The 230,686-nt window shown below is 64.8% G+C and carries 216 protein-coding genes, 2 tRNA genes and 2 pseudogenes (2 of these 220 cut by a window edge); 91 read left to right on the top strand and 129 right to left on the bottom strand.

Features of this window, described 5'->3' with window-relative positions; translation table 11 throughout:
* On the bottom strand, window positions 1-658 hold the 5' portion of the coding sequence (locus CSW57_RS05515) for a universal stress protein (protein ID WP_189339133.1). It extends 218 nt beyond the left edge of the window; the window shows 658 of its 876 coding nt (coding positions 1-658); the start codon lies at window positions 656-658; its stop codon lies off the left edge, out of view.
* Between the two features lie 666 nt (window positions 659-1,324).
* On the opposite strand from CSW57_RS05515, the gene CSW57_RS05510 reads away from it, so the two are divergent.
* Window positions 1,325-1,825 carry a DUF5994 family protein gene (locus tag CSW57_RS05510; protein WP_099381760.1) on the top strand — a complete coding sequence of 167 codons (501 nt, stop codon included), beginning with the start codon at window positions 1,325-1,327 and terminating at the stop codon, window positions 1,823-1,825.
* A gap of 17 nt (window positions 1,826-1,842) precedes the next feature.
* Here the strand turns inward: CSW57_RS05510 and CSW57_RS05505 are convergent, their stop codons facing one another.
* Window positions 1,843-3,471 carry an AMP-binding protein gene (locus CSW57_RS05505; RefSeq protein WP_099381759.1) on the bottom strand — a complete coding sequence of 543 codons (1,629 nt, stop codon included), beginning with the start codon at window positions 3,469-3,471 and terminating at the stop codon, window positions 1,843-1,845.
* Window positions 3,472-3,562: 91 nt separating this feature from the next.
* Here CSW57_RS05505 and CSW57_RS05500 point away from each other — a divergent pair, with 91 nt between their 5' ends.
* Complete coding sequence (locus CSW57_RS05500) at window positions 3,563-4,420, top strand: helix-turn-helix transcriptional regulator (protein WP_099381758.1); 858 nt, start codon at window positions 3,563-3,565, stop codon at window positions 4,418-4,420.
* 28 nt (window positions 4,421-4,448) lie between these two features.
* Window positions 4,449-5,651: a trans-sulfuration enzyme family protein gene (locus tag CSW57_RS05495; protein ID WP_099381757.1), complete on the top strand. Its 1,203-nt coding sequence runs from the start codon at window positions 4,449-4,451 to the stop codon at window positions 5,649-5,651.
* 6 nt (window positions 5,652-5,657) lie between these two features.
* Here the strand turns inward: CSW57_RS05495 and CSW57_RS05490 are convergent, their stop codons facing one another.
* The 6 genes from CSW57_RS05490 to CSW57_RS05465 all read right to left on the bottom strand — a co-directional run bounded on the left by CSW57_RS05490 (window position 5,658) and on the right by CSW57_RS05465 (window position 11,798).
* Window positions 5,658-6,887, bottom strand: coding sequence for an MFS transporter (locus CSW57_RS05490; RefSeq protein ID WP_099381756.1), 1,230 nt, complete (start codon window positions 6,885-6,887; stop codon window positions 5,658-5,660).
* A 176-nt stretch (window positions 6,888-7,063) separates the two neighbouring features.
* Complete coding sequence (locus CSW57_RS05485; RefSeq protein ID WP_099381755.1) at window positions 7,064-8,314, bottom strand: amidohydrolase family protein; 1,251 nt, start codon at window positions 8,312-8,314, stop codon at window positions 7,064-7,066.
* 52 nt (window positions 8,315-8,366) lie between these two features.
* Window positions 8,367-9,011: a GntR family transcriptional regulator gene (locus tag CSW57_RS05480; RefSeq protein ID WP_099381754.1), complete on the bottom strand. Its 645-nt coding sequence runs from the start codon at window positions 9,009-9,011 to the stop codon at window positions 8,367-8,369.
* 14 nt (window positions 9,012-9,025) lie between these two features.
* Complete coding sequence (locus CSW57_RS05475; protein WP_099382078.1) at window positions 9,026-10,081, bottom strand: isopenicillin N synthase family dioxygenase; 1,056 nt, start codon at window positions 10,079-10,081, stop codon at window positions 9,026-9,028.
* 53 nt (window positions 10,082-10,134) lie between these two features.
* Entirely contained in the window at window positions 10,135-11,019 is an 885-nt protein-coding gene (locus tag CSW57_RS05470; protein WP_099381753.1) for an ABC transporter permease, read from the bottom strand.
* A complete protein-coding gene (locus CSW57_RS05465) occupies window positions 11,016-11,798 on the bottom strand; it encodes an ABC transporter ATP-binding protein (RefSeq protein ID WP_099382077.1) in 783 nt (260 codons plus the stop codon). The genes CSW57_RS05470 and CSW57_RS05465 overlap by 4 nt, the downstream gene beginning before the upstream one ends.
* 320 nt (window positions 11,799-12,118) lie before the next feature.
* On the opposite strand from CSW57_RS05465, the gene CSW57_RS05460 reads away from it, so the two are divergent.
* The gene (locus CSW57_RS05460) at window positions 12,119-13,285 is read left to right on the top strand and encodes a nitrate ABC transporter substrate-binding protein (RefSeq protein ID WP_099381752.1); all 1,167 of its coding nucleotides are present in this window, start codon (window positions 12,119-12,121) and stop codon (window positions 13,283-13,285) included.
* Between the two features lie 96 nt (window positions 13,286-13,381).
* Window positions 13,382-14,350 carry an isopenicillin N synthase family dioxygenase gene (locus CSW57_RS05455; protein ID WP_099381751.1) on the top strand — a complete coding sequence of 323 codons (969 nt, stop codon included), beginning with the start codon at window positions 13,382-13,384 and terminating at the stop codon, window positions 14,348-14,350.
* Window positions 14,351-14,451: 101 nt separating this feature from the next.
* Here CSW57_RS05455 and CSW57_RS05450 read toward each other — a convergent pair whose 3' ends face one another.
* The 5 genes from CSW57_RS05450 to CSW57_RS05430 all read right to left on the bottom strand — a co-directional run bounded on the left by CSW57_RS05450 (window position 14,452) and on the right by CSW57_RS05430 (window position 19,223).
* The gene (locus tag CSW57_RS05450) at window positions 14,452-14,778 is read right to left on the bottom strand and encodes a DMT family transporter (protein WP_099381750.1); all 327 of its coding nucleotides are present in this window, start codon (window positions 14,776-14,778) and stop codon (window positions 14,452-14,454) included.
* A complete protein-coding gene (locus tag CSW57_RS05445; RefSeq protein ID WP_099381749.1) occupies window positions 14,775-15,155 on the bottom strand; it encodes a DMT family transporter in 381 nt (126 codons plus the stop codon). Before CSW57_RS05445 ends, CSW57_RS05450 begins: the two co-directional genes overlap by 4 nt.
* Window positions 15,152-16,342, bottom strand: a complete 1,191-nt coding sequence (locus CSW57_RS05440; protein ID WP_099381748.1) for a lipase family protein — start codon at window positions 16,340-16,342, stop codon at window positions 15,152-15,154. Before CSW57_RS05440 ends, CSW57_RS05445 begins: the two co-directional genes overlap by 4 nt.
* A gap of 62 nt (window positions 16,343-16,404) precedes the next feature.
* Entirely contained in the window at window positions 16,405-17,934 is a 1,530-nt protein-coding gene (locus tag CSW57_RS05435) for a bifunctional 3-(3-hydroxy-phenyl)propionate/3-hydroxycinnamic acid hydroxylase (protein ID WP_099381747.1), read from the bottom strand.
* Window positions 17,931-19,223, bottom strand: a complete 1,293-nt coding sequence (locus CSW57_RS05430; RefSeq protein ID WP_223249049.1) for a glycosyltransferase — start codon at window positions 19,221-19,223, stop codon at window positions 17,931-17,933. Before CSW57_RS05430 ends, CSW57_RS05435 begins: the two co-directional genes overlap by 4 nt.
* Window positions 19,224-19,490: 267 nt before the next feature.
* On the opposite strand from CSW57_RS05430, the gene CSW57_RS05425 reads away from it, so the two are divergent.
* Entirely contained in the window at window positions 19,491-20,540 is a 1,050-nt protein-coding gene (locus CSW57_RS05425; RefSeq protein WP_099381746.1) for a type III polyketide synthase, read from the top strand.
* Between the two features lie 9 nt (window positions 20,541-20,549).
* Here the strand turns inward: CSW57_RS05425 and CSW57_RS05420 are convergent, their stop codons facing one another.
* On the bottom strand, window positions 20,550-21,095 hold the full coding sequence (locus tag CSW57_RS05420) for a CGNR zinc finger domain-containing protein (RefSeq protein ID WP_099381745.1): 546 nt from the start codon (window positions 21,093-21,095) through the stop codon (window positions 20,550-20,552).
* Window positions 21,096-21,172: 77 nt separating this feature from the next.
* Here CSW57_RS05420 and CSW57_RS05415 point away from each other — a divergent pair, with 77 nt between their 5' ends.
* From CSW57_RS05415 to CSW57_RS05390, 6 genes are all read left to right on the top strand, one after another.
* Window positions 21,173-22,147 (top strand): EamA family transporter, encoded by a 975-nt coding sequence (locus CSW57_RS05415; protein WP_223249048.1) that lies wholly within the window; start codon window positions 21,173-21,175, stop codon window positions 22,145-22,147.
* Between the two features lie 74 nt (window positions 22,148-22,221).
* Window positions 22,222-22,917 carry a type 1 glutamine amidotransferase domain-containing protein gene (locus CSW57_RS05410; RefSeq protein WP_099381743.1) on the top strand — a complete coding sequence of 232 codons (696 nt, stop codon included), beginning with the start codon at window positions 22,222-22,224 and terminating at the stop codon, window positions 22,915-22,917.
* Window positions 22,918-23,043: 126 nt separating this feature from the next.
* On the top strand, window positions 23,044-24,063 hold the full coding sequence (locus CSW57_RS05405; protein WP_099381742.1) for an LLM class flavin-dependent oxidoreductase: 1,020 nt from the start codon (window positions 23,044-23,046) through the stop codon (window positions 24,061-24,063).
* 32 nt (window positions 24,064-24,095) lie between these two features.
* Window positions 24,096-24,569, top strand: coding sequence for a phosphoribosyltransferase (locus CSW57_RS05400; RefSeq protein ID WP_099382075.1), 474 nt, complete (start codon window positions 24,096-24,098; stop codon window positions 24,567-24,569).
* Between the two features lie 37 nt (window positions 24,570-24,606).
* Entirely contained in the window at window positions 24,607-25,506 is a 900-nt protein-coding gene (locus CSW57_RS05395) for a YihY/virulence factor BrkB family protein (protein WP_099381741.1), read from the top strand.
* Window positions 25,503-27,026 (top strand): phytoene desaturase family protein, encoded by a 1,524-nt coding sequence (locus tag CSW57_RS05390; protein WP_099381740.1) that lies wholly within the window; start codon window positions 25,503-25,505, stop codon window positions 27,024-27,026. Before CSW57_RS05395 ends, CSW57_RS05390 begins: the two co-directional genes overlap by 4 nt.
* Here the strand turns inward: CSW57_RS05390 and CSW57_RS05385 are convergent.
* A complete protein-coding gene (locus tag CSW57_RS05385; RefSeq protein ID WP_099381739.1) occupies window positions 27,005-27,706 on the bottom strand; it encodes a CDP-alcohol phosphatidyltransferase family protein in 702 nt (233 codons plus the stop codon). The genes CSW57_RS05390 and CSW57_RS05385 overlap by 22 nt on opposite strands.
* A gap of 118 nt (window positions 27,707-27,824) precedes the next feature.
* Here CSW57_RS05385 and CSW57_RS05380 point away from each other — a divergent pair, with 118 nt between their 5' ends.
* From CSW57_RS05380 to CSW57_RS05370, 3 genes are all read left to right on the top strand, one after another.
* Window positions 27,825-28,529 carry an alpha/beta hydrolase gene (locus tag CSW57_RS05380; protein WP_099382074.1) on the top strand — a complete coding sequence of 235 codons (705 nt, stop codon included), beginning with the start codon at window positions 27,825-27,827 and terminating at the stop codon, window positions 28,527-28,529.
* A complete protein-coding gene (locus CSW57_RS05375; RefSeq protein WP_099381738.1) occupies window positions 28,526-29,311 on the top strand; it encodes a class I SAM-dependent methyltransferase in 786 nt (261 codons plus the stop codon). The genes CSW57_RS05380 and CSW57_RS05375 overlap by 4 nt, the downstream gene beginning before the upstream one ends.
* Before the next feature lie 143 nt (window positions 29,312-29,454).
* Window positions 29,455-30,570 carry a polyprenyl synthetase family protein gene (locus CSW57_RS05370; protein WP_099381737.1) on the top strand — a complete coding sequence of 372 codons (1,116 nt, stop codon included), beginning with the start codon at window positions 29,455-29,457 and terminating at the stop codon, window positions 30,568-30,570.
* Window positions 30,571-30,629: 59 nt separating this feature from the next.
* Here the strand turns inward: CSW57_RS05370 and crtI are convergent, their stop codons facing one another.
* The 8 genes from crtI to CSW57_RS05330 all read right to left on the bottom strand — a co-directional run bounded on the left by crtI (window position 30,630) and on the right by CSW57_RS05330 (window position 38,652).
* Window positions 30,630-32,225, bottom strand: coding sequence for a phytoene desaturase family protein (crtI, locus tag CSW57_RS05365; RefSeq protein WP_099381736.1), 1,596 nt, complete (start codon window positions 32,223-32,225; stop codon window positions 30,630-30,632).
* On the bottom strand, window positions 32,222-33,109 hold the full coding sequence (locus tag CSW57_RS05360; protein WP_223249047.1) for a phytoene/squalene synthase family protein: 888 nt from the start codon (window positions 33,107-33,109) through the stop codon (window positions 32,222-32,224). The genes crtI and CSW57_RS05360 overlap by 4 nt, the downstream gene beginning before the upstream one ends.
* A gap of 68 nt (window positions 33,110-33,177) precedes the next feature.
* Entirely contained in the window at window positions 33,178-33,753 is a 576-nt protein-coding gene (gene idi, locus CSW57_RS05355) for an isopentenyl-diphosphate Delta-isomerase (RefSeq protein ID WP_099381734.1), read from the bottom strand.
* 304 nt (window positions 33,754-34,057) lie between these two features.
* Window positions 34,058-34,130, bottom strand: a tRNA-Ala gene (locus tag CSW57_RS05350).
* A 40-nt stretch (window positions 34,131-34,170) separates the two neighbouring features.
* Window positions 34,171-35,358, bottom strand: coding sequence for a divisome protein SepX/GlpR (sepX, locus tag CSW57_RS05345; protein WP_099381733.1), 1,188 nt, complete (start codon window positions 35,356-35,358; stop codon window positions 34,171-34,173).
* Window positions 35,359-35,587: 229 nt separating this feature from the next.
* On the bottom strand, window positions 35,588-36,241 hold the full coding sequence (locus tag CSW57_RS05340; protein WP_099381732.1) for a GNAT family N-acetyltransferase: 654 nt from the start codon (window positions 36,239-36,241) through the stop codon (window positions 35,588-35,590).
* A 9-nt stretch (window positions 36,242-36,250) separates the two neighbouring features.
* Entirely contained in the window at window positions 36,251-37,516 is a 1,266-nt protein-coding gene (glp, locus tag CSW57_RS05335) for a molybdotransferase-like divisome protein Glp (RefSeq protein WP_030170543.1), read from the bottom strand.
* Window positions 37,517-37,701: 185 nt separating this feature from the next.
* A complete protein-coding gene (locus tag CSW57_RS05330) occupies window positions 37,702-38,652 on the bottom strand; it encodes a UTP--glucose-1-phosphate uridylyltransferase (RefSeq protein ID WP_099381731.1) in 951 nt (316 codons plus the stop codon).
* A 47-nt stretch (window positions 38,653-38,699) separates the two neighbouring features.
* Between CSW57_RS05330 and CSW57_RS05325 the strand changes: the two genes are divergently transcribed.
* From CSW57_RS05325 to mscL, 4 genes are all read left to right on the top strand, one after another.
* The gene (locus tag CSW57_RS05325) at window positions 38,700-39,326 is read left to right on the top strand and encodes a 5-formyltetrahydrofolate cyclo-ligase (protein WP_317615571.1); all 627 of its coding nucleotides are present in this window, start codon (window positions 38,700-38,702) and stop codon (window positions 39,324-39,326) included.
* Window positions 39,327-39,407: 81 nt separating this feature from the next.
* Window positions 39,408-39,737, top strand: coding sequence for an FmdB family zinc ribbon protein (locus CSW57_RS05320; RefSeq protein WP_099381729.1), 330 nt, complete (start codon window positions 39,408-39,410; stop codon window positions 39,735-39,737).
* Between the two features lie 93 nt (window positions 39,738-39,830).
* Window positions 39,831-40,502, top strand: a complete 672-nt coding sequence (locus CSW57_RS05315; protein WP_099381728.1) for an RcpC/CpaB family pilus assembly protein — start codon at window positions 39,831-39,833, stop codon at window positions 40,500-40,502.
* A 91-nt stretch (window positions 40,503-40,593) separates the two neighbouring features.
* Complete coding sequence (mscL, locus tag CSW57_RS05310; protein ID WP_099381727.1) at window positions 40,594-41,523, top strand: large-conductance mechanosensitive channel protein MscL; 930 nt, start codon at window positions 40,594-40,596, stop codon at window positions 41,521-41,523.
* 123 nt (window positions 41,524-41,646) lie between these two features.
* On the opposite strand, the gene CSW57_RS05305 is transcribed toward mscL, so the two are convergent.
* The 11 genes from CSW57_RS05305 to mrf form a co-directional block, all read right to left on the bottom strand.
* Window positions 41,647-43,476 (bottom strand): HNH endonuclease signature motif containing protein, encoded by a 1,830-nt coding sequence (locus CSW57_RS05305; RefSeq protein WP_189339132.1) that lies wholly within the window; start codon window positions 43,474-43,476, stop codon window positions 41,647-41,649.
* Between the two features lie 255 nt (window positions 43,477-43,731).
* Window positions 43,732-44,373 carry an MspA family porin gene (locus CSW57_RS05300; RefSeq protein WP_099381725.1) on the bottom strand — a complete coding sequence of 214 codons (642 nt, stop codon included), beginning with the start codon at window positions 44,371-44,373 and terminating at the stop codon, window positions 43,732-43,734.
* Between the two features lie 72 nt (window positions 44,374-44,445).
* Window positions 44,446-45,048 (bottom strand): MspA family porin, encoded by a 603-nt coding sequence (locus tag CSW57_RS05295; protein WP_099381724.1) that lies wholly within the window; start codon window positions 45,046-45,048, stop codon window positions 44,446-44,448.
* 579 nt (window positions 45,049-45,627) lie between these two features.
* Window positions 45,628-46,317: a MogA/MoaB family molybdenum cofactor biosynthesis protein gene (locus CSW57_RS05285; protein ID WP_223249046.1), complete on the bottom strand. Its 690-nt coding sequence runs from the start codon at window positions 46,315-46,317 to the stop codon at window positions 45,628-45,630.
* Window positions 46,318-46,320: 3 nt separating this feature from the next.
* Window positions 46,321-47,943 carry a S1C family serine protease gene (locus tag CSW57_RS05280; protein ID WP_099381722.1) on the bottom strand — a complete coding sequence of 541 codons (1,623 nt, stop codon included), beginning with the start codon at window positions 47,941-47,943 and terminating at the stop codon, window positions 46,321-46,323.
* Window positions 47,944-48,171: 228 nt separating this feature from the next.
* On the bottom strand, window positions 48,172-49,605 hold the full coding sequence (locus tag CSW57_RS05275; protein WP_099382072.1) for a sensor histidine kinase: 1,434 nt from the start codon (window positions 49,603-49,605) through the stop codon (window positions 48,172-48,174).
* 84 nt (window positions 49,606-49,689) lie between these two features.
* Complete coding sequence (locus CSW57_RS05270) at window positions 49,690-50,376, bottom strand: response regulator transcription factor (RefSeq protein ID WP_099381721.1); 687 nt, start codon at window positions 50,374-50,376, stop codon at window positions 49,690-49,692.
* A gap of 108 nt (window positions 50,377-50,484) precedes the next feature.
* Window positions 50,485-51,105, bottom strand: coding sequence for a trimeric intracellular cation channel family protein (locus tag CSW57_RS05265; protein ID WP_099381720.1), 621 nt, complete (start codon window positions 51,103-51,105; stop codon window positions 50,485-50,487).
* Window positions 51,106-51,231: 126 nt separating this feature from the next.
* Window positions 51,232-51,405, bottom strand: coding sequence for a 50S ribosomal protein L32 (gene rpmF, locus CSW57_RS05260; protein ID WP_023962752.1), 174 nt, complete (start codon window positions 51,403-51,405; stop codon window positions 51,232-51,234).
* Between the two features lie 23 nt (window positions 51,406-51,428).
* Entirely contained in the window at window positions 51,429-51,695 is a 267-nt protein-coding gene (locus tag CSW57_RS05255; RefSeq protein ID WP_023962750.1) for a type B 50S ribosomal protein L31, read from the bottom strand.
* Window positions 51,692-53,044 (bottom strand): ribosome hibernation factor-recruiting GTPase MRF, encoded by a 1,353-nt coding sequence (gene mrf / locus CSW57_RS05250; RefSeq protein ID WP_223249045.1) that lies wholly within the window; start codon window positions 53,042-53,044, stop codon window positions 51,692-51,694. Before mrf ends, CSW57_RS05255 begins: the two co-directional genes overlap by 4 nt.
* Window positions 53,045-53,148: 104 nt before the next feature.
* On the opposite strand from mrf, the gene rpmB reads away from it, so the two are divergent.
* The 6 genes from rpmB (at window position 53,149) to CSW57_RS05220 (ending at window position 55,902) form a co-directional block, all read left to right on the top strand.
* Window positions 53,149-53,385: a 50S ribosomal protein L28 gene (rpmB, locus tag CSW57_RS05245; protein WP_030170500.1), complete on the top strand. Its 237-nt coding sequence runs from the start codon at window positions 53,149-53,151 to the stop codon at window positions 53,383-53,385.
* Window positions 53,386-53,550 carry a 50S ribosomal protein L33 gene (gene rpmG / locus CSW57_RS05240; RefSeq protein WP_099381719.1) on the top strand — a complete coding sequence of 55 codons (165 nt, stop codon included), beginning with the start codon at window positions 53,386-53,388 and terminating at the stop codon, window positions 53,548-53,550.
* Window positions 53,550-53,855, top strand: coding sequence for a 30S ribosomal protein S14 (gene rpsN, locus CSW57_RS05235; protein WP_099381718.1), 306 nt, complete (start codon window positions 53,550-53,552; stop codon window positions 53,853-53,855). Before rpmG ends, rpsN begins: the two co-directional genes overlap by 1 nt.
* A 29-nt stretch (window positions 53,856-53,884) precedes the next feature.
* A complete protein-coding gene (gene rpsR, locus CSW57_RS05230; RefSeq protein WP_099381717.1) occupies window positions 53,885-54,127 on the top strand; it encodes a 30S ribosomal protein S18 in 243 nt (80 codons plus the stop codon).
* A gap of 96 nt (window positions 54,128-54,223) precedes the next feature.
* On the top strand, window positions 54,224-55,174 hold the full coding sequence (locus tag CSW57_RS05225; protein WP_099381716.1) for an AEC family transporter: 951 nt from the start codon (window positions 54,224-54,226) through the stop codon (window positions 55,172-55,174).
* A 95-nt stretch (window positions 55,175-55,269) separates the two neighbouring features.
* Window positions 55,270-55,902: a DUF1707 SHOCT-like domain-containing protein gene (locus CSW57_RS05220; RefSeq protein ID WP_223249044.1), complete on the top strand. Its 633-nt coding sequence runs from the start codon at window positions 55,270-55,272 to the stop codon at window positions 55,900-55,902.
* An 85-nt stretch (window positions 55,903-55,987) separates the two neighbouring features.
* Here CSW57_RS05220 and CSW57_RS05215 read toward each other — a convergent pair whose 3' ends face one another.
* Together CSW57_RS05215 and CSW57_RS05210 are read right to left on the bottom strand one after the other, a co-directional pair.
* Window positions 55,988-57,991, bottom strand: coding sequence for a vWA domain-containing protein (locus CSW57_RS05215; protein WP_099381714.1), 2,004 nt, complete (start codon window positions 57,989-57,991; stop codon window positions 55,988-55,990).
* Between the two features lie 76 nt (window positions 57,992-58,067).
* Window positions 58,068-59,483 carry a sigma 54-interacting transcriptional regulator gene (locus CSW57_RS05210; protein WP_370623909.1) on the bottom strand — a complete coding sequence of 472 codons (1,416 nt, stop codon included), beginning with the start codon at window positions 59,481-59,483 and terminating at the stop codon, window positions 58,068-58,070.
* A gap of 121 nt (window positions 59,484-59,604) precedes the next feature.
* Here CSW57_RS05210 and CSW57_RS05205 point away from each other — a divergent pair, with 121 nt between their 5' ends.
* Window positions 59,605-60,870, top strand: a complete 1,266-nt coding sequence (locus tag CSW57_RS05205; RefSeq protein WP_099381713.1) for a CaiB/BaiF CoA transferase family protein — start codon at window positions 59,605-59,607, stop codon at window positions 60,868-60,870.
* 30 nt (window positions 60,871-60,900) lie between these two features.
* On the opposite strand, the gene CSW57_RS05200 is transcribed toward CSW57_RS05205, so the two are convergent.
* Complete coding sequence (locus CSW57_RS05200) at window positions 60,901-61,629, bottom strand: sulfite exporter TauE/SafE family protein (protein WP_099381712.1); 729 nt, start codon at window positions 61,627-61,629, stop codon at window positions 60,901-60,903.
* A 203-nt stretch (window positions 61,630-61,832) separates the two neighbouring features.
* Here CSW57_RS05200 and CSW57_RS05195 point away from each other — a divergent pair, with 203 nt between their 5' ends.
* The 3 genes from CSW57_RS05195 to CSW57_RS05185 all read left to right on the top strand — a co-directional run bounded on the left by CSW57_RS05195 (window position 61,833) and on the right by CSW57_RS05185 (window position 64,628).
* Window positions 61,833-62,837 carry a methionine ABC transporter ATP-binding protein gene (locus CSW57_RS05195; protein ID WP_099381711.1) on the top strand — a complete coding sequence of 335 codons (1,005 nt, stop codon included), beginning with the start codon at window positions 61,833-61,835 and terminating at the stop codon, window positions 62,835-62,837.
* Window positions 62,834-63,550, top strand: a complete 717-nt coding sequence (locus CSW57_RS05190; RefSeq protein ID WP_099381710.1) for a methionine ABC transporter permease — start codon at window positions 62,834-62,836, stop codon at window positions 63,548-63,550. Before CSW57_RS05195 ends, CSW57_RS05190 begins: the two co-directional genes overlap by 4 nt.
* 166 nt (window positions 63,551-63,716) lie before the next feature.
* Window positions 63,717-64,628: a MetQ/NlpA family ABC transporter substrate-binding protein gene (locus tag CSW57_RS05185; protein WP_099381709.1), complete on the top strand. Its 912-nt coding sequence runs from the start codon at window positions 63,717-63,719 to the stop codon at window positions 64,626-64,628.
* Window positions 64,629-64,697: 69 nt separating this feature from the next.
* Here the strand turns inward: CSW57_RS05185 and purH are convergent, their stop codons facing one another.
* The 11 genes from purH to CSW57_RS05130 all read right to left on the bottom strand — a co-directional run bounded on the left by purH (window position 64,698) and on the right by CSW57_RS05130 (window position 79,866).
* Window positions 64,698-66,263: a bifunctional phosphoribosylaminoimidazolecarboxamide formyltransferase/IMP cyclohydrolase gene (purH, locus tag CSW57_RS05180; RefSeq protein WP_099381708.1), complete on the bottom strand. Its 1,566-nt coding sequence runs from the start codon at window positions 66,261-66,263 to the stop codon at window positions 64,698-64,700.
* The gene (gene purN, locus CSW57_RS05175) at window positions 66,260-66,868 is read right to left on the bottom strand and encodes a phosphoribosylglycinamide formyltransferase (protein WP_099381707.1); all 609 of its coding nucleotides are present in this window, start codon (window positions 66,866-66,868) and stop codon (window positions 66,260-66,262) included. The genes purH and purN overlap by 4 nt, the downstream gene beginning before the upstream one ends.
* A gap of 114 nt (window positions 66,869-66,982) precedes the next feature.
* Window positions 66,983-68,518 (bottom strand): cell division protein PerM, encoded by a 1,536-nt coding sequence (locus CSW57_RS05170; protein WP_143696482.1) that lies wholly within the window; start codon window positions 68,516-68,518, stop codon window positions 66,983-66,985.
* Window positions 68,519-68,693: 175 nt separating this feature from the next.
* Window positions 68,694-69,971: a DUF5336 domain-containing protein gene (locus CSW57_RS05165; RefSeq protein WP_143696481.1), complete on the bottom strand. Its 1,278-nt coding sequence runs from the start codon at window positions 69,969-69,971 to the stop codon at window positions 68,694-68,696.
* A 131-nt stretch (window positions 69,972-70,102) separates the two neighbouring features.
* Window positions 70,103-72,049, bottom strand: a complete 1,947-nt coding sequence (locus CSW57_RS05160; protein ID WP_223249084.1) for an acetoacetate--CoA ligase — start codon at window positions 72,047-72,049, stop codon at window positions 70,103-70,105.
* A 5-nt stretch (window positions 72,050-72,054) separates the two neighbouring features.
* Complete coding sequence (locus tag CSW57_RS05155; protein ID WP_099381703.1) at window positions 72,055-73,686, bottom strand: AMP-binding protein; 1,632 nt, start codon at window positions 73,684-73,686, stop codon at window positions 72,055-72,057.
* Window positions 73,687-73,697: 11 nt separating this feature from the next.
* Window positions 73,698-74,528 carry an HpcH/HpaI aldolase/citrate lyase family protein gene (locus CSW57_RS05150; RefSeq protein ID WP_189339131.1) on the bottom strand — a complete coding sequence of 277 codons (831 nt, stop codon included), beginning with the start codon at window positions 74,526-74,528 and terminating at the stop codon, window positions 73,698-73,700.
* A gap of 41 nt (window positions 74,529-74,569) precedes the next feature.
* The gene (locus CSW57_RS05145) at window positions 74,570-75,091 is read right to left on the bottom strand and encodes a MaoC family dehydratase (RefSeq protein ID WP_099382068.1); all 522 of its coding nucleotides are present in this window, start codon (window positions 75,089-75,091) and stop codon (window positions 74,570-74,572) included.
* Window positions 75,092-75,105: 14 nt separating this feature from the next.
* The gene (locus CSW57_RS05140; RefSeq protein WP_099381702.1) at window positions 75,106-76,278 is read right to left on the bottom strand and encodes an acyl-CoA dehydrogenase family protein; all 1,173 of its coding nucleotides are present in this window, start codon (window positions 76,276-76,278) and stop codon (window positions 75,106-75,108) included.
* Complete coding sequence (locus tag CSW57_RS05135; RefSeq protein ID WP_189339130.1) at window positions 76,275-78,275, bottom strand: acetyl/propionyl/methylcrotonyl-CoA carboxylase subunit alpha; 2,001 nt, start codon at window positions 78,273-78,275, stop codon at window positions 76,275-76,277. Before CSW57_RS05135 ends, CSW57_RS05140 begins: the two co-directional genes overlap by 4 nt.
* A gap of 7 nt (window positions 78,276-78,282) precedes the next feature.
* Entirely contained in the window at window positions 78,283-79,866 is a 1,584-nt protein-coding gene (locus CSW57_RS05130; RefSeq protein ID WP_099381700.1) for a carboxyl transferase domain-containing protein, read from the bottom strand.
* Between the two features lie 267 nt (window positions 79,867-80,133).
* On the opposite strand from CSW57_RS05130, the gene CSW57_RS05125 reads away from it, so the two are divergent.
* A complete protein-coding gene (locus tag CSW57_RS05125; RefSeq protein ID WP_099381699.1) occupies window positions 80,134-83,700 on the top strand; it encodes an indolepyruvate ferredoxin oxidoreductase family protein in 3,567 nt (1,188 codons plus the stop codon).
* A gap of 97 nt (window positions 83,701-83,797) precedes the next feature.
* Here the strand turns inward: CSW57_RS05125 and CSW57_RS05120 are convergent, their stop codons facing one another.
* The 8 genes from CSW57_RS05120 to sucC form a co-directional block, all read right to left on the bottom strand.
* A complete protein-coding gene (locus CSW57_RS05120) occupies window positions 83,798-84,466 on the bottom strand; it encodes a TetR/AcrR family transcriptional regulator (protein ID WP_099381698.1) in 669 nt (222 codons plus the stop codon).
* Window positions 84,467-84,533: 67 nt separating this feature from the next.
* Window positions 84,534-85,205, bottom strand: coding sequence for a methionine ABC transporter permease (locus tag CSW57_RS05115; RefSeq protein ID WP_223249043.1), 672 nt, complete (start codon window positions 85,203-85,205; stop codon window positions 84,534-84,536).
* Window positions 85,206-85,208: 3 nt separating this feature from the next.
* The gene (locus tag CSW57_RS05110) at window positions 85,209-86,255 is read right to left on the bottom strand and encodes a methionine ABC transporter ATP-binding protein (RefSeq protein WP_099381697.1); all 1,047 of its coding nucleotides are present in this window, start codon (window positions 86,253-86,255) and stop codon (window positions 85,209-85,211) included.
* Window positions 86,248-87,117, bottom strand: a complete 870-nt coding sequence (locus tag CSW57_RS05105; RefSeq protein ID WP_099381696.1) for a MetQ/NlpA family ABC transporter substrate-binding protein — start codon at window positions 87,115-87,117, stop codon at window positions 86,248-86,250. Before CSW57_RS05105 ends, CSW57_RS05110 begins: the two co-directional genes overlap by 8 nt.
* A 210-nt stretch (window positions 87,118-87,327) precedes the next feature.
* Window positions 87,328-87,801 (bottom strand): RDD family protein, encoded by a 474-nt coding sequence (locus tag CSW57_RS05100; protein ID WP_099381695.1) that lies wholly within the window; start codon window positions 87,799-87,801, stop codon window positions 87,328-87,330.
* Entirely contained in the window at window positions 87,798-88,601 is an 804-nt protein-coding gene (locus tag CSW57_RS05095; protein ID WP_099381694.1) for a hypothetical protein, read from the bottom strand. Before CSW57_RS05095 ends, CSW57_RS05100 begins: the two co-directional genes overlap by 4 nt.
* Window positions 88,602-88,787: 186 nt before the next feature.
* Window positions 88,788-89,678 (bottom strand): succinate--CoA ligase subunit alpha, encoded by an 891-nt coding sequence (sucD, locus tag CSW57_RS05090; RefSeq protein WP_099381693.1) that lies wholly within the window; start codon window positions 89,676-89,678, stop codon window positions 88,788-88,790.
* 13 nt (window positions 89,679-89,691) lie between these two features.
* Window positions 89,692-90,855 carry an ADP-forming succinate--CoA ligase subunit beta gene (gene sucC / locus CSW57_RS05085; RefSeq protein ID WP_099381692.1) on the bottom strand — a complete coding sequence of 388 codons (1,164 nt, stop codon included), beginning with the start codon at window positions 90,853-90,855 and terminating at the stop codon, window positions 89,692-89,694.
* A gap of 367 nt (window positions 90,856-91,222) precedes the next feature.
* On the opposite strand from sucC, the gene CSW57_RS05080 reads away from it, so the two are divergent.
* A complete protein-coding gene (locus tag CSW57_RS05080) occupies window positions 91,223-92,350 on the top strand; it encodes a M23 family metallopeptidase (protein ID WP_099381691.1) in 1,128 nt (375 codons plus the stop codon).
* A gap of 451 nt (window positions 92,351-92,801) precedes the next feature.
* On the opposite strand, the gene CSW57_RS05075 is transcribed toward CSW57_RS05080, so the two are convergent.
* Window positions 92,802-95,324: a UvrD-helicase domain-containing protein gene (locus CSW57_RS05075; RefSeq protein WP_223249042.1), complete on the bottom strand. Its 2,523-nt coding sequence runs from the start codon at window positions 95,322-95,324 to the stop codon at window positions 92,802-92,804.
* A gap of 149 nt (window positions 95,325-95,473) precedes the next feature.
* Here CSW57_RS05075 and CSW57_RS05070 point away from each other — a divergent pair, with 149 nt between their 5' ends.
* Window positions 95,474-97,009, top strand: coding sequence for a hypothetical protein (locus CSW57_RS05070; protein ID WP_143696480.1), 1,536 nt, complete (start codon window positions 95,474-95,476; stop codon window positions 97,007-97,009).
* A 16-nt stretch (window positions 97,010-97,025) separates the two neighbouring features.
* Here the strand turns inward: CSW57_RS05070 and CSW57_RS05065 are convergent, their stop codons facing one another.
* On the bottom strand, window positions 97,026-98,858 hold the full coding sequence (locus tag CSW57_RS05065) for a hypothetical protein (RefSeq protein ID WP_223249041.1): 1,833 nt from the start codon (window positions 98,856-98,858) through the stop codon (window positions 97,026-97,028).
* Window positions 98,859-98,950: 92 nt separating this feature from the next.
* Between CSW57_RS05065 and CSW57_RS05060 the strand changes: the two genes are divergently transcribed.
* The 4 genes from CSW57_RS05060 to CSW57_RS05045 all read left to right on the top strand — a co-directional run bounded on the left by CSW57_RS05060 (window position 98,951) and on the right by CSW57_RS05045 (window position 102,069).
* Window positions 98,951-99,256 carry a chorismate mutase gene (locus tag CSW57_RS05060; protein ID WP_023962670.1) on the top strand — a complete coding sequence of 102 codons (306 nt, stop codon included), beginning with the start codon at window positions 98,951-98,953 and terminating at the stop codon, window positions 99,254-99,256.
* A 126-nt stretch (window positions 99,257-99,382) separates the two neighbouring features.
* Window positions 99,383-100,789: a sulfatase family protein gene (locus CSW57_RS05055; RefSeq protein ID WP_099381689.1), complete on the top strand. Its 1,407-nt coding sequence runs from the start codon at window positions 99,383-99,385 to the stop codon at window positions 100,787-100,789.
* A gap of 115 nt (window positions 100,790-100,904) precedes the next feature.
* Entirely contained in the window at window positions 100,905-101,123 is a 219-nt protein-coding gene (locus CSW57_RS05050; protein WP_099381688.1) for a hypothetical protein, read from the top strand.
* 175 nt (window positions 101,124-101,298) lie between these two features.
* Window positions 101,299-102,069: an FAD:protein FMN transferase gene (locus CSW57_RS05045; RefSeq protein WP_099381687.1), complete on the top strand. Its 771-nt coding sequence runs from the start codon at window positions 101,299-101,301 to the stop codon at window positions 102,067-102,069.
* 29 nt (window positions 102,070-102,098) lie between these two features.
* Here the strand turns inward: CSW57_RS05045 and CSW57_RS05040 are convergent, their stop codons facing one another.
* Window positions 102,099-103,022, bottom strand: coding sequence for a formylglycine-generating enzyme family protein (locus CSW57_RS05040; RefSeq protein ID WP_099382063.1), 924 nt, complete (start codon window positions 103,020-103,022; stop codon window positions 102,099-102,101).
* 166 nt (window positions 103,023-103,188) lie between these two features.
* On the opposite strand from CSW57_RS05040, the gene pgi reads away from it, so the two are divergent.
* Together pgi and CSW57_RS05030 are read left to right on the top strand one after the other, a co-directional pair.
* On the top strand, window positions 103,189-104,871 hold the full coding sequence (gene pgi / locus CSW57_RS05035) for a glucose-6-phosphate isomerase (RefSeq protein WP_099382062.1): 1,683 nt from the start codon (window positions 103,189-103,191) through the stop codon (window positions 104,869-104,871).
* The gene (locus CSW57_RS05030; protein WP_143696479.1) at window positions 104,868-106,211 is read left to right on the top strand and encodes a hypothetical protein; all 1,344 of its coding nucleotides are present in this window, start codon (window positions 104,868-104,870) and stop codon (window positions 106,209-106,211) included. The genes pgi and CSW57_RS05030 overlap by 4 nt, the downstream gene beginning before the upstream one ends.
* 6 nt (window positions 106,212-106,217) lie before the next feature.
* Here the strand turns inward: CSW57_RS05030 and CSW57_RS05025 are convergent, their stop codons facing one another.
* From CSW57_RS05025 to CSW57_RS05015, 3 genes are read right to left on the bottom strand one after another with little or no spacing between them, the layout of a single operon-like run.
* Entirely contained in the window at window positions 106,218-106,790 is a 573-nt protein-coding gene (locus CSW57_RS05025) for a TIGR03086 family metal-binding protein (protein WP_099381685.1), read from the bottom strand.
* Window positions 106,777-107,259 carry an SRPBCC family protein gene (locus CSW57_RS05020; RefSeq protein WP_099381684.1) on the bottom strand — a complete coding sequence of 161 codons (483 nt, stop codon included), beginning with the start codon at window positions 107,257-107,259 and terminating at the stop codon, window positions 106,777-106,779. Before CSW57_RS05020 ends, CSW57_RS05025 begins: the two co-directional genes overlap by 14 nt.
* On the bottom strand, window positions 107,256-107,612 hold the full coding sequence (locus CSW57_RS05015; RefSeq protein WP_223249040.1) for an ArsR/SmtB family transcription factor: 357 nt from the start codon (window positions 107,610-107,612) through the stop codon (window positions 107,256-107,258). The genes CSW57_RS05020 and CSW57_RS05015 overlap by 4 nt, the downstream gene beginning before the upstream one ends.
* Before the next feature lie 144 nt (window positions 107,613-107,756).
* Here CSW57_RS05015 and CSW57_RS05010 point away from each other — a divergent pair, with 144 nt between their 5' ends.
* Window positions 107,757-108,731 (top strand): mechanosensitive ion channel family protein, encoded by a 975-nt coding sequence (locus CSW57_RS05010; RefSeq protein WP_099381683.1) that lies wholly within the window; start codon window positions 107,757-107,759, stop codon window positions 108,729-108,731.
* A 3-nt stretch (window positions 108,732-108,734) separates the two neighbouring features.
* On the opposite strand, the gene CSW57_RS05005 is transcribed toward CSW57_RS05010, so the two are convergent.
* Entirely contained in the window at window positions 108,735-109,268 is a 534-nt protein-coding gene (locus CSW57_RS05005) for a hypothetical protein (protein WP_099381682.1), read from the bottom strand.
* A 52-nt stretch (window positions 109,269-109,320) separates the two neighbouring features.
* On the opposite strand from CSW57_RS05005, the gene CSW57_RS05000 reads away from it, so the two are divergent.
* Window positions 109,321-109,983, top strand: a complete 663-nt coding sequence (locus CSW57_RS05000; protein ID WP_223249039.1) for a hypothetical protein — start codon at window positions 109,321-109,323, stop codon at window positions 109,981-109,983.
* 199 nt (window positions 109,984-110,182) lie between these two features.
* A complete protein-coding gene (locus CSW57_RS04995; RefSeq protein WP_223249038.1) occupies window positions 110,183-111,613 on the top strand; it encodes a sensor histidine kinase in 1,431 nt (476 codons plus the stop codon).
* Here CSW57_RS04995 and CSW57_RS04990 read toward each other — a convergent pair.
* From CSW57_RS04990 to CSW57_RS04975, 4 genes are all read right to left on the bottom strand, one after another.
* Window positions 111,563-112,237, bottom strand: a complete 675-nt coding sequence (locus CSW57_RS04990) for a response regulator transcription factor (protein WP_023962643.1) — start codon at window positions 112,235-112,237, stop codon at window positions 111,563-111,565. The genes CSW57_RS04995 and CSW57_RS04990 overlap by 51 nt on opposite strands.
* 62 nt (window positions 112,238-112,299) lie before the next feature.
* Window positions 112,300-113,040, bottom strand: a complete 741-nt coding sequence (locus CSW57_RS04985; protein WP_099381680.1) for an SDR family oxidoreductase — start codon at window positions 113,038-113,040, stop codon at window positions 112,300-112,302.
* On the bottom strand, window positions 113,037-114,104 hold the full coding sequence (locus CSW57_RS04980) for a Ca2+-dependent phosphoinositide-specific phospholipase C (protein WP_099382059.1): 1,068 nt from the start codon (window positions 114,102-114,104) through the stop codon (window positions 113,037-113,039). Before CSW57_RS04980 ends, CSW57_RS04985 begins: the two co-directional genes overlap by 4 nt.
* 44 nt (window positions 114,105-114,148) lie before the next feature.
* The gene (locus CSW57_RS04975) at window positions 114,149-115,036 is read right to left on the bottom strand and encodes a DNA-formamidopyrimidine glycosylase family protein (protein ID WP_099381679.1); all 888 of its coding nucleotides are present in this window, start codon (window positions 115,034-115,036) and stop codon (window positions 114,149-114,151) included.
* A 25-nt stretch (window positions 115,037-115,061) separates the two neighbouring features.
* Between CSW57_RS04975 and CSW57_RS04970 the strand changes: the two genes are divergently transcribed.
* Window positions 115,062-115,808, top strand: coding sequence for a 3'(2'),5'-bisphosphate nucleotidase CysQ (locus tag CSW57_RS04970; protein WP_062800388.1), 747 nt, complete (start codon window positions 115,062-115,064; stop codon window positions 115,806-115,808).
* A gap of 91 nt (window positions 115,809-115,899) precedes the next feature.
* Here the strand turns inward: CSW57_RS04970 and cobF are convergent, their stop codons facing one another.
* A complete protein-coding gene (gene cobF / locus CSW57_RS04965; protein ID WP_099381678.1) occupies window positions 115,900-116,676 on the bottom strand; it encodes a precorrin-6A synthase (deacetylating) in 777 nt (258 codons plus the stop codon).
* Window positions 116,673-117,479, bottom strand: a complete 807-nt coding sequence (locus CSW57_RS04960; protein WP_099381677.1) for an SDR family oxidoreductase — start codon at window positions 117,477-117,479, stop codon at window positions 116,673-116,675. Before CSW57_RS04960 ends, cobF begins: the two co-directional genes overlap by 4 nt.
* 175 nt (window positions 117,480-117,654) lie before the next feature.
* Here CSW57_RS04960 and CSW57_RS04955 point away from each other — a divergent pair, with 175 nt between their 5' ends.
* Entirely contained in the window at window positions 117,655-118,680 is a 1,026-nt protein-coding gene (locus CSW57_RS04955; RefSeq protein WP_099382058.1) for a hypothetical protein, read from the top strand.
* On the opposite strand, the gene CSW57_RS04950 is transcribed toward CSW57_RS04955, so the two are convergent.
* Both CSW57_RS04950 and CSW57_RS04945 read right to left on the bottom strand, forming a co-directional pair.
* On the bottom strand, window positions 118,577-119,872 hold the full coding sequence (locus tag CSW57_RS04950; protein WP_099381676.1) for a family 1 glycosylhydrolase: 1,296 nt from the start codon (window positions 119,870-119,872) through the stop codon (window positions 118,577-118,579). The two genes, CSW57_RS04955 and CSW57_RS04950, sit on opposite strands and share 104 nt — an antisense overlap.
* 7 nt (window positions 119,873-119,879) lie before the next feature.
* On the bottom strand, window positions 119,880-120,698 hold the full coding sequence (locus CSW57_RS04945) for a maleylpyruvate isomerase family mycothiol-dependent enzyme (protein WP_099381675.1): 819 nt from the start codon (window positions 120,696-120,698) through the stop codon (window positions 119,880-119,882).
* Between the two features lie 101 nt (window positions 120,699-120,799).
* Here CSW57_RS04945 and CSW57_RS04940 point away from each other — a divergent pair, with 101 nt between their 5' ends.
* The gene (locus CSW57_RS04940) at window positions 120,800-121,048 is read left to right on the top strand and encodes a DUF2630 family protein (RefSeq protein ID WP_099381674.1); all 249 of its coding nucleotides are present in this window, start codon (window positions 120,800-120,802) and stop codon (window positions 121,046-121,048) included.
* A 21-nt stretch (window positions 121,049-121,069) separates the two neighbouring features.
* A tRNA-Arg gene (locus CSW57_RS04935) sits at window positions 121,070-121,142 on the top strand.
* A gap of 25 nt (window positions 121,143-121,167) precedes the next feature.
* Here CSW57_RS04935 and CSW57_RS04930 read toward each other — a convergent pair.
* Window positions 121,168-122,772, bottom strand: coding sequence for a PucR family transcriptional regulator (locus tag CSW57_RS04930; RefSeq protein ID WP_099381673.1), 1,605 nt, complete (start codon window positions 122,770-122,772; stop codon window positions 121,168-121,170).
* Window positions 122,773-122,864: 92 nt separating this feature from the next.
* Between CSW57_RS04930 and pruA the strand changes: the two genes are divergently transcribed.
* Both pruA and CSW57_RS04920 read left to right on the top strand, forming a co-directional pair.
* Window positions 122,865-124,517 (top strand): L-glutamate gamma-semialdehyde dehydrogenase, encoded by a 1,653-nt coding sequence (gene pruA / locus CSW57_RS04925; RefSeq protein ID WP_099381672.1) that lies wholly within the window; start codon window positions 122,865-122,867, stop codon window positions 124,515-124,517.
* A 1-nt stretch (window position 124,518) separates the two neighbouring features.
* On the top strand, window positions 124,519-125,481 hold the full coding sequence (locus CSW57_RS04920) for a proline dehydrogenase family protein (RefSeq protein WP_099381671.1): 963 nt from the start codon (window positions 124,519-124,521) through the stop codon (window positions 125,479-125,481).
* 402 nt (window positions 125,482-125,883) lie between these two features.
* On the opposite strand, the gene CSW57_RS04915 is transcribed toward CSW57_RS04920, so the two are convergent.
* The 10 genes from CSW57_RS04915 to CSW57_RS04870 all read right to left on the bottom strand — a co-directional run bounded on the left by CSW57_RS04915 (window position 125,884) and on the right by CSW57_RS04870 (window position 137,528).
* Window positions 125,884-126,804 carry a type IV toxin-antitoxin system AbiEi family antitoxin domain-containing protein gene (locus CSW57_RS04915; protein ID WP_099381670.1) on the bottom strand — a complete coding sequence of 307 codons (921 nt, stop codon included), beginning with the start codon at window positions 126,802-126,804 and terminating at the stop codon, window positions 125,884-125,886.
* A 332-nt stretch (window positions 126,805-127,136) separates the two neighbouring features.
* Complete coding sequence (locus tag CSW57_RS04910) at window positions 127,137-128,657, bottom strand: oxidoreductase (protein WP_099381669.1); 1,521 nt, start codon at window positions 128,655-128,657, stop codon at window positions 127,137-127,139.
* Window positions 128,654-129,514: an FAD:protein FMN transferase gene (locus CSW57_RS04905; RefSeq protein ID WP_223249037.1), complete on the bottom strand. Its 861-nt coding sequence runs from the start codon at window positions 129,512-129,514 to the stop codon at window positions 128,654-128,656. The genes CSW57_RS04910 and CSW57_RS04905 overlap by 4 nt, the downstream gene beginning before the upstream one ends.
* Before the next feature lie 17 nt (window positions 129,515-129,531).
* Window positions 129,532-130,026 carry an FMN-binding protein gene (locus CSW57_RS04900; RefSeq protein ID WP_030170287.1) on the bottom strand — a complete coding sequence of 165 codons (495 nt, stop codon included), beginning with the start codon at window positions 130,024-130,026 and terminating at the stop codon, window positions 129,532-129,534.
* A 110-nt stretch (window positions 130,027-130,136) separates the two neighbouring features.
* On the bottom strand, window positions 130,137-131,819 hold the full coding sequence (locus CSW57_RS04895; protein WP_099381668.1) for a substrate-binding and VWA domain-containing protein: 1,683 nt from the start codon (window positions 131,817-131,819) through the stop codon (window positions 130,137-130,139).
* A gap of 129 nt (window positions 131,820-131,948) precedes the next feature.
* Window positions 131,949-132,386, bottom strand: coding sequence for a type II toxin-antitoxin system Rv0910 family toxin (locus CSW57_RS04890; RefSeq protein ID WP_099381667.1), 438 nt, complete (start codon window positions 132,384-132,386; stop codon window positions 131,949-131,951).
* Between the two features lie 54 nt (window positions 132,387-132,440).
* Window positions 132,441-133,748, bottom strand: a complete 1,308-nt coding sequence (locus CSW57_RS04885; protein ID WP_099381666.1) for a lipase family protein — start codon at window positions 133,746-133,748, stop codon at window positions 132,441-132,443.
* Window positions 133,675-133,881 (bottom strand): antitoxin, encoded by a 207-nt coding sequence (locus tag CSW57_RS04880; protein ID WP_023962599.1) that lies wholly within the window; start codon window positions 133,879-133,881, stop codon window positions 133,675-133,677. Before CSW57_RS04880 ends, CSW57_RS04885 begins: the two co-directional genes overlap by 74 nt.
* 30 nt (window positions 133,882-133,911) lie before the next feature.
* Window positions 133,912-136,401, bottom strand: coding sequence for an HAD-IC family P-type ATPase (locus CSW57_RS04875; protein WP_099381665.1), 2,490 nt, complete (start codon window positions 136,399-136,401; stop codon window positions 133,912-133,914).
* Window positions 136,398-137,528, bottom strand: coding sequence for an MBL fold metallo-hydrolase (locus CSW57_RS04870; protein WP_099382056.1), 1,131 nt, complete (start codon window positions 137,526-137,528; stop codon window positions 136,398-136,400). Before CSW57_RS04870 ends, CSW57_RS04875 begins: the two co-directional genes overlap by 4 nt.
* Before the next feature lie 193 nt (window positions 137,529-137,721).
* Between CSW57_RS04870 and CSW57_RS04865 the strand changes: the two genes are divergently transcribed.
* On the top strand, window positions 137,722-138,900 hold the full coding sequence (locus CSW57_RS04865) for a thiolase family protein (protein ID WP_099381664.1): 1,179 nt from the start codon (window positions 137,722-137,724) through the stop codon (window positions 138,898-138,900).
* A gap of 103 nt (window positions 138,901-139,003) precedes the next feature.
* Window positions 139,004-139,942: an ROK family protein gene (locus tag CSW57_RS04860; RefSeq protein WP_099381663.1), complete on the top strand. Its 939-nt coding sequence runs from the start codon at window positions 139,004-139,006 to the stop codon at window positions 139,940-139,942.
* A 10-nt stretch (window positions 139,943-139,952) separates the two neighbouring features.
* On the opposite strand, the gene CSW57_RS04855 is transcribed toward CSW57_RS04860, so the two are convergent.
* A complete protein-coding gene (locus CSW57_RS04855; protein WP_099381662.1) occupies window positions 139,953-141,092 on the bottom strand; it encodes an acyl-CoA dehydrogenase family protein in 1,140 nt (379 codons plus the stop codon).
* A 95-nt stretch (window positions 141,093-141,187) separates the two neighbouring features.
* Between CSW57_RS04855 and CSW57_RS04850 the strand changes: the two genes are divergently transcribed.
* On the top strand, window positions 141,188-141,781 hold the full coding sequence (locus CSW57_RS04850; RefSeq protein WP_099381661.1) for a TetR/AcrR family transcriptional regulator: 594 nt from the start codon (window positions 141,188-141,190) through the stop codon (window positions 141,779-141,781).
* 6 nt (window positions 141,782-141,787) lie between these two features.
* Here CSW57_RS04850 and CSW57_RS04845 read toward each other — a convergent pair whose 3' ends face one another.
* Entirely contained in the window at window positions 141,788-142,897 is a 1,110-nt protein-coding gene (locus tag CSW57_RS04845) for an FUSC family protein (protein ID WP_223249036.1), read from the bottom strand.
* Between the two features lie 61 nt (window positions 142,898-142,958).
* On the opposite strand from CSW57_RS04845, the gene CSW57_RS04840 reads away from it, so the two are divergent.
* Window positions 142,959-143,459 carry a MarR family winged helix-turn-helix transcriptional regulator gene (locus tag CSW57_RS04840; protein ID WP_223249035.1) on the top strand — a complete coding sequence of 167 codons (501 nt, stop codon included), beginning with the start codon at window positions 142,959-142,961 and terminating at the stop codon, window positions 143,457-143,459.
* A gap of 20 nt (window positions 143,460-143,479) precedes the next feature.
* On the opposite strand, the gene CSW57_RS04835 is transcribed toward CSW57_RS04840, so the two are convergent.
* Window positions 143,480-143,938, bottom strand: coding sequence for an NUDIX domain-containing protein (locus tag CSW57_RS04835; RefSeq protein ID WP_099381659.1), 459 nt, complete (start codon window positions 143,936-143,938; stop codon window positions 143,480-143,482).
* A gap of 156 nt (window positions 143,939-144,094) precedes the next feature.
* Here CSW57_RS04835 and CSW57_RS04830 point away from each other — a divergent pair, with 156 nt between their 5' ends.
* Both CSW57_RS04830 and CSW57_RS04825 read left to right on the top strand, forming a co-directional pair.
* Window positions 144,095-144,967 (top strand): aldo/keto reductase, encoded by an 873-nt coding sequence (locus CSW57_RS04830; RefSeq protein WP_099381658.1) that lies wholly within the window; start codon window positions 144,095-144,097, stop codon window positions 144,965-144,967.
* A gap of 38 nt (window positions 144,968-145,005) precedes the next feature.
* A complete protein-coding gene (locus tag CSW57_RS04825) occupies window positions 145,006-145,971 on the top strand; it encodes an aldo/keto reductase (RefSeq protein WP_099381657.1) in 966 nt (321 codons plus the stop codon).
* A 14-nt stretch (window positions 145,972-145,985) separates the two neighbouring features.
* Here CSW57_RS04825 and CSW57_RS04820 read toward each other — a convergent pair whose 3' ends face one another.
* The 9 genes from CSW57_RS04820 to CSW57_RS04780 form a co-directional block, all read right to left on the bottom strand.
* Entirely contained in the window at window positions 145,986-147,371 is a 1,386-nt protein-coding gene (locus CSW57_RS04820; RefSeq protein ID WP_099381656.1) for an aspartate aminotransferase family protein, read from the bottom strand.
* Window positions 147,368-148,681 (bottom strand): M20 family metallo-hydrolase, encoded by a 1,314-nt coding sequence (locus CSW57_RS04815; RefSeq protein WP_099381655.1) that lies wholly within the window; start codon window positions 148,679-148,681, stop codon window positions 147,368-147,370. Before CSW57_RS04815 ends, CSW57_RS04820 begins: the two co-directional genes overlap by 4 nt.
* 25 nt (window positions 148,682-148,706) lie before the next feature.
* A complete protein-coding gene (locus CSW57_RS04810; protein ID WP_099381654.1) occupies window positions 148,707-149,726 on the bottom strand; it encodes a TIGR03842 family LLM class F420-dependent oxidoreductase in 1,020 nt (339 codons plus the stop codon).
* Between the two features lie 79 nt (window positions 149,727-149,805).
* On the bottom strand, window positions 149,806-151,227 hold the full coding sequence (hydA, locus tag CSW57_RS04805; RefSeq protein ID WP_099381653.1) for a dihydropyrimidinase: 1,422 nt from the start codon (window positions 151,225-151,227) through the stop codon (window positions 149,806-149,808).
* On the bottom strand, window positions 151,227-152,546 hold the full coding sequence (locus CSW57_RS04800) for a uracil-xanthine permease family protein (RefSeq protein WP_099381652.1): 1,320 nt from the start codon (window positions 152,544-152,546) through the stop codon (window positions 151,227-151,229). The genes hydA and CSW57_RS04800 overlap by 1 nt, the downstream gene beginning before the upstream one ends.
* Window positions 152,547-152,637: 91 nt before the next feature.
* Window positions 152,638-153,048 carry a VOC family protein gene (locus CSW57_RS04795; protein ID WP_099381651.1) on the bottom strand — a complete coding sequence of 137 codons (411 nt, stop codon included), beginning with the start codon at window positions 153,046-153,048 and terminating at the stop codon, window positions 152,638-152,640.
* Window positions 153,049-153,063: 15 nt separating this feature from the next.
* Window positions 153,064-153,339 (bottom strand): 2Fe-2S iron-sulfur cluster-binding protein, encoded by a 276-nt coding sequence (locus tag CSW57_RS04790; protein ID WP_099381650.1) that lies wholly within the window; start codon window positions 153,337-153,339, stop codon window positions 153,064-153,066.
* Entirely contained in the window at window positions 153,339-154,334 is a 996-nt protein-coding gene (locus CSW57_RS04785) for an isopenicillin N synthase family dioxygenase (protein ID WP_099381649.1), read from the bottom strand. The genes CSW57_RS04790 and CSW57_RS04785 overlap by 1 nt, the downstream gene beginning before the upstream one ends.
* Before the next feature lie 181 nt (window positions 154,335-154,515).
* Entirely contained in the window at window positions 154,516-155,505 is a 990-nt protein-coding gene (locus CSW57_RS04780) for an isopenicillin N synthase family dioxygenase (protein WP_099382054.1), read from the bottom strand.
* 52 nt (window positions 155,506-155,557) lie between these two features.
* Between CSW57_RS04780 and CSW57_RS04775 the strand changes: the two genes are divergently transcribed.
* From CSW57_RS04775 to CSW57_RS04765, 3 genes are all read left to right on the top strand, one after another.
* Window positions 155,558-157,018 carry a PucR family transcriptional regulator gene (locus CSW57_RS04775; RefSeq protein WP_223249034.1) on the top strand — a complete coding sequence of 487 codons (1,461 nt, stop codon included), beginning with the start codon at window positions 155,558-155,560 and terminating at the stop codon, window positions 157,016-157,018.
* Between the two features lie 61 nt (window positions 157,019-157,079).
* On the top strand, window positions 157,080-157,787 hold the full coding sequence (locus CSW57_RS04770) for a FadR/GntR family transcriptional regulator (RefSeq protein WP_099381647.1): 708 nt from the start codon (window positions 157,080-157,082) through the stop codon (window positions 157,785-157,787).
* Entirely contained in the window at window positions 157,784-159,013 is a 1,230-nt protein-coding gene (locus tag CSW57_RS04765; protein WP_099381646.1) for a CynX/NimT family MFS transporter, read from the top strand. The genes CSW57_RS04770 and CSW57_RS04765 overlap by 4 nt, the downstream gene beginning before the upstream one ends.
* A gap of 12 nt (window positions 159,014-159,025) precedes the next feature.
* Here the strand turns inward: CSW57_RS04765 and CSW57_RS04760 are convergent, their stop codons facing one another.
* Window positions 159,026-159,949, bottom strand: a complete 924-nt coding sequence (locus tag CSW57_RS04760) for an oxygenase MpaB family protein (RefSeq protein WP_099382053.1) — start codon at window positions 159,947-159,949, stop codon at window positions 159,026-159,028.
* Between the two features lie 149 nt (window positions 159,950-160,098).
* The gene (locus tag CSW57_RS04755; RefSeq protein WP_099381645.1) at window positions 160,099-161,031 is read right to left on the bottom strand and encodes an ADP-ribosylglycohydrolase family protein; all 933 of its coding nucleotides are present in this window, start codon (window positions 161,029-161,031) and stop codon (window positions 160,099-160,101) included.
* A gap of 61 nt (window positions 161,032-161,092) precedes the next feature.
* Between CSW57_RS04755 and CSW57_RS04750 the strand changes: the two genes are divergently transcribed.
* On the top strand, window positions 161,093-161,725 hold the full coding sequence (locus CSW57_RS04750) for an NUDIX hydrolase (protein ID WP_099381644.1): 633 nt from the start codon (window positions 161,093-161,095) through the stop codon (window positions 161,723-161,725).
* 93 nt (window positions 161,726-161,818) lie between these two features.
* Here CSW57_RS04750 and CSW57_RS04745 read toward each other — a convergent pair whose 3' ends face one another.
* Window positions 161,819-162,931: a zinc-binding dehydrogenase gene (locus CSW57_RS04745; protein WP_099381643.1), complete on the bottom strand. Its 1,113-nt coding sequence runs from the start codon at window positions 162,929-162,931 to the stop codon at window positions 161,819-161,821.
* Between the two features lie 140 nt (window positions 162,932-163,071).
* On the opposite strand from CSW57_RS04745, the gene CSW57_RS04740 reads away from it, so the two are divergent.
* Entirely contained in the window at window positions 163,072-163,530 is a 459-nt protein-coding gene (locus CSW57_RS04740; RefSeq protein ID WP_099381642.1) for an acyl-CoA thioesterase, read from the top strand.
* Between the two features lie 5 nt (window positions 163,531-163,535).
* Window positions 163,536-164,756: a cation:proton antiporter gene (locus tag CSW57_RS04735; RefSeq protein WP_099381641.1), complete on the top strand. Its 1,221-nt coding sequence runs from the start codon at window positions 163,536-163,538 to the stop codon at window positions 164,754-164,756.
* 7 nt (window positions 164,757-164,763) lie between these two features.
* On the opposite strand, the gene CSW57_RS04730 is transcribed toward CSW57_RS04735, so the two are convergent.
* On the bottom strand, window positions 164,764-166,005 hold the full coding sequence (locus CSW57_RS04730; protein WP_099381640.1) for a glycosyltransferase: 1,242 nt from the start codon (window positions 166,003-166,005) through the stop codon (window positions 164,764-164,766).
* An 83-nt stretch (window positions 166,006-166,088) separates the two neighbouring features.
* On the opposite strand from CSW57_RS04730, the gene CSW57_RS04725 reads away from it, so the two are divergent.
* Window positions 166,089-166,703, top strand: coding sequence for a TetR/AcrR family transcriptional regulator (locus tag CSW57_RS04725; protein WP_143696478.1), 615 nt, complete (start codon window positions 166,089-166,091; stop codon window positions 166,701-166,703).
* Window positions 166,704-166,727: 24 nt separating this feature from the next.
* Here the strand turns inward: CSW57_RS04725 and CSW57_RS24655 are convergent, their stop codons facing one another.
* Window positions 166,728-167,480, bottom strand: a complete 753-nt coding sequence (locus CSW57_RS24655) for an alpha/beta fold hydrolase (protein WP_223249033.1) — start codon at window positions 167,478-167,480, stop codon at window positions 166,728-166,730.
* 93 nt (window positions 167,481-167,573) lie between these two features.
* On the opposite strand from CSW57_RS24655, the gene CSW57_RS24650 reads away from it, so the two are divergent.
* Window positions 167,574-168,629 (top strand): hypothetical protein, encoded by a 1,056-nt coding sequence (locus CSW57_RS24650; RefSeq protein WP_223249032.1) that lies wholly within the window; start codon window positions 167,574-167,576, stop codon window positions 168,627-168,629.
* A 12-nt stretch (window positions 168,630-168,641) separates the two neighbouring features.
* Here CSW57_RS24650 and CSW57_RS04710 read toward each other — a convergent pair whose 3' ends face one another.
* Entirely contained in the window at window positions 168,642-169,061 is a 420-nt protein-coding gene (locus CSW57_RS04710) for a CoA-binding protein (protein ID WP_099381636.1), read from the bottom strand.
* Between the two features lie 170 nt (window positions 169,062-169,231).
* On the opposite strand from CSW57_RS04710, the gene CSW57_RS04705 reads away from it, so the two are divergent.
* Window positions 169,232-169,438, top strand: a complete 207-nt coding sequence (locus tag CSW57_RS04705; RefSeq protein ID WP_099381635.1) for a DUF2510 domain-containing protein — start codon at window positions 169,232-169,234, stop codon at window positions 169,436-169,438.
* A 7-nt stretch (window positions 169,439-169,445) separates the two neighbouring features.
* On the opposite strand, the gene CSW57_RS04700 is transcribed toward CSW57_RS04705, so the two are convergent.
* A complete protein-coding gene (locus CSW57_RS04700; RefSeq protein WP_099381634.1) occupies window positions 169,446-170,138 on the bottom strand; it encodes a GntR family transcriptional regulator in 693 nt (230 codons plus the stop codon).
* 148 nt (window positions 170,139-170,286) lie between these two features.
* Here CSW57_RS04700 and CSW57_RS04695 point away from each other — a divergent pair, with 148 nt between their 5' ends.
* Genes CSW57_RS04695 through CSW57_RS04675 form a run of 5 tightly spaced genes read left to right on the top strand, consistent with a single transcriptional unit; the run spans window position 170,287 to window position 174,544 of the window.
* The gene (locus CSW57_RS04695; RefSeq protein ID WP_099381633.1) at window positions 170,287-171,492 is read left to right on the top strand and encodes an NRAMP family divalent metal transporter; all 1,206 of its coding nucleotides are present in this window, start codon (window positions 170,287-170,289) and stop codon (window positions 171,490-171,492) included.
* Window positions 171,489-172,247, top strand: a complete 759-nt coding sequence (locus CSW57_RS04690) for a LamB/YcsF family protein (RefSeq protein WP_099381632.1) — start codon at window positions 171,489-171,491, stop codon at window positions 172,245-172,247. Before CSW57_RS04695 ends, CSW57_RS04690 begins: the two co-directional genes overlap by 4 nt.
* Window positions 172,244-172,855 carry a 5-oxoprolinase subunit PxpB gene (gene pxpB, locus CSW57_RS04685; protein WP_099381631.1) on the top strand — a complete coding sequence of 204 codons (612 nt, stop codon included), beginning with the start codon at window positions 172,244-172,246 and terminating at the stop codon, window positions 172,853-172,855. Before CSW57_RS04690 ends, pxpB begins: the two co-directional genes overlap by 4 nt.
* Window positions 172,852-173,727 carry a biotin-dependent carboxyltransferase family protein gene (locus CSW57_RS04680; RefSeq protein WP_099381630.1) on the top strand — a complete coding sequence of 292 codons (876 nt, stop codon included), beginning with the start codon at window positions 172,852-172,854 and terminating at the stop codon, window positions 173,725-173,727. The genes pxpB and CSW57_RS04680 overlap by 4 nt, the downstream gene beginning before the upstream one ends.
* Before the next feature lie 28 nt (window positions 173,728-173,755).
* A complete protein-coding gene (locus CSW57_RS04675; RefSeq protein ID WP_099381629.1) occupies window positions 173,756-174,544 on the top strand; it encodes a putative hydro-lyase in 789 nt (262 codons plus the stop codon).
* Here CSW57_RS04675 and CSW57_RS04670 read toward each other — a convergent pair.
* The gene (locus CSW57_RS04670; RefSeq protein WP_099381628.1) at window positions 174,541-175,860 is read right to left on the bottom strand and encodes an HNH endonuclease signature motif containing protein; all 1,320 of its coding nucleotides are present in this window, start codon (window positions 175,858-175,860) and stop codon (window positions 174,541-174,543) included. The genes CSW57_RS04675 and CSW57_RS04670 overlap by 4 nt on opposite strands.
* Before the next feature lie 195 nt (window positions 175,861-176,055).
* Between CSW57_RS04670 and CSW57_RS04665 the strand changes: the two genes are divergently transcribed.
* Window positions 176,056-176,634: a TerD family protein gene (locus CSW57_RS04665; protein WP_099381627.1), complete on the top strand. Its 579-nt coding sequence runs from the start codon at window positions 176,056-176,058 to the stop codon at window positions 176,632-176,634.
* 31 nt (window positions 176,635-176,665) lie between these two features.
* Window positions 176,666-177,583, top strand: coding sequence for an RNA polymerase sigma factor SigJ (gene sigJ / locus CSW57_RS04660; RefSeq protein ID WP_099381626.1), 918 nt, complete (start codon window positions 176,666-176,668; stop codon window positions 177,581-177,583).
* 8 nt (window positions 177,584-177,591) lie between these two features.
* Here sigJ and CSW57_RS04655 read toward each other — a convergent pair whose 3' ends face one another.
* The 5 genes from CSW57_RS04655 to CSW57_RS04635 form a co-directional block, all read right to left on the bottom strand.
* Window positions 177,592-179,097 (bottom strand): flavin-containing monooxygenase, encoded by a 1,506-nt coding sequence (locus CSW57_RS04655; protein ID WP_099381625.1) that lies wholly within the window; start codon window positions 179,095-179,097, stop codon window positions 177,592-177,594.
* Window positions 179,094-180,218, bottom strand: coding sequence for an FO synthase (locus tag CSW57_RS04650; protein WP_189339129.1), 1,125 nt, complete (start codon window positions 180,216-180,218; stop codon window positions 179,094-179,096). The genes CSW57_RS04655 and CSW57_RS04650 overlap by 4 nt, the downstream gene beginning before the upstream one ends.
* The gene (locus tag CSW57_RS04645; protein ID WP_223249031.1) at window positions 180,215-181,924 is read right to left on the bottom strand and encodes an MFS transporter; all 1,710 of its coding nucleotides are present in this window, start codon (window positions 181,922-181,924) and stop codon (window positions 180,215-180,217) included. Before CSW57_RS04645 ends, CSW57_RS04650 begins: the two co-directional genes overlap by 4 nt.
* Window positions 181,925-182,032: 108 nt before the next feature.
* On the bottom strand, window positions 182,033-182,854 hold the full coding sequence (locus CSW57_RS04640; RefSeq protein WP_099381623.1) for an alpha/beta fold hydrolase: 822 nt from the start codon (window positions 182,852-182,854) through the stop codon (window positions 182,033-182,035).
* A gap of 147 nt (window positions 182,855-183,001) precedes the next feature.
* Window positions 183,002-184,861: a sensor histidine kinase gene (locus tag CSW57_RS04635; protein ID WP_223249030.1), complete on the bottom strand. Its 1,860-nt coding sequence runs from the start codon at window positions 184,859-184,861 to the stop codon at window positions 183,002-183,004.
* Between the two features lie 171 nt (window positions 184,862-185,032).
* On the opposite strand from CSW57_RS04635, the gene CSW57_RS04630 reads away from it, so the two are divergent.
* Complete coding sequence (locus tag CSW57_RS04630; protein WP_223249029.1) at window positions 185,033-185,401, top strand: response regulator; 369 nt, start codon at window positions 185,033-185,035, stop codon at window positions 185,399-185,401.
* 35 nt (window positions 185,402-185,436) lie between these two features.
* On the opposite strand, the gene CSW57_RS04625 is transcribed toward CSW57_RS04630, so the two are convergent.
* The 3 genes from CSW57_RS04625 to CSW57_RS04615 form a co-directional block, all read right to left on the bottom strand.
* Window positions 185,437-186,096, bottom strand: coding sequence for a response regulator transcription factor (locus CSW57_RS04625; RefSeq protein ID WP_099382049.1), 660 nt, complete (start codon window positions 186,094-186,096; stop codon window positions 185,437-185,439).
* Window positions 186,097-186,164: 68 nt separating this feature from the next.
* Entirely contained in the window at window positions 186,165-186,752 is a 588-nt protein-coding gene (locus CSW57_RS04620; protein ID WP_099381622.1) for a carboxymuconolactone decarboxylase family protein, read from the bottom strand.
* An 84-nt stretch (window positions 186,753-186,836) separates the two neighbouring features.
* Window positions 186,837-187,118, bottom strand: a complete 282-nt coding sequence (locus CSW57_RS04615) for a DUF3253 domain-containing protein (protein ID WP_099381621.1) — start codon at window positions 187,116-187,118, stop codon at window positions 186,837-186,839.
* Window positions 187,119-187,245: 127 nt separating this feature from the next.
* Here CSW57_RS04615 and CSW57_RS04610 point away from each other — a divergent pair.
* From CSW57_RS04610 to CSW57_RS04565, 10 genes and pseudogenes are all read left to right on the top strand, one after another.
* Window positions 187,246-187,626 (top strand): annotated as a pseudogene (locus CSW57_RS04610) (SDR family NAD(P)-dependent oxidoreductase); the annotation flags it as partial.
* A gap of 65 nt (window positions 187,627-187,691) precedes the next feature.
* Window positions 187,692-188,357, top strand: a complete 666-nt coding sequence (locus CSW57_RS04605) for a DUF998 domain-containing protein (protein ID WP_143696476.1) — start codon at window positions 187,692-187,694, stop codon at window positions 188,355-188,357.
* A gap of 169 nt (window positions 188,358-188,526) precedes the next feature.
* A complete protein-coding gene (locus CSW57_RS04600; protein ID WP_223249027.1) occupies window positions 188,527-189,267 on the top strand; it encodes a GntR family transcriptional regulator in 741 nt (246 codons plus the stop codon).
* A 5-nt stretch (window positions 189,268-189,272) separates the two neighbouring features.
* On the top strand, window positions 189,273-189,500 hold the full coding sequence (locus CSW57_RS04595) for a 4Fe-4S dicluster domain-containing protein (RefSeq protein ID WP_023962513.1): 228 nt from the start codon (window positions 189,273-189,275) through the stop codon (window positions 189,498-189,500).
* A gap of 62 nt (window positions 189,501-189,562) precedes the next feature.
* Entirely contained in the window at window positions 189,563-191,002 is a 1,440-nt protein-coding gene (locus CSW57_RS04590) for an ABC transporter substrate-binding protein (RefSeq protein ID WP_099381619.1), read from the top strand.
* Window positions 191,002-191,859, top strand: coding sequence for an ABC transporter permease (locus tag CSW57_RS04585; RefSeq protein WP_099381618.1), 858 nt, complete (start codon window positions 191,002-191,004; stop codon window positions 191,857-191,859). The genes CSW57_RS04590 and CSW57_RS04585 overlap by 1 nt, the downstream gene beginning before the upstream one ends.
* Window positions 191,856-192,635: an ABC transporter ATP-binding protein gene (locus tag CSW57_RS04580; RefSeq protein ID WP_099381617.1), complete on the top strand. Its 780-nt coding sequence runs from the start codon at window positions 191,856-191,858 to the stop codon at window positions 192,633-192,635. Before CSW57_RS04585 ends, CSW57_RS04580 begins: the two co-directional genes overlap by 4 nt.
* A gap of 8 nt (window positions 192,636-192,643) precedes the next feature.
* Window positions 192,644-195,355, top strand: coding sequence for a fumarate reductase/succinate dehydrogenase flavoprotein subunit (locus CSW57_RS04575; protein WP_099381616.1), 2,712 nt, complete (start codon window positions 192,644-192,646; stop codon window positions 195,353-195,355).
* Window positions 195,356-195,453: 98 nt separating this feature from the next.
* A complete protein-coding gene (locus CSW57_RS04570; RefSeq protein ID WP_099381615.1) occupies window positions 195,454-196,395 on the top strand; it encodes an AurF N-oxygenase family protein in 942 nt (313 codons plus the stop codon).
* Window positions 196,395-197,975 carry an FAD-dependent oxidoreductase gene (locus CSW57_RS04565; protein WP_099381614.1) on the top strand — a complete coding sequence of 527 codons (1,581 nt, stop codon included), beginning with the start codon at window positions 196,395-196,397 and terminating at the stop codon, window positions 197,973-197,975. Before CSW57_RS04570 ends, CSW57_RS04565 begins: the two co-directional genes overlap by 1 nt.
* Before the next feature lie 30 nt (window positions 197,976-198,005).
* On the opposite strand, the gene CSW57_RS04560 is transcribed toward CSW57_RS04565, so the two are convergent.
* Window positions 198,006-198,545: a TetR/AcrR family transcriptional regulator gene (locus CSW57_RS04560; RefSeq protein WP_099382046.1), complete on the bottom strand. Its 540-nt coding sequence runs from the start codon at window positions 198,543-198,545 to the stop codon at window positions 198,006-198,008.
* Between the two features lie 109 nt (window positions 198,546-198,654).
* Entirely contained in the window at window positions 198,655-199,146 is a 492-nt protein-coding gene (locus CSW57_RS04555; protein ID WP_189339161.1) for a PaaI family thioesterase, read from the bottom strand.
* A 154-nt stretch (window positions 199,147-199,300) separates the two neighbouring features.
* On the opposite strand from CSW57_RS04555, the gene CSW57_RS04550 reads away from it, so the two are divergent.
* The gene (locus tag CSW57_RS04550; protein ID WP_099381612.1) at window positions 199,301-202,345 is read left to right on the top strand and encodes an MMPL/RND family transporter; all 3,045 of its coding nucleotides are present in this window, start codon (window positions 199,301-199,303) and stop codon (window positions 202,343-202,345) included.
* Window positions 202,346-202,389: 44 nt separating this feature from the next.
* Here CSW57_RS04550 and CSW57_RS04545 read toward each other — a convergent pair whose 3' ends face one another.
* From CSW57_RS04545 to CSW57_RS04535, 3 genes are all read right to left on the bottom strand, one after another.
* A complete protein-coding gene (locus tag CSW57_RS04545; RefSeq protein ID WP_099381611.1) occupies window positions 202,390-204,123 on the bottom strand; it encodes an alpha/beta hydrolase in 1,734 nt (577 codons plus the stop codon).
* 14 nt (window positions 204,124-204,137) lie between these two features.
* Window positions 204,138-204,365, bottom strand: coding sequence for a hypothetical protein (locus CSW57_RS04540; protein ID WP_099381610.1), 228 nt, complete (start codon window positions 204,363-204,365; stop codon window positions 204,138-204,140).
* Window positions 204,366-204,607: 242 nt separating this feature from the next.
* Window positions 204,608-205,321 carry a hypothetical protein gene (locus CSW57_RS04535; RefSeq protein ID WP_099381609.1) on the bottom strand — a complete coding sequence of 238 codons (714 nt, stop codon included), beginning with the start codon at window positions 205,319-205,321 and terminating at the stop codon, window positions 204,608-204,610.
* Between the two features lie 132 nt (window positions 205,322-205,453).
* On the opposite strand from CSW57_RS04535, the gene CSW57_RS04530 reads away from it, so the two are divergent.
* Entirely contained in the window at window positions 205,454-206,935 is a 1,482-nt protein-coding gene (locus CSW57_RS04530) for a glycosyltransferase family 39 protein (protein WP_099381608.1), read from the top strand.
* Window positions 206,936-206,953: 18 nt separating this feature from the next.
* Here CSW57_RS04530 and CSW57_RS04525 read toward each other — a convergent pair whose 3' ends face one another.
* From CSW57_RS04525 to CSW57_RS24255, 8 genes are all read right to left on the bottom strand, one after another.
* Window positions 206,954-208,267, bottom strand: coding sequence for a uracil-xanthine permease family protein (locus CSW57_RS04525; protein WP_099382045.1), 1,314 nt, complete (start codon window positions 208,265-208,267; stop codon window positions 206,954-206,956).
* Between the two features lie 504 nt (window positions 208,268-208,771).
* Window positions 208,772-209,494 carry a heme peroxidase gene (locus CSW57_RS04520; protein ID WP_189339128.1) on the bottom strand — a complete coding sequence of 241 codons (723 nt, stop codon included), beginning with the start codon at window positions 209,492-209,494 and terminating at the stop codon, window positions 208,772-208,774.
* Between the two features lie 85 nt (window positions 209,495-209,579).
* Window positions 209,580-210,803: an MFS transporter gene (locus tag CSW57_RS04515; protein ID WP_370623908.1), complete on the bottom strand. Its 1,224-nt coding sequence runs from the start codon at window positions 210,801-210,803 to the stop codon at window positions 209,580-209,582.
* Window positions 210,800-211,546 carry a respiratory nitrate reductase subunit gamma gene (narI, locus tag CSW57_RS04510; protein ID WP_099381606.1) on the bottom strand — a complete coding sequence of 249 codons (747 nt, stop codon included), beginning with the start codon at window positions 211,544-211,546 and terminating at the stop codon, window positions 210,800-210,802. The genes CSW57_RS04515 and narI overlap by 4 nt, the downstream gene beginning before the upstream one ends.
* A 3-nt stretch (window positions 211,547-211,549) precedes the next feature.
* A complete protein-coding gene (gene narJ / locus CSW57_RS04505; RefSeq protein WP_099381605.1) occupies window positions 211,550-212,197 on the bottom strand; it encodes a nitrate reductase molybdenum cofactor assembly chaperone in 648 nt (215 codons plus the stop codon).
* A complete protein-coding gene (gene narH, locus CSW57_RS04500) occupies window positions 212,194-213,858 on the bottom strand; it encodes a nitrate reductase subunit beta (protein ID WP_099381604.1) in 1,665 nt (554 codons plus the stop codon). The genes narJ and narH overlap by 4 nt, the downstream gene beginning before the upstream one ends.
* A complete protein-coding gene (locus CSW57_RS04495; RefSeq protein ID WP_099381603.1) occupies window positions 213,858-217,586 on the bottom strand; it encodes a nitrate reductase subunit alpha in 3,729 nt (1,242 codons plus the stop codon). The genes narH and CSW57_RS04495 overlap by 1 nt, the downstream gene beginning before the upstream one ends.
* A 325-nt stretch (window positions 217,587-217,911) precedes the next feature.
* Complete coding sequence (locus tag CSW57_RS24255; protein WP_143696492.1) at window positions 217,912-218,154, bottom strand: lipase family protein; 243 nt, start codon at window positions 218,152-218,154, stop codon at window positions 217,912-217,914.
* A gap of 134 nt (window positions 218,155-218,288) precedes the next feature.
* On the opposite strand from CSW57_RS24255, the gene CSW57_RS04485 reads away from it, so the two are divergent.
* Window positions 218,289-220,304 (top strand): OPT family oligopeptide transporter, encoded by a 2,016-nt coding sequence (locus CSW57_RS04485; protein WP_099381602.1) that lies wholly within the window; start codon window positions 218,289-218,291, stop codon window positions 220,302-220,304.
* Window positions 220,305-220,353: 49 nt separating this feature from the next.
* Complete coding sequence (locus CSW57_RS24645; protein WP_223249026.1) at window positions 220,354-220,500, top strand: hypothetical protein; 147 nt, start codon at window positions 220,354-220,356, stop codon at window positions 220,498-220,500.
* Between the two features lie 65 nt (window positions 220,501-220,565).
* On the opposite strand, the gene CSW57_RS04475 is transcribed toward CSW57_RS24645, so the two are convergent.
* Window positions 220,566-220,826 carry a hypothetical protein gene (locus tag CSW57_RS04475; protein ID WP_143696475.1) on the bottom strand — a complete coding sequence of 87 codons (261 nt, stop codon included), beginning with the start codon at window positions 220,824-220,826 and terminating at the stop codon, window positions 220,566-220,568.
* Between the two features lie 232 nt (window positions 220,827-221,058).
* Window positions 221,059-221,553, bottom strand: a complete 495-nt coding sequence (locus CSW57_RS04470) for a hypothetical protein (RefSeq protein WP_099381600.1) — start codon at window positions 221,551-221,553, stop codon at window positions 221,059-221,061.
* A 269-nt stretch (window positions 221,554-221,822) separates the two neighbouring features.
* On the opposite strand from CSW57_RS04470, the gene CSW57_RS04465 reads away from it, so the two are divergent.
* Window positions 221,823-222,380, top strand: coding sequence for a hypothetical protein (locus CSW57_RS04465; protein WP_099381599.1), 558 nt, complete (start codon window positions 221,823-221,825; stop codon window positions 222,378-222,380).
* A gap of 135 nt (window positions 222,381-222,515) precedes the next feature.
* On the opposite strand, the gene CSW57_RS04460 is transcribed toward CSW57_RS04465, so the two are convergent.
* Both CSW57_RS04460 and CSW57_RS24800 read right to left on the bottom strand, forming a co-directional pair.
* Window positions 222,516-223,001 carry a hypothetical protein gene (locus CSW57_RS04460; RefSeq protein WP_099381598.1) on the bottom strand — a complete coding sequence of 162 codons (486 nt, stop codon included), beginning with the start codon at window positions 222,999-223,001 and terminating at the stop codon, window positions 222,516-222,518.
* Between the two features lie 42 nt (window positions 223,002-223,043).
* Window positions 223,044-223,907 (bottom strand): DUF6745 domain-containing protein, encoded by an 864-nt coding sequence (locus CSW57_RS24800; protein ID WP_317615570.1) that lies wholly within the window; start codon window positions 223,905-223,907, stop codon window positions 223,044-223,046.
* Between the two features lie 818 nt (window positions 223,908-224,725).
* Between CSW57_RS24800 and CSW57_RS24635 the strand changes: the two are divergent.
* The 3 genes and pseudogenes from CSW57_RS24635 to CSW57_RS04445 all read left to right on the top strand — a co-directional run.
* Window positions 224,726-224,884 (top strand): annotated as a pseudogene (locus tag CSW57_RS24635) (FAD-dependent oxidoreductase); the annotation flags it as partial.
* 47 nt (window positions 224,885-224,931) lie between these two features.
* Window positions 224,932-225,348, top strand: a complete 417-nt coding sequence (locus CSW57_RS04450) for a hypothetical protein (protein ID WP_223249091.1) — start codon at window positions 224,932-224,934, stop codon at window positions 225,346-225,348.
* A 273-nt stretch (window positions 225,349-225,621) separates the two neighbouring features.
* Window positions 225,622-226,572 (top strand): DUF808 domain-containing protein, encoded by a 951-nt coding sequence (locus tag CSW57_RS04445; protein ID WP_099381597.1) that lies wholly within the window; start codon window positions 225,622-225,624, stop codon window positions 226,570-226,572.
* 73 nt (window positions 226,573-226,645) lie between these two features.
* Here CSW57_RS04445 and CSW57_RS04440 read toward each other — a convergent pair whose 3' ends face one another.
* Window positions 226,646-227,236 carry a GIY-YIG nuclease family protein gene (locus tag CSW57_RS04440; RefSeq protein WP_099382043.1) on the bottom strand — a complete coding sequence of 197 codons (591 nt, stop codon included), beginning with the start codon at window positions 227,234-227,236 and terminating at the stop codon, window positions 226,646-226,648.
* A gap of 107 nt (window positions 227,237-227,343) precedes the next feature.
* On the opposite strand from CSW57_RS04440, the gene CSW57_RS04435 reads away from it, so the two are divergent.
* Window positions 227,344-228,483 carry an HNH endonuclease gene (locus tag CSW57_RS04435; RefSeq protein WP_099381596.1) on the top strand — a complete coding sequence of 380 codons (1,140 nt, stop codon included), beginning with the start codon at window positions 227,344-227,346 and terminating at the stop codon, window positions 228,481-228,483.
* 110 nt (window positions 228,484-228,593) lie between these two features.
* Window positions 228,594-229,082 (top strand): hypothetical protein, encoded by a 489-nt coding sequence (locus tag CSW57_RS04430; RefSeq protein WP_223249024.1) that lies wholly within the window; start codon window positions 228,594-228,596, stop codon window positions 229,080-229,082.
* 37 nt (window positions 229,083-229,119) lie between these two features.
* On the opposite strand, the gene CSW57_RS24630 is transcribed toward CSW57_RS04430, so the two are convergent.
* Window positions 229,120-229,380, bottom strand: coding sequence for a LuxR C-terminal-related transcriptional regulator (locus CSW57_RS24630; RefSeq protein WP_223249023.1), 261 nt, complete (start codon window positions 229,378-229,380; stop codon window positions 229,120-229,122).
* A gap of 221 nt (window positions 229,381-229,601) precedes the next feature.
* On the opposite strand from CSW57_RS24630, the gene CSW57_RS04420 reads away from it, so the two are divergent.
* Window positions 229,602-230,686, top strand: partial view of a T3SS (YopN, CesT) and YbjN peptide-binding chaperone 1 gene (locus CSW57_RS04420; protein WP_442316345.1) — the 5' portion only. Its footprint extends 76 nt past the window's final position; the window shows 1,085 of its 1,161 coding nt (coding positions 1-1,085); its start codon is at window positions 229,602-229,604; its stop codon lies beyond the right edge, outside the window.

Here is a 230,686-nt window from a genome sequence, read left to right as displayed (position 1 = left end):
ATCCGGCGATGCGCTCGGCGACGACTTCGTGGGCTTCGTCCGCGAGTCGCTGCAGCTGGTCCGCGTCGAGTCCGTACCCGTTCAGTGCGTCCGATGCCAGGTCTGTCCAGGTGTGCACCACCTTGAGTTTTGTCCCGAGCTGAGATGCCTGCTCGAAGGCGGACGACAGTGCGGCTTCGCTCAACTCCGAACCGTCGATTCCGACAACCACCGGGCCGGGACCACCAGGGCCCGCGTAGACCACAACCGGGCTCGCCGCATGAGCTGCCACGTCGACGCCGACCGATCCGAGGAACAGGCCACGAACGCCGCCGAGTCCGCGGCTGCCCACGACCACCAGAGCCGCGTCGTGCGAGGCGTCGATCAACACGGGGCTCGGCCGGCCTTCAACGACCTTTCCGGTCACGTCGACGGACGGCGCCGTCTCGCGCGCCTTCGCTGCTGCCGTGTGTACGTTTTCTTCGGCTTCCTTGCGAATGATGTCGATGACGTCCTGCGGGATGACCAACGCCGGGGCGTAGGCCGCGGCCTGTGTCTCGTAGGCGGCCAGGATCGTCAACGACTTTCCCTGCCGCTCGGCAGCTTTTGCCGCCCATACCGCTGCCTCGAGGGCAGACTCCGATCCATCGATTCCGACAACAATTGTCGAGCTCACCATTGAACCTCCTTTTTCGCGTCCTCCGACCATCTTTCTCTCCTTTTGTTCATCGTCAACGCGCGGCGTGCGTCTACTGCGACACATGCGGGTGAACTGCTCGGGCCGACAGGCGGGCCCCACAACCGCGTTTATGGCCGGGGTACCCGTACACTAGAGACGTCGGACACATCACGAACGCTGTTCGTGCTCGAACATCCGCCGGTCGCCGTCTCTCCCACCTGGCCTGAAGGCGTCGGAATGGGCCATCAGCCCTGGTGAGCGGCATGAAATGGCTAGCGGCTACGAAAGGCCGATCCATACCGCTGCGGTGTCGGGTAGCAGACCTGAAATCGATACACCGCTCGTTCACTCCCTAGATCGCAGCCGGATGCCCGGCTCGTCTCGCAGATCGTGTTCATGCTTCACCGCCGACGGCGACCGATGGATCCATTCCCCTCGCCGCGGCCCACAAACTCGAGTGCCAACAATCGGCACTCACACCAGAAAGTAGACAAACATGCAGGATCGAGACCTTTTCTCGCACCGCGAATTGAGCCATTCTGATGACTCGCACAAAGCAGCCCCGTCGGGTGACATCCCTCAACCGGTGTTCTCAGACCTCGTGATCGACCCGAAGGCAAAACGTCAAGAAGCGCAATCCACGTTCGTATCGGACCGTGGCTGACCATGAGTAAACCGATGTCGGCGCCGATCCGCTTCACGCTCGCCCGCGAGCGCGGCGCCAACATCGACGGAGCCTGGTGGCCCGAGACCGCCCGCGTGGGCAACGAACTGCCGCTGTTGGTCAGTGCCCTCAATCCGCTGCTCGGAGTGGTCCGGGATGTGTCGGTGAACTGGTCGCGTTCCGACTCGTTCCCGGATCTCGATGCCGTCGACTACGACGGCATCAGGAACTCGCTGATACCGGTCGCACAACGAATCATCTGCCTGACCGGCCTCAAACGCACCGCGACGTTGTTGGTCATCCCCTACCGGACGTCGTCCGCTTTGGCCGTGGCGATTCTCGGTGAGACCGCAGGCATCGCCTCGGCGGGCAACGCATCGGCCAAGGCGCGCGTTTCTGCCAGGCGGATCGTCCGCGAGGCGACCAAGCAGATCCACGGAGCCCTGCCGATCGCCAAGACACCCGCGGCCGAACCGCACGGAGGAGCGCGCTCAGAGGCCTGATCGGCTCCGATCGTTTCTCACCGCTGCCGCAGCACGAATCGCTGGACCTTTCCGCTCGGAGTCTTGGGCAGAGCATCGATGAAATGAACCTTGCGCGGATAGGCGTGGGCGGCGAACTTCCTCTTCACCAGCTGCTGCAGGTCTGCCTCGAGCTCCGGCGAGGGCTCCGCCGAATCATGCAGCACCACATACGCTTCGAGTACCTCGCCGCGCAATTCGTCGGACTTGCCGACCACTGCCGCCTCCATGACCGCGTCATGCATGACAAGCACACTCTCCACATCGAACGGCCCGATCCGGTAACCGGCCATGATGATCACGTCGTCGTCGCGCGAGGAGAAGAAATAGAAGCCGTCACCGTCGACCGCGCCCGAGTCCCCGGTCAGGTACCACCGGCCGTCGCCGGTGTAGCGGCTTGCCGTCTTCTCCGGCGCGTTCACATAGCCGTTGAACCAGAGCAATTGACTGGATGCGGTGTCGATCGACACCCGCCCGAGCGTTCCGGCGGGGGCCACATCATCCGAATCCTCTTGCAGCACGGCACATGACCAGCCCGGCAGTGCCCTTCCCATCGAGCCGGCCGGTACATCGGTACGCAGCGAATCGTGCCAGGCGTTGACGATGAACATGCCATGCTCGGTCTGCCCGTAGTGGTCTCGCACCGCCACTCCCAGAGCATCGGTGGACCAACCGACGACGTCCGGGGTCAGCGGCTCACCGGCCGACGACGCCCGGCGCAGCGTGATCTTCTCCGGCGGCGAACCCCCCGCCCGCAGTGCGCGGTAGACGGTCGGTGCCGCGGCGAAGTTGGTCACCTCGAACTCTCGCAGCACCTGCCACGTCAAGGCAGGCGAGAATCCCGCGTGCAACAGCAGGCTTCGGGTCCCGGATGCCATCGGCCCGAGAAGTGCGTAGTAGAGCCCGTAGGCCCAGCCAGGGTCGGCGGCGTTCCAGAACACGTCCTCCGGCCGCACGTCCAGGCCGAACTCCTGGTAGGCGTGGAACGACGCCAGTGCACGCACCGGAACCGGGACACCCTTCGGTGTGCCGGTGGTGCCGCTGGTAAACAGTTCGACCAGCAGGCCGTCGCCGCCAACCGTCACCGCGGACGCACCCGGTCCGTCAGACGTGTGCGCGTCGATCAGCGCAGACAGTTGGAGTCGGTCGTCGGAAGTGTCGCCGGCGGCGATCACCTGCCACGGCGCGTCGGCCGGCATGTCCTCGCCGGGCGCGAGCTTGGTCAGCTGGTCGAGGTCGGAGATGACGATCTTGGCACCGCTGGATTGCAGTCGGTACGCGATGGCGGGGGGCGCAAAGGCCGTGAACAGGGGGACGTACACCGCTCCGCGACGCCAGATGCCCAGTGCCGCAACGATGAGATCGGCGGACTTGCCCATCAGCGTCGCGACCCGGTCCCCCGGCTCCACCCCGAGCTCGGCAAGGGCTGCCGCGAATCTCGAGGACTGTTCCCGAAGGTGGCCATAGGTGAGGTCCACCGACGTCACACTCCCGGCGCCCGCGGAATCGATGACGGTGAACGCGATCGCATCACCCGGGTGCCGGTCACACAGCAGGTCGGCAGCACACGCTTCCGGATTGTCGTACTGGGCCAGCAACTCGGCCACTCGGTCATCGATGGCATTCATCTGCGGAGTCCTCTTCTCGCTTGCTCGTTCCACACACGAGTAGGATCCAGGTCACACTTGTCCGCCCGCTACCCCCGAAAAGGGGTGACACATGACCAGCTCGTCCCCCGTACTCCGTCCGCGCGACACCGACGCTCTGCGCAGCGAGATGCGTCAGGTGGCGACGCGGTCGGAGACGCCGGTGCTGTTCGGCGGTGAGGTCCACGCGGGCACCCTGATCCTCAGCGAGTTCGTCGGCACCCGAACCAACGGGCTGCGGGGTCTGGCGGTGAGTTCGTCCTCGGGGCTGGGCGGCCGTGTGGTCGACCGGCTGCGTCCGGCGTCGGTCTCGGACTACCGCAACGCCTCCGCCATCACCCACCACTACGACCGGCCGGTTCTGGGCGAAGGTCTGCGATCGGTGCTGGCCGTGCCCGTGGTGGTGGACAACCATCCGCGCGCCGTCCTGTACGCAGCTCGGCGTGACGCCGCACCCATTGGGGGGCGCACCGCGGACGCGGTGGTAGAGGCCTGTCGACGACTTGCGGCCGAGATCGCCATCCGCGACGAGGTGGATCGACGTGTGGCGATGATGACCGCGGTCGCCGCCATCCCGCAACACACCGATCCTGTTGTCACAGAAGAACTCCGGAGCATCCACGCCGAGTTGCGCCAGTTGGGCGCGACGCTCGACAACCGCGCGGGCACCCGGCTGCGAGACATGTCCGAACGCCTTGCCCGAATCATCAACTCAGACATGGACACCCCGGGCGATGTGGCACTGGCCCCCCGCGAGGTCGACGTCCTCTCTGCGATATCTCTCGGCGGTACGAACATCGATGTGGCCAACCGGCTGTCGTTACGCCCCGAGACGGTGAAAAGCTATCTGCGTAGTGCCATGCGCAAACTGGATGCCCACACCCGGCACGAAGCAGTGGTCGCGGCGCGACGGATGAACCTACTTCCCTGACGTCGAGCCCGCGTCGTAATCTGAGCCGATGAGCCGCCCCGACAACGACGACCCGTCCACCCTGTCCTTCGACAGCCGCGCGGTGCACGCCGGTAACGCTGTGGACGAGGGCTCCGGCACCGTACGCACGCCGATCGTGATGGCCAACTCATACGCCCTGCCCGACGACCCGTCGAACGTCAGCTGGTCCGGAACCGACATCCCGCTGTACACCCGCAACTCGGGCGCCAATCAGATTGCGCTGCAGAAGAAGTTGGCGGCGCTCGAAGAGGCGGAAGACGCAGTCGCCCTGGCCTCGGGGGTTGCCGCACTGCACGCGGTCTTCTTCACGTATCTCAACACCGGTGACCATGTGGTGGTCGCCGATGTCACCTACGAGGCGACGTGGAAGCTGTTCACCGAGTTGCTCCCCGTCAAATACGGTATCGAGGCCACCTTCGTCGACGCATCCGATCCGCAAGCGGTCGAAGAGGCCATGCGCCCGACCACTCGTCTGGTGCATGTCGAGGCCATCGCGAACCCGACCACCAAGGTCACCGACATCGCCGCGGTCGCCGCCATCGCGCACGGAGGCGGGGCGTTGCTCGTCGTCGACTCCACATTCACCCCGCCCCCGCTGTATCGGCCCCTCGCCGACGGGGCCGACCTGGTGGTGCATTCACTGACGAAGTACTACAACGGGCACGGGGATGCGATGGGCGGTGCCGTGGTGGGCGCACGCAGCCTGATCGATCCCATCAAATCTCACGCCATGGTCGATGTCGGAGGTGTGATCTCGCCGTTCAATGCGTGGTTGATCAGCCGCGGTTCGATCACGCTGCCGTTGAGGCTGTCCCGACATCTCAGCTCGGCCGAGCAGGTGGCCCATTTCCTCGACACCGACGACCGGGTGGCCTATGTCGCCTATCCGGGACTGGCCTCACACCCCCAGCATGAGTTGGCGTCTCGCCAGTTCGGCGGTCGAGGTCACGGAGCGATGATGGCGTTTGCCGTCCGCGGGGATCCCGACACCCAGAACCGTTTTGTCGCGAACCTGAGGATGATCACCTCGGCGGTCTCGCTCGGACACGACGAATCACTCATCGTGCACGTCGGCACCGAAGGCGCGCGAGTCGCGAACTACCCGAACGAGTTCCGCGAGTGGGGGCACCTGCGTTTCTCCATCGGACTCGAGGATCCCGCCGACATCATCGCCGACCTGTCCGCGGCCCTGGACGACACCTTCGGCTGACGCCCGTCAGATCGCGTCGCGCGGGCGCATCAGCAGGGCGATCAGCCCGCCCACAGCCATCACGGCGATGACCGAGGCGAACACCACACCGGCGGTGGTCAGCGTCCACGCCTGCGCGGCGAAGCCGTCTGCGATGATCGGCACCGAGATGGCAAGGTAGGCAACGACAAAGTAGGCGGACGTGGCATCGGCCTTGCGTTCGGGCTCCACCCGGGCGGCGATGGCCGCGATCCCCTTGCTGAACAACAGACCTTGACTCGCCCCGGAGATCACGGCGCCGACGATCAGTCCCGCCAATGACGCGGCCGCCAAACTCACGATCAACACGGCCATACCCACGGTGAGTGAGATGTATCCGGCGACGAGCGATGGGCGGACCGGCGCATTCGACAACACGATCTGTGTGGCAGCCGAGGCCGCGAAGAGGACAAAGACCACCAGCCCGGTGATCGTGGGTGACGAGATGTCCAGGACCTTGGTCATGAAGTTGGGGGCGACCGCGGTGAACAGCCCGCACACCGCAAACCCGGCTACCGCACCGACCACCGCCTGCGGGAAGATCCCGCGAACCGAGGGCGGCACACTGATCCGCTGCAGAGTCGGCCTAGCCCCTTTGCGCACCTTCACCGTCTCGGGAACGGTGAGGAGGCCCGCACCGGCGATCACGAGCAGGAGGGCATGCACCACAAAAACCGTCCGTGTCGGATACGGCGCGAACTCGGTGACCACGCCGGCGACCAGAGGACCCAGGCCCAAGCCGCCGATGTTGGCGGCGGTGGCGATCGCCGGTGCCATCCGGCGTCGAGCCGCAGGTGCAGCCTCGATGACCGCGACGGTTGCCGTGCTGGTGAAGATGCCCGCGGAGAATCCCGAGACCAGGCGCCCGACGAACAAGATCTCGACACTGCCGCCGATCAGGAACAAGATCGCGCTTGCCAGTGACAGGGCCACGCCCGCGAAGAGCATCGGGCGGCGGCCGATCGTGTCCGAGAACTGTCCCACCCCGATGAGCGCAGCGATGACCCCGACCGCATACGTCGCGAAGATGATTGTGGTCATCAAGCTGCCGAAACCGAACTCCCGCTGGTATTCGGGGTAGAGCGGGGTCGGCAACGTGGTGCCCATCATGACCACCGCGAACGAATACACCGCCGCGGGGAAGGCGATCAGCCGTAGCGCTCGGCCCGGCACCGGTTGTCCGGTGTGGGTGTCGACTCCGGCACCAGCAGCAGTCATGGCAGAGCCCTTCGGTTGGTGAGTCTCGCGGTACGCACGGGCACCTCAACGTCAGCAAGGCTCACGATCTTCCACTGGGCCCGCTGAGTCCATACCCTCCGACTGCAGCCAGATCCTCCGGTTGAAGTCGGAGGGCGTGCGCGCAACCGGAGGAACTGGCCAGGAGCGAACCGCACTCAGCTCGCGGCGATGGCCATCTGGGTTCGGGTTTCACTCACCGACACCAGCATGCCGTCGTGGATCACCACCCGATCCGCAGGGGCGTTGGCGATCACGTCGAGCACACTCGTTCCACGGACGGCCAGGAACTCTGCACGCGCCCCCACACGTGGGCCCGCCTCGGGCAGCCCCATCACGGCCCGAGCATCGTGGGTGACCATCGACAACGCCACGTCGGGATGCACGTGTCCTGCCGTGATGGCCAGCATCGCGGTTTCGAGTGCGTCGCTGCGCCCGACCGGGTTGAACGCGTCCCGCACGTTGTCGGCACCGGCCGCCACCCGGATGCCCGCTTCTCGCAGCGGTTCGATGGCGGTGATGCCCCGCGGAGTCGAGACCGGGTGTCCTCGGCCCTGCAGATACAGATTGGTGATCGGGTTGGCCACCACCCCGATGCCGCTCGAGGCGATGAGCGGCAACAGTCCTGCGAGTTCTGTTCTGCTCATCGTGCCGAGCCGGGTGCAGTGTCCGGCGGTGCGGATCCGGCCCGCCGGCCACGTCGCCACGCGTTCGGCAAATGCCCCGATGGTGTGGTGATCGCCCTCCAGGAACTCGTCTGTGTGCAGGTCCACGCCCACTCCCCTGGCCTCGGCGATCGCCAGCAGGCGGTCCAGGTCGCCCAGCGGGTCCGGCGCACTGTGCGGTGAGCCGCCCACGAGGTCGGCGCCTGCGTCGAGTGCCTGATGCACCAGTTCGTCGGTGGCGTACACCTTGCTCAACGCAACGATCTCGATGTCCATCACCCCGTCGAGCTCTCTGCGAACCCGGTCGATGGCCCGGATACCTCGGAGGGGGTCGGGGCCGAGCAGGATGTCGACATGCGACCGGACAGCGGTGGTGCCGTTGCGCAGCAGGGCCAGAGCGGCCGTTCGCGCGCGCGTCCGGAATGACTCCTCGTCGAGACCCGCGCTGCCTTCTTTCCAGTTCGCGATCGCATCGTGCAGGTCGCCGAGGGGCGGCCGCAACACATCCCACGACAGTGCCTTGTCCAGATGCGCATGAGGCTCGGCAGGTGCGGTGAGCAGAACGTACCCACGAAGGTCGAGTACGTCGGCTCGGTCTGGAGCAACCGGCCGCTCATCTGTAGGCCGCACAGCCGTCACGACCGCGTGACCATCGACTTTCGAGATGTCGACATCGACCACGGATCGGTCGGCGAGCACGGCGCCGCGCAGCTGCGAGAGCGATTGCGGCAAAGAGAGATTCATTGTTCGACCTTCTGATCTGCAGATGAAGCGGGGAGTGATGCGGGGGCGCCTGTCACACCCGCTGGGTACGCACGAACACCCCGGCCACATGGGCGCATGCGGCGGTGCGGGCACCTTCGGCGTCTCCTGCTTCGATCGCCGCGACGATCCGTTCGTGCTCGGTCACCGCGAGACGGCGATTGAGGTCGGCGGTCCACACGTCGGACCGGAAGAGGTGCGACTGGCCATCGAGCCGCGAAAGCGCTTCGCCCAGTGGCCGATTGTTCGCCGTCTCACGGATGAGGGTATGGAATTGGAGGTCGAGGGTGGCGTCCCGCCGGGAGTCGGCCGGATCCTCGAGCAATTCACGCTGCACCTCGACCATCTTGCGCAGGTGCGCCACCGTCTCGTGTGTGGCGGTGAGGGTGGCGTTGTACGCCGCGAGCCCGTCCAGAACCTCCCGGACCTCGAACACGGACTTGAGCGTCTGGGCATCGAGTGAGGCCACCCGGGCGCCCGCGTTGCGCGTATGAGACGCAAGACCTTCGTAGATGAGCTGCTGCACCGCCTCTCGGACCGGAGTCCGGCTCACTTTCAGCCGGGCGGCCAAGGCAGGCACACTCAACGGGCTCCCCGACTCCAACTCGCCGGAGAAGATCATCTCCTGCAGTGAGTCGTGCACCGAGTCGGTGAGAAGGGCACGCTCGGATGCCGTCACCTCTGCTCCCCTCCCTACTTCTCGGCCGCGGTAACCCGCGTGGCCTCGCGAAGTTGCGTCGCAGGTGCCACACCGGTGCGCAGGCCGGCAACCTTCATGGCGATGTTCTCGGCAATCGTCATCGGAGGGTAGCCCGTTTCGCCCTCTGCCAGCGTCCCGGGAAGAGCTTCGATGACCGCGTCGTGATTGCCGTCGAAGAAGAACGCCGCCGAACGGCGCCGAATGATCTGGCCGTCGACCACCGGAGGGTCGACGCGATGGATGGTCGACATCCAGCGGTCGTTGGTCCAACGCGCCATCGCATCTCCCAGATTGATCAGCAAAGCGCCTTCGGCCGGCTGGACATCGTGCCAGCGTCCCTCGCGGTCCAGTACCTGGAGACCGGGAACGCGATCGGCCCACAGGACCGTCAGGATTCCGAAATCGGTGTGCGCCCCCATCCCGGTCAGGTCCCCGGTGAACTCGGTGTCTCCTTCGGGCAGCGCGTAGTTGTTCATCTTCATCGCCTCGATCGGATGGTCGATCATGGAGTCGAAGTACCCCGGCGACAGACCCAGCGCATCGGTGAAGGCTTGCATCAGGACTCGCGAGAGCGCCTGAGCCTCAGCGAAGTACGCCTGCACCGCCGGGGAGAATCCCGGTGCGGCGTCGGGCCAGTTGTTGTGAGCGTAACTGGCCTCGGGCACCTCGAGGGGCGTGAAGTCGGTCGCTTCGGTACCCACCGTGTATGCCTCGTAGAAGTCGTTCATCTGTCCCGCCGTCGGAATGCCCAGGCTCATGCTGAGCGACTCCGACTTGGGCGCCGAGTAGCCACGATTGGTCGCCGGCTCGCGTCGGTACTGCTTCTTCACCTCCAGGGGTAGCCCGAAGAACTCATCGAGCGCGTCGGCGAGTCCCGCGATGGTGTCGGAGCCGATACCGTGACCGACGATCTGGACGAAACCCACATCGCGGCAGGCACGGTCGAGCGCGGCCGCGACCTCGGCCCGCGCCGACAGATCAATTCGTCGTTCATCGCCGCGATACGGGCTGATGTCGATGGTGGGTACCTCGAACTGTGTGCCGGCCATGAAATGCTCCTTCGTCGATGATCGATTCTCTGTGGTCTTCGGGTACCGACCGTTCACGAGTCACGCCCTGACTCGTGCCAGCTGCCGACTGCGAGCTTCGACAGGATTCCCATGACTCCGAACACCGCGACCCCGAAGATCGATGCGAGCACGATGGCGGCGATCAGGTCATCGGACTGCAGGCGACCGCGGTAGACGTCGAGCAGTGTGCCGATTCCCGGCTGCCCCTTGGCGAAGAACATGTCCCCGATGATCGCGCCGACCACGACGAGTCCGGACGCGGTGCGCACACCGGTCAGAATGGCCGGAAGTGCGGCCCGCAGTTCGAGTTTGACCAACCGGTCCCACCGTGATGCACGAGAGAGCGCAAAGAGCTCGTGCAGTCCGCGGTCGACCGACCTTATCCCGAAGTGGGTGTTGGTGATGATCGGGAAGGCGGCGATCAGCACACAGACCAGGGTGCGCGACATCATCCCGTATCCGAACCACAAACCGATGAGCGGAACGATGGCGAGGATGGGGATCACCTGGATCACCACGGCGTAGGGGTAGATGATGCGCTCGATCCACTTGGCCTGACTCATCAGGACTCCGGTGCCGACACCCACCACAACCGCCACCAGGAATCCGACCATCGCGACCTGCGCCGTCACCGCGAGCGCTTCGAGCATGGGCCGCAGGTGCGTCCAGTCCATCAGGGAGTTCCTCAGCACATCGCCCGGTGGCGGTAACAGGAATCTCCGCTCCGGCGAGAGCACCCAGTAGCTGACCATCGACCACAACACCAGAGCGCCGAGCAGCGACAGCAGGGGGCCGAGCACAACGGCTGTCGCCGTGCGGATCCGCCGCCTGGACAGGCGACCGGACGGCGCGCCCGGCCGTGCCGTTGCCGTATATGTCCTTCCCGGCCGGGCGAGCGTGACATCGAGCTGGGTCATCGGTTGCTCCTGTGCAGGGTCGCCGAGATCTCGGAGACGTGGTCGGTGAAGCGGGTGTCGAATCGCAGCTCTGGGCTACGCGGATAAGGAAAGTCGATGTCGAACTGAGCGGCTATGCGTCCAGGTCGTGCGGTCATCACCACCACCCGATTGGCGAGGTAAACCGCCTCGGACACCGAATGCGTGATGAACATGGCGGTGAAGTATCTTTCGGCGTATAGCCTTTGGAGTTCAACCTGCATGTCCAGCCGGGTCATCTCGTCGAGTGCGCCGAACGGTTCGTCGAGCAGCATCGTGGCCGGTGACAGGGTCAACGCCCGCGCCAACGACACACGCATCTTCATGCCACCAGAAAGGGCTTTCGGTAGTTGATCCGCGAACTGCTCCAAGCCCACCGCGGAGATCGATTCCGCGGCACGACGTTTGACGGCGGCACGATTCTCGCGACGCAACTCGGCCGACAACTCGACATTCGCCCGAACACTTCGCCACGGCAGCAACGTCGGTTCCTGGAAGATGAAGCCGACCGAATCATCAGCCACTGCAACCGATCCTGCGGTCGGCGCCTCGAGACCGGCTGCCATCCGCAGGAGCGTGGACTTCCCGCAGCCCGACGGCCCGACAACCGCCACGAAATCTCCGCGGCGCACCTCGAGGTCAACTCCCTCCACGGCAATCGTCCCGGTGTCGAACTGCTTGCCCACATCGGAGAAGACGATCTGCGTGTTCTTCGTGAGCCTGCGCGCGTCTGCGTCGCGCACTGTGTCCGCGAGTCTCATCTCGGCCTCCATACGATCGACTCGTACATGTAACGAGTGGCCTTACTGACACCGACAATGATGGATTACATGCATGACGGTTGGGTTGCACCCAGTTACGTTCTTATGACATCAACTTGTTCTCGGGTGGGTTATCTAGCTTTTTGAGCCTTTTTCGCACCAATACCTACGGTTTTAACCAACGGTAACAACGTCGCAACACACTACTGATTGCATGTAATTGTTCCGGCCCATCAGGCAGCCGGGCGGCGCGAGCAGATGCTCGATCGCGATCCAGGTGAGCGTCCGCGACCACCCCTAACTTTCTTCGAGGAGAAACCATGACGTTTTCGCACCGTCGGCGTTTCGGCATCACCGCCGTAGCGCTCACCACGTTGACCTTGTCCGCCTGCGCATTCGGGTCCGACGACGCGGCAGAAACGGTCTCGATCGAACCGGCGGCAGCGGAGCAAAGTCTCGCTGATGTGTGTCCGGCAGACATCGGGGTGCAGTTGCAGTGGCAGCCGCAGTCCGACATGGGCGCTCTCTTTGCCATGCTCGGCCCGGGCTACCAGGTGAACACCGACGACAAATCGGTTACCGGTCCGCTGGTGGCCGGAGGCAAGGACACGGGAGTGGACATCACGCTGAAGTCCGGCGGACCCGCGATCGGGTTCCAGTCCGTCACCTCGCAGCTGTACGTGGACGACTCGGCGATGCTCGGTGTGGTGCACGGAGATCAGCTGGTGTCGGCAGCCGCCGACCAACCTGTGGTCGGGGTGACCCCGCTGCTCAAATACAGCCCGGCGATTCTGATGTGGGATCCGCAGACGCGTCCCGAATGGAAATCCGTCAGTGATGTGGGCACCGGCGATGCCACCGTCGTGGTTTCCAAGGACCAGATCTTCCCGCAGTGGATGGTGGCGAAAGGTCTGTTGAAGCCGTCGCAGATCGACACCAGCTACGACGGAGCACCATCGAGGTTCGTCGGTGACCCGGCGATCGCCCAGCAGGGGTTTGCGAACTCGGAGCCGTACACGTACGAGGAGGAGACGCCCGCGTGGGACAAACCGGTGTCCTACGGCCTGATCAAGGATGCCGGCTACGACATCTACGCCTCGAATGTCTCTGTGCGAGCAGACAAGCTGGCCGAGTTCTCACCGTGCCTGGAGAAACTGGTGCCCATCATCCAGCAAGCGGGCGTCGATTACATCACCGCTCCCGAAGCGACGAACAAGGTCATCGTCGACGTGGTGTCGCAAGACCAGACCTACTCGCCCTACAGCGAGGGCGAAGCCGCTTTCAGTGCTGATCTCTTGCAAGAGAAGGGGCTTCTCGCGAACGAGGACAACGGCGCGTTCGGTATCTACGACGACGCCCGCACCAGCCGCAACGTCGCAGAACTGGCACCGGTTCTGGCCGCGGGGGGAAATCGGGTGCCCGCGTCGATGACCGCGCAGCAGATGTTCACCAATCAGTTCACCGACCCCGCCATCTCCATTCCCTGACCAGCACTCTCGCGAACACAGCGCGTTCCTCCAGACCCAAAACCCCGGTCCCAAAACCCTCAGACCTCAGACCTCAGAACGGGAAGTCCTCAGCTCATGACGTACGACATGACCGAATTGCAGCGCGAACGCCGAATGGGCGCAATTGGCACCGAGAGCACCCGCGAGGTGCGGCGCGTCTCGCTGGCCGACCTCAGCACCAGACGCGCCGAGATCGCCGATGAATTGTGGTCGGCAGCAACCGACATCGGGTTCTTCCAGGTGGTCGACCACGGTATCGACCTGACCGAGGTACGTCGGGCCTTCGCGATGGCAGAAGCATTCTTCGCACTGCCGGCCGAGGTCAAGGCCCGCTATCCGAAACGATTCAATTCCGGATGGGAGAGCATGACCCAGGTTCGGCCGTCGGTGGGAACCCCGGACCAGAAGGAGTCTTACCAGGTCACTCTCTCGAACATGGACGGACTCTGGCCGTCCGACGACGAACTTGCCGGGTTCACCGACACCATCAAGGCATTCGAGGCCAAATGCTGGCACCTGGCGATGGATTTGCTGTCGCTGTTCGCCGAGAAGATGGGTTTCCACCGTGACTTCTTCGCGGCAGCCCACGACCCGACGTCGGACACCTACCAGAGCACCCTGCGGTTGCTGCACTACTTCGCGGTCCCGCAGGACGCCGAACTGACCGGGATGTGGCGAGCGGGTGCGCACACCGATTTCGACTGCCTCACATTGCTTTTCCAGCGAAACGGCCAGGGCGGATTGCAGGTGTGCCCGGGTAAGGAGATGGACTCACAGGAGTGGACGTCGGTCGAACCCTCCGACGATGCGATCACCTGCAACATCGGGGACATGCTGATGCGGTGGAGCGACGACGTACTACCGTCCAACTTTCATCGGGTGCGCAGCCCCGGGGCCGGGGACGACCGTGGTGCACGGTATTCCATCGCCTTCTTCGCCCAGGCCAACAGCGAGGTGGTCATCGAGGGTCCCAGCGGTAAGTACCCGCCGATCACTGCGAAGGACTATCTGCACCAGCGGATCAGTGCGAACTTCGCGAAGTAGTCCCAGCGAGTGGTCAAGGCGCGCGTCACAGCGCGGCTCCGGGTTCGGTACCCGGGGCCGCGTCGTCGACGAAAGGCCGGCGCCCCAACGCCGGCGAACCGTCAGTGGTGCGAAGAGCTCAGTTCGATGACCAGGACGCCACAGGCAATCAGGACGATGCCTGCACCCATCACCCAAGTCAGCGGATCCTTGAAAACCAATCTCGCTATGACCGCGGTCAACGCGACACCGCACGCGGCCCAGATCCCGTAAGCCACACCGACGGGCATGCCGCCGGCCAAGGTCAGCGACAGGGCGCCGAACGCAACCAGATAGCCGACAACGGTCGGAATCAGCCAGATCATCTTGCGGAAGCCGTCCGACGCTCGCAGTGAGAGCGTGCCCGCGACCTCGAAGACGATCGCGATCGTCAGGTACGTCCACGTCATTCGGGCGCCTTGGGTTCGTCCGCCGTCTCATGGCCGCCGTGCGAGCCCAATTCGACCAGGAGGACCCCACCGATCACGATCGCGATACCCACACCGATACCCACGGTGAACGCATCACCGAAGATGATGGCGGCGAGCACCGCGGTCAGTGCGACGCCCACGGCCGCCCAGATCCCGTAGGCAACTCCCACCGCCATTCCGGCCCGCAGGACAAGCGCGAGGAAGGCGAACCCGCCGAGGTATCCGGCGGCCACCAGGACCAGCCACCGCGCGTCGTCCACCGACGCGCGCAGGGCAAGGGTGGCACTGACCTCACTGACGATGGCGCAGCCGAGGACAAGCCACTTGTTCGTTGCGATGTTCGAGAGGGTGGTCATCGACGACAATCATCGCGCACCGGCACGCCGGCGACCCGGTCGGCCAGATACCGCGCGATGCCGCTCGTGTCCACATTGCCGTGCCCGGCCCCGGGGCTGTAGGTGATGGTGATCGGGCCACCGAGTTCGCACGCCTTCCGGATCCCGGCGGTGATCCACTCGGGGGCATTGAACCGGTCGGCGCCGCCGTACAAGACGTACAGCGGGGCCGACAACCGTGTGCGCGGCAACGCCGTCGACTGCAGCAACGTACGCAAGCGTTCGGCGGCGGCAGGACTGGACGGCGCGAACTCGGAGGCCGAGATCTGCCGTAGCGCCCGCTCTCGCGCGTTCGACCGCCCGCAGCCACTGAGATCGGTCCACCGCTCCGCGAGGCCACCCTGGCGGTAGTTGTTCAGGTCGAAATCAGCATGCCTGCGCGCCAACGACTCCTCCAGCCATTGGAGGATGCCCTGTTGTTCGAGGGTCAATGTGCCGGCAGCGGCCAGATCCACCATCGGGGTCTTGTCCGTCGACGGAACCTGTGCAACTGCTCCGACGAGGCGGAGTTCCGGCGCATAGTCCACCGCGAGCTCGTCGGCCGCCCAGCTGGCTGCTCCGCCCTGGGAGATGCCGTAGGTCGCCCATGTCGACGACATGCTGGGGAAGACGTGTCGGATGGCGCGTACAGAGTCGATCATCGTTCGGGCCGCCGCATACGGGTCGAGATAGGGATGGGGTCCACTCGGCGTGCCGAGCCCGGAGTAGTCGGCGAAGGTGACGGCCATCCCCGCACGCAGGTAGTTGCGGACCAACCGGAGCAGGCCGTACAGGTCCGGGGTGAGTGAGGGTGCGCAGTCGACGTTGATCCCGGTGGACCCGTGGCCGATCGCAAGAATCGGCCAACCGCCCTCCGGCGCCTGCCCCGACGGCACGAACACGGTCCCCGAGACGACGATCGGCCGGTTCTCGACGTCCGTGGATCGGTACAGGATCCGCTTGCCGGACACCTGCGTCGCCTCAGCGCCGCCGGACACCCAGTCCGTCACCTCGACCACGTCACCTGGGCCCGGGAACGGGACATGCGCCGGGTTGGTCCAGCTCGTCTCCCCACCGTTCGATGTCGAGGTGGCCTCGCCGCCGCAGCCGGCGAGCACAAGGGCCACAACCAGTGCGGCGAGTGCAACCGCTCGCCTCGTCAGACCCACGGCAGGAACTTACCAGCGACACCCGTGGGCGTAGTGCATGCCGCGGGCGGCGACGTTCACGATCATGCCCTGAACGCGGATGTCCTGAACGCGATGACCCGGCTGGACGTCGACTCCACGGCGGTGATCACCCGGTCCGGCCGAACAAGAACTGCGTTGAGATGGCTGCTGCGAAGCCACTCGGTGAGTTGGGGTGCGGCCGGGCCGAATTCGTCGACCGCCACTCTGCGTGCACCAACGGCATCCGCGTGGTCGGCCAGCTCGTCGGTGAACCGACCGTCGTGCACCAGCACCGGGCCGAGCCCCAGCACGTCGTCGGAGCCGACCACCATCTCAACGTCGGGGCCGGAACGCAGGACGAATTGGGGGAACAACGCGCCGAGTCGACCACTCCCCCGTCGGATGCGCTCCCGTACGGGCAGGCCTCCTCTGCCGACCCGCGGATAGATCAGCCGCGGTCCGATGGTCGCGGCACCTGGCGCACCGCCGAGCCCACGCAACACCGCGTCCACGGCCGCTCTGCCCGGTCCGGGTTCGACGGACATGGCCCGGCCGATCGCCGTCGCCGCGGCCACCGACCGCAGGACGTGCGGTGCACGCTCGGTCTGATAACTGTCCAGCAGACGGTCGTCCGCCCGGCCCTCGAGTACAGCAGCGAGCTTCCAGGCGAGGTTCACCGCATCGCGTTGTCCCGCGCCGAGACCCTGACCGATGAACGGCGGGGTGAGATGTGCGGCATCACCCAGGATGAACAGGGGGCCCGCGCGCCAACGCCGTGCGACCCGTGCGGCGTGCCGGTATCGCGCCGTCCGGACCACCTCGATGTCGCAGCTGTCGGGCAGCGACCTCCGTATCTCACCGAGTGCCCAGAGCGCGTCCGGCTCGCGGTCCAGATCGGTCGGGAGCCGGAACTCCCACCGGTATCGGTCAGCTCCGATTCGCATGAACGTCGATGCTCCAGACCCGGCGCAGACCTGGTGCACGCCCGGCCACATCGTCACCTCGTGGGAGGCACGGACATCCACGACCAGCCACTCCTGGGTGAATCGCAGGTCGCGCCATGTCCCTCCGATGGCTTGCGCCACCGCACTCGAAGCGCCATCGCAACCGAGGACATAGCGTGCGTACAGCGTGGCGCGGGCACCGGAGTCCCGTCGGACGCTCACCACTGCCCCGTCGGTTCGGGGTGTGATCGCTTCTACGACGGAACCTTCCATCACCTGGGTTCCCGGGTGCTCGGCCAGGGCGCCACGCAGTGCCCGTTCCAGGTCCGGCTGATCGAACATCGTGGTCTCACGCCAACCGCTGTGACCCACGGCGCGATCACGTGCGAACTCCATCAGCACCCGGCCCTGCGGATTCACCAAGCGCAAGCCATGTGCGGCTCGCCCACTGGACCCGAACTCGGTTGCGGCACCGGCACTTTGCAGTATCCGGTAGACCTCGTCGTCGAGGTGGACAGCGCGAGGCAACGGATGCACGCCCCGCCGTCGTTCGACGACCACACAATCAACGCCGTGTGCGGCCAGCAGGCAGGCCGCGGTCAGACCCGTCGGTCCGGCCCCGACGACCACCACCGGCACCGTTGTCATCCGGCCGACCGTGCTTGTGCCCGCGGCGGTCGGGTGAGCGCCTGACTGATGTTGGCCGGCCCGTCGAGCTGCGCGATCTCATCACCCAGTTCACGAGCACGCCGGCGATACCCCGGATCGGAGAGCACCGTCTCGACCGCGCGACAAATCGCCCGCGGTCGCGCGGACCGGAGCCGAATCCCACACCCGGATCGGACTATTCGGGCGGCGACCTCGTTCTTGTCCTCGGTTGTCCCGGCAACCACCATCGGAACCCCGTGCCTCAGCGCGTAGTGCACCCCGCCCCAGCCGCCGTTGGTGACCAGCACGTCTGCCTTCGGCAGCATGAGATCGAACGGAACGAACTCGGTGACGATCGAATTGGCCGTTCGAACCCGCACCGACGATTGCGGCTTGCCACCTGTCGCGGCGACCACCACGGTGTCCATGTCCGCCAGACCGGTCAGGGTCGGTTCCACGAGCTTGCTCAGGTCACCGTTGTCGAGGGTGCCCTGCGTCACCACAACGACTCGCCGGGGGCCCGTCACTTCAGGCCACCATTCCGGCGGATCGTGCTGGCTACCAACCGGATCGAGAACCGGCCCGACGAATTCGAGACGACCGGCCAGGTCCCGTCGCGGGTATTCGAACGATGGCGTGGTGAGCACGAAGATGTCGTCTGCCAGCAGGGGCCAATCCAGGATGAACGCGCCGGCACCTTCCCCGACGCACTCACGCACCGCGGTCTCGGCGAGGTGTTGCACCCGGCGCAGCACGAGGTGTTCGGCGCCCACGGTCAACATTCGGTTGCGCATCATTCCCAGGCGCGTGGTCGACGGCGGGAGCCCTGGCCCGAACGGACCCGTGTCCTGGCTGTTCACCATCAACGGCGACGTACAGACCGAACCGACTCGCGGCCGCCGGCCGGCCCGCCGGAGCAGTGGGAGAACACCCAGGAACAGATTTTCGGCCAACACCACATCGACGTCGGTCTCGTCCACGAGCACCGACAGCGCTCGGTATTGGTCGGCGATCTTTGCCGCGAACAGATGCTCGAGGTCAAAACGCGACCGCAGGACGCCGGGCATCCGGTGGCGGCCGGGAAAGACCCGGTCGAGGTCGCGGTCATCGAAGTCACACGACGCAGGAAGCGGTACGTGTGCCAGTCCCGCCTCTTCGATGCGGCGGCGAAACCGGCTGCCGGTGAGAACCACAACGGTCCAGCCGTCCAGCCGGAGTTGTCGGCCGATGGCGATCATCGGCGCCACATGACCTGTCAGCGGCGCACTGCACAACAAGACACCGGGCACCTGCGAACCTCGTCCTTCCAGCCCCACCGAACTCCCGATGTTGCCACAAGAGCACCATCGTCGACGTCTCCGCGACGGATCGGCAGTCCAAAGGTCGAGCGGCTGAACGACACGCCCTGAAGATCTCCTGAAAATCACGGTCGAACCGGTGCCTCACGGTTGCGGTGGCACCCGATCGGACCTACGTTTGCGTCAGTCACGACGTTCGCACGGATGCGAGAAAACGACTGCCCCAGTTCTTTTGAGACAAGATTCGGACTTCATCTCATGGCTACTGCCTTTGTCAACCAGATCAGCACCGCTGTACCCGACCTCGATGTCCACGACATCTTCGTCGACCACGCGCCCGAACTGATCGAGGAACGGCGCAAGATGCTGTTGTTCCGGCGGATGGCAGAGCGTGCCCAGATCTCTCATCGGTGGTCCGCGGTGGAGGACCCGATCACCTTCTACGGCGGAAACCCGAGCTCGGTCGACACCGAGACACGCATGGTCGAGTACGAGGACAAGGCCCCGAAACTGGCACGCAAGGCCGTCGAAGGCCTCGATCTCGGTGACGCGGCCGACGAGATCACTCATCTGGTGATCGTCACCTGTACCGGATTCTATTCTCCGGGAATCGATTACGACATCATCAAGACCTGTGGCATCAGCCCCAACGTCGACCGCACCCAGATCGGCTTCATGGGATGTTTCGCCGGTATCACCGGACTCAAGACTGCCGACAACATCGTCCGCGCGAACCCACAGGCGAAAGTCCTGCTCGTGAGCGTCGAACTGTGCTCGGTGCACATGCAGCAGCCCAAAAGCCTGGAATCGATGTTGTCGTTCTTGATCTTCGGGGACGGGTGTGCCGCCGCCGTCATCTCGGCCGATCGATCGGGCATCGAGCTCGACTCGTTCAAACAGGTCATGGTTCCCGATACGCGAGATCTGATCACCTGGCGCATCGGCAACGCCGGCTACGACATGGTTCTTTCCGGCAAGGTCCCTGGGCAGTTGGGCCGCGCACTGAACCAGGAGAACCTCAAACTCATCCTTGCCGGGCGCACCCCCGGCGACATCGATCTGTGGGCGATCCACCCGGGGGGCCGCACCATTCTCGACGCGGTGGAGAACGCACTCGAACTCGAGCCGTCCGCCTTGGAGGTGTCGCGGTACGTGCTCGACAACTACGGCAACATGTCGTCGGCCACCGTGCTGTTCGTGCTCGCCGAGATGATGAAACGGGCAGCCGCCGGAGGCCCGACCGGGATGGGTAGTGCGATGGCGTTCGGGCCAGGCCTGACTGCGGAGACGATGCTGTTCCGCCTCTGATCGGCCCGATCAGTCCTGTTCGGCCCGGCGCCTGCGGTAGGCCGCGACGTGGGCCCTGTTGCCACATCCCCCATCACTGCAGAATCGACGAGATCGGTTGCGGGACAAGTCTATGAAGACGATCCGGCAACCCTCTCCCGCACAGGTCTTCAGTCGGCTCAGCTGATCGGTGCGGATCAGGTCGATCAACGCCATCGCGTTCTCGGCGGCCATACGGTCGGCCAGTGGCGCCTCGGGTTCGGTGACGTGGATATGCCAATCCCAACCGTCGTGGCGGGTGAGGTACGGACGGGCGTCCGCCTCTCGGAGCATCATGTTCACCTCGTGCGCCGCGTCATCGATCCCGAGTTGCCAGAGGGTGTCGAGCCGGGTGCGGAGTGCTCGCACGGCATCGAGTTCGGCGGGGTCACCGTCCCGGCGGCCCGTGTAGCCCTGGTCGTCGAGGAAGTCGCGGAGCTCGCCGGCGGTGCTCAGCGTGTCGACGTCGCCGCGGCCGGTGTTGATCAACGCGGCAGTGGCCACCAACGCGACATCGGTGTCATGAGCAAATAGCATTTGACTCCTTACCAGCGATCCGTTTAGCTGTCATGAGTGTAAACATTTTTACTCCTGTCACCCTCATCGGAGGAATCTTGAAGTTCGTTGATGCGCGCACCCTGCCCGGGTTCGGTTTGGTGATGGGCGTGACGTCGGCCGTGTCGTTCGGCACCTCGGGACCCCTCGCCAAGGGACTGATCGACAGCGGCTGGTCCTCGGCCGCGGTGACGGCCGTACGGCTGGGCGCCGGCTCGCTCCTACTCCTCATTCCGCTGATTTTGCTGCGCCGCAACCTGTTTGCCCAGTGGGCCCGATCGCCGATGCTCGTGATCGCCTACGGCATCCTCGGCGTCGCGGTCGTCCAACTCAGCTTCTTCAACGCGGTCCGATACCTCGACGTGCCGGTTGCCCTGCTCATCGAATACTCGGGGCTGATCCTCGTCGTGGCGTACGACTGGCTCATCCGAGGACGCACGCCGACGACCTTGACCGGTATCGGCTGTGTCATCGCACTTGCCGGGCTTGTGATGGTCATCGTCGGCGGGGGCGACATCGGTGACATCGACCCCGTCGGGTTCGTGTGGGCCGTCATCGCCGGCGTCGGGCTCGCGGCCTACTTCATCCTGGCCACCGAGGATTTCGGCAAATCGGGTCAGAGCGTGGAGCCATTGGCCCTGACCACCGGCGGATTGCTGCTCGGTACAGCGGTGATCGGCATCGCCGGCGCGCTCGGTCTGCTGCCCATGGCCGCGGGCACCGGGTCCACCGTGCTCGCCGACACCTCGGTGCCCTGGTGGGTGATCGCACTGGCGATAGCCGGGATCTCCACCAGCCTCGCGTATGTCACAGGCGTACATGCCGTTCGGCTCCTCGGCGCCACTCCCGCGTCGTTCGTGGCGCTCATCGAGGTGCTGTCGTCTGCGGTGGTGTCGTGGTGGCTGCTGGGTCAGACCATGACCATCGCCCAGCTGGCGGGCGCGGCGGTGCTGCTGTCGGGGTTGGTCGCGGTCAACATGGGCGGGCGGCTCAAGAGCGATTCACAACTCGCGGCGCGGGTACCCGTGGAATAACCTGCCTGGGGTCCGGACTTGCACCACAAGGCCGATGAACAGACGGCTGAACCAAAAGTGCAAAGGAGCATGTTGTGGCAAAGATGTTGTTCGTGATGACCGCCGCCGATCATTGGACCCTGAAGGACGGAAGCAAGCATCCGACCGGCTTCTGGGCCGAGGAGTTCGTGGCGCCCTACGAGGAGTTCACGAACGCCGGCCACGAGGTGGTGGTGGCGACCCCAGGCGGCAAGGTGCCTGTGGTGGACCAGGGCAGCTTGGCCGCCGACGCCAACGGTGGGCAGGACAAGGCCGACGCGATCGCCGCAAAACTCGAGTCGAATGAAGAACTGAAGCATCCGATCTCTCTCGACGACGTCGACCTGAGCCAGTACGTGGCAGTTTTCTACCCCGGTGGCCACGGCCCCATGGAAGACCTCGCGGTCGATGAGGTGTCCGGTCGACTGCTGACCGAGGCCATCGATTCCGGGCGACCACTGGGCGTGGTGTGCCACGCTCCCGCAGCGTTGCTCGCCGCCACCCGCGACGACGGATCGTTCACCTTCGCCGGGTACCAGGCGACGGGATTCTCCAATGCCGAGGAAACCCAGGCAGGCCTGGCCGACAAGGCCGTCTGGCTGCTCCAGGACCGGCTGATCGACCTCGGCGTCGACTACCAGGAGGGCGAGCCCTGGGCACCCAAGGTCGTCGTGGATCGCAACCTCTACACGGGCCAGAACCCAGCGTCGTCCGCACCGCTTGCGCAGAAGATCCTCGCCGATCTCGGCTGACCCACCGGCGGTGAACGGGCGCCGGCAACGACGAGCGGTCGAAGGGATCGATACCGTCGTTGTCGGCGTCTTCTGTACGGGGCCATGGCGCGGAATTAAACGGACCGTGGTTTCATTTACAGTGTCATGAAGAACATTGGATTCTTGTCGTTCGGGCACTGGTCGGATTCACCCGGTTCGCAGACCCGGTCAGCCGCGGACACTTTGCTGCAGTCGATCGATCTTGCGGTCGCGGCCGAGGAACTCGGCGCTGATGGCGCCTATTTCCGTGTGCATCACTTCGCTCGCCAGCTGGCGTCGCCATTTCCACTCCTCGCCGCAGTCGGCGCGCGGACCAGTCGCATCGAGATCGGGACCGGCGTCATCGACATGCGCTACGAAAACCCGATGTACATGGCCGAGGACGCCGGCTCTGCGGATCTCATCTCGGGCGGCCGACTGCAGCTCGGGATCAGCCGTGGTTCGCCCGAGCAGGTGATCGATGGCTACCGGTATTTCGGCTATGCGCCGAATGAGGACGCCTCGGACGCGGACATGGCCCGCCAGCACACCGATGTGTTCCTCAAGGTCATCAACAACGCCAAGTTCGCCCAACCGAACCCGTCGCCGATGTTCCCCAATCCCCCTGGCCTGCTGGGCATCGAGCCCCAATCGCCCGGCTTGCGAGACCGCATCTGGTGGGGCGCCGGTACAAGGGCCACCGCGGAGTGGACAGCCGAGCAAGGGATGAACCTGATGAGTTCGACCCTGCTGACCGAAGACACCGGAGTGCCCTTTCATCAACTGCAGGCCGAACAGATCGAGCGTTTCCGCGAGACCTGGGAGTCGGCCGGACACAAGCGCGAGCCGCGAGTGTCCGTGAGCCGCAGCATCTTTGCTCTCGTCGACGATCGGGACCGCGCCTATTTCGGGCGTGGCGGGCAAGATGCCGATCAGGTGGGCATCATCGACGGGACCACGGCGCGATTCGGCCGGAGCTATGCCGACGAACCAGACCGGTTGATCGAACAGCTCCGCGAGGACGAGGCGATCGCAGCAGCGGACACCCTCCTTCTCACCGTGCCGAACCAGCTCGGTGCCGACTACAACGCACACGTCATCGAATCGATCCTGACGCACGTCGCCCCCGCCCTCGGTTGGCGCTGACATCGTCTGCGCGTGCGTGCGACCATGTCTCGATGAGCGAACGCGAAGTACTCACCTGGGACCTTTTCGGGGCGGCGAGTCGTGAACTCGCCCAGACGGTCGCCGATTCCGGGTTTGCCCCCGACGTGGTGCTCGGTATCGCGCGCGGGGGCCTGGTGCCTGCCGGGGCGCTGGCGTACGCGCTCGACTGCAAGTCACTGTTCACGATGAACGTCGAGTTCTACACCGGTGTGGGCACCACGCTCGACGAGCCGGTGATACTCCCGCCCATCCTCGATGCCACCGAACTGGGCGGCCTGACCGTACTCGTCGTCGACGACGTCGCGGACAGTGGAAAGACGCTGGAACTCGTACACACCTTCTGTCGCAACCACGCCTCCGAGGTACGGACGGCGGTGTTGTACGAGAAGCCCGCATCGGTGATCAAGGCCGACTACACCTGGCGGTACACCGACCGCTGGATCAACTTCCCCTGGTCCACCGAGCCGCCCATCACGCCTCGCTGACCAGGGTGGATGTGCAGCCGTTCAGTCGAGCCGCGCAGTGGGCGCCGTGATCGATCTGCGCACACTGACCGGCGAGACCGCCGTTGTCCTCCGCGGAGCGAGACGACGTCTGGCCGGCGGCGACATCGCCGGTGCTGCCGCCACGCTGACCTACTTCGCAGCGATCGCCATCGTCCCCTGGTTCCTGCTCGCGGTGTGGAGCACCACGTGGTTCGAACCCGACCTGCAGGCCCAGCAGGAGCTGCTGGCGCTGCGGGTCCTCATCCCGCCTGACATGGGGGCACGACCGGCGTTCGACGCACTGGTCGAGGCCGGGGTACAGATGGACCCACTCAAAGCACTTGTCCTGTTGTTTCCGGCATCCTTCTACGGCGAAGGTCTGCGGCGCGCATGTCTCGCCATCTCGCCCGAACCCGACCGGTTCACCGGATGGAGAGCCCGGGCCCGCGTATTGGCCTTGCTCGTCGCGATACCGGTTTTCGGACTGGTGTTCCGGACCGTGGGCGAGCAGCTTGTCACCTTCGCACCCGAGGGCGGTGGCACAGGCAGCGCGGGCGACCTGATCTTCCGCACCTGGATCGGCTTCCTCGCCACGTGGCTGGTGCTCTCGGTGGCACTCGTCTGGGTGTATCGCGCTGTCACACCGGGCAACCCGAGATGGTGGGTGGCAGGGGTGGGCGCAATCACCACCGCGTCGTTCATGGCCGGGTTCCTCCAGGGCTTCGCGTTGTTCCTGTCGCTGCCCATCGACGTCGGGATCCCCTACGCGGGCCTCGATGTCATCGGTGGTGTGGTCGCGGTCGGTCTGTGGCTCTGGATCCTGCATATGGTGGTGCTCATGGGTTGGGCGGTGACACGATCCCTCGACACCGTGGTGGACGGCCGGCGTGGGGCCGAACCCGACCACACCAGCAATGATCTGGAGGAGAAGGCTTGAGCCACATCGTTGTTGTCGGAGCGGGTGTGGGCGGATTGGCCGCGGCAACACGTCTGGCGGCACAGGGGCACGCTGTCACCCTCGTCGAACAAGCCGCCACGGTCGGCGGCAAGCTCGGTGTGGAAACGATCGACGACTTCGTGTTCGACACGGGCCCATCCCTCTTGACTCTCCCCCAGGTCCTCGACGATCTGTTCGCCGCGACCGGCAGCGGCTCGGCATCCGACGAACTCGGACTCCAGCGCCTTGACATCGCCTGCCGGTACACCTTCCCCGATGGCGCCGTCCTCGACCTCCCCGGCGAGATGCGCGACATCCCCGCCGCGCTCGACGCCGCACTGGGCGATGGCCGAGGCGCACAGTGGAGCGCATTCTCCGAGCGTGCCCAACGGATCTGGGACGTCACCCGCATCCCGTTCCTGGAATCACCGATCGACGTCCGCACGATGCTCGGACTCTCCCGCCACCTGGATGAGCTCGCCGCGGTGGCACCGTGGCGCTCATTGCGCGGGATCGGTAAGTCGTACCTGTCCGATCCCCGCCTACGGATGTTGCTCGACCGATACGCGACATACACCGGGTCTGATCCCCGCCGTGCCCCGGCCGCGCTGGCGAGTGTGCCGTACGCGGAGCAGGCTTTTGGCTCCTGGTACGTGGCCGGGGGTCTGGGGCGTATCGCTGCAGCGCTACTCGATCGCGCGCTGACCCTGGGCGTCGACGTGCGCCTTGGTACGAAGGTCACCGAGATCGTCTCGGACGCAACGGGTGTCAACGGTGTTCGGGTCGACGACGGCCGGATCATCTCCTCGGATGCGGTGGTGGCCAACGCCGATGCACACCAGGTCTACAACACGTTGCTCACGGCCCGCCGATGGCCGATCCGGCGGGCGCGATGGCGCCTGCGTCGCACCACCCGTTCGCTGTCCGGGTTCGTGATCCTGCTGGCGCTGCAGAACGCCCCTGCCGGTCAGCCACACCACCATGTGATGTTTGCCGAAGACTACGACGACGAGTTCGACGCGGTCTTCGGCCGTCGGGGTCGGGCCCGTCCGGTTCCTCGTCCGACCATTTATCTCAGCGCTCCCCCCGACCCGGCGATCGTTCCGCACGAAGGCGCGGGTGCGTGGTTCGTTCTTGTCAACGCGCCTCCGCACGACCCCGAATCGGGTACCGATTGGGACGCCCCCGGGCTGGGCGACCGGTACGCCGACCAGATCTTGGACCTGATGGCCGAACGCGGGCTGGATGTACGTGACGAGGTCACGAACCGGGTGATCATCAGCCCGGCCGATCTGCAGCGACGGACGATAACACCGGGCGGCTCCATCTACGGCACTTCGTCCAATGGTGCGATGGCGGCATTCTTGCGGCCGGCGAACAGATCACCCGTTCCTGGCCTGTTCCTCGTCGGCGGCTCGGCCCATCCGGGCGGCGGCCTGCCATTGGTGATGATGTCGGCCAAGATCGTCGCCGACATGATCGGGGACGTCGAGGGCAGTCAGTCCTCAAGGGCCGAGTGAACAGCGACCAGTAACTGGGCAAGGCCCGCAACGGCCAACACGGTTGCGATGATGGAGTAGATGGTCACGAGGGTGACGCCGTCGAGGGCGGGTAACACGTCGATCCCCGACCGCCTGGCACCCCACTCGATGGCGCTGGTCGCGGTGGCGAAGGATGCGACGATCACCCGCGATGGACGCTCCCACCACGTCAGCACTCCGGGCCCCTCCATCCCGGTGGCCTGCGCGTGCGCACGTACGGACTCGAGCAACAACGTGAGCAGGGCGAGCGAAACCCCGAGCCACGCAGGGGCACCGAGGACAACCAGCGTGAGGATCAGCAACAGGTCTGAACAGCGGTCGGCGAACGGGTCGAGTACCCGGCCCCACCGAGACGCCTTGCCGGCGCGTACCGCGATCGCGCCGTCCACACCGTCGAGCACAGCGCCGACGAGGATCACGAGCATGGCCACCATGGGCCACGCGGCACCGGCCGAGGCGATCAGCGGAACGGCCGCCATGACCGCGACTCCCGCGACCGTGACCGTGCTGGGGCTGACACCTGCGCGCACCAACGGGGTCGCGCATGTGTGAGCGATACGAACCCAGCCGCTGATCCACATCGAACTCCGGGGGTCGATACCGCCATGCAGACGCGACCAACCGGCATACGCTTCTTCACGGGAAAACACGGGCCGCATAGGTACTGATACCTCCGATCTGCGACTCGCAAACCCGACCACACCGCGGCGTACGCCATAAACCGCCAACGTGGGTGCCGGGTCGGGACGTACTTCGATCGAGCAGAGGAAGGAAGCCGTGGCCACCTTTGCGTTCATCCACGGGGCCGGGGATGTCGGCTGGTATTGGCGTCTCGTGGAATCCGATCTACGCACGCGGGGACACGAAACGGTGGCACCTGATCTGCCCTGCGAAGACGACTCGGCCAGCGTCGCCGAGTATGCCGACACGATTGCCGCTGCGGTGAGCGATCGGTCCGACATCGTTGTCGTCGCGCATTCGGCGGGCGGTCTCACCGCTCCCCTCGTCTGTGAGCGGGTCGCCGTCGAGTTGCTCGTTCTGGTCGCGCCGATGATCCCGACCGCCGGCGAGGCACCCGGCGATTACTTCACCAACACCCGCCTCGGCGACGAAAAGCGCACGCACTACGACGATGTTGTCGCGCTGTTCTATCACGACGTGCCGCCGGAGTTGGCCGCGCAGGCCGTGGCGAAAGGTCGCGATGAGTCCGACGCGCGGGCCGACGAACCGACACCTCTGCGCGCCTGGCCTGATATCCCCACCCGGGTGCTGATCTGCCGGGAGGACCGGGTGTTCCCTGCTGCCTACCTACGGCGGGTGGTCACCGAGCGACTCGGCATCACCCCGGACGAGATGGACGGCGGACACTCCCCCGCGCTCAGCCGACCACTCGAGTTGGCACACCGCCTCCACACCTACGCGACCGAGCAGGGCCTGGCGCCTGCGAGCGCCGGGCAGGAGACCGGCGGCCAGGTGCCATGACAGACATCTACGACGGTTACGACGCCGAATTGTCGCTCTACGACGAACCACTGCACCGGGCCTGCGCCGTCGGAGCCGGCGACCGCGTACTCGACATCGGGTGTGGAACCGGACACTCCACCCGCCAGGCGGCGCGAACAGCTCACGCCGGCAACGCCTTCGGGATCGACATCTCCGAATCCGCCATCGAGCGAGCCCGAAAAATCGCTGATGCCGAGCAACTTTCAACCGTGACGTTCGAGGTCGCGGACGCACAGACCCATCCGTTCACACCGGGCGGCTTCGACGTGGCGATCAGTCGTTTCGGAACCATGTTCTTCGACGACCCGGTCGCGGCGTTCACCAACATCGGACGCGCGATACGGCCGGGCGGGCGACTGGCCATGCTCGTGTGGCAGGCACGCGAGCACAACGAATGGAGCTCGGCCATCGCCCGTGCCCTCGCCGCAACCATCCCCTCGGGCCCCGGCCAAGTACCTGATGCGTTCTCACTCGCCGATCCATCAACCGTCGCGGCGATCATGAGCGATGCCGGGTTTGTCGACGTCGTCGTCGACGGCGTCCATGAGCCGGTCTTCTACGGTCGAGATGTCCAGGCCGCCCTTGACTGGGTCGGTGGCTTCGCGAATGTTGCCGACACGATGGCACGGCTGAGTCCGCTCGAGGCCGAACAGGCGACGGGGCGTGTGCGCAACATGCTGACGAGCCACCAACGTGCAGACGGTGTCTGGTTCGACGCGCGGGCCTGGCTCGTCACGGCCCGCGTGCCCGAAGCTCAGTGACCTGGTCGCCTGCGGGAGCGGTGCCTGCGTGAAACCGGCCATCAGTCGATGCGCCGACCACCCATCCGATTCGTGTTCTGTTCCGAAGAAACAAATGCAACGCCTCAACAGTCTGACCGCCGCTCGGGGACGGAGAACGCCACATGACGTCAGTAGATCAACACACCGAGGCGCCGATCTCGAACGATCTGCTCCAGGAGCGAAGCCACGAGATCGTCACTGCTGTCAACGCCGTGCTCACCGCCCACGTCTCCGACCACTCGGCCGCGATGAGTGATCTGAGTGCGGAGGTCACCCCCCTGGCCACAGCCGTCACCGACAGCCTGGACCGCGGGAAGCGGCTACGCGCTCAGTTCTGCATGTGGGGTTCGTACGGTGTGACCGAAGGTGAGCTGGCTGCCGGCGTCGCCGAGATGGCAGCGGCGATCGAGCTCTTCCACTTCGCCGCACTTGTGCACGACGACCTGATGGACAACAGCGACACCAGGCGCGGGCTGCCAACGATGCACCGCCACTTCACGGCCGAACACGCGCGACAGCAACGACTCGGCGACGGTGACGAACATGGCTCGGCGGCTGCCATCCTGGTCGGCGACATGTGCCTGTCGTGGTCCGACGACTTGTCCGCGATGGCCACCGACGCTCTCGATCCGAGGTCACGCCGCGCGGTTCGGGCCATCTGGTCGCAGATGCGCGACGAGGCCTATGCGGGTCAATATCTCGACATGCTCAGCCAGACCGAGGCCGCCACCTCCCGCCGCCGCGCCGACCTCATCCTCCGATTGAAAAGCGCGAAGTACACGATCAGCCATCCGCTCCGACTCGGTGGCGCGATCGCCGGTGCCGGTGACACGCTCCTGCACCTCTACGACCAGATCGGGCTGACCGCCGGCGAAGCCTTCCAGCTGCGTGACGATCTCCTGGGCGTGTTCGGCGACCCCCAGATCACCGGTAAACCAGCGATCGACGATGTTCGTGAAGGCAAGCGCACCCTGCTGATGGCGGTCGCCGAGTCGCGTGCCGACAATGCGCAGAAAGACATCCTCAGGCGCTCACTGGGCAATCCCGAACTGACCGACGCCGACCTCGAGGCCGTGCGTTCAGTGCTCACCGAGACCCGCGCCGATCAGGCAATCGAGACGCGGATCGGTGAACTCACAAGCGACGCAATGGAAATCGTCGGCGCTCTACCGGTGGACACCGTCACCCGGCAGGCTTTGACCATCCTCATCGAGAAGTGCGTCTGGCGTCAAGCCTGACCGATCTCTTCGGCAAGCGCATCGGTGTGAGTGGCCGACGTCAGTGTGACGGGCCGACGTCAGTGTGACGGACCGACGGTCCGGTCTCCCTTGATGCGTTTGCGGATGAGCTCGGCGCTGATCAAACACATCGGCAGACCGATACCGGGGCGGGTACTCGACCCGGCATAGAACAGGCCCTCGACCTTGCGGGAGCGGTTGGTGGCGCGCAGAAATGCACTCTGCCGCAACGTATGCGCCGGGCCGAGTACACCACCCGACCACGAGTTGACGTTGTCGACGAAGTCAGCGGGCCCCACCGACCGCCGGACGACGATCCGCTCGGCGAGATCCGGGATGTTCGCCCACGAGGCGATCGTCGCAACAGCCTGGTCCACGGCCTTCTCGATGTCGGGGGCGCCGGCACCATCGACTCCCCCGTGTCCCAGACCGGGATCCGGAGGTGAGGGCACCAAGATGAAGATGTTCTCGTGGTCTGCGGGCGCCACCGAGTCGTCCGTTGCGGACGGGCGGCACACGTACAGCGATGCGGGATCCGGCATATGCGTCGGGGACTCGAAGATCGCGTCGAAGTTGGTTGTCCAGTCGTCGGTGAAGAACAGCGAATGATGTGCCAGTTCAGGGAGACTTCCCTGCACACCCAGATAGGCCAGGACAGCGCCGGGCCCCGAAGTCGCCTTGTCCCACCACCGTTGGGGGAACGTCTGCAGATGCTCCGGCAGCAGCCTGGTCTCCACGTGGTGCAGGTCCGCGGCGCCCACGACGATGTCGGCCGCGATATCCCGTTGGGTGCCATGGCTCTCAGCGACCCGCACCCCGACAACCTCGTCGCGGCGTCGCCCGAATGCCCGGCGACCCCGCCTTCCGCCGGCCCTCGGGCGGGTGAGGATTGCGGTCGCTGCCGTACCGGTGTGCAGTCGCACCCCGTTGTCGGCCGCCAGCCTGGACAGCGCCTCGACAAACGTGGTGAAACCCCCGTCGGGGTAACGGACCCCGTCAGCGAGATCGAGCCAGCTCATCAGGTGGTAGATGGCCGGGGTGCGTTCCGGCGAAGACCCGAGGAACACCGCCGGGTAGCCGAGAACCTGCTGCAACCGCCGATCCGAGAACCTCTGCGAGACAAACGATTCCAACGATCTGGTGAGCAGCTCGGCCAGCTTCGGCGCATTGCGCAACACGTCTCGGCCGAGGAAGGCTCGCGGTGAATCGAAACTCGTGTAGAGGAAACGTTTGACGGCGATGTCGTAGGCATGCCGGGCGGAGTCGAGGTAGTCGCCCAGGCCTGCGCCGGCACCCGGCTCGATGCTCTCGAACAGTGCCCGGTTACGTTCTTCGTCACCTTCGACGTCGATTTTCTCGTCGACACCTTCGAAGAACACCCGATAGCCCGGCTCGAGACGAACCAGGTCGACCTGCTCTTCGGTGGAAGTCCCGAGCAGTTCGAAGAAGTGGTCGAACACCTCGGGCATCAGCCACCACGACGGCCCGGTGTCGAAACGAAATCCATCGTGATCCCAGGAGCCCGCGCGGCCACCGAGGTCATCGTTCTTCTCGACCAATTCGACGTCGTGGCCGTCATGGGCCAGCAGGGCAGCAGTGGCCAGTCCCGCAACACCACCGCCGATGATGACTACCTTTTTGGATGGTGCGGTCACTTGACGCTGTTCTCCGTATCGATGTCGTGAGGTCGCCCGCGGCGCAGGGCTGCTCTCGCCGCGATGCGCGCCTTCTCCGGCGCGGGCACGCGCACCCTGGTCAGCCGAGCTTGCGCCGCCGTCGTCGCCCGGAGGCGCCGGGTCAGTTCGGCGAACAGGTCGTGTGCGGTACACACTGCCACGCGCGAGCCTCGCGGTAGCCGTGGAATGACCTCCGCGGCCGCAGCCAGGTCCATCTCGATGTCGTCGAGCCAGCTGCCCCAGATCTCTTCGTCGAGGTCGTCGGGTTGGAGGCCGACAAGATACTGCCGTCCGAGTCCGTCGCTGTCGTCGCCGAAGTCCCGGAGGAAGTTGATCTTCTGGAATGCGGCACCGAGGCGCTGGGCACCGGGCGCCAGCTCCGCGTAGCGACCGGAGGGATTGGGTTCTCCGGCCACGAATGCGCACAGGCACATCAGGCCGATCACTTCAGCTGACCCGTAGATGTAGCTCCCGAGGCTCGTGAAGTCGTGTTTTGTGCGCTGTAGGTCTGTGCGCATCGAGTGAAAGAACGGGGCGACGAGTTCCTTGTCGATCCCGACTCGACGAGCGGTCCTCGCGAACGCGTGAACAACGAGATTGGCACTCGATCCCGTGTCGATCGCCGCGAAGGTGTCCTGTTCGAGCTTGTCGAGCTCCACCAGCCTGTCGACGCCGTCCTGACCGGGCCGAGGGGCATCCACCACTTCGTCGGCTATCCGTACCAACGCGTAGATGTTGCGGACGTCTTGGCGCACCTGTCCGCCGAGCATCCGGGTAGCGAGCCCGAAAGACGAAGAGTAGCAACGGATCACCAGCGCCGCGCTGGCGTCGGCTGCCGCGTCGTACCGTAAATACGGCGCCATTGCATCCATGCGCCCACGTGTTTGCACCATTCGACTCGCCCTCGCTTTCGGTCCACCGGCTCGCAGGGTCATCGGTTGACCTCCATCTGCGCCCGTAGCCAGTTGGGATGTGCGTCGAGACCGTAGGGATCAGATGCGGGCATTGACCGGATCTGTTCGACGAGCCACGGGCTCAGGGCCCAGGGGGCACGTTCGGCAACTGCCCACACATCGGAGATGTCGGACCACGCGTATTCGGCGACTTCGTCCGGGTCCGGCCGCAGCGTCCCCACCGGGCTCGCGACGAACACCGGACAGATCTCGTTCTCCACCACGCCGCTGGAATCGACGGCCCGGTAGCGAAAGTCGGGTAGCACGCAACGCAGATCCTCGACATCGAAGCCCAGCTCGCGTTGCGCGTAACGATAGATTGCGTCCTCGACGGATTCACCGGGCCGCGGATGCCCACAGAACGAATTGGTCCACACGCCGGGCCATGTCCGCTTGCTCAGTGCACGCCGGGTCATCAGCAAGCGGCCCTCGTCGACCACGTGGCACGAGAATGCAAAATGCAGGGGGGTGTGTGGGGTGTGCACGGTCGCGCGGTCAGCCGTTCCACATGGACGCCCGTCAGCGCTTGCCAAAACCACCAAGTCGTCGGTCATGCATACCTCGTCTTTTCGGGTGTGTATGTTCCTCTCCTGGTATTCGGAACCGCTCACAGAGCGGACGTCTCCGACCAGAAGGAGTTTTTTGGTCCCCTTCGGACATGCGCACAGCCGGGAGATCGCGGGCTGGACCGGCGCTGCTTGTCCTCGGATACCCACCAAGAGCCCAGGTCACTCCTGCCCAGCGGCTGATCCGCGCCAAACGCTCCACAGACGCAGAAACGCTCCACCTGTAGGTGGAGCGTTTCGAAGTAAATGGCGCGTATTCGGCCCCGTGTTTCTGTGGAGCGCGGTGTTTCTGTGGAGCTAAGGGGAATCGAACCCCTGACCTTCTCGATGCGAACGAGACGCGCTACCAACTGCGCTATAGCCCCTTTGCCGCGTGAGCGACTCGACAAGATTAACAGGGCGGGACTACTGCCCCACCACCCGCCGGTACGAGGGTTCACGGACAATCTCTTCGCGGTGCTCGAACCGCGGCAGGTGGTCGAAGATCGGGTCCTCGTCATCGATCTCCAGCACGATCGCGCCTGGCCGTCGGAGTCTGCGGGGCACCTCGGCCCGGGGGTCGACCTCCGGATGCGCGCGGCGTTCTTCCTCCTGGCGCTTGGCCCGGGCGAGCCGCTGCATCCGCTGACGACGGATGCGCTGTTCGTTCCGCACTGCGCGGCGCAGGAACGCAAGGTAACCGACCAGCGCGACAACCGTGGCCGCGGCGATGATCCAGCCCACCGAACCCAGGAAGAAGCCGGCCGCCATGCCTAGCAGCGCCAGCCCCCCGAGCACGGCCATCACGCGCTGGCGGAACCGGTAGCGCTTGTCGCTGCGCTCGCGATCGGCCTCGGGGTCGAAGCCTCCGCGACGTGCACGCCGGGCGACCTCGTCCTGCTCCGCCTGATCCGCAGCCTCATCGGCCCTGATGTCTTCGTCGGTGAGATCGTCGTCGTAGTCCGCGTCGTCATAGTCGGCGTCTTCGTGGTCGACGTCGTCGTGGTCGGCGTCCTCGTAATCTGCCTCGATCTCGGCGTCATCATGGTCCGCGTCGTCATGGTCCGCGTCTTCGAGCTCAGCATCGTCGAGGTCTGCGTCCTCGACGCCCCGATCATCGCGATCTGCGTCTGCATTTTCGTCATCGCGCTCAGCAACGGCGTCGCGGTGATCGGATGACTCGATATCGGCGTCTTCGACCACAACGGTCTTGTCGTCCGTGGTTGCGTCGACATCACCGTCGCTGTTGTCAACAGTCTTTGTCTGGGACGGAGCTGCAACGGTTTTCACCGAGACCGATGCAGGCTCGGACTTGCCGACCGGAACCTTGGTCGTCGTGGCGTCCTGGACGTCCACGGCATCTGTTGCCGCCGTTGCCTTTGCGGTCTTGCGATACTCACGCACCGGGGGTTCCCAGTCGGGATCGTGCGGATGACGGCCTGCAGCCATGCGACGACGGGTCTTGGCGATGGCCCGGCCACCTCGGTAGAGCACCCGTGTCGACATCGCGGCGTCGGTGGTCTTGCGCACGGTGGGACGCGACTTCACCACCATCGGCACCAGAACAAAGAGCCAGATCGCCACCAGACACACCCACAGCAACGAGTTCGGCATGGGCAGCTCCTTCCTGTCGGCAATCTCGCCCCGACCGGCCGGTCGAGTACGCGTCAGTCACACCTGTAACAGACGATAGGAATCAGGCTATGGCTCAGCGCAGCCCAACCAGCGCCGACGCGCCGACGTCCCGGCCGATTGGTTCCATCTCTGGGTGATCACGCGGTGATCGAAGAAGAGAGGCCTCCCAGCGCGAGCCGGGAGGCATGTACTCGCAGATGCCGGGAGTTCAGGCGGTGGCGTGGCCGTTGCGGATCAATGTGTCCACGGCACTGCTGGTGAGATCTTCGGTGGTCAACGCGAGCAACAAATGGTCGCGCCAGGCGCTGTTGACGTCCATGTAGCGCTTGAGCAGGCCTTCGTCGCGGAACCCCACCTTGTGCAGTACCGCCAGCGACGCCGCGTTGGCGGGCTGCACTGTGGCCTCGAGTCGGTGCAGGCCCGCAGGCCCGAAACAGTGGTCGACTCCGAGTGCCAGTGCGCCCGTTGCCACTCCACGTCCGGCGACCGCGGCATCCACCCAATATCCGATCCATGCGTTGCGCAGCGCGCCACGCTGAATGTTGCCCACCGTCAGTTGTCCGCAGTATTCGCCGTCCAATTCGATGACAAACGGCAGCATGTTCCCAGCCTTTGCCTCGGCCCTCAAGACCGAATGCAGACCCGGCCAGGCCGCGGGGTTGTGCCGGGCCGACCACAAGCCGACGCCCGTGGGCTCCCACGGCATCAGCGAATTCTGGTTCTCGATGCGAAGCCTGCTCCACACCCTGGCGTCACGCAGCCGGACCGGACGTACCGTAACCGCGCCTCCCGCAACGGATATCGGCCCGAGCTTGGCCGGCCATCCACGGCGACCGGTGTCACCCCTGCTCCAGGCGCGCACGGTGCACTCTCACCCCCGCTGAGCCAGGAATGCGACGTCCACCTCGTCGCCGGCGCGCAATTCAACGTCTTCCGGCTCGATGATGACCAAGCAGTTCGCCTCCGCCAAGCCCGCCAGCAGATGTGATCCACCGTCGGCGGCTGCGATCACCTGAGCGAGGTATTCGCCCGTCTGCTCGTCGCGCATCAGCTGCCCACGCAGATATCCGCGCCTTCCCTCCACCGAGGTGATGGGGCTGACCGTGCGGGCACGTACCACTCGCCGCATCGGTTGGCGTTTGCCGAGCGCGATCCGGATCAGCGGTCGCACCATCACTTCAAAGGCCACCAACGCTGAGACCGGATTCGCAGGAAGAAGGAAGGTGGGCACCTCGTCGCGGCCCAGCTGGCCGAAACCCTGGACCGACGCCGGGTACATCGCGATGCGTTCGATCTCCAATTCGCCCAGCTCCGAGAGGGCTTCGCGAATCGATTCCGAAGCCGCCCCACCGACCGGGCCGGTGATCACGACGATCTCAGAACGAATCAGCTGCCCCTCGACCAGTTCACGGAGTTGCGACGGCTCGCTGTCGGCGATGCCGACCCTGTTGACGTCTGCGCCGGCGTCACGAGCGGCCGCGGCGAGGGCGTAACTGTTGACGTCGTACACCTGACCGCCACCGGCCGTCCGGTCGATGTCGACCAGTTCGCCGCCGATGGAGATGACGGAAAGTCGTGGCCGCGGATGAACCAGCACGCGGTCGCGGCCGACTGCGGCAAGCAGACCGACCTGCGCGGGCCCGATGATCGTTCCGGTTCGAACTGCTACGTCACCGGGCTGGACATCATCGCCGACGTGCCGAACGTATTGCCCACTGCGTACGGCATGACCGATTCGGACTTTGGGCAGTCCGCCGTCGGTCCACCGCTTGGGCACCACGGCGTCGGCCAGTGTCGGCAAGGGAGCGCCGGTCTCCACCCGGACCGCCTGCCTTGGCTGGAGCCGTGTTGGCGTCCGCGAACCCGCCTTCAACTCCCCCACCACTGGCAGGACGACAATCACCTGGTCGCCCGGCGACTCCGATTCCTCATCGGCGATGGTGCCCGCTTCGGCGACATCCACACTGCGAACGGCATATCCGTCGATGGCAGCCTGATCGAACCCGGGCAACGGCTTGTCGGCAACAACCTCCTCGGCACACAGCAGACCCTGTGACTCCGAGATCGCGACGCGCACCGGTCTGGGAGCCACTGCCGCGGCGGTCACTCGGCTCAGGTGATCTTCCACCGAACGCACCGATCGCCTCCTTCAATCGCCGTGGCGGCCCGATAGTGCTCGTTCGCCGTGCCAACGGGTCGCCGTGTCGTAGTTCTGACGACTGACGTTAGCTGGTTTGTCGGCGATTTCCGTTCTCTCGGATCCAGGGATCGCCGCGCGCCATCGCACAACGCGGTCAGACCGGTGCTGTTGTCGGTCGGAGGTCAGCTGCACCCGAGGCGTTCGACCAGCCACTCCCGCAATTCGGGGCCGTAATCCTCACGGTTGAGGGCGATGTCGACCGACGCCTTCAGGTACCCGCCCGGGTTCCCGAGGTCGTGGCGAGTTCCGCGGTGAACCACGACGTGAACCGGATGACCTTCGTCGATCAACAAAGCGATGGCATCGGTGAGCTGCAATTCGCCACCTGCGCCGGGTTCAATTCGTCGCAATGCATCAAATATTGCGCGGTCGAGGATGTATCGCCCGGCCGCCGCATAATTGGAGGGTGCGTCTTTTGCCTCGGGCTTTTCGACCATTCCCTTCAGCTTCATCACATTGGGATTTGCAGCATCGGGAAGTTCTTCGACGTCGAATACGCCATAGGCGCTGATCTTCTCGGTCGGGACCTCGATGGCGCAGAGCACCGTGCCGCCGCGCTTGGCGCGCGTACGGGCCATCACTTCCAGGACGCCGTTGGGAAGAACCAGATCGTCGGGCAACAGAACCGCGACGGCATCCTCGTCGTCGTCGAGTTTGGCCTCGACGCATCCGACCGCATGGCCGAGTCCGAGGGGCTTCTCCTGGATGACCGACGCGACCTCCAGCAACGATGGCGCGTTCCGCACCTTGGCCAGCATGGTGTCTTTGCCGCGGGATTCAAGGGTGTGTTCGAGCACCAGGTCTTCGACGAAGTGCGCGACGACGCCGTCTTTACCCGGCGACGTGATGATCAGCAGTCTCTCGGCACCGGCCGACTTGGCCTCTTCGGCCACCAATTCGATACCCGGCGTGTCCACCACGGGAAGGAGCTCTTTTGGCACGGTCTTGGTCGCCGGGAGAAAACGTGTACCCAAGCCGGCGGCCGGCACAATTGCGGTTCGCGGAATGGGCGGCGTGCCCGGAACGGACTCGTATTCGACCTCGTTGGCCGGGCTGGTCTGCGCTTCAGTCATTTTCCCACCCTAGGTTGATCACACTGGTGTGTGAGTAAACCTATCGGCTGATCGCCAAACATGAGAGGGGCGTACCGATTTTCATCGACAAAGCAACCTGGAGAAAGCTCGCCCTCGAGCGTCGCGACAGCCTGTCTCCCCAGGTTAAGGCGAGCCTGGATGCCTCGATTGTGACGTGGATCGCGAACCTCCCCGAGGGCGGGCCACGGGTGGGGCCGGGCGCCGTCATTGCGGCCTACGTCCCGATCGGTAGCGAACCGGGCACCACCGCGATGTTGGAGGTGTTGCGCGAGGGAGGCTTCCGGGTCTTGCTGCCGAAGGTGACGGCGGGTCCGCCTGCCCCACTGCGTTGGGCCTGGTACGACGGACCGGAGTCATTGCATGAACGACGATTTGGACTGTTGGAGCCCAGTGAGGACGGCGCCTCACCTGACGCGCTCGGCGACGCCGCTCTGATCCTGGTCCCGGCGCTGTCGGTCGATCGCCACGGCATTCGACTCGGTCGCGGAGCCGGCTATTACGACCGGTCGATACCAGAGGTGGACACAGACAAACTGGTAGCCGTGGTGTTCGACGACGAGCTGGTGGACGAGCTGCCATCGGACGACTTCGACGTGCGGATGGGCTGGAGTCTGACGCCCGGCGAAGGGTTCAGACGACTGGGAACAAGCTGACCTTGGCACTCGTTAACGAAGAGTGCCAGTTCGACGGTAGAATCCACAACGTTCTCGGCTTAACACCTTCGGAGGTCTTCGGTGCCCACATATTCGTACGCTTGCACACAGTGCGACAACCGCTTCGACATCGTGCAATCTTTCAGCGACGACTCGCTCACCGAATGCCCGAAATGCGCCGGTAAGCTGCGCAAACTGTTCAACAGCGTTGGCATCGTATTCAAGGGCAGCGGCTTTTACCGCAACGACAGCCGCTCCACCACCACGAGCAGCGAGTCGAGCTCGAGCGATTCGTCGAAGTCCGACTCCGGCAGCAAGGAATCGGCGCCTGCAGCGAAGTCGACGGATTCGGGCAGTAGTTCGTCGAGCAGCGCGTCCAGCAGTTCGACCGCTGCCAAGGCTGCTTCCTGACACCTGTCCACACACAGTGGACTGTGCACAGGCAACCTCATATCGGCGCCTGACCAAGCGGACGAAGGATGGCAATCGCCATAACGTTCGCTCATGGCCGCGCGCAATGCTCTGAACCCCACACTCTCCGACCGTGTCCGTCATGCCGTCAGACCCGGATGGACACGGTCGCTGCTCCTCCGTCGCGCTTGTGCCATCGTGCTGCTGGCGGTCGCGCTCGTGGCTGCACTGACGGCGGGGCGTACCGAGGAACTGCGGCCGGCGGTGATCGCGGCCCATGACATCAGCCCTGGGCAACCCCTCACGATCGGCGACCTGGCCACGCGCGGATTCCGTCCCGGCGACCTCCCGGCAGGCACAGCCGACGACGCAGCCGACTTCCTGGACAAGACGGTGACCGGCCCGGTGCGGGCGGGCGAGATCTTGACCGATTCGCGCGTTCTCACCAGTCGCCTGCCGGCTCAGATCATGCAGCGTCCCGATGCGCGCCTGGTTCCGGTCAAGGTGGCCGACACAGCGGTGATCGATCTCCTCCGTGAAGGAGACGTGGTCGACGTGTTGAGCATCGACGATGCCGGTACCACCGAAGGTTCATCGGCGACAAAGGTTTTGGCCAAGGCAGCGGTGGTCGCACTCGTGTCGCAGGAGTCGGGTTCGCGGACGGGGTCGGATGCCCGACTTGCCGTTCTCGCCTTGCCGGAGCGCGACGCGCACGTGGTCGCTGCGGCCACCCTCACTGCTCCGATCACACTCGTTTTTCACTGACTGCATGTTGTGAACGGCATTTTCCACGACCGCTGGTTAGGATCAGCGGACTGCAATTAGCGCTCGTTTCCCTCGTGGGAAGGGTCACTACATGTTCAAGGGCTTCAAAGATTTCCTCATGCGGGGAAACGTCATCGACCTCGCTGTCGCTGTTGTCGTCGGTGCTGCCTTCACCGCGATCGTCACAGCGTTCACCACCAACATCATCCAACCATTGGTGAACTCGATCGGTGGCACCGATTCCGCGCAGGGGCTGGGATTCACCATCAGGTCCGGCAATCCGGAAACGTTTGTGGACATCGGCGCCCTCATCGCCGCCGCCATCAACTTTCTGATCGTTGCCGCGGTTGTCTACTTCCTGATCGTGATGCCGTACGAGAAGTTGAAGACGCTCGCAGCGCGCGACGGCGACGACGCCGCGGCCCAGACGGAGTCGGAGTTGCTCGCCGAGATCCGCGACATTCTCCAAGGCAAGGATCCCGCCGAGGAGAAGGCCAAGATCGCCGGCGCGACGAACGAGAAAGATCAGGCTCTCGTCGACCGGCGTGGCGACGAGGGCCCGCAGTCCGGTCCTCTTTACTCGGGTCCGGCCGCCGCCGGCGCAGGCGCGTCTTCTGCGGGTACGCAGCAGTTCTCTTCGCAGCAGTCGGACCGAATCGGTGGCGCCAACGTCTATCCGACGCAGGGTCCACCTACCGGTGGCTCAGGACCGATCGGCCTGCCGCCGCAGGGACAGCCGACCCAGGGCGGTGCGCCGCCGCGGAGCCAGCCGCCGCTGGGTGGACCGCCGCCCGGTTATCAGCAGCCGCCGGGTCCGCCGCCCGGGTACAACCCAGGTCCGCCGCCACGCCCGAACCCGCCGCAGCATGAGGGGCCAGACCAGGGTCAGGGTTACCGCCCCGATCCGTTGACCGGCCCGCCACCCGGTTACGACCCGCTCACCGGTCCACCACCGAACTACGGGCCGCCACCGGGACGTCGCGACGACCACAACGGCGGCGGCAGGCACAGCAGCCCGTAAACACTTCGAGATCGACCTATCGCCCCGGCTCATGCCGGGGCGATTCTTTCTGGCGAAGGGCCCAGCGATCTCGGATCACGGCACGCCGTTCCTGCTGTTCCGCTGTTCCTGTTTTCACTGCCCCTATTCCACGAGGACATCCACGGTCTGAGGGGCACCTGGAGGAGGCGGGGCTTCTGGCGGAGTGTTGTTCTCCGACGGCCTGGTCGGTAGTGAATCTGGTGGCTGTGGGCTTAGTTCCCGATTGCGTTGTTCGAGTTCGGCTTTGCGGCGCGCGATCATGCCCTGACGGGCCTCGATGATGGCTTCGTCCGGGTGGTGGGCACGGTTGACCCGGGGTTGTCGCTCCGGATCCAGCAGTGCCGGTGGGATCCAGGCGCACCGCCCTGCGTCAGGGCCGTCGGTGATCATCACCGTCTGCCACTGATGCTCCCCCGGTCCGACGAGTTGGTGGTGTTGCGGGCATGCCGGAGCCAGGTGAGTGATGTCGGTGGGCCCGCCCTGCGCCCATTCACGGACATGGTGAGCCTCGGCCCACAACGCCGGATTCGAACAACCCGGATGCGAACACCCTCGGTGCGCGGCAAACATCGCCAGACGTTGCGCCTCACTGGCCAACCGGCGTGCTCGACCCAGAAACAACGGCTCATTCGAATGGTTCGCAAAAATGGCCAACGTCTTGTCGGAACGCACTGCAAGCCTCAACGCATCAGCGATCGGCAACACCGCACCGGTCGCCGTGTAGACCAGTCCCGTCCCGTACGGTCGCGTCGGCCCACCAATGACCGAAGGCAACCAGCTCGGATCCTCCCAGTGCGTCTCCGCGTACGGGTGAACGCCCTCTGCTTCACGGTCTTGCCCCACCTCGCGGTCTGGCTCTGGCGTGCAGCCTGGCTTCGGTTCGCGGCCTGATTCTGCTGCTGACGCTGGTGCTCTACCGGGTTCAAACTCGTATCTCGAAAAGCTCTCTCCGCCGACGACTTTTGGCGACACCTGCTCGAGCGCGTACTGATCGAGCTGGTCTTTGGTCATGTTGATGATGACCTGCACTGGCAAACCGTGATGCGTCTTGCCCAGCTGCCCCGATTCGAGCAGGTACATCAGCATCGACTTCACCGCATCGTGATTACGCTGCGCCGCACTGCGGGTGTCGTTGTCTGCCGCGGCCTGCAGCAGGTCTCTGTCCAACGTCGGATCATCGGCCGCACCTGAGGGCGACAGTGGATCATCAGGATTGTTCATCCCCGGAGCGGCCCACACCGCGAGCATCACATCCAGCGAGGCCCGGGTCACCGGGTCCAGATGCCCCGCTACAGTCGACATGAGATCCGTGGCCGGTTTCCCCACACTGAATCCACGCTTCCGGGCCCTGTCGGTGTCATCGGCCAACGTCCCGTCGGGATCCAAGTATTCGACGATTCGCTCACCGATAGCCTCGACTTGTCCGGGCGTGTGCTTGCGGCACAGATCAGCCAGCGCCACCTCTGTGTTTGTGCGCTTCTCCGCATCGACCTTGTGCGGAATCTTTGCCATCACCCTCGCCACCACCCCAGCGTGATCAAGTCCGATCACACCCTCACGCAACGCTTCTGCGGTGTTCGGGAATCGAGCATCTATCATTTCACCGCTGGGAGTCACCGACGGCGTCAACGCGTCCATCGCTTCCACCCGAGCTCGGGCAGCACCCGGACGCAGCCGCGCCAACGCGGTCAACATCGCAGCCGGCGATGAGCATCCAACTTTCGAATACGCTCGTCGCACAACCACTTCCCGCAACACCGGCAAACCTGCGGACTGCAACCGCTGCGACGCGACCTCCAACCGGTCGACCAGACGTACACATTCCTCGTCGGAAAGTACCGTCAGATTCACCTCGGCGAGCTGATCGATCGCCGACTCCAGACCCGACACCACGCCCACCGCAGGCGAATCGATGACAGCACCGTCGGACATGATGACCCCCCAGTCAACCGAAAAGCGAACGCTGGCAACCAGATGCGAGGTGCCTCTGCTGTCAGGACGATTCCTTACGTCCGATTGTAGTCCAATATCCGCAGATTGTCGAACACATATTCGATTACCGATCATGGCCTCGGCGCCTCCCGGCCAGCGCCGGCGTTCAGCATCCCGGTAACGCCGAAAGCCGGAACACCTTGCGGTGGTCCGGCTTTCGGGTTGTTCAGTTGTCAAGCAGCAGGGATCTGCCTATCAGCCGAGGCTGAACTTGGAGCCCCACAGGGTGACGATGCCGGTGACCGACGGGGTGTCGACGGTGACCTTGACGTACGCCTGTCCTTCGGCGTATCCGGCGCAGCCGTCGATCTTGACGGTTTCCTGGCTGTAAGCGATGCCGCCTGCGTTGCCCTCGAAGCTGAAGTCGGTGGCGTCGTCGGACGACAGGATCGGCACGTAGGTGGCTTCACCTGGTCCGAGAGTCAAGCCGCCGCCGATGGCAGCTTCAGGCGTGGACCACGGCGAGCCGGGGCTGGACAGATCCAGCGAGGTCCCGATACCGGCTTCGCCGCCGGCACCGAAGGTCAGCTGGCATCCGACAACGTAACCGGCTTCGACGGTGGCGCCTTCGGCTTCACCGTCGACGGTGACGAGCACCTTGCCCGACAGCCACACGTTGCGGCTGGTCGGAACCGCCACGGTCGACGGCTGAATGTTGACGAACTCGTCCTTCAGCGTGACGGTGACGTTGGAGCCGTCGATCAACTTCTGGGTGGCGACGCCACCGGGAAGAGCACCGGCAGCTGCGCCGCCGGCACCCATGGAGGACAGTGCGATGGCCGAGACACCGGCGATGCCGGCCACCGCGGCGAGACGACGCGAGAGTTTGTTGCGCATGATTCCCCTTCAGGAATATGAATCTGCTTGCGGCAGATGAGATTTCAGACTAGTTGGTTTATCTGCCGACGATCAGTTCAGGCTGAACGGGGCGCCGTAGAGGGTCGACTTGATGACGTAGTTGCCCTCGGTCTGCACGGTGGTGAAGGCGCGAGCCTGGGCGTATCCGCCGCACTGCTGCACCTCGATGCCCTGACGCTTGTACTGGACGCTTGCAACGCCGCCCTCAAAGGTCTTGGTGCCGAGCGGGACGAAAGCCGCTTCACCGGGTGCCAGCGGGAACGAGAGCGAGCCGTCGAGGCCCAGGCTCAAAGAAGAATCGATGGAGGCGTTCAGGCCACCTTCGAGACCGGTGATGTCGACCTGGCAGCCGACGATGTAGCCGGTGGTCAGGGTACCGCTGGCGCCACCGGCGGTGACGGTGACGAGGCCGGAAACCTCTGCGGCGCGGCCTGCGCCGTTGTTGGCCAAGGACGGGACCGGGTAAGCGGCCTCGCCGGTGCGGCTGATCTTGACGACGGTGCCGTCGACACCCTGGGTCACCTTGCTGCCGCTGGGCAGGGGTCCTGCGGCGGCGTTTCCTGCGCCCATGCTGGCCAGGCCAAGGGCGGCAACCGCGGTAATCGCACCAACGCCGACAACGCGGCGCAGACCGAACATGTTGATCTTGCTCATTCGTTCCCTCTCACAGGATTGCTGTGTAATCCAAGCTCAACCAAATCGTGAGCTCGAAGTGACCAAAAGGTTCAGCGGAATCTTCTACCGGGGCAGTTAACGGGCTTGTATGCCAGTAGTTTCCAGTAGGTAAATCTCAGCCGAACACCTTGCCCACACCGCGGTCGCCATTGGGGACGTCGCACGGGATACGCCCAACCCCCGCACTGGTACCGGCCGTATCGAGCGGAACGTTAGCCCCGGGAACAGGGGCGGGCAACACTTCGCAGCAGTCGTGTCTTGAAAAGGAACTTCGCGAAAGCGAATGATTAATTATTGATCTTGCAGCAAATTCAGTGAACTATCAGGAAAAGCCCAGGAACCCGGCCGTGACCCAATCGCGATTCAGCCGTGATGTGGCGGACGATTTTCGATAAACCATTCGTCTCCACGCATATCGGCGTTACTGTGACCTTCATCACTGCGACCGATCGGTCGCTCATCACTGCTGGTCAAGGGCAAATCGTCGCCGAAAACCTTCTCTAATTCGGCACGAGTCTTGCTTCGCTTTCGGCCCGTCGAGTCGCTCATCTGAACCGATCAGAAGTTGCTGATCGACGAGATGAGGTGTTTCGCCATCGGCGTGATGGTGGCCATACCGTCACGAACGGCGGCCCGTGAGTTGGCCAAGTTGACGACGATTGTTTGCCCCGAGACGCCCGCAAGCCCGCGTGACAGCCCGGCATCCATTGCGCCGGCAGCCAATCCGGAACTGCGCAAGGCCTCTTCGATACCCGGCAGCTTACGGTCGAGTAGATCCGCGGTCGCCTCGGGAGTCACATCGCGACCACCGACCCCCACGCCTCCGACAGAGATGACCAGATCCACCCCTCCGATGACTGCGGTGTTGAGGGCGTTGCGGATCTCCACCTCGTCGGATTCCACCGCCACCACCGCGTCGACGTGAAAACCAGCTTCTTCGAGCAACTCCCCCACCAGCGGACCGATCAAGGCCTGGTCCTCACCATGGGCGGCCCGGTCATCGACGATCACCACCAGGGCCCGACCCAGATCCTCTTCAGCCAAGTTCAGTGACCTCATGCGCTGTCCTTCCGCTTCGATCTCCCCTGTGCGGACGGCGAGCTGTTCCGCCGCGGCGTCCGCGGCGACGACATCTGCCTCGCCGATACCCAGGACTGAGATAGCACCATCTCCGTCAGGAACTCTATCGGTCGGGATGGGGATGACTGCCCGCAGTCGGGTACCAGTGTGATCGTCGATGTGTTTCACGGTCTAGCGTCCTCCGGTGTTCAGGGTGTCGAGGGTGACCTGCGCGGTCTTTGTCTGTCCGTTGGTGACGTACGTGATGGTCACCTGGTCGCCGGGAGCGTGCGACCGCACCGCCGCGATCAGCGCGTCTCCGGAGGCGATCACACGATCGTCGACCTTGGTGACCAGTGCACCACTCGGGATGCCTGCCTTTGCGGCGGCTCCGCCCGCCGTCACCTCGTTGATCAGCGCGCCGGGGCTGTCAGCTGACGGCGCCCCCGACCGCACTGTGACGCCGAGCCCCGCCTGTGTTGCCTTACCGGTCTTCTCGAGTTCGTCGGCGATGCGCATCGCCTGGTCGACCGGGATGGCGAATCCAAGGCCGATGCTTCCGCCGGTCTCTCCCTGGGAGAGGCTGGCGATCGCGCTGTTGACGCCGATGAGGGCGCCGTTGGCGTTGACCAGTGCGCCACCGGAGTTGCCCGGATTGATCGCCGCGTCGGTCTGGATGGCATCCATCACCGACGCCTGTCCACCCTGCTCACCCTGCGTGGACACCGGACGGTTGAGCGCGCTGATGATTCCCGTGGTCACCGTGCCGTTCAGCCCCAGCGGCGACCCGATCGCGATGACCTCTTGGCCGACCACAAGATTGTCGGAGCGACCGACGGCGATCGGGGTGAGGCCGGACTTGTCGACCTTGATGACGGCGATGTCGGAGATCGGGTCGGCGCCCACGATCTGCGCGGCTGCCGTGGTGCCGTCACTGAAGGTGACCGTGAGGTCCGGATTGTTGCCCGCACCGGCGACGACGTGGTTGTTCGTCATGATGGTGCCGTCCGCGGTGAGCACGATGCCGGAGCCGGACCCGGACGCCTGGCTGCCCTCCACCTCGATCGACACGACCGACGGGGTGACCTTCTCCGCGACTTCCTGCGTCGAGCCGGCGGGCGCCTGGACCGGTTGGCTGTTGTCGCGGTCGCCACCGAGCACACTCTCGCTGGTTGATCTCGAACCGGATGAATCGTCGGCCACATTGGCGCCGACAACTCCTCCGATTCCGCCGCCGACGAGCACCAAAGCGATTGCGGCAGCCGCCAATCCGGCTTTGGCACCGCCCGAACGCCCGTTACGTGCGGGCGGCGGGGAGCCGAACTGCTGTGGCGAGCTCCCGTACGGGTTCTGGCCGGCCCCGGGGGCCGGGATCTGACTGGTGGGGTTGGTACCCGTCCCCCCGCCGTGGGCGTAGGGCCCATACGGGTTCGGCTGCGCGAATTGCCCGGATGGAGCATACGGATCAGGTTGAGCGCCATAGCCGTAACCACCCGGGCCACGACTTGCCGAAGCGCCCTCCGAAGACTGCCCGAAGGGGCCGGAATGTCCGGAAGATCCGGAAGGTCCGGAAGGCCCGTTCATGCCGGAATTGCCGAATTGTGCCGTCTGCTCACCCGAGGAGTTCTGCTGCCTGGGCTCGAACGCCGAGGTTCGCCCATAGGGGTTGTCCTGCGGTCCGGCGTTGCTCGGCCCGTCCGGCCGATCAGCGGGCCCGCTGGGATGCGATTGTCCCGGTGATTGCGAGATGCCCTCTCCCGGAAAGGAACTGGTGTCGCGGTTCGTCCCGCGCTCGTCATCGTTGCTGCCGACCATGTCGATTTTGCTTTCTGCCAGGCGCACCCTGCGCTCCCCGATGCCGCAACATTTACCGGCACTGAGGAATACCTTGCTGTGTCGGCCTGAGACGGGGCTGAGACAGTGCTGTTTGTTTCCCCTTCATTGTTCCCCGCAGGGACTTCGTCAAACAAAGCCGCCGATCGACGGACAGAGAAGTCAGACCTTCGAACGACCGCCGAACGCTCGACGCCGTTCGATCAGAACCTATTGCTGGACCACCTGGGGAGCGATCTCGGCCGGCACCGGCGCTCCAGGAAGGCTGATCGTCACCAGGGCGCCTCCGAGTTCGGACTGACCGGCGGTCACCGTGCCGCCGTGGCGGTCCACGACCTGGCGGACTATCGCCAGCCCCAGCCCCGAGCCGGGCATGGATCGGGAGGCGGTGGACCGGTAGAACCTCTCGAAGACCAGTTGCCGGTCTTCGGGAGGGATACCGGGGCCGGCGTCGGCAACGGTCAGAATCGCGCGATCAGGCTCGATCTGAGCCAGCCGTACCTCCACGGGCCGGCCGGGCGGACTCCACTTCGCCGCGTTGTCGAGCACATTGAGCACGGCCCGCGACAACCCGGCACTCTCACCGAAGACAAACCAGGGCGTCACATGCACTTCGAAGTCGACGTCGCTGCGTCGGCGGCGGACACGCTCGAGAGAGCGGTCCACCACCTCGGAGAGGTCGACCTCTTCGTGTACCACCTCGGGCGCATCCTCACGCGCGAGATCCACGAGATCGCCCACGAGCGTGGAGAGTTCTTCGATTTGCGCCATCACGTCCGTTCGCAGCTCCGCCATGTCCGATTCGGGCACCGCCCGCGCACCCGGCTGGCTCGACGCGATCATCAACTCCAGATTCGTGCGCAACGACGTCAGCGGCGTGCGCAATTCGTGACCGGCGTCCGCGACGAGCCGGCTCTGCCGGTCTCGCGACTCGGCAAGTGCCCGCAGCATCAGGTTGAAACTCTCGGTGAGCCTGGCCAATTCGTCGTTGCCGATGACCGGGATGGGCGTGAGGTCGTCGGTGCGCGCCACTCGCTCGGCGGCCCGGGTCAACCGCGCGACCGGCCGCAGTCCGGCACGCGCCACGGTCGTTCCGGCGACTGCGGCCAGGATGATCCCGCAGCCACCGATCACCCCCAGCACCCAGGCCAATCGGTGCAGCACGTCGTCTGTGTCGCGAAGGCTCTGCGAGATGATCAGGGTATTGCCGTCGTTGAGCTTGCGGGCCAGCACCCGCTGGTTCTTCGCGGTCCGCAGCGACGACTCCGCTTTCCCGTCCACCACGTCACGTTCGGACTCGCCGTAGGGAACGCCGCCGATCTGAAAACCACGGCCCCCGGGCATCACCAGTGCCACCGACATGTCCGTGGAGAACACCGTGCCGGCAACCAGCGATTCGGGCGAGTCGTCGAGAACCCCGATCCGAGCCAGTTCGGTCATCCCGTTGGCCCGGTTGGTGAGCTGCGAATCGACGTCGGCGTACATCGCCCGGTAGACGACCGCAAAAGCTGCTGCAGCCATCACGGCAACCGCGATACCCACCACCGTGGCGGACAGGATCGTGATGCGCCAACGCAGCGAGATGGTCCGGGTCAGCGGTGTCGGCTTGCGCATCTGCCGGGGAAGATCCGGGGCCGAAGCCATCTGTGTGGGCCGCTGAGCGGTCACCACGCCGACCGGCGGGGCTTCGCCGGGGACCGGCGGGTGACGGTGATAGAAGCTCACGATTTACGGAGGGGTCTCCCGCAGGACGTATCCCACGCCCCGCACGGTGTGGATGAGGCGCGACTCGCCTTCGGCCTCGGTCTTGCGCCGGAGGTATCCCACGTAGACCTCGAGTGCATTGCCCGACGTCGGGAAGTCGTAACCCCAGACCTCCTCGAGAATGCGGCTGCGGGTGAGCACGCGGCGCGGATTGGCCATCAGCATCTCCAGCAGGGCGAACTCGGTGCGGGTCAGGCTGATCGAGCGCTCGCCTCTGGTGACATCGCGCGTGACCGGATCCATCGTGAGGTCCTCGAACGTCATCGCCTCCGAGTCCGTTAGCGGTTCGGCTGTCGCGCGGCGCATCAGGGCCCGCAGGCGCGCGAGCAGCTCTTCGAGCGCAAACGGTTTGGGCAGGTAGTCATCAGCGCCAGCATCGAGTCCGGCGACCCGTTCGGACACCGAGTCGCGAGCGGTGAGGACCAGGATGGGGAGATCGTCACCGGTGCTGCGGAGACGACGGCACACCTCGAGCCCGTCGAGGCGCGGCATCATGACGTCCAGCACCACCGCCTCGGGACGGTCGGAATTGATCTTTTCGAGGGCTTCGACGCCATCCCCCGCCGTGAGCACCGTGTACCCGTTGAACGTCAGGGACCGGCGCAGAGACTCGCGAACGGCACGATCGTCGTCCACAACCAGTATGCGCATGACAACAGTCTTACTTCCACGACTGAGAGCGCGCTAAGTAATCCCCTGCGACGCGCCAGATTTCTTGTCCTTGAGCCGTCGCACGCGGACTCCGTACCCGCCGCGCACTCATCCTCCGACCCGGCGTGTCGGGGCCATCGGCAGTCGCCATCGGAATCGCAGGCTTCCCACGCGCAACAGGAAGGCCAGGGTCGCCCCCGCCACCAGACCGGTCCAGATCGGCAGACCTGTGCCGTCGGCGATCACGACGGCCAACGCTCCGCACATCGCAGGGACCGCGTAGAGGTCGGCGGGTCGGAGCAACAGGGGGACCTCACCGGCGAGCACGTCGCGGATCACGCCACCACCCACCGCGGTGGTGATCCCGATGAGCACCGCAGCCATCGAACTCGAGTCTCGTTCGAGTGCCAACAACGCACCCGACACCGCGAACACACCCATCCCGACCGCGTCGAGCATCAGGACGGCCGGGAACAACGCCCGGAACGCAGGATGGAAGAAGAAGGTGATCAGACCGGCGATCAGGGCGATGGTGAGGTTGGGCCAGTGTTGTACCGAGGTCGGCGGGGTGATGCCGAGGAGGAGGTCGCGCACGATCCCGCCACCGACACCTGTGGCCGCACCCATCGAGAGGATTCCCCACAGATCAAAGTCCTTGCGGACCCCGACCAGTGCACCTGAGCAGGCGAACACTGCGACGCCGGCGTAGTTCAGGACGTCCTGCAGCATCGCAGACTCCCAGTTCTCGATCTGTGCGGCCCCGTCGAGTCACCACGCTCTCCGGGGCACCTTCCGGACACAACAAAGGACTGACCGTCGATCGACGGCCAGTCCCTGTTGTCGACTGTGTGGCTGTTAGCGCTTGTCGAGGTCGACGATGCCCAGCTTGACCGCCTTGACCAGGCGACGGGGCACGCGATGAGCGACGCCACCAACCTTCACCTCTTGCAAGGCGGGGTTGTCCGCTTTCCACTGCGAACGGCGGCTACGAGTATTCGACCGCGACATCCGGCGCTTCGGTACAGCCATGATTCAGCCCTTCATTTCTTCGTTTAAGTTCCCTGGTTCGCGCGAGTCCGGCGACCGTATCGGCGTTCGAACTTCTGCACACGTCCTGCGGTGTCCATCACGCGCTGCGCACCAGTCCAGAACGGGTGCGAGTCGGACGTGACATCGACAACCACTAGAGGATACCGGTTACCGTCCTCCCATTCCAAAGTGACGTCGGACGTCAGTGTGGAACGGGTCAGGAACGCCTTGCCTGTCGACGAGTCCTTGAAGATCACCGGATGGTAGTCGGGGTGGATGTTCGCCTTCATGATTTGTCCTTCCGTTCCGGGTTCGTCTGCTGTCCAGCCGAACCCTCTGCCTGCTTGAACCATTCGATGGGTGGGTCTGTTCCCGCCAGCAGAGCGCGCTCGTCGAGCACGTCCTGGCAGGGGTCGGCATGGGCGACGCCGAACGGATCGGTGAATCGATCCCAGCCCCGCTGACCCTCAGACAGCTCGTCGTCGGTCAGCAGTGCGCTGCTCAGCGCCCAGCGGATTCGCGCGGGTTCGGCGCGGTACGAGATCGCGACGATGGAGCTGCTGCGGTCGCCGTAGAGGGGATGCCAGCGCAGCGACGCCATCGCGACGCGCTCCGGATCGGCGGCACCGGCCTCGTCGTCGGACATCGCCGCGAGCCAGGTGCCACCGGTCGCGATGCGTAGGCCGCCGCCCGCACTCTCGAGCCACAGCGCCTCATCGGGCTGGGTGGCCAGCCACAGCCGACCGCGGGAGGCGACAACCCCATCGAGCAGTATGTCGATCGCGTCGTGCAGGCGTTCGGGATGAAACGGTCGATCGGCATGGAACTCGACCACGGCGACTCCGCAGTCGGCATCGAGGGGCGGCTGCCCGCGCAGCAGCGGGTCGTGCGGCCCGGTGATCCGGCCGCGGCGCGCGCCCGGCGGGATGGCCGAGATCAGGTTGCGCATGATCGAGGCGGTCAGTGGGCGCCTCGGCAGTTCCATGATGATGGGCGCTGTCGGGTTGAGCCGTTTGAGAACGGCGAACAGCTGCGCCCCGGCCCATCCGTTGTCAGCCTGTCCGTGGACCACCAGGGCGTCGGCGAAGTCGACGTGCCCGACCGCGAGCTGGGCGATGGTCCGCTCGTCGTCGGCGGTCTGGAACCGATCGTCCTCGTCGAGGGTCTCGTCGCCGGTCGCGTCGCGCAGCCATTCACCTTCGTTGACGCACCCGATGACCGCCTCGATCTCCACGTCGAGACCTGCCGGGCCGTCGACCTGACCGGGGACGCCGGACACCACCGTGCCGGCGATCGCAAACGCCATGGGTTCGGGTTCGATGGCCGGGTCGAGGGCCAGAACGATCCGGTCGACGTTGGAGCGTCGGTGCAGGGCCCGCAGCAAGGGCAGCACGTCTTCGCGGAGGGCACACGACAGACATCCGTGATCGAGTGCGGTTTGCGTTGTGCGCGATGTCTTCTCGCCGTTGAAGTCGATCGATGTGACCGTTCTGACGATGGTTCCGGCGTCCACCAGACCTAGATCGTGGTGCACCACAGTGGTCCCCGGCAGGCCGAGCGCCTCCGCACTGCGCACCGTCGCCTCGCGGTCGAAGCCGGTCACGATCACCAGCGGGGTCTTGTTGACCAGGCGGGTCACAGGCAGCTCCTATCGGGAATGGTTTTCATTTGATCGAGGTTGAATGTACAGTCCAATTCGCACGTTGTCGACAATCATTCCCATTAGAGACAGGAGGCGCGCCCATGTCCATGCACTGCCAGGTCACCGGCCGCAAACCAGGTTTCGGCAAACAGGTGTCGCATTCACATGTGCGCACCAATCGCCGCTGGAATCCGAACATCCAGCGTCGGCGCTACTTCCTGCCGAGCGAACACCGCACCGTCACGCTGACCGTGTCCGCCAAAGGCATCAAGACCATCGATCGAATCGGAATCGAGGCGGCAGTCGCCCAGATCCGCGCACGAGGAGAACGAATCTGAATGGCACGCAATGAGATACGTCCCATCATCAAGCTGAAGTCGACGGCCGGGACCGGCTACACCTACGTCACGCGCAAGAATCGCCGCAACGACCCGGACCGCATGATGATGCGCAAATACGACCCACGCGTCCGGCGTCACGTCGACTTCCGCGAGGAACGCTGATGGCGAAGAAGTCGAAGATCGAGCGCAACGAACAGCGCAAGGTGGTCGTCGCCCGCTACGCCGAACGCCGTGCGGTGCTCAAGGACATCATCCGGCGGCCGTCGTCCACCGACCAGGAACGAGCGGACGCACAACTGGCCCTGCAGCGCCTGCCCCGCGACTCCAGCGCCACCCGGGTCCGCAATCGCGACGCCGTCGACGGTCGCCCCCGCGGCTACATCGGGAAAGTCGGCCTCTCACGTATCCGGCTGCGTCAGATGGCGCACAACGGGGAACTGCCCGGCATCACCAAATCCAGCTGGTGACAACCACTCTCACGACAAGGACCTGATCGATGGCACGACGCCCCGCAAAAGCCGACCTCCCGGCCAAACGCAAACGCAACATGTTGCTGGCCGCTGGTGTGACCACGGTCGATTACAAGGACACCGCACTGCTGCGCCAGTTCCTGTCCGACCGCGGCAAGATCCGCAGCCGGTCCATCACCGGACTCGACCCCCAGCAGCAACGTCAGGTGGCCACCGCCATCCGCAACGCGCGCGAGATGGCACTGCTCCCCTACCCCGGGATCCGCTGACACTCCCAGATCCCCGATAGTGTGCCCTTTTGGCGACGGAAAACCCTGGTGACCCCCACCAAAAGGGCACATTTTCGGGGTCCATAGACTGCCGGGATGTCCGGCGTCATCCAAGGGTTCACGGTGATCTTCATCGTGGTCGCCGTCGGATATGTCCTCGGCCGTACCGAGGCGCTCGGCCCGGGCGCGGTGATGGTGTTGTCGCGCTTGGTGTTCTTCGTCTGCACGCCGGCACTGCTGTTCTCGTCGCTCGCGAAGGCCGACCTCGCCGACGTGTTCTCCACCACGCTTGTGGTCGCCGGTGGCAGTGCATTTGTGGTGGGCGCGATCTACTTCGCCCTCGCCCGACTGCTGCTGCACCGCGCGATTCCCGAAGCCGTGATCGGCGCGTTGTCTGCTTCCTACGTCAACAGCGCCAATCTCGGGATACCGATCGCCATCTTCGTGCTCGACGACGCATCGTTTGTGGCGCCGCTGCTGCTCTTCCAGATCATGGTGTACTCGCCGCTGGCCTTGACCACACTCGACCTGATTGCGTTGCGCGACTCAGACGAATCAGGCTCACGTCGCCGAATCTCACTGCGCGACACCGTGGTCACCCCGTTCACGAACCCCATTGTGCTCGGCGGCGCGGCCGGTCTCGTCGTGTCACTGATCGGTGTGACACTGCCCGAGGCGGTGATGGAACCGTTCGACATGCTCGGGAACGCCTCGGTCCCTGGCGCACTCCTGGTGTTCGGTCTCTCACTGACCGGGGTCTCCGTGTTGCAGAAGGGCGAGAGCCCACGCCGCGACGTCGCGCTGGCATCCGTGCTCAAGATGGTGGTGCAACCGGTGCTGGTGTACCTGGTCGTCCGCTACGCCTTCCACGCCACCGGGCACGAACTCTTCGCCCTGGTGGTGATCGCCGCATTGCCCACCGCACAGAACGTTCTGGTGTACGCGAACCGCTACCAACGGGGCGTGGTGCTCGCACGCGATTCCGCCCTGGTGACCACCCTCCTCTCGATCCCGGCGATCATGCTCATCGCGCTTCTACTCGCCTGAACCGGTCCATGGTCACGGACACGGACCAACCCTTCGCACGACGAACCATCCTGTGGCGGTTGGCCACAGCCACCGGTGGGACTAACCTCGTAGCGGTGAGTGATCTGGTACCGAATGATGATGAGCGCGAAGGCCGCAGTCGCCTCCGGGCCAGCGACGCCGACCGAAACTTCGTTCATGACATTTTGTCATCTGCAATGAGTTCCGGTCACCTCAGTCCCGTCGAGTACGAAGAGCGGGCCGCCAAGGCCGTTGCCGCCAAGACATTCGGAGAGCTCGACGAGCTCACCGACGATCTGCCGGTCAATCAGCTGACCACCGCCGGCGTCGCGACCAGCCGGCGAGTCACCACCCCGTCCGCAGGTGTGGAGGTGATCACCAGCCGCATCGCCATCATGAGCGGTTCAGAACTCAAGGGTCCGGTCGCGGTCGGCGAACACCTCAACGCGTTCGCCCTGATGGGCGGTGTCGAGATCGACCTGCGCGACGCCGAGTTCACGGCGGACCACCTGACCATCCGCGCCAACACCATCATGGGCGGGATCGAGATCGTGGTTCCGCACGACGCGACCGTCCGGATCACCGGGATGGGCATCATGGGCGGGTTCGGAGGCAGTCGCAATGCCGAAGGCAAAGGCATTCCGGGAGCCCCGATCATCACCGTCAGTGGCCTCGCCATCATGGGCGGGGTGGAAGTGGTGCGACGCCGTCCACGCGACGCGACCTGACTTCGACCTGATCCAAAAGATGAGGACGCTCTGGCTTGGGCCGGGCGGTCCCCATCTCCTCGGTATCTCATCGGTGCGACCGTGATCAGCGGCGCCCGCGACGCCGCTTGGTGCCCAGGTAGTCGCCGACCACGGCGGCGCCGAGACCATCGAGATCCGGTGCCACCACCCGACCCGATGCCCGTCGTGCCATCTGGTCCACAAAATGCACCAGTCCGGGGTCGTCACCGAGCCGGAAAAAGCTCACCTGGGCACCCATCCTCGCAACGTTGTCCAACTCTCGCACCGTCGCCGACAACGTCGCCGGGTGCGGCGGGTAATAGAAGAACGGTTCGCCACCGGGCAGCAGATGTGCTGTCGGCTCGCCGTCGGTGACGATCAGCACCACCGGCTGCGCGTTGGGGTGGCGACGAAAGTGCCGCTGTGCCAAAAGCAATGCGTGGTGCAGGTTGGTCCCCTGCTGCCGCATCCCGTCGAGCCCGATCAATTCGGACATCTCCAGCGTCTTGGCGTAGTGACCGAAGGAGATCAGCTGCAGTTCATCACTGCGGAAGCGAGTGGAGATCAAGTGGTTGAGCGCCATCGCTGTGCGCTTCATCGGGGTCCACCTGTTCTCCAGCCACATCGAGAACGAGGTGTCGACCAACAGGGCGACTGCGGCCTGACTGCGGGCCTCTGTCTCACCGACCTCCACGTCACGGACGTCGATCCGGACGCCGTCCCTGAGCATCGCGTTGCCTGCGTGCAGCTTGTCGCGATCCTCGGACATGGTGCGCAACACCGCGTTCGACACCGTGCGGGTGACGTCCCAGGGTTCGGTGTCACCGAATTCCCATTCCCGGCTGGAACCGGTGGGTTCGCCCGCCAATCCCGAACGCCGGGTCTGGCGGTCGCCACCTCGACCCGACAGCTGTTCGGCGACATCCCGGAAGATCGACTGACCCAGCTGACGCATGGCCTTGGGAGACAGCCGGAGCTGACCGTCGTTGCCGCGTTCGAGGAGACCCTGTTCTTTGAGTGCCTTCTCGAGTTCGGCGAGTGTCCGGGCGTCGACAGCGGCATCGTCGCCGAGCTGACGGGCCAGTGCGTCGAGGTCCACATCGTCGAGGTGGGCGCCCGAATACTGTTGCGCCAGTTGCTCCGACAGCGACTCGAGCTCGGCGAGGTCCTGGAGCGCGCCGGCACCCTCGCCCATCCCCATGCCCTGCTGACCCTCGAAGCTCTGACCTTCGTCCCAGCCCATGCCCGGCCGGGCGGCTCGCAGTTGCGAGTCCATCTGCGAGAGTTGGTCCATCAGGTCGGGCGAACCGAATGCCTGCTGCGCCAGCTGATCGAGTTCGGCGCGCTGTTCCTCCGACAGCGAGTTGTAGAACTGCTGGGCCGCAGCACTGCGAGCGGCCAGCGAGTCGATCAACTCGTCTGCGTTGCGGGGGTTCTCGGGAAAGAACTCGCCGTGCTTGTCCATGAACTCACCGAACTGCTCGGTGGTGTCCTCGCCGTTGTTGTGCGCAGCGAGGAGCTTGTTCAAATCCTTGAGCATGTCAGCGATACGTTGCCGGTCCTCTTCGGTGGCGCCCTCGAGCGCCTCCTTCATGCCCGAGAATCGCTGATCGAGGAGTTCACGACCGAGCAGGTCTTTGATCTTCTCGTAGTTCTCTTTGGCCGCCGGACTGCGCCAGTCGTAATTGGCCAGGTCCTGCACCGCCTGTGCGGTGGACGGAGGCAGGTTTTCGATCTGCATCTCGGCGAACCGCGCGTCGTCGTCGAGGTCGCGGGCGAGCTGCTTGCGCTCCTCGAGAACTGCCGAGTCGAGCAGCTCACGGATCTCTTCGAAGGTGCCGTTGAGGTTGCGCGATTTGAGCAGCTCTTCGCGACGCTTGTTCACCATCTCGCGGAGTTCGTCGAGGCCGCGCATGTTGTCGCTGCCGCGCCGCAGGAACTCGCGCATCGCCGACTGCGGTGACCCACCGGCCATCACGTCGTCGCCGATGGCGTCGAGTGCCTCACGCAGGTCCACCGGCGGCGCCAGGGGGTCCGGCCCTCCGGAGTAGCGGAGATACCGAGCGCGATGGAAATTATTGCGGGCCATGCTTTTTCCCGTCCAAGATGTCTGAATAACCGACCGACACCGGTTCCGCGGACCGGCCGCGGAACACGACATCGGCCTAGCCGTACACGGTCCGGCCTGCCTCGTCGGCTTCTTTGCCGATCCGGCGGGCCAAGAACAATCCCTCCAGTGCGAGCTCGAGCGCGCTGGCCCGTTCACCGTCGTCCGTCGCCTCGAGGCGCTCGGCGATCTTTGTCACGACGGGGTCGGTGCCCTCGGGCATAGAGGTCAGCAACTCCCTCGCCGACACCCGATCACCGGTGATGATCGGGTCACTGGCTTCCAGCGCGGTGACGAGCGTGGCCAGGTCGACACCGCCGAGATGCGCACGCACGGTGTCGGCCGTCGACTTGCGCAGCAGGTGTTCGAGGATCTCGATCTCGCGGCCCTCTTCACCCGACTCGAACTCGACCTTGCCGCGGAGCACCTCGATCACCGAGGAAAGGTCCACGACGCGCGCGACCGCGAGGTCCTCGCCCAGGATGGTGGCCCGGTGCAGAGCGGCGGCGGCAACCGTTTCAGCACCCGCGATCGCGAACCGCGCGGAGACGCCGGAGCGCTGATCGATGGACGGGTGGTCGCGCACGTACCGCGTGAAGCGGGCGATGATCTCGACGATGAAGGTGGGTACCGACGCTGTGAGATCGGCTTCCTGCTCGATCACCGCGATCTCGTCGATCAACTCGATCGGGTAGTGGGTGCGGATCTCGGCGCCGAAACGGTCTTTGAGAGGCGTGATGATGCGGCCGCGGTTGGTGTAGTCCTCGGGGTTGGCACTGGCCATCAGCACCACATCGAGCGGCAGTCGGAGGCTGTACCCGCGGACCTGGATGTCACGTTCTTCCATCACGTTGAGCATGGCGACCTGGATGCGCTCGGCGAGGTCGGGCAGCTCGTTGATCGCCACGATGCCGCGGTGCGCGCGCGGGATCAACCCGAAGTGGATGGTCTCTGGATCCCCGAGACTGCGGCCCTCGGCGACCTTCATCGGGTCGACGTCACCGACGAGGTCGCCCACGGAGGTGTCGGGGGTGGCGAGCTTCTCGCTGTAGCGCTCGCTGCGGTGGAGCCACCCGATGGGCAGGTCATCCTGCAGGTTCGCGGCCTTGCGGATGGAGCCGGGAGTGATGGGCTCGTACGGATGCTCGGCGAGCTCAGAGCCTTCGATGACCGGGGTCCACTCGTCGAGTAGGCCGACGATCGTGCGCAGCAGACGCGTCTTGCCCTGGCCGCGTTCACCGAGCATCACCACGTCGTGGCCGGCGATCAGCGCACGCTCGAGCTGGGGCAGAACGGTGGTCTCGAACCCGAGGATCCCGGGCCAGGGATCGGTGCCCGATCGAAGTGCGGACAGCAGGTTGTTGCGTATCTCGTCTTTGACGCTGCGCTGTACGTGGCCGGAGGCACGCAACTCCCCCAGGGTCCGTGGAGAGGGGTGGGCAGAGCGGGTGTTCGTGGTGTGGGGTGTGCTCACCATGTCCACGCTACGAGCCTCGTCGCCGGAGTGCACTTGTTTACGCCCGCAGAGGAACACGGGGCGGCCTCCGGCACACCCCCTTGGGTGTGGGTTCGCGACCATTGGCGACACTTGACCGATGACGCCACCCACATCGTCGGAACCGGCCGAAGAGTCGAGCACATCCCCCGGCGGTGGTACCCCGCCCGCCGGCGCTCTCGACGGTATCCGGGTGCTCGAACTCGGTTCCCTCATCGCGGGGCCGTTCGGCGCCCGCCTGATGGGTGACCTCGGTGCCGACGTCATCAAGATCGAGGCGCCCGGCTTGCCCGATCCGCTGCGCGGGTGGGGTCAGGCCGAACGCGATGGTCATCGATTTCTGTGGACGGTGTACGCGCGCAACAAACGTGCGATCACCCTCGACCTCCGCAGCGAACGCGGACGCGAACTGTTCCTCGAACTGGTCGACCAGTCCGACATCATCGTGGAGAACTTTCGTCCGGGCACCCTGGAAAAGCTCGACCTCGGCTACGACGTCCTCCGCGAGCGCAATCGGGGCATCATCCTCGTGCGGGTGTCGGGCTACGGGCAGACCGGACCGGACGCAGGACGGGCCGGGTACGCGTCCGTGGCCGAAGCGGTGAGCGGCCTGCGCCATCTCAACGGATATCCCGACCAGCCTCCGCCGCGGATCGCGCTGTCACTGGGCGACACCCTGGCAGGGATGTTCGCGGTGCACGGGGCTCTCGCAGCGCTGTACCGCCGCACCGTCACCGGGGAGGGCCAGATCGTCGACACGGCTCTGAACGAGGCATGCCTGGCGATCCAGGAATCGACGATCCCCGATTACGACCAGGGTGGCGTGGTCCGTGGGCCCTCGGGCACCCGGCTGGCCGGGATCGCGCCGTCGAACATCTACCCCACCGGAGACGGCTCGCTTGTTGTCATCGGCGCGAACCAGGACACCGTGTTCGCCCGGCTGTGCACGGCGATGGGCCGGCCCGAACTCAGCACCGACCCCCGTTTCGCCACCCACGGTGCGCGCGGCGAGAACCAGGACGAGCTCGATGAGCTGATCGCCCAGTGGACTGCCGAGCAGCCGCGCGACGCGCTGATCGAACTCCTCACCGCCGCGGGAGTGGTTGTGGGGCCGATCAATACGGTCGCCGAGGTGATCCGTGATCCGCAACTCATCGCCAGGGGCATGATCGCCGAGCACTTCGATGAGCGCATCAACGACACCGTGCTGGGTCCCGGTATCGTGCCGCAACTGACGGGCACCCCCGGCAGCATCCGTAACGCAGGCGCTCCCGTTCCCGGCTACCACAACAGCGAAGTCCTCGGCGCCCTACTGGGTTTGAGCTCAGACGCAGTGGCGGCCCTGCACGACGAAGGCGTTGTCTGAGTCGCACTCACCCGCCGAGTTCGCCGCTCGTCAACGCAGTCCGAGCCAGGCGGCCAGACCGAAACCCGCCAGCGCGATGGCAACCCGGAGCACCGCAACGGGCAGCCGGTTCACGACGGGTGGGCCGATCCAACCACCGGCGAGACAACCGAGCCCCATCGCCGCTGCCGATGACCAGTCCACGTCGCCGAAGATGGCAAAGCCCAATGCGGCAACAGCATTCGATGCACACAACAACACCGACTTGATCAACGTTGCCTGGCCGAGGGGCTGCGCGGTGAGGATGAGGGCGAATGCGGTGAAGATGATGCCCGCGCCGGCCCCGAAGTAGCCTCCGTAGACGCCGATCACCACGATGCCCGCCACAAAAATCCGGGGCGCGTCGCGATGGCCGGCGATCCGCCGGATCAGCGGCTGGCCGAGTACTGCCAGGGCGGCGGTGGCCACCAGGTACGGGACGATCGCCTCGAAGGCACCGGCCGGGGTCAGCAGGAGCAGAACCGATCCCAGCACTCCCCCGACCGCGGCGGCAACACACCAGAGGCCAAGACGTCTGTCGAAGGTCAACGAGTTCCGCGCCTGAGCAGTGCTTCCGACCCCGACTGGGATCAACGCGACCGTGTTGGTCATGTTCGCGGTCAACGGGGGCAGTCCGGCAATCAGCAATGCGGGATAGCTGACGAGTGAGGCGATCCCCGTCACGTAACCCACCACACCGGACAGGAAACCGGCGACGATCAGGAAAGCCAGTTCTGCCACAGCGGCAATCTACTCCGCCTTGCCCTCGCGGGTACCGGCCGGCACCCGGCACATCGGACTGTCCGTAGTCCACTTGGAGTCACGATGATCGCAAAGCTGTGCCAAACACGTACCCTTGCGCACCATTTCCGTCATACCCGACGTCCCCGGCGCATCCGTTGTGCCGGGGACGCCCGTCCCTGTCTCCTGGAAAGAACCGCCTCGTGATCGAAGTAGAAAAGCTCGGGAAGATCTACGGCACCGGGCCGACGGCCGCGACCGTGCTGGACGACGTCAGTTTCACCGTCGACCCCGGCGAGATCTTTGCCATCGCCGGACCGAGCGGCGCCGGCAAGAGCACCCTCGCGCACTGCCTCAACCTGCTCGAACGGCCCACGTCGGGCAAGGTCGTCGTGAACAACCAGAACCTGACCGAGTTGAGCACCCGGGCCCTGCGGGATGCCCGCCGGCGTATCGGCACCGTCTTCCAGTCGTCCAGCCTGCTCTCGCGGCGGACGGCAGCCGAAAACGTGGCGCTGCCATTGGAATTCCTCGGCGTCACCAAGGGACAGACACGCGACCGCGTGGCCGAGCTCCTCGACAGGGTCGGCCTCACCGACCGCGCGGACCTGTATCCCCACCAGTTGTCCGGAGGGCAGCGACAGCGCGTGGGCATCGCCCGTGCCCTGGCCCTGCGACCCTCGGTGCTGCTGTCCGACGAGGCGACGTCGGGACTGGATCCGCAGACAACCGACTCCTTCCTCGAACTGCTGCGCGAGGTACGCGAAGAACTCAACCTGGCGGTGGTGTTCATCACCCACGAGATGGACACCATCGTCAAGGTCGCCGACAGCGTCGGCCGCCTGGATGCGGGCCGGATCGTCGAAAAAGGTTCGCTGGTGGACCTTCTCACCGACTCCACCTCCGTCCTCGGGCGATCGCTGCGTCCTCGGGGGACCTCTGCCGATCCCGAGCCGGGCCAACGCTCGTTCGAACTCACCTACAACTCGACATCGGTGCCTGCCGACTGGATCAGCCGCATCGGATCCGAGCTGTCCGTGCCGATCTCGATCCTCGGGGCCGCCGTACAGGTGGTCGACGGTGTGTCCGTCGGCGAGATCACGGTCTCGGTACCGGACGAGCTCGCCGGAGAATTCCTGCAAAGCGCAGCCCGCCACGGGCTCTCGACGAGCCTGCCCACCAAGCCCGTGGTCGAGGTCGCGGCATGAGCGACATCACGCACCTCGCGGCGATCACCGTACCCACCGACGAGATCCCGGATCTGCTGATCCCGGCGTTCGTCGACACCCTCACGATGGTGTCGATCGTGATGGTGATCGTGCTGCTCGTCGGCGTGCCACTGGGCGCGACGATCCACAACCTGGCGCCTGGCGGCCTGTTCGAGAACAAGGTCTTCCACTCACCGCTGTCGTGGGTGATCAGCATCGGCCGCTCGTTGCCGTTTCTCGTCCTGATGACGTCGATCATCCCGCTCACCCGCCTGATCACCGGCACCAACATCGGCATACCCGCAGCGGTTGTCCCGATGTCATTGGCGGGCATCGCCTTTTTCACCCGAATCGTGGAGAACTCGCTGCGGTCGGTGCCACCGTCTGTGATCGATGTGGCCCGCGCGTCGGGCGCATCCAACGGTCAGGTGATCTGGAAAACGCAGATACCCGAGGCACTTCCGAACATCGTCGGCGGCCTCACCATCAACACCATCGCGATGATCGAGTACTCGGCCATTGCGGGAACGATCGGCGCAGGCGGTCTGGGCTACATCGCCGTCACCTACGGCTATCAGCGATTCGATCACGGCGTGATGATCGCGACCATCGTGACGCTGGTGATCACGGTGGCACTCATCCAGATCGTCGGCGATGCGCTGGTCCGTCACCTCACGCCGGGACAGACCATCCGCGCCCGGTCACACGCCTGACCCCGTACCCGCTCGACCACCGCGACCACCTGACGCGGGAAACAACATCCACTGCGCGCACCCCCGTGCCGTTTTCATCTGCACACCCACTGATTTCGCCCACCCCCGATTTCACCCACCCCTGATTTCGCCCCACCCCTGATTTCGCACCGATGAGGAGATAACCATGACGTCCACAACTGAGCGCCCCACCGGAAGCGGTGACCCCGGCGGCTTCGACATCAAGTCCCGCAGGCGACTTCCGCTGTACATCGCGATCGGCGTTGTCGTCGCGGTGGTGCTCGCGTTCGTCGGATGGCGGTTCTGGGGTGGGTCGGATTCGAAGTCACCCAACGAAACGGCCGGTGCGACACTCGAAATCGCGACGGCCGAGGGCAATGCCGCCGAAGAGGCGCTCGTCGACTTCATCGCCGAGGAGGTCGCCCCGAAGTACGACCTGAAGATCAAGTTCAAAGGGCTGGCCGACAGCACCACCATCAACCGAGCGGTGAACGACGGCGAGGTCGCCGGAACCATCTACCAGCACAAGCTGTGGCTGGGTCAGGTCTTGGAAGCCAACCCCGACTTCAAGGAAGAAGCCGCAACCCCGGTCTTCCGTTGGGGATTCGGCATCTGGTCGGACAAGTACACCGACCCCGCGCAGCTGCCCGACGGCGCCACCGTGTCGTTGTACTCCGATCCTGCCAATGAGGCGCAGGGCCTGTGGCTGCTCGAGCGTGCCGGTCTGATCGAGCTGAACCCGGCGGCAGACAAGTGGAAGGCCACCCAGAAGGACATCGTCTCCAACCCGAAGAACCTGCGATTCACACTGCTCGACTTCGCGGCGCAGTCGCGCGCACTGCCCGACATCGATGCCGCCGTCGGCTACACCGAGTACTACCTCGCCGCCGACATCGACATCAAGAAGCAGATCTTCGCGCCGCCGGCACCCGACGAGTTCGCCGGCCAGCTGACCATCGGCACCAAGTGGAAGGACACCGAGAACATCAAGAAGCTGGTGCAGGTGTTCAAAGACCCTGCGGTACAGGAGTACCTGGCCACCGACCCTCAGGTGAAGAACATCCTGCTGCCCATCTGATCACGCCGATGCGGCGTCCTCGTAGCGGCCCCGGTCTGGGAGCACCGCCACGAGGGCGCCGCGTCTTCGTCAGTGGGCGAAGTGCCGTGCACCTGTCAGGTACAGCGTGATGCCGGCATCGTGTGCGGCACTGATGACCTCGTTGTCGCGAATCGAACCACCAGGCTGCACAACGGCTTTCACTCCCCCGTCGATCAGCACCTGCAGACCGTCCGGGAAGGGGAAGAAGGCGTCGGACGCACCCACGCTGTTCATCGCTCGTTCGCCGGCTCGCTTGACCGCCAAGTGTGCCGAATCCACCCGGTTCACCTGGCCCATCCCGACACCGACCGACGCCTGGTCACTGGCCAGCAGGATCGCATTCGACTTGACGGCGCGGCATGCCCGCCAGGCGAACACCAGATCGGCGAGGGTCGCGTCATCGGCCGGGTCACCGGCAACCAGCTGCCAGTTCTCGGGCGAATCGCCACTCGCGTCGAGGATGTCGCGCTGTTGCACCAGCAACCCTCCCGACACGGGGCGCAGTTCCAGGCCCGCGCGTTGCGGGGGCTGTGCGAGCAGTACACGTACGTTCTTCTTGCGGGTCAGCACCGAGAGTGCGCCGTCCTCGAAACCCGGCGCCACCACCACCTCTGTGAAGATCTCGGCGACCTGCTCAGCCATCTCCATGCTGACCGGGCGGTTGGCGGCGATCACGCCGCCGTATGCACTCACCGGGTCACAGGCATGGGCCTTACGGTGCGCCGCCGCGATGTCGTCGTCGACCGCGATGCCACAGGGGTTGGCGTGCTTGATGATCGCGACCGCAGGTTCACCGAAGTCGTACGCGGCCCGCCACGCTGCGTCGGCGTCGGTGTAGTTGTTGTAACTCATCTCTTTGCCGTGCAACTGTTCGGCCTGCGCCAGCCCGGGGGCTTCGGAGCCACCTACGAACAACGCTGCGGACTGGTGGGGGTTCTCGCCGTACCGCAACACCGGCGACCGTTCCCAGCTCTTGCCGATCCACATCGGCAACGAGCCCTCGGGCTCGGGAGCGACAACCGAACTCATCCACGAGGCCACGGCCACGTCGTAGTCGGCGGTGTGCCGAAATGCCTTCGCCGCGAGCGCTTGCCGTTCGGTCAACGTGAAGCCACCGTCAGCGACCGCGGTGAGGACCGTCGCGTAGTCCCCTGGATCGACCACCACCGCCACCGATGGGTGATTCTTTGCGGCACCGCGCACCATCGACGGACCGCCGATGTCGATCTGCTCGACGCATTCATCCGGACTCGCGCCCGACGCCACCGTCTCGGTGAACGGGTAGAGGTTCACCACCACGAGCTCGAAGGCCTCGATGCCGAGTTCCTCGAGCTGGTCGAGGTGGTCGGGTTTACGGGTATCTGCAAGGACGCCCGCGTGCACCCGGGGATGCAACGTCTTGACCCGGCCCTCGAGGCATTCCGGAAACCCCGTCAGTTCGGAGACCTCGAGCACCGGTACACCGGCCTCGGCGATCTTCTTCGCGGTCGAACCGGTCGACACGATCTCGACGCCGGCGGCGTGCAGCCCCTCGGCAAGCTCCGCGAGCCCGGTCTTGTCGTACACGCTGACCAGTGCACGTCGAAACGGTTTGCGCTGCAGGTCACTACTCACGGAATGTGGGCCTTTCGTCCTTCGATGACAACACCTTTGGTGGCAATCGAACGCACAACCGCTACCAGCAGCACTCGCTCGACCATCTTGATTCGTTCGTGCAACGTGATCTCGTCGTCGCCTGGGCTGATCGCGACGGGCGCCTGGGCGAGAATCGGGCCGGTGTCCACCCCGCCGTCCACGAGGTGGATCGTGGAACCGGTGACCTTGACGCCGTGCTCCAACGCGGCGGCCACAGCATGCGCGCCCGGGAACGAGGGCAGGAGTGCCGGATGCGCGTTGATCGTCCGGCCGCCGAAGCGTTCCAGGAAATGCGTGCCCAGGATTTTCATGAACCCGGCGGACACCACCAGGTCGGGCGCGTAGCCCGCGACCGTGTCGGTGAGACGGCGGTCCCATTCGGTGCGGTCGCCCTCCAGGGGCACCACTGCGGTGGCGGTCCCTCGCCTGCGCGCGGATTGTTCAGCAGGACAGTCACGGTCGCAGATGACCGCCGCCACGTTGGCCGGATACTCGTCGTCCTCTGCGGCGTCGAGCAGGGCCGACGCCAGGCTGCCGGCGCCCGACGCGAGGATCACGACGGTCACCGGTGTGGCTGACGGCATGGCGTCCAGGGTGATTCTCCTCGAACTCGGTGGGGCGTAGCCGGGTCCGCCATCTGAAAACAGGACCTCGGGCGGGCGGCTGCGTCGCTCGGACCGAGCCTAATGGCCGCCGATTCAGCGGGTGCGCCGGGTACCGAAGTCGTCGGTCGACACCAGTTCTTCGCCTTCGGCGACGTCGATGGGCTCGTCCACCACCACACTGCCGGTGTCGTCCCACACCTCGTCCAGGGCCCAGTCCTCCGGGTCCCAGCCGTCCACGATCACCTCGGGTCGGCCCGGCTCCGGCGACAACTCGTGGTCGCGGTCGTCATCGAGCGGGGTCTGTTCGTCGACGGGGACGAACTCGATGGCTGCTTCGTCTACCACCGGAATCGACTCGACGACCTCGTCGTCGGTGTCCGAACGGCCTTCTTCGCCACGGCCGTCATCGTCGTAGTAGTCATCGTCGATGATGTTCGACCGGGCACGGCGTCTGCTCGGCAACGCGCTGTACACCAGGGCCGTCACCGATCCGATCACGGCGATCCACCCGAACATGAACACCCCGGCCACCGGCAGGTTGGCGCCGACCTTGCCCAGAACGCCCAACTCGCCACCAGCCAGCACGCTGGCGATGACCAGGAAGAGTGATGAGGCAGCGGCGGCGACCACCACCATCCGGATGTTGCGCAGCAGCGACCCGTCCAGACAGAGCCGGCCCACGAAGAGCGCTGTGCCTGCTATCCCGATCAGTAGCAACGCTGTCCAGTGCCCGGCTCCACCATCGGGAAGAGCGGCGAGTACCGGCAGCGGCGGAACCTGACCGCCCTGTGATCCGAACAGGTCGACGGTCGCCCCGCCGACGGCCACCGGCGCCCCGACCAAGGCGCCCGCCGCACCGATCACCATGTTGGGCAGGTACAGGATGGAGAGCAACGTCAGTCCGAGGCCACCGATCCAGCCGTTCCCGGCCGCGAGCAGGTCGCCGGCGACCGACCAGTTGATCACCAGCCGCACTGCCACCACCATCGCGCCGAGCGTCATGAGTGCGGTCACCGCAACGACCCCACAGCGAAGTCCTTTGAGGACCCAGTCGGCGACTCCTGCGCGCACGACCAGGGTGGACCACCATTTGAGGCCCACGCCGATTCCGGCGCCGACTGCATGCACTCCGAACGTGCAGGCGAAGGCCAGCAACGCATCCGGGCTCTGGATGGTCATCACGGTGGATGCGTCCATCACCACCGCCAGGGACAAGATGGTGGCGAGAAGGGGCCCGCCGATGGCCGAGAGGATCACAGCCGTCACCTCGCTGTGAGGACGGTCGACATCTGTTGCCCGCGTGGTGGCCCGCGCCACCGCAGCCACCACCAGCAGGGTCGGGGCCAACGGCAGGACCCCGATGGTGACCTCGCCGATGGTGAGTGGGATCTGGTGGATGCCCAGCCACATGGACGCAACGGTGGCAGGCAGACTGCCGAGCCCGTCACCGACCGCCACAAGGGTCAGCGCGGCGATGACAACCAGGATTGCGAGGGTGACCGCAGTGGTCCCGAACGCCAGGCGAACCAGCGCCCGTGCCGAGTCCGCGGCGCCCACCTCGTCGGCGCGGCGGGTCCGGCGCATCTCACGCAGACGCGCGGCGAGATTTTCCGCTGTAGAGCTGGCCACCCTTGTCAGGGTGTCATTTGCCCGGCGAACAGATGGTCAGGCGCGCCGAGCGGTCGGCAAGACTAGCGGCCTCCCGTGCGCCCGCACCGTGGCAGACGTCACGGACACACGAAAAAGCCGGCCACCACACATCGTGTGATGGCCGGCTCGTCCTGACCTGGACCGAAGTACTAGCTCAGCGCTCCGGCGACTTGAACTGCGTGGTCTGGTCGCCGTAGGGGTTCTGCTGCTCACCTGACGGCGTCGATGGGGCGTCATACGGCGCGGAAGCACCGGGCTGAGCGCCGAAGCTGCTTGTTCCGGGAGCCGCGGACGGCGTGCTCTGCTGACCTGGACCCGTGGACGGTGACGACGGGCTCGACGGGACCACCGTGGTGGCATCCGACGATCCGGCAGGCCCGGAATCGGACTTGCCCAGTCCGATCGAACCCGAGTCGGTGCCCTGCTGCCCGTAACCCGACTGTGCGTAGGGATTGCTCTGCCCGGGGGCAGCCTGGTGACCACCGGAATGCTGGTCACCTGACCCGGCAGCCGTGGCTCCGCTGCTCTGGCCGTAGGAGGAGGCCGCGCCGTATCCGCCTGCCTGGCCGTATCCGGTGCTCTGGTCGCCTGCCTGGCCGTAGCTGGTGCCCCGGTCGCCGGTCAGGCTGCTGTTCGAATGTTGACCAGTGCTGGTCGACGCGGTGTCCGCGCTGGCGTTCGAGGCGCCAGAACCAGCGGTCTTGATGATCCCGGCCTCTGTGAGGAGCCACGCGATGGCGACCGCAGCCTGGAGGACGGCGAAGACGATCGCGAGGATGAAGCCGATCCCGGCGTCGATGTCACCCTTGGTGAAGAACTGGAACAGCAACACCAGTGCGCCGATGACCGACATCGCGGCAACGATCCCGCTGAGCTTGGCGTTCTGCCGGAGGAGCGCTGTGGTGAGCGCGATGAGACCGGCTGCCCCGAGAAGCGCGATGGCCGTGGGGAGTCTGAGGAACAGATTGTTCTGGTCGACGTCGAAGCCTTCGGCGTCGAACGCGGGCGCGAAGCCGAGGAAGAAGTTGATCAGGCCCAATGCGCCGACGGCATAGGCAAGGTATTTCGCGAGATCGGCGGGCAGACCCTTGGGCCCCTGTGACTGGCCGTAACCCTGTTGTCCGTAACCCTGCTGACCATAGCCCTGCTGGGCGTAGCCCTGGGCCGGCTGCTGGCCGTAACCCTGCTGACCGTATGGCTGCGACGGTTGTCCGTAGCCCTGCTGACCGGCGGGCTGCTGGCCGTAACCCTGTGCAGGCTGACCGTAGCCCTGGCCGTAACCGGGATTCTGCGCCTGCTCGCCACCGGGCTGCTGGCCATAGCCGGGGTTGTACGACGGCTGTCCTGATTCGTGCTGCCCCGCGCCGGGGTACTGCGAGCCCTGGTACGGCTGCTGCGAACCGTAGCCGGACCCACCGGGTTGATAGCTCATGTTCACTCCTGCTGTTGAGGGTGTTCGTCCCGCGTGCTGCTCGGCGGATTTATATGTCGCGCCTTACGCTAGTACATCCACTGGTGACGACAACCGTTGATTTCGACTGCGACAACAAACGGACTACGTCACTACCAGCTGTGTTCGCGGCCCTGCTGTCGATACCAATCCAGCAATTCCGGTGCGTCCACCGACCGCGGGTCCACCGCGACATCGGCGCGACCAGCCAAGATCGCGGTCACCGGTACCTCCAGCTTCTTGCCGGTCCGGGTGTGTGGGATGCCCGGTGCCACGATCACCTCGTCTGGGACGTGTCGCGGCGACAGCCTGCGCCGGATGTCCGAACGCACCTGCGCGACGAGCGATTCGTCGAGGGATGCGCCCGGGGTCAGGGTGACGAACAACGGCATCCAGTACGCGCCGCCGGGTCCGTCGACCCCCACCACGAATCCCTCGGCGATCTGGTCGATGCCCTCCACCACCTCGTAGATCTCGGCCGAGCCCATCCTGATCCCGTTGCGGTTCAACGTCGCGTCACTACGACCGTGGATGATGATCGATCCGCGGTCGGTGACGGTGACCCAATCGCCGTGTCGCCACACGTGTGGACGGGGGCCGGCGGCCCACTGGTGGTCGAAATACGCCTTCCGGTAACGCTCCCCGTCAGGGTCATCCCAGAACCCCACGGGCATGGACGGCATGGCGGTGGTGATCACCATCTCTCCGACCTCGCCGATCAGCGGTTCGCAGTGCGCACTCCAACTGGCCAGTTGGACACCGAGATACCGCACCGACAGCTCGCCCGGCACCACAGGGACGCCTGGCGAGCCGCCTGCGAAGGCGGTCACCACATCGGTCCCCCCGCTGATCGAGGACACCGGAATACCCTCTCTCACATTCTGATCCACCCAGATGAACAGGTCTGCCGCGAGCGTGGAACCGGTGCTGCCGATGGTACGTAGCGCGCTGAGGTCGTGATCTGTACCTGGATGGAGCCCCGCCTTGCGTGAGGCCTGCAGCTGCCCGGGACTGGTACCGAAGTAGGTGACCCTCTCCGATTCGACCAAGCCCCACAGCCTGTCGGCATCCGGGTTGAGGGGGTGGCCGCTGTAGCAGATGATCCTGGCCCCCACCAGCAGACCGGCGACCTGGTAGTTCCACATCATCCAGCTCAGGGCCGTCTGCCAGAAGAACACGTCGTCGCGGTTCATTGCACCATGCAGGCCAACGGCTTTGAGGTGTTCGAGCACCACACCACCGTGGCCATGCATGATGCCTTTGGGCTTTCCGGTGGTGCCGGAGCTGAACAGCACCCAGAGCGGATGGTCGAAGGGTACCGGTTCAGGCTTCAGGTCTGCCGAACGGCGTGCGGCGACGGAGAACTCGACGGCAGCGTCGGCCGAATCCGCATCTTCCGGGTCGGATTCGGCGGTACGCACGACCAGCTGCCCGGTCAGCGTCGGGAGCATCCCGGCCAGCTCCGCACTGTCGCCGCGTTTGTCGATCCACTTGCCGCCGTAGTGATAACCGTCGGCCCAGATCATCACCTGCGGGTCCAATTGGGCGAAGCGGCCGGCAGCACCGGCCGGCGCGTAGTCCTGGCCACAGCCAGAAAACACCGCTCCGAGCGAAGCGGTGGCCAGGAACGCGATCACGGCCTCGGGAACATGCGGGAGGTAGGCCACCACCCTGTCCCCTCGCCCGACGCCCATCTCACGCAATGTCGCTGCGACACCGGCGATCTGCTGTGGCAGTTCACCCCACGTGATCTCGGTACGGCGGCCATCCTCACTCAGCCCTACGATGGCGACACCGTCCTGGTCGGTGTGCGACAGGATCTGATCGACGTAGTTGAGCGAGACGTCCGGGAACCACCGTGCACCCGGCATCTCGGGATCGCGCAGTACATCGGAGTCGGCGTCGCCGAGCGTGCTACCGCCGGTCGCTCGCACGCCGAAGTGGTCCCACACCTCGCGCCAGAACTGCTCGGGCCGGTCCACCGACCACTGCCACAGATCGTCGTACCCGTCGAACCTCAATCCGCGGGCAGCACCGACCGCATCGGCGAACTCGTCCATTCGACTCATCGGCCGATCCCGAGGATGTCCCGCGCACTCTCCCGCATCTGGACCTTGCGGATCTTGCCGGTGACCGTCATCGGGAACGCTTCGACCACGTGGACGTATCTGGGGATCTTGTGTCGCGCGATCTTTCCGTCGGCGAACGCGCGGAGATCGTCGACGGTGAAATCGCCGACGCCGTCACGCAGTTGCACCCATGCCATCAATTCCTCGCCGTACTTCTCATCCGGCACCCCGATGACCTGGGCGTCGAGGATGTCGGGATGGGTGTAGAGGAACTCCTCGATCTCGCGGGGGTAGATGTTCTCACCACCGCGGATCACCATGTCTTTGATGCGGCCGGTGATCTGGACGTAGCCGTCGCCATCCATGACGGCCAGATCGCCGGTGTGCATCCAGCCGTCGCCGTCGATGGCCTCGGCGGTCTTGTCGGGCTGGTTCCAGTATCCGATCATCACGCTGTAACCACGGGTGCAGAACTCGCCGACGTCGCCGCGGGGCACGGTGTCCCCCGAGACCGGGTCGACCACCTTGATCTCCAGGTGTGGTGCAACCCGGCCGACGGTGCCCACACGCCGGTCGAACGTGTCGTCGGAGCGCGTTTGCGTCGACACCGGCGACGTCTCGGTCATGCCGTAACAGATGGACACCTCCGACATGTGCATCTTGTCGATCACCTGCCGCATCACCTCCGCCGGGCACGGCGATCCGGCCATGATCCCCGTGCGCAGGGAGCTCAGGTCATAGGTGTCGAAATCGGCCAGCGCGAGCTCGGCGATGAACATCGTCGGAACGCCGTACAAGCTCGTGCAGCGTTCGCCCGCAACAGCATCGAGCGTCTTGGCGGCGTCGAACCCTGGTGCCGGAATCACCATCGCCGACCCGTGGGTGGTGGCCGCCAGGTTTCCCATCACCATGCCGAAACAGTGGTAGAACGGGACAGGGATGCAGATGCGGTCCTGGTCGGTGTAATTGCACAGCTCCCCCACCAGGTAGCCGTTGTTGAGGATGTTCCGGTGAGACAGGGTGGCACCCTTGGGATTACCTGTTGTGCCGGAGGTGTACTGGATGTTGATCGGGTCGTCGGGCGTCAGCGTCGACGCGATGGCGTCGAGTGCGGACAACTCTGATTGCGTTGCTGTCGAGAGCAGTTCGGACCATTCGTCGGAACCGAGTAGAACCACCGACGCGAGGTCGGGACAGTTGTCGATGGCGGTGGTGAGCATCCCGGCGTAGTCGGCGTCGCGGAACTGCGGTGCAGCGATCACGGTGCGCGTTCCCGACTGTTGCAACGCGAACTCGATCTCGGTCTGGCGGTATGCCGGGTTCAGGTTGACGAGGATCAGGCCCGACTCGGCCGCCGCGTACTGTGTCAGCACCCATTCCGCACAGTTGGGGGCCCACAGCCCGATTCGGTCGCCCGGCACCAGGCCGCTGCGTGCCAGGCCGGCAGCCAACGCACGCACCTGATCACGGAACTCGCGATAGGTCCACCGACGACCCGTCGGAACGTCGACCAGGGCCTCGTTGTCACCGAATTTCTCGGCGGTCTGTCGCAACGACTCCCCGATCGTGACGGTGAGCAGCGCCGGTTGCGGCAGCCCCTCCGCGTGCGAGGGCTCAGGTGTTGCCATGAAATGCGCTCCTAGTGTGATTCGGCGCGGCGCATGATTGCCTCCGCCTGTCCCAACAGGGGTGAATCGATCATCTGCCCGCCGACCTGGAACACCCCGCCGGTGTTGTCTTTGTCGGCTCCCAGAATCTGCTCCGCCCAACGGATCTCGTCGTCAGTGGGTCGGTAGGCCGCTCGAACGATATCCACCTGCGACGGGTGGATACACGCGGTGGCCTCGTAGCCCAGGTTCACCGCGTCGAGCGCCTCTGCATGTAGACCGTCGGTGTCGGCGATGTCGATGTGTACCGAGTCGACGGCGAAGCGCCCGTGGGCGGCGCAGGCCAGCCGAACCATGCCGCGAACCTGCCTCACCACGTCTCGATAACGTCCCGTGTTGGCTTCGCCGGAGCTGAACCGGCTCGACCGCCCGCCCATGGCGGCGACGAGGTCTTCGGCACCCCACATCAGCCCGATGCAGTTCGGCGCCGAGGCGATCTGCTCCACGGCCAAGGCGCCGGCTGGGGTCTCGATCAATGCGATCACCTGGTACCCGACCTGTGACAGATCCTCGGCGGTCTCACTTTTGGAAAGCATGACAACCCGGTACGCCGTCTGCGCGAGGGCTTTGAGGTCGCGGTAGTGGTCACCGGTGCCGGCGGCATTGATCCGCACGATGGTGATGTTCGGGTCGATCGGATTGTTGATCAGTGCTTCGCGAGCGGCCTCGCGTGCGTCAGGGCGCACCGCATCCTCGAGGTCGATGATGACCGCGTCGGCACGCTCTGCAGCTTTGGCATACCGCTCGGGACGATCTGCGGGGCAGAACAGAATGGCCGGGCCGGGCGGACTCCAGTTGGTCACCGGTGCTCCTCCTATGTCTCGGTGCGCCACCTGTCTGGACCTCACGTGACGCGCTTGCGCACGAGCGTGGACCGCTGAGCTACAGCAACCACGTCGCCGTGCTGATTTTTTCCGATGTGACGCAATGACACCACGCCCTCGCCGGGTCTGGATTTGCTTTCCCGTTTTCCCGTGCATTCGGTCTCGGCGTACAGCGTGTCGCCGTGGAAGAGCGGTGCGGGGAACGCGATCTCCGAGAAACCGAGGTTGGCCACCAGGGTTCCCTGCGTCAATTGACTCACCGACAATCCGACGATCGTCGAGAGTGTGAACATCGAGTTCACCAGGCGCTCCCCACCGAAACCCGGTTGTTCAGCGGCGTACGCCGCGTCGAGATGCAGTGCCTGGGTGTTCATGGTCAGGGTGGTGAACAGGACGTTGTCGGCCTCGGTGACCGTTCGCCCTGGCCGGTGCTCGTACACCGTGCCCACCTCGAACTCGTCAAACCACAAGCCGCGCTGGGTGACCCGACGTGGTTGCGGCGAGCCCTCGCTCTGGCGGTTCGTCTCGTTCTCGCCGGTCATGCCGCTCACTCCGCTCACGCAAAGCCCAGCTCGCGCGCGATCAGCATCAACTGCACCTCGGTGGTGCCCTCGCCGATCTCCAGGATCTTCGAATCCCGGTAATGGCGTGCCACCGGATACTCGTTCATGAAGCCGTAGCCGCCGTGGATCTGTGTGGCCATGCGTGCGTTGTCCATGGCGGCCTCGCTCGAGACCAGCTTGGCGATCGCCGCCTCCTTCTTGAACGGTTTGCCGGCGAGCATCTTCGATGCCGCGTGGTAGTACGCGGTGCGCGCGGTGTGGGCGCGAGCCTCCATCCGGGCGATGGCAAACGACACCGATTGGTATTCGCCGATGGCCTTACCGAATGAGTGACGTTCCTTGGCGTACTTCACACTCTCGTCCACGCAGCCCTGCGCCACCCCGGTCGCCAACGCCGCGATCGCGATTCGTCCCTCGTCGAGGATGGACAGGAAGTTGGCGTAGCCGCGGCCGCGTTCACCGAGCAGATTCTCCGCGGGCACCCGCGCGTCACTGAAACTGAGCGGGTGGGTGTCCGACGCGTTCCACCCCACCTTGTTGTATGCGGGCTCGGCGGTGAAACCCTCTGTGCCACTGGGCACGATGATCGTCGAGATCTCCTTGCGGGCCGACCCGTCCGGTCCCGGTGACCGCGCCCCGGTGACGGCCGTGACGGTGACCAGCGAGGTGATGTCGGTGCCGGAGTTGGTGATGAATTGTTTGGCCCCGTTGATGATCCACTCGTCGCCGTCCTGTTTGGCCGTGGTGGCGGTGGCACCGGCATCCGAGCCCGCGCCCGGCTCGGTGAGCCCGAACCCTGCCAACGCGCGGCCGGCGATCAGGTCCGGCAGCCACTTCTGCTTCTGCTCTTCGTTACCGAACCGGTAGATCGGCATGGCGCCGAGGCCCACACCGGCTTCGAGGGTGATGGCCACCGACTGGTCCACCTTGCCCAGTTCCTCGAGTGCCAGCGACAGCGCGAAGTAGTCCCCTCCCATCCCGCCGTATTCCTCATCGAACGGCAGACCGAACAGGCCCATCTCCCCCATCTGGCGCACCACCTCGTACGGGAAGGTGTGTTCGGCATCGTGTTTGGCCGATACCGGGGCAACCACCGACTGTGCGAAGTCGGCCACTGTCCTGCGCAGTTCGTCGTATTCGACCGTCAGGTCGTCGGTGATGGTCATGTGGGATTTCCTTCCGAGTGGTCGATGATCGTTGCCAGCCGCTGGCCGCTGGTGACCTTGTCGCCGACCGCGACCACCACCGACAGGTCACCGGCACGTGGAGCGGTCAGCGTGTGTTCCATCTTCATCGCCTCGACGACAAGTACAGGCGTACCGGCCTCCACCGACTCGCCTCCTGGATGCAGTACGGCGACAACGGTTCCCGGCATGGGACTGGTGATCTCTCCGAGTTCCTCGGCATCGGAGGACGACCGCAGGATCTTCGCCTCGGCGATCTCCCAGGTACCGGCCGGGCCGCTGACCCAGTAATGTCCCGGGCTGTCGGTCCGGTGGCCCGCGGCCGGCTTTGATGGCGCTTGCACGATCAGCCATCGCGACGTCATACCGTCGAGGGTGAGTCGCTCGCCGGAGACCGATGCTGTGGCGGTCCGGTCACCGACGGTGACGCGGGCGTCGGTTTCCGGTCCTGTCACCGCAACCGTCACCACATCGTCTCCGATCTGCAGGCGTGTCCTCGTCGGTGCTGGTCCACCGATGCGCCAGCCGACTTGCGACGTCCACGGTGTTTCACCGCTGCGACCGGTTCGCACCCGGTGAAGCCCGACCAATGCCAGTGCCTCGAAAGGGGGCGGGGGTTCGCGGTAGTCGACGACGAGGCGGTCGAGCAGCTCGGTGTCGAGCTCTGCGGCCCGAACATCGGGCTGGTCGAGCACGTGGCGGCAGAACCCGATGTTGGTGCGAACGCCGAGCACGTGGGTGCGCTCCAACGCTGCATCCAGACGGGCGATGGCATCGGCGCGATCATCGCCGTGGACGATGACTTTCGCCAGCATGGGGTCGTAGTCGCTGCCCACAACGTCTCCGGTGACGATGCCCGAGTCGACCCGGACACCGGGGCCGGCGGGTTCGTCCACGAGGAGCAGGGACCCACCGGTGGGAAGGAATCCGGCAGCAGGGTCTTCGGCGTACACCCGGGCTTCGATTGCGTGGCCCGTCATCGTCACGTCGTCCTGGGCGAAATCCAGTTTGTCCCCCCGGGCCACCCGCAGCTGCCAGTCGACGAGGTCGACGCCGGTGACCAGCTCGGTGACCGGGTGTTCCACCTGCAGACGGGTGTTCATCTCCATGAAGAAGAACTCGTCGGGTCTGCGTGCCGAGACGATGAACTCCACCGTCCCGGCGCCGGTGTAGCCGACCGACCGCGCCGCGTCGCAGGCCGCCGCGCCGATGCGGGCACGCGTGGCGGTGTCGAGCAGCGCCGATGGCGCCTCCTCGATGACCTTCTGGTGCCGTCGCTGGAGGGAACATTCGCGCTCGCCGAGGTGCACCACGTTGCCGTGGGTGTCGGCGAGTACCTGGACCTCGATATGACGTGGGGTGTCGACGAACCGTTCGAGAAACAGCGTGTCATCGCCGAATGCCGCCTTGGCCTCGCGCCGGGCGGTCCGCAGCGCGGCAGGAAGGTCGACCGGATCGGCGACTCGGTGCATCCCTTTGCCGCCACCGCCCGCGCTCGGTTTGATGAGCACCGGGAACCCGATGTCGGACGCTGCCGCGATCAGGTCGTCGTCGGTGAGCCCGGGCCGGGAGATGCCGGGAACCACGGGGACGTCGCGAGCCGACACAGCCTCCCGCGCGGCGATCTTGTCGCCCATGATCTCTATCGCCGCTGCCGGGGGACCGAGGAAGACGATCGACGCCTCAGCGAGCGCACGTGCGAAAGCCGCGTTCTCCGAGAGGAACCCGTATCCGGGATGCACCGCATCGGCGCCGACACTCCGCGCGGCAGCGATGACCGCGTCTATTTTCAGGTAGCTCTCGGTCGCGGCGGCCGGGCCGAGACGCACGGCCTCGTCGGCCATGGCCACGTGCAGCGAATCAGAATCCGCGTCCGAGTACACCGCAACGCTGCGGACTCCCGCTTGCCGCAAGGTGCGGATCACCCGGCAGGCGATCTCCCCGCGGTTGGCGACCAATACCGTGTCTATCTGTTTCATCACCACATCACATCCGAAAGACGCCGTAGGACACCGGCGCGAGCGGTGCGTTGCGCGCAGCGGCAAGCGCCAGCCCGAGCACGGTGCGGGTGTCGGCGGGATCGATCACGCCGTCATCCCATAGCCGTGCGGTGGAGTAATAGGCGTCCGATTGTGTGTCGAACTGCTCGCGGATCGGCGCCTTGAACTGTTCCTCGTCCTCCGCAGACCACTCCTGGCCGCCACGCTCGATCTGGTTGCGCCGCACCGTCGCCAAGGTGTCGGCAGCCTGCGGTCCACCCATCACCGAGATGCGTGCATTGGGCCACATCCACAGAAACCGTGGCGAGTAGGCACGCCCACACATCGAATAGTTCCCGGCACCGAACGATCCACCGATCATCACGGTGAACTTGGGCACCCGAGCGCAGGCCACCGCGGTGACCATCTTGGCGCCGTTCTTGGCGATCCCGCCCTGCTCGTATTCCCGTCCCACCATGAACCCGGTGATGTTCTGCAGGAACACCAGAGGAATCTTGCGTTTGTCGCACAGTTCGATGAAATGCGCTCCCTTGAGCGCACTTTCACTGAACAACACGCCATTGTTGGCGATGATGCCGACAGGGTGGCCATGGATGTGGGCGAATGCGGTGACAAGCGACGTCCCGTACCCCGCCTTGAACTCATCGTATTGACCGGCGTCGCAGATGATCTCGATCACCGCGCGAACGTCGTACGGGGTACGAGCATCGGTGGGTACCACGTCGTAGAGATCGGTCTGCGCCGCAACAGGCTCGCGAACCGACTGCACATCCCACTGCGGGGGGTCGGCCGGCCCGAGCGTGGCGACGATCCGCCGGACCCGTTCGAGCGCGTCCTCGTCGTTGTCCGCGAGGTGGTCGGTCACCCCGGACACGGTCGAATGCATCAGTCCGCCACCGAGGTCCTCGGCGCTCACGTCTTCTCCGGTGGCGGCCTTCACCAGTGGCGGTCCGGCGAGGAAGATGGTGCCCTGATCGCGCACGATCACCGTCTCGTCGCTCATGGCCGGGACGTAGGCACCACCGGCTGTGGACGACCCGAGCACAGCCGAGATCTGCGGGATACCGGCGGCGCTCATGTTGGCCTGATTGAAGAAGATGCGCCCGAAATGGTCGCGGTCGGGAAAGACCTCGTCCTGCTGCAGCAACATCGCACCGCCGGAGTCGACCAGATAGATACACGGCAACCGGTTCGTCGCCGCCACCTCCTGGGCTCGCAGGTGCTTCTTCACGGTCACCGGGTAGTAGGTGCCGCCCGACACCGTCGCGTCGTTGGCGATCACCACGCACTCACGTCCGGCCACCCGCCCGATGCCGGCGATCACCCCTGCCGCGGGCGCCTTGCCGCCGTACATGTCCTCGGCTGCAAGCGGCGCGATCTCCAAGAACGGACTCCCGGCATCGAGAAGCGTGTCGACCCGGTCACGAGGCAGCAGCTTCCCGCGGTCCAGGTGCCTGGCTCGCGCCTTCTCGCCACCACCTTGGGCCACGCGATCCAGTCGGGCACGCAGAGCCGCCACGTTGGCCTCATGCGTTGCACGCCACCGGGGTGCGGTTGCGGTCGTGGACACGGGCGTCCACCGCCTTTCAGTTAGGAACGATTAACTGAAGTCACTGTAAGTGCTGGCAGACCCATTGTCACGCGATTGGCGACATCGCGGCCGAAGTTTCGCCGATCCCGCCCACGCCCGCACTCCCGCCTGCCCCCGATATCCGCACACGCCGAGATCCGTCGTGACCCGCATCACAGGTTGACGTACGATCGCGGTACCGAAGAGCAAGCTCCGACCCACCACCCCCGGGTCGGCACAACACAATAGAGAGCCGGGTAAACAGCCATGACCCTCGTTACGCAGAACCACCACGACGGCGACCACGACCGCGATCCACTCGGCGGAGCAGCCGCTTCCGTCGAGTCCTTCTCACTGGACGACCGCTACACCCGCGAGTCCGGGACCGTCTACCTCACCGGCATCCAGGCACTGGTCCGGATGGTTCGTGACCGGGCCCGTCTCGACCGCAGGCAGAATCTGCGCACAGCGTCCTTCATCTCCGGCTACGAGGGTTCTCCGCTCGCCGGTTACGACCTCGAGATCGCCCGCCGCGCCAAGTACCTCGACCCGTTCGACGTGGTGCACCGCCCGGGGCTCAACGAGGAGATCGCCGCGACATCGGTGATGGGTTCGCAGGTGGCAGCCCAAGTCGGGACACTGTCGAACCGCGGAGAGACCAGTGCGCTCGACGGCGTCGTCGGCTACTGGTACGGCAAGGCACCAGGCCTCGACCGGGCCACCGACGCCCTCCGGCACGCCAACATCATCGGCACCCACCCCACCGGCGGCGCCGTCGCCCTGGTCGGCGATGATCCGGGTGCCAAGAGTTCCACCGTCCCCTGCGCCTCCGAGATGGCGCTGGCAGACCTGTACATGCCGATCCTCTATCCCGCCGACTCCCAGGACATCCTCGATCTCGGAGTCCACGCCGCGATCATGTCTCGGGTGTCCGGCCTGTGGACGTCGATGAAGATCTCCGCCCATGTCGCCGACGGGGCATCCACCGCCGATGTGCACCCCGACCGCATCCTCCCCATCTACGGCGATCTCGGCACCAGTCCACATGTCCCCAGCGGAAAGCTGTTGGGCGCCAACCTGATGGAGCTCGAACAGAACCAGCTGACGATCCGTCTGCCCCGCGCGATGGAATACGCACGCATCAACAGGCTCAACCGGATCGTCTCGCGCACCCCGGACGACAGGATCGGCATAGTCGCGGCGGGCAAGACCTACCTCGATGTCCGCGAAGGGCTGCGGCTGATGGGGATCACCGACGCCGACCTGGGCCGTCTGGGCGTCCGAATCCTGAAGATGGGCATGGTGTACCCGTTCGAGCGCGAGATCATGACCGAGTTCATCGCCGGGCTCGACGAGGTCATCGTGGTCGAGGAGAAACGGGACTTCCTCGAAACGATGATGCGCGACATCCTGTTCCGCCGCCCGGATGTACCGAACATCGTCGGCAAGTCCAACGAAGACGGATCCACCCTGTTCTCGCGGTTCGGCGAACTCGACATCGATTCGGTGACCCGCGGTCTCGCGAACCGACTCGCCCGTCACCACCAGATCCCCGAAGCCAAGAACTGGCTCGAGACCAGCGGTCGCAGTCGGGGCCGCATCGAACTACCGCTGGCAGTGCGCAGCCCGTACTTCTGCTCGGGATGCCCGCACAACAGCTCCACCAAGGTTGCCGACGGAACATTGGTGGGCGCCGGGATCGGTTGTCACGCCATGGTCTTGCTCATGGACCCCGACCAGGTCGGTGACATCGCCGGAGTCACACAGATGGGCGGCGAGGGTGCGCAGTGGCTGGGAATCTCCCCGTTTGTCGACGAGAAACACTTCGTGCAGAACATCGGCGACGGAACCTTCATGCACTCGGGATCGCTGGCGTTGCGTTCGGCAGTCGCCGCCGGGTCGAACATCACCTACAAGCTACTGTTCAACGGCACGGTCGCGATGACGGGTGGACAGAACCCGGTCGGCCAGATGGACCTGCCACAGATCACCAAACTACTTCTGGCCGAGAGGGTTCGGCGCGTGGTGGTCACCTCGGACGATCCGATTCGCACCCGTTCCCTGCAGCTACCGCCCGGAGTCGAGGTGCGCAGTCGCGATGACCTGATGCAGATCCAGCAGGAGCTCGCGGCCATCGAGGGCGTCACTGTGCTCATCCACGATCAGCACTGCGCCGCTGAGAAGCGGCGCAAGCGCAAGCGTGGTGAGCAACCGACTCCCACCACGCGCGTGATGATCAACGAGCGGATCTGCGAGGGGTGCGGCGACTGTGGCGAGAAGTCCAACTGCCTGTCGGTGCATCCGGTGTCGACGGAGTTCGGTCGCAAGACCCGGATCGATCAGAGTTCGTGCAATCTCGACTTCTCGTGCCTCAAAGGCGATTGCCCGTCGTTTGTCACGATCACCCCCGGCGAGGCCGCTCGGGTTCGCCACACGGTGCCGAACATCGACGCCGACGTGTTGCCGGCGCCCACCGCCACCAAACGGATCGACGACGGATTCACCCTCCGGGTCACGGGTATCGGCGGCACCGGGGTTGTCACGGTGTCCCAGGTGATCGCCACAGCAGCCGTTCTCGACGGGCACGTGGCACGCACGGTCGACATGACCGGGCTGGCGCAAAAGGGCGGCGCAGTGGTGAGCGACGTCAAGGTCAGCTCGGGCGTGGTGGAACAGGCGGCGAAAGTCGCGTCGGGTGACTGCGACCTCTACCTGTCGTGCGACGGGCTCGTCGGCGTGGACCCGGCGAACCTGAAGGTGGCCTCGCCCCTCAAGACCACCGCCATCGTCTCCACCACCAAGATCCCGACAGGCGCGATGGTCATCGACACGTCGGTGTCCTACCCCAGCGATGCACAGATCGCGTCGTCCATCGACCGGTCGGTGCAACGAGGCATCTACCTCGACGCCGGTGAGCTCACGCTCGAACTCTTCGGTGACGAGCAGTACGCCAACATGCTCCTGGTGGGTGCGGCATTCCAGTCGGGAGCCATGCCGATCACGGCCGAATCGATCGAGCGTGCCATCGAGCTCAACGGCGTTGCCGTCGAACGCAATCTGCAGGCGTTTCGCCGTGGCCGGCAGATCGTCGCCGATCGCGAGGCGGTCAGATCCGCTGTGGCGGCCGCACACCCGGCGCCCACACCATGGCAACCCAGCACCCGGGCCATCACCCTCACGCGGTCGCTGGACAGTGTGAGCACCGAGGTGCTGGACACGGTGCGACGCCGGGTCGATGAACTGATCGACTACCAGAGCGTCTCCTACGCAACCGATTACGTCCGGTTCGTCGGTGACGTCGCACACGCCGAAGGCCGGCCAGAGGTGGGCGGCCTCACCGACGCCGTGGCGCGCAATTTGTTCAAACTGATGGCCTACAAGGACGAGTACGAAGTGGCACGTCTGACGCAGGACCACCAGTTCGCAGCCGAGGTCGCCGGCCAGTTCGGTGAAGACGCAAAAGTTGCTGTGCGCCTGCATCCGCCGACTCTCCGGTCGCTGGGCATGCGCAAGAAGATCGCCATCGGGGCCTGGGGCACGCCTGCGCTGAAGTCACTGGCGAAGGCCAAGCGCCTACGTGGCACCAAGCTCGATCCGTTTGCGCGCGCCGAGGTCCGCGAGACCGAGCGGGCACTGATCGTCGAGTACCGCGAACTCATCATTCGGTTGCTGGAGGCCTTTGCGGACGGCCGACTGACCGCCGACGACATGCCTTCGGCTGTTGCGGTGGCCGAGCTGCCCGACATGGTGCGCGGATACGAAGACATCAAGATGCGCAACGTGGACCGGTACCGCGAGGCAGTGGCCGAACACACTGCGGCACTGGATATCTGAACCGCCGCCACCGCCCGCAGTACGCGAGGACGCTCCAGGAGCACCTGGGCGTCCTCGCGTTCTGTCACCTCTGGTCAGCGGTGTCGCACCATCGGGGTCACGAACTCAGCAGAGCCGCGTGAGCCATCCGAGCGAGGATCACGTGCAGACGCCGGGCATCCAGATCCGGAAGTCGCGGAGAGGAATTGATCAGTCCGAACACGGCCTGAACCCGCGTCCGCGCTTCCTGCCGGGGTATCGAGCCATCGATTTGGATGAGCGTGTCGGCCCACAGTTCGACGTACTGCCGCTGTAGCCGTCTGACCGTACGACTGGCTTCGGAGGCGAGTGACGAGAAATCCCGATCCTGCACGCGGATCAGCTCGGGCTCGGTGGTCGCGAACCGTACGTGGAAGTCGATCAGACCGTCCAATGCTTCGTCGGGTCCGTCGGTGGAGGCGACCACCGATTGGCCGCCGTCGAAGAGCCTTTCCGAGATGCCGATGAGCATCTCGGCCAGGACTGCATCTTTGCCCGTGAAGTGCCGGTACATCGCCGGACCGCTGACACCCACCGCGGCGCCGATGTCTTCGAGACGGACCCCCGCAAATCCTCGCTCGGCCATCAGACGTGCCGCTGCGGCCAGCAACTCCCGCCGCCGCGCAGCCTTCGCCAGACCCCTGCGTGTGACCGGAGCGGGTCCGGACGGGGTGGGTGCCGACGACTCGTGGACGTCATCATCCGCGGGCTCTGCGGGCCCGTCAGGAGTTCCGGCTGCAGTGGTCATCGCCTGCTGAGGTTACCCGCCCGACCCATCGGTCGGGAACGGGTTCACCCAGGCGTCACGCCGCACGTCAACGATGCAACGCGCGCCTGGCCAGCCGGTTCCCGAGCCACTGACCCACTTGCACCAACACGATCAGCATCGCGATGACCACCACGGTGAGCTTCCAGTTGAATTGCTGATAGCCGTACTGCTGGGCGAAGTCGCCCAACCCCCCGCCACCGACGTATCCCGCCATCGCGGACATGTCCACAATCGCGACAAAGATGAACGTGTACCCGAGCACAAGCGGCGCAAGACCTTCCGGGATCACCACCGTCAGCAACGTACGAAGACGGCTTGTACCCATCGCACGTGCCGCCTCCACCACACCCGGGTCGACGGCCACGAGATTCTGCTCCACCACGCGCCCGATCACGAACACAGCCATCACCGTCATCGGGAATATCGCTGCCTCGGTACCGATCCTGGTGCCCATCACCTCCTTGGTGAGCGGTGCCATGGCCGTGATGAAGATGATGAACGGGATCGGCCGGACGACGTTGACCGCCACGTTGAGCAAGTTGTAGACAACCGTGTTGGCAAGCAGATTGGTCGGGCGGGTGGCGTAGAGCAGGGCACCGAGACCCAGCCCGATGACGCCGCCGATCACCAGCGTGAAACCCACGAGCTGGAAGGTCTGGATGACCGCGTCCCACAGGATCGGCCGCAGCTCTGGAGTGATGATGTCGCCGAGGAACACGGGCTACACCTCCTCTTTCACCGGATGTTCGGTGACGTCGGTCAGTTCGCGGAGGTCTGCAAGCGCCGCGTCGATCTCCCTGTCGCCACCCTGCAATGCGAATGTCAACGAACCGAACGGGCGCCGGGACAGTTCGATGATCCCGCCATAGACCACGGTGGCGCGGAGGCCGGGCCGCGCCAGGGCTCCGGTGACATCGACCGTGCCGGAATCGGTTTCCCGTACCGCAACGGTCACGAATCGACCACTGTGGCGGGAGCGCAACCGGACGAGCGTCTCCCCCGATGGCGCATCACCGACCGCCGAACGCACCAGACGTCGCGTGATCGGCGATGCGGGCCCGGAGAACACGTCGTACACCAGACCCTGCTCGGCGAGACGCCCCGAATCGAGGACGGCCACCCGGTCACAGATGTCACGCACCACGTCCATCTCGTGGGTGATGACCACGATGGTGGTGCCCAGCTCGCGGTTGACCCGTTTGAGCAACCCGAGGATTTCCGCTGTCGTGTCCGGGTCGAGCGCGCTGGTGGCCTCATCGGCCAGCAGGATCTTCGGTGACGTCGCCAGTGCCCGTGCGATTCCCACCCGCTGCTTCTGTCCACCGGACAGCTGCTGCGGGTACTGGCGGGCCTTGTCACCGATGCCCACGAAGTCGAGGAGCTCGGTGACGCGAGCGGCACGCGCGGATCGCGTCATGCCCGAAACCTTCAGTGGGAACTCGACATTGCCGGCAACGGTGCGCGACGAGAACAGGTTGAACTGCTGGAAGATCATGCCGATGTCCCCGCGCACGCGGCGCAACTGGCGTTCACGGGCCCTGCTGATGTCCTCGCCGTCGATCAAGATCTGCCCCTCGTCGGGGGTTTCCAGACCATTGATCAGCCGAACCAGGGTGCTCTTGCCGGCACCTGAGTATCCGATCACGCCGGTGATGTCGCCGCGGGCGATGTCCAGGTCCACCCCGTCCACCGCGACGAGCTGTTTGCCTCCTTTGCCGCGAAACCGCTTGGTGGCGCCCCGGAAAGAGATGGCGGGTTCCTCAGGCACCGCTCGACTTCACCTGCTCCTGGAGTTCGACGGTGAGCTGCTGCAGTTCGGACGAGGGGTTCGTCTTGAAGACCCCGCTTGCGCCCAGGTCCTTCTTCGCCGCCGCTTCCACCTCGGGGTCGTGGTAGAGCGCAGCCAACTTCAGGTAGTCGGCGTTGTCCTTGTCTTCGTCGCGCGCGACGAAAGCGTTGATGTACGGCTTGGCGATATCGCTGTTCGGGTCGTCCTGAGCGATCACCTTGTCCGCGCCGAGATTTGCCGACGTCGCATAGTTGTTGTTGACGATCGCGGCATCCACGGAATCGAGACTCTGGGCGGTCTGGCCGGCGTCGACTGCGGTCACCTTCACCTTTGACGCACCCTCGTTGATGTCGGCCAGAGTCGAGAACGCGGACCCGCCGTTCTTCAGGGAGATCAGACCGGCCTGCTGCAACACCAGGAGGCCGCGGGCCTGGTTGGTCGGGTCGTTCGGGATCACCACGCTGCCGCCCTGCGGGATCTCGTCCAAAGACGCGTGTTTGGTCGAGTACAGCGGCAGAGGATAGACGGCCGTTGCCCCGATGGGCACGAGGTTCTGATTGTTCTTGGCGTTGTAGGTGGCGAGGTACAGCAGGTGCTGGAACTCGTTGAGCTGGAGTTCTCCCTCGGCCAGAGCGGGATTGGGCTGGTTGTAGTCGGTGAAGTTCACCAGCTCCACTTCGATGCCCTCATCGGAAGCCTTCTGCTTGAACACATTCCAGTAGTTTTCACTGGCGTCGGCGACACCGATCTTCACGGTGTTCGAGTCGTCGCTGCCGCACGCGGCCATCCCCAGGGCCAGCAGGGGCACAACCAGTAGCAGGGCAAGCCTTCTCAAACGCATGACAACCCGTTCCCTTTCGTCTCACGGCCGAGGCGGCCGAGCACATGAGCGACCGACCGGCGATCGCGCGTAGTGACTGTAACGACGGGTGACAACATGAGGAGGAAGCGCCGCGGCGACACCGGGCACACGAAAGTCGTTGACCTGCTCTATTTCCGAGCCAGGATTTAAAATCCGGCAGATTTTATGGGATCACGCCAATCGACTGGATCACCATGCGTAGATGACCCGACTACGCAGCACGATGTCCTGCACCGAACGGCGCCGTCTGTCCACGGCAACCCACAGCAGGCCGATCGGAAAGGTGGTGTAGAACATGGCACGTAACAACGCGCGAACCGGACCGAGCCGACCACCCCTGCGGCCCACCACCTCGAGGCCCATCGCAACCGAACCAACTGTGCGGCCCGACACCATCCAGCAGCCCGCGAGGTAGACAACCGCGACCACATACGTCACCACTCCGGAGAACAGCACGTTCGGGTTTGGTGTCTCAAAGTTCCCGCTGGTGAACAACAGTCCGAGCAGCAGCGCCCCCAGGTACAGCATTCCGAGGATCACCGCGACTGTCGCGACATCGAGGACCGCGGCCACACCACGGCTGACGATGCCGGCGATCCTGCTCTCGAACTCGTCCCTGCCCGTGTGGTGGGGTTCGGCGACCTCACGCGACTTCTCGGTCATCCCCTGTCCGCCGGGACGTCGATGGCCGCGCCAGACCGCTCGGCAGGCTTGTCGGGATCGCCAGGCTTGTCGGGAACACGTCGGTGCACCTCGATGATCACCTCGGCCGGGGGCGGTGTTCCGTTCAGGGAGTTGCCCTCGGGATGCCGGCCGTTCCGGGCCGGCGGCTCGACCGAGCGGGCAGCGCGTCTGGCGTCGTGACGTCCGAGCAGTCGTCCGACGACTCCTGCCACCACGTCGTCGGCGCGTGCCCCCTGTGTCCGGACGTCTTCTAGCACACCGGTGGTCAACGTGGTGGTCGAGTCACGAACGATCGCTTGGAGATCGACTCCGTCGATGATCTGATTCGCCAGTTCGATGAGGTCGAGACGCCCGATGATCGCGTCGACGTCGATCTTTGCGGCGACCGCGTCGATGTCCACGCCGGCAACGGCACGGTCGAGGTCTACGGTTTCGATGATCCTGTCGATGTCCACGCGGTCGAGAATCGCGTCGATGTCGATCCGGGCCGCGATGCGGTCCACGTCGATCCCCACGGCGATCCGATTGAGGTCCACGTGGCCACGTACCAGTTCGGTGAGGTCCACCTCGACGACGAGGGCATCGATCACCTCACGGATGATCACCTTGAGCGCCGAACGCGCGACCACGATGGCCGCAGCGAGCGCGCGATCACCCAGCGCGACAACATCTTCGGTGCGCCGTTGCAGCACACCGCCGACCACCGGGACGCGCACCGCAAGCGAGTAGGCCGAGCCGGCCGTTCTCAACAATCCGTCCAGCAGTGGTCCACCGGTCATGCGCGCGCTTCTTTCACTCGCCGTGACTGAGAACACTACTCGCCGCGCGCACGGCCGAACCCCCGAAATTGTGGGGTTGTTCGCGTGCCCTGTCTGGATGGTCGTCGAACGCCCGCACACGATGAGAGTGCGGACAGCACAAAGCGCCGGTCCCCTTTCGAGGCCGGCGCTTCGTGTTCTGTCGGTTTACAGGCTCTTGTAGAGCTCGCGCGCGAGTTCGGCGGTTTCGGACGGCGTCTTGCCGACCTTCACCCCAGCCGCCTCGAGTGCGTCCTTCTTGGCCTGAGCGGTTCCGGAGCTGCCGGACACGATGGCGCCGGCGTGGCCCATGGTCTTGCCTTCGGGAGCGGTGAAGCCCGCGACGTACCCGACGACCGGCTTGGAGACGTTGGCCTTGATGTAATCGGCCGCCCGCTCCTCCGCGTCGCCGCCGATTTCACCGATCATCACGATGACCTTGGTGTCGGGGTCCTTCTCGAACGCCTCGATGGCGTCGATGTGCGTGGTGCCGATGACCGGGTCACCGCCGATGCCGATTGCGGTGGAGAAGCCGATGTCGCGCAGCTCGTACATCATCTGGTAGGTCAGCGTTCCGGACTTCGAGACCAGACCGATGGGCCCGGTGCCCGCGATGTTCGCCGGGGTGATGCCCACGAGCGACTCGCCGGGGGTGATGATGCCGGGGCAGTTCGGACCGATGATCCGGGTCTTGTTGCCCTTCTCCACGTTGTAGGCCCACGCGTACGCGCTGTCCTGCACGGGGATGCCCTCGGTGATGACCACGAGCAGAGGGATCTCCGCATCGATGGCCTCGATGATCGCGTCCTTGGCGAACTTCGGCGGTACGAAAGCGATCGACACGTCGGCGCCGGTCTTCTCGATGGCCTCGGACACGGTGCCGAACACAGGCAGCTCCACGCCACCGTCATGGCTGACGGTGGTGCCCGCCTTGCGGGCGTTGACGCCACCGACGACCTTGGTGCCTGCTTTGAGCATCAGAGCGGTGTGCTTGGTGCCCTCACCACCGGTGATGCCCTGAACGATGACCTTGGAATCTTTGTTCAGAAAAATCGACATTGATCTGCTGCTCCTACTTGCTCGCCAGTTCGGCGGCCTTGTCGGCGCCACTGTCCATGGTCTCGGCGAGCGTCACCAGAGGATGATCTGCGTCGGCGAGGATCTTGCGGCCTTCTTCGACCTTGTTGCCGTCGAGACGCACAACCAGAGGCTTGTTGGCATCGTCGCCGAGCTTCTTCAGCGCACCGACGATGCCGTTGGCGACCGCGTCACACGCGGTGATGCCACCGAATACGTTCACGAAAACGCTCTTGACCTGCTCGTCGCCCAAGATGACGTCGAGGCCGGCGGCCATCACCTCGGCGGAGGCGCCGCCACCGATGTCGAGGAAGTTCGCCGGCTTGACGCCGTTGTGCTTCTCTCCGGCGTATGCGACCACGTCGAGCGTGGACATGACCAGTCCGGCACCGTTGCCGATGATGCCGACCTGTCCGTCGAGCTTGACGTAGTTGAGGTCGTTCTCTTTTGCCTTGAGTTCGAGCGGGTCGGTCGCGTCCTTGTCTTCGAACGCCTCGTGGCCGGGCTGGCGGAAATCAGCGTTGGCGTCGAGGGTGACCTTGCCGTCGAGAGCGAGGATCTGATCGTCAGGCGTACGGACCAGCGGGTTGACCTCCACCAAGAGAGCGTCTTCGTTGATGAAGACCTCCCACAGCTTCTGGATCGTCACGGCTGCTGCGTCGAGCACCTCGGCGGGCAGCTTGCCTGCCTCGGCGATGCTGCGCGCGAACGCGAGGTCGACACCCTTGACTGCGTCGACGGGGATCTTGGCGAGTGCGTCGGGGTTCTCCTCGGCGGTCACCTCGATCTCGACGCCACCTTCAACCGAGCACATCGCCAGGTAGGTGCGGTTGGTGCGGTCGAGCAGGAAGGAGATGTAGTACTCCTCGGCGATGTCGCTCGCCTCTGCGACCAGAAGCTTCTTGACGACGTGACCCTTGATGTCGAGGCCGAGGATCGACTCGGCATTCGCGACGGCCTCGTCGACGTCCTTGGAGTACTTGACGCCGCCGGCCTTGCCGCGGCCACCGACCTTCACCTGCGCCTTGACCATCACGGGCTTGCCGATTTCTTCGGCAATCTGACGCGCGCCGTCGACCGTGTCGGTTACACGGCCGGCCGAGGTCGGCACCTCGTGCTTGGCGAAGAGCTCCTTCGCCTGGTATTCGAAGAGATCCATTCAGCTCACCATCTCGTAGATTTGTCCGCTGTTGGTGTTGCGAACCACAGCGACCATAGCGCCGCGCCGAACAGCGATGATCACTACTCCCTGCAGCTTGTGCCACAGATCACTCGGGGTGCCACCCCCTCCCGCTCACCGATCACCGATCGCGCCGACCTGCGACGCAGCCGTGAACAGCACCTAAACGCATCTGTGATGCGCCTCACAACATCCCAGCAATTCTCGCGTCCGGTTGCGGTCGTCGCAATCATTTCGTTACCGTTCCTGAGGTCAGAAGGTCACGGATCCGTCACATCGAGTTTCCGTACCGCCTGCGCGGATCACAGTCATCGGCGCGGGCCAGTTGTCAGAAAGGCTCAAGCTGTTGGTAGTTCGCGATTCGATCACCGGCGATGTTGCGCATTCGCGCACTTCGGCTCGGACCATCGACGGCGAACGACCCGGTGATCCGCACGACAACTCCATCACGTCGATCATTCCCATCGATGACTTCGGTCTCGAGGAGTACGCCGACGGACCGCTGACCCAGTGGCGCAACGCCAGCATCGACGGCGGCCGTGGTCGGGCAGGTGCCCGCAGATTCGACCGCGATGCCTACGACGCCCCGCGCCCGGCCGAGATCACGCAAGACATCATCGTCGCCGAGGTCGAACTCGACGAGATCCTCCATGATCATCCTTTCGAGGTCCATGGCGCCGAGTTCGATGATTTCGCACCCGCAGCCGATGAGTCGTCGTGGTCGCCGCAGAAACAGACTTCCCCGCGTCGCAGTGGCGGTAAACACCGCATCGCCGCGCCGCCGCAGGCCCTCAAGGGACGTGCCGCGCTGATGGCTGTCGCAGCCGGTGCTGCGGTCGCCGCCGCCACAGGTCAGTTCGCACAGCCCGCAGCCGAGCCCACCAAATCGGCGGCTCCTACGCCCGTGGTGAACCCGATCAGCACAGACGAGAGTCTTGCCGCCGGAATCGCCGCTGCGCCCGCACCGGCCAACATGGACACCTTCACCGAGCAGCTGGCTGTCGGCCAGGAACTTGCCGAAGCAGCGCATGCGCAAGACGAAGCCGCGCGCATCCCCTTGTTCGCTGCCCCCATCCCGGCCGGCGCGTACACCTTCACCTCCACGTACGCGAACCGCTGGGGCTCCTTCCACGGTGGCATCGACCTCGCTGCACCCCTGGGCACTCCCATCCACGCCGTCACCGACGGCGTCGTGATCGAGGCCGGGCCTGCTTCCGGCTACGGCAACTGGGTGCAGATCCAGGCAGAAGACGGCACGGTCACCATGTACGGGCACATGTCCGCAGGCGGCGTCCTCGTCAAGAAGGGCGACAAGATCATCGCCGGCCAGAAGATCGCCGAAGTAGGCAGCGAAGGCTTCTCCACCGGCCCCCACCTCCACTTCGAGGTGTGGAAGAACGGAACCATGAAGATCGACCCGGCTCCATGGCTGGCGGCCCACGGCATCAGCCTGGCCTCCTACACCGGAAGCTGAGCCGCAACTCCCTCCTCCGCCGACCGGGCCGAAACTCCCGTTGACCGGGCCCTAACCGCCGTCGACCGGGCCGAAACTCCCGCCGACCCTGCCGAAACCCACGTCGACCGGGCCCTAACCGCCCTCGACTGGGCCCTAACCGCCGTTGACCGGGCCCCAACTCCCGTTGACCGGGCTTGAACCATCCTTGGCATTACTTAGACCGTGACCTAGCTGCGCCCCACGGCATCAACAACTGCACGGGCAACGGCATTTTTCGGCCCGGTCAACCTGAACTTCGGCACGGTCGGCGGGAACTTCGGCACGGTCGGCGGGAGTTAGGGCACGGTCGACGGAAATTTCGGCACGGTCGGCGGGAACTTCGGCACGGTCGGCGGGAACTTCGGCACGGTCGGCGGGAATTTCGGCACGGTCGGCGGGGATTTCGGCCCGGTCGGCGGTTGAGGTGCCCTTACAGCTTTTCGACGGGCAGGCCACCCAACGACATGAGGGTGATCCGTCCGGCACTTCCGAAGTCGAAGGTGACGCGCTCGGTGGGGCCGGCCCCTTCTTTGCCCACCACCTTGCCCATCCCGTACTTGGGATGGGTCACCCGGTCGCCAACGGTCACATGAACCTGCTTGTTGCGACCACGGGTCGGCGAGCCGAACGACTCCTGGCGCCGCGAGCCCGACCCGAATGATCGGCCACCGAACCCGCGACCCTCGCCGAAACCGCGGCCGTTGTCGCCGTAATCTCGGCCACCGTCGCTGGTCATGCGCCCCATCCCACGCCGCGGCTCGGTGCGTCGCCAATCGATGAGATGCTGCGGGATCTCTTGCAGGAAGCGCGATTCGGGGTTCTGCATCGGCGATCCCCACGCCGAGCGGACCATCGCCCGGCTCAGGTACAGCCGTTTGCGGGCACGGGTGATGCCGACGTACGCGAGCCTGCGTTCTTCCGACAACTCGGCGGGGTCACCGAGAGCCCGCATGTGCGGGAACTGACCGTCTTCCCAACCGGTGACGAAAACGACGGGGAACTCCAGACCCTTCGCCGTGTGCAACGTCATCAACGTCACCACGCCGTCCTCGTCGTCGGGCACCTGGTCGGCGTCAGCCACGAGGGCCACACGTTCGAGGAAGGCCGCCAGCGACCCCGGCTCCGGCTCACCGTCGTCGGGTGTCAGACCGTCGTCGTCGCCGTTGTCCAGTTGCGTCTCCGGCGGTTCCGCAGCCGCAGCTTCGGCGCTGAATTCCCTTGCCACCGAGATCAATTCGTTGATGTTGTCGAGTCGGGCACCGTCTTGCGGATCCGATGAGCCCTCGAGCTCGTCCCGATATCCGGTGCGTTCGACGATCGCCTCGACCAGTTCGCCGATGTCGCCGGCCTCGCTACCCGCATCGACCGCCGCCACGTCGGCGCCGTCGGACCCGGCCGCACCGAATCTCGCGAGGAAGTCGTTCCGCAGACCCTCGATGAGTTCGATGAACCCGGAGATCTGTTTGGTGGCACGGGTGTTGAGCAACGGCACCTTGCCTTCGGCCCCATCGATCAACGCCTGATAGAAACTGATGCCGGCGTTCTCCGAGTGGACGGCCACGCAGGCTTCCGCGCGGTCCCCGATGCCACGACGGGGAGTGTTCAGGATGCGGCGCAGACTCACCTGGTCGTCCGGATTGGCGACCACCCGTAGGTACGCCACGACGTCCCGGACTTCTTTGCGCTCATAGAACCGGACCCCACCGACCACCTTGTAGGGGATCCCGAGTCGGATGAACACTTCTTCCAGCGCACGCGAGGCGGTGTTGGTGCGATAGAACGCCGCGACGTCCGAGTACCGGAACTCGCCCGTGTCGGTGAGGGCGTCGATCTCACGGGCGATGAACTGAGCCTCGTCGTGCTCGTTGTCGGCGACGTAGCCGACGATCAGTTCGCCGTCACCGGAATCGGTCCACAACTTCTTCTCGCGTCGGCCCGCGTTGCGGGAGATCACCGCGTTGGCGGCCGACAGGATGGTCTGTGTGGATCGGTAATTCTGTTCCAGCAGAATGGTTTCGGTGTCCGGGAAGTCGCGCTCGAACTCTTCGATGTTGCGGATGGTGGCACCGCGGAAGGCATAGATCGACTGGTCCGCATCACCCACCACACACAGTTCCGATGGGCTCACGTTTCCGACCCTTCCCGTTCCGACCATCTCCCGCACCAGGACGTATTGCGCATGGTTGGTGTCCTGGTATTCGTCGACCAAGACGTGCCGGAATCGGCGCCGGTAGTACTCCGCGACCTCCGGATGAGCCTGCAGCACACCGACCGTCTCGCCGATCAGATCGTCGAAGTCGAAGGCGTTCGCGGCGCGCAGGCGCTGCTGGTACTGCCGGTAGATCTGGGCGATCGTCTGCGCGGCCGGCTCCCCGCTCTCCTCGGCGGCCGCGGCCGCACCGTCCGGATCCACCAGTTCGTTCTTGAAGTTGGATATCGCGATCCCGACCCCCCGGGGGCTGAACTTCTTGGGGTCGAGGTCCAGGTCGCGCACGATCATGCCGAGCAACCGGCGCGAGTCGTCCGCGTCGTAGATCGAGAAGTTGGAGTTCATCCCGGTCAGCAGCGACGCCTGGGCGCGCAGGATTCGCACGCAGGTGGAGTGAAAAGTGCTGACCCACATCCGTAGAGCCCGGGGACCGACCAGATCGACCACTCGTTCGCGCATCTCGGCAGCGGCTTTGTTGGTGAAGGTGATCGCGAGTACCTGCCCGGGACTGACGTCGCGCTCGGCGAGCAGGTACGCGATCCGGCGGGTGAGCACCGCGGTCTTGCCCGACCCCGCGCCGGCGACGATCAGCAGCGGTGATCCCGCATGGAGCACCGCAGCCCTCTGTTGGGGGTTGAGCCCATCGAGCAGCTCAACAGCACGCCGCGAGGGCGTGCGGGTGTTTTCCTGCAGGTTTCCAGTGGCCAGACCCGGCAGCGACGGATTGGGAGCAGCGCTTTTCATCGTCTTACAAAGTTACCCGCTCGCCCCGACAACTCTCGCCACCGAACCACCTGTCGGCCCGCCTGGGTAGCATCGCCTCGACTGATGGTCAGTGGTCGCGGGCGTCTCGATGGGAGGCCACCCGCGGCGGGGGTTTCGGGCGGGGGCTCATGCGTAGCAGAACTGTGGCCGGTGCGGCTTTGGCGGCGGCTGTCCTGGGACTCGTGGTGGTCCTGGTGGCGATCTTTCTACCCCGGACCATCGATGGCTCCGCGGCGGCGCCTGCTTCGATACTCGTGCAGAAGAACCTCACCGAGGCTGCCGGCCACTTCGCAGCCCACCCTGGCGCGAAATACACCGGGTCGGTGTCCTCCGACCGCGACAAGATCAACCTCGACGAGGTCGTGGTGTCGTCCGCGGGCGACCTGTCCGGGCGGATCAAGGTCGGCGGCGAGGCCGCCGAGATCATCGGCGTGAACGGCCAGACCTTCGCCAAGGGTTCCGCCGGGTTCTGGAAAGGCCGACTCGAAGACACCCCGAAAATTGATTACGAAGCGGTCGCGACCGGTTGGGCGCAGCTCGACCCGGCCGTGTTCCCCGATCTGGGCCGTCTGCTGGCACCGCCGAACCTGGCCGGCGCCGTGGCGGGCGACGACAAACTCTTCGACTTCACAGCGCGAGGCCCTGCGAACGGACTGCTCGGAACACCTGACGTCCGGTACCGGCCGGCGGGACTGCCTGCGGTGGTCGCCGAGAACGACTCAGTCGTGCTGGCCGGGGACTCGCTCCGCGTCACCACGCAGGATGACGGCGGCATCTCGTCGGTCAGCGGCCCGCTCCCGGCCGGCGGCTGCAACGTGTTCGACGTCGACCTGCAAGCCCAGAAAGCCGGACCCAACGAGGTCGGCCGGGTGTACGACACCATCAGCGAGCAGACCGCCGCCCTGACTCACGTGCCGGCCCCCTACATCCGTCCCGATTTCGCCGCCAGCGGCTTCCGGCTGTCAGTCTCGCCGTGCAGCCCGCCTGTCTGCGAATACATCGTCACCTACGTGGCTTCCACCCCGTCAGCCACCGGTCCAGGGTCGGCCACCGTTGTCGGCAACATGACGCTCACCCTCAACGGCCGTCCCGTCGGCGGGACCTGCGCCCATACCGTCACCGTTCCACTCAACGGCCGTGCCGAGGCGCGCTGCCCGTTCACCGTCCCGAATGAGGACGGCACGCTCAAAGGCGACGTCACCTACGTGTTCACCACCTTCCTGGATCAGGATCGTGGTGCGTTCGAGAACGCGCTCAGCGCCAACAAGAAGGCGGCGACCGCCGGCGCCGCGGGCACATGGAAACCGGCGGGATTCAAGGAGACTCGGCAAGCGCGTGACCACAACAAACAGGTCACCGGCGTCCCGTCCACATTCGTCTACGAGCTGAACGAGTACGCGTTCGATGGCCGGGCGCCCGACGGCACCCTGTTGATGACATTCGGCCCGGGCTACGCCGACAACATCGGCCGCGACGGCCTGCTCGGCTCCGACTGGGAAGGCACCGAGGTGCTCCTCGAGAGCGCGGATCAGCAGCTCGAGGCAGCGGGTTCGGCACCTGTCCGCTGGGTGTTCGCCGAACCGGAGGCCGCCGACGCCGTCGGGAAAACCCTCCAGTCACAAGGGGTTCGAGGTATCACGACCATCGCGCTGCAGACGGGCTGACGGCGTACGAACCCGATCAGGGCGCACGCACGAGTTCGCCGACGCGGCCTTGGCCCACATGCAGTTGCAGCCCCGGCGTCACGGGACGCAACTGAATCTCGAAACCCGACCCCTCGACCTGAACGAACACGGTGTGCAGCCCTGCCTTCACGGGCACCTCGAGCGACGAGTCCTCGGCCAGACCGATCCGCACGGCTCCGTCGGTGTTGGCGCAGTACGGAAGCGCCACCACCCAGGTCCAGTCGAGCAGCGGACCGTTCAGGGCTATCGATGACGGCCCGGTGATCTCGGGGCGATCGCATGCCCCGGCGCCTTCGCCGAAGGTTCTCGCGGCAGTCACGTCGCCCGCCACCAGGTGGCCCTGGTCGTCGAGGACCTGCAGTTTGTCGGTCCACGGCCCGAAAGTGGGTCGCTGGTCGAGCGCAGCAAAGACCTTGCCCACCTGATTGTCCGGGTAGGTCACCGGCAGGATCACCAGCAGTGGGAGGGCATGGTCCAACATTCGTGTTCCGGCCGCTTGCGCCAGCGACGCCCGTGCGTTGGCCATGTACTCCTCGGTCGGGCTCGAGTTCCATTCGTCGGCGAACTCGGCGGTCGAGACCAACGAGCTACCGATGTAGGCAACACCGACCACTGCTGCGGCAACTGCCGCTGACCGGCCCGGAAGGGCAGCGCTACGCCTCGAGTGACCAGCTGCACCGGCCGACGAGCGTCGGCGTCGGGGAGCCGACACCAGCAGCGCCATCGCGACCGTGATCACCAAGGCGGTGTCCGGCAGATACCGCAGTGTCTGCGCCAACTCCAGGGAAGTGAACTCGCTTGTCCGGCTCCAGAACAACGGGATCTGCAACACGACGACGTAAGCGAACACCGCAATCAGGACCAGGGCCGCGCCGCGCCTGGTCCAGAGGACGTAGGCGACCGCCGCGATCAGGACCACCCAGCCGGCCGCGATCATCCAGTCGTGAGGTTGGGCCATCGGCGGGCTCGGCAACCACCGGGTCCAGAACCACGGCCCTCCTACGCCGGCGGGCACCAGGCCACGGTTGATCGATCGCCACGTGAGCGACATCGCCTGACCGATCGAATGTCCGTCGGCGATGGACGTGGAGGCGAGGTACAGAACCGTCCATCCGGCGGCAACTGCTGCCATCGCGATCCACAATTCGCGAGCCGCGGACCAGGCCATACGGATGGGTCCCGTGCGTCCGGCCCCCTCCGCCGATGACGTGAGGTGAACCCACAGCACCGCGGCGACCGCGGCAACCGGCAGGATCAGCAGCGATTTCTCGAAGAACGCCAGCGCCACCACGAACACCACCAGCGATCGGATGATGACCCGGCGGCGATCGGTAACCTGCCCGCGACAGAGCTGCACCACGTCGGCCACCACCACCGCCATCGCGAACTGCAGTGGCAGCGTGTTGAGACCCGCCGCCCACCACGTGTAGGCCGGCACGGTCATCGGGGTGAACAGGAAGAACACCAACGGCATCAGCAGAATTGGGCGGACACGACCCGCGATCACCACCACCATGCGCAGCACGGCCAGCGACACCGCGAGCTGACCGACCACCAGCGTGACCGCAGGTATCACCCAGTTCAGCGGGCTCAGTTCGGTGATCACCCCGGCCACGAGAAAGGCCCCGGGCATGAGATGCCCGTCGTGATCCTGCATCAGATAAGACCATGACCAGATCGACTCGGTCGATGCGCGGCCGATCAGGATCAGGTCGTCCCAGTAGAAGTATCCGCGCGCGACAAGCCATATCCGGATCACGGTCTGGACGGCGATCAGGGCGAGGGCAACCCACACGACCGTCCGCGCAGAAGGCTTGACGGTCAGCACCTGGTCGGCCGTCCGATACCTGAGGTCCCCGGTCGTCGATTCACCGGACCACTCTTACCAGCGCCCCGATACTGCGTGGCACACTTGGCTGCGTGACTGCTGACCAGCCGATTGATTTGTCCGGCTTCGATTTGGGCTCTGACGTGGGCGACCTTCCGGAGAGCATCGACGACCTGCGCGCCGAGATCGACCGTGTCGACGCCATCATCCTGGCCGCGATCAAGCGGCGTACCGCGGTGTCCAAGCGTATCGGCCAGGCCCGGATGGCGTCCGGCGGCACCCGTCTGGTGCACAGCCGCGAGATGAAGGTCCTCGAACGCTTCAGCGAGCTGGGCCAAGAGGGTCACACGCTGGCGATGATGCTGCTCCGGCTGGGCCGGGGACCACTCGGCCGATAGCCCTACCCTGCCCGTCACCCGGGTGGCGGAGTTTTACTCACGCCGATCAAAAGTGTGGCCCGGCCTCCGGGTTGCTTGCAGGATTGGCGACTTGATCCAAACGCGCACGCACATGGTGGGATGAATATGCCTGAGAATGTTCTGTTGATCCATTGGCATGACCTCGGTCGCCACCTCGCCTGCTACGGGGCCGAAGGTGTCGAGAGCCCGACGATGGACGCGCTGGCCGAAGACGGCATCCGCTTCACCAACGCCCATTCCACTGCGCCGCTGTGCTCTCCTGCCCGGGGCTCCTTGTTCACCGGCCGGTACCCACATTCCAACGGCCTCGCCGGGTTGGCGCACCATGGCTTCGAGTATCACGACGACGTGCAGACCCTCCCACAGGTGTTGGGCGACAACGGTTGGCGCACAGTCTTGTTCGGAATGCAGCACGAGTCGAGCGACCCCACCCGGCTCGGCTTCGACGAACTCGACGTCTCCGATTCCGAATGCGACTATGTGGTGGCGCAGTCTCAGGAATGGTTACGTGACCTCGCCGGCGACCCCGATCGTGCGTCGACTCCGTTCCTGCTGACGGCCGGTTTCTTCGAGACCCACCGGCCTTATCCGCCCGACGAGTACAAGCACGCCGACCCCAAGAGCATCGTGGTCCCCGATTTCCTGCCCGATGCGCGGCCGGTACGCGAAGATCTGGCAGGCCTGCACGGCTCGATCACCAAGGCGGATGCGGCGGTGGGCCGGCTGCTCGACACGGTGGCCGAATTGGGGCTCGACCGCACCACCTGGATCGTGTTCATCACCGACCACGGACTGGCGTTCCCCCGGGCAAAATCCACCCTGTATTCCGAGGGCACCGGCGTTGCCTTGATCATCCGGCCGCCGTCGGCCCGGAACATCACCCCGTTCGTGTACGACGACCTCTTCAGCGGCGTCGATCTCACGCCGACCGTGCTCGAACTCGTCGGCGTCGACGTTCCCGACGCCGTCGAGGGGTTCTCCCATGCCGACCCGATCGCTGCGGGTGCGATCGCCTCGGTACGGACCGAGGTGTTCACCGAGAAGACCTACCACGACAATTTCGACCCGATCCGGGCCGTTCGCACCGACCGGTTCTCCTACATCGAGAACTATGCGAGTCGCCCTGCGCTGAGCCTCCCACTCGACATCCGCGACAGCCCGTCGGCGCGGGCTCTCGACGGGTCGCAGGACCTGCCCCGCGCACCGAGGGAACTGTACGACCTGACGGCCGACCCTCTCGAGCTGAACAACCTGATCGACGATCCGGGATTGTCCGATGTCGTTGCCGACCTGTCCGGGCGGTTGGCCAGGTGGCGCACCGAAACCGGTGACAGCCTCCCGTCGGAGACCGACGGGAACTCGATCGCACATGACTTCATGACCCGCTACCAACGCCAGCTCGACAAGGTCGACGTCGACCACGCCGACCGCTCGCTGCCCTCGCGTCGCACCCGGGCCGACGAACGCGAGCTCCGTAATGTCCCACCCCGGCACACCCAACACAGTCACTGACCGAACTTCCCGGTACCGGCCGGGAACAATCCACCATGGCGACGTCTCTTATCTCCGAATGCAGCAAACGAGCTGCAGCACCGGAAGATTCACTCCCCCGAGAAAAGAGACCGCCATGGAAAGCCAGTACTTCGACACCGACTACGACGGCATCGTCGACACCATCGTCACCGACACGAACGGCGACGGTTACGTCGACGTCCAGGAGTGGGACACCAACGCCGACGGCTGGGCCGACGAAGCCGAGTACGACTACAACTACGACGGCTACGTCGACGAGTACGCCTCCGACACCGACTACGACGGTTTCTACGACGTGGTGATCGCGGCCTGACCGCCATCACGCCGGCCGGGTCACTTCAGCAGTGAGGTGACCCGGTTTCGTCGTGTGCACCGCTCAGACGTCCCCATGATCGTCAGGTTGCTCATCGTCGGCTCACAGCCGCTTACCAGGTTCGGCGCGCAAGATTGTCTTCACCAGCGACACACCGACCAGAGCAGGTACGACGATGATTGCCTCCGCAACCCTCTTCGGTCTCGACACCGATATCGCGGTGTCGGTCACCGACCCCAGCTGTCTCGACCGCGCCGTGCGGCACACCCGGTCGCTCGCACGGCGACTCGACGAGACCATCAACCGTGGGTTCGGCAACGCCGAGATCATCGCGCTCGACCTGGCCGACGGAGAACCGGTGATGGTCTCGTCGCTGCTCGATCAGGTCATCATCGAAGCCCTGTTCTACGACGACCTCACCGACGGCGCCACGAAAGCGGTCCTGGGACCTGTGACAGCATCACCCGTCCCGGCATGGCATCGCGTGAACATCGGCGGCGCGGCGACGACAATTCCTGCCGGCCTGACACTTGACCTGATGGCGACCGGCCGGGCTTTCCTGGCTGATCATGCCGCCGAGGTGCTCGCCCGGGAACTCGGCTGCGGTGTCCTCATCCGTGTCGGCACTGTCGCGGCCACGGCCGGCGAGGCACCATCCGGCGGACAGTGCACCGACGAACCCTGGACCGTCGACATCGACGGCGTGCGCATCCCGCTCTGTGCCGGACAGGCAACGGCAAGAGTCGGTGACAGACGTGGCGCCGCAGGGCAGGTGACGATCGTCGCCGACAGTGCGGCCATGGCCCACGCCGCAGGGCTCTACGTTCTACGGGCACCCGCCGACCCGTCGCCATGGCTTCGTGATCATGCCGCAGCGATCATCGGCGATGAAGATGGAAACGCACACGCGCGCCCGTACGGCGGACTTCCGGTGGCAGCGGCCTGATCGATACCGGTCCGCCCCCGTGAGCGAGGCTACCTCCCGACGGTGCGGAATCCGGCGTTGCCCATCGACGATTCCGGGGTGTTGTGCGACCGCGCCGAGTTCCGGTAGCGATTGCAATACGAGTCGTGACAGAGATAGGACCCTCCACGCAGCACTCGCGCGCGTCCACGCTGGGGTCCGGCCGGGTCGACCACATTGCCATTGCGGTAGTACCGGGGATCGAATCGGTCCTCGCACCACTCCCAGACATTGCCGGCCATCTGCCACAACCCGAACCCGTTGGGCGCGAATGCTGTCACCGGTGCCGTACCGACGAATCCATCATCCCCGGTGTTGTTCGAAGGGAACTCGCCCTGCCAGATGTTGCATTGCCAGGTCCCATCGGCCGCCAGCAGCTCATCTCCCCACGGGTAGCGGGCGCCCGCGATCCCACCTCGCGCTGCGCACTCCCACTGGGCCTCGGTGGGGAGCCGGCGCCCCGACCACTCGCAATACGCCTGTGCATCATGCCAACTGATGTGCACGACGGGATGGTCGTCGAGGCCGTCCAGATCGGAGGTGGGGCCGAACGGGTGCGCCCAGTCCGCACCGGCGACCGCGAGCCACCATGGCGCGGTCGGAGACCGGCCCACCACATCGCTGCCCTCGGCCACCAGTGACTGGAAGACGGCCGAGGATCCCTGTCGCTCGGCCACTGTCGCGTAGCCGGTGGTTGCCACGAACTCCGCGAAGTCGTTGTTGCTCACCGTGACGGCGTCGATGTCGAATGCGCTGACCGCGACGTCGTGCAGCGGCGACTCCCCGTCTGCGGCAAACCCGTCGCCCGTCGAATCACCCATGGTGAACGTCCCGTCCGGAATGCTCACCTGAGGAACCCGGTGCATGCCCCGACCCTCGATGGTGGGCGCCGACAGCTCCGGGGTTCCTTCAGACCGTGGGGTGCAGCAGGACATGGGCCCATCGTATTCGGCGGCCGGAACCACCGGAGAGTTCGCCGACGTATCGCGAACAGTTCGACCGCTCGCCGCGAGCCGAGCGCTCGATCTGGATAGGCTGACGGTCGAGGTCATCCTCAGTGCAGATGTGCAGTTCGTAACCGACGAAGGGGTCTGTCGAAAAATGAGTAGCGTCCCGAGCGAGTCCGCCCGCGAGTTCGATCTGACCGGGTCACATGCCTGGCAGCAGCTGTCGGCCCATCAGCCGCACGTGTACGCGATGCACCTGCGCGAGGTCTTCGCGGTGGACCCCAAGCGCGGTGCCGAGCTGACCATCGACGTCGGCGACCTCCACATCGACTACTCCAAGCATCGCGTCCTGCGCGAGACTCTCGACCTGCTGCTCGACCTCGCCCGTGAAGTCGGATTGGAAGAGAAGCGCGACGCCATGTTCTGGGGCGAGCACATCAACACCTCGGAAGACCGTGCGGTCCTGCACACAGCACTGCGGTTGCCACGCGACGCCACGCTCAAGGTGGACGGCCAAGACGTGGTGCACGACGTCCACGAGGTGCTCGACGCCATGGGTGAGTTCACCGACAAGCTGCGTTCAGGTGAGTGGAAGGGACACACCGGTAAACCGATCGAGACCGTTGTGAACATCGGTATCGGTGGCTCCGATCTCGGGCCTGTGATGGTTTATCAGGCGCTGCGCCATTACGTCGACACCGCGATCCGCTGTCGGTTCGTCTCGAACGTCGATCCCGCCGACCTGGTTGCCACCCTTGCCGATCTCGATCCGGAGACCACCCTCTTCGTGATCGCATCCAAGACCTTCACCACGCTGGAAACGCTGACCAACGCCGCGGCGGCACGTACCTGGCTGCTCGAGAAGCTGGGGGCCGGACCCGAGGCCGTCGCCAAACACTTTGTCGCCGTGAGCACCAACGCCGAGAAGGTGTCCGAGTTCGGAATCGATACCGCGAACATGTTCGGCTTCTGGGATTGGGTCGGTGGCCGCTACTCGGTGGACTCCGCGATCGGCCTGTCGGTGATGGCGGCGATCGGCAAGGAGGCCTTCGCCGACTTCCTCGCCGGTTTCAATGTGGTCGATCGGCATTTCCGCACTGCGCCGCTGCACCAGAACGCGCCGGTCATCCTGGGCCTGATCGGTCTCTGGTATTCGAACTTCTGGGACGCCGGAGCCCGTGTGGTGCTGCCCTATTCGAACGATCTCTCCCGGTTCGCCGCGTACCTGCAGCAGCTCACGATGGAGTCGAACGGCAAATCGGTCGACGCGCACGGGCACCACGTCAGCACGGACACCGGCGAGATCTTCTGGGGCGAGCCAGGAACCAACGGGCAGCACGCGTTCTACCAACTGCTCCATCAGGGCACCAGGATGGTGCCGGCAGACTTCATCGGTTTCGCCGAGCCCACCGACGATCTGCCGACGGCTGATGGCACCGGCAGCATGCACGACCTGCTGATGAGCAACTTCTTCGCTCAGACAAAGGTTCTCGCGTTCGGCAAGACCGCCGACGAGGTCGCCGCCGAAGGCGTCGACCCGCATGTGGTGGCGCACAAGGTCATGCCGGGCAATCGGCCTTCCACCTCCATCCTGGCCCCGAAGCTGACGCCGTCGGTGGTCGGTCAGTTGATCGCCCTGTACGAGCACCAGGTGTTCGTCGAAGGTGCGATCTGGGGTATCAACAGCTTCGATCAATGGGGCGTCGAACTCGGCAAGACGCAGGCAAAAGAGCTACTCAAGATCATCACCGATGACGAATCCCCTGCACCGCAAGATGATTCGTCCACCGACTCACTGGCCCGCTGGTACCGGACCCACCGGGGCCGCACCGCGTGAGAGCACAGGGGCGCCGCCGCATCGGCGCACCCCGGCGCATCGATCGGCTCGGGGTGGCCGATGACATCTTCTGGCGAACCCACCACGGAATGGGCATCCCCACCTCGATGCAGGGACTGTGGCGCTTCGACACGATGTTGACCGCCGCGGATCTCGAGTCGACATACCAGGGGCTGGCCGCCGGCCCACTGACGCGGCGCGTGGTGCGCGGTCGGATATGGCCGGCGCGGAGCAGCTTTGTGCACGGTGCGGAACTCGCCCCGATTTATTCGGAGACCGAACCCCTGCCTCCCGGTGGGATCACGGAGTGGGCCGACGCTCGGGGCAAAACCACTCTGAACATCGACACCGGCCCGGTGTGGGAACTGTCGGTGGCCAGACTTTCCGGCGGCGGCAGTGTGGTGTCGTTGCTCTGTTCACATGTGGTCGCCGATGCCCTGTCTCTGGTCCGTGCCGTGCAGATCGCCTCGGGTGCAGCGCCTCCCGTCGATCGGGTCAACGATCTACCCACCGTGGCCGACGACATCCGTGATGCGACGAGACAGCTCCGGGCGGTCCTCGGGGGTGTCACACGGAGCCTGTGGAAGGCGATGATCAACTCACGCCGGCGAGCCGAATTGCTCGCGGCGGCAACCGGATCGGAGCCGAAGCCCGCAAAGACCGAAGGTGCTCCCGACTGGCGTGAACCGACAGCCATCTTCTCGATCGATCTCCGCGCATGGCGCGAGGTTGCGGAGGCACACGGCGGAACCGCCAACACATTGTTCACAGCGCTGATAGCCGAACTGGTGTTGCAGGTCCGGGGTTCGGGCCCTGTCGAGTTGATCATCCCCATCTCACTGGGTCGTGCTGCGGGGAATTCGCTGACGGCGGCGACGATATCGGTGTCCACGATCGACGAGTGCCGAGACCTGGCCGGTCTGCGTACCCGAGCACGCTCTGCGTTTCAAGCCGCAGGGACGGGTGTGGGCATCGGTCCGCCGGCAGGAATGCCCGAAGAACTGGTGCAGGTGATCGGTCATCGGGCTGCCCACAGGCTGATGCCCGACCCAGGGTCACGAGATGGGCTGGCGTCCAATCTCGGTGCGCTCGACGGCATGTTGACGATGCTTGCCGGTCATCGCGGCCGTGCCATCGCCGCACGGTCGGTTCACGGCGGACTCACCGGTCGGCAATGCGGGCACACCCGGACATCAGTTGCCGGCTGGGCCGCCACCACGGGCGACTGCCTCACGTTCTGTGTCGGAACGCCCGACCCGGCAGTCGCGCGAAGCGAGGATCTGCGCCTTCTGATAGACCAGATCCTTGCTCGATGGGATCTGACAGCGACGTACTGGTAGTCGAGGTCAGAGCGGGGCCCACTCCGGGTTCCGGCCGATGAAGCCGAGCAATCTGGTCTGCGCATCGGCGTCGTCTGACACCGGCACGCGGGCGCCGTATTGCCCCGATGACCGCATCACTTCTTCGATCGGCTCCATCCCGGTCAGCAGTACAGCACAGAAGTCGGGGTCGAGCCGATCTTCTTGGCCGGTGGCACGGGCGATGTCCCAGGTGTGCATGAACACGTCGGCGGTGTAGAACTGGTCGATCGCGCGGCCGAGCGGTACGTCGCCGATGTGCGGGTTGCTCAGGACCGAGTTTTCGGTCGCCGGGTCGTCGAGCACCGCCTGCACGCCGTCACACTGGGTGAGCCACGCCCCGACCGGGTCGTCGTCGACGCTCGGCCCGGACGGCAATCGAACACCGCTGCCGCCGGCGAGGAACGGTGGGAACCACTCTGTCAGGTGACGCACCACATCTCGGGCCGTCCAGTCGGCGACCGGTGACGGCACATCCCAGGACTGCGTGCCCCGAACGCGATCGCCGAAGATCCGACAGACCTCACGGTGCCGTTCGGCTGGTTGATCAGACAGCGTCACTGGTCAGCATCTCCTCGAGTTTGGCGTATCCCTCGTTGACCCCGACGTCCATACCGCTTCGAAGCCAGGCGTCCCGGCCCTCGAAACTGTCCACCAGCGACTGCGTGCGCAGCCGGGTACGTCCGTCCCCGAGGTCGTCGAACCACAGGGTTTCCAGGGCCACCCCATCGGGGTCGCCTTCATACGTGAATGTCTGCACGATGCGGTCCGGCCGGATGTCGTGGAAGCAGCCGCGAAAAGCGTATTCCTCTCCGTCGCGGGTGGATACGAATCGCCAGCTGCCGCCGGAGCGCGCGTCCCATTCGTCGATCCGTGTGTCCAGAGCGCTGGGACCGATCCACTGCGCGAAGAGCTCGGGATCGGTGTGCGCCCGCAACAGCTGCTCGGGCGTGCCCGCGAACTCACGGGTGATGCGAATGATCGGCACGTTCGGATCGGCCTCGATCTTCGCTTCGGTGGTGGTGCTCATGCCGTGTTCCCTTTCTGCTCATCGTTGCCTGACTCGGTGTCGTTCACATGCGCAAGAACCGCGTCCAGCCGGCGGTATCGCTCCTCGGCGCGGCGCCGGTACCGCTCGATCCAGTGGTCCATCAGGTCAAAGACCTCCGCTTCGAGTCGAACAGGCCGTGGCTGGGGCCCCGGCGGCCTTGTCACCACGCCGGCGTTCTCCAGGACCTTGAGGTGCTTGTAGACCGCCTGAAGCGAAATCGGGTAAGGGTCGGCGAGCTCATTCACCGTCGAATCACCGACCGAGAGCCTGGTCACCATGTCGCGTCTGGTCGGATCTGCAAGCGCGGCGAAGACCCGGGACAGCTCGTCCACGACGCGCCTCCTTCCTCAGCTTTCAACCTTTCGGTTTAAACCACGATAGATCGCTACGATCGCGCGCGTCAACCACCAGGTTGAAAAGAATCAGACTCGGCGCTGCGGGTTGACCCACGACAACAAGTACGTACCGTCGGACCAATGAGTTTTTCCGCCTCCGAGGTCCACTCGGCGTTCGAATGGACTGATAGCAACCGACTTTGGCTGATCGAGAACCCCATCCGGATTGTGATCTATGTCCTGGCCGGCCTGGCCGTCAGGTATGTCGCACACCGAGTGATCGACCGTGCCACCCGGCGGCCACGGGCCACCGGTGACGGTGATGCACACCAGAAGCCCGCGATCGTGCGTCATTTGCGCGAACGAACTCCCAAGGCGCTGCGTGATCCCCAGGTGATCGAACGGCGACAACAACGGGCCGAGACAATCGGTTCGGTGCTCAAGTCCACAGCCTCGATCCTCATCCTGGTGTGGGTGGTGCTCACCTGCCTGAGCGTGGTGCAGGTGAACATCGCACCGTTTCTCGCCTCCGCCGGACTTGTCGGTCTGGCCATCGGTTTCGGTGCCCAGAACCTGGTCCGGGATTTCGTCTCGGGCGTCTTCATGCTGCTCGAAGATCAGTACGGAGTCGGCGACATCGTCGACCTCGGTGAAGCCATCGGCGAGGTGGAGACCGTGGGGTTGCGTGTGACCACCGTCCGGGACATCGATGGAACCCTCTGGTACGTCCGCAACGGCGAGATCGTCCGGGTCGGCAACATGAGCCAGGACTACGCCGTGGCCCGCGTCGAGGTCCCCATCGCCCACAACGTCGATCTCGAACGCGCCGAACAGGTCACTCTCGACGCCGCGCACGAGGCAGTGGCCGACGAATCCACCGCCCGGGACGTCCTCGGCGCACCCGAAATGCTCGGTGTGCAGGAGATCTCGGCTGACATGGTGACCTTGCGAGTGCTCATCAAGACCCGACCGAACGCGCAGTGGTCGCTGCAGCGTCGCGTCCGCAAGCAGATCTTGGAAGCCTACGAGGCGAACGACATTCGTCTGCCGTACCCCAACGGCCGGGAGCTGGGCCCGTCGGCACTCGTCAGCGCCGGTGAGGCTCCGGGCTCTTAGCCGTCACTCCCAGCGGGCCTGATCGAACAACTCGTCGGGAATGGGGTCGCCTGGTTGCACGTCGAGGGCTTCCAGGCGACCCATGATGACGGCGGCCAGCGCCACGTGGGTGACCACGTCACGGGGTTCGGTCACCCGTTCGTCGGCAGACCCGCCGATGAACTCGAGTTCTACTGTCGGCGCGCAGGTTCCCATCGGTATCTCGCGGTGGCCAGTCTCGGCGAGCCATGCCGAGAAAGCATCGCCGTCAACGGCTTCGGTGATGTCGCCGCGGTCGATGGACGCCATCAGCTCGGGAAGCGTTGCGAGTTCGCCGCTGTCGCCGGTCGACGGGTCGAAGCCGAAGACCTGATCGGGGGCCACGTCCGGTTCTTCGTCGAGGGTGAAGTAGAGGATGCCTCGCCAATCGCCCGCGTAGCAGGTGATGTCGTCGCGACCGAAGACATCGCAGAGCAGATCGCTCATGCGTACTTGGCGTTCGCTGCCGTAAAGCTGGAATGCGCCGCGCCCGTAGACCTCGCCCTTTCGTTTACCCATACCGCTCACCCTACGTCGCCCGTCATCGGCGTCCAGCACTTACGATCACGGCATGAGTGTGCGTTCCACTGTGGTCATTGCAGCCCTCAGCGCGGTCGCCGTCGCCCTGGCCGGTTGTTCGAGCAGTGGTGACGACAAAGATCCGGCGCCCGCGAGTCCGAGCGTCACCGTGCCGGTCTCCGCCGACGTCACCCTGCCTGCCGGACCCCCGGAGCGGACCGAACCCGGCGACTCGCTGCAGTGGTCGCAGACAGCGGTTCTACCGGCCGATGCGTTTCGCCCCGAGCAGCAGTTGGCCGGGTTCACGGTCACCGGCATCGAGCCAGGAGCCGACGGTGATCTGCCGGAGTCGTTCACTCATGGCGGCACACCCTTCTACGTGCGCCTCACCATCACCCAGGCCGTCGACCGTCAGCGCAACACGATGTCGACGGCGGGGTTCGCGGGCAGCGCCGACGGGGTCACACCGGCACTCACCCTCACACCGCCGGAGGGGTTCGCCAAATGTCAGGCGGCCGAACGGCCACAGACGTTGACCAAGGGCCAGTCGTTCGCCACGTGCCTTGTCGCGCTTGCCGATCCGGGCACACAGCTGAGCAGGGTGATCTACTGGGCCGACACCGGAGAGAAACCGTTCGACTACAAGTCCGCACCCGTGGTGTGGTCGGACGGATCCCCCGTGGCTCCCTCGGGTTCGGCCGTTCCGACCAGCTGATCGACCGTCGCGACCGAGCTCCTAGGCATCCGACCACGCGTATGGGTGCTCGCCTGAAGATCCGCTGAAAGCTCCCGCTGGCCTGCGATGAACGGCCCACCTACCATCGAGGCAGCCCTCAGCAAGGAGTTCGGTACAGGTGCCAGCCGACAGGACACGCGGTGTCCGTGCGATGTTCCGCCGCGATCAGGGAGTGCGCATGCGCTCCACCGTCGTCGCGACCATCATCGTCGCGCTTGCGCTGATGACCGGTGGCGCCCTGATGCTGTACATGCTGCACCGCCACCAGGACCGCACGATGTACGAGTCGACGGGTTCACGGTCGTACGAGATAGCCCGCCAGATCGACGAAGGTGGCATCGGCAACATCGCCCCCCGGTTGCTCGCCCCCACCACGGGCGTGGACATCATCCAGGTGGTGAACGCGAACGGCGTCGTGGTGTTCAGCTCGCCCGACTCCGACGAAGATCCCATCTACCCCGTCTCCCCTGGATGGTGGAAGACCGAGCGTTTCGACGTCGAGGTTCCCGGCCGATCCGGAACGTACTGCGGACAGGTGACCGGCGCCCAGTGGCAAGGTGTCGACTACAACGTGATCACCGCGGTCTCGAAGCAGCCCTATCTGTCCGGGTTGCGCGGCACCGCATTGATTCTCGCGATCGAGTTCCCTCTGATCATCTTGATCGCCGGTGCGGCGGTGTACTACTTCGTCGGCCGCGCGCTTCGGCCGGTCACCCGCATCACCGAGCAGGTCGAGGCCATCACGAGTTCGGATCTGAGCCGTCGGGTTCCGGTGCCCACCACCGACGACCAGGTGACCCGGCTCGCCTCCACCATGAACACGATGCTCGAACGGCTCGAGCAGAGCCGGGACAGTCAGCTGCAGTTCGTCGGCGACGCCTCACACGAATTGCGTTCGCCGCTCACCACATTGGTGGGCATCCTCGACCTCGCCGATGACACCGACTCCGCCGTGGACGTCGACACCGTTCGCACGATCCTGCTTCCCGAGGCCTTGCGAATGAAGACCATGGTCGCAGATCTACTGCTCCTGGCACGTGCGGATGAGCGCGGTATCCCGTTGATCGTCGACGAGGTCGATCTCGACGACATCGTCGGCGCCGAGGCTCAACGGCTCCGCTCACTCGGATTGTCAACAGTGGTCACGGAGGTGACACCCATCCGGGTGATCGGCGATTCGGAGAAATTGGCCCGCGCGGTCCGCAACGTGACCGACAACGCTTCTCACCACGCGAACACCACGATCACGCTGTCGATGAGCGAGGACGTCGTGGCGGGCACCGCCACGATCGAGGTGGCCGACGACGGCCCCGGTGTACCGGCGGACGCTCGCGCGAAGATCTTCGATCGCTTCTACCGCCACGGCAATGATCGCGGCCGGCACTCCGGCGGATCGGGGCTCGGTCTGCCCATCGCCGCCGAGATCGCGCGGGCGCACGGCGGATTCATCGCCGTGTCGGACACGCCAGGCGGCGGGGCCACCTTCAGCATCACGATCCGGACCGAGACCACCATCGCGGCCGAGACCGGCAAGGCCGCCGCCGGCAGCCCCGAGCCGTCACTGGTCGTCGGACAGGCAGTATCCGGATCCGCGCACAGTGCGGATTGAATCCAGTCCGAAAGGGACGTCGATGCGCTTGCGGAGGTAGCGCACGTACACCTCGACGATGTTCACGTCCCCGCCGTAGTTGTCGTCCCAGATCGCTTGCATGATCTGCGTTTTCGTGACAACACGACCCTTGTTGCGCATCAGGAACTCGAGCACCGAGTATTCGCGCGGTGTGAGTTTGATCGGCTCGCCGTCACGGGTCACCCCGTGGTCGGAGGGATCGAGCCGCAGGGTTCCGGCGGAGAGAACGGCCGGTCGCTCCTTGCCTCCGCGGCGCAGCAGAGCACGCAGACGCGCCTTGAGGACCACCACGGAAAAGGGCTTCACCAGGTAGTCGTCGGCGCCGTAATCCAACGCCTCGGCCTGGTCGTATTCACCATCCTTGGCAGACAGCATGAGCACCGGCGTCCAGATCTCCCGCGCACGCAGTGCTTTGATCACCTGGTACCCGTTCATCTCCGGCAGCATGATGTCGAGCACCATGACGTCGAACTCGTTCTCGGTCGCCTGCCACAAGCCGTCGGCCCCGTCGCGGGCGATCACCACACTCCATCCGTCACTGACCAGCATCCGGCGAACTGTCTCTGCCGCGCGGACGTCGTCCTCGACCACCAGAACGCGCACCTAGCCGACCTCCGACCCCGATTGTGTCCAACAGGCCAATGCCTGCGGCGAGCATAAACGTGTCAGAGCAACCTGCGGGTGATCCCGGCCGGGAGATGACGCAGCGCCAGATCGATCCCGGTCCACGGCCACCGCGGCACCACGGCACGAGCGCGTTCCGACTCGATCGCGGCGACCAGAGCCTGCACCCCGCTGTCTCTGTCGGCCATCAGCTTGGTCTTCACCCCCGCATTGATGTCTGTGGAGATGTACCCGGGCAAGATCACACTGACCTTGATCGGCGAACCCGCCAGCTCGGCCTGTAAGCCCTCACCCAGAGCCGACAGACCCGCCTTCGATGCCGAATACGCGGCTTGCGCCTTGGGCAGACCTCGGACCGCACTCATCGAACTGATCAGGACGAGGTGGCCCGCATCCTGCGCCCGGAAGATCTCCATCGCGGCCTCGATCTGAGCCAGCGCACCGATCAGGTTGGTCTGTACGGTCTCGATGTTGGCATGTGCCTTGCCGGTGCCCAGTGGGGCGCCTTTGCCCAGGCCCGCGTTGACGATGACACGGTCGAGCCCGCCGAGGTCGTCGCGCAACCGACGGAACGCGATGGGCACCGATGCGGTGTCTGTCACGTCCAGCTGGGCCACCGCAACACGGCCGCCCCGCCCGGAGAGCTGGGTCTGCAGGTCTTCGAGGCGGTCGATGCGGCGGGCGCACAACGCCAGTTCACGACCCTGCGCTGCATAGGCTTTGGCCATTCCCTCGCCCAATCCCGAACTGGCGCCCGTGATCAGGATCTTGTTGCGTGTCATGGCCGTGAACTTACCTGGCCCCGCCCTACGCCGGTGACGACGGACGGGTTGACCCGAACCGACACACCACCGGGAAGTTGCGCTCTGAACTCGCCATCACCCCAGCGAAAAGCCAGACCGGGTTGCGGGAAGTCGGTGCTGATCATGTGTGCGCCCGAGTCCAGTGCGGCGGCCACCCGGGTGTGCTGGTTCGCCTTCGCAGTCGAGACCGGGTCGTCGGAGCGGGTGCGCACCAGGTATCCGCGGCGCACGAGGTCGGTGATGTGAGCACCGTTCGCGTCCCGTGGATCGTTCACCATGATGAACGCCGAATCTGTCTCGGCAGGAGGCGGAGTGGTGAATGCCACCCGCCCCTCCAGGTTGGGCCGGCCCGCTCGATAGTTGTCCCGGACGTAGGTGTTGTCGCCGTAGTCGAGGAAGAACATCACGAGCCCCCGGACATCGTCGAGTAGCGGCCAGCCGCGTGTGAGCACGGCATGTTCCAGCGTCTCGGAGTCACCGCGCACCCGGTCCGGAGTGATGATCCGGTGGTCGGCGAACACAGCCCGGATCTCCCGGTCGAGGTCGTCGAGAACCGTTGTCGTCCATCGTGGTACCCGGGCGCCACCGGTCAGCCGTGCCCACGGCCACGACCCTTTCAGTTCGAGCTGAACAACGATGGGGACGTGACCGGGGTTCGACGTGGACCATGCGTTGATGGTTTGCAGGGCGCCGGTCAGCGTCGGGCAACTGGTGCGATAGTCGGCGTCGGGACCGTGCATCACCTTGAAACCCGGCTCATCCCAGAGACTCTCGGGGCGTGGACCACGGCGACGCCATCGCCTGGCCAGCGGGCAGCGGTACAAGCCGCCCTGTGGGTCGGGATACAGATCCAGCTCGAGGCCCCGTACCGCCTGCTCGCCGAGCTGACGGTCCAACGGCAGGTGTTCGTATCGGTAGGAGTCGAGGTTCGATCCCATCAACCAGGTGAACCGTTCGTCCGGCGGCATCAGCTGGTGACTCGAGTTGTGCGTCGCCATGAACTGGATCTCGTTGAGCCGCAAGCCGGATGGCAGTGGGTCCATCCCGTTCTCACCGCGGTGGACACGGGCCGATCTGTCGGATGTGGTCACTTGAGCAGTCGTGACATCCGGCGATCGGCCAGCACCTTGCCGCCGGTCTGGCACGTGGGGCAGTACTGAAAGGAACGGTCGGTGAAGGACACCTCTCGCACGGTGTCACCACACACCGGACACGGCAGACCTGTTCGCGCATGCACTCGCAACCCGGACCGCTTCTCGCCTTTGAGCCGCGCGACCTCTTGCCCCTCGAGACGGCCGATGGCACCTTCGAGCACTTCGTGGATCACTGCGTAGAGCTCGTCGATCTGGGTAGCCGACAACCCCTTTGCGGTCGCGAACGGCGAAAGCTTGGCAGTGTGGAGGATCTCGTCGCTGTAGGCGTTACCGATACCGCTGATGGTGCGTTGGTCCGTGATCACCGTCTTGATGCGCGCACTCGTCTTGCCGAGCAGAGCGGCGAGTTCGTCACGGCTGAGAGCGAGCGCATCCGGACCGAGTGTCTTGATTCGTTCGACCTCGTTTACGTCGCGCACCAACCAGACTGCGAGACGTTTCTGTGTGCCCGCCTCGGTGACGTCGAAGCCCTCACCGGGCAGACCGCAGTGCACCCGGAGTGCGATCGGCCCTTTCCCTCCGGGGCGCGGCGGGGCGGGAGAGAGGTTGTCCGACCATCGCAGCCATCCGGCGCGGGACAGGTGGATGATCAGGTGCAACCTGGGGTCCACATCGCCGGGGTCGGTCGCAGCGGTGGTGATGACCAGGTATTTTCCTACTCGCCCCACCGACTCCACGATGCGGCCCGTGAGCGCCGTGTACGGCGGGTCCGCCGTTTTGAGCACTGCCAGCGACGCCACGTCGACTCGTCGGATGGGCAATCCGGCGGCACGGCCATCAACATAATCGGCGATGGCCTGCACCTCAGGTAACTCAGGCATGTAGACAGTGTGCTCTAGTAATTAGATGCGCTCTACTGGTTCGGCGTCGGACGCCGAGTTGGCCCGACTACTGGCCGAAGGCGCCGGGAAGATTCTCGTCGACATCCGCCACGAACACCTGCTGCAGGGGCGACTGCTAGGCGATGTCGGCGATGCGATGGCGCAGACCTGGATCGCCGCGGTGCTGGCCGAACACCGCCCCGCCGACGCCGTCCTGTCCGAGGAGGCACGCGACTCCGCCGGCCGCCTGCGCGCCGACCGGGTCTGGATCATCGACCCCCTCGACGGAACGCGTGAGTTCGCTTCCGGGCGCAACGACTGGGCAGTGCACATAGCTCTGACGATGGGTGGTCAGCCCACCGATTGCGCGGTGTCGCTGCCTGCGATCGGTCAGGTGTTCGCCACCGACACCGTGCCCGTGGTCGAGGGTGAACTCACCGGCCGGATGGTGGCCTCACGCGGGTGGTCGTCGTACGAGGCCGACCACGTCTCCCGGCGCCTCGGTTTGCAGATGATGCCGATCGGGTCCGCGGGCGCCAAGGCGATGGCCGTGGTGCGCGGAGATGCCGACGCTTACGTCCACGCCGGTGGTCAATACGAGTGGGACAACTGCGCGCCGGTCGGAGTCGCCCGCGCTGCGGGTCTGCACTGCAGCCGCATCGACGGTTCGGAACTCGAATACAACCGGCCCAGCCCGTTCATGCCCGACTTCATCATCTGCCGAACCGAGCTACGCGACCCCATCCTCGCTGCCCTCGACGAGATCCTCTGACACCTACCCCCTCCCCGATGATGTGCCCTTTTGGTGGCGCCGACCTGGGATTATCTTCGCCAGAAGGCCACATCATCGCGGGGGTGGGCGGCTACCGGGGCTTGCGAACGAGATAGATGTCCATGATCCAGCCGTGCCGCTCACGCGCGGCAGTGCGGACGTCGCGGATCTGCTCCCCCACCTCGCCGACGGTTCCGTCGATCAAGATCTCGTTCTCGGTTCCGAGGTAGGCACCCCACCAGATGTGGTCGAGCGCATCAGCGGTGTCCAGGAAAGCGCAGTCGGCATCGAGCATCACCACCTGGTTGGCGGCCACCTCCCCCGGGGTGTCGGCGAGTTTGCGTCCGGTGGTGATGTGGATGGGTTCGCCGATCCGGTTCAGCAGGATCCGATGGGCCGCGGTCAGTGCCGAGACACTGGAGATCCCTGGAATGACGCGATGGTCGAGGCCGATGTGCCCACGACCGATGATCGTGTCGACGATCCGCAGGGTGCTGTCGTACAGGGCGGGATCACCCCACACCAGGATTGCCCCCACCCCTCCTTCTGGCAGTTCGTCGATGAGGGCCCGCTCGATGAGGTCGGCCCTGGCGTCGTGCCATCTGCGGACCTCGGCGGCGTAATCGGCGGGATTGCGGTCGCGTGGCGGGTCGGGGACCTCGACAAACCGGTACCCGCCCTCTAGATATCGCTCGCAGATCTCCTGACGCAGTCCCACCAGCGACTGCTTCACCTCGACTCCCCGTTCGGGAGCCTTGTCCAGGACGAAGAACACCTCCACCGACTTCATCGCCTCGATGGCCTCGATGGTGACCTGCCGCGGATCGCCGGGGCCGATACCGATGACCAGAAGCGTCCGCTCGGTCACGGCCGCGCCTTGGGCAGGTTGTGGAATCTGCTCGTGATGTCGAGGATGGCCCGGCTCGGCAGCACACGACGAAGCGCGAACACGATCGATGCCCGATTACCCTTGGCGTACAGAGGTTTTGGATCCGGATTCAGCGCCGCGTCGACCACGACCTCGGCCATCTCGACAACGTCGAGTCCGGCATCCTCATTGCGGCGGGTGGCCGCAGCGACGATGTCGTACTCGCGTCGATAGGCGGAGTCGTCGGCGATGAAGTAGCCCCGGCGGTCGCCGATGCCGGTGGCGATGGTGCCGGGCTCCACGGTGCAGATGGCGACGCCGAAGGGCGCGAGTTCGCGACGGGTCGCGTCGGCGAATCCTTTGATGGCGCATTTGGTGGCCACGTAGGTCGACCGGAAGGGCAGCGGGAAACTCGCCAGCATCGACCCCACCATCACCACGGTGCCGCGACCCCGCTGACGCATCCCTGGCAGAACTGCCTTGGTCAAGGCGATCGGACCGAAGACGTTGGTGGCGAACAGCTTCTCGATCACCTCCATCGGGGTGTCCTCGAGCGGCCCCATCTGGCTCTCGCCCGCGTTGTTGATCAAGATGTCCACCGCACCGGCCTGCTCGGCGCATCGGGCAATGCTGGCCGGATCGTTCTGGTCGAGCTCGAGATAGCGGACGCCGGGGATGGGGTCGGTCACAGATTCGGGGTGACGGCTGGTGCCCAGCACGGTCAGCCCACGAGACACCAATTGACGAGCTACTTCGGCACCGATGCCACTGGAAGCGCCGGTGATCAGCACAGTTCGGGTCATGCGAACACAGTAGGCGGTTGCCGACGGCTGACCGAAAGCCTCCGCCGACGATGAATTTTCGGGCTGACCACGGTCAGTTCTCGGAGGGTGGCATTTAAATCAGTGGCGAACCTGGGAATTACCTGAGCATCCTTTGTTGTTGGACCGGGTCGAGTGTGGGAAGTGGGTGTGGGTTGTGGTTGTCGGAATCACGTTGGCGTTGCTGGCCGCGGTCGGTTACGGACTGTCGTCGGTGATGCAGGCGCTCGGTGCGCGTCAGGCGGCACGCGAAAACGCCGATGACCACCGGATGTCCACCGCAGCCGGCTCGCCCACGTTGCAGTCGACGGTCGCCACCGCGCTCACCGGCGTGTTCATTGTCGGGGCGTTGTTCGACGTCCTGGGTTTCATCGCCGGTGCCGGCGCTGCACGCGCTCTGCCACTGTTCCTGTCGCAGACCATCGTCGCCGGAAACCTCGTGGTCACCGCTCTTTTGGGCACCCGGTTGCTGGGAATCAAACTCCATGGCCGCGACTGGGCAGCCATGGGCACCGTCATGGGTTCGCTGCTGCTGCTCGGGGCCGCGTCAGAACCGCACACCTCATACGAGACGTCGAGGTCGCTGCACTGGGCACTGTTGCTGGCCACGTTGCTGGTTGTCGGCTTGTCGCTGTTCGGTGTGCGGCGCATGGGACGCGGCGGATCGGTCGCGGCCGGGGCCGCAGCAGGATTGCTGTTCGGTGCGGTCGCGATCGGCGTCAGGGTGCTCGACGGCGTCTCCCCGTTCTCGATGTCCACCATGCTCGCCGACCCGGCGGCCTGGGTCATCGCCATTGCCGGAGCGGCAGGTTTCTACTTGCACACGGTGGCGCTGCAGCTCGGTGCGGTCAACGGATCGACCGCGGCACTGGTTGTCGGCGAAACCGCCGCACCGGCCATCGTCGGAGTCATGTGGCTCGGCGACTCGACGGTGCCGGGGCTCGAATGGCTTGCCTTGGCAGGTTTCACATTCGCCACACTCGGCGCGGTTGCCGTTGCGATCTTCGGAACGGCAGAAGCCGAACGTTCCGCTGAGGAGAATCTTCGGGGCGATCGTGCGGATTTCTCGTCCGGCGAGTTCACCGTACCGGCTGACTGCAGCTCGTTGGAGCATCCACCAGTGAGCAGAACTGGGCCGGCCGGGTGGGTCGATAATCTGACCGAACGCCTTCACTGGCGATGATGTCGCGGTAGGCGGCCACCGCCTCGGTCGGCTGCCGGGTCAGTGACGGGTCGGACTTCACATCGACGCGGTAGAGTCCGAATCGTGATGCGTAACTGCCCCATTCGTAGTTGTCCGTGATGGACCAGTAGTTGTAACCGACCACGTTCATACCGTCGGACTTGGCGCGGGATATCCAGTACGCGGCGTCACGGAGCTGGTCTTCCCGCCTGTATCCGTCGGGCCTCGGCTCGCCGTCCTTGGTGGGCATACCGTTCTCGACGATGTAGAGCGGTGTGCCAGGGAACTTTCGCGCGTAATACCGCAGCGCGTAATAGAGCCCATCTGCCGACGTGGATGCCTTCCAGTACTCCTCGGTGGCGGCGTTGTAGGTGTTCACATCCGTTGCGGCCACGGAGTAGTAGTAGTCGATGCCCACGAAGTCCTGCTTGTCGGCGATGCGGTCGAGGAAGAGTGCATCGAGGGCCGGCTGCACAGTCGGCAGATAGGCCGAGTTCGACGACACCCAGGCGCCTGGCTGACGGGCGTGGATGTAGTCGTAGATGGTGCGATGCACGTGTACGAGTTGGTTCAGCATCAGCGGAACGTTCTGGGGCGCAAGACCGCCGAAGTTCACCTCACGAAGAAAGGTGTAGACCATCGGTTCGTTGATGGTGATCCAGATCGGGTCGTATGCGGCGTAGCGGTCGACCACCGCACGGGCGTTCGCGAGCCACTCCGCAGCCATCGTCGGGTTGTTCCAGCCACCACGATCAGCAGCCCAGCCCGGGTACACCCAATGGTCGAGGGTGATCATCGGGCGCATCCCCGCACGCAGGATGTGATGGATCACGTCGTCGTAGTAGGCGAGTTCCTGTTGATCCCACACCCCCGGTGAAGGCTGGATCCTCGCCCACTCGATGCTGATCCGGTACACCTCGACGCCCATCGACCTCGCGTTCTCGATGTCTTCGGCGTAGCGGTGGCGGAAGTCGACGGAGGTGCCGACGCGATCGTGGACCCGTGTGCTGTTCGAGTAGCGCAGCCAGTTGCTGTCCGGGGAGCTGCCCTCGGACTGGAATCCTGCCGAACCGACGCCCCACAGGAAGTCGTCACCGAGCACCGCACCCTGCGCCGAAGCGGGCGCGGTCGGGACCGCCACGGCGACGAGAATCGGGAGAACAACCGCGAGAATCCGCCTGATCATGGTCATCTCCGAGTCAGATCGTGAATGCGAGGTTGTCGAGCACAGCATCTGCGAGGTCACGATCACCGTCCACCTCGACGGCGGACGGATCAGCACTTGTCCGGCCACCGATCAGACGGGCGAGATCTGCGATGTCGAGGCGCAGCACCAGGGTCGGTTCCTCGGCGAACTCGGGCACCACTGCCGCTCGGCCGTCGACGGCGATGTTCACTGTTCGGGGAGTCAGACCGGTGATGTCGAAGCGCACCCGACTACCTGTCGGCGCCCCCGCCTTCTTTCCGACGAGGTAGGGCAGCGATTGGGTGATCTCGTCGGCGGCGAACCGCGCACTGACTGCATCATCCGGCGCAGGCAGCCCGAGGGTGTCGCGCACGTCCAGTTCATGCATCCAGCAGTCGAAGATCCGGATGCGCATGAATCTGCCATAGGTGTCCGGCCCTGCCGGGGTGAATGAGTCGGCGTCGAAGTCGTCTTGCGTTGTCGCGTCGAGGGCGGCGGTGCGGCGCTTGATGGTGTCCGCGAAGTCAGCCATCGTGGTGGCCCTCCCCTGTGCCCGGTAGTGCACCAGCCACCGCTCGTTCATTGCAGCGATGTCGTTGCGCACGTGCGGATAGGCGCTGACGTCGGCCTCGACCACGGGTTCCGGATCGCCGAGAAGCATCAACTCCGTGGTGAACACGTGGGTCACGATGTCCCCCACCGACCACCCCGGCAGCGTCGAGGGGTTCTTCCACTGGTCGTCGGTCAACGAGTCGGCCAATCGGTGCACGGACGCCCAGACCGCGGTGAGGGCTTCGATGGCGGGTTCCCTGGGCACAATGGTTCGGCTCATGGTTGGTGACACTACGGATGCCACCGGTCCGAGTCGCCAGGATTGGGGCGATGGGCGGGGCCGAACTGTGCACGAACCCGCGCGCGCCTAGAATTCGTGAAATGACCAGTGACAAGAATTTGCATACGCAGATCACCGACCTGATCGCGCAGGAGAAAGAACTGCGTGACCAGGTGTCCAATGGGGAGATCAGCCCCGACGACGAGCGTTCGCAGCTCGGCGACATCGAGGTTCAGCTCGACCAGTGCTGGGATCTGCTCCGCCAGCGCGACGCCCTCCGCCGGGCCGGCAAAGACCCTGACGACGCCGAAGTCCGTCCGCCGAATGTGGTCGAGGGTTATCTCAACTGAGTTGGTAAGTTTGTCGGGTCCGCCCTCGTAGCTCAGTGGATAGAGCACCGCTCTCCTAAAGCGGGTGTCGCAGGTTCGATTCCTGCCGGGGGCACTTTCTGTGCCCGACGTTCGAGGTCTCAGACCCGTAGGGCCAGCGACACCACCAGCCGCGACGCCTGATCGCCGAGGTCGAGTCCGGTGAGTTCCTGGGCTCGCCGAACCCGGTATCGCAGCGTGTTCGGATGCACGTGCATGGTGGCGGCCGCTGTGCGCACGTCGCCGAACGCGTCCAGGTAGGCGCGGACGCTGGCCACCAGGTCGGAGCCGTGGGTGCGGTCGTAGTCCCTCAGTCGGCCCACTCGCGGGTCGACGAGATCCGGGTTGTCGGCGAGCAGTCCGACGATCTCGCCGAGCAAGACGCCGGTGCGCGACTCCGCAACGGTGGTCACCACGTCGATCAACGCGCCTTCCCTCGATGCCGCGTCGAGGACCCGGTCGATCTCGGTCCGCAGGCCCGGTACCGCCGCCAGACCGGCGGGCGAATCGGCAATGACTCCCCGGATCTGCATGGCGAATCGGCGGTCAGCCGCTGCTACCGTGCTCTGTACCCAGCGCACCGTTGATGCTCCGCCGTCCGTGTCCGGCAAGATGACGTACACCCTCTCACCGACCGCGGCGGTCACCGAGTCGGGACGAAAAGCGCTGGCGTGCAGTGTGACTGACGGCAAATAGGCGGCAACGGAATCCGTCGGCACCTGCGCGGGAAACCGACGTGCCAAGCCGACGACGGTAGCAGGACCCGAACGAGGAATGTTCAGGGCGTCGGCGAGGTAAGGGATGTCGACGGTGTCACCGCGCAAGCCCAGCAGTCGCTGCACCTGTTCGGCATGCACGGACGGGACCGCCGCAGAGTGCGAGATGATGCGAGCGGCGACGGCCGCGGCGCCGGTGATCACATCGCCGGAATCCGGCGACAGTTCGGACTTTCCCTGCTGGAGCCACAAGGTGCCGAGATACTCACTGCCTCTCGGGGTTCTGATGCCCACGGCAATTCTCGGTCGCAGCCCGAGGTCGTCGCGGGCCGCCACCGACACCACGTCCGCCCCTGCCCTCAGAGCAGTGAACACGCCCCACTGCCGAAGCCAGTCGAGCATCTCCGGTGGGCCCTCCCGTCCGAGGATCGACAACCGGCGAAGGGCATCGGCTTGTTCATCAGATGAGCTGTACGCCAACACATGTGAGCCCGCATCCTCGATGCTGACAAGCCCGCCGGTCCGATCTGCGACCGCCTGTGCAAGAGCGAACAGGTCGCCCGCCGTGCCGCTCGCCATCGATTCCGGGGACTCGGCACGAGCGTGGTCGAGGACCCGCCCGATCAAGTTGTAGATCCGTTCCCACCGTGCATGCGGATCCACCGCGACCACAGCGATACCCGCCGACACCGCGCGCCGGGTCACCTCCGCGTCCGGCGCCTTCAGCAGGATGGCGGTTGGAGTCTGGTGGCCGAGACTGGCCATCCAGGCCATCACCTGCGCCGGCACGACACCGACGAGCAGGGCCAACTCGGCAGCTCTGGCCCCCCGTCCCACCCCGAGGTGCAGGTCATCCGCATCGAGCAGGGATGCTGCGGTCACCGGGCGGTCGAGCCCTTCGGGTGCCTCCACCAGGGTGACGAGCGTTCCGTCGAGTGCCAGAAGCAACCGCCCGAGTGTCACGGCCCCGCGGCCATCGGTATCTGCCATCGGCACCCCTTGTTTAATCGGCCCAAGAACTCGCTTCATCTTAGTCCGATCGGCCATATCGCTGGGCCGCTGATGGCGCTGTAGTTGAGGACATGGACGCCATCACCACACCCCCACCTGCCCACAACGAGCCCGTGCACACCTTTGCCCCCGGATCTCCGGAACGCTCACGGATCGTGGCCACCCTGGCCGAGATGAGTTCGACCGACCCGATCGAGCTCCCCCACGTCATCGGCGGCACACATGCCAGTGGTTCGGGTGCCGCGGTCGCGGTGGTCCAGCCACACGCGCATCACGAGGTGCTGGGCACACTGACGAATGCGACCACACATGACGCGCGCAGAGCGGTCGACGCTGCGCTCGCCGCGGCGCCGGACTGGGCGGCAACATCTTTCGACGAACGCGCATCCATTCTGCTTCGGGCTGCGGACCTCCTGTCGGGACCTTGGCGCGAGAAGATCGCCGCCGCAACGATGCTGGGTCAGTCGAAGAGCGTGCAGCAGGCCGAGATAGATGCGCCGTGCGAGCTTGTCGACTTCTGGCGGTTCAATGTCGGGTTTGCTCGCGAGATCTCGGCCGAGCAACCCGTCTCCAGCCCAGGGGTGTGGAACCGGCTCGATCATCGCCCACTCGAGGGCTTCGTCTACGCCATCACCCCGTTCAACTTCACCGCGATCGCCGCGAATCTACCGACCGCACCGATGCTCATGGGCAACACGGTGGTCTGGAAGCCGTCACCGACGCAGACCTACGCCGCGTATATGACCATGCAGCTACTGGAAGCCGCAGGCCTTCCCCCGGGCGTCATCAACATGGTCACCGGCGACGGCATTGCCGTGTCAGACGTCGCGTTGGCCGACGAGAACCTCGCAGGCATCCACTTCACGGGCTCAACCGCCACATTCCAGAATCTGTGGCGGGAAGTCGGAAGCAATATTCAACGCTATCGCGCCTATCCCCGGCTCGTCGGCGAGACGGGAGGCAAAGACTTTGTCGTGGCGCATGATTCGGCCGAGCCCGATGTTCTGCGCACGGCTTTGATCCGCGGCGCGTTCGAATACCAGGGCCAGAAGTGCTCGGCAGCCTCGCGCGCGTACATCCCGAGGTCGGTGTGGGGCAAGATGGGCGACGACTTCCTGCAAGAAGCCACTGCCCTCTCCTACGGAGATGTCCGCGACCTCACCAACTTCGGCGGCGCAGTCATCGACAGACGCGCTTTCGACAAGGCGGTCAACGCAATCGAACGGGCGAAGTCAGTTCCATCATTGACGATCGCGGCGGGCGGTGACTACAACGACTCGGAGGGGTACTTCGTACGTCCGACGGTACTGCTCAGTGACGACCCCGCCGACGAGGCCTTCCACAAGGAATACTTCGCTCCCATCCTCGCGGTGCACGTATATGACGACGGAAAGTTCGATTCTGTTGTACAGGAGATCAATTCATCGGCAAGCTACGCACTGACCGGGGCAGTGATCGCCGATGACCGCACCGCCGTCGAAGCCGCAATGACCGGGTTGCGCAACGCGGCCGGCAACTTCTACGTCAACGACAAACCCACCGGCGCCGTGGTCGGGCAACAGCCGTTCGGTGGCGGGCGCGCCTCGGGTACCAACGACAAGGCGGGGTCGAAGCAGAACCTGATGCGCTGGACATCGACACGCACCATCAAGGAGACCTTCGTCCCGGCGACGTCGGCGGGGTACCCGCACATGGAGCGCGACGACGCCGGGCGCGGTGAGTGACATGACCGGGATGACCGCGGGTGCGGCACGCACCATCATCATGGCTGCCGCCTCCAGCGACCGGATCAAGCGAACCGCTGAACGAGTCCCGGTGACCCGGAACGTGGTGTCGCGCTTTGTCGCCGGCGAATCCCATCGTGAGGTGATGGAGGCCGGGGTCGGGCTGTTGAACTCCGGTCGGATGATCTCCATCGACCACCTCGGTGAGGACACCACCGACGAAACCCAAGCCGACGCGACCGTGCAGGCGTACCTGAAGTTGATCGGGATGTTGGGCGACCACACCGAGTCGGTCGCCGGCTCGCATCCGGTGGAGGTGTCCCTCAAGCTGTCGGCGCTCGGCCGCGCCTTGCCCCGGCATGGCGAGAAGATCGCTTTGGAGAATGCCCACCGGATCGCAACCGCAGCCGAGGACGCGGGAGTGTGGGTGACCGTCGACGCCGAGGACCACACCACCACCGACTCGACACTGCGGATTGTCCGTGAATTACGGGCCGACTTTCCGGCACTGGGAACGGTCCTCCAGTCGTACCTGCACCGGACCGAGGACGATTGCCACGAGTTCTCGGCTCCTGGCTCGCGGATCCGGCTCTGCAAGGGCGCCTACGCCGAACCCGCCGAGGTCGCCTTCCAACGCAAACCGGATGTCGATGCGGCCTATGAACGCTGCTTGCGGGTGCTGATGACTGGGCAGGGATACCCGATGGTGGCCAGTCACGATCCGGCGATGATCGCTGCCGCAGCGGCCATGGCGACCGAAGCCGGGCGCGCCACCGACGACTGGGAACACCAGATGCTCTATGGGATCCGGAGCGCCGAACAACTCCGTCTCGTCGGCGAGGGCCGTCGAGTCCGTGTCTACGTTCCATTCGGGTCCCAGTGGTACGGCTATTTCATGCGCCGCCTGGCCGAACGTCCGGCGAACGTCGCGTTCTTTCTGCGAGCGTTGGTGTCTCGGGGGTAGGTCGGTTCTGTCGGTTGAAGTCGGAGGATGTGGGTCCTGTGGGTGCAGACCCTCCGACTCCAGCCGCAACCTCCGGCTGCAACCGGAGGAACTCACCGCAGTCGGAGGGATTAAGCCGCGAGCAGCCCACCACGACAGGCGAACCCGCCGCAGCCAGCCAAAGTCGGAGGATGTGGGTCCTTGGGTCCAAACCCTCCGACTTCAGCCCAACCTCCGGCTGCAACCGGAGGAACTCACCACAGTCGGAGGATGTGAGCCGCGAGCAGCCCACCACGACAGGCGAACCCGCCGCAGCCAGCCAAAGTCGGAGGATGTGGGTCCTATGGGTGCAAACCCTCCGACTCCAGCCACAACCTCCGGCTGCAACCGGAGGAACTCACCACAGTCGGAGGATGTGCCACCTCAACCGGGGATTACGCCACCGCGGATCAGCGCGGATCGCAGTTTCGCATGCAGGCGACCTGGATTGAGGAGGTCATCCCACGACCACCGGACAACCACGATTCCCATGGCGCGAAGCCGGTCCTCTCGCAATTTTTCGCGGTACACGGCATCCTCGGGCCGCTCGCCTTCCACAAGGGTCCCGAGGTACTTGATCCGCCCGTCGAACTCGCCGACGACCTTCCCGTCCCAGTCGAAATCCGTTCGGCCGATCAGTCCTTCCGCATCGAAGAACTCCGACTGCAACGTCGGCATCGGGATGTTTGTCCAACCCGCCATCAAGGCACGGCTGACCGATTCACCAACGGATTCCGCGTCCCCGTCAGCCGTCAGTAGTGCGCGACGCAACATCCCGATCCCGGCGGCGTGTGGGGTTCGCGCCGCGATGGCGTGTAATTGGTCCAGCGATACGCCCGACCTCAGGGCATCGTCCAGTGCGGCGACGGCCTGTTCGAACGTTCCCGCCCGTGCCACATCACACGCCGTCACTGCTCGGCTGGTCACCCGAATCCCGTCGATGAGCACGATGTCGGTGTCGGCCAAAAGGGCGTGGTGGACGTGAACGTCTCCCTCCCGCTTGCCCTTGGTCTGCGCAATCAAGTGGACACATCGCTGGTCCGGCCGAAAGAGCTGCATCCGGTGGCATACCGCTGCCGACTGATGGCTCACGACGCGAACTCGCGAACGTCCGGCAACGGCGATCACGCGCCGGCGGTACTCGTCATCCGGCGAAAGCGGAACACCGTCGGCAGGCGCCGAAACGCCGCGGACTACCGGCTGGATGATTCCGGCCCGCCGAGCCGCTCTCAGCTGCGAGTCGCTGCCGAACCCGCCTTGGACCACTGTCTTTCGTCGGATGAGCCCGAACTCCGATGACTGCATCTACCCATCGTCGTTGCCCCCGCCGACCAGGTACCGCCAAAAAGCGGCCCTCTGTGGATAGTTTGGAGTGTGTGCACAGGTCCACACCCTCCGACTCCAGTCACATCCTCCGACTGCAACCGGAGGAACTCACCAAAGTCGGAGGAGGTGGCCACAAGACGCACATTCACCCCACACCCTCCGACTTGAGTCACATCCTCCGACTACAACCGGAGCAACTCACCACAACCGGAGGAAATGGCCACAGCCCGCACGTCCGCCACCACACCCTCCGACTCCAACCACATTCTCCGACCACAACCGGAGGAACTCACCACACTCCCCCCGACAACTCAATACCCGATGAACCGGTCAGTGTGCAGACGCCACGGCTGCCAGCGCAAGGCGGGTTCTGCGCGAATCAGCATGGGCTTGAGCGCAGAGAGCATCATCGGCGGGCCAGAGAGGTAATAGTGCGCGCCGGGGCGTGCGACAGCAGCGACGTCATCAACACTCACCAATCCCCCAACCACGGTGATCACCTGGGCTCCACGGGCGCGTGCCGCATCCAGCACATCGCCGTACACGAGGCGGTCCTCGGAGTTCGCGGCGTAGATCAGCGAGACCTGGGTGAGGTCGGTGTCGCCGCGCGCCGTGAGGTCGGCGAGCATCGACCGGAATGGCGTGATACCGATACCGCCGGCGATGAACACCATGGGAGAGCGCAGGTTTCGCGGCAGAGTGAAGTCGCCGCCCACCTCGTCGACGTACAGTCGACGCCCCGCACCGTCTTCGATGAGACGCCGCTTGAACTCCGAGGGACGGCCGCTGACGGTGAATCCGAAGCGGGTGGTGCCCTCCCCCGGCGCCCCTGCCAGGGACAGAACCCTACGCGTGCCCTGCTTCTCGGGAGCCGGACTCCATGTGGGATCAGAGATCTGGGCCCATTGCCCGGGCCGGAACCGCAACCCCGGTGAGGCCAGCACCTCGTATGTGTCGGTGCCGATCGGCTGCACGGACTCCACCTCGAGTACGTGCCGCCTCGACTGTCGGCCGACAACAAACGTGAACAGGCTGCCGGCCAGCAGCGCTATCTCCGGTACGAACTCCAATGTGTACTCGGACGTGATCTCGAAAGACTGATTCCAGTACATCAACACGGCGACAAGAGCGGCGTAGACGAGAGTGGGAATTCGACTGGTCGGCGACGACAAGGGTTCGGTCAGCATGATGGCCGCCACGAAGAACAGTGGCGTGGACTGGAAGCCGAGCTGAAGCGCGTCGCCCACGGGTGTGCCGTTGTCGGCCGCGACCACGATCATCGTCAAGACGGCCACTGCAAGGAAGAACCCGACGAGCCACCACTCGCGCAGCTTCCACACCACCGCGGCACCGACGACGATCATCGCGACCATCAACGGTTCGGCTGCGATCCACCAAACCGGGTACGGGAACGGCCCGACCGAGAAGTACGCGAACAGATAGCTCACCACCGCCCCGGCCACTGCCGGGTTCACGATGTGTCGACGACGCACGGCGACAACGTATTTGGAGGCACTGGCAATCGCGGCCGCGAGAACGAGTCCCCACGCACTGTCGGTGTCGGTGAGCCCGGGGAAGATGAAGAACAGGATCAGGGCGGTGATCAACCACGACTCGCTACCCGGCGGCACCCGCACGATGGCGGCGCAGAGATATGTCACGGCGGCACAGACGACCACGAGAATGGCCAGTGATCCGAGCAGTTCGGTTGCGGTGTAGGCGAAGTCGGCGCCGGACGCGGCGACGATGATTGCGTAGGCCGCCAGGATCGCCAATGCGATCAACACGAACCGGTACATCGACAATCGGTCCACGGCGCGGACGATCTTCATAGGAAAAGCTCCAGTTCTCTGGCGTGCGAATGTTCGACCGTGCCGTTGGCGCGCACCACAACGTAGTCGAACGAGAAGTGGCTCAACAGCTTCTGCGCGGGAGTGAAGAACAGCGCCGTGGACAGTCCGTCTGCGATCATGGTGTCGTCGGCGATCACCCAGGTCGCCAGCACCTCGCGGGTCGGCGCGGACGTGACGGGATCGACGATGTGGTGCCAATCGGCCCACGCGCGGCGGTTGCCCGCGGAGCCGCAGATCGCGTTGTTCTCGATGACCACCGTGCCGATGGCCTTGGTCGGGTCGGTGGGGTGTTCCAGCGCGATGCGATGAGGTGCGGCACCGGCCCTGATGTCACCGCTCCCGTTGACCAGGTACTCATCGAAGCCCGCCGCTTTCACCAGTGCGCTGACGCGGTCCACCGCGAATCCTTTGCCGGTGGCCCCGACATCCAGCAGGCACGGAGACCGTACCTCCAGCTGACCCTGCCAGCCGCCCAGCACGTCGTCCCAGGCCGGGACGGTCGCAATCGTCTCGCCCGGCTGCAAGGTGTACTCGGCGTCGTATCCGGCGTCTGCCAGGGTTTGCCCCACCATGGGCGTCACCATCGCGCCGGTCAGTTCGTACAGCGTGCGGTGCAGGTCGAGCAATGGCTGGTCGGACGGCTCTACCGGGTAGGTGCCGGGCGCGCGGGCGATCGACGCGACCAACGAGTCTGGCCGGAACCGAGACCAGGTGCGGTCGATGCGATCGAGTTCACCGAGGACCGAGGCCTGCAACACTTCGGGCATGGCCTGCGGCAGGGTGATGTCCCAGGCCGTGCCCAGAGCGGTGAACGGCCACTCGTTCGAATCGGTCACAACAACGCGGGTGTCGATCAGGCCGCGGCTTCGGTCTTGATCTGGTCGATGGCGTCGTTGAAGCCCCCTGAGGTGAGGGATGACCCGGACACCTTGCTGACGTCGAGCTCGTCGATGCTCTTGCCGACCACCAGTGCGTCGATGCCGCTCTTGAACTTGCCCTGGAAGTCGGCCGAGGTGCCCTTGGTCTGACTGGTGTCCACCGACAGCGCGGTGATCACCGAGTTGGACAGGGTGACGGTGACGCCGAGTTGCTGTTCGCCGCCGGGTGATTGGTAGGAGCCGACGGCGGTGTATTCGCCGTTCTTGTACGCCGAGGTGGCTGCTTCGTTCTGTACTGCGCTGGTGTCGGCAGCGGTGCTGTTGGCCGCCGCGGTCGTCGAGCTTGCTGCGGTGCTGCTCCCGTCGTCGCCACAGGCGGCGATGGCCGCTCCCGCTGCTGCAATGACTGCAGCGACCTTGCCCGCGTTGACGATTCGGCTGTTGTGGAATGAAGTCGATGTCGAGGTCATGGCTCCATACTGCCGCTTCGGGGTCGACCGTGGTCCGTTTCGCGGGCCTTTGCCAGCAGACTCTCAGATCTCAGCCCGCTTTAAGCGGACTCGTTGTAGAACTGGATTTTTTACCGTCCAGCTGCGGCGATCCGCGCCGCGACCGCGTCGATGAACACGTTCGAGATGTCGGCGGGCGTCTCTGCAACGTAGCTGCTTCCGCCGGTGGCGTCCGCGATCTGCTTGAGTGATTCGGCGTCGGCGTCCTCGGTGATGCCGATGGTGAGGATGAGCACCGGTCTGGCCGGATCCTCGAGCCGTTTCAGCTCGGCGAGCAAACCCTGGAGGCTGATCGAGTTGTCGTCCTCGTTCTGGCCGTCGGTCAGGAGGATGACGCTGTTCGAATAGTTGGGGTCATAACTGTCCTGGACCTCCTTGAACGCGGCGAGCGTCGTGTCGTAGAGCCCGGTGGCGCCGCCCACCCGACCCGGAAGCGTCACGATCTGCGACTCGAGGTATTTGCGATGGGTCTGGCCATCGGCATCAACGGTGTCGAGGCGTTCGATGGGAGCGATCGGCAACCAGTCCTGATCCGGTCCACCCATGTCGATGGAGAACAGCCACGCCCCCAACGCCGAGTTGTTCGGGAAGATCTTCAGGCCGTTCTGGCTGGCCTCCACGAGCATATCGGCCCGGGTTGACGTGCCAGCCGGTTCACGCATCGAACCGGACGCGTCCTCCACCACCAGCGTGCGGATCGGCACTCCGAGAACTGCCCATTGCCTGAGCGCTTTCTCTTCTTGCGCAGGGTCTTTGAGCGTCAGCACCTTCACCACGCCCACGCCCCCTTCCGGCGACGGCGCATCGATTGCCGTGCGGAATCCGGCGGTGGTCAGCGCTGTCGCGCCGTCGTCGGACGTGATGTGTTCGGCCAGTTGTTCGCCCGCTGCCGCCACGATCTCTTTCCGAGCTGACGACGCGGTGTTGAGCATTGGATAGTCGAGAATCATGGTCCCGTCGGCGGGGATCGCGGCTCGCAGACCACTGTTGGGGCTGGTGTTCTGGAACTCGATGAAGTGCTGCTCGCTGACCACTGTCGGCGACTCGCTGCCTGCGGCCACCTGGAGCCGGTCGACATCGGAGTCGCCCCCGATGCGGGCGTTGCCCTGCTGCAGCGCCAGCAGGGTCATTCCATCGGTGAACTGCTTGCGGTCGATGGCCCCGGCCTGTTCGGCCGCAAGCGCTCCGACGATCGGCGCGTCGCCGGTGCTGGAGTCGATGGGGTTGCCAAGGCGCAGGCCGGGCAGCTTCATGACGTCGACCCAATTGGTCAGCGCCGGAACATCTTTACCCGCCAACACCACTGGACTGGCCGCAACGGATTCGGCGATCACGTCGCGCTGCACGCGGGCCTGGTCGGTCACCTTGCGGGCGCGGGCCTGCGAATCGGCGATCCACAGGTCGGGCGCCTGATCACCCTTGGTGAGCTGGCCGGCGACGTTGGCGCCGCTGACCGCAGCCACGTTGAAGTCGTAACACGAGTCGGCCGACGCCTCGGCCGCCAGGGGCTTGAGGGTCGCAGCCATCGACGGATCGGCGATCACCGACACCGCTTCTCGCGAGTCACAGTCGCTGCCGGACGACGCCCAGACCGTCCGCCAGAGAATCAACCCGGCCACCAAGACCGCGACGACAACCAGCGCCAGAAGCGCCCAGCGGGCGCCGCCGCCCCCACCGCCACCCCGACCGCCGTCTCGGCCCTCGCTGAATCCGAAGTCGTCATCGGCCCTGCTATCGACCCCATGTCGACCCATGCGTCACCCACCCTGTTGTTTCGAGGTTCGCCGGATTCTATCCACAGCGAATCAGGAACGAACACCCCAGATGGTGGCGGGCAGACGCCAGACCCGGCTCGCCCTCAGGTCTGGCGAACGGCTCTACGGTCAGGAGTACAGATCGCGAAAGTTCTTCAGGGATTGGTTGATCTCACCTTTGAGGACCTTCGCGGTACTGCGAATGATCAACGACATCATCGGCGACCCGGTCAGGTTCACCTCGAGACCCACCTTTGACCCGCCCTTGGCGGGCTCCACCATCAGTGTCAGGGTGACCGTCACGCCACCCTTGCCGTCACCCTTCAGGTCTACCTTCCGGGGCGGATCGAACGCATCCACCACCCAGTCGAAGCGGAGTTTGGCATTCTTGGCCCCGATGACCGAGGACACCTTGGTGCCCTTCTGGATTTCTTCGGGGCTGGGCAACTCGCTACGCCAGCCATCGTGCAGAGTGAGCCACTCGCCATACCGCGAGAGATCGAGAACATGCGCCCACGCGTCTTCCGGGGACTGGTTCACGTCGATCGAATCTTTGACCTTTGCCATAGGTGCGACGTTAGCGCTCCCACACCGGCAACCGGTGGACCGCAGCCATCGGTGTCATGCCGGGCAGGTGTCCGGGGCGGGTTCACCAGCGAAGCGATCGCCGATCCAGTCGATCGCCGGGCCTGTCACACCGAGATTGGTGTGCCCGCCGTCGGGCTTGCGAACCACCTCGATGACGTCGCCGCCGGCACACGCACGCTGCACTGCTGCAGCGGTCCATGCGGGCAAGATGATGGAGTCCTGGTCGCCGAATGCGACGAAGAGTGGTCCGGCCGCCCGGCCCGCAGGCAACGCATCTTGCTTCAGGATCGTGCGGATGCGTTCCACTGCCTCCTGATCGGCGACGGCCGCGTCTCCAGGGGCGACGCTCATCGCCGCACTGAATCGGTCCACCAAGAATGTGGGACCGCAGGAGGTGAAGACGTCGGCGTTGTCGGCCAGCCCTCCGCGTATGTAGTCGCCCGCGTCGAAATCGGGGTACACCTCCCTCAACCCTGCGATGAGGTTGGGGATGAAGATCTTCTGAGCGTCGGTGTACGTCATCTGGGTTCCGGCGTCGGTGATCGGCGAGAGGTCGGCAGCCGGTGCCAATGCGGCGGCCCCGACGAACTCGAGATCCTGGCCGTAGTCGTCGGCGTGATCGGCGGACGCCCATGCGGCCTGGCCCCCCTGCGAGGCGCCCATTGCTGCCCACCGGTTCGAGGTGTCCGGAACGAGATTTCGGGCGGCACGCACAGCGTCGATCATGTTGTAGGCGATCGTCTTCGGTTCGAGGTACGGGTGGCCGGGCGCATCCTCCACCCAGGTACCCAGCCCCTGGTAGTCACTGGCCGCCACCACGTATCCGCGTCTGACCAGTCGCGTGATGGCACCGTCTTCGCCGAGAAGATCGGGATAGTCCGACGGACCGCAACTCTCGTCGGTACCTGTTGTGCCGTGACCGAAGGCGACGATCGGCCAGCCGCCCGCGGGCGGCTCTCCGTTCGGGACGGCGATCACTCCCGACACCTCTGTGCCGAACCCGCCCTGGTATCCGGCGGTCGAACGATAGACGACACGCGTCACCTCGGCCACATCACTCAGGTCAGAACTCGCCTGGAAAGGCATCTGCTCGACGATGTCGCCGCGCTCGCCGGCCGCCGGAGCCGGCGGACGGTTCGAATCCGGGGCCGGGACAGACGAGGACTGGGCAGACGACGGCGGCGAGGACGCGGCCGTTCGACCGTTGTCCTCGCCGCCGGCGCACGCGCTCACCGACAGCAGCACAATCGCTGCTGCCGGGATCGCCTTACCGAGGAGGCTGATGACCGGGGTTCTGGTGGCCGGGGTTGTTCCCGTCCTGCGCGAACTTCCGGGCAGCATCTGCACCCTTCCGGATCTGGTTCGAGTACTTGCCCTTGGTGGCCTTGTTGACCGCGCTGGCGCCCTGGTCGATGAGTTTGGTGTTCTTGCTCAGCGTGGACTTGCCCTTGTTGACCAAATTCTTGAAATCCATGCCACTCCTATCTCCGGATCGCCGATGCTCTCACGCCGGCGATCTTTGCTCTTGCGGATTCGATTTAACTTTACTAAACCACGCCGCAATTGTCGGGTTCAGTCGCCACAGCACTTCCACGGCAACGATACCGATCGCCGATGCAATGACTGCAATTCCGGTTTTGCTCCAGTCAGTCGGGTCGAGTTTGAACAGTTCCTGCGTGAACGGCAACGAGAAGATCAGCACGTAGGCCAGTGCCGAGCCGACCAGCAGCACGACCTTCCACCAGTTGTACGGTCGCGCGACCACCGCGAGCACCCACAACGCGATCGCGATCAGGGTGATCAGGGCCGTCGTGGCCGCCTGCGTCTGCTCCGGGGTCATCTCGATCGAGTCCTTGCTACCGAGCGCAACACCCTTCCCGCCGGGATAGACCAGTGCGTACGCCACGAACGTGCACACGGCGATCACGATGCCGGACGGAATGGCCAATCGCAGCACCCTGCCGACGAACCCGCCGCGCGCGCGTTCGTTGTTGGGTGCCAGCGAGAGGACAAACGCCGGCACACCGATGGTGAACCACGCGGAGATCGTGACGTGGATGGGCTGGAACGGGTAGGAGATGGGCGTGAAGCCGAACAGTTTCCCGGCCACCCCTGCGATGCCGATCATCAACGCCAGGAGCACCGCGTACACGGTCTTGGTCAGGAACAGGTTGGAGACACGTTCGATGTTGCCGATGACCCGCCTGCCCTCGCCGACCACGTAGGGCAGCGTGGCGAACTTGTTGTCGAGCAAGACGATCTGGGCCACCGAGCGGCTGGCCGAACTACCCGACCCCATCGCCACGCCGATGTCGGCGTCTTTGAGGGCCAGGACATCGTTGACACCGTCGCCGGTCATCGCGACGGTGTTGCCACGGCCCTGCAACGCCCCCACCATCGCGCGTTTTTGGTCGGGCCGTACGCGACCGAAGGTGGTGTGGCCGTCGAGGACGTCGGCGAGCTCGTCTTGGTCGGTCGGCAGACTCCGCGCATCGACGGCGTCGTCAACGGTTCCCAGGCCCAGCGAGCCCGCCACCGCGCCCACCGAAACGGCGTTGTCGCCAGAGATCACCTTCACCGAGACGTGCTGGGATGCGAAGTAGTCCAATGTCTCGCGGGCGTCGGGACGAACGCGTTGCTCGAGTGCGATGAGTGCCCGCGGCACAACGTTTCCCGGAGCCGACAGGCCGTCGTCGCTGGGAGTGTCGACCGGCTGATCGGTGGAGGCGAGTAGCAGAACCCGCAGTCCTTCCGAGCCCAGTTCCGTTGCGCGCGCCGCGGTCTCGCTCGCCGGATCGAGCAACATGTCAGGGGCGCCGAGCAGCCAGTTGCCCTGGTCCTGGGCGGTGGTGGTGTCCTGGAACGAGATCCCGCTCCACTTCTTTGCCGAGGTGAACGGCGCGACGTGGGTCACCGACCACTCCGGCGCGACGGGGTAGGCCTCGGCCATCGCCTGCACACTGGCGTTGGGGCGTGGGTCGTGCGCCGCGAGGGCGGCCAGTGCCTCTTCGAGCTGGGCGCGATCGTCGCCGAGCGGAACCAGTTGCGCCAGCCGCATGCCGTTCTCGGTGAGCGTGCCGGTCTTGTCCGCACACACCACGTTGACCCGGGCGAGGCCCTCGATGGCCGGCAACTCGTTCACCAGACATTGTCGACGACCCAGCCGCACGACCCCGACGGCGAAGGCGATCGACGTCATCAGCACAAGGCCCTCGGGAACCATCGGCACCAGCGCGGCGACCATTCCCAAAAGGGCTGCCTTGATGCCGTTTTCACTGATGAACAGCTGGTTGACGATTGTCAGCAGCCCAGCGGGGATCAGAAGCCAGGTGATGATCCGGAGGATCTTGTCGATCCCGTTGCGGAGTTCTGAGTTGACGAGGGTGAACTTGCTGGCTTCCTCGGCGAGCTGCGCCGCGTACGCGTCGCGGCCGACCTTGGTCGCCCGGTAGGCACCCGAACCCGACACCACGAAGCTGCCGGACAGGATCGAATCACCCACCGACTTGAAGACGGCGTCGGCCTCACCGGTCAGCAGCGATTCGTCGACGTCGAGCGCTCCCGCTTCGACGGTCTCTCCGTCGACAACGATCTGGTCTCCGGGCCCCAACTCGATGATGTCGCCGAGCACCACCTCGCTCGGCGCGATCTCGGCGGCCACCCCGTCTCGGCGCACCATGGGCCGGGTCTGCCCGACGATCGCAAGCGCGTCGAGTGTTCGCTTGGCCCGGATCTCCTGGATGATTCCGATGCCGCTGTTGGCGATGATCAGTAACCCGAAGGCGCCGTTGATGATCGAGCCGGTGGTCATCACGATGATGAACAGCACACCCAAGATGGCGTTGATGCGGGTGAGGACATTGGCGCGGACGATGTCGAGGACGCTGCGACCCGATCGATCCGGTAGGACGTTGACCTGGCCGGCGGCCACGCGTTCGGCCACCTGCGCGGCGGTCAGGCCTGTGGTGGCGTGTGTTTCGCCGAGCGTGGTCATGCTGCGCCCTCCCACCAGGACTGGGTGTCGAATCCGTGGCCGGATCGCGACGGTACGTCGAAACGCGCACCGGGCATCGGGGTGATCACGGGAATCTGTTCGGCCTGGGCTGCAGGCAATAGACGTTGGACCGGATCTGCCCATTCATGCAGGGCCAAATTGAAGGTGCCCCAATGAATCGGCAGCAGCAACGACTCGGACAGATTGGCGCTATTGAGCATTCGGTGCACTCTCACCGCCTCTTCCGGATTGAGGTGGATGTCGGGCCACAGCCGGTCGTAGGCGCCGATCGCGATCAGGGACAGCCCGAACGGACCGTGGTCGGTGCCGACCTGCTCGAACGCATCGGTGATTCCGGTGTCGCCGGAGAAGAAGAAGTTGTGTCGAGGTCCGGCAACCGCCCAACTGGCCCACTGGGTGGTGTTGCGCTGCAGCCCGCGTCCCGAGAAGTGGCGTGCGGGAGTGCAATTGAAGGTCAGCTCGCCGATCGTGATCGAGTCACCCCAGTCAGCCTCGTGAATACGTTCGGGGCTGATGCCCCAGTACTCGAGGTGCGCGCCGACGCCGATCGGGGCGACGAACGCCGCCTCGGGATGGGTGGCAGCGAGTTTGCGAACAGTCGCCGTGTCGAGATGGTCGTAGTGGTCGTGACTGATGAGCACCACATCCAGCGCGGGCAGATCCGCCAGCGCATGGGGTACCGGGTGCATTCGCGCCGGTCCCACGAGGCTCGACGGTGAGCACCGTTTGCTCCAGACGGGGTCGGTGAGGATGCGGTATCCGTCCAGTTCGACGAGAACGGACGCGTGTCCCATCCAGGTCGCGGCCAGCTCGGCTGCGACATCGGGCAAGGGCGTCACATCGAACTCCAGCGGTCGTCGCGGCTTGCCGATGTCGCCGCGACGGAGCATCGCCAGTGCGGCCGCCCGATCCCCTTCCACCGGTGTCGGCGGCTCGACGTTGCCGAAGTTGCCGCCGGTTTGATGCGGCGAATGGTTGATGTGCGATAGCACAAGGTCTTTGGGTGCACCCATCGCTCGGAACACCTCGGACCCGGCGCCCACGCCGGCCGCGGTGAGCGCTACGCCAGCTGTTGCCGCACTGGTCAGAAGCCTTGGACCGGTCATGAGATTGGGAAGACGCACCACGGAAGCACACACTACCGGCCAGGTGGGGTGGGCGACCGGGACCGACCTTGCCTCGCCCCGCCCCACTCCCCCCGAACGGCTGAAACAAAGGCACCGTCGGGGGTTTACACGTCGGAATATCCAGGGGTATACCTGACTTATATAGACCATAGTCAGATATGAGGAGGCCGCAATGAGTTCGATCGTCGACGCTGTCATCGTCGGAGCAGTCAGGACCCCGATCGGTAAGGGCAAATCAAACGGTGCGCTGCACGACGTGCACCCGGTGGACATGTTGGCCCACAGCCTCACGTCTCTGGTGGAACAGACCGGTATCGATCCGGCACTGATCGACGACGTGATCACCGGAAACGTCACACAGGCCGACGAGCAGGGCCAGAACATCAGCCGCAATGCGGTGCTCGCCGCGGGATTCCCGGAGACCGTTCCGGCCACCACCGTGAACCGGCAATGCGGGTCGAGCCAGCAGGCCATCTCATTCGCCGCACAGGCCGTGATGTCGGGTGTGCAAGACATCGTGGTCGCGGCGGGCGTGGAGTCGATGAGCCGCGTACCGATGATGTCCGATGTCCGAGACGGCGCAAACCCATTCGGCGAAGCGCTCTTGCGCCGCTACCCAGAAGGGTTCATCCCCCAGGGGTACAGCGCAGAACTGATCGCCGCGGACTGGGGTTTCTCGCGCACCGAACTCGACGAGTTCTCGATCGCCAGCCACGAGAAGGCCGCCGAGGCCACCAAGGCCGGCCGATTCGAGAGAGAGATCGCTCCCCTCGCGGGCGTGTCGACCGACGAGATGATCCGCCCAGGCGGCACAGTCGAGCAATTGGCCGGACTCAAGGCCGCGTTCTACAACCCGGCCATGGAACAGCGGTTCCCGCAGATCGACTGGCGGATCACCGCGGCCAACTCGAGCCCACTGTCCGATGGCAGCGCCGCGGTACTGATCATGAGCAGCGCCAAGGCCAAGGAACTGGGCCTGACACCTCTGGCCCGATTGCACAGCTTCTCCGTGGTCGGCTCCGACCCGATCTACATGCTCACGGGTGTCATCCCAGCGACGCAGAAGGTCCTCGAGAGAGCGGGCCTGCAGATCTCGGACATCGATCTGTTCGAGGTCAACGAAGCCTTCGCACCTGTGGTGCTGGCCTGGGCCAAGGACACGGGGGCCGATCTCGGCAAGACCAACGTCAACGGTGGCGCGATCGCACTCGGCCATCCCCTTGGCGCCAGCGGAGCACGCATCATGACCACCCTGGTCAACGCCCTCGAGCAAACCGGCGGCCGCTACGGACTGCAGACGATGTGCGAGGCCGGTGGGCTCGCCAACGCAACGATCATCGAACGGCTCTGAACTCGGTTGTCGACCATCAACGCATGACGCGCCACCCCCACCTGGATGGCGCGTCTTTGCGCAACTGGACCGTACGGGTGACCTGCGCACTAGGCTGGGACGGGTGTCCGATGATGTTGTCCTGGCCGTCGACTTCGGTGGAACCAAGGTCGAAGCCGCGTGGGTCGATTCCTCCGGGCAGGTGTTCGAGGCGGGACGCAATCGCGCACCCACCGGGCCCGATGCCGCCAGCTCCGAACTCGAACACAGCGTTGTGTGCGTCGTCGACACCGCACTCGCACAGATTCCGGCCGGTACACGGGTGGTCGGCGTGGGCATTGCCGCCGCAGGGCCCGTCGACGAGGACAATGGAACCGTCTCCCCCATCAACCTGCCCCGATGGCGTCGTCACCCACTTCGACAACTGATCCACGATCGTCTCCCGGAAGCGCTGCGCGACATCCCCGTCCACCTGCATCGCGACGGCGTGGCAATCGTGTTGGCTGCGCAGTGGCTCGGCAACGCGATCGGTGCCCGCAATCTCATGGGCATGGTGCTCTCCACCGGTATCGGTGGGGGTTTCATCGTCGACGGTCGTGTACTCGCCGGCAACAGCGGCCACATCGGACAGATTCAGGTGTCAGGGTTCACGGGCGAGGTCAGCATCGGCAGCCGGACAACCCTCGAGTCGGTGGCATCCGGACCTCATGCGGTGGCGTGGGCCCGTGCTCAGGGCTGGACCGGCGAGTCGGGAGAAGACCTTGCCGCGTCATACCGCGACGGCGACGACATCGCCTACAGCGCGGTGCTCCGGGTATCAGAGGCTGTGGGCCAGGCGATCTGCAGCGCAGCGGCGCTGATTGAGCTCGATACCGTGGCCATCGGCGGTGGATTCTCGCGAGTGACTCCCGATCTGCTGCCGCTGATCCAATCTGTGGTCAGTCGCCATCCGCTGCAGTACGTCTCGCGGGTCAAGATCCTGGACGCCGGACTGCCGGAAGACGCGCCGCTCGCCGGGGCAGCCGCGCTGATCTACCGGCGCGACATCGTCGGACTTCCCTGAAGCCGGCGGATCAACTTGCCAGGGACCGACTGATCACCAGCCGCTGAATCTGGTTGGTGCCCTCGAAGATCTGCGTGATCTTGGCCTCGCGCATCAACCGTTCGACCCGGAAGTCCTTGGTATAGCCGTAGCCGCCGAACACCTGAACGGCATCGGTGGTCACCTTCATCGCCGCATCGGTGGCGACCAGCTTGGCCACCGACGCGTTGCGCGAATACGGCAACCCGGCGTCGCGGCGCCGCGCTGCATCAAGGTACGTCGCCCGGGCCGAGTCGACCGCTGCAGCCATGTCTGCCAGGAGGAACCCGAGCCCTTGGTGGTCGATGATTTTCTTGCCGAACGTCTTTCGTTCCTTCGCGTACGCCACCGCCTCATCAAGCGCCGCCTGGGCGATTCCGACTGCCACCGCAGCGATACCCAACCGCCCGGAATCGAGTGCACTGAAGGCGATCTGCAGCCCCTGGCCCTCCGCACCGACGCGCCGCTCCTCCGGGATGAAGGCGGAATCGTAGTGCGCCGAGGTGGTCGGAACAGCCGCCAGGCCCATCTTCTCCTCGGGTTTGCCGAAGCTCAATCCGTCGGTGCCGTCCGGGACGAGGAAGCAGGAAATACCCTTGGAACCCTCGCCGGTACGCGCGAAAAGGTTGTAGAAGTCAGCAATCCCACCGTGTGTGATCCATGCCTTCGCGCCGGTGATCCGGTAGCCCCCGTCAGCGACCACCGCCTTGCAGTTGAGCGCTGCCGCATCCGATCCTGCCTGCGGCTCCGAGAGGCTGTACGCCCCGATCTGATCGCCGCTGAGCATTCCTGGCAGCCATCGCTTCTTCTGCTCGTCGGTTCCGAATGCCATCAGAGGATGACAGGCCAGCGAGTGCACGCTCACCGCAACGGCAACTGCCGCCCATCTGGCGGCGATCTCTTCGAGCACCTGCAGGTAGACCTCGTACGGCTGGCCACCACCACCCCACTCCTCGGGGTACGGAAGGCTCAGCAGCCCGGTCTGCCCCAGCACCGTGAATGCCTCAGCCGGGTACTTCTCGGCCTTCTCGTACTCATCGGCGATCGGCTTGAGCGTCTTGTCGGCGACCTCGCCTGCCAATTGCACCAGGTCGCGCGCGTCGTCGGTGGGCAGCAGCCGGTCCACAGGCATGGGTGTCTCCTCGGTCGGACGGACGCGACAGTACTGGAGGCCGCGCTTGAGTACTGTCGACAGTACTAGATTCGCTTCGCCAGTACTATCGACGCATGGCCACCCCAGCTGTGCCGACCCACGCCACCGCCCGTCGCGCCGAGTTGTTCGACGAACTGGCGGCACTCTTCCTCGCCGACGGTTTCGCGCATCTCACGCTGGACCAGATCGCCGCGCAACTGCGCTGCTCCAAATCCACCCTCTACACACTCGCGGGCAGCAAGGACGATCTGGTGCGAGCGGTCACCGTGGACTTCTTCCGGTCGGCCACGGCCGAGGTGGAACAGGCGCTGGTCGGCATCACCGGAACCACGGCGAGGCTGACCGCGTACCTCACCGCCGTGGGAGCGGCGCTTCGCCGCGCGAGCGAGACTTTCATGGAGGATCTCGCCGCCTTCGCGCCGGCTCGAGAACTGTACGAGCAGAACACGCGTGCCGCCGCGGGCAGAGTCCGCGAACTCATCAACGAAGGGGTTGCCACCGGGGACGTACGTGATGTGCACGCCGGCTTCGTCGCCGACGTCGCGACCTCCGCGATGGTTCGAATCCAACAGCGGGGCGTGAAAGCTGCTGTCGGGCTTGACGATTCTCGGGCGTACCTCGAACTCGCACATCTCCTGACCGAAGGAATCGGGCGTTTATCGAGCTGACGCTGATCAGACGGTGGCGTCGTGGTGGGCGATGGTGAACGCGGCCAGCACAACCGCGATCACCACTCCGACCGCAGTGTCCAGCACCCGGTCGACGGCGACCTCGGGCGCAAGTCCGGCGCCGAGAGCGGTCAGCATCAGCGCCATCGGCGTGACCAGTAGCGAACACAGTGCGTAATTGACGGTGACCAGTGTCTCGGCGAGCACTTGCAGAACGGCGATGAGGACAACTGCCCCCCAATAGCCGATCGGCAGTGCCAGCAATCCGGCGGCGATCACAGCGCCCCCGACGTTCCCGAGCAGTCGCTGGACTCCCCTGGTGACGGTCAGGTGGTAGTTGACGCCCTGCAGCGTGGCAACGGCACCCATGGCCGCCCACATCGGATGCTGCAGACCGGCCGCCGCGACGACGCCGGCCGCGACACCACCGGCCACGACGATCCGGATCGACCGCGACAGAAGCTCCGCGTCACCGATCCGTTTCAACTCCTCGACCAGAGATGCGCGGGCGGGTGACTGGCGGGGCTGGGAACGTTCACGACGAACCCACATCACAAACCACGGCGCGAGCGAGGCGACCACGCCCACCACCGCGCCGATCACCGCGGCGGTCGACGCCTTCCGGACGTCGTCGGCGCTGTCGGCAAAACCTGCCGCGCCTGCCGCAGCGAAGACCATCACGACCGGGCCGGGGCCGACCACCCGTAACGCTCCCAGTATCAGCGCGGCGAAACCTGCGGCGAGTGCGATGGCCACCACCTCTCCGGCGAGTGATACCCCCGCTGCCCCCAGCACTGCACCGAATGCGACGTACCCGGTGACCATCACCCCCGTCACAACCAGTCGGGGCAAACGAACCCGAAAAGGGTCGGGGCGACAGAAGGCCGAGGTGAGCGCACCCAGCGCGGCGAATCCCGCGACGTCTCGGTGGCCTGTGAGCCCACCGACAACCAGCACCAAGGTCACCGCCAGTCCCACCCGGACTGCCGAAGCGACCGCAGTGTTGCCGGTCTCGACGGTGACCACGGCGGACCGCCAGGTCTGCGGATCGAGCGAGTGCAGCAGCGCCGACCTGCTCCGATGGGCACGGTCGATGACGGGGACGGGAAGGCGCACAAAAGTAATTTATCACTATTTTACTAGTGAACTAAATACCCTCGGTCGATAAGCTGTGCCGGTGGTCGAAGAGAATGAGCCGTCGGACGTCGTCGAGCGGGTTCGACAGGAATGGGCCAGGACATATCCCGATCTCGACACCGAACCCGTGGAGGTGATCGGACGGATCAACCGGATCTCGTCGGTCCTCGCCCACCAACTCGACCGCGATCTGGATGCCCATGCCATCACCCGGTCGGAGTTCGACATCCTGGGCGCACTGGCCCGCGCCGACCGCCCGCTGCGTGCCAGCGAGGTGGTGTCGACGACAAAGCTCAGCGGCGCATCCATCACCAAACTCACCGAGCGCCTCGCCGAACTCGGCCTGCTGGCGCGCCGGAAGTCCGACCGTGACGGCCGGGTGGTGTTGCTGGAGCTGACCGACGCCGGCCGCGGATTGGTCCACGCCCAGTTCCCGAGGCGACTGGCCCGAGACACCGCGGTGCTCGCCGGACTCACCCCGAAAGAGCGCGCCACTCTTGTTCAGCTGCTGCGCAAGGTGTCGCGCGCCATGCCGGATTGATCCCGCCGCAATTCGCCTTCTCAGAGCAGATCGAGCAGCCGATCGAGGAACGGGCGTTGCCCCTTGAGCAGTTTCACGCGCGCGGTCTCCACGTCGAACCAGGCAACCCGGTCGACTTCGGGAAACGACTTCATCGTCCCCGACCGCGGCGGCCATTCCATCTCGAACTCATTGCTCACCGCGCCGGTGATGTCGAGGTCGGCCCCGATCGCGAACGCGGTGACGATCTTTCCACCCGACTGTTTGATCACCCCGAGTTCTGCGACGTCACCGCCGGGCACATCCAGACCGAGCTCTTCGCGGAACTCCCGGCGAGCGGCGTCCAGGGGCTCTTCGTCCTCGGGGTACTCCCCTTTCGGGATGGACCACGCCGCTTCGTCTTTGCGGGCCCAGAACGGACCACCAGGGTGCGCGATCAGCACCTCGATGCGTCCATCACGACTGCGGTACAGCATGATCCCGGCACTGAGTTTCGGCACTCGGATCCCTTCACGGTGTTCGTTCGGACGTCAGAGCCCCAGGCTAGCCCGCGACACCTCGGACGCCATGAACCCCAGAAGCGCCCCGCGCCGATCGGGTCTACCGTGAAATGACCCGTCCAATACAGCCGTCCATCTCCGATCAGGAGTGCCTTTATGACCAGCAACACCACAGCCGCACAGCAATCCGGACAATTCGCCATCGGCGGATCCTTGAGTGTCAACAGACTCGGCTACGGAACGATGCAGTTGACCGGGCCCGGCGTGTGGGGTCCGCCCGCGAACCCCGACGAAGCCGTGAAGGTGTTGCGTCGAGCCGTGGATCTCGGGGTGAACCTCATCGACACCGCCGACTCCTACGGCCCGGCGATCGCCGAACCATTGATCAGGCAAGCCCTCCACCCCTACGCCGATGACCTCGTCATCGCGACCAAGGCAGGCCTGACGCGCAGCGGTCCGGGTGACTGGCGGCCGGTCGGTCGGCCGGAATACTTACGCCAGCAGGCCGAGATGAGTCTGCGCATCCTCGACATCGAGCGGATCCCTCTGTTCCAGCTGCACCGCATCGATCCGAAAGTCGATCTCGCCGACCAGATCGGCGAACTGAAGCTGCTGCAGGAGGAGGGCAAGATCAATCAGATCGGCCTCTCCGAGGTCAACGTCGACCAGTTGATCGAGGCGCAGAAGATCGTCGAGATCGCCACCGTGCAGAACCTGTACAACCTCGCCAACCGCAGCGCGCAACCGCTCCTCGACCACTGCACCGCCGAGAACATCGGCTTCATCCCCTGGTTCCCGCTCGCCACCGGCGAACTGGCCGGCCCCGGCAGCAAGCTCGCCGCGATTGCCGAACAGAAGCAAGCCAGCCCCTCGCAGCTCGCGCTCGCCTGGTTGTTGGCGAAATCGCCTGTGATACTGCCCATTCCGGGGACGTCCAGCGTCGACCATTTGGAAGACAACATGGCCGCGGCCGATATCGAGTTGTCCGAGGACGACATCGATGCACTCACCGCCGCCGTCGGCGAGTGAGCACACGCTGACAGCGACACCAGAAACGAGGACCGGCAATGGAATACGTCAACCTGGGCAACACGGGGCTGAAGGTGTCGTCACTGACGCTGGGATGCATGAGTTTTGGCGTCGCTGGACGCGGCCCCCACGAGTGGACACTCGACGAGGACGCGAGCCGCGACATCATCAAGCAGGCTGTCGACGCCGGCATCACCACGTTCGACACCGCGAACGTGTATTCGGCGGGCAGTAGTGAGGAGATCGTCGGACGCGCATTGGCTGACTTCACCTCCCGGGATGACGTGGTGATCGCAACGAAGCTGTACAGCCCCATGCGGCCGGGGCCCTACGGTCGCGGCCTGTCACGTAAGGCGATCCTCGCCGAGACGGACAACAGCCTGCGGCGACTCGGGACCGACTACATCGACCTGCAGCAGATCCATCGGTGGGACTATGACACCCCCATCGACGAGACGATGGAAGCCCTGCACGACGTGGTCAAGGCGGGCAAGGTCCGCTACATCGGGGCTTCGTCGATGTTCGCCTGGCAATTCGCCAAGGCGCTGCACACCGCCGAACTCGGTGGCTGGACGCGGTTCATCTCGATGCAGAACCATTACAACCTCATCTACCGCGAAGAAGAGCGAGAGATGTTGCCGCTCTGCGCCGATGAGGGTATCGGCGTGATCCCGTGGAGTCCATTGGCTCGTGGTCGGCTCACCCGGCCCTGGGATGCGCGGACCGCCCGGGCCGACACCGACGCGTTCGGACGCACGCTCTACTCCGCGGGCGACCAAGTCATCGTCGAGCGGGTGCTCGAAATCGCCGAGAAGCGAGGCGTTGCACCGGCAGAGGTTGCGCTGTCCTGGGTCGCCGCTCGCACCGCGTCCCCGATCGTCGGGGTCACCAAACCCTCACATCTCACCGACGCGGTCAAGGCCATCGAACTGACCCTTGACGACACCGAGGTGGATTACCTCCAAGAGCCCTATCAGCCTCACCAGGTGGCCGGCTTCGTCTGAGGTGCTGCTCGCCGTCAGCCGACCAAGGCGTCGGCGACGGTGAGCGCGGCGTCGAGGATCTCCAGGCCTTCGGCGACCTCGGCCGGGCTCACCGTGCACGGGGGAACCATGTGCAGGCGGTTGAAGTTGGCAAACGGCAACAGTCCACCCTTTTTGCACGCGGCAATGACGTCGTTCATGGCCGCACTGGTGGAACCGTACGGCGCCAATGGTTCCCGGGTGTCCTGATCTTTGACCAGCTCCACCGCCCAGAACACACCGATCCCGCGCACTTCGCCGACGCTGCGATGTCGTGCCGCCAGCTCGGCGAGCCCCGGCCCCAGGACGTCGCGTCCGATGGCCGCTGCGTTGTCGACGATGCCTTCCTCGGTCATCGCATTGATGGTCGCGACCGCTGCCGCTGTCGCCAACGGGTGTCCGGAATAGGTCAAACCGCCCGGGTAGACACGGTCGGCGAACGTCTCGGCGATCGCACCACTGATCGCGACACCGCCGAGCGGCACGTACCCCGAGTTCACCCCTTTGGCGAACGTGATGAGGTCGGGCACCACTCCGGAGTGGTTGATGGAGAACCACTCCCCCGTCCGGCCGAACCCCGCCATCACCTCGTCGGCGATCATCACGATGCCGAACCGGTCGCAGAGTTCACGCACACCGGCCAGGTACCCGGGCGGTGGGACCATGATCCCCGCGGTTCCGGGCACCGGCTCGAGGACGATCGCGGCGATGGTCGCAGGACCCTCCATGGAGATGACGGCCTCGAGGTGTTCGAGTGCGCGCTCGCACTCCTGCTGCTCGTCGACCGCGTGGAACTGCGTGCGGTACAGGAACGGGCCGAAGAAATGGACCACCCCCGCGGCGCCGTAATCGTTTGGCCAGCGTCGTGGGTCGCCGGTCATGTTGATCGCTGTATCGGTGCCACCGTGATACGAGCGGAAGCGGGTCAGCACCTTGCGCCGTCCGGTGTGCAGTCGCGCCATCCGCACCGCATGTTCGACGGCATCCGCGCCGCCGTTGGTGAAGAAGATGCGGTCGAGGTCACCGGGGGTGCGCTCGGCGATCAGGCGCGCAGCTTCGGACCGTGCCACGTTGACGTGCTGAGGTGCGATGGTGCAGAGCGTTCGCGCCTGTTCGGCAATGGCCTCGACCACTTTCGGATGCTGGTGTCCCACATTGGTGTTCACCATCTGCGAAGAGAAGTCCAACAGCCGATTGCCGTCACCGTCCCAGATGTGTGAACCCGACGCAGCCAGGATCGTCATCGGTGAGAGTTGCGCCTGCGCCGACCACGAATGGAAGACGTGGGCGCGGTCGAGATCATGTGCGCGGCGGCCGGCCTCGCGTGCCTCGTCGAAGGCGCCCTGGCCCCCGAACGGTGTGTTGTCGAACGTATCGGTCACAGTTTGCCTTCCACCATCCGCGCCACGGTCTCGGTCAGCACGTCGACCCCCGCGGTCAGATCGCCGTCGTGCGTGTATTCGTTCTCGGCGTGGGATACCCCGTCGACGCTCGGGATGAACAACATCACGCTGGGAACCACGTCCTTCATGTTGGTCGAGTCGTGGCCTGCACGGGTGCGCACCTGCATGTGGCTGTGACCCAGAGCGTCGATCACGTCTTCGGCCAATGCCACCCCTTCGGGCTGATACGTATGGCCTTTCCAGGTGTGCGCAAATCGTCGCTCGATCTTCACGTCGGCGGCCACCTCGATCTCGGCGAACGCCCGGGCCAGCTTGGCGTCCGCCTCCTCGAGCAGCTCGTCGGACGGCGACCGCAGGTCGAGATGCATGTCCACCTCGCGGGCGACCACCACCGGCGAATTGGGGTACACGGTCAGCTGACCGCAGGACGTGTGCAGATCATCACCGTACTCATCAGCGAGTTCACGCAGTGCCACAACAACTTTCGCTGCCCCGTACAACGCGTCCTGCCGGTCCGCGATGGCGGTGGCCCCGGTATGGGATTGAGCGCCCAGCACCGAGATCTCGTACTTGTTGGCTCCCCATGTGGAAGGCACAACCCCCATCAGCACTCCGGCCTTGTCCAGCTCGCGTCCCTGCTCGATGTGGATCTCGGCGTACGACGCCACGCTGCGGCCGCCGGCGGTGTGGTGGTCACCGACGGTGAAGACGTCGGTGTCGCCCAGCATGTCCCACGCGCCCAGCGCCTGCGCCACGGTGACCCCGTCGACGTCGGTGGTCTCGAGGGCAGCCTGCAGGCCGATCTTCCCGGTGAAGACGCCACTGCCCTGCATCGACGGCTTGAAACGGGAGCCCTCCTCGTTGAACCAGTTGATCACCGCCAGGTTGTGACGGGCATGCTCCGGATGGTCGGTGTAGTGGCGACGCAGCCTGTCCATCGCGTGGGCGGCGGCGAGCACACCGTACGCACCGTCGAAGCGCCCACCGCGTGGCTGACTGTCCAGATGGGATCCCGCGAGCACGTAGGGCGCTCCCGGTACGAGTTCGTAGAGGCCGAACATGTTGCCGACGCGGTCGTAGAGAACGGTGAACCCGCGATCGGTGAGCCACCGGGCCAGCCAGTGCCGGTTGTCGGCATCGGCGGCTGTCGCAGCCTGCCGTTCGACACCGCCCGCCGTGGTGGCACCGAAGGTCGACATGGTGGCGAAGTCATCGAGGAACGCGGTGTCGGACGCCGACTTCGATTCGACACGAACGAACCCGGAGGCGTGCGATTCGGAAGAGGTCATGACGGTCCTTTCTGTTCCGCGCCGGTCATGACCGCGCAGCGATTGACGGCGCGAGGGCGGGAATGATCGTCTCGCCGTACGCGTCGAGTGTGGAGTCCTTGCCGTCGTGCTGAAGGTAGACGGCGAACTGGTCGACACCGAGGGCGTGCAGTTCCTCGAGCCGCTCGACGTGCCGCTCTGGTGGACCGAGGATGCAGAACCGATCGATGATCTCGTCTGGCACGAATGCGGTGTGGCTGTTGCCGACTCGGCCGTGTTCGTTGTAGTCGTAACCCTGCCGGTTACTGATGTAGTCGGTGAGCGCCGACGGTACCTGCGCACCGTCTCCGCCGTATTTGTCGACGAGGTCTGCGACGTGATTGCCCACCATTCCTCCGAACCAGCGGCATTGATCGCGTTGGTGGTCCAGATCGTCACCGACGTAGGCCGGGGCCGCGACCACGATCGACACCGCCGCGGGATCACGGCCAGCTGCCTCGGCTGCTTGCTTCACGCGTTCCACCGTCCATCGGACGATGGCGGGATCGGCGAGTTGCAAGATGAATCCGTCGGCGACCTGACCGATCATCTCGAGCGCCTTCGGTCCGTACCCGGCGCCGTATACGTCGAGACGTGACTTGCCGGCCCAGGGAAAGCGCACAGACGTGCCGTTGATCGTGGCACTTCGCCCGTTGCCGAGTTCCTTGATGACATCGATGCTTTCGCGCAATGTGGCCAGCGTGGACGGTTTGCCCGACAGCACACGCACGGCCGAGTCGCCCCGGCCGATACCGCACACCGTGCGATTTCCGAACATCGCGTTGAGCGTTGCGAATGTCGAAGCGGTCACCGTGGCGTCACGCGTGAGCGGATTGGTGACCATCGGACCGACGGTCACAGTGCGGGTGGCCGCGAGGATCTGGCTGTAGATCACGTTCGGCTCCTGCCACAACACGTGGGAGTCGAAGGTCCACACGTGGCTGAAGCCTCGGTTCTCCGCCGAGACGGCCAGTTCGACCACCCGGGATGCCGGCGGATTACATTGCATGACAACACCGAAATCCATGCGGTGCCTCCAATCGTTGAGTGCGGTGGTTGACCGTTGCCTGGAACGCTGTCGGAAAGATTGCCCGCGAGACGCGTTCTCAGAGCAGGTTCTGTGACAGCTCGCGGCGCACGAACCGGCCGTCTGACCTGGCTCCCAGGTACTTGCCACCGTCGACGATGACCTTGCCCCGGGAGAGCACCGTCTGCACGGCGCCGTCGATCTCGAAACCCTCCCAGGCCGAGTAGTCCATGTTCATGTGGTGCGTTTTGCCCAGACCTATGCTCGTGTGACCTGCCGGGTCATAGATCACCACGTCGGCATCGGCTCCCGGGGAGATCACTCCCTTGCGGGGGTACATCCCGAACATGCGGGCCGGCGTGGTGGCACACACCTCCACCCACCGCTCCAGGCTGATGCGCCCGTCGACCACACCCTGATACATGAGGTCGAGCCGGTGTTCGACACCGCCGATTCCGTTCGGGATCTTGGAGAAGTCGGAGATTCCGAGTTCCTTCTGGTCCACCATGCAGAACGGGCAGTGGTCGGTGGCGACACCGGACACATCGCCGGTCCGGATGAACTTCCACAGCTCGTCCTGATGACCCTCGGCGCGGGAGCGCAGCGGGGTCGAACACACCCACTTCGCGCCCTCGAAGCCAGCGGCGCCGAGTTGTTCCTCCAGCGAGAGATACAGATACTGCGGGCACGTCTCGGCGAACACGTTGGCGCCCTTGCCACGTGCGGTCGCGATCTGCTCGAGGGCCTGCCGGGCGGAGACGTGCACCACGTAGAGCGGCGCTCCGGTGACATCGGCGAGCATGATGGCCCGGTGCGTGGCCTCTTCCTCGAGCTGCCACGGACGTGAGACACCGTGGAAGTACGGGGAGGTCTCTCCACGCTTGAGGTGCTGGGCCACCAATTCGTCGATGGCGATGCCGTTCTCGGCGTGCATCATCATCAGTGCGCCGGTGTCGGCAGACTTCTGCATCGCCCGCAGGATCTGGCCGTCATCGGAGTAGTAGACGCCCGGGTAGGCCATGAACAGCTTGAAGCTGGTGACCCCTTCGGCCACCAACTCGCTCATCGCCGACAGGGATTCGTCATTGACATCGCCGATGATCTGGTGGAACCCGTAGTCGATCGCGCAGTTGCCCGCCGCTTTGTCGTGCCACGCGCCGAGGGTGTCTTGCAATCGTTCTCCGGGCGTCTGGATGGCGAAGTCGACGATCGTCGTGGTGCCGCCGAAAGCCGCTGCACGGGTGCCCGTTTCGAAGGTGTCGGACGCGGTGGTGCCCCCAAAGGGCATCTGCATATGCGTGTGCGCGTCCACGCCGCCGGGAATCACGTACTTGCCGGTGGCGTCGATGACGGTGTCGGCAGTCGCAGAGAGATCGGCACCCAGCGTGGTGGCGCCCGGTTCGACGAGCGCGACGATCGTCTCGCCGTCGATCAACACGTCGATGAGTTGTCTGCCGGTCGAGGACACCACCGTGCCGCCGCGGATGAGTGTGATCGGCATCAGATCTCCTGCTTCTCCGCGCTGTGCGGACGTTCGGGATCGGTCGGTCCGGTTGCGGCAGGCACTCGTTGGTCCACCACCACGGTGCCGCGCCACTGTCCGATCAGACGCATCACGTGGTAGATCACCACCGCGGAAATGGCGCCCAAAGCGATGCCACCGAAGCTCAGATCGCCGATCTTCCAGGAGAAGTCGGCAATGCCGATGACAAGTGCGATTGCCGCGGTGAACTGGTTGATGGGCTTGGAGAAGTCCACCTTGTTGGTGACCCAGATGTGGACGCCGAGGATACCGACGAGGCCGTACAGCGCGGTGGTCACGCCGCCGAGAACACCCGGCGGGATGGACGCGATGACCGCACCCACCTTCGGCGAGAGGCCGAGCAGGATCGCCGCGCCTCCAGCCACCCAGTAGGCGGCGGTGGAATACACCTTGGTCGCGGCCATGACGCCGATGTTCTCGGCGTACGTGGTGGTGGCAGAACCACCGCCGCTACCGGCCAGCACGGTCGCGAGGCCATCGGCGGCCAGTGCCCGCCCGATCCGATGGTCATTGTTGATGCCGGTCATGGTGTTGATGGATTTGACGTGCCCGATGTTCTCGACGACCAGCACCAGCACCACCGGGATGAACATCGGGAGTACCGACAGGTGGAACGTGGGTGCGGTGAAGTCGGGCAGACCGAACCAGTCGGCCTGTCCGATGGGATCGGTGTCGACCTTGTCGCGGGCCAGAGCGATGAAGTAGCCGATCACCACACTGGTGAAGATTGCGAGTCGACCGAGCAAGCCGCGGAACAGCACCAGCGACAACAGCAGCAGCACAAGCACGATGAAGGCGGTGATGGCGTCTTCTTCGAAGTTGGTCTTGGCCGTGGGCGCGAGGTTGAAGCCGACCAGAGCCACGATCGCACCGGTCACCACCGGTGGCATCAACGCTTCGATCCAGCCGATGCCGACGAAATGGACCACCACCCCGATGATCATCAGCAAGGCGCCGACCACAACGATTCCGCCGAGTGCGCCGGACGGGCCGTGTGAGGCGCCCGCCGCGATCGTGGGGGCGATGATCGCGAAACTCGAACCCAGGTAACTGGGTAGCCGGTTACGCGTGATGATGAGGAAGAGGATGGTCCCGATACCGGAGAACAGCAGCGTGGTGGCCGGAGGGAAACCGGTGAGGACCGGGACCAGGAATGTCGCGCCGAACATCGCGACCACGTGCTGTAGCCCGATGCCGACGGTGCGCGGCCAGCTGAGGCGTTCGTGGGGCGCCACGACGGCGTCACCGGTTTTGAGTTGCCAGTCGAATATGGACATGCGGGCTTCCTTTCGGCGCAGAGATGACCTGCGCCCGTGCGGATCTGATGATTCGACGGCACTGTCGAGGTAGGGCGGGATGGAGAGAAAGTCAGGAAGGCTGTTGAAGCGTCAGGTGGTTGAGTCGGAAGGCGTTGCCGTCGGGGTCGAGCAGCACCGACTGCCACGCCCCGTAGTAAGTCCGACCGGGTTCTTTCACGCAGGTTGCCCCGGCCGCCGTTGCGGCCGCGGTGACGGTGTCGACGTCGGCATCGGTGGGCAGTTCGAAGGTCAGGAAGCTGCTCACCCCGTCCTCATCATGTTCGGGGGCAACGAGATTGAGCATCGAATAAGCAGTCGGGGCACTGAAACCCAGGATGGTGCCGCCGATGCGAAGTCCCCGAAAGTGCTCCGAGCGCAGCTCGAGTACCTCGTCGAGTCCGAGCAGCTCGCGGTAGAAGGTGCTGAGCTTCTCGATGTCCGCGCTGAACACGCTGGCAAACGACAGGCTGGTTGTCGTCATTGTCGGGCCTTTCCATCAGAGGTCGATCACCAGTCGATCCGAGAGGGATCGGCTGACACAGAGGATGATTCGCTTGCCTGCGGCTCGTGCCCGCTCGGACAGAACGGTGTCGCGGTGGTCAGGGGTGCCTTCGAGCACTGTGGCCACGCATGCGCCGCACTCGCCTTGGAGACAGTTGAACTCGGCGGTGGGCACCACATCGCGGACCACAGCCAACGCGGTCCGGTCGGCCGGTACCGTCACCACCCGTCCCGTGCGTCGCAGTTCGATCTCGAAGCTCGAGCCCGTCATCAGCGAGGCGTGAGGGCGATCGTCTTGGCAAACTTTTCGGTGAGGTGGTCGCCCGAACTGATCGGCCGGTACTTCGGCTCCTCCCCCGGCGCCAGGCAGGTGGGCAGGCATTCGATCATCGCGTCGTAGTTCGGCTGGTGGAAGAACACCAGGGACATCCGCCGGGTGTCGCCGGTCGCGTCGGGCCGTGGCGTACGTACACGGTGTCGGGTGGACGTCCACTGGTCGTTGGTCCACTGCGCCATCAGGTCTCCGATGTTGACCACCAGTGCACCCGGGACAACCGGCACCGGGATCCAATCCCCGTCCATGGTGAACACCTCGAGTCCACCGGGCGCCTCTTCCTGCCGGACGATGGTCAGACTGCCGTAGTCGGTGTGGGCGCCCGCGCGCATCTGACCCGGCTGGGGCGGTGTGGTCATGTGCGGGTAGTTGATGGCCCGGAGCATGCTGATGTCCTTGTCGATGGTGTCGACGAAGTAGTCGGGGTCGAGTCCGAGGCCGCGGGCGAAGGCGCTCATCAGGTTGCGGGAGAGGTCGTTCATCGCGCGGAAGTACGTGCTCCAGGCTTGTTCCATCTCCGCCGGACGCTGCGGCCACTGGTTGGGCAGGAAATGCGGACCTGCGTTCTCCACCGAAAAATAGGGGTCCTCGCGATCGAAGTCGACCGGGCCCACGTCGAACTTCTCATGCAGGTCACGCGGCTGATGGACATCCTCGCTGTAGGAGAACGCCTGCTCTCCGATGGACGAGTAACCGCGCACGGTGTCCGGGCTCGGCTGCGCGACTTGCCGCTTCTCGGCTTCGGGCAGCGAGAAGAACTCGTCGGATGTGCGGTACATGTCGGCGATCACCTGAGCGTCGATTCCGTGATTGGTGATCTGGAAGAAACCGATCTCGCGGCATGCATGGTCGAGTTCGGCGGCCACCGCGGCCTTGGCGTTGTCGTCGTCTCCGTGCAGTGCGGAAATGTCGATCACCGGTACTACAGACATCTGCAGGCTCCTCACTTGTCGTCTGCATCAAGTCTGTTTGCGATGCAAGCAACCAACAAGAGCACTGATCACCGATAGTTCGCGCCGCCACTTGTCACATCACCACATCGGAAACACATGCGTAACAGTGGATTACGTGGACGTTTCCTGCCGCACTCGAGACGTAACACCGCGATCGGTGTCAGTCAGCGGTGCGCCGGCCGAATGTGGTCTGCCGTACGTACTTCTCGGCAAGGTGGTCGCCGGCACGCAGTGGGTCCGGTACGGCCGCCGGATCCGATGCCGCGAAGGGAGGTAGGGCTGCAACCGACACATCAAAATTGGGGTGTTGGTAGAAAGCGAAACTCAGGCGCGAGCTGTCGAAGGCCACCGATCGCGGCGGATTGGCCGTGCGGTGCAAGGTGGCCGGCCAATGATCGCCGGTCCACTCCGCGAGCAGGTCACCGGTGAGCACCACCAACGTGGCCGGAGTGGTGGTGACTTCCAGCCATTCGCCGTCGGGGTCGAGGACCTGAAGGCCTCCCGGGGACGATTCCGCGGAGACCACGGTGAACGCGCCGTAGTCCGTGTGGATGCCGGCGCGTGCCTGGTGGGCCAGCGGCGGTTCGGGTTGGGGCGGAAAATACAGCCCGCGGAGCATGCTCATCTCGGTGTCGAACATCGGCGCGAAATGATCCGACGGCAGACCGAACCCCTCGGCCGCAAGCGACAGCAATTCGGCGCCGACCCGCTGCATGTGGCTGTAATAGTCCTCCCATACCGCTCGGAACCGCTCAGGAAATCGCGGCCACAAATTCGGATAGGCCATCGGGCCGGCGCCGGGCTGCCCCACCGTCGGGCCCCACACCGGGCCGATGTCCATCTTCTCCTTGAGGTCGCCATGCGATTCCTCGTCGAGCGAGTAGGCCATCCCCTCGGATCCGAGCCCCGTCCAGCCGCGGACCTGCTCAGGCGCCGGCTGTCTCACGGCGGCTTTCTCCTCGTCGGACAAGAGGAAGAACTGCCTGCTCACGCTGTACAGCTCGGTGAGCAACGAAGTCGGGATGCGGTGACCGGTGAGCAAGGCGTAGCCGGTTCGGGAGCAGGCGGTGTCGAGCAGCTCGATCTGGCGCGCCCTCGATTCGGGGTCGCGGGAGGCTTCGAGCAGGTCGACCGGCGGGATGGCGAGCACGCGACTACTCTGCCTGACGAACCTGCAGTGTGGTTCCCAGAGGAGGATCGACGTGCCGAAAGGGAGAGCCACACCGGCTGGGCTCGCCGGGGTCACCGGCGTCCAGATGGCCACCTCACCCGCCGGAATCGACACCTCGATCACGTCGGTGATCGACCTGGCCGATGCGCGGGACCACCTCACGCTCGACGACGCGGTTGTGACGGTGGAATGGAAGCCCACCCGGCCCAGCGGCCCACTTCCAGATCTGTTGCCGATCCTGGACCCGGTGCTGGTGAAGAAACCTGTGGCAGTACTCGTCAGCCCCATCCGACCGGTCAATCCGCCCCGGCAGCTGGTGGCTCGCGCCGAGCGGGCGGGAGTCTGCCTGTTGTGGAACAGCGCACTGGTGCCGCATGCCGATCTCGTCGTGTCGTTCGAACGACAGCTGCAGCAGTCGGGCGAGGTCCGTTCCGAGACCGTGCCACGCGCTGCGTCCGTTCCCGACGACATCCTTACCGCAGCCGACGACCTCGACGAACTGCTCGACCGTCTCAGGCGGTTCCTCCGCGCCGACCTACACCTCTCCGACGTCGCGGGCCCGGCCGATCCCGACGTCACCCCGGTGCGACTGTCCGCGGCGTCGGTGGGCGGGCCGGTACTGGAAGTTCGCCGCGACGACGCCCTCGCGCCGGATGAACTCCTGATCCTGACGACGCTCGCGCCCGTCTTTCGCCTGCACGCCAGACTCGCCGACACAGCCACCGACGATGCCGCCACGGAAATCGCCCGCAACCTCAAACACATCCTGGGCGACGATCTCGTGCAGCGCGAAATGAGCCTTCGTAAGAGCCGGCGGTTGTCGTTGTTCCCGCGCCATGGCGTCGTTTGTCTGGGCATCGAACCGTTCGGAATCTCGGTGGACCTGAATGGTCTGCAGCAGCTGAGAACAGCGATGACGCCGGTGGCCCTGCGCTTCGATCCCGACTCGATCACCATCGTCAACTCCGGAACGGTGGTCGTGATGATTCGTGCGACAGTCGATTTCGACGCCTTGGCCCGCGCGCTGTACCGATCGGTGCAGGTTCCGCTGGCGGTCGGCGCAAGCGACGAGGTCGACGATCCTCGCAGCTATCCGAGTTCGTTCCGGCAGGCCAGCCGTGCCGTGGCGGTCGGCAGACGAGTCGGCGCCATCAACCGGGTGACCAGATATCGCGACCTTGGTGTACTCGGCTTGCTCTATCAACTGCCCGAACACGCGCGCCGCAGTTTTGTGGCCGAGACACTGGGCTCTGTCGCCGGTCCGACACCGGATGGTCTCGATCAACGGCGCATCCTGCGGGTGCTGCGGTCCACCGACTGCAACATCACCGAATCCGCACGGGAGCTGTACATCCACCCCAACACGCTCCGAAGCCGCATCGCCCGGATCGAGCAGATCACCGGCCCTTTCATGAATGAACCGGAACGGCGGCTGACGATCTTCACCGCGCTGTCGATGTTCTCGCTGGACAACAACGTCGAAGGAGAATAGCCCGCCCTTCACACGCATGGGCCGCTCGCCACCCGCAAACATGGGATGTTAGGTTCTTTCCATGCCATCGGAGACAACCCAGGTACCCGTCGAGTCCGCGTCCATCACCCGGCCGAGACGCACAAGCGAACTCGTCGTGGAGCGCATACAGGAGTTGATCCGGTCGGGCGAGTGGGCCGTCGGCGCGAGGATCCCGGCCGAGCCCGATTTGGTGGCCCAGCTCGGCGTCGGGCGCAACACGGTACGGGAAGCCGTTCGCGCGTTGGAACATTCGGGCTTCTTGGAGCCCCGGCGCGGCGATGGTACATACGTGCGCAGCCGCAATCTCCTGGCCGCTGCCATCGGCAGGTGCGTGGAGAACTCCGAGATCCTGGAGCTGCTCCAAGTGCGACGCGCCCTCGAGCGCGAAGCCGCCCGCTCGGCAGCGTTCACCAGGACCGACGATGACGTACGGGAACTCGACCGACTCCTCACCGAGATGCGCGAGGCATTCGACGCCGAGGACCTCGAGCGATACATCGACGCGGACATCGCTTTTCACACCGCCATCATCACGGCCTCGGGCAACGGGCTCCTCGGTGAGCTCTACGCCGGAGTCGCAGAGGTGATGGCACGCACCCATGCGACCGTCATCGCCGCCGACGCCCAATCACACCCCCATCCGACCGGACATGCCGAAGTGGTCGCAGCCATCCGGGATTGCGACCCGGTGGCTGCAGAGGCGGCTGTCGCCTGCTACCTCGACCGCTCGATCGAGGTCCTCTCATGACTGGTCCTCTCACGACTCCGGGCAGTACCGCTGTCGCGGTGGGGCCTCCTTCCACGTCGCCGCGACGGCCCGGCCGGACCGCGGCGATCTTCGCCGGCCTCGCGATCATGGTGGTGGCAGCCAACTTACGTCCTGCCGTGGTGGCCGTCGCTCCCCTGGTCGACGACATCAAGACTTCCGAGGGCTTCAGCAGTGCCACTGCCGGGCTGCTGACCACCCTCCCGGTGTTGTTCTTCGGGCTGGTCTCGCCGATCGCGCCGCGGCTCGTCCGCCGGTTCGGTATCGAACGCACGGTGTTCGGCGCAATGCTCTTGTTGCTCAGCGCAATACTGCTCCGCCTCGTTCCCGCGGTTCCGGCGCTCTTTGTCGGGTCGGCGGTCGCCGGCGTTGCGATCGGCATCTGCAACGTGGTGCTGCCGGCGTTGATCAAACGGGACTTCGCACACCGATCGGGTTTGATGACCGGCCTCTACTCGATGACGCTGTCCGGAGGCGCAGCCCTGGCAGCAGGTCTGACGGTTCCCATCTACACGGCAGTCGATGACCAGTGGCGCATCGCCTTGGCATCATGGTCGCTGCTGACCGTGCTCGGGCTCGTACTGTGGATCCCGCAGCTGTCACGCAAGCACCGCATGGGCGCCCGACCCGCACTTCCTTCGTTGTGGCGCAACAAGATCGCGTGGGCGATCACCATCTACATGGGCGCACAATCGCTGATCTTCTACACGTTCACCGCGTGGCTTCCCGAGTACCTGATCGATGGGGGCATGGCCAAATCCGCAGCCGGCGGTTTGTTGGCTCTGGCCCAGACCGTCGCGCTGCTCATGTCGCTGCTGGTTCCCATCATCGCCGGGCACTTCCGCGGTCAGCGCGCGATCACCCTGTCGGCGTGCGTGGTGAGTGCAGTCGGATTCGCCGGACTCATCGGCACCGACCACTGGACGGCGCTCTGGGTGATCTGCGTGGCTGCCGGCCCAGGGGCGTCGATCAGCTTGGCACTTCTGTTCATGGTGTTGCGTAGCTCGAGCCCCGCCCAGACCGGACAGATATCTGGGATGGCACAGGCCGTCGGCTACTGCCTCGCCGCAGCCGGCCCCTTGGCCATCGGCGCCTTGCATGACATCAGCGGTTCGTGGCCGCTGGCCATGGGCGTGCTGAGCCTCGCCCTGGTTCCGCAGGCGCTGTCAGCCCTCCTCGCCGCGAAAGACGTCAAGATGCCCGCGTGAGCAGGTGCCCGATCACTTCGCGAGGGTGGTCGCAGCGGCCTGCCCCGATGCCGTCGGAGACGAATCGCCGTGCGCCACAGGGCACCCGCGAGGGAAGGTGCCGAGCGCGGTGACGTCGTAGCCGTCAGGGTAAGTACGGATGTTCGGGAGGTCGCGGGCATGCAACGGCGCTTTACGGACGGGGAACCAGCGGACCAGCCGGCCCCGGGCACGAAGCGCTGCGCGCGACACGGCCCGAACAACCCGTGGCGGATGCCGGTAACCGAATGCATCGAGTAGGGCGTCGTCCATCAACGACCGCGCGAAGATGTTGATGAGCCAGGCCGGGGCCTTGTCGTTCGGTGGGAAGGTGGTCATCAGGGCCAGTGTCGAGTCGGCGACCTTGCGCGCGCCGTCGTTGTAGGCGAAGTTCTTCTGCTCGTAGTCGTCGAGGAAGTGCTCGAACTCGGTGTACGTGGCCGGGATCTGCTTGATTCCCATGAGCGTTCCGAGACGGCGGTAATAGTTCGTCGCAGCCACCACCTCGTTGTGAGTGAGCTGCCGCCAGCCGTACTCCTCGATCCAGCGCACCGGGGTCACCACGAATGTCGCGAGTACGTAGAGCATGTCGTCATTCGAGATGTCGTAGGCGCCATGCATCTGATTGATCCGGCGGATGCTCGTGCGCCCGGTCTCGCTGTCGAGTCCGTGTTCGAGCACACCGTCGAGAAGCAGGGTGGTGTCGTCGTAGCGTTTCTGAACCTTGTCGGTGAACTCTCCGGTGTCGAACAACAGTTGACCCACGGACGGCACCGCGTATGTCCGGAACAGTGCAAAGCTGAGTGCCTGGTTGATGTCCCACGGGAACTCGATGGTCGCGAGCAGTCGGTTGATCTCCTCGAAGTCATTTTCGGGATCGAGCCTGCTGGTCTTGGTGCGCACTGCGTATCGGTTCATGGGGCCTCCTGTGGTGCCGGTCACTATGACCTGGTGGACAGCTTAGCCCCGGTACCGATTGTTCATCAGGCGACCCGGTCAGCCGACATAACGCCTGCTCAATTGCTCGACCTCGCGCGAGAAAGCCGCCAGAGTCACCGAGTCCACGTTCACTTCGGCTGTCCTGATGGCGTCGCTCCACCGACGATCCGGCGAACGGTCGCGGCGAGGTCGACCGAAGTGTGGCCGGGATAGCCATGGAGGAGGGACTTCCATTGCGATGGGATCGCCGAGGCCCCCCGGCAGGCCCCCACCAGTCCGCCGGCGATGGCCGCGGTGGTGTCGGTGTCGTTACCCGCACGCACGCAGTACTCCAGCGTCTCGGGCAGATCGCAGGCAGCCCTGGTCAGCGCCCACCAGGCGGTCTGCAGCGCATGCACCACCCAACCGTTGTTGGGAAAGTCCGCCGGCGAACCGTTTTCGGCGATGTCGAGCAACGGCCCCCAATACGCACGGACCGATGCAGGCGCCTGCTCCAGATAGATCCGCACCCCGTCAGGCGACCCGGTGAGTACCGCGTGCCGGATTCCACAACTCCACATCTGACACGCTTCTCGTGCGCGTTCGTCGTAATGCGTCAGATCGCTGATGGCACCCGCAGTGTGCACGCAACCCCCGGGGTCGTCGAGAAACGCCAGGGCCACCGGCGCCGTGCGCATCAGTGAACCGTTGCCACCGGTGCGTCCGGTCAGGCTCGCAGCCCGGTCGGTCATAGCGCGTGCCGAACGAGACCGGCCGCTCAACACCGCCCGGGTCTGCGTACCGATATCAGGTGGGCCGGAGTCGTACCAGCGCACAAACGACCTGGCGATCGCATCGAGATCGGCATGACCTTCGGTCAATCCATCGGTCACGCAGATCGCCATCGACGTGTCGTCGGTCCACTCACCAGGGTCCCAGTCGAATGTCCCGCCGCCTTTCATCCGGATCTCGGTGTGCGCCGTGGGGTAGGTGAACTCGTAGCCCGCGCCGAGTGCGTCTCCTGCTGCCGTCCCGAGCATGACCCCGAGGGTCCGGTCGAGCTGTTGTTCGTCGAGAACCATCGCTTCTCCTTAGATCAAAGTTGATCTAAAGGTTAGCGCAGATGTGCGCTAACATCAACGGATGGTGTGGCGCGATGCAGCAGGTAAGGCTCTGACCGACTACGACCGGCCGTCGGTTGCCGTCGACGTGGCGGTTCTGACCGTGCAGGGCAACGAGCTCGCCGTGCTGGTCGTGAAATCAAAGCGCGGCCTGGCGTTACCCGGAACCTTCCTGCACCGGGGTGAGACCCTCGCCGATGCGGCCAGTCGCGCCTTGCAGACCAAGGCAGGCATCCGCGGCCTGGCATTCCATCAACTCGGCATGTACGACGACCCGTCACGCGACGACCGCGGGTGGGTGTTGTCGATGGCACACGGTGCGGCAGCCATGCGCCGGCACCTTCCCGACGATGCGATGCTCGTGACGATTGTCGGCGAGTCACCGTCGGAGGATCTCACCTTCGACCACAACATCATGGTTTCCCAAGCGGTACAAGATATTCGGGTTCGCTACTCGAACAACCCTGATCCCGACCGGCTACTCGGCGATCACTTCACCCTCTTGGAATTACGGCGCCTACACGAGGCGATCTTCGGTGCCCCATTGGTCAAAGACACCTTTCGCCGTCGTTTCATCGGAGCCCTGGAGGGCACCGGCGAACGCGCCGCGGCCGACACTGGACGGCCTGCCGAACTCTTCCGCGTCCGACGGTGACGGGTCCGGCGCCCACACCCTCCGGTTTTGATCACATCCTCCGGCTGCAACCGGAGGATGTCGCCGCAATCGGAGGAAACGCGTCGGGTCGAGTCAGTCGAACATGATCACCTGACGGATGGCCTTGCCGTCGGCGAGCTGGTCCATGGCGTCGTTGATCTCGTCGAGCCGGATGCGCGAGGAGATGAGCTGTTCAACGGGCAGGCGACCCTCTCGCCACATCTGCGCGTACCGGGGGATGTCGCGACTGGGCACGGCCGATCCCAGGTAGCTGCCGATAATGGTTCGTGCTTCAGCGGTAATCGTCAACGGCGAGATAGTCGACGTCGCGGTAGGTGCGGGCAGGCCCACCGTCACCGTGGTTCCACCGGGGGCCGTAGCCGCAAAGGCGGTCTCGAAAGCTCTGGCGTTGCCGGCACATTCGATGACATACGTGGCCTTCACACCCCGCTGCACCACATCTTGAGGCGTGTACACCTCGTGCGCGCCGAGTTCTTTTGCAAAACCGAGCTTGTCTTCCATGGTGTCCACCGCGACGATCCTCGAGACACTCTGCGCCACAGCGGTTATCAACGCTGCCATGCCGACACCGCCGAGTCCGACGATCATGATCGAATCCTGCGGTGCGGGTTTGGCGGCGTTGAGCACCGCTCCCCCACCCGTGAGAACCGCGCAACCCAGGACGGCGGCAATGTCCGCGGGTACGTCGTTGCCCACGGCCACGGCTGACGCGGCGTCGACCACAGCATGCGTGGCAAATCCCGATACACCAAGATGGTGGTGAATCGGCCCGCCGTCGCCGGGTGACGAGAGTCGACGACCGCCGTCGAGCATCTCGCCCGCACTGTTCGCGGCCGAGCCCGGTACGCACGGGAGTCGCCCGTCGGCCGCGCAGCCGTCGCAGTTCTCGCACCGCGGCAGGAACGACATCACCACGCGATCACCGACCTCGACGCCGGCGACCTCTGAGCCCCGTTCACGCACGATGCCCGCCGCCTCGTGGCCGAGCAGCATCGGGACCGGTCGTACCCGATTGCCGTCCACCACGCTCAGATCGGAATGGCAGACGCCCGCTGCCTCGATCTGGACGAGCAACTCGGTGGGGCCGGGCGACTGCAGCTCCAGCTCGCGCACCGCAATGGGGGTGGACCGCGAGTAGGGTCGCGCCCGCCCGATCTCCTCGAGAACTGCTCCAGTGATCAACATGTGCGCGCCTTTCCACCTCGGCAACAGCCCAGATCCACCAGGTACCTCGTAGTCTCTATCCGGGACGACCGGCCAACCGGGCGGCCCATGACGACGTCGACCACGATAGGGCAAGCCCTGAGGACGGAGACTTGAGGCCGGTGACCAGAGGTCCACATCCATCGCCCGACGACTACCCGGTGCTGTGGCCGATCCCGACCCGCTGGCACGACAACGACCACTACGGTCACGTCAACAACGTGACGTACTACTCGTATTTCGACACCGCGGTGAACGCCTGGCTGATGTCGGCCACGGGCAGCGACATCCGTGACCTTCCTGCCATCGGCATCGTGGCCGAGACATCGTGCAATTATCTGCGCGAATTGAGTTTCCCCGACCAACTGCTGGTGGGCATCTCGGTGGAACGCCTCGGCACCCGCAGCGTTGTCTACGCGTTGGCAATCTTCCGCAACGGCCCGAACGGCGACCATGCCATCGCCGCGACCGGACGGTTCGTACATGTGTACGTTGACCGCTCGTCGCGCAAGCCAGTCGACATCCCCCCGTCCATCCGTTCGGTGATCGCCGATCTCGCCGGTTCGTCCGCAGAGAGCTGACAGACATGGGAACCGTGGTCACCTCGTTCTTCTGGATCATCGGGTGCGCGATGCTCGCCCCGCTCGTCGCCGGACTGATCCCGGGCAAGCGGATACCCGAGGTTGTACTCCTGCTCGTCGGCGGAATCCTGATCGGGCCTCATGCCCTCGATTGGGCCGCCGAGGGCACCGAGATCGAGATGCTCCGCGAACTCGGTCTCGGAATGCTGTTCCTCCTCGCGGGCTACGAGGTCAAGACATCGGAACTCGTTGGCCGAGAGGGTCGTCGGGCCTTCTATACCTGGATGTGCTGCCTGGCCATTGCCTTTGGCGCCACATTCGCCTTGGGTGCCACAGGCCTGTTGACGGCCGAGAGCGCAGTGGCCATCGCGCTGTGCTCCACCGCGCTCGGCACGCTGCTCCCCATCGTGCGCGACAACGGACTGCTCGACACCCGACTGGGACAGACGGTCCTCAACCACGGCGCCTTCGGTGAAGTGGGGCCGGTCATCGCTATGGCAGTACTGCTCGGCACGCGCGGGTCGCTTCAATCCACTGTCGTCCTCATCCTGTTCGCCATCGCCGCAGTTGCCGTCGGATTGGTGTCGGACCGCGTTCTGCGGCAACAGACCTGGCTCACGAAGTTGGTGTCCGCGGGCGCCGAGACCACCGCCCAGACCACCGTCCGGGTGACGATGTTCTTGCTCGTCGGACTGATGGTGCTGGCCTACGAGTTCGAGCTCGACACGGTGCTGGGGGCGTTCGCAGCGGGATTCATCCTGCGGCGGCTGCTCCCCGAGGGCCACGAGACACTGGAAACCAAGCTGGACGGAATCGCTTTCGGCTTCCTGATCCCCATCTTTTTCATCACATCCGGCATGGGAATCGACATCGCGGCGGTGTTCGCGAAACCCGGGCTCCTGGTGGTGCTAATACTCCTGATCATCGCAGTGCGCGGCCTTCCCGTATTCATCGCCACCCGATGGGATCGTGGACAATCAGGCGCCGAGCCGCCCTTTTCCATCGCCGAGCGCGCGCAACTGGGCCTGTACTCGGCGACCGGCTTACCTCTGATCGTCGCGGTGACAGGCGTTGCCGTGGCGGCCGGTGAGATGACCGAAGCAAACGCCTCGGTGCTGGTGACCGCAGGTGCGGTCACCGTGTTGGTGCTGCCGTTCACGGCGTCGATGATCGGCGCCCGACACAGGAGAGTCGACGCGACGAAAGCCCTCCCGGACAACACCTGAACCGGTCTCAGCGAGCTGCCTTCGGTGTTGGCACCAGACCACCCGCCGCGTCGGCGAATGCGGCGGCGGGATCGAGTTCGGCGAGGCCACGGGCGACCTCGACGGATTGCGAACGGCGGGCAACGGCGGCGTTCACCGCCTCACGCAGCTTCAACGGGGTCAGTTTCTTTGCCGGTATCGACACTCCCACACCGGCTTCGGTGATCCGGCGTGCGATTTCGGGCTGGTCGCGACCGAAGGGCACGGCGACGATCGGCACTCCGGCACAGGCGGCCTTGCCGACGATGCCCATGCCGGCGTGGGTGACCACGGCGGCGAGCTTGCCCATGATCGGGCCGTGGGGGACGAACTTCACCTTCGTGATGTTCGAGGCGTCTGGTAGATCGGCCTTCTCGTAGGCGTCGGCAAGCGTCAGCAGAACCCGAAACGGCTGATCCCGCAATGCGTCGACGGCCGTCCGCGCCAGCGACTCATCACCCTGGTAGTCGGTGGAACAGGTGACGAGAACCCAAGGATCGCCCGGCTCATCGATGAGATCCGGCGCCGTAGAGGGCGGATCCCACGGCTGGAACCCGACCATGTGCACCGAGGCCGGCAGACGTGTGCGGTGGTACTCCAACGGGGCACCGGTCATACAGATGACTGCATGGGGCTGGTCGTACAGATCCAGCGGGGACGCGAGCGCCGGTAGCCCGGCAGCGCTCCTGAGTTCGTTGATCCCAGGCAGCATGGCCTTACCGAACACCTTCTCCACGACGGGCCACATCAGCGCGTCGCGCACAGCGCCGGTGACGCCGGCTCGAGGAGCCAATCCGAGTCCGTACGGCGGAATGCCCCTCTCGCGCAAAGGAAGCAGACTCGGTAGGGTCATCGCCCAGGGTAAGCCGCTGACTTGAGCTCGGATCTGCGCGCCATAGGCCATACAGTCGACCAGAAGCACATCGGGCCGGAGGCGCTCGATGGTCGCGTCGAGGTCGGGGCCGTCGAAACGCCCGCGATCGACGAGGTCGCGTTGGCCCGACCTGAGTCGTTCCGCGTCGTTGGCGGCGCGGAAGTCGGTGACCTCGACCTCGAGGATTCGCCGATCGACGGCGTCGGCACTCAGACCGGCCGCACGGAGATCAGCAACCGCGTCAGGTGCGGTCCGGACGTGGATCTCGTGGCCACGACGCTGCAATTCGAGCAGACCGGGCACCAAGGGGAACACGTGCCCCAGAGCGGGTGGTGTGTAAGCGAGTATGCGAGCCATGGCTTCTCCCTGGTGGGGTTGTCGGATATTCGCTAGTATGGGCCCATATTCGTTTTTGTCAATACCAAACCAAAGTGGGTGCTGTGACCGCATCGAAGAGAAGTTACCGAATGGGCGCGCGGGCGCGGGCTGCGCAGCAGACGCGTGAGCACATCCTCGACGCCGCGGTCGAACTGTTCAGCACCCGCAGCTATGCCGACGTCACGGTCGCCGACATCGCCGGCGCGGCAGGGGTATCGGGACAGACCATCACCAACCACTTCGGCTCCAAGGACAACCTCTACCTCACCGGGGTCGAGGAGCGATTCATCCGACGTGTCAACGAGATTCGGTCCGGTGTCGTGGCCGGCGACATCGGTTCCATTGTCGACGCCGTTCTCACCGGCTACGAGGAGTCCGGTGAGTCCACGGTGAAGATGCTGGCCCAGACAGATCGGTTCCAAGCGTTGGCCGACGTTGCACGCGAGGGCCGAAAAGCGCACCACCAGTGGATATCTGAGGTGTTCGAGTTCCACCTGAGCCAGCTCACCCCCCGCAGGAGAGAACGCCTGCAACGCATGTTGTGGGTGCTCCTCGACGTACACACCTGGTACCAGCTACGCAGACAAGACGGCCTGACCGCACGCACCGTCAGGACCGAGGTGACCGAGGGAATTCGAACGCTGATGATCGGATCGGGCGTGCATCTGTCCGAATGACATTCCGGCAGTGGACGCTCGCAGCTACTCTCCGAGGAAATCGAGCACCTGACGGTTGTACTCGGTCGGGCGATCACGGTGCACACTGTGGCCGGCCTCGATTGCGGTGAAGTGCCCGTCCGGCAGGGCCTCGCTCACGCTGCGTAGGTGCCTGGGCGGCAAGAAGCTTTGATCACCACCCGAGATGACCAGTACGGGCGAGGTGATCACGTTCAGTGAGTCCCACCAGTCGGTGTCGATCACCTGGAACTGGGTCGCGACCAGTTGGGGCATCCGGTGGTCGAATCGGATCACCGGGCTCGGATAGCGGGCGAACGACCAGGCACCTCGGAGCCGTTCAGGCCACCCACCCGCCGACGGGGCGATGTTCTCGTCCAGGTCGGCCTGTCCACGGGGCATGGGCGGAATCTCTTCGAGAACCAGCCGGCGGATCCGGTCGGGCGCGGCCATCGCCATCCTCGCCACGGTGTGTGCGCCCAGCGAATGGCCGACCACATCGACCTCACCCACGCCCAGATCGTCGAGCACAAAGGTCAGGTCATCGCGGAAGTCATCGAGCAGATAGTCCCCCGATCGCGAACTCCTGCCGTGACCACGCTGGTCGTACGTGATCACCGTTCGGCCAAGCGCTCGCAAACGTCTGGCCAGCGGGCGCCATGTCTGATGATCGCCGCCCATTCCGTGCACCAGCACCACCGGCCGATCTGTCACCGGACCCGACGTTCGCACCGCGAGGGTGATCGATTCGGCACCGGATGGCCGGGTCAGCGTGTCCACCAAGGCCACGGTAGTCAAACGCTTACCAGCGCGCCTGCCACGCGCACCGCACCGCCAGTTTCCTGCGCCATGTCTCGCCGGTGCGGATAATGGGTGAGCATGGTGTACATCTCGGCGATCATCGGCTTCGTGCTGGTCTTTGCCACGAGTGCACTGGTGCTGGTGGGGACCGAATGGATCAAGTCGATCGACTGGGCGGCCAGGTTCCGCGCGGCGTCCGAGCGACACGGGCCACCCCCGGTCGAAGCGACCGGCGAATCCGAAACGACGTCCCCTGCAATCACCGATTTCGCCCCGCCTGCACCCCTTCGTCGGCGGCCCGAGGGCGGTGACGGACTGTCCGATCTGGCCAAGACCACGGCCACGCCGTACTGGATCGACCACCAAGGTGGGACGCGACCCGGCGAGTCGATTGCCATCCGGTTCGCGTTCATCGCCGTTGACACGTGGCGGGGCGACGAGCCCCGCATCGACATCGATCGTCTGCTCGACCGCGACTCCGGGCAGATCGACGATTGGGCCGTCCGCTCCGACGAGAACAACTACCCGCGACCACTGCGACGACAACTGCGCCAATCCGCGTTGTCGCCGCACGACCAGACAACGATCGACGAGATGCGGGCGCATCCCATCGGCAAGCTCGCCTACCTGGCGTGTTCGACGGCGACGGCGATCGAGCAGAGCCGATCCTGGAAGCACGACATCCTCGACGACAAGATGATCCGGGTGGACCTCGACGCCGAGGTGGCGGAGATCAGTCGCAGCTGCGCGCGCTTGCGTGCCTCTGTCGACAGACTCGGGCCCGGTCCGCCCGACGACCTCGGCGAGGACCCCGAGCTCACCGCCATCCACGCTGCGCGGTCGCAGGTGCATGACGAACGGCTCGGCGTGCTCGTCCAGCGACTGGAGGCGTTCACCCGCTACCGAGCCGGCGTAGAGCAGGTGGACCGTCAGCTGGCAAAGCTCGAATGGGTGATCAGCGTTGTGGTCGACGACGATTCGGACGAATATGTCGCCGCGGCCGAGGACGAGTTGGGGTCCGAGCGGTTGAACCGCGCGGCCGAGGAGTTCGACAACGTGGCAGGCACCATCATCGAGACCATGCTCACCGACGCCAAGCGCCTTTCGCGGATCGTGCGCTACTCGTAGACGCCTCAAGGGTCAGCGTGGCGCCGACACACCCAGTCGCCGCTGTTCGATAATGAGGCAGCGGTCTTCCACGTACAGCAGGCCCGCACTCTCGGCGATCTCCCGCGCCTCGGCCGAGGCGATGCCGAGCTGAAGCCATAGTGCGGTGGCCCCGGCCGCGACCGCCTGCCGGGCGATCTCGGCCGTCTGGTCAGAGGGACGGAAAACGTCGACGAGCCCGATTTGTTCGGGAACGTCGGCAAGAGTGCGGTAGACCGGTTCGCCGAAGAGTTCGTCGGCCTTGGGGTTCACCGGGATGATCCGCCAGCCGTGGTCCTGCATGTGGACGGGCACGGTGTGCGCAGCCTTGGCCGGATCGGCGCTGGCACCGACCACGGTGATCGTGTCGTACGTGCTCAGGATCTGCTCGACGACATCATCGGTGTTCGACATGGTGAAATCCTAGGGTCCGCGGGTACGGCCGCGACGTTCGCCCGGCCTCCTTCGGTCAAACCGGTCATCGAATCGGTTTCTTCCCAACACACTTCCCGCGCGGGCGGGTTCGCGTGAGCGCTCGTCCGGGACCTCGCCCACGAAACCTCACGGCACGACATACTCGAACGATGGAGCCTTGGCAGATCATCCTGGTGGTAGTCATCGTCGTTGTGGTACTGGGCGTCATCATCGCGCTGATCCAGGCGGCGCGAGCGAGAAAGCCACCGACTCCCGCCGACTGGTACCCCGATGAGCACGACCCCAGTATCGAGCGCTACCACGACGGCTCGGGATGGACCGACCGGACGCGGCCGAACAAGGAAGACGACTACTGACCGACCACTAGTCGAACTGGGTCAGCAGGTGGGCCTCGGCGTCGTGCAGATACGTGTCCATCGCAACCGCCGCGGCCTCCACGTCACCTGACGACAGTAGATCCGCGATCTCACCATTGCGGTCCACGTAGCGTTCGTGGAATTGCCGGGCCGACCCGGTACGAAAGAAGACCAAGCGCATCTCGGCCAGAAGAAGGTTCATCTCCACATCGAGCCGGGCACTACCGGCCTGAGCGACCACTGCCCGGTGAAAATGCTGATTGGCGCTCGCGACCCCGTCACCGTCACCGCGCGCCAGAGCCTCTCGTCCTTCGGCGACCGCCGCCCGCATTGCGTCGTGGTGGGGCCTGGCGTGGGCACCTACCCGGATGGCTCCCGTCTCGATCACCCGACGTGCCCGGTAGACGTCGCGCACGTCGTCGGCGGTGGGCGTGCGAATCAACACTCCTCTGTTGGGTACCCGCTCGAGTATGCGTTCGGAGATCAATTGGCTCAGCGCCTCGCGCAGGGTGTTGCGAGAGATGCCCAGTGCCCGCGCGATTGCTTCTTCGGGCAGACGAGCGCCGGAGCGAAGCCGGCCTTCGTCGACCTGTGCGCGCAAAACGGACGCTGCACGTTCAGCCGAGGAGGTCAGGACAACCTCGGGGCGAGCGGCTTCGAGCGCGCCGAGAACGCTGTCGAATCCGGATTCCGTTTGCACGAATCGAGTGTACGAGACGCAGGATTGTGAGATTGTTGAACAATCCTTATCGAGTCAGAAAAGCTCTGGAAACAATCGGACGCGACGCTGAGTAGCAGTCGAGGCACACCGCCGCCGGCACAGCTCGACAGACAACGAGGAGATCTCCATGGCAGAATCGATTGCCGTCGAGGCCAACAAGGGCGGGCGCGCCGCGCTTCTGGGAGCCATGTTCCTCATGGCCACCAGTGCCATCGGGCCCGGCTTCATCACTCAGACCACCCAGTTCACCGTGCAGCTCGGCGCGGCATTCGCCTTCGCGATCTTGGTGTCCATCCTGGTCGACATAGCGGTACAGCTGAATGTCTGGCGAGTGGTCGGGGTCGCGGGCCGTCGTGCCCATGAGCTCGCGAACGACGTCCTTCCCGGAGCCGGTTACGTGCTCGCCGGGCTCGTTCTCCTCGGCGGCCTGGTGTTCAACATCGGCAACGTCGGCGGTACCGGCCTGGGCACCGACGCAATGTTCGGACTCGAACCACGGATCGGTGGCGCCATCTCCGCGTTGATCGCCATCGCCATCTTCCTGAGCAAGCGTGCGGGTGTTGCCCTCGACCGCATCGTGGTGGTGCTCGGTGCCGGAATGATCTTGATGACCGGCTACGTGGCGATTGTTTCCGGGCCTCCCGCGGGCGAAGCACTGCGTAACACGGTCATTCCCGAGGAGATCGACTTCCTTGTCATCACCACCATCATCGGCGGCACCGTCGGCGGCTACATCACCTACGCCGGCGCGCACCGGCTTCTCGACACCGGGATGACCGGACCAGAACACGTCAAGCAGATCAGCCGCAGTTCGGTCCTGGGTGTCATCGTCACGGGTGTGATGCGAGTGCTGCTGTTCCTTGCCGTCCTCGGCGTCACGGCCGGCGGAGTGGCTCTGGCCAAGGACAATCCGACGGCGTCGGCCTTCGAGTCGGCGCTCGGCAATGTCGGCATGCACCTGTTCGGTGTGATCCTGTGGGCGGCGAGCATCACGTCGGTGATCGGAGCGGCGTACACATCGGTGTCGTTTCTGACCACATCCAACACCGCAGCTCGTACCCGCAATCTGCTGACGGTCGGATTCATCGCGATCACCACGGTCATCTATCTGTTGATCGAGACCACGCCGGTGAAGCTGCTGATCTTCGCGGGCGCGTTCAACGGCATCATCTTGCCCATCGGCTTCACCATCGTGCTCTGGGTCGCCTGGCGTCGCCGTGACCTGCTCGGCGGGTACCGTTATCCCACATGGTTGTTGAGCATCGGCGTCATCGCATGGCTTGTCACCTTGTATCTGGGCTACGAATCACTGACCAAACTCGGTGACCTATGACCACCATCGATCTCAACAGCGACATCGGCGAATCGTTCGGCCGGTGGGAACTCGGCGACGACGAGGCCATGCTCGACTTGGTCACCAGCGCGAACATCGCGTGTGGGTTCCATGCCGGCGATCCCAGCACCATCGCACGCACCGCGCGGTGGTCGGTGCAGCGTGGCGTCCGGATAGGCGCCCAGGTCGCGTATCGGGATCTGGCGGGATTCGGCCGCCGGTTCGTCGATGCATCGCGGACCGAATTGACAGACGACGTGGTGTACCAGATCGGCGGGTTGCAGGCACTTGCCGCAGCCGCCGGCGGCACGGTCACCTACGTCAAACCCCATGGTGCGCTGTACAACACAGCGGTTCATCACGAAGAACACGCTACCGCCGTCGTTGATGCGGTGGCCGCGGTCGATCCGGAGCTGGCGATCCTCGGGCTACCGGGCTCGCGGCTACTCGAGCTGGCGGAACGACGCGGGCTGCGAGTGATCCGCGAGGCATTCGCAGATCGCGGTTACACCCCATCGGCGACGCTCGTGTCGCGGCGTGAACCCGGCGCGGTCCTGCACGATCCCGACGCGGTGGCCGAGCGGGTACTTCGGATGGTGTCCGACGGGGAGGTCGAGGCCGTCGACGGTTCCACCGTGAAGCTCGACGTGGATTCGGTGTGCGTGCACGGGGACTCCCCTGCCGCGGTCGAGATGGCCCGCGCCGTCCGGGACATCCTCGGTGCGAATGGCGTTGAGGTGAAGCCTTTCTCATGACGGTCCTGACGTACGGTGATCGGTCTCTGCTCATCGAGGCGGATACCACCGAAGAGGCGATCGGCTGGACGGTCGCCATCAACGAAGCAGAGTTGCCCGGCGTCGTGGACGTGGTCCCCGGCGCCAAAACGGTTCTGGTGACCGCAGATGGCCCAGGTAGAACTGGTGCGCTGCGCACTGCTCTCGAACGCCTCGTTCCGGCGCCCGAGAAAGCTCGTCGGGACGGCCCCACCATCGACGTGCCAGTGATCTACGACGGACCCGATCTGAACGAGGTCGCTCGCCTGACCGGCATGACCTCCGAGGAGGTGGTCACCGCACACACCGGTACCCCGTGGCAGGTGGCGTTCGGCGGGTTCGCACCGGGGTTCGCCTACCTCATCGGAGGCGACCCACGCCTACAGGTCCCGCGCCGCGACGAAGCCCGGACCAAGGTTCCGGCGGGCTCCGTCGGACTCGCCGGTGAGTTCAGTGGCATCTACCCACGACAGTCCCCTGGGGGTTGGCAATTACTCGGGCACACCGACCTACGGATGTGGGATGTGGACCGTAACCCACCCGCATTGCTTCAGCCGGGCACCCTCGTACGATTCCGGAGCGGCTCGTGAGTGCGCTCGAGGTGTTGGCCACGGGGCCGCTCACCACCATTCAAGATGGTGGCCGGCCCGGGCTCGCCTCGCTCGGAGTGAGCCGCTCCGGTGCAGCTGATCGGCGGTCGCACCGTCTTGCCAATCGGCTGCTGTCCAACCCGGAAGACGCTGCAACACTCGAAGTGACCCTTGGCGGGCTGTCGCTTCGAGCAACGGGTGAGGTGTGGCTGGCGGTCACCGGTGCCGATGTCGATGTGTTGGTGGACAACGGTTCCGGTCCTCGCCCGGCCGGGGTCAATGCCCCGTTCTTGGTGCATTCGGGGGGTTCGGTGTCGCTCGGTATGGCACGTGCCGGACTACGTGCGTACGTGGCCGTCCGCGGGGGCATCGCGGCGACGCCCACGTTGGGTTCGTGTAGTACCGACACGATGTCAGGACTCGGGCCAGATCCGATGGTCGTCGGAACGGTGTTGAAGATCGGACCCCGGCCCGGCGAACTACCGGACCTCGACGTCGCCCCCGTCGCGGCGCCGGCCTCCGGAGACGTGGCACTGCGCGCCATCCGCGGTCCACGCGACGGATGGGTCCTGGACGCCGACGATCTGGTTCGGGTGGCGTGGCAGGCATCCAACCACAGCGATCGAGTGGGAATGCGGTTGAGCGGCAACGCGCCTGGCCTGAACCACCGCGATCCCGATCGTCAATTGCCCAGCGAGGGCATGGTGCGGGGGGCGATTCAGGTACCTCCGAGCGGTCAGCCGGTGGTCTTCCTCGCCGATCATCCGGTCACCGGCGGCTATCCCGTGGTCGCCGTGTTGATCGATGAAGACGTCGACCGGGCCGCCCAGATTCGTCCCGGCCAGTCGGTGCGCCTCCGCTGGGCCCGATGACCATGTGTTCGCCCGATAGGAGCTCTCGATGACATTGCCCACAGCCACCACCCCGTCGGCGGCCCGAGAATTGTTCCGAGCGGGCTTGATCACCCCCACCGCAGGCTGGGCTCCCGGATACACGCAGGCGAACCTCTTGACCCTTCCGCGCGCCGACGCCTACGACTTCTTGCTGTTCGCGCAACGCAATCCGAAGTCGTGCCCGGTCCTCGATGTGTTGGATGCCGGCGAGGTGACCGGACCGATGTTGGGTGAGGACGGCGACATCCGCACGGATGTGCCGCTCTACCGGATCTACGAGAACGGCGATCTCGTCGATGAGGCAACGGACGTCACGTCGTGGTGGCGCAATGATCTGGTCTCGTTCTTGATCGGGTGCAGCTTCACGTTCGAGGCTGCCTTGATCGAGGCCGGCGTACCCGTGCGACACATCGAACAGGGATCAAATGTGCCGATGTACAAGACCTCTCAGCGTTGCCGCCCGGCCGGCGGTCTATCGGGTCCGCTAGTCGTGTCGATGCGACCGGTACCAACGGAGTTGGTCGCAACTGCGGTACGGGTGACGTCGCGGTATCCCGCGGTTCACGGCGCTCCGCTTCATATCGGCGACCCCGCCGTACTCGGCATCTACGACATCGACCGGCCCGACTTCGGCGAGGCTGTGGACATCCGCCGGGGCGAGATACCGGTGTTCTGGGGATGCGGCGTCACCCCGCAGGCCGCGGTGATGGAGTCGCGGCCTGCATTGGCGATTGGTCATGCACCGGGTCACATGGTGATCACCGACGTGCGCGACAGCCAGTACCTCGTGCCCTAGCGGCCCAGACCATGCGGGCGGGTGACGTAGGTCTGTCCGTATTGAGTTGTCCACGTGATGGTTCGGTCTGAGTGCATGCGGGCGATCCAGTAGCCGAGGGTTTTGCGTTTGTGGTCAGGGCGGCAGATGGGGGCGAGGTTTTCTTCGACCGTCCAACCACCCGATCGGGGGCCGGCATGGTTGAACGGGATGATGTGGTCGATCTCGCACTCTGATGCCGGGGTGGAGCATCCGGGAGTTCGGCAGGTGCCGTCGCGGGCGATGATCATCTCGCGCAGCGCCTGTGACGGTTGATAGGTCAACGCGCCTGGTGGTGGTTCGGTGAGACCGCCGTGGCCGTCGGGTGGCAGCAGCCCCGATGGTGGGGCGGTGATGCCGGGTCGCCGGTGTCGGCCTCGGGCGAATTGGTCGGCTTCTCGGAACAAGCCCTGCCAGGTTGCATCGGCAGCGAGTTCGCGTGCGAGGGCGGGGTCGATCACACCGTATCCGTCGATGGTGGGCACCTGCCCGATCAGGCCGGCCAGTGTGGCGGCGTCGGTGTGGATCTTCACCATCGGCTTCGGTGGTGCGGCTAGGGGTTCGCGGTGCTTCTCGGGGCACTCGTCTCGTTCGCAGGCGCAGTCGAGGTGTTGATGGCCGCGCACGACGGCGACAAAGGCGTCGGCCCGTCGCTGGCTGGGTTGCCGACGGTCCTGGGCGCAAACCGTGCCCGCGACCGCGTTGATCCGCGCGTCGATTTCGGCGGCTTCGGCTGCGGTGATGGTCGCGGAGATGTGGGCGAGGCCGTTGAGGTCGCGGGAAGAGCGGTAGTCGCGGTGCGGTTCCATCGCCTTGCGACGTTCTGCCGCCCCGTCGGGATCGGCAGCAATCACCATCCGGTCCAGTTCGTTGCGCAGGACGGCGCGTGAGAGTCCCTGTTGTGCAACCACTATCGCGTCGGGTTCGAGTTGGGTGATCAATTCGTCGCTCACGCCTTGTAGGGCGGTGACGATCTCGCGTACATGAGCGAACCCGATGTCGCCTTCTTCGAACGCCGCACGTGTCCCGTGGAAGCGATCACGGAGTTGCAGGCCATTGTCGATGTAGACCCCAGCCATCGTGCGTGAGATGTCAAGCAGCAGGGACACCTCAACAACCGGTATGCGGCCGGCCTTGTTCAGGTCCCCTGACACGGCCAGTTCTTCGTGCACCCGCAGCGTCGCCAGCTCGACCACGTCAGCGATTGTGCGCGCGAACCGCCGATTCACCTCACGCGGAACAGTTCTCAAATCCTCGGCCAACTGTATGGCTCGAGTTCCCCCCTCGACCAACAACATGACCCCATTCTAAACTAGGGGTCTGACAATCTCGTCGATCACGTTCTGGCGCAGACACTCTCGCGGGCACCGTTGCACACAAGTCCAGCCCAGACGTCACATCCGGCCATCACATCACGACTTGTGTGCACTCAGTTCGGTACTCTTGGAGGGGATGGTTTGCAAGCCAAAGATTCCACTCCAAGGAGGATGCCCATGTCTGTGAGCCTGGCCAAAGGCGGAAACGTCTCGCTGAGCAAGGAAGCACCGAATCTGACCGCGGTGAGCGTCGGACTCGGATGGGATGTCCGGTCCACCACCGGCGCCGACTACGACCTCGATGCAAGTGCCCTTGCGATCAACGCGAACCGACGCGTGCTGAACGATTCGTTTTTTGTGTTCTACAACAACCTGCGTTCCCCCGACGGAGCCATCGAACACACCGGAGACAATCGCACCGGTGAGGGCGAGGGCGACGACGAGACGATTACCGTCGATCTGAAGGCCCTGTCGCCGGACGTCGACTCCATCATCTTTCCGGTCACCATCCACGAGGCCGATGTCCACGGTCAAAGCTTCGGCCAGGTGCATGGCGCGTTCATCCGGGTGGTCAACCAGGCCGACGGACGGGAACTCGCGCGCTATGACCTGAGTGAGGACGCATCGACCGAGACCGCCATGGTGTTCGGCGAGATCTACCGTCGCGGCGGCGAGTGGAAGTTCCGGGCAGTAGGCCAGGGATACGCATCAGGGCTCGCCGGTATCGCCCGCGACTACGGGGTCAACATCGGCTGAGAACCGGCCGGCGTCCGCCTACGATCACCCCATGCCGAGTCTCGCGGATCAATTCCAGGATCAACGCGCTCGCCTGCTCGCGGTGGGATACCGGATCACCGGGAGTATCACGGACGCCGAGGACGCCGTGCAGGAATCGTGGCTGCGTCTGGCCGACGTCGACGTCGACTCGATCAACGACCTTGGCGCCTGGCTGACCACCGTGGTCGGGCGCATCTGCCTCGACCGGCTCCGGTCGGCAGCGGTTCGACGAGAACAGTATGTGGGCCAATGGCTTCCCGAGCCCGTGGTCACCGCGCTACCGTCCGGCGATTCACAAGATCCACTACAGGAGGTGCTCGCCTCGGAGGACAGCCGATACGCCGCGATGGTGGTGCTCGAGACCCTGACTCCCCCGATGCGGGTGGCATTCGTGATGCATGACGGTTTCGGGGTGCCGTTCGCCGAGATCGGTGATCTCCTGGGTGTGAACGCGGCCTCGGCCCGCCAAATGGCCTCACGTGCCAGGAGAATCGTCGCGGGAGTGCCGGCGCCGGTGCCCGAAGCCGAGCAAGTAGAGGCGGTGCAACGCCTCGTTGTGGCGCTGGCCTCGAAAGACGTCGATTCCGTTGTGGCGGCTCTGGATCCGGACGCCATGATCGTCGGTGATGCGAACCGCACCACGCCCACGGCCGTCAAGCCCATCCACGGTGCGGACGGCGTCGCGCGTTTCCTGCTGGGTCTGGTCCGACGGTACGGCGAGTCGTTCCTGTCCGAGCAGATCCCGGTGCTCGTCAACGGCGAACTCGGCGCGTACAGCGCCGGATGGGACGCTGCCGGTGACCGTCGCGCATTCCCGGCTCGCGCCAGCTGCTTCGTGGTCCGCGATGGCCGTGTGGCGGCCATCTACGACATCGCCGACCCCGCGAAGCTGAAGGCGGTACCGGACGTGCGCTCATCCGACCGGTGAATACAGCGTCAGGAAACCCGGCACTCCTGGCCCACACCAACGGCGCTGACCTTCTCGTAGCGCTGCGGATCGAAGGTGCCGTTGCGTTCCCGGAACGAGCGACCGGTACCAGGCCACAGCAAGGTCAACCGCCCGCTCTGGGGGTCGAGATACCAACTGCTACAACCACTGAGCCATACCGTTGACGCACTACGCTCGTCGATCTCCCGCGTGTAGTCGCGCTCGGCATCCGCCGACACCTCGAGCGCCAGCCCACTGTTGCGCCACAGGTGGTCCAGGGCGCCCAGGACGTAGTCGATCTGCGTCTCGATCATGTAGATCGCGGAGTTGTGCCCAAGAGCGGCGTTGGGGCCGTCCAATACGAACATGTTCGGGAAGCCACTGACGGCGGTGGACGCGTACGACACCATCCCCTCGCCCCAATGGTCGGAGAGCAGTTCACCGCCCATACCCGCGACCCTCTCGGCGAACGCGGGCCTGGCAGCCTCGAATCCGGTGGCCATGACCACGACGTCGAGATCGTAAGAACGCCCGCTGGCCGCGACCACCGAGTCACCGTCGAACGCCGCGAGCGCAGAGGGTTCCAGCGTCACCGACGGCCTCGTCAGCGCCGGGTAGAACTCGTCACTGAGAAGTATTCGCTTGCAACCGATTTCATAGTCCGGCGTCAGAGCCCGTCGGAGATCCGGATCGCCGATCTGGGCAGTCAGATGTCCCAACGCTCGGGCCCGGATCTCATCGATGTCCGGTCGGAGCCCGCGACGCTGCGCGAATGCTTTGTCGGCCTCGGTGAAGAGCTCTTCCCTCAGGCGGTCTGCGTTGGCCTTCACCTGCAGTTGCACCCGCTCGGGTTCGCTGTATTCCCGATTACCTCGCGGCACCACATAGGGCGCGCTGCGCGAGAAGACCACCAGCTGTCCGGCGCGTTCCGCGAGGTGTGGCGTGAGTTGAACCGCCGATGCCCCGGTGCCCACGATGCCGACGCGCGCGCCGTCGATCGGAGCTTCGTCATCCCACTGGGCGGTATGAAAAACCTTGCCGGAGAATGTGTCCGAGCCGCTGACCTCGGGCATGAGCGGATCGGCCAACCGGCCGACCGCCACGACGAGCACGCGGGCCCGCATCTCGCCCGCGTTGGTCGCCACCAGCCAGCAGAGCTGATCCGGAAGCCATCGGGCCTGTGCCACATCGGTGTTCAGATGCAGGTGCGGCGTCAGCCCCTCCTCGTCCACCGCACGGGTCAGGTAGTCGTGGATCTCCGGCCCCGACGCGAAGAGCGAGGTCCAGTCCCCGGGAGGCCGGAACGAATAGGAGTAGACATGTGCGGGTACGTCGCATGCGACGCCCGGGTAATGGTTGTCCCGCCACGTGCCACCCACCGAATCGCCGCGTTCGAGGATGACAAAGCTCTCCCGGTCGGCTCGAGCCAGCCGGATACCCAGGCCGAGTCCCGCGAACCCGGCACCGACGATCGCCACGTCGACGCAGTGTGGCAAGGAGGACGGTGAGGTCACGCGAAGACCCGTCGCAACACTTCGACCCGCTCTGCGGGAGGGTCCTCATACAGGGTGGTGCGCTGACGCGGTGTGCGGCCGAGCTCGATGCCCAACGCCGTCACGTCGTCGGGCAAGAGCTGTCTGCCACTCTCGGGCCCGGCGTCGGGCCGTAGCGTTCCGTCCATCAGGACACCGCCGACATCGTCGGCACCACCGTGGAGCACGGCACGCAGCGCGTCGGCGTCGAGCTTGGTCCACGCCGCCTGTACGTGGTCGATGGTGCCCAGCAGCATCAGTCGTGCCACCGCATGCACCGCGCGGGTCTCGCGGAGCGTGGGGCCCTGAACCGCTTGGTCCCGGACGTGGGGTGGGGCGTTCTCGGGGAGCATCGGCATGAGGATGAGTTCGGTGAAGCCGGACGTGCGGTGCTGGATGTCGGCCAGCAGACGCAGGTGGGCCACCTGGTGAATCGGGTCCTCGACGTGCCCGTAGAGCATCGTCGCGGTCGATTTCAGACCCGCCTGGTGGGCGGTGATGATCGTGTCCACCCACGCGGCGACCGACAGCCCGCGGCCGTCGGGCGAGAGGGCGCGGCGCACGTGGTCGTCGAGTACCTGCGCGGCAGTGCCGGGCACGGTGTCGAGGCCTGCCGCGCGGGCCGACCGGAGGAATTCTTCGGCGGTGACGTCGAGGCGGGTCGCGGCGTCGAACACCTCTGTTGCGCGGTAGGCGTGGAGATGGATCTCGGGCGCGACCGCTTTGATCCGCTTGATCAGCTCCAAGTATTCGGTGGCGGGCTCGGTCGCCGGAACCGGACCCTGAAGGCAGATCTCGGTCGCGCCGAGTTCCCAGGCCTCCGCGACGAGGTCTTCCAGGCTCACACCGCCACCGTCGGCCAGCACGGCTGCCGTCTCGAAGTTACGGTTGGCGACAAAGGTGAGGTCATCACCAGTGGTCTCACGCCGGGCGGCATCGGCCAACGCACACAGTTCGTCCAGGTCAGGACCGTCGGCCTGCAGGAGATAGCTCCACTCCAGGTCGTCGATCGAGCCGGGATCGCGAGCCAACCGTCGCAGGACCGGTTGCACCACAGCCGGCGGCATGTGGTGGTCGGCGGCCCATGACGATCGCAACTTCATCCCTTGACTGTAGAACCGTGCCGCAACTCCGCCCTTTCAGCGGTACCGTTCGGTTCGCCGACCTGGCCCGTGTGCTGTCCAGCCCGCCCGGGAAGTCGGCCGGTCCGGGGCCCGACCGCGAACAGCTGACGTTCGTCCTCGGGTACGCCGGCCACCGTGTGCGACAACGCCGCGGTGATCAGTTGGTGGTCCGAGTCCGTCCATCGCTCGGTGGTCTGCCGCTTGTGATCACTCCACGAGGGAACGGTGAACTGTTCCACCCGCAGGTCTGAGTCGGTGCCATGGCGGTACAGGCCCCACGAGTATCCGCCGGTCCGCCGCCGCGCCTTCCCCACGGCGACCATCGCCTGATCGAACTGGTCCAGCTCTGCGGGCCGCACGCGATAGGTCACCGAGACGACAACAGGGCCGTCATCGGGTTCGGGTCCGAACACCACCATCGGAGTGGGCCACGCTGTGGACACACCTCGCGGTAGTGTCCCCGTCTCGGGCCGCAGCGGTATCACCGTGACGCTGGCCGCAGCGGCGACGAGCAGGACCGCCGAGATGAGCAATGCCGTGACAAAGCTCGTGTGGGACGCGACCACACCCCACACAAATGATCCGAGTGCCTGCGATCCCATGAACACGAGCAGGTAGATCGACATCCCGCGGGCCCGTACCCAGTGCGACAGCGACAACTGGATCGCTGCGTTGAGCGTGGTGAGAGTTGCGATCCAGGCAGCTCCGGCCACCAGCAGCAGCGGCAGCACCGCCCACACCGGCAACACGCCGACCGCGACCACTCCCACCCCGTACGCGATCGCCGAAGCCGCCAGCAAGGCGTTGGGCGACAACTTCTTCCGCATCCGCGGGTAGATCGCGACACCCGCCACCGCCCCGACACCGAGCATGCCCAGCACCAGGCCGTAACCCGATGCCCCGAAATGAAGATGCTCACTCGACGCCAGCGGCAGCAGAGCCCAGAGGGCAGACGCCGGGAAGGCGAAGACCGCCGATCGCAACATGATCCGGCGAACGATGGGTGCTGCGTGCACATAGTGCAGACCGGTCACCAGCGACCGTCCGAGCCGCTCACGGTCAACACCTGGGGCGTCGGGGGGTCGCCGCCACCACATCAGCGCACCGATGATCGCCAGGAACGACACGGCATTGATCGCGAACACCGCGGCCGGCCCGGCCGCGGCCACCACCACTCCGCCGATCGCCGGACCCACCGCTCGGGCCGCGTTCACGGTGACACTGCCCAACGAGGAAGCCGCTGGGATCTGTTCGCGTGGAACGAGTTCCGGCTGGATGGCCTGCCACGCCGGAGCCGACAGTGCCGCGCCACATCCGAGCAGGAACGTCATCGCCAGCAGCATCACGGGCGTCAGCACATCGGTCCAGGCCAGGAATGTGTTGACCCCCGCAGCGACCGCGGTGTAGGTACTGACCGCGATCAGCAGGCGCCTGCGATCCAGGAGATCGGCGAGTCCACCGGCGGGCAAGGCCAAGAACAGCGTCGGCAGCAGACTTGCAGTCTGGACGAGCGCGACGATGGTGGCGCTGCTGCCATGTTCCACCAGGAACCACTGGGCCCCGACGGTCTGCATCCACAGACCGATGTTCGAGACGAGCTGAGCGATGAACAGATATCGATAGATCTTGTTGCGCAACGGCGCCCATGCGGACACCTGGGGCGTTGGCTCCACAGAGGTGGTCACAGCGCTCATCTTCTCGGACTCACTGATCAATGGTGGATGTCTACGCACGTGGGCGCACCGCCCCCGGTTACGGTCGACCGGGGGCGGTGCGCTGGTCGCAGGAGGCTGCTACTTGGCGATGAACTCGAGGATGTCGGCGTCCAGGGCCTTCTGGTACTCCCCGTAGATGCCGTGCGGGGCGCCCGGGTAGACCTTCAAGGTGCCGTCCTTGACGAGGTCGATGGTCTTCTCGGCAGCTGCGGCGATCGGCACGATCTGATCGTCGCCGCCGTGAGCGATGAAGATGGGCACGTTCAGTGCCTTGAGATCCTCGGTGAAGTCGGTCTCGGAGAAGGCCTTGACGCAGTCGTAGGCGGCGGCGAGGTTCACCAGCATGCCCTGACGCCAGAAGTCGTCTTTTGCGCCCTGGGAAACGTTGGCGTCGTCGCGGTTTGCACCGAAGAACGGCTCGGACAGGTCCTTGTAGAACTGCGAGCGATCGTTGAGTACACCGTTGCGGATGTCGTCGAGAGCCTCGATCGGAGTGCCCTCGGGGTTGGTGTCGGATTTGAGCATGACCGGCGGGACGGCGCCGGCCGTGATCACCTTGGCGACCCGGTCTCCGCCATGCTGGGCGGCGTAGCGGACCACTTCGCCACCACCGGTGGAGTGCCCGATCACAACCAGGTCGCGCAGATCGAGTGCCTCGACGAGCTCGGAGAGATCCTTGGCGTAGGTGTCCATGTCGTTGCCCTGGTAAGTCTTCGACGACCGGCCGTGGCCGCGACGATCGTGGGCGATTGCTCGGTAGCCGGCGTCGGCGAGCACCTTGAGTTCGAGCTGCCAGGCGTCTGACGACAGCGGCCATCCGTGGCTCAGGATGACCGGCTGGCCGCTGCCCTGCTCGGTGTAGTAGATCTCGGTTCCGTCGGTGGTGGTGATGTACGGCATGGTGTCTCCTGTGGTCGCTTCGACGTGGTGACATCAACTTTCGTCCACCGCGGCAGCCGTGTCGACGCTGCTGGCGTCCACAGCCGGGGGATGGTGACGGGAGGTGCCACTACCGGCTAGCAGGTAGTGGGTACCAGACCTCAGGTGTCAGTCGTCGCGTTCGACGGGTATCCGCACGGTGAGGGTCGTTCCCTCACCCGCCGGACTCGACACGGTGAATGTTCCTCCGACGGCTTCGATTCGATCCTGCAGGCCGATCAGACCTGATCCCGCGCCGGTGTCTGCCCCACCGTCTCCGTCGTCGCACACGGTGAGGTCGAGAACGTCATCGGTGATCGCCGCAGTGATCGTGATCTCGGAGGCGTCGGCGTACTTCGCGGTGTTGGTCAACGCCTCTGCCACGACGTAGTAGGCGGCAACTTCCACCGGATCCGGCAGTCTCCAGGGGATGTCGATGGACAGGGACACCGGTACCGGCGACCGGCGGGCGAGGGTCTTGAGTGCCGGCCCGAGCCCACCCCGAGAGAGGATCGCAGGGTGGATGCCGCGCGACAGTTCCTGCAGATCGGTGTGCACGTGCGTGAGCGCATCGACGCTGCGGTCCAGGCGAAGTCGTAGGTCCTCCCGGTCCGGGGGGATGGCGGCCTGCGCGGCCCGCAGCTCCATGCCCAGGGAGACGATGCGTTGCTGGGCACCGTCGTGGAGGTCGCGTTCTATGGTGCGTCGCGCCTGGTCGGCCGCCGCGATGACACGTGCACGCGACTGGGTCAGTTGGGCTCGGGTCTCGCAGTTGTAGACCGCGGTGGCCACCAGGTCGGCGAAATCGGTCATCCGGGTCTGGATCTCGAGTTCGGGTGCACGGCCTGACGACGCGACCACCACTGCGCCCCAGACGTCGCCGTCGATGATGATCGGCACGCCGAGCCCGCAGACCAGGCCCCGCTGGTGCATGCGATCGGCAATCGGCCCGGTGGCCGCGGTGTAGTCGATCGCCGCTGGTTCCCCGGTGGTCAGAACAGTGGTGCAAATGTTGTTGCCACCCAGTTCGAGCCGCTCACCGGGAATGAGACGGTTCTCGTTGCGCTCGTCGTCCCAGGCGGCCAGCACAACACCGTGCCCGTCCTCGAATCGCACCACCGACACGTGCCCGGCACCAAGCCCGGACCCGAGTTCCCGCGCGACGGCCGGATACACGTCGTCGGGCTCCACACGCAGGGCCACCAGGGTGGCCACCCTGCGCAGCGCGGCCTGCTGGCGGGCCAGTCTGGCTGTCTGTTCGTGAAGTTGTTCCCGGTCTCGTGCGGCGGCCAGCAACGCTTCGAGTGCCGGCACGATTCGCCGGACACGGCGTGCGTCGGCAGCATCGAGCGTGGCGGGTACCAGTAACGCGCCAAGATGCATTTCATTGTCGCGCAACAGGATCCGCTGCTGATCCGGCGCCGGGGCCGTGTCCGCAGGCCCGAGCACCGCGTGTGGCGGCGGCAGCTCGAGCACATCGGACAGCCGAGAACTGGCCTTTTCGAACATCTCCGGCGACATCGACTCACGCAGCATGGTGCGTGCAAACGCGGCCAGCAGGTCGGCTTCCCGCCGGCGTTGATCGGATTCGACTGCGCGAAGCCGGGACTGGCCCACCAGCACATTGGTCAGTATTGCCAGCGTCGAGAACACCACCACGGCGGGAACCAGGCTCTCGCTGTTCTCCGAAACATGCACGTACGCGTAAGCCGTCGCGCTGGCGACCGATGTGACAAGCGCGAGGCCGAAACCCCATCCAGCCGACACAACCAGGACACCGAACAGGAAGACCGCGCCGAACGCGGAATTGGGGGCGATCTGTTCGAGCAGATGCACCACGAGCATCTCGATGGCGATGAAGCCGCACGCGATCGCGACGCCCCACCCCAGAGGTGGAGCGCTGGGCCGAAGCACCGTGGTGGCGAGCCTGTCGCGCCAAGAACCACGATCGGTACTGAACTCTGTTCCTGACCGAGCCGCAGAGATCATCGCGCAGACCTGCGGCGCAGCCTGCTTGTTCGTCCGAGCACACGGCGATGATAGTGCCGTTGTCGGCCGAGTGGCTCGTCGTCGGCTACCGCGGCCCCCGCCGCATTCCGCGGCGAGATGTTCCTGCTAGCGGGAATGCCCTGCGCGCGTCCGTCTGACACTCTCGAACAGGTGAAGCCCTCCGACCATCGCTGCCTCATCGTCGATGACAGCGTCGCCTTCTGCGCCGCCGCGCAGAGGTCGTTGGAGGCTGCCGGCATGACGGTTGTCGGGACCGCCGCAACACTTGCCGCGGCGGTACAGACGGCTGCCGATACCCGGCCCGACCTGATCTTGGTGGACATCGACCTCGGCGGCGAGAGCGGCTTCGACGTGGTGGAGGCTCTACTGGAGACACGGCCCGATCCGGCGCCCGCCGTGATCCTGGTGTCAACCCACGACGAAGAGGACTTCGTCGACATGGTGGAGGCGAGCTCGGCGATCGGGTTCCTGCCGAAGTTCGAACTGTCCGCCGAGTCGATCATGCGCATTCTGAGCTGACGGCAGGTCAGCAAATTCCTTGCGCCCGTGGGTGATCAGCTCATCGCATCGAGATACATGATCACTGCCCGGACCCGCCGGTGGTCGTCGGCTGTATCGGCGAGGTCGAGCTTGGTCAGGATGCTGCGTACGTGTTTTTCCACGGTGCCCTCGGTGATCCACAGCCTGCGTCCGATGCCGGCGTTGGACAGTCCTTCTGCCATCAACGTCAACACATCTCGTTCCCGTGCGCTGAGGGCGCCGAGCGGATCATCGCGCCGGCGCGCGGCCACCAGCTCGTGCACCAGAGCGGGGTCGATCACCGACGCGCCGTTCGCGATTCGACCCACGGTGTCAACGAAATCGGTGACGTCGGTGACCCGGCTCTTGAGCAGATAGCCGATCCCCCGGCCACCGTCGAGCAACTCGAGCGCGTGGTCGACCTCCACATGGGCCGACAACAGGAGCATCGACACCGAAGGGAACTCCTTGCGGATCTGCAGCGCGGCGTCGAGGCCCTCCGAGGTGTGCGACGGTGGCATCCGGATGTCGATGATGGCAAGTTGTGGCGGTTCTGCCCGCACCAGTGTCAGCAGTTCATCGGCATCACCGGCCTGGCCGACCACGTCGAGCCCTGCCTGTGTCAGCAGGCTCGACAGGCCTGCCCGGAGCAACACATCATCGTCGGCGATCACCACGGACAAACCGGCCGACATGTGAGTCCCTTCGTAGATCGCGTCACCTGCGGTACCAGTGTGCCCGGTCGGTGAGACGGTCGGCGCGGTCAGCCCGACACAGCTGAGTCGGGATCGGCCCACGGCACCCGGCAGGAGTCGGTCGAGAAGCCCTGGTCGGTGATACCGAGCGCCGAATACATCCGCGCCCGCTGATTCTCCAGCCCGATCTGGTAGGTCAGCTCCACCACACCGGCGTCGCCGAAACGCTCACGCAGATCGGCCACCTGCTCGTCGGTGACCGTGGTCGGCGTGGCGGTGATCGCATCCGAATAGGCGATCGCCGCCCGTTCGTCGTCGCTGTAATGCGGGGAGCTCTGATAGTCGGCGATGTCGCGCAGGCGGTCGATGTCGAGGTCATGCAGACGTTGCAGCATGGTGCCGAAGTCGACGCACCACGAGCACCCGATCGTCCAGGCCGTACGGAACACCGCGATCTCCCGGATGTTCGGCGACAACACTGTCGACGCCTTCTCCACGGCCGTCTCATGCATCGCCGAGGCCAGGAACAGACCTCGGTGATGGGCGGTCACGGCAAATGGTTCGGGCACCGAGCCGAACCTCCGGGCCGCGTACCGATACGCCCCTTTGACCATCAGATCGGCGTCGTCGGGGTTGACTGCTGGAATACGTGCCACGCGAGGAACCTCCTGTTTCAGACGAGCGCACCGTGCGCCCCTATCTGGAGGACGAAGCAGCTCGACAAAATGTGACAGGCAGGCTCAGCGAGTCCAGCGAATGCGAATGGGACCTCGGACGTTCGCCGGATCGTCGACCACGTCACCACCCTGGGTGATCTGGACTTCGCCGTCCGCCATCATCTGGCGCGCGACCGTACGCACCGGTTCCATGAGAGGGCGCCAGTCATCCGGCGCAACTGCCCGCGCGACGTCCGACGGGCAGATACTCGACTCCGGCGACCTCGCGCTCAGCAGGTCGCGGATCTTCGCCGTGAGGGAAGCGTCATCGGTACCGTCCGGCACCCCGCCGTTCGTGTTGGCCATCTGTCCAGCTTCCCGTCGCCGCGGCCGACCGTCAACGTCCGCCCTTTTTTCACGCAAGGTCCGATTTCCGCCAGCACCCCCGAGCGGTCGTGAGATGAACTGATGTCGCGCTACCCTTGGCGTCCTCGATGTGGTCGAGGCGATGCTGCCGCTCATCTGGCGTAGTGCCGGCGGCCGCATCGTCAACGTATCGAGCACCATGGGCTCCTTGGCGGATCAGAAAGATGTTCAGTCGCAGTACTATTCGATGGTCGTTCCTGCTTATCAGGCGTCCAAGGCGGCGGTGAACAGCATCACCATCGGGCTGGCGAAGATGCTCGCCGGCACCACCGTCAAGGTCACGTCGGTGTGCCCGGGTCATGTGCAGACCGACCTCGCCCCCGGCAACCGGGTACAGGCGCCGTTGACCGCGGACGAGGCGGCAGCCGTTGTGCTGCGTGCGGCGACGCTTCCCGACGACGCCGAGTCGGGCACCTTCATCGACGCGGCCGGGCCCGTACGCTGGTAGCCGGTGTCGGGGTTGGTGGGTGCGAGGTGAGAGCCCTGGACCTGTGAACGCAGGAAGGCGAACAGGTGCCGGCACCGCCGCGAGTACCACGATCGGCCGTACCGCTCTGGGCACTGATGAGCGCCGCCGCTGCTCCCGTCGTGTTGATCGGCTCGTCTGTGATCGCCGCGATGATCATCACCGAGAAGTACGACGCCATGAAACAGACGCTCAGCGACCTGGCGACGATCCCCGGCGGCGGCTGGGTGATGGCTGTCGGGATCGCCCTGAGCGGGGCATGCCAGATCGTTACGAGCGCTGGCCTGACCGGCATCAGGAAACGGGCGCGGATCGCGTTGGCGGGGGCAGGCGCGTGTGGGATCGCCGTGGCGTTGTCACCGGTGGACGTCGCCCCCACGTTCCATCTCCTCGCGGCCGGAGGTTCAGCGGTCCTGTTCTGTCTGTGGCCTCTGCTGGCGATCTCGCGCGCGCCGTCTGCCGCCCTGACCATTCGACCGGCCGTGGCGACGACGGCCTCGCTCATCCTGTGGGCCGTACTGGGGTGGACGGTTCTGGAGACCGGCGGAGGCGACCTGCTGGGGCTCGCCGAACGGGTCAACTTCACCGCCGAGATGCTGTGGCCTCTGGTGGTGGCCATCGATCTGCGGCGCCGGGGAACGCAGGTCAGGGCAGGTTCGAGCGGGTTGAACGGCCCGCGGACCACTCCCACCGAAACGTTTACACCCCGCTGATTTAAATCCCCGGCCGGCTCGCCCAGGTGGCGAATTGGCCCCTCGGCGCCGCAGCAGCCCAGGTCACGGCGCAGTCGACCGGACGGCGCCTGGCGCATTCCGAACGGCCGCTCGCCGCGGCGCATTCGGCCCGGCCGGACCCCGAAAAACGGGCGTTATGGTGCCATTCATGCAGATGAGGCCACCTGGCGGCACGCGATTGCGTGCCGACAACGCACGCATGGTCGCCGATGTTCTGCGACGCCAGGTCCACGACGGAGACGTCGCAGGATCGCTTGATGAACCCACCCTCATCGCCGACTTCGGCGTATCTCGCAACACCATCCGCGATGCCTTGACCATCCTGCGCGACGAAGGACTCATCGAACGCTCTCCTCGTGTCGGCACCCATGTGGTGGCGCGACAACTCGAACACGGTCTGGACGCCCTGCAAGGACTCAAGGAGACGTTCCTCATGCACGGCGAGGTCCGCAACACCGTCAAGGTGGCGACCTTGGTGGACCCTCCCCGCGCCGTGGCACGCAAATTGGCACTCGACGGCGGTGAGCAGGCCGTTTACATCGAACGGCTGCGGTTCCTCGATGACGAACCCATCAGCCTCGACGTCACCTATCTCGTCCCCGACCTGGGCATCCCGCTGATCCAGCACGATCTGGAACACAACGACGTCTTTGCCTTGCTCGAGCAGATCGCGGGCGAAAGGCTGGGCCGCGCCACGATGACCGTCGAAGCGGTGAACGCCGACCCACACTCTGCGGCCCATCTCGAGATCGCCTCGGGCGCAGCCATGTTGCTGCTCGAACGACTCACCCACCTACAAGCCGGAGACCGACCCGTCGATCTCGAATACATCCGAATGCGCAACGACCGAGTCTGCCTGCGCAGCACAGCCCGCCGAACACAGGAGTAATACCCGTGAGCCAAGTCAACGCCCGAGCCGACGTCCCGGTCACCATCGACGAATCCCTGTGCATCACGGGCTGCACGCTCTGCGTCGAGGTGTGTCCCCTCGATTCACTGGCCATCAATCCCGAGAGCGGTAAGGCCTTCATGCACGTCGACGAATGCTGGTACTGCGGCCCCTGTGCGGTCCGGTGCCCCACCGGAGCGGTCACCGTGAACATGCCGTACCTGCTCCGCTGAATCATTCCCCACCAGCCCAACACCTTTCGCACTCCACCCTTTCGCTCACCAAGGAATACTCGATGAGATCAACCGTGTCTCGACGTGCCCGATTCGGCACCCTGTTCACCGCTGCTGCGATCGTGCTGACGTCGGCGGCCTGTTCGCTGGACAGTTCCGATGACGGCGACGCCGTTCGGGTGGTCGTCGGGTACCAGTCCAAAACCATCAACACCGTGACGGCCGGGACCCTGCTGCGCGCCGAGGGAGACTTCGAGAAACGCTTGGAGGAGGTGACCGAGCGGACCGGCCAGAAGTACAGCGTCGAATGGCAGGACTACGACACCGGCGCTCCGATCACCACCGGAATGATCGCAGGCAAGATCGACATCGGGTCGATGGGTGACTACCCGATGCTCATCAACGGGTCGCGGGCGAACGCCAATGACGCAACACGCACCGAGATGTTGTCGGTCACCGGTTCGAGCCCCAAGGGCTCACTGAACATGGTTGTGGTCTCACCTGATTCAGATGCGACGACCATTGCTGATCTGCGCGGCAAGAGCGTCTCGGCCAGCGTGGGCTCGGCTGGACACGGCACCCTGGTCCAGGCGCTCGACCGCATCGGCATCAACCCCAACGACGCCGTCAACGTGCAGAATCAGCAGCCCCAGGTCGGCGCGTCTGCGCTCGAGTCGAACAAGGTCGATGCGCTGGCTCAGTTCGTCGCCTGGCCGGGTCTGCTGGTGTTCCAGGACAAAGCGCGGCTTCTGTACGACGGCGCCCAGCTCGGTGTTCCCACGCTGCACGGTGTTGTCGCCCGCTCGGCGTTCGCTGATGAGCACCCGGATGTGGTGTCCGCCTTCTTGCGGGCGCAACTCGACTCCACCAAGTCCCTGATCGACGATCCGCTCGCCGCCGCGAACCTGGTCGCCGAGGACAGTGGCCTGCCCGCCGAAGTGGTGTACCTCTACAACGGCCCCGGCGGCACCGACTTCAACCCTGCAGTCAAACCGCAACTGGTGGAGGCACTTCGGGGCGACCAGCCCTACCTCAAGTCGATCGGCAGCTTCGAACACGAGCTCGACCTCAACACGTTTGTGAACACCGCACCCCTTGAGCAGGCATTCACCGCGGCCGGTCAGAACTACGCAGAGTCACTGGCATCCACGCAGAATGCGTCGCAGATCCGTGGCCGTGACCCGGTGTGCAACACCGACGTCGACCCGGCCGATGCAGCAGAACTGTGGCTCGACGGCAGCGACAACACGCAGCCGGCGGCCGGACCGACGTGCCTGCTCAAAGCAATTCGGCAGGCCCAGTCGCAAGGCGAATCTGTTCGTGCAGCGTATATCTCGGACCCGCTGCTCGGAACCCGATGGTTTGCCGACAAGGCGGTGTGGCTGCGGGACGGAACACAGTTCGTGCCGTTCACCACCCAGGACAGCGCCAACGAATACATCAAGACCCATCCCGGGGCTGTGCCGGCGTCGTACGATCAGGCTGTCGCGGAGGTCATCTGATGGCCACCGCCACCGTCACCCCGGCGCTGGACATCCAGACACGTTCAGCGACAGCACCGAAGTCTGCCCGGAGCAGAACACACTGGCTGACCGTCTGGCCACTTCGCATCCTGGTCCTCGTCGCCGCTGCGGGACTCTGGCAGTTCTTGACCACCGCCGACGTCGTCCTGTGGGCCCGGTTCGACACGGTGCCGTCGGTCACCGACATCGCGCAGGCATTCTGGACGAGTCTGGGCACCGAGGAGTACTACCTCGACCTGGGCCAGTCGCTGATCCGGATCGGCGCCGGTTTCGCACTCGCCGTCGGCGTCGGCGTTCCGGCCGGAATCCTGTTGGGGCGCTCTAGTATTGCCACCAACACCGTTGGCACCCTCACCGAGGTCCTGCGTCCCATCCCCGCCATCGCCCTGGTGCCGGTGGCGATTTTGGTACTGCCGACCGACGAAGCCGGCATGGTGTTCATCACCTTCGTCGCCGCGTTCTTCCCGATCTCGGTGGCCACCCGGCACGCGGTGCGTGCTCTGCCGACCATCTGGGAAGATTCCGTCCTCACCATGGGCGGACGCAAGCGCGACGTGATCCTGCGAGTGGTGTTGCCCGGCATCGCCCCCGGCGTCTTCAGTGGACTGTCGGTGGGCATCGGCGTGGCGTGGATCTGCCTCATCTCGGCCGAGATGATCTCCGGCCGGCTCGGTGTGGGTTACCGCACGTGGCAGGCGTACACGGTGGTGGACTACCCACAGGTGTTTGTCGGCATGCTCACCATCGGCATCCTCGGCGCCCTCACCTCGGGCGGCATCGAGTTGATCGGCCGCCGAATGACCCGGTGGCTTCCCCGAGCTCAGGAGACCCGATGACCAGCACCATCAACTCCGCTACCGCCCTGATCCCGACAACCGGTCTTCGTCTCGAACTCGACGATGTACGACTCGACTACGGCGGCGACGCCGTGGTGGACGGACTCGACCTGACCATCGAACCGGGTGAGATCCTGGTCCTCACAGGCCCGTCGGGATGTGGCAAATCCACTGTGCTGCGGGCGATTGCCGGACTGTTGCCCGTATCGGGTGGCCGAGTGCTCGCCGACGCGGAGCCCGTACGCAAGACCTCGCGTGATCGGGCCATGGTCTTCCAGGACGACGCCCTGCACCCGTGGCGCACCGTGCGCGGCAACATCATGCTTGCGCTCACCCTCCGCGGGGTGCCGCGTCGAGACCGCAAGGCTCAGGCGGAGCGGTGGATGGACGAGATCGGGCTGGCCGATTTCGCCGACTACCTCCCGAAGTCGCTCTCGGGCGGTATGCGTCAGCGAGTCCAACTCGCCCGCGGACTGGCCGGTGCACCGAGGGCGGTGCTGATGGACGAGCCGTTCGGCGCGCTCGACGCCCAGACCCGGTCGACCATGCAGGCGTTGCTGATCGACACGCTGGCATCGCATCCCGCGACCGTGGTGTTCGTGACCCACGACGTGGACGAGGCGCTGCTGCTCGGCGACCGGGTTGTGGTGTTCGGGCGCGCCGGACGCCCGGTCCGCGACATCGTCGATGTGCCGCGTCCGCGTGACCCCGACCACCGGGATGCCACAGCGACCGCCCAACTGCGTGCGCGGATCACCGCCGCACTCGAGAACTGAAGGACCACATGGACATCCCGAACATAGCTGACCGCGATCGCCGGGAATGCGACGTCTTGGTGATCGGCGGCGGCACCGCCGGGACGATGGCTGCCCTGACCGCCGCGGAGAACGGCGCATCGGTGTTGCTGCTGGACAAGGCGCACGTGCGGCACTCGGGTGCGCTTGCCATGGGTATGGATGGCGTGAACAACGCCGTCATCCCCGGCAAGGCGACGCCGGAGGCGTACGTCGCCGAGATCACCAGGGCCAACGACGGCATCGTCAACCAGAAGACCGTGTATCAGACGGCGACTCGTGGCTTCGCGATGATCGGGCGTCTCGAGAAGTACGGCGTGAAGTTCGAGAAGGACGAACACGGTGAGTACGCGGTGCGCCGAGTTCATCGCTCCGGTTCGTACGTGCTCCCCATGCCCGAGGGCAAGGACGTCAAGAAGGCCCTCTACCGAGTGCTGCGCAAAAAAGAGATGCGCGAGCACATCACCATCGAGAACCGGCTGATGCCCGTGCGCGTGCTCACCGAGAACGGCCGGGCCGTCGGCGCGGCTGCATTGCACACGCGCACCGGCGAATTCGTGGAGATCGCCGCCAAGACGGTGATCCTGGCGACCGGCCCGTGCGGGCGGCTAGGTCTGCCGGCGTCCGGCTATCTCTATGGCACGTACGAGAACCCGACCAACGCGGGCGACGGGTACTCGATGGCCTACCACGCGGGCGCCGAACTCAGCGGGATCGAGTGCTTCCAGATCAACCCACTCATCAAGGACTACAACGGCCCGGCCTGCGCATACGTGGCCAACCCGTTCGGCGGTTACCAGGTGAACGCCGAAGGTGAGCGATTCGTCGACTCCGACTACTGGTCCGGCGACATGATGGCGGAGGTGAAGACCGAGATCGAATCAGCCCGCGGGCCGATCTATCTCAAAGTGAGCCACCTGCCCGACGAGACACTCGATGCACTCGAATCAATCCTGCACACCACCGAACGGCCGACCCGTGGCACGTTCCACGCCAACCGCGGTCACGACTACCGGACCCATGACATCGAGATGCACATCTCTGAGATCGGCTTGTGCAGTGGACATTCCGCATCCGGGGTGTGGGTAGACGAGAACGGCCGCACCACCGTCGACGGGCTTTACGCGGCAGGCGATCTGGCATGCGTACCGCACAACTACATGATCGGCGCCTTCGTGTACGGCGAGCTCACCGGTCAGCACGCCAGCGACACCGCGCGGGACCGCGCGATGCCGACGACATTGCCACTCGACCAGCTCGCGGAGGCACACGACCTGATCTACCGGCCGCTGAGGCACCCCGACGGTCCCCCGCAGCCACAGGTGGAATACAAGCTTCGTCGCTTCGTCAACGACTACGTCGCACCTCCGAAGTCCGCGAACAAACTGGCCATCGCCATCGAGTCTTTCGAGCGGATGCGCGGTGAGATAGACGAGATGGGCGGGCGCACACCGCATGAGCTGATGCGTTGCGCCGAGGTCTCGTTCATCCGCGACTGCGCCGAGCTGGCGGCGCGGAGTTCGTTGACACGCACCGAAAGTCGGTGGGGTCTCTATCACGAGCGGGCCGACATCCCCGAACGACAGGATGACCGGTGGGGCTACCACCTCAACGTCCGGAAAAACGCCGCAGGTGACATGGAGTTCCTGGGCCGGCCGGTCGAACCCTACTTCGTACCGGTGGACGGTCTCGACCACATCCCGCCCGCCGATCGTTCCGTCGTCGCCATCGAGCAGCCCGAGGTGGTCACCGGGCCTGCCCATGCGGGCGTGGAGAGTCCGGTCCGTACGCTCGCGCGTGTCGAAGACCGCCAGTCGGTCGCTGCGGCCTCGCCGCGGATCGTTGAACTGCTCGCGATGGGATCAGCCGGTATCGACGATTTCGAGTCGTACCTCGCCGACGACGACGCCACCGTGCGGAAGACCGCCATCTCGGTCCTGACGGAGAACACACCGGAGGGTTTTGATGTCGCGATCGCACGCGCGCTGAGCGACGTGGCGCCTGAGGTGCGTCGCTTCGCTGCGCAGGGGTTGCAAGAGCTGGTCGAGGTACTCGACGCGACCGATGAGTTCATCACGATCCTCCACGCGACGCTCACCTCGGTGGATGCGACAGTGCGTGCCACCGTCCTCGACCTCCTACGCGCCCTGCGCGCGGCACCCGCGGAGACGTTCGCCGCCGCGCTCGCCGACAGCGATCACCGCGTGCGCATCGAGGCCGTTCGCGGACTAGTGTCACTGGACGAATCTGCAGTGATCGCCGAGTCGGTCGGCGACGTCAACCGAGAGGTCCGCATCGCCGTTGCCGCGGGGCTCGCGACCGTTGGGACCAAGGGCGCCGAGGCGGTCCGCGTTCTTGCCCAGGACATCGATCCGCTGGTGCGAGCGGCTGCATTCGAAGCGATGGCTCGCCTCGGAGAAGCCCCCGTGGACGGTCCGCTGCTGGTCAAAGCCCTCAAGGACTCCGCCTGGCAGGTGCGGGTCGGCGCGGCGCGAGGCCTGGTCTCGGCGCCGGGGCCCGCGGCGATCGCAGTGTTGTCGGCGGCGATCACCGATCCTCACAACGACGTGCGCAAGGCCGCCGCCCTCACACTCAGCCACTGGTCCGACGATCCCGAGGTGCGAGTCGTGCTCGACGCGGCTGCCGACGACACCGATGCCGATGTGCGTGCCGCGGTTCGGCGGGTGGTCGCCGCGCACTGATTTCGGCGCGACCCTTTCCAGGCGACCACCTCCGTGTTAGCGTGACAACGCACATTGTCGTATCAATGTCCGTTGTCTTAGTTTGTGGAGGTTCTCCGATGTCTGTGAACGCGGCACAAGCGCACCACGATTCGTCCCACGACAACGTGGTGAGCATGCACGATCAGGGCACCGACGAGGTGTCCAAGCGTCTGCTCGCCTCGGCGGCTCGGCTCTCGCGCAATGCGATGACCGAGATCGATTGGGACCAGCCGATGGACCCGGACAAATACGGATGCAGTCCCGAGTGGTCGTCGCTGTACGGCACCGACTACTGGGACGAGCTGACCGAGTCGCAGCGCGTGGCACTGACCCGCCACGAGTTCGCGTCGATCATGAACATCGGCATCTGGTTCGAGATGATCTTGCAGGAGATGGTGATCCGGGATCAGTACCTGGGCGATTACCACGACCCGGAGTTCCAGTTCGCGCTCACCGAGATTGCCGATGAATGCCGGCACTCGATCATGTTCGCGAAGGCCTCGCAGAAGATGGTCGGTAAGTCCTACCACCCGTCCAGGTTCGTCGGATGGATGGGCAAGGTCTTCATGCGCACGGCACGTTCCGAGATCGCGTACACCGGAATCCTGGTGGCAGAAGAGATCCTCGACGTCTTCCAGCGCGGCTGCATGCGTGATGAGAAGGTGCTCCCGTTCATCCGCACGGTCAACGAGATCCACGTCCTCGAAGAGTCGCGGCACATGAAGTTCGCGCGCGAAGAGGTCCGGGATGCGATGAAGGGCGTGGGCTGGTTGCGCCGGCAATGGAGCGCACTGGTGGTGTCCATCGCTGCCGCGTTCATCTTCACGAGCATGATCCGTCCGCAGGCGTACGCCGACGCCGGTCTCGATGCCAAGCGGGCTGTTGCCACCCGCCGATCCAACGAACACTTCCACTCGATGGTCCGGAGCAGCTGCGCACACCTGATGAGCTTCCTCGACGAAGCCGGCCTGCTCACCACACCCGCCGCCCGCGTCTATCGCAAAGTCCACATGCTCTGATGTTCGTCATCACCCAAACCTGCTGTAGCGACGCAGCATGCGTGTCCGTGTGCCCGGTCAACTGCATTCACCCGACACCGGAGGAACGCGGGTTCGGCAGCTCCGACATCCTGCACATTGATCCAGAAGCCTGTATCGACTGCGGCGCCTGCGCCGACGCCTGCCCCGTGGACGCGATCTACCCCGCCGACAAGCTGGGCACCCGCGACAAGGTGTTCATCGACATCAACGCGTCGTACTACCGCGACAACACCGACGTGACCTCCGGGTGGACGCCGATCACCTACCCTGTCATCCCGAAATTACCTGCAGGTCAGCGTATTGCGGTGGCCGGAACCGGCCCCTCCGGAGGTTACGCGTTGCGCAGCCTCCTGGACCGCACCACCGCCGACATCACGGTCATCGACAAGTTGCCCACCCCCGGTGGCCTGGTACGCGCCGGCGTGGCACCTGATCACCCCGGCACCAAGAAGGTGCTGCGAGGATTCGACATCCTGTACCGCGACCCGCGGGTCACCCTGGTCACCAACGTGGAGGTCGGCGAAGATGCTGCCGCCGGCCAAATTTCACCCGCCGAACTGGCCGACCACTTCGACGCGGTCTTCTACGCGGTGGGGGCCAGCGACTCCCGGCAGCTCGGAATCCCAGGTGAGGACCTCGACGGCTCGACCTCGGCCACCGACCTGGTTGCCTGGTACAACGCCGCACCGGCAGTCGCCGATGCTCAGGTGTTGCGCCACAACAACACCGGACGCGTCGTGGTTGTCGGCACCGGCAACGTGGCACTGGACGTGGCCCGGATCCTCGTATCGCCTCCCGACCTTCTCGCGACCACCGACATCGCCGACCGGGCGTTGGAGGTCTTGCGGCGCCAGAATGTGCGCGAGGTCGTGCTACTCGGCCGCCGTGACCAGGCCGGAGCTGCCTACTCCGCGGCCGAATACCGAGCGCTGAACTCCATTCCGGGTGTTGATGTGGTGGTGGAGAACGATCCCGCCGTCATCTCTGACGACAGCGGGGTGGCCGACCCGCATGCTCGTCGCATCGTGTTCCGGTTTCACTCGGCTCCCGAGGAAATTCTCGGCGAGTCCTGGGTGAGCGGTGTTCGGGTTCGTACCGGCGCCACCTCCCATGTCATCGCCGCAGACCTCGTGGTGCGATCAATCGGCTACCGCTCCACCCCGATAGCCGGCCTCCCGTTCGACCAGCAACGCGGGGTGTTCCCCAATGTTGATGGCCGCCTACTCGACACGAACGGCGACGTCACCCCGGGCAGCTACGTTCTCGGCTGGGCAAAACGTGGGCCCACCGGTGGCATCGGGGCCAACAAGGTGTGCGCCGAAGCGACGGTGGACAAATTCTTGATCGACGCGGAAAAGGGACTTTTGTCCGGTCGATCGCACGGCCAGAGGCACTTCGACGCACTGCTCCGACAACGCAAGGCTCCGGTGATCGGTTATCGGGGCGTGCGAGCCATCGACCGCGCCGAACGGCGGCGAGGCGAAGAGCTCAACCGCCCACGGGTGAAGTTCACGTCTGTACCCGACATGGTGAAGGCGGCGGGGATACGCAAGCGCTGAGCGAGCGTCGGTCCTGCCGAGGCCTCGAGTTCAGATGAGCGTCTTCAGCAGGGCTTTCAACTCGGTCGCCGTGTGCTTGAGGGGAGTTGTCGATCTGGTCGACTTGCTCAACATCACCGCGCCTTCGAGCGCTGCAAGAGTCAGTGTGGCGAGACGTTTGCCGCGGGCTCGTGACACACCCTCGTTGACGATCACCCGTTCGAGCCCGAGCATCCAGGCGTTGAACCAGCGTCCTGCCGCCTCCCCCAGTTCGGCGTCGGCCGGCCCCGCGCCCACCGCAGCGCCCGCGACCGGGCATCCCGCGGCAAAGTCACTGGTCTCGAGCAGATCGGTCCACCAGCGAACGAAGGTGTCGATGGCAGCGATCGAACCGCGCTTCGCGGCCGATTCGATGACGCCGTTGATGATGGTGCCCGCATAGTCCAGCGCTTCGGCGACGATCTGCTGCCGCCCCTGCGGGAAGTGGTAGTAGACCGAGCCACGCGGCGATCCGCTGCGTTCGAGCACCGCATCCACGGTGACACCGGCGGCTCCACGCTCACGCATCACCTCGACGGCGCCGATCAGCATCCGTTCACGCGTGCCCTGACGCTCCACTGTTCTCCTCCGCGACGCAGCCGGTCATATGTCGTAATGGATACTACGTAACAGCTACGACGCAGAGTTCAAGATCGACCGGTCAGGATGGTCCGTCAGGCCCGACGGCGGTGGTCGCGGCAGACGATGTCGCCGGCCCGGAATCCTTCCTCGGGTTCAGGATGAGACATGTTGTGGTCGCATGCGCGACCAGACGCCCTTCGTCGTCGTGCACCTTGCCTTGCGCCGTCGCAACGGTTTTGCCCACGTGGATGATCTCGCCCGTCGCTGTCAGCGTGCGGCCCTGCGTCGACACCGAACGAATGTAGTTCACGCCCAACTCCAGCGTTGTATACCCGACCCCCGCCGGGAGAGTTGTGTGCACGGCACAACCCATCACGGAGTCGAGCAGGGTCGCCGCGATGCCCCCGTGGACGCTCCCGAGTGGATTCGCGAAGTCAGGCGCGGTGGTGACTTCCACCGTGACCCTACCCAGATCCACCTCGGTGAACTTCATGCCCAGCAGCCGACCGATCGATGGAACATCCTGCAAATCAGCATTTTTGATCCACTGCAGGACTTCCAAACCGGTCATCTCTGCGAAGTTGTCATGCGCCACTCTGTTCTCCCTTGTTGCTGATCGACGAGCAGGTCGCCCCACCGAGGACTTCCGATCCGGCGTCCTCCGTGCTCTACTATGCCATACAACATAACAACGGTCATTGACTTATAAAGAAGGTCCTTCCGCAATGTCACACGGTCCAAACGCTTTTTTCCGATCCACCGGCGCGTTCTGCGCACGCCACAGGTGGTGGGTGATCGGTTTCTGGGTTGCGTTGGTGGTCGGGCTGAACCTGGCAGTTCCGCAGATAGAGCAGACCGTGTCGGAAAAATCCGCCGCGTTCCTGCCCGAACACATGCCGTCCGTCGACGCGTTGCGCGACATGTCGACGGATTTCGGCGCTCCAGCGTCCACAGCTGTGGGCAGTGTGGCTCTCGCCAACGACGGTGGGATCACCAGTGCCGACGAAGACTATTACCGACAGCTGATGGAAGTTCTGTCCGGCGACCATGAAAACGTCGCCTACGTACTGGACATGTACGGCAATCCTGCCACCCGCGCTGCCGCGATCAGTGCAGACGGCAAGGCAGTCAACGCCCTGGTGGTGGCCGAGGGCGACGTCGGCAGCACGCGCGCGCATCACAGCACGGTCGAAATTCGTTCGACAATCGACTCGATACCCAAGCCCGACGGGCTGACGGTTTATTACACCGGGGCCTCGCCGACCCTGGCCGATCTTTTTTCCTCCATCGATCTGTCGCTGCTCATCATCACGGGAGTGTCAGTTGTACTCATCACCTTGATGCTGCTGATCGCCTACCGTTCGTTGGTCACCGCCCTGATCCCGTTGGCGACCATCGGTTTCGGACTCGGTGCCGTGCGGCCCATGGTCTCGTTCCTCGGCGCGAATGAACTGATGTCGATCTCGAACTTCTCGATCGCCATCATGACGGCGCTGGTGCTAGGCGCCGGCACCGACTACGCGATCTTCCAGATCGCGGGCTACCACGACGCCAGGCGCGCAGGTGAAGATCCGGACGCGGCCGTTGCGACCGCAAGTGCGCGGGTCTCCCCGATACTGGTTGCGTCGGCCCTGACGATCGCTGCTGCTGCGGGCGCCATGATCTTCGCCGAGGTCGGGATGTTCAAGACGGCAGGTCCGCCGACCGCGATCGGGGTGCTGCTGGCGATGGCGATCTCGGTGACGCTCACACCGGCGCTGATGGCCGTGGCCGGGCGCCGCGGTCACATCGAGCCCAAGGCATCGACCGAACGTCGCTGGCGTCGACGTGGTGCGACGATCATTCGACACTCGGGCCCGCTGGTGGCGGTGTCGATGGTGGTTCTCGTCGCGTTGGCAGCGATGGTTCCCCTGTTGCGCGTCAGTTACGACGAAGAGTCGGTTCAGCTCTACGCCAACGACTCCACGCGCGGCTACGACAAAGTGCTCGAACACTATGGCGTCAACGAGATCCTGCCCGAGTACCTGATCATCCGGGCCGACCACGACATGCGGAACACCAACGACCTGGCGGCGCTCGAACTCGTGGCGATGTCGGTGTCGAAGTTGCCCGACATCGCTTATGTCCGGTCGATCACTCGACCCGATGGCTCACCGATCCCCGAGGCGTCCACCGGATATCAGGTGGGCCAGGTCGGCAATCGACTCGACGATGCCCATCGGCAGATGGTCGAGGCCACACCGGAGTTGCAGCGACTGGCATCCGGGGTGACTGCACTTCGCGACGGCGCCGACAGCGCGCTGGGACAGTTGCCACTCTTGGTCGACGGCACCAGTCAGGTTGTGGGACTGGCCGGTGGTGTGCTCGACGCGGTGGACACCGCGTCCCGAATAGTGGCGATCGCTTCTGATGGCCGCCTCTCCCTCCCCCAGGGAGTCACCGAACTTGCAACCCTTGCCGACACGCTGAGTCTTTTGGTCACAGCGGTTTCCACGAGCAATGCGGAAACTCTGGCTGCCACCGAGCAACTCGGCGACGTGTTCGGCCCCATGCTCATGACCGTGCCCGACGCACAGTGCCAGGCTGATCCCACATGCCTGGCGGCGCGGTCGGCGTTCAGCCTGTTCGACAAGGCCACGGGCGGGAAAGCCTCACGGACGTTGCAGCAGGCCGTGAACTTGTCGGGTGTGCCGGGCGAGGTCATCGACAAGGCACAGGCATTGCTGCCTGAAATCGAGACCGGGCTGAGTCAGGTCAAGGTTCTTCTCGATGGGCTCGGGGGTAAAACCCCGGAGCAGCTGCGTTCTGAGCTGGGTGCCCTGACTGCGGGGATCACTGAACTCTCGACGGGAATGACACAGCTGGCCGAAGGGCTTCGCCAGGTCAAGGCCGGCACCGACAAAACCGTGTCGCTCACCGGGCAACTCACCGCCGGGCTCGGCGAAGCCGGAGACTACCTACAGACGATGGCTCGAGACACGACGTCGGGCCCGGGGGCTGGTTTCTACCTTCCTGCACAGGGTCTCGAAGATCCGCGATTTGTGGCGGGCACAAAACTCTTGCTGTCACCCAACGGCAAGACCGCGCGGATGCTCGTGGTGCGCAGCATCAACCCGTACGGCCATGAAGCGATTCGCACGGTGCACCACATCGCGGACACTGCCCGGACGGCAACCACCGGAACGGTTCTCGACGGTGCGGAGGTGAGCTCGACCGGTCTGACCTCGTTGTCTGCCGACATGAATGATCAGGTCAACAGAGACTTCGCACTGTATGCCGTGGTCGCAATCCTGGCGGTGTTCCTGATCCTGGTCGTGTTGCTCCGCAGCATTCTCGCGCCACTGCTCCTGGTCTTGACTGTGCTGCTGTCGTTTGCGGCGACCGTTGGGTTGTCCATTCTCTTCTGGCAGTACGGGCTGGGTATCGATCTCGATTGGTCCGTCGTACCGTTGGCGTTCATGGCGCTTGTCGCCGTCGGCGCGGATTACAGCATGCTGTTTGCATCCAGGATTCGCGAAGAATCCCAGACCGGGATGATCGGAGGGATCATCCGCGGCTTTGGATCGACCGGTGGTGTGATCACCACGGCCGGTGTCGTTTTCGCTGTCACAATGTTTGCCCTCATGAGTGCAACCGTGATCAATCTTCTCCAATTCGGTTTCACCGTGGGTGTCGGGCTCATCCTCGACGTAGTGGTGGTTCGGTCGGTCCTGGTACCGGCCGCAATGGCCGCGATCGGCAACCGCATCTGGTGGCCTGCGAAAGTATGACGACCCGCCGCTTCTGGGTGGTGGGCGTTTCGGCGTAGCGTCCATCACTCAGCCCTGTCGGCGAGTTCCGGACGGCCCGCGAGAACAGCGGCCAGGTTGTATCCGCTTATACGCAGTGGGTTCTCGCGGGTACCTGGAGTGCCGTGGTCCTCCTGCGCCCGCGAATACTGACCGTGGCTGTCCACGCCGTCGCGGTGCACGTTGTCTGCAGTCGTTCGCTCGTCGGTGGACAACTGGATGAAGTCCGAAGCGAACGGGTTGGGTCCGTGAATGCCCTCTCTGGCAGCCAGGTTGATCCACCGATCGTCGGGGTCGTTCATCAGGTACGCGTGCCCGTGTTCCAGTCCCAATTGTGAAGAGGTGTTCGCGTACACGCCCGGACTCCCGTAGAACACGGTGTCATCGACGTACTCATGCGCTCCTGCTTGCATGGCCAGCGACGCCGTCGTCGATCCGTAGGAGTGCCCGTTGAGTACAAGGTGCTGCTCGGCCTCGGAATGGTCGCTGGTCAGACCCAGCGAACGCGTGAAGTCGACGAGGCTGTCTGCGCCGGCTTTCGCTTTGCCATCCCCGAGTGCTTCCCACGGGGCACCGTCGTTGACGTCGGGGGTGTCGTACCCGATCCACGCCACCGTCGAGACGGCTTCTCCCTCACCGCCGGTGGTCGCGAGGATGCCTAGTGCTTCGCGGCGCAATGCGCCCGCCTCACTTGTCATGGTGCCGATCGACCTCGCTTCGGTGTTCACTCCGGGCACGGTCACGCTGACGTGGCGCGCTTTGTCTGGATCCCCTACCGCCACAGCGGCTTTTGTCTCTTTCCCGTCAGGCTGAAAGGTCAGTAGGAACGCTTGCGCTCCGGTGTCATTGTGATCAACGCGGTAGTCCCCGTTCAGCGCCGTTTCGATGGCGCGCAAACTATCGAGCTCTTCGCGCTTTGCCGCCAATCGTGAGGCGAGTGCGTACTGACCCCGGGCGCCGATGTACGCCCTGTCGAGCGCGGCGAGTTCGGCCTCCACTCGTTGCGTCCGCGCCACCAGCGCGATCCGATTGGCAACGTCGCGCGAGGCAGCGTCCACACCGTCGAGGTTTCCGATCAACCCTGGATACTCCGCGATCATCTGCTGCTTCTGCGCTTCCGGGAGCGCCCGCCACCAGGCGTCGACCTCTTCGGGCGACTTGGTGTCCATGTTCGGCCAGGTGGGCGCAGTCAGGGATGCACCTGCCCGGCCGGACTCGAACGCCTCTGTGAGCGAGCCGAACTCCGGATAGGCGATCTCGCCGGCCACGATCTTGCGCAGGACAGACGCGGTGTCGTTGTCGATGTCCTTGGCCTGGACGACGAGCGCTCGCGCACGGACCAACAGGTGCCTTTTCGTCTTCTCCCGCTCTGCCCGTTCTTCGCCCGTCAGGTCCGAGTGCGCGGGGGCCATCTGCGACGCATCATCGACTGTCGGCGGGGGATGGATCACCATGTCTGCATCGGATGCGTCGGCGCGAAGGAGCGTCAACGCCGACTTCAATTCGCCGACGGCGATACTCGTCTGTCGGGCCAACTCCGACGCCGCGCCCAACGCAGCTGCCTCGTCGTTGAGCGATGTGGACACGGATCGGAACGATTCCCCGGCCGCGGTTGCTCCTTCGCCTTTCCACCCAGGAGTCGCCGCGACCTTGCGCAACATTGCGTCGGCGTCGACCACAGATGTGAAGCGGCCGTTGAGTTCTGCGACCAGCACGTCGAGTGCGGCAGTGTCCCAGTTGTCGATGTCGGTGAGATCCACGACTGCGCCGCCCGCTACAGCCGCAGCCCGGTCGAGGATTGTTCGAAAGTGCCTGCCGCGCAGTCATCGACCGACCCATACGACGCCGCGGCTCCCGCCAGGCCCGTGGCGAGCCCTTCCAGCGCACCCACCATCTCGCCGGCCCGCCGATCGAGCGTTGTCACGTAGGCGACGAACTCCGCCTGCGTCGAGGTTCCGAAGCCGTTGACGCACAGAGCAATATGACGTCCCGATCGTTCCATTGCCACTCCCAGGTCTTCGCCCAGAAGCGCCGCTTCCCTACCCCACCGCGCAAGGCCGATCGTGTCGACCTCAGCATGTGATTGATTCCCCACAGTTCCCCCGAACCTCGCCCGAACCCAGTGGCGTTAGGACGCCGGCTCGAACTCGACGGTTCCAGACGGGATGGCTGCGCCGCATTCTGAACACCCCGACCACAACGCGGTCAATCGGTGGCGGGCCAGGGCACCTGCAAGAGAACTCGTCACGCCGACGGTTTGCCCGCCACCAGGTCTTCGATGTCGAGGCCCCATCGCCCGAACGTCTCGTCGAACTTTCTTTCGTGCTGCTGCGCGCGACCGAGCTTGTCGCCGGAATACCGTTTGCGAGCCCACCTCGACTTCGGCCTGGCGAGGCGCAACGCGCCGATCCAGGCCACGGGAGGAATGAACGCGCCGATCGCAGCCGTCTGGTACTTGCCCTTCTCGACACAGAACAACAGTGAGAGGATGTGGAACGGAATGGTGCCGAGCAGGACAAAGTGGCCGGGCGTCCCGACGTTCGACACAACGGGATCGATGCCGAGCAGCACCAGTCCGAGGAGTGAGCCCGTCAGGGCGACCACCTGCACCGACAGCTGGCCCTCGGCGGACCAGTAGACGTCTTGCAGGTGCAGGATCATGGCGAACTCGTCGAGCACCAGTGACGATCCGACCCCGATCATCACCGCACTGACCTCAGCCCATGGTGAGTCACCGTGGACAGCCACCGACAGGAATCCCCCACCGATCGTGGAGATGATCCCGGGGACAGCGTGATGGATGTGCACGCCGCCGGCGACGTTGTCGTGGAAGGGGCCGCGCCCGGAGCGAATCATGCGGGTGATGGTCCGGGTGACCACAAACGTGATCATGAACGAGGCGAAGAGCAGCAACATCGGCAGCCTGGTGCCGTCTACCAGGCCCTCGAGGAACGACATGGCTAGAAGCTACAGCGATCTTGCTGAGATACGCTCGACCGCGTCAACAGGCCCGGTGAGGAGACAGCGCTGAACGATCAGACGGTGGTCCCGGCCGAGTCGCGTAGGTCGAGGTTTCGAGTCGGCCCGAACGTGGATGCGGTCGCCGTCGCCGTGCTTGCGTTTGTCGTCAGTTTCGTCGGCATCGGCAATCCGTCCTTCTGGTACGACGAGGCCGCCACCATCTCGGCGTCCACCCGCTCGATCTCCGAGCTGATCGATCTCGTCTCGTCCACCGACTCGGCCCACACCTTCTACTACGTCCTGATGCATGGCTGGTTCGCCGTCTTCCCAGAATCGGAGGCGTGGTCGCGGCTGCCCAGCGCCGTCGCGATCGCTGTCGCCGGTGCGGGCGTGGTGGTGCTCGGCAAACTGCTCTCGCGTCGCGCCGTCGGCGTGACCGCCGGCATCGTCTTCGCGATCCTGCCACGGGTCACGTTGGCGGGCATCGAGGCTCGTCCTTACGCCCTGGCCATCGTGGTGTCGACATGGCTGACCATCGTCCTGATCGTCGCCATCCGACGCGGGGTCACGTCCTGGTGGCTGCTCTATGCGGTTCTGGTGGTGTTGTCGGTTCTTGTCAACATCCACCTGTTATTGCTGGTACCGGTTCATCTCATCGCCCTGGTCATGCTCGGCAACAACCGGAGTCAGCTCCGTGCCTGGGGGCTGTCGACCGTTCTTGCCGTGGTACTGCTCAGCCCCTACCTCGCATTCATGCGGGCCAAATCCACCCAGCTCAGTTGGATCGACCCTCTCGACGGGCGTGTGTTCGGCAATGTCCTGCTGACTCAGTACTTCGATTTCTCGATCGCCTTCGCGGTGGTGGCCTTCCTGCTGCTGGGCAGCGCCGTGGTGCTGTTCGTCGCCCGGCGAGAGTGGATCGCCACCGGCGGCATGCGTGCTGTGGTCGTGCTCTCGATCGTGTGGATCGTGATTCCCACCGTCGGGTTGCTGTTGTATTCGTTGATGTCGCAACCCATCTACGTCGATCGGTATTTGTCGTTCACTGCGCCTGCGATGGCTCTGCTGATTGGGGCCTGCGTGGTGGCCATCGCGCAGAAGCCTCCGGCCATCGCCGCTGTGCTCGTCGTCATGGCGATCGCCGCGACGCCCAACTGGATCGATCAGCGCGGTGACTACGCCAAGTTCAAGATGGACTACAGCCAGGTCGCCGACCTCATCGGAGCGCAGGCTTCGCCCGGCGATTGTTTACTGCTCGACGACACCGTCTCGTGGGAGCCCGGCCCCATCCGCCCGCTGCTAGCCGCGCGGCCAGAGGCGTATCGGGGCCTGATCGATGTCGGGCTATGGCAGCAAGCGCGCCCCGGGGGACTGCTCTGGGACACCAACGTGGCACCCCATCTGCGCCGTGCCCAGATTCGTGCCTGCACCGTCATCTGGACCATCTCGGAGAAAGACAAGAGCTTGCCGGCGCACGATGCGGGTCCCGCACTGGACCCAGGGCCCCGCCTCGGCCCGACCATCGCCTACCGCGTGCCTGCACGGATGGGCTTCCATGTGGTCGAACGCTGGCAGTTCAACATCAGTCAGGTGACGAAGTCGGTGCGTTGACCGAGTCGAGCCGGTAAGTCAGCTGGGTGTCGGCCCGGTCTTCTCGGTCGACGGATCCACCGTCACGGTCCCCCGCCAGCCACCCACCACGCGCATCACGTGGTAGATCAGCAGGGCTGCAACGGCGCCCAGTGCGATACCGCCGAAGCTGAGGTCGCCGACGACCCAGGAGAAGTCGGCAATGCCGATCACCAGGGCGATGGCCGCGGTGAACTGGTTGACCGGTTTGGAGAAGTCCACTTTGTTGGTCACCCAGATGTGTACGCCGAGTATTCCGACGAGGCCGTAGAGCGCGGTGGTGACGCCACCGAGCACGCCGTCCGGGATCGCTGCGATGACGGCACCTACCTTGGGCGACATTCCGAGGATGATCGCCGCAACGCCGGCGACCCAATATGCCGCTGTCGAGTAGACCTTCGTCGCGGCCATCACGCCGATGTTCTCGGCGTAAGTTGTTGTCGCCGAACCGCCACCGCTGCCGGCGAGCACCGTGGCAACACCGTCTGCTGCCAGGGCGCGGCCGATGCGGTTGTCGTAGTTGAGACCGGTCATAGTGTTGATCGACTTGACGTGCCCGATGTTCTCGACAACCAGCACCAGCACCACCGGCAGGAACATCGGCAACACCGAGAGGTGGAAAGTCGGAGTGGTGAAGTCGGGCAGCCCAACCCAATCGGCCGAACCGATCTTGCTCGTGTCCACCTCGTCTCTCGCCAGCGCGAACAGGTAGCCGAGCACCACACTGGTGAAGATGGCCAAACGTCCGAGGAGTCCCCGGAACAGGATGAGTGACGCGATCAGCAGAACGAGCACCACGGTCGCCGTGATGGCGTCCTTCTCGTAGTTCGCCTTGGCTGTCGGCGCAAGATTGAGCCCGATCAGAGCGACAATCGTGCCGGTCACCACCGGGGGCATCAGCGCTTGGATCCAGCCGGTGCCGGCGTACTGCACCACCACGCCGATGATGATCAGTAGCGCACCGACCACCACGATGCCGCCGAGCGCTGCCGATTCGCCATTGGACGCAGTCGCGGCGAGGACGGGCGCGATGATGGCAAAGCTCGAGCCCAGATAGCTCGGTAGCCGGTTGCGCGTGATCAGCAGGAACAGGATGGTGCCGATACCGGAGAAGAGGAGGGTTGTCGCAGGCGGGAACCCTGTGATCACCGGAACCAGGAAGGTCGCACCGAACATCGCGACCACGTGCTGCAGGCCGATGCCTACAGTCCTGGGCCAGGTCAGCCGTTCATGGGGTGCCACCACGTCCCCGCTACCGGCCACCTGCCAGCTGAAGAACGACGGCGACTTCTTCTCGAGATGTTCGTTCGGCATGGCCATCAGTCTGAGGCATCCACAGGCGGCATCGGTGCATTGACCGGGTAAGTGGCGGCCTTCCGGCTCGGCTCATGTCCCGAACTCCACTTCCTCCGACTGCAGCCACACCCTCCGACTGCAACCGGAGCAACTGCACGAAGTCGGAGGAAACACGGGCGACGCCTGCAACCCCTTCGCACCCGGGGCCCAAAACCTCCGACACCAGCCACACCCTCCGACTGCAACCGGAGGAACCACACGAAACCGGAGGAACCACAGCCGACGCCCACAACCCCTTCGCTCCCGGGTCCCAAAACCTCCGACTCCAGCCACACCCTCCGGTTGCAACCGGAGCAACCACACGAAGTCGTAGGAAACACGGGCGACGCCCACAACCCCTCCGCTCCCGGGCCCCAGGCCCTCCGACACCAGCCACACCCTCCGGTTGCAACCGGAGCAACCACACGAAGTCGGAGGAAATGCGGCCAACGCCCCACTCCCTCCGACTTCTGCAGCACGCTCCTACCCAGCCACTTCAACCACCGACCCACTCACCGGACGTCTGGTCTGCAACCGCCAGATCGCGTGTTCGGTGTGAATACTGTTCCACCCCTTTGTCTTCGCCACGTCACGTATCCACCCACTGACCGATCGCGCGTCGACCTCACCTACCGGAAGCTCGAGCACGTCGGCCACATACTCGACCACCAGTCGATTCGCCTTCGCACCCGGTATCCCGGCGAGCATCAGCACGTACGCCCACGTCACGCCCGACCGCTGGCCGGGCACCTCACGCCACGACTTGTTGACAACATCGATAGCGTCGGACTCTGCTGTCAGCCGCAGTTCTTCGACCGACCGGATCCCCAGTCCGACAAGGCGGCTCGCGCCGTCTCGAACGGCCTCGGCCTTCAACGGCGCTCCTGGCGTCGTCGACGTCGGCCTACGGTTGCCGATCTGTTCGGCCCACGCCTGCGCGCTACCCAGCTCGTCGAACGTCGCGAGCAACTCCGCCGGCCCGTCGAGGTCCGCATCCCCACCCTGCCCCGATCGATACGTGCGGTAACGCTCGACGATGTTGGCCACCTGACCGTACTGAGCACCGGTTGAGTAGATCGAGTCGATGATGCACAGCGCCAACGACTCTGGATACGCCCTCGGCTTGATCCACAAAGCCTCGTCTCCCAGATCGCGCTCGCACGCGTTCACCAACGCTTCGATCCGAACATCCACCCCTGACGACATACTGCTCCCCCTTGATTGACGTCACCCATCCCCATGGGCAACACGTGGGGAGACCGTAGCGCCGGCCTACGACAACGGGGACCGCTCAGACGGCGGCGTTCTCCGACTTCCGGTGCCGGATACCGAACGCCGTGTACACCGCAGCCAACGCGGACACGATGACCAAGAGAGTCAGCCCGACCGTATAGCTGTGATCTTCGGCGTTGTACGTGGCTCCCATGACCAACGGTGGGAAGAAGCCGCCGAGTCCGCCTGCAGCACCGACAATTCCGGTCACGGAGCCGACGCGCTCCTGCGGCGCCTCCTTGGCCACCCAGCTGAACACCGATCCCGAACCGAGACCCATACATACGGCCATCAGCACGAAGTCGAGGCCGGCAGGAATCTCCAGGGGAGGTTTGGTGAGCATCCAGATCGCCAGGACGGACGCCCCGGCACACGAGATCACGGTGATGAGACGGGCTCCGAAGCGATCCGACAGGATGCCACCGAGCGGGCGGGCGACCACCGCCGCGATCGCGAAGCCGGCGGTGCGGGTTCCGGCTGCCTCCAGGTCGAATCCGTACACGTCGTTCAGGTAGGTCGGAAGGTACGTCGAGAAGGCGACGAACCCGCCGAACGCCGCAGCGTAGAGGAATCCCATCTGCCAGGTGATCGGCAGTTTGGCAGCGCCGATCAGCTTGGGCACCACCGCATCGTGATTCGCCGACCAGCGGGGTGAGTCCCGCATCAGCATCCAGCAGACAGCAGCGACCACCACGAGTGCCACAGCGATGATGACGTGGGTGGTGACGTATCCGAACCACTGGACAAAGCGCGGCGTGAAAAACGCCGACAGTGCTGTGCCGCCCATACCCGCGCCGAAGATGCCGGTGGCGAACCCTCGCCGCGACTTGTCGTACCAGGCGTTCACGAATGGGATGCCAACAGCAAACGAGGTGCCGGCGATACCGAGGAAAAAGCCCGCAATCACCAGGATCGTGTAGTTGTCGAAGTGCCCGCCGATGGCCACCAGGATGACGAACGGCACTGAGGCAAGGAGCAATACCGGGAACATGATTCGTCCGCCGAGCCGATCGGTCAGTGCCCCGGTGAGGATCCTGCCCAGCGAGCCCACCAGGATAGGGATGGCCACCAGCACCGACTTGGCTGTCGACGACAAGTCCATGTCGGCGGTATACCGAACCCCCAACGGACCGATCAGGTTCCAGGCCCAGAAGCTGATGGTGAACGCGGTGGTGGCGAGAACAAGATTGAGTGTCTGCGCGCGCCGGTCCACCGGTGCTTCCGTCCCTGTCGACATCGTCATCGTTCACGGTCCTTCACTCCGACCGGCGCCCATCCGCGCCGATACTGTTGGTTGCCAGGGGACGAATGCTGGTCACGGCTGCGGTAGACGATGTACGGCCGGAACAGATAGTGCACGGGTGCGGTGAACATGTGCACCAGCCGGGTGAACGGCACCATTGCGAACACCAGCATTCCGACGAGCACGTGGATGTGAAACCGCAACGGCGCGTTGTTCATCGCTGCAACGTCGGGATTGAAGTAGAAGATGGAACGGAACCATGGCGAGACCGTTTCCCGGTAGTTGACACCCTTCTGCCCAGGCACCACGCCGAGAAAAGTGCAGTACAGACCGAGCAGCAACGCGGCGGTGAGAACCAGATACATCACCTTGTCGTTGCGTGTGGTCGCCATGAACACCGGTCCGACAGTGCGACGCCGATAGATCAAGATGACCAGACCGGCCAAGGTGCACACGCCCGCGATGATGCCGAAGAACGCGGAGTTCAGATGGTAGAGGTCTTCGGTCACTCCCACTGCCTCGGTGAAGGATTCGGGGATCACCAGGCCGATGGCGTGGCCGATGATCACCACCAGGATCCCGAAATGGAAGAGGGGGGATCCAATGCGTAGCAGCCGCGATTCGTACAACTCCGACGAACGCGTGGTCCAGCCGAACTTGTCGTATCGGTAGCGCCAGATGGTGCCGCCGATCAGAAGGGCCAGAGTCAGGTACGGGACGACGCCCCACAGGAAGATGTCCACGTCTCACCTCGTCTCCGCGATGGGTAGCAGGCGGGGGTCGAACGGTTCGAGGCCAACCGTTTCCATCGGGATGGACGGTCGCATGGCCATCGCGGATTGACGGTCCGTCGGCGAGGCGCCAGGCACTGTCGAGCACACAGCGGTCAACACATCGACATAGGGCGAGCCCGCATCCAGGAGGCCGAACCGGATGAGTTCCAGAGCTGCTCGGTACCTGGTGAGGAGTTGCTGGGCAACGGCAGGATCAGCGCGGGCGCAGTATTCGAGCACGACGGGTAGATGGTCCGGCAACTCACCGTGCAGATCGACGAGATACCCGCTGTCGCGGTACATCTGCTTGAACTCGCCCAACACTGCTCCCCTGCGCCTGGTGTCCCCATCGGTCCAGTACGACAGGTACAGCGTCCGCTTGTTCGACAGGTCGAAGACGTCGACGTACTCGCGGCGAATGGCCTCGGCGTCAGCACTGGCCAGATACTCGACGAAACGATGCAGCGACCTGGCGGTGTTTCGGTCGGGATGCTCGTCGAGAGCCGCCTGCAGCAGTGCAACTTTCGACAACAACTGTTCATCCGGATAGCTCAGACACCACGACGCGACCTGATAGATCACCCGGTGGTCGATACCGCGCGTACCGCGTAGCCATCTCATCGCTGCTCCGAAGGTCCGGGGAACATACCGTTCGGCACACCGTTGCCGTCCCAGTTCAGCAGATTCACGCGGCCTGCCATGCTCGCCTCCCCCGCTGCCGTATTGGTGGTCTGCCGTTGCTTGAGAGCGTGGAACGTCTCCACCGACACCGGCGCCGGGCGACCACTGGCCTCTCCGAACGCGCCGGACTCGAACATCCCGGGACCCTCTTCGTAGTCCAGCGCACATGCCATTTCGTCGAGTTGCTCGGCCTGCTCGAGATGGGCAGTCGGGATCACGTAGCGGTCTTCGTATTTGGCGATGGCCATGAGGCGGTACATCTCGTACACCTCTTCTTCCGACATACCCACTGCCGCGGGGATATCAGGATTCGGCTCCCGGCCGAGCGTGACGTCACGCATGTAGGCGCGCATACCGGCCAAGCGCTTGAGAACCCTGTCGATCACCTCGGTGTCTCCCGCAGTGAACAGTTCAGCGAGGTATTCGACCGGGATGCGTAGAGCGTCGATCGCACCGAACAACGTGCCCGGACTCTCGGCATCGTGCCCTTGATCGGCGAGCAGGTCGACGATCGGCGAGAGCGGCGGGACGTACCAGACCATCGGCATGGTGCGGTATTCCGGATGCAGGGGCAGCGCGACGCGGTACTTCTTGGCCAGCGCGTACACCGGTGACCGGCGGGCAGCCTCCAGCCAGTCGTCGGGGATCCCATCTCTCCGGGCAGCGGCGATCACCTCAGGGTCGTGGGGGTCGAGCAACAACTCGAGTTGTGCTTCGTACAAGTCTTTTTCGTACGGGGTGGAAGCAGCATCGGTGACAGCATCGGCGTCGTAAAGGAAGATGCCGAGATAGCGCAGGCGCCCGACGCAGGTCTCGGAGCACACCGTCGGCTGGCCGACTTCGATGCGCGGGTAGCAGAGCGTGCACTTCTCGGCCTTGCCCGACTTGTGGTTGAAATACATCTTCTTGTAGGGACATCCGGTGATGCACTGGCGCCAACCACGGCACTGGTCTTGATCGACCAGGACGATGCCGTCTTCACTGCGTTTGTAGATGGCACCGCTGGGGCAGGAAGCCATACACGACGGATTGAGACAGTGCTCGCAGATGCGCGGCAGGTAGAACATGAAGGTCTGCTCGAAGCTGAACTTGATGGCTTCTTCGGACTCGCGACGCAGCTTTTCCACTATGGGATCGAGATCGCCGTATGAGGTTGAGCCACCGAGGTTGTCGTCCCAGTTGGCCGACCAGCTGACCTTGGTGTCTTCACCGGTCAGCAGCGACTTGGGCCGGGCAACCGGAAAGTCGTCCCCGAGCGGGGCGTTGATGAGCGTCTCGTAGTCGTACGTCCACGGTTCGTAGTAGTCGGCGATAGTGGGTTGTACGGGACTGGCGAAGAGGGTGAGCAACTTCTGCAAGCGTCCGCCGGTGCGTAGGCGCAGTTTGCCTTTCGCGTTGAGATGCCAGCCGCCTCGCCACTTGTCTTGATCCTCGTACTGTCGCGGATACCCTTGACCGGGCCTCGTCTCGACGTTGTTGAACCAGACATATTCGGTGCCTGCACGATTGGTCCATGCCTGCTTGCAGGTCACCGAGCACGTATGGCACCCGATGCACTTGTCGAGGTTCATCACCATGCCCACCTGAGCCATGACTCGCATCAGTACGTCACCTCCTGGCTGCGCTTGCGGATAGTCGCGACCATGTCGCGCTGGTTGCCTGCCGGACCCAAATAGTTGAAGGCGTACGACAATTGGGCGTATCCCCCGATGAGGTGCGTCGGTTTGACCAGTAGACGGGTGGCCGAGTTGTGGATTCCGCCGCGGCGGCCGGTCGCTTCGGATTTCGGGACGTCGATGGTGCGTTCTTGCACGTGGTAGACGTAGGCGACGCCGGCAGGCATCCGGTGGCTGACGATGGCGCGGCACACCAGCACGCCGTTGGCATTGACGCACTCGATCCAGTCGTTGTCCGCTACGTCGATCGCAGCAGCGTCCTCGGGGCTGAGCCAGGCTGTCGGACCACCCCGCGACAGCGACAGCATGAAGAGATTGTCCTGATATTCGGAGTGGATGGACCACTTTGAGTGCGGGGTGAGGTACCGGACCGTGATCTGTTGCGCACCATCAGGTCCGAGCCGCGGTTCACCGAACAGGCGGTGCATGTCCAGTGGCGGTCGATAGATGGGCAGCGCTTCACCCATGTCGATCATCCAGTCGTGGTCGAGGTAGAAGTGCATGCGTCCGGTGAGGGTGTGAAACGGCTTGAGCCGCTCGATGTTCACCGTGAACGGCGCATACCGGCGACCACCGGTTTCCGAGCCGGACCATTCCGGTGAGGTGATCACCGGAACCGGGGCACGCTGGGTATCCGCGAACGTGATCCGCTTCTCTTCCGAGCCGCCCGCGAGGTCGTCGAGGCGTTTGCCCACTCGCTTCTGCAGCTTCTCGAATCCGTCCACGGCCACCGCACCATTGGTGGTGCCCGAGAAGGTCAAGATTGCTTCGGCGAGTTTGACGTCGGTGTCGAGGGCTGGGCGGCCATCAGCGGCGCCACCGAGCATCACACCGTTGACGGAGGCCAGGTGTTCACTCTGCTCGGCCAGGTCGTAGGTGACGTTCTTGACCGTGAAGCCGAGCTTGTCCACCAGCGGCCCGACGGCAGCGAGCTTGTCGGCGATGGCGGTGTAGTCCCGTTCCACCACGGTGAAGTTCGGCATGTTTTTGCCTGGCGTTCCCGGGTCGGGGGCGCCCTGCCAATCCATCACCCGGCCGTGCGGCTGCGCGATCTCACCGGGGGTGTCGTGCTGCATCGGAACGCTGACCAGGTCATGCCGGACTCCGAGGTGGGTCTTGGCCAGAGCGGAAAACTTCTCGGCCAGCGTGTGAAAGAGATCGAAGTCGGACTTGGCTTCCCACGGCGGATCGATCGCGGGCGAGAAGGCGTGCACAAACGGATGCATGTCGGTGGACGACAGGTCGTATTTCTCGTACCACGTGGCGGCCGGAAACACGATGTCCGACAACAGTGTTGTGGATGTCATCCGGAAGTCCGCCGACATCAGCAGGTCGAGCTTGCCCTCGGGGGCCTCGTCGTGCCACTTCACGTCGCGCGGCCGGGGCGTCTCCGGATTCTCGGTGCCCAATACGTTGTGGTGTGTACCCAGCAGGTGACGCAGGAAGTACTCATTGCCCTTGGCCGACGACCCCATCAGGTTCGAGCGCCACAGCACCAGAGTGCGCGGCCAGTTCTCTGGTGCGTCGACGTCGGTGATCGCCGGGGTGAGCCCACCGTCGTGAAGCTTCTCGGCCACATAGCCACCGACGGAGTCTGCAGTCCCGGCGTCCACCGCAGCATTCGCCTCATCGGCGAGATCGAGTGGGTTGCGGTCGAATTGGGGATAGAACGGCATCCAGCCAAGACGAGCCGATTGTGCGATGGCATCGGCGGTGTGTTCGTGGTCGAGAGTCCCTCGGGACAGCGGCGAAGCCAGCGAGGCCGCTGAGTAACCGTCGTTGCGCCATTGGTCGGTGTGCATGTACCAGTACGACGTTCCCGTCATGGTGCGCGGCGGCCGCGACCAGTCGAGCGCGTTGGCCAACGAGATCCATCCGGTGATGGGTCGGCACTTCTCTTGTCCTACATAGTGAGCCCAGCCACCACCGTTGCGGCCCATGCAGCCGGTGAGGATCAGAAGCGACAGGATGGCGCGGTACGTGGCGTCGCCATGGAACCACTGGCAGATACCGGCTCCCATGATGATCATCGAGCGCCCACCCGAATCGATCGAGTTGGTGGCGAACTCACGGGCCACCCGGATCGCCGCTTCGGCAGGCACTCCGGTGATCTCGGCTTGCCACGCCGGCGTGTACGGCGTGCTGACGTCGTCATAGCCGGTGGGCCACTCCCCCGGCAGGCCGTCGCGAGCAACGCCATATTGGGCGAACATCAGGTCGAAGACGGTGGTGACCAGCGCTCCGTTCACCCTCGTCGCCGGAACACCCCGTCGCAGGACCTTTCCGGAGCCATCCGGGGCGTCGAACGCTGCCAGCAAGATCTCGACGGCGTCGGTGCCGTCGCGGCCGAGCAGGGTGAGGATCGGTTCGATTTTGCCGAGGTCGAGATTCCACCGGCCCTCTCCCGACTTCGCGAACCGGAAGCCGAGCGATCCGTTCGGCACCGCGGGCTCACCGGTGTTCTTGTCGAGAACAACTGTTTTCCACACGTCGTCCTCGGGCGCCGCACCGTCGGGCAACATCGCGAGTTCGTCTGCGGTGACGAACTTTCCGGGTACGTACGCCCCGTCGTACTTGTCGAGATGAATGAGGAACGGCAGGTCGCTGTAAGTCTTGATGTAGTCGTTGAAGAACGGCACCGAGTCCCGAGCGAAGAACTCGGTGAGGATCACATGGCCCATCGCCATGGCGAGCGCCGCGTCGGTACCTGCCTGCGCGGGTAGCCATTCGTCGGCGAACTTGCTGTTGTCGGCGTAGTCGGGGCTGACGGTGACGACTTTTGTTCCGCGGTAACGCACCTCGGCCATCCAGTGCGCGTCAGGCGTGCGCGTGACCGGGACGTTGGAGCCCCACATCATCAGATAGGTGGCGTCCCACCAGTCGCCGGATTCGGGCACATCGGTCTGGTCGCCGAACACCTGCGGGCTGGCGACCGGGAGGTCGGCGTACCAGTCGTAGAACGAGGTCATCACGCCGCCGATGAGCTGGATGAACCGGGTGCCCACACAGTGCGACACCATCGACATCGCTGGAATGGGCGAGAAGCCGGCACAGCGGTCGGGGCCGTAGGTCTTGATGGTGTGGACGTGCGCCGCGGCTGCCATCTCGATGGCCTCGTCCCACGACACCCGGACCAGGCCGCCCTTGCCCCGTGCCTGTTGGTAGGACCTCCGACGCATCGGGTCGCCCACCACGTCGGCCCAGGCGAGCACCGGGTCGTCAATGCGTGCTTTCGCGGCGCGGTACATCTCCACGAGTACACCGCGGGTGTAGGGATGCCGGACCCGTGTGGGCGAATACGTGTACCAGGAGAACGCGGCACCTCGGGGGCATCCGCGTGGCTCGTACTCGGGCCTGTCCGGGCCCACCGACGGGTAGTCGGTCTCCTGGGTTTCCCAGGTGATGATGCCGTCTTTGACGTACACCTTCCACGAACACGATCCCGTGCAGTTCACGCCGTGGGTGGATCGGACAATCTTGTCGTGACTCCATCGGTCGCGGTAGAACACGTCACCCGCACGGCCGCCCTCCCGGAACACCATGCGGCCGTCGTCACTCTCATCCCACCGGGTGAAGAACCTGCCGACGTCGAGGAGGGCCTTTGCTGCCTCGCCCTGAACCCCGTTTGGCTTCATATCCGTTGACCGGGCCATGAGGCCACCATACGAAAATGAAATGTAGTGCACGGTCTTTTCGATACGAAAATCAAGTAACTATCCGGCCAACATAAGATTTCTAAAAGCTGACTTTCTATTGGATATAGTGAATGACATAGGTGGGTTTCACTCGATGTGTCCGGATTTGCATCTGACTACAGATAACACCAGATCAGAGGTGGTGACCGGATGGCTGGAATAAGATTTCAGTTGCCCCGAATTCGATACAACTGCCCCTAATCGGCCACCGTGCACCCCGGCTCGATCCGGACAACCTGTCGTTTGTTCGCCGACCGAATGCCGAATCAAAGGTTCGGGTCCATCAGGGCCAATTCGGTCCCTGCGGAGGTTCAACGAACATCACGCGATGACGCACCGCGGCTGGTGCACCGCGGCCACACCACTCGCGAGCAACGTCCCTCAATCCGCTCCGCGGAACCACGTCATCGTTGTCGGAAACGACGATGGGCATCGGCGCCTGGGGTGTGAGCGTACCGATGCGCTGCTGACCGAAGACCGACTTCGTCTGCACTCCGACGAGCGCAGACCAGGTCGTTTGATCAATGCTTACTCGAGCCCGGGGCCGTTTTCGACGTTGAGTGGTTCACCCGGGTGAGTACGGGATTACAGTGTCACGGTCAACGATGCTTTGTTTCGGCGGCTAATACCAAAGACCCGTTCAGGATGAGGGGTAGCAACATGTCCACAGAGGACGCAACCGCAACGGCCAAGAAGTCGCCGGGCCTGCGGGAACTGACTGTCCGGGGAATCATCCTGGGCGGACTGATCACCCTGGTGTTCACGGCCGCCAACGTCTATCTCGGATTGAAGGTGGGTCTCACCTTCGCCACGGCGATCCCTGCGGCCGTCATCTCGATGAGCATCCTGCGCTACTTCGCCAACCACACCGTTGTCGAGAACAACATCGTGCAGACCATCGCTTCGGCTGCAGGCACCCTGTCGGCGATCATCTTCGTGCTGCCCGGCTTGATCATGGTCGGCTGGTGGACCGGCTTCCCGTACTGGATCACGGTGGCGGTGTGTGCCATCGGCGGCATCCTCGGCGTCATGTACTCGATCCCTTTGCGTCGAGCGTTGGTGACGGGATCTGATCTGCCCTATCCCGAGGGGGTGGCAGCGGCCGAGGTTCTGCGAGTCGGCGACACCACCCAGGGCGCCGAAGAGAACAGGGGCGGGCTGCGGATCATCTTGATCGGGTCGGTGGTTGCCGCTGCGTTCAACCTTCTCGCGAACCTGAAAGTCATCAGCAACTCGTTGGCCGGGGCCATCAAAGTCGGTGCAGGCGGCACGATGTGGGGCGCCAGCTTGTCGCTGGCCCTGATCGGTGTGGGCCATCTCGTCGGACTGACCGTTGGCATCGCCATGCTTGTCGGTCTGGTCATCTCGTTCGGCATCATCCTGCCCATCCAGAGCAACGGAAACCTTCCCGCCGGCGAAGCCCTGCTCGACGGGGTCAGCAGCATCTTCTCGTCCGACGTTCGGTTCGTGGGCGCCGGAGCCATCGCAGTCGCGGCGATCTGGACCCTGCTCAAGATCATCGGCCCGATCATCAAGGGCATCAAGACAGCCATGGTGTCGGCCAGCAGTCGCCGCAAGGGATCATCGGTCGAACTGACCGAGCAGGACATCCCCATCACCTACGTCGGCCTCGTCATCCTGGTGGCCCTGATCCCCATCGGCCTGCTCCTCTGGGACTTTGTGCACAACACGGCATTGCACGGTACGGCCACCGGAATCATTGCTGTCAGCATCATTTTGGTGTTCGTGATCGGACTCGTGGTCGCCGCGGTCTGTGGATACATGGCCGGACTCATCGGGTCGTCCAACAGCCCGATCTCCGGTGTCGGCATTCTTGTTGTCCTCATCGCGGCCCTGCTCATCAAGATGGTGTACGGCGATGCGACAGATGCGCAGAACACCGCGCTGATTGCGTTCACGCTGTTCACCACGGCAGTCATCTTCGGTGTCGCGACCATCTCCAACGACAATCTTCAAGACCTCAAGACCGGCCAGCTCGTGGGTGCCACGCCGTGGAAGCAGCAGGTGGCGTTGGTGATCGGTGTGCTGTTCGGTTCAGCCGTGATCCCGCCCATCCTGCAGCTGATGCAGACCGCTTTCGGTTTTGTCGGGGCACCCGGCGCCACCGATGACGCACTTGCCGCCCCGCAAGCTGCACTGATCTCCTCGCTCGCCAAGGGCGTGTTCGGTTCGGACCTGGACTGGAACCTGATCGGGGTCGGTGCGCTCATCGGTATCGCCATCATCGTCATCGACGAGGTGCTGACCCGGACGACGAACAGCAAGTTCCGTCTGCCGCCGCTGGCCGTGGGAATGGGTATGTACCTGCCCATCTCGCTAACGTTGGTCATCCCGATCGGCGCCATCCTCGGCACTTTCTACAACAAGTGGGCCGAGAAGTCCGGTGTCGAGGTGGAACGCAAGAAGCGTATGGGCGTCCTGTTGGCCACCGGCCTCATCGTCGGTGAGAGCCTCTTCGGTGTGGTGTTCGCCGGCATCGTTGCCGCGACCGACGACGAAAGCCCGCTCGCCATTGTCGGCAGCGGATTCGAGCAGATCTCCGAGTACCTCGGTGTGATCGTCTTCGTCGCCGTTATCGCGTGGCTGTACAAGAAGACTCAGCAGATTGCGGCCAAGCCTGCAGAGGGCGAGTCGGTCAAGCTGGACAAGAGGTGAGCTCGCCATTTCCCCCGCAGCACTGACACTCGGAATCTCGTTGTATTCGATGGCAATCCTCGTCGGCATCGGAGTCGGCATCAACGCAGCCACCAAAAATCGGCGTCAACTGGCCTGGATCATGGCGACAGTTGTCGGGGTGCTGGTGGTTGCGGGTGTGGTTGTTGCGGTGTTGAGTGCCACGACTTTTGCGTGAGGACGATTCGGAGCCAACCGGGCTGCCTGCACAATCCGTCCTGCGTCACTCAAGAGGCTTGACAGTCACAGACTGCTGACCACCACGTAGCCCAGTATGCCGACAAGCATGAATCCCACGGCAACGTCGTCCTTTTCGTAGATGCGGTAGCCCCACGCTCCCCCGGCCACGCAGGTCAAGCTGGCCAATGCCGGGCCGAAGAGCCACAGCACGGGCGTGAAGTACATGACCAACGCCACCAGTATCCACACCCCGACACCCACAACAACGCCGCCAACCATCCGCGCGGCGCGAGACGTCCACGGTTTCCTGACTGCACCGGTCATGTGCACCACCCCCTCGCTCTCTGACGCCAACGGCCAGACCGCGGTTCCATGAATTGAGAGCCAGGAGATTGCGGTCGACGAGCGGTGCTCATACCTCGCACAGTCGCAAAGTTCTGAGCGCCTGCGAAGCTCTCGATCCTTCGAGCACGATTGACGACCAGGCCTGAACCCGCGCAGCCGGGCCGAGGTGATCGCCGCGGGGATGTGGAGTCGAACGATTGCTCCGGCCGGTTCAGACCGTCCGCGGCGCGAAGCAACGCGCCCAGACCTCACGCACGGTGACGGCCACGAGTACCAGAACCAGCGCGGCCGTCATATCTGATTCGGCGTCGGTGTCGGGAGTCGCGATCACAAGCAGGAACAAGGCAACACATGGCGCCCCTACGGTGATCAACCCTCGCCACAGTCGACGAGCTGCGGTCGCCTCAACCACAGCGGCGATCATCACCACCACAAACATTGCCGCCGAGAGCAGTTCGCCATCCCTCCACCACTCGTATGGAAGGGCCACGGCCACGTCGACATAGTCCGCGGTAGCCGACGATGAATCCGGCACTGTCGAATACACCATCCATCCGTCGGACCGAAGAAGGAACGGCGGGTGTTGGTAGCCGTGATCGTTGCCTAGCCAGGTGATTCCCCCGGCGAATAACGTTGCGACCACAAACACCCACCAGGCCGCGTGGCCGGTGATGCGGGCTCCCAGATGCACCTTACGACGGCTCATGGGTACGAAGTCTTACATGTCGACGCAATGAGCAGCCCAGCAATCCACCCGGCGACTCGGATCACCCAGGTCCCCCGACCACTCAGTCGGCAGTAGCTCCACCAAGTAGCGGCACTTACGGGAAGTGGTTGCATTTGTCTATCGTACGAATAGATGCACTTAGATCAACGAAACCTCCTCTGCTGCAGATATTTCCGTCCTCACCAGTTCATCAACCCTTGTGTGGTTCCCTACGTAAAACACACCACTGCACGAGGAGCACGCTTTCAATGCCCGACCAGCAACCACCCAACCAAGGACAGCCGTTCAACCCGTACGGGGACGGACAGCAGAACAATCCATACCAAGGCGGGCAGCCCTATCCGCAGGGTCAGTATCCGCAGCAGGGTGGGTACTACACCCCGCAGCAACCACCTAAGAAGCGCAAGATCTGGCCTTGGGTACTACTCGCGATCATCATCGTGATCATCGCAGGCATCGCTAGCTGCGCCGCGTTGATAGGCGGCGCAGTAAACGAGGTCAACAAAGAATCGAATGAAGTTGTTCAGGTGACCTACGAGATCACCGGCGATGGGCCGACCGGCTCGGCGACGTTCACCACCGGGGAACTCGATACTGCGCAGGAGACAAATATCGCGATCCCGTGGACCAAACAAGTTGAGGTCACCGGAATCCTGAAGTCCGTGTCGTTGATTGCCAGCAACGGCATTGAATCCCAAGGGTCGATTACCTGCACGATCAAGCAGGGCGACCGAGTCATTGTCACCAATACGTCCTCCGGCCCAGGTGCGACTGCAAGTTGCTCAGGTGACGCAGACGACGAGTAAGCCATTGCCGACAGAACCACCGTCGTATGGCGGTGGTTCTGCCGGCGGCACCTACTTGTTCGAGATCAGGCGCCCCCCGAGACGGCCCGCGGATCAAGTTTGTCGGTATTCCGCGGGCATCTCACATACCGGGCTTCAGTCTGCGACTAGTCGCCCCCTGCCCCAATATGAGTCGTTTGCCCAGGCCGGCGGTGTTCGACGAATCGTTGTATCGAACTCCTGCTGGCGTCCGATCACATAGCGACCAGGTGCGATCCCCGTGGCTCCATGCTCGGGATGGATCAGGTACGCAACCACTTGGGTGTCGAGGATGCCAAGCGCCAGACCTCTCGGATCGATTACCCACCCCATCCACATGCAGTGGCCCGCTTCGGAGACAAGGCTGTGCGGGTTTCCGCCGGCTGCGCTGCGTAGCAGTTCAATTCCCGCCCGTGAAACCTGTTCGGGATGTGCATTCGAGTAGGGCGTGACCATCGGCAAGATGTCGGCGGGTGTGACGAGAAGGTCGCCCTGCGCCTGGAGTCCGTCGACGACGGGGATCGACATCTCGGTGTCGAGGTAGTCGAAGACCTCGAGGCCTGAGAGTGCGGTGAGATCGGACAGGGTCATGGTGGAGTTCATGTGATCACCTTGAGGTTGTGTATGGATGTTGTTGGATGCTTTTCAGGTGCGGCGGACGAGCCGCGAGTAGTCGTCGCCGCTGACGCCGTAGGTCCAGCCGGCGGCGTCGAGAGCCGAGGACATCCCGTCGGGCACAGGAAGCCCGTATCGTCGGCGGGTACCATCCCGCTCTCGGGATCCGTTCAGAACCAGCAGAATTCGTCCACTGCGGCGCAAACTCGCCGGAGTTGCGTACAGCGCCAACGTGCCATCGACGTTCCCAGGGTCGTCGGCCTGGTCGATGAGAGTCATGCCGGCTTCCGCGATGTAGACGTCCCAGCCGATGCGCTCGATCGCGCACCGACGGACCTCCACATTGCGTTCGCGATCGATACGTTCAACGGTCGGATCATGCATCACCCATTCGGGCACCACCGTGCCATGTAGAACGTAAACTGCTTTCCGATCAGCGAATTGAATGGCCGGCACTTCCTCATGGTGCAGGCGAAGTTGGCCAAACTTCGCGTCTGGGGCGGGTTCGGTGTGCATGGTTGTGGGTCTTTCTGCCATGACGCAGACGTCGTCGAATGGCCACCACCATCCTGTCGCTCGCGCCAAAGCGCGGTTGATGTCAAGGATCTCGGCATCTTCCGGCGAATACCTGGCTAGACCCAGTTGGGGCCCAGCTACGCAGTGCGCTATCCACGGGGCTTCCTGCTGCCCATACCAAGTGACGTAGCCGGGGACAGGCGGGGTGGCTGAACGGATAGCAGTGGCGATTCCATCGGAAACACTGGCATGCAACGAATCCCGGATCTCTCGGCGCGCTCGCGCCCTCGGTCCCGGGTTGGGATCTGGCGGGGAAAGCGGGGGTTGCCACCACCTGAATCGATTCGCACGACGGTGCGGATCGATTCGCGCCAGCATCCGTGCCTTCGACCTGGTGATCACCGCTGCCACGTCGGAATGTCCGACTGCCGCATGCCGTGGGCGATCGGCACCGACGCCGCGAGTCCTTCGGCGATGATCAAGTCCGCAGCCGCAGGTGGTGACGGGAGCCAGACAAACTCCGGTTCCGGACGGTCAGCCAGTCGATATAGTTGTGCCACAGCGGTTTCTGCGGAACTTCTGTCGCTCGGTCTGGTGGTCAGTGCGTGCGCAAGCCACGCTGCGTGAATATCAGCGATGGTGCGTGAATACCCGAGATCGAACTGAGAATGGTGGTCTTGCGGCGCTCGGTGGTCAAGAACCGAGGGCACATGTGCGGCGCTCACGCGACGGTGGCGGGATCCGCCTTTCCTGTAGTCATGTTTTCCAGAGTGACACTCGGAGCCGGAGTTGGCAAGGGTTGGTCGCAAACTTGTTTCAGGACAGCGCGTTTCGGGTGGTTGCGTGTGAGCTGACGCGGCTAAACCATCTGGCGTTCGAGCTCGCTCGCAGTGCTGGAGGTTGCTCGCGCCGTAGACCGAGCGTTGGCCAGTACGGTGCGCGGCCTCCGCATCGCGCTCGCTGAACTCGGAGACGCTCACGCTGCAGACCGAGCGTTTACCAGGAACCCGAGCGAACGCCGCATCGCGCTCACCAAACCCGGAGACGCTCACGCTGCAGACCGAGCATCCACCAGAAACCCGAGCGGCCAACCCGACCCGCACACCAAACCCGAAGAAGCTCGCCCCACAGACCGAGCACCCACCAGGAACCCGAGCGGCCCACCCGCGACTCATGGGACTTCTTCCCGAACCCGCATGACCCCCGTCCACCGCATCCCCCATTCGCCGGCAGCGGTGGAGGTCGAGCTGGCGGATGGAACCACCGAACATGCCGACGCGGTGATCGTCACCGCACCCATCGGCGCCCTCTCGCACATCGAATTCGACCCGCCACTTCCGGCCGGTCAGCAGAAGGTGATCGCCGAGGGCACCAACTCGGTCGGGTTCAAGTCTGGATCAAGGTGGCCGGACGGCACTCGATCATCGCGGGCGCTCCTGGCGACAACCCGATCTCGCTTCTGCGCAGCGAGTACTTCCTCGACGACGAGGACGCCACCATCCTGGTGGGCTTCGGATCCGACCACAACGCCATCGACCTCCAGGACGTCGACTCAGCACGGAAGGCCCTCAACGTCTGGCGGACGATCTGCTCGACTGCGGCGGCCACGACTGGGTGGCCGACAAGTGGTCGGGGCAGACCTGGGCGACGTTGCGGTCGGGACAGTTCTTCGACGGATGGAGCAACTTTCCTGTCGAGCGACTCCCGGCTGCGCTTTGCCGGCGCCGACTACGCCCGCGGGTGGAACGGTGTGGTGGTGGACGGGGGCCATCGAGTCAGGGATTGTCACCGCGATGTCGTTGATCAGGGAGTTTGCTGACTAGCTCGACGGAACGTGAGCGGATGGGTGGGGTAAGAATTACGCCCGTGTTTGCGGATCGAGCGCGGACCGTTTGGCTTCGGCGAGTCGGGGTACAGCAGCATGTGGCATCGGGACGATGACGTCGCGTGTGAACACAGACATCGTGAGTTGTGCGGGTTGAAGGCACGGTTTTGGCGAGTTGCGGCCAGGTCGCTGCATCTTCAGACCGGACGTCGTGCAGCCACGACGTATTGTTCTGAACTACACCGTTGACCTGAGGAGGCGTCTGCAATGGCTGGTGGTCTCGTAGCTCTACTCGATGACGTCGCTGCAATCACGAAGGCTGCCGCGGCGACGCTCGACGACGTCGCTGCCGCTGCAGGCAAGGCGAGCGTGAAGGCGACGGGCGTGGTGGTGGACGACACCGCGGTGACTCCCCGCTACGTGCACGGGTTCACCCCTGACCGCGAGCTGCCGATCATCCGCAAGATCGCGCTGGGCTCGATCCGCAACAAGCTGCTGATCATCCTGCCGGTGGCCATGATCCTCAGCCAGTTTCTGCCGGGCGCGCTGCCGTATCTGCTGATCGTCGGCGGCGCGTTCCTCTGCTACGAGGGGGCCGAAAAGGTGTACGAGGCGTTTGCCGGACACCACGAAGAGGTGGTGGAGCCCAGCGAGCGTGGTCCCGACTTCGAGAAGACGATGGTCAGCGGCGCCATCCGCACCGACCTCATCCTGTCGGCGGAGATCATGATCATCTCCCTGGCGTCGGTGGAGGACGAGCCCTTCGTCACCCGCCTGCTGGTGCTCATTGCCGTGGCGTTCCTCATCACCGCGCTTGTCTACGGCGTCGTCGCCCTGATCGTGAAGATGGACGACCTGGGCCTGGCGTTGGCCAAGCGCAACTCCACGCTGAGCCAGAAGGTCGGTCGTGGGCTGGTGGCAGCGATGCCCAAGCTGATGAGCATCCTCACCGTCGTCGGTATCGCCGCCATGCTGTGGGTGGGTGGACACATCCTGCTGATCAACATCGGCGAGGCCGGCTTCCATTGGCCGACAGACCAACTCCACCACCTCGAACACTGGGGTGAAGAGCTTGTCCACGGTTGGTTTGGTGGCGTGCTGTCGTGGGTGCTTGGTACCGCTGCTTCTGCGGTGATCGGACTTATTGTTGGCGCGATCATCGTGGCGATCATGCATGTTGTTCCGAAGCGGAAGAAGAAGGATGCGGCTGCGCACTGAGTGATTTAACTCTTGCGACGCCGTGACGGTTTCCGCGATGTCCCGGTAGACAAGTCGGGATTGGTTCGCAGCCTCAAGGTAGCGGCGGCAGCTCTTTCGCTCTCGCCATGGCCGATCTGCGCGCTTGCCGCAGAACAGGGGTGAACGCGTTGTGCGCGCCGTCGATGTTCAGCGGCAGAACGAGGGTTTCGATCAGTTCGTCCTCCAACATCCAGGGTCGCGGGTGCGTAATCCAAGAAACGAGGGCGTTGCGTGCCATCCACTCCGACAGGCGCGCTTCACCGGCGCCGAAGGTGCATCGCTCACTGGGGCCGACACGGCGGAGTTCGATACCGAGTTCCTGAGACAGCAGGCACCCAAGAGACTTTCGCAGTGTCGACACCGAAGCATTTCCTGCGTAGTGGAGTTTGATCCGCCGCCTGATGTTCTGTTTGCTGGCAACCCCGGCGGCGGACGGCTTGCTCGGACTGATCCCTGCGTACAACAAGACCAATCCGTCGTCTCGGCGGACGCACTTCGACGTGTCCATGTCGGCGGGCATGGTCTTGAACCACCACCCGTACACGCCAGGCTGCGCGGGAACCGGGTACGGCTTGGCGAATACTTCGTCCCGGCGACGCACGGGTGCGGCAACGTACTGCGCGTGGAACTCGTGCTCTGACATGGCCGTCAACGCTACCGACTCCTCGCGTTGGAGACCGTCAATTTTCTGGTTCCGCATCCAGCTCTCAACACCGTTCCCACGCACCCCCGGTGCACTACCGTCGAGTCATGCACAACCTCGACGCTCGAGACCCGTTGGCCCTCGGCCAACAGCTCATGAGCGTGCTCGAGGGCGGGCGCCGTACCGCTACGTACAAGCTCGCAACTCTGCTCGCACTTCTCGACTACGCAGTGGAGAACACACCCGTTGACCCTGACGCGGCTGTCTCCGTCGATCTCGATGACCTTGCGGAGCGTGTCATCGGCCTCTATTGGCGGCAAGTTCGCCCTCTTGACGGACACGACCTCAAACAGTCCTCCCAGCCGAAGGCTCGCATTCCGGACGCTGTGCGAGCGTTCAAGCGGACATCGTCCGTCGGCGAGGTGGCTCTTGACGTATGCAAGCGTCGCCACCCGGATCCATTCCGGGAACTGCGCAACGAGGTAAAACTCACGCTGGTGCAACAACCTCTTCCCCGGTTGCAACGACTGAGCAAAGCAGAGACGCACACATGCTTCCTGTACGACGACAGCTGGATGTTCGACAGGACCTCGTTGGCATCCATTGCGAGACGCGGCAACGTCATTGAACTCTATCCAGGGGTCGGTTTCGCATTAGCGCGGCTCTCCTCACTACTGAAGCCTGCTCTTCAGATCGCGTGGGTCGGAGATGTCCGCAGGCACAACGCGTTCTTGAAAGAGAATGCTCCGGACCTGGCGGCGCATCTCTTCGGTATGGATCGCGTCTCGCTCTCCCGAGTAAGAGAAGTGTTGATGAAGAAATTCGGCGCCACGTGCTTCTACTGCGGCGTGAGGGTTGGAGCCGGCTGCCATGTTGACCATGTACTGCCATGGTCGCGAGTCGGCATCGACGGACTCAGCAATCTGGTCCTGGCTTGCACGCAATGCAACGGCGACAAGTCGAATCTTCTCCCGGCTCCGGTTCACGTCACGACCGCTCTGGGGCGAGGTCGAACGGTGCTCGAGACGTTGGCCGCGTCGATCGACTGGCCCAGCCAGTTCGACAGAACTGCGTCAGCGGCCCGTGGCATGTACTCCACGCAACCTGCTGGCACCCCGATGTGGTTGCGAACACGCGAGTTCGAATACCTGGCCCCAGACTTCGGATGGACGACCGCATCTGACGAGGTCCGGTGGGCTGCCCCCTTAGACGGTTTAAGACTGAAGGGGCAGGGTCACTATCGATGAGTGAGTACCAGCCAGCACGGCGACGAGATCCTTCTTCACCATTGCGGAAGGGCACTGAGAGTCTGGGTCGCGACCTGGCAGATTTTTGGGCACGGTCAGAGTCAGACCTGTTGAGTAACACCACACGCGGCCTGCTCGCTGAGTACATCGTGGGGATTGCCCTGGGCTGCACCGATGGAACGGTCAGACGCGAATGGGATGCGTTCGACCTTCTGACGGAGAGCGGCCTGCGCATCGAGGTGAAGTCGTCGGCGTATCTGCAGTCGTGGCAACAGAAGTCGGCCTCGGCAATCAAGTTCGCTGTCGGTCCCGCGACGGCGTGGTTCGCCGAAACGAACTCCTACGCCGAAGTCCGCGAACGTTCTGCAGATGTCTACGTATTCTGTCTGTTCATCACCGCAGATCGAGCCGTGGCCGACCCCCTCGACGTAGACCAGTGGACCTTCTACGTCGCGTCGACCACCCACATCAACGCAGCGATTGGCGAACCGAAGACCATCACGTTGGCCAGCCTGCGAAGTCGCGTCCAGCCACTTGAGACCGGCTTCGGCGGCCTGCTGGCCGCTGTTGAGGATGCTGGACGATCGAAACGGCCCTAGCCGTGACAAAACGAAGGGCAAATCGATCGCCCTGAGGTCAGATCTCGTCAACGTGGATCAGTCCATCCTGCAGCGCCCGCGCCAGGAGCAACGCCTTCGTACCGGCGGTACGACCGACTGCCTCGTACTTGCCGCGGATCCGCGAAATGTGGGTGTTGACCGTCGCAGCCGAGACGTACAACAAACGCCCCGCGGCCTCTTTGGTGTCGCACATCAACCAGGTCCGCAGAACCTCGATCTCACGCTCGGTCAACGCCGGCACTGTGGCCCTGGCTACCGCATCATCCATTGTGTCCATCACTGATCCGATCTCTCCCTGATCGACAGCCGGGAAGTTGACTGTCTGCAACGGACCGAAAGGTAGCGGTGGCCTAAGACAACGAATTCCGTTGCGCCACAGGGACTTATAAGAACAGCAATGTAATTTCGAACGCATGATCGAGCCACTTTTGAGTGCCCCGAACATGTCAGACCCCCTCGTTACCCTTCCTTTGACAGGACAAGAGAGAGCGGGTGACCATGTCCAACATCTTCGACTTCGACGCTTCCGTTTCCGATGGATGGGCCGCGTTTCGTGACGAGCTGACAACCTGCCTGACCGGCCTGCATGCCGACGGATCGGTGCAAGTGACCGCCCTGAACAGCGAGGTCGACGGCGCCGGCCCGGCCGCGATTTTCACCATCACCGCCGACGACGAAGTGCGGTGCCACCTCAGCCCCACGATCCTCGGCGAGGGACGCGAGCTGTCCGACGACGAACTCTCGTTGCTCATGGAGCTCGAGTGGGATTCGATTTCCGAGGAAGAGTGCACGGTCGAGCACAGTCGTGACGAGGCCGAGCACGTGGTGCTGGCCGCCACCGGTGTGATGCAGGAACTGTGGCAGGTGCTTCACCCGAGCTTTCTCCTGACTGTCGAAGAACAGCTCGCTGAACCCATTCAGCACAAGGGATTTCAGCCCGCCGGCCAGTCGCAACTTCAGGATCTCGTCGATGCTGCGCTCAAACGCATGACCGGGTGCGCGCCGCGCAAGGACGACGACGGCGACATCACCTTCACCGTCAACGACGAGACGTCGTGGCTGTGCGTCGACGTGAACGATCCCGTCATCGAGATGTTCACGAATCTTGCTGTCGATGTGGATGACTCGGCTGCCGCCAGTGAAGCGATCATGGCCTTCTCCCGCAAGTGGCCGGACATCAAGTTCGTCCTCGTCGACTCCTACGTCCGGGTGTCGATTCGGATGGATGCGACCGTCTTCACCGACGCGGTTCTGCAGTCATCGCTGACGAAGTGGTTCGACTTCTTGACTGAGGGCGCCGGTGATGTGGCTGCTGCTGTCGCCGAGGCGTCCTCGGCAGCCGAGGACGCGGACGGAGGTCTGCCGGCGGGGCTTATGTGCCTGCTTCAGCTCGATGACGACGATGTCGGTCCGCTGACAACCCGTGAGATCGCGGCGGTCTGCGACTTCGACCGCGATGCCATCCTCCACTACATCAAGGTGTGCGAGGAGCAGCGATTCTCGTGGCGGAGTTCGATTTACGACGCACTCGAGCGCGAGGACGAAGAGGAAGCGCGCGCGTGTGAACACGAAGAGAAGGCGTG

This window comes from Williamsia muralis, assembly GCF_002735905.1.
Lineage (GTDB): Bacteria > Actinomycetota > Actinomycetes > Mycobacteriales > Mycobacteriaceae > Williamsia > Williamsia muralis_A.
This window is presented reverse-complemented; position numbering and strand designations above follow the sequence as displayed.

Excerpts from the sequence above, each read along its gene's own strand:
- CSW57_RS05510 (WP_099381760.1), top strand. The coding sequence starts at position 1,325 with ATGAGTAAACCGATGTCGGCGCCGATCCGCTTCACGCTCGCCCGCGAG.
- CSW57_RS05505 (WP_099381759.1), bottom strand. The coding sequence starts at position 3,471 with ATGAATGCCATCGATGACCGAGTGGCCGAGTTGCTGGCCCAGTACGAC.
- CSW57_RS05500 (WP_099381758.1), top strand. The coding sequence starts at position 3,563 with ATGACCAGCTCGTCCCCCGTACTCCGTCCGCGCGACACCGACGCTCTG.
- CSW57_RS05495 (WP_099381757.1), top strand. The coding sequence starts at position 4,449 with ATGAGCCGCCCCGACAACGACGACCCGTCCACCCTGTCCTTCGACAGC.
- CSW57_RS05490 (WP_099381756.1), bottom strand. The coding sequence starts at position 6,887 with ATGACTGCTGCTGGTGCCGGAGTCGACACCCACACCGGACAACCGGTG.
- CSW57_RS05485 (WP_099381755.1), bottom strand. The coding sequence starts at position 8,314 with ATGAATCTCTCTTTGCCGCAATCGCTCTCGCAGCTGCGCGGCGCCGTG.
- CSW57_RS05475 (WP_099382078.1), bottom strand. The coding sequence starts at position 10,081 with ATGGCCGGCACACAGTTCGAGGTACCCACCATCGACATCAGCCCGTAT.
- CSW57_RS05470 (WP_099381753.1), bottom strand. The coding sequence starts at position 11,019 with ATGACCCAGCTCGATGTCACGCTCGCCCGGCCGGGAAGGACATATACG.
- CSW57_RS05465 (WP_099382077.1), bottom strand. The coding sequence starts at position 11,798 with ATGAGACTCGCGGACACAGTGCGCGACGCAGACGCGCGCAGGCTCACG.
- CSW57_RS05460 (WP_099381752.1), top strand. The coding sequence starts at position 12,119 with ATGACGTTTTCGCACCGTCGGCGTTTCGGCATCACCGCCGTAGCGCTC.
- CSW57_RS05455 (WP_099381751.1), top strand. The coding sequence starts at position 13,382 with ATGACGTACGACATGACCGAATTGCAGCGCGAACGCCGAATGGGCGCA.
- CSW57_RS05450 (WP_099381750.1), bottom strand. The coding sequence starts at position 14,778 with ATGACGTGGACGTACCTGACGATCGCGATCGTCTTCGAGGTCGCGGGC.
- CSW57_RS05445 (WP_099381749.1), bottom strand. The coding sequence starts at position 15,155 with ATGACCACCCTCTCGAACATCGCAACGAACAAGTGGCTTGTCCTCGGC.
- CSW57_RS05435 (WP_099381747.1), bottom strand. The coding sequence starts at position 17,934 with ATGACAACGGTGCCGGTGGTGGTCGTCGGGGCCGGACCGACGGGTCTG.
- CSW57_RS05425 (WP_099381746.1), top strand. The coding sequence starts at position 19,491 with ATGGCTACTGCCTTTGTCAACCAGATCAGCACCGCTGTACCCGACCTC.
- CSW57_RS05420 (WP_099381745.1), bottom strand. The coding sequence starts at position 21,095 with ATGCTATTTGCTCATGACACCGATGTCGCGTTGGTGGCCACTGCCGCG.
- CSW57_RS05405 (WP_099381742.1), top strand. The coding sequence starts at position 23,044 with ATGAAGAACATTGGATTCTTGTCGTTCGGGCACTGGTCGGATTCACCC.
- CSW57_RS05400 (WP_099382075.1), top strand. The coding sequence starts at position 24,096 with ATGAGCGAACGCGAAGTACTCACCTGGGACCTTTTCGGGGCGGCGAGT.
- CSW57_RS05385 (WP_099381739.1), bottom strand. The coding sequence starts at position 27,706 with ATGCGGCCCGTGTTTTCCCGTGAAGAAGCGTATGCCGGTTGGTCGCGT.
- CSW57_RS05375 (WP_099381738.1), top strand. The coding sequence starts at position 28,526 with ATGACAGACATCTACGACGGTTACGACGCCGAATTGTCGCTCTACGAC.
- CSW57_RS05370 (WP_099381737.1), top strand. The coding sequence starts at position 29,455 with ATGACGTCAGTAGATCAACACACCGAGGCGCCGATCTCGAACGATCTG.
- CSW57_RS05360 (WP_223249047.1), bottom strand. The coding sequence starts at position 33,109 with ATGGCGCCGTATTTACGGTACGACGCGGCAGCCGACGCCAGCGCGGCG.
- idi (WP_099381734.1), bottom strand. The coding sequence starts at position 33,753 with ATGACCGACGACTTGGTGGTTTTGGCAAGCGCTGACGGGCGTCCATGT.
- sepX (WP_099381733.1), bottom strand. The coding sequence starts at position 35,358 with ATGCCGAACTCGTTGCTGTGGGTGTGTCTGGTGGCGATCTGGCTCTTT.
- CSW57_RS05330 (WP_099381731.1), bottom strand. The coding sequence starts at position 38,652 with ATGACTGAAGCGCAGACCAGCCCGGCCAACGAGGTCGAATACGAGTCC.
- CSW57_RS05315 (WP_099381728.1), top strand. The coding sequence starts at position 39,831 with ATGGCCGCGCGCAATGCTCTGAACCCCACACTCTCCGACCGTGTCCGT.
- mscL (WP_099381727.1), top strand. The coding sequence starts at position 40,594 with ATGTTCAAGGGCTTCAAAGATTTCCTCATGCGGGGAAACGTCATCGAC.
- CSW57_RS05305 (WP_189339132.1), bottom strand. The coding sequence starts at position 43,476 with ATGTCCGACGGTGCTGTCATCGATTCGCCTGCGGTGGGCGTGGTGTCG.
- CSW57_RS05300 (WP_099381725.1), bottom strand. The coding sequence starts at position 44,373 with ATGCGCAACAAACTCTCGCGTCGTCTCGCCGCGGTGGCCGGCATCGCC.
- CSW57_RS05295 (WP_099381724.1), bottom strand. The coding sequence starts at position 45,048 with ATGAGCAAGATCAACATGTTCGGTCTGCGCCGCGTTGTCGGCGTTGGT.
- CSW57_RS05280 (WP_099381722.1), bottom strand. The coding sequence starts at position 47,943 with ATGGTCGGCAGCAACGATGACGAGCGCGGGACGAACCGCGACACCAGT.
- CSW57_RS05275 (WP_099382072.1), bottom strand. The coding sequence starts at position 49,605 with ATGGCTTCGGCCCCGGATCTTCCCCGGCAGATGCGCAAGCCGACACCG.
- CSW57_RS05270 (WP_099381721.1), bottom strand. The coding sequence starts at position 50,376 with ATGCGCATACTGGTTGTGGACGACGATCGTGCCGTTCGCGAGTCTCTG.
- CSW57_RS05265 (WP_099381720.1), bottom strand. The coding sequence starts at position 51,105 with ATGCTGCAGGACGTCCTGAACTACGCCGGCGTCGCAGTGTTCGCCTGC.
- rpmF (WP_023962752.1), bottom strand. The coding sequence starts at position 51,405 with ATGGCTGTACCGAAGCGCCGGATGTCGCGGTCGAATACTCGTAGCCGC.
- CSW57_RS05255 (WP_023962750.1), bottom strand. The coding sequence starts at position 51,695 with ATGAAGGCGAACATCCACCCCGACTACCATCCGGTGATCTTCAAGGAC.
- rpmB (WP_030170500.1), top strand. The coding sequence starts at position 53,149 with ATGTCCATGCACTGCCAGGTCACCGGCCGCAAACCAGGTTTCGGCAAA.
- rpmG (WP_099381719.1), top strand. The coding sequence starts at position 53,386 with ATGGCACGCAATGAGATACGTCCCATCATCAAGCTGAAGTCGACGGCC.
- rpsN (WP_099381718.1), top strand. The coding sequence starts at position 53,550 with ATGGCGAAGAAGTCGAAGATCGAGCGCAACGAACAGCGCAAGGTGGTC.
- rpsR (WP_099381717.1), top strand. The coding sequence starts at position 53,885 with ATGGCACGACGCCCCGCAAAAGCCGACCTCCCGGCCAAACGCAAACGC.
- CSW57_RS05225 (WP_099381716.1), top strand. The coding sequence starts at position 54,224 with ATGTCCGGCGTCATCCAAGGGTTCACGGTGATCTTCATCGTGGTCGCC.
- CSW57_RS05215 (WP_099381714.1), bottom strand. The coding sequence starts at position 57,991 with ATGGCCCGCAATAATTTCCATCGCGCTCGGTATCTCCGCTACTCCGGA.
- CSW57_RS05205 (WP_099381713.1), top strand. The coding sequence starts at position 59,605 with ATGACGCCACCCACATCGTCGGAACCGGCCGAAGAGTCGAGCACATCC.
- CSW57_RS05190 (WP_099381710.1), top strand. The coding sequence starts at position 62,834 with ATGAGCGACATCACGCACCTCGCGGCGATCACCGTACCCACCGACGAG.
- CSW57_RS05185 (WP_099381709.1), top strand. The coding sequence starts at position 63,717 with ATGACGTCCACAACTGAGCGCCCCACCGGAAGCGGTGACCCCGGCGGC.
- purN (WP_099381707.1), bottom strand. The coding sequence starts at position 66,868 with ATGCCGTCAGCCACACCGGTGACCGTCGTGATCCTCGCGTCGGGCGCC.
- CSW57_RS05165 (WP_143696481.1), bottom strand. The coding sequence starts at position 69,971 with ATGAGCTATCAACCCGGTGGGTCCGGCTACGGTTCGCAGCAGCCGTAC.
- CSW57_RS05160 (WP_223249084.1), bottom strand. The coding sequence starts at position 72,049 with ATGGACGAGTTCGCCGATGCGGTCGGTGCTGCCCGCGGATTGAGGTTC.
- CSW57_RS05155 (WP_099381703.1), bottom strand. The coding sequence starts at position 73,686 with ATGGCAACACCTGAGCCCTCGCACGCGGAGGGGCTGCCGCAACCGGCG.
- CSW57_RS05145 (WP_099382068.1), bottom strand. The coding sequence starts at position 75,091 with ATGACCGGCGAGAACGAGACGAACCGCCAGAGCGAGGGCTCGCCGCAA.
- CSW57_RS05140 (WP_099381702.1), bottom strand. The coding sequence starts at position 76,278 with ATGACCATCACCGACGACCTGACGGTCGAATACGACGAACTGCGCAGG.
- CSW57_RS05135 (WP_189339130.1), bottom strand. The coding sequence starts at position 78,275 with ATGAAACAGATAGACACGGTATTGGTCGCCAACCGCGGGGAGATCGCC.
- CSW57_RS05125 (WP_099381699.1), top strand. The coding sequence starts at position 80,134 with ATGACCCTCGTTACGCAGAACCACCACGACGGCGACCACGACCGCGAT.
- CSW57_RS05120 (WP_099381698.1), bottom strand. The coding sequence starts at position 84,466 with ATGACCACTGCAGCCGGAACTCCTGACGGGCCCGCAGAGCCCGCGGAT.
- CSW57_RS05105 (WP_099381696.1), bottom strand. The coding sequence starts at position 87,117 with ATGCGTTTGAGAAGGCTTGCCCTGCTACTGGTTGTGCCCCTGCTGGCC.
- CSW57_RS05100 (WP_099381695.1), bottom strand. The coding sequence starts at position 87,801 with ATGACCGAGAAGTCGCGTGAGGTCGCCGAACCCCACCACACGGGCAGG.
- CSW57_RS05095 (WP_099381694.1), bottom strand. The coding sequence starts at position 88,601 with ATGACCGGTGGACCACTGCTGGACGGATTGTTGAGAACGGCCGGCTCG.
- sucD (WP_099381693.1), bottom strand. The coding sequence starts at position 89,678 with ATGTCGATTTTTCTGAACAAAGATTCCAAGGTCATCGTTCAGGGCATC.
- sucC (WP_099381692.1), bottom strand. The coding sequence starts at position 90,855 with ATGGATCTCTTCGAATACCAGGCGAAGGAGCTCTTCGCCAAGCACGAG.
- CSW57_RS05075 (WP_223249042.1), bottom strand. The coding sequence starts at position 95,324 with ATGAAAAGCGCTGCTCCCAATCCGTCGCTGCCGGGTCTGGCCACTGGA.
- CSW57_RS05070 (WP_143696480.1), top strand. The coding sequence starts at position 95,474 with ATGCGTAGCAGAACTGTGGCCGGTGCGGCTTTGGCGGCGGCTGTCCTG.
- CSW57_RS05055 (WP_099381689.1), top strand. The coding sequence starts at position 99,383 with ATGCCTGAGAATGTTCTGTTGATCCATTGGCATGACCTCGGTCGCCAC.
- CSW57_RS05050 (WP_099381688.1), top strand. The coding sequence starts at position 100,905 with ATGGAAAGCCAGTACTTCGACACCGACTACGACGGCATCGTCGACACC.
- CSW57_RS05045 (WP_099381687.1), top strand. The coding sequence starts at position 101,299 with ATGATTGCCTCCGCAACCCTCTTCGGTCTCGACACCGATATCGCGGTG.
- CSW57_RS05040 (WP_099382063.1), bottom strand. The coding sequence starts at position 103,022 with ATGTCCTGCTGCACCCCACGGTCTGAAGGAACCCCGGAGCTGTCGGCG.
- pgi (WP_099382062.1), top strand. The coding sequence starts at position 103,189 with ATGAGTAGCGTCCCGAGCGAGTCCGCCCGCGAGTTCGATCTGACCGGG.
- CSW57_RS05020 (WP_099381684.1), bottom strand. The coding sequence starts at position 107,259 with ATGAGCACCACCACCGAAGCGAAGATCGAGGCCGATCCGAACGTGCCG.
- CSW57_RS05010 (WP_099381683.1), top strand. The coding sequence starts at position 107,757 with ATGAGTTTTTCCGCCTCCGAGGTCCACTCGGCGTTCGAATGGACTGAT.
- CSW57_RS05005 (WP_099381682.1), bottom strand. The coding sequence starts at position 109,268 with ATGGGTAAACGAAAGGGCGAGGTCTACGGGCGCGGCGCATTCCAGCTT.
- CSW57_RS05000 (WP_223249039.1), top strand. The coding sequence starts at position 109,321 with ATGAGTGTGCGTTCCACTGTGGTCATTGCAGCCCTCAGCGCGGTCGCC.
- CSW57_RS04995 (WP_223249038.1), top strand. The coding sequence starts at position 110,183 with ATGCGCTCCACCGTCGTCGCGACCATCATCGTCGCGCTTGCGCTGATG.
- CSW57_RS04985 (WP_099381680.1), bottom strand. The coding sequence starts at position 113,040 with ATGACACGCAACAAGATCCTGATCACGGGCGCCAGTTCGGGATTGGGC.
- CSW57_RS04980 (WP_099382059.1), bottom strand. The coding sequence starts at position 114,104 with ATGGACCCACTGCCATCCGGCTTGCGGCTCAACGAGATCCAGTTCATG.
- CSW57_RS04975 (WP_099381679.1), bottom strand. The coding sequence starts at position 115,036 with ATGCCTGAGTTACCTGAGGTGCAGGCCATCGCCGATTATGTTGATGGC.
- CSW57_RS04970 (WP_062800388.1), top strand. The coding sequence starts at position 115,062 with ATGCGCTCTACTGGTTCGGCGTCGGACGCCGAGTTGGCCCGACTACTG.
- CSW57_RS04960 (WP_099381677.1), bottom strand. The coding sequence starts at position 117,479 with ATGACCCGAACTGTGCTGATCACCGGCGCTTCCAGTGGCATCGGTGCC.
- CSW57_RS04950 (WP_099381676.1), bottom strand. The coding sequence starts at position 119,872 with ATGACCATGATCAGGCGGATTCTCGCGGTTGTTCTCCCGATTCTCGTC.
- CSW57_RS04945 (WP_099381675.1), bottom strand. The coding sequence starts at position 120,698 with ATGAGCCGAACCATTGTGCCCAGGGAACCCGCCATCGAAGCCCTCACC.
- CSW57_RS04940 (WP_099381674.1), top strand. The coding sequence starts at position 120,800 with ATGACCAGTGACAAGAATTTGCATACGCAGATCACCGACCTGATCGCG.
- CSW57_RS04930 (WP_099381673.1), bottom strand. The coding sequence starts at position 122,772 with ATGGCAGATACCGATGGCCGCGGGGCCGTGACACTCGGGCGGTTGCTT.
- pruA (WP_099381672.1), top strand. The coding sequence starts at position 122,865 with ATGGACGCCATCACCACACCCCCACCTGCCCACAACGAGCCCGTGCAC.
- CSW57_RS04920 (WP_099381671.1), top strand. The coding sequence starts at position 124,519 with ATGACCGGGATGACCGCGGGTGCGGCACGCACCATCATCATGGCTGCC.
- CSW57_RS04915 (WP_099381670.1), bottom strand. The coding sequence starts at position 126,804 with ATGCAGTCATCGGAGTTCGGGCTCATCCGACGAAAGACAGTGGTCCAA.
- CSW57_RS04910 (WP_099381669.1), bottom strand. The coding sequence starts at position 128,657 with ATGAAGATCGTCCGCGCCGTGGACCGATTGTCGATGTACCGGTTCGTG.
- CSW57_RS04900 (WP_030170287.1), bottom strand. The coding sequence starts at position 130,026 with ATGACCTCGACATCGACTTCATTCCACAACAGCCGAATCGTCAACGCG.
- CSW57_RS04895 (WP_099381668.1), bottom strand. The coding sequence starts at position 131,819 with ATGGGTCGACATGGGGTCGATAGCAGGGCCGATGACGACTTCGGATTC.
- CSW57_RS04890 (WP_099381667.1), bottom strand. The coding sequence starts at position 132,386 with ATGGCAAAGGTCAAAGATTCGATCGACGTGAACCAGTCCCCGGAAGAC.
- CSW57_RS04885 (WP_099381666.1), bottom strand. The coding sequence starts at position 133,748 with ATGCTGCCCGGAAGTTCGCGCAGGACGGGAACAACCCCGGCCACCAGA.
- CSW57_RS04880 (WP_023962599.1), bottom strand. The coding sequence starts at position 133,881 with ATGGATTTCAAGAATTTGGTCAACAAGGGCAAGTCCACGCTGAGCAAG.
- CSW57_RS04875 (WP_099381665.1), bottom strand. The coding sequence starts at position 136,401 with ATGACCACGCTCGGCGAAACACACGCCACCACAGGCCTGACCGCCGCG.
- CSW57_RS04870 (WP_099382056.1), bottom strand. The coding sequence starts at position 137,528 with ATGACCGGTCCAAGGCTTCTGACCAGTGCGGCAACAGCTGGCGTAGCG.
- CSW57_RS04865 (WP_099381664.1), top strand. The coding sequence starts at position 137,722 with ATGAGTTCGATCGTCGACGCTGTCATCGTCGGAGCAGTCAGGACCCCG.
- CSW57_RS04855 (WP_099381662.1), bottom strand. The coding sequence starts at position 141,092 with ATGCCTGTGGACCGGCTGCTGCCCACCGACGACGCGCGCGACCTGGTG.
- CSW57_RS04850 (WP_099381661.1), top strand. The coding sequence starts at position 141,188 with ATGGCCACCCCAGCTGTGCCGACCCACGCCACCGCCCGTCGCGCCGAG.
- CSW57_RS04830 (WP_099381658.1), top strand. The coding sequence starts at position 144,095 with ATGACCAGCAACACCACAGCCGCACAGCAATCCGGACAATTCGCCATC.
- CSW57_RS04825 (WP_099381657.1), top strand. The coding sequence starts at position 145,006 with ATGGAATACGTCAACCTGGGCAACACGGGGCTGAAGGTGTCGTCACTG.
- CSW57_RS04815 (WP_099381655.1), bottom strand. The coding sequence starts at position 148,681 with ATGACCTCTTCCGAATCGCACGCCTCCGGGTTCGTTCGTGTCGAATCG.
- CSW57_RS04810 (WP_099381654.1), bottom strand. The coding sequence starts at position 149,726 with ATGGATTTCGGTGTTGTCATGCAATGTAATCCGCCGGCATCCCGGGTG.
- hydA (WP_099381653.1), bottom strand. The coding sequence starts at position 151,227 with ATGCCGATCACACTCATCCGCGGCGGCACGGTGGTGTCCTCGACCGGC.
- CSW57_RS04800 (WP_099381652.1), bottom strand. The coding sequence starts at position 152,546 with ATGTCCATATTCGACTGGCAACTCAAAACCGGTGACGCCGTCGTGGCG.
- CSW57_RS04795 (WP_099381651.1), bottom strand. The coding sequence starts at position 153,048 with ATGACGACAACCAGCCTGTCGTTTGCCAGCGTGTTCAGCGCGGACATC.
- CSW57_RS04790 (WP_099381650.1), bottom strand. The coding sequence starts at position 153,339 with ATGACGGGCTCGAGCTTCGAGATCGAACTGCGACGCACGGGACGGGTG.
- CSW57_RS04785 (WP_099381649.1), bottom strand. The coding sequence starts at position 154,334 with ATGTCTGTAGTACCGGTGATCGACATTTCCGCACTGCACGGAGACGAC.
- CSW57_RS04770 (WP_099381647.1), top strand. The coding sequence starts at position 157,080 with ATGCCATCGGAGACAACCCAGGTACCCGTCGAGTCCGCGTCCATCACC.
- CSW57_RS04765 (WP_099381646.1), top strand. The coding sequence starts at position 157,784 with ATGACTGGTCCTCTCACGACTCCGGGCAGTACCGCTGTCGCGGTGGGG.
- CSW57_RS04760 (WP_099382053.1), bottom strand. The coding sequence starts at position 159,949 with ATGAACCGATACGCAGTGCGCACCAAGACCAGCAGGCTCGATCCCGAA.
- CSW57_RS04755 (WP_099381645.1), bottom strand. The coding sequence starts at position 161,031 with ATGGTTCTCGACGAACAACAGCTCGACCGGACCCTCGGGGTCATGCTC.
- CSW57_RS04750 (WP_099381644.1), top strand. The coding sequence starts at position 161,093 with ATGGTGTGGCGCGATGCAGCAGGTAAGGCTCTGACCGACTACGACCGG.
- CSW57_RS04745 (WP_099381643.1), bottom strand. The coding sequence starts at position 162,931 with ATGTTGATCACTGGAGCAGTTCTCGAGGAGATCGGGCGGGCGCGACCC.
- CSW57_RS04735 (WP_099381641.1), top strand. The coding sequence starts at position 163,536 with ATGGGAACCGTGGTCACCTCGTTCTTCTGGATCATCGGGTGCGCGATG.
- CSW57_RS04730 (WP_099381640.1), bottom strand. The coding sequence starts at position 166,005 with ATGGCTCGCATACTCGCTTACACACCACCCGCTCTGGGGCACGTGTTC.
- CSW57_RS04710 (WP_099381636.1), bottom strand. The coding sequence starts at position 169,061 with ATGTCGAACACCGATGATGTCGTCGAGCAGATCCTGAGCACGTACGAC.
- CSW57_RS04705 (WP_099381635.1), top strand. The coding sequence starts at position 169,232 with ATGGAGCCTTGGCAGATCATCCTGGTGGTAGTCATCGTCGTTGTGGTA.
- CSW57_RS04695 (WP_099381633.1), top strand. The coding sequence starts at position 170,287 with ATGGCAGAATCGATTGCCGTCGAGGCCAACAAGGGCGGGCGCGCCGCG.
- CSW57_RS04690 (WP_099381632.1), top strand. The coding sequence starts at position 171,489 with ATGACCACCATCGATCTCAACAGCGACATCGGCGAATCGTTCGGCCGG.
- pxpB (WP_099381631.1), top strand. The coding sequence starts at position 172,244 with ATGACGGTCCTGACGTACGGTGATCGGTCTCTGCTCATCGAGGCGGAT.
- CSW57_RS04675 (WP_099381629.1), top strand. The coding sequence starts at position 173,756 with ATGACATTGCCCACAGCCACCACCCCGTCGGCGGCCCGAGAATTGTTC.
- CSW57_RS04670 (WP_099381628.1), bottom strand. The coding sequence starts at position 175,860 with ATGTTGTTGGTCGAGGGGGGAACTCGAGCCATACAGTTGGCCGAGGAT.
- CSW57_RS04665 (WP_099381627.1), top strand. The coding sequence starts at position 176,056 with ATGTCTGTGAGCCTGGCCAAAGGCGGAAACGTCTCGCTGAGCAAGGAA.
- sigJ (WP_099381626.1), top strand. The coding sequence starts at position 176,666 with ATGCCGAGTCTCGCGGATCAATTCCAGGATCAACGCGCTCGCCTGCTC.
- CSW57_RS04650 (WP_189339129.1), bottom strand. The coding sequence starts at position 180,218 with ATGAAGTTGCGATCGTCATGGGCCGCCGACCACCACATGCCGCCGGCT.
- CSW57_RS04640 (WP_099381623.1), bottom strand. The coding sequence starts at position 182,854 with ATGCCGTACATCACCACCACCGACGGAACCGAGATCTACTACACCGAG.
- CSW57_RS04635 (WP_223249030.1), bottom strand. The coding sequence starts at position 184,861 with ATGATCTCTGCGGCTCGGTCAGGAACAGAGTTCAGTACCGATCGTGGT.
- CSW57_RS04625 (WP_099382049.1), bottom strand. The coding sequence starts at position 186,096 with ATGTCGGCCGGTTTGTCCGTGGTGATCGCCGACGATGATGTGTTGCTC.
- CSW57_RS04615 (WP_099381621.1), bottom strand. The coding sequence starts at position 187,118 with ATGGCCAACACGAACGGCGGGGTGCCGGACGGTACCGATGACGCTTCC.
- CSW57_RS04600 (WP_223249027.1), top strand. The coding sequence starts at position 188,527 with ATGCAGATGAGGCCACCTGGCGGCACGCGATTGCGTGCCGACAACGCA.
- CSW57_RS04590 (WP_099381619.1), top strand. The coding sequence starts at position 189,563 with ATGAGATCAACCGTGTCTCGACGTGCCCGATTCGGCACCCTGTTCACC.
- CSW57_RS04585 (WP_099381618.1), top strand. The coding sequence starts at position 191,002 with ATGGCCACCGCCACCGTCACCCCGGCGCTGGACATCCAGACACGTTCA.
- CSW57_RS04580 (WP_099381617.1), top strand. The coding sequence starts at position 191,856 with ATGACCAGCACCATCAACTCCGCTACCGCCCTGATCCCGACAACCGGT.
- CSW57_RS04575 (WP_099381616.1), top strand. The coding sequence starts at position 192,644 with ATGGACATCCCGAACATAGCTGACCGCGATCGCCGGGAATGCGACGTC.
- CSW57_RS04570 (WP_099381615.1), top strand. The coding sequence starts at position 195,454 with ATGTCTGTGAACGCGGCACAAGCGCACCACGATTCGTCCCACGACAAC.
- CSW57_RS04565 (WP_099381614.1), top strand. The coding sequence starts at position 196,395 with ATGTTCGTCATCACCCAAACCTGCTGTAGCGACGCAGCATGCGTGTCC.
- CSW57_RS04560 (WP_099382046.1), bottom strand. The coding sequence starts at position 198,545 with ATGCTGATCGGCGCCGTCGAGGTGATGCGTGAGCGTGGAGCCGCCGGT.
- CSW57_RS04555 (WP_189339161.1), bottom strand. The coding sequence starts at position 199,146 with ATGACCGGTTTGGAAGTCCTGCAGTGGATCAAAAATGCTGATTTGCAG.
- CSW57_RS04550 (WP_099381612.1), top strand. The coding sequence starts at position 199,301 with ATGTCACACGGTCCAAACGCTTTTTTCCGATCCACCGGCGCGTTCTGC.
- CSW57_RS04540 (WP_099381610.1), bottom strand. The coding sequence starts at position 204,365 with ATGGAACGATCGGGACGTCATATTGCTCTGTGCGTCAACGGCTTCGGA.
- CSW57_RS04535 (WP_099381609.1), bottom strand. The coding sequence starts at position 205,321 with ATGTCGTTCCTCGAGGGCCTGGTAGACGGCACCAGGCTGCCGATGTTG.
- CSW57_RS04525 (WP_099382045.1), bottom strand. The coding sequence starts at position 208,267 with ATGCCGAACGAACATCTCGAGAAGAAGTCGCCGTCGTTCTTCAGCTGG.
- CSW57_RS04520 (WP_189339128.1), bottom strand. The coding sequence starts at position 209,494 with ATGTCGTCAGGGGTGGATGTTCGGATCGAAGCGTTGGTGAACGCGTGC.
- CSW57_RS04515 (WP_370623908.1), bottom strand. The coding sequence starts at position 210,803 with ATGACGATGTCGACAGGGACGGAAGCACCGGTGGACCGGCGCGCGCAG.
- narJ (WP_099381605.1), bottom strand. The coding sequence starts at position 212,197 with ATGAGATGGCTACGCGGTACGCGCGGTATCGACCACCGGGTGATCTAT.
- narH (WP_099381604.1), bottom strand. The coding sequence starts at position 213,858 with ATGCGAGTCATGGCTCAGGTGGGCATGGTGATGAACCTCGACAAGTGC.
- CSW57_RS04495 (WP_099381603.1), bottom strand. The coding sequence starts at position 217,586 with ATGGCCCGGTCAACGGATATGAAGCCAAACGGGGTTCAGGGCGAGGCA.
- CSW57_RS04485 (WP_099381602.1), top strand. The coding sequence starts at position 218,289 with ATGTCCACAGAGGACGCAACCGCAACGGCCAAGAAGTCGCCGGGCCTG.
- CSW57_RS24645 (WP_223249026.1), top strand. The coding sequence starts at position 220,354 with ATGGCAATCCTCGTCGGCATCGGAGTCGGCATCAACGCAGCCACCAAA.
- CSW57_RS04475 (WP_143696475.1), bottom strand. The coding sequence starts at position 220,826 with ATGACCGGTGCAGTCAGGAAACCGTGGACGTCTCGCGCCGCGCGGATG.
- CSW57_RS04470 (WP_099381600.1), bottom strand. The coding sequence starts at position 221,553 with ATGAGCCGTCGTAAGGTGCATCTGGGAGCCCGCATCACCGGCCACGCG.
- CSW57_RS04465 (WP_099381599.1), top strand. The coding sequence starts at position 221,823 with ATGCCCGACCAGCAACCACCCAACCAAGGACAGCCGTTCAACCCGTAC.
- CSW57_RS04460 (WP_099381598.1), bottom strand. The coding sequence starts at position 223,001 with ATGAACTCCACCATGACCCTGTCCGATCTCACCGCACTCTCAGGCCTC.
- CSW57_RS24800 (WP_317615570.1), bottom strand. The coding sequence starts at position 223,907 with ATGCTGGCGCGAATCGATCCGCACCGTCGTGCGAATCGATTCAGGTGG.
- CSW57_RS04445 (WP_099381597.1), top strand. The coding sequence starts at position 225,622 with ATGGCTGGTGGTCTCGTAGCTCTACTCGATGACGTCGCTGCAATCACG.
- CSW57_RS04440 (WP_099382043.1), bottom strand. The coding sequence starts at position 227,236 with ATGTCAGAGCACGAGTTCCACGCGCAGTACGTTGCCGCACCCGTGCGT.
- CSW57_RS04435 (WP_099381596.1), top strand. The coding sequence starts at position 227,344 with ATGCACAACCTCGACGCTCGAGACCCGTTGGCCCTCGGCCAACAGCTC.
- CSW57_RS24630 (WP_223249023.1), bottom strand. The coding sequence starts at position 229,380 with ATGGACACAATGGATGATGCGGTAGCCAGGGCCACAGTGCCGGCGTTG.